Here is a 193,099-nt window from a genome sequence, read left to right as displayed (position 1 = left end):
ATTTTAAAATTATATTTTAAATAGCAAATTTTGTAAATCAAAATTAATTATTTTTTTCAATTACTGACATTTTACTGACATTAAACCTTTGATTTTTTTGGCTTAATTTAAGTTCAAAAAAATACAAAAAATACTTAATAACATTATTTTTATAAAAATAGTATTCAATGTTTAAAACTCCTGTTTTTAAAATAGAAAATTATTTAAAAATTAATTAAATTTTCTTTAGTAGTTTCTTATATTAACTTTATTAATTTATTAATTAATAATTTGGTTTTTATATTTTTAACTTTTTTGGTAAAATATTAGAAGTATTTTTAAATAAACATTTGAAAAGGAGAGATTCATGAAAAGAACATATCAACCTAAAAAACGTAAACACATTAAAGTGCATGGTTTTATGGCTAGAATGCAAACAAAAAATGGCCGTAAAGTTTTAGCAGCAAGACGTGCAAAAGGAAGACGTAGACTAACTGTATCAGATGAAAAATAGTTTGATACTTTTTATTAATTCAAAATAATTAAACACATATGAATAAAAAAAATACTGTTAAAAAAAATTGAGAATTCCAAAGAATTCTTAGTGGACATAATCAAGTCATTTCACGAAATTTAATTATTTATTTTACTAAATCTAATTTTTTTAGATGCGGAATTTCAATACCAAAGCAATTTGCTAATGCAGTTGAGAGAAATCACTATCGAAATCAAATTAGATCTATTTTAAGAAAAATGGACATAAGCAAAATAAATTATGACACCGTTTTAATAGCTAGAAAAAACTTTTTTTCTTTATCATGAGATGAAAAAGTTCAAGCTGTTCATAAAATCTATGAAAGGATAACTGATGGCAAAGAGAAATAGTTCTAAACATTACGATTCTTTTAGAATTAATCAAACGCCTGAAAGTAAACAACCTAAAGCTATTTGAAAAAAGATTTGAAAATGAGTAAGAGTAGTTTTAATTTTCTTCTTTATTTCAATTGGACTTGTAGGTTGCGTTCAGTCAATTGCTACTAAATCAGGTACAAAAGTCGGTTCAGGTCAAGAAATATATACAAAAAGTGATTATATTTCTCCTAATATTGCTACATTGAGATGAAATAAAGAAAAAAACGAATTCTTTGTCCCAAACTTAAATAGCGATGCCGGTGTAGTAGCTAACACATATCTAGGTCTTGAAGATGAAAAACAAATTAAATCTTTAAGAGAACAAGATGCAAAAACTGGAGGACAATACGGAATTTACGGTGGTTCTTCATTTGCTTTACAATTACAAGCCCCAAAAGAAGGAAGTAACACTTTTTCAAATCATTCAAAAGATTGAAAAAATATTTCAAATATTGAAATTAAGGATGAAGATGGACATAGAGGTGTTATTTACGGTAATGGTGCAAACCATATTTACCTAAACTTTGGTAATGACAAGGGTGAAGGTAGAACTAAATTCTATAATCCTGTAAGCAAAATCAATGATGTATATTTACCTTATGCAATTAGTTTTGAAACTTACGAAAAACATACTCCAATTGAGGGTTCAACCGAAAGTAAAATTGAAGTTATAACAGACTTTTCACATATTAAAAATATGGAATTAGCAAAAGTTAATCTTACAGGGATTGCTGGCTCAAATATTTATAACTTATTCTTAGCTGATATTTTTACTTCATTATTGGCAGAAACATTTAAATTATGAATAAATGATGATAAAAACAGATCTGGTTTCGCTGAAACCTTATCAGCAAAAACTGGAAAATCAATTGCTGAATTAAGACAATTAGATAAATATAGCTTAATAAAAGAATGAAATGACTTTATTATTAGTTATAAAGAACTTATTGGTCCAGGTAAAGGATTAAGTGAAAAAGATGGCGAAAGACTTAACACATTATTCCTTTCAGCATCTTCTATGATGAAAAACTATGCTGGAATGGTTTCTTTAAATCAATCACTATTTAAAACACAAGATAGTAAATTAGAAAAAGAGATTTCAACATATAATTTTTCTTCTATTAACGAAGCAGGTAACTATTCACCAGATAGTTGAAAAAATAGACTAATGTCTGCAGATGCTTTTGTGCCTAATAAACCAATTACAACCTACAAAGAACATTGAGAACAAGGTCCATTCTATGGATTCTTCGTATATCCAGTAGCCCAATTTATGAACTCAATTATTAGAGCATTAGGAACCACTGGATGAAGTGTTGTATTAGCTTTAGTTGTAACCGTTATTATTGTTAGATTAATAACATTCTTCCTAACACTAAAAACTGTATTTAGTTCAAATAAAATGGAAGAATTAAACCAAAAGAAAGCTAAAATTGAAGCTAAATATGAAGCTTACAAAGGCGATAAACAAATGAACCAACGTAAGCAAATGGAAATTAGCGAACTATATAAGAAAGAGAAAATTTCGCCTGTTGCACAATTAATTTCTTCATTTATAACATTGCCTATTTTAATTGTTGTATTTAGAATTATTTCTACATCACCTGAAATTAAACAAGCAACATTATATACAATTCAACTTTCAGCAACTTCAATCTTTAGAATTTTCAAAGTCGGAGAACTACAATACTTACCAATTGTTATTCTTTCGGTAGTAATTCAACTAATTGCACAGTTTATGCCGAAGATTTTAAGATGGCGTAAAAAGAAATCGCTTCGTGCTGATGCTTATCAAAGAGCAGCAATGAAAAAATCAAACAAGAAAGCAATTTTAATTCCTATTATCTTTGCCTTCATAGGTTTATTCTTTAGTGCTGGTTTACAAATTTATTGAATTATAGGTGGTATTTTTACAATAGTTCAACATATTGTTGTTCATTATATTCAAAAAACAAAATGATATAAAAATAAATTACAACCTTTCCTATTTAAATAAGAATTAATAAAAACAACAAGCAAATAATTAAGCCTGTTGTTTTTTGTTTTTCTTTTGTTTCTTTGTTTTTTCAAAATAATTATACATTCTTGTAGCAGAGGCAATTGTGCAATAAAATGAAACAAAAGGGATTATAAAAATAGCAGATAATAAAAAATAATAATGTAATTTAGAATCATTTATTTCTTTGGCGTATTTTAATCCATAGATTGATGTAACAATAATCGAAATAATACTTAGGCCAAAAAGAATAGTAATTATAATGTAGGCCGGATTTACTAGTCAATTTCCTTTAGTACTTTTATTACTTACATAAATAGCAAGTAAAACTCCGATAAAAGCGACTAATAAAACTAAATAAATCATTCCAACAAAAAATTGTGATTTACATAACTTTTGAGCATTGATTGTTTTCTTTTGAATATTGTCCATTTTAATCCTCTTTAATATTGATTTGCGATAGTTATTAATATATAATTAATATATTATATTACAATTAAATAACTTAACTTAACAATATAAGAAAACAAGAAGGTGTTATGAAATTAAAAGATTATATTTCAATTTATTTTTTTAAGACCAAAAAAATAGCTGAAAAACATCGCCGTAATGAGATTGTAACATTACAATTTTTTCAACGGCATAACAATGTTAAACTTTGCGGAATAAACGAAGTTATTCGCCTTTTATGTAAAAATACTGATACCTCTAAATATAAAATAAAATATTTAGAAGAAGGATCAATTATTCATAATCGTGAAGTGGTCTTAGAATTGGAAGGACATTATTATGACTTTGGAATTTGAGAAGGAATTATCGATGGAATTTTAGCTCGGCAAACTTCGATAGCAACAAATGCATATAACGTCGTAAAAGCAGCAAATGGAAAAAATGTTGTAAGCATGGCTGATCGAGCAGATCATTATATTAATCAATTAAATGATGCTTATGCACTGAAGGTTGGAGGTATCTATAACCATTCAACTTTAGCATCTTCTAATCATAACAAAGCACATACATTCGGAAGTATGCCTCATGCATTAATTCAAATGTTTGAAGGTGATGTTGTTAAAGCTGTTGAGGCATATCATAAAACCTTTCCAGAAGATGATTTATATGCTTTAGTAGATTTTCATAATGATGTTATATCAGACTCTTTAGCTTGCTTAAAAGCTTTTAAAAATAAATTAAAAGCAGTTAGAATAGACACGTCAAAAGCCTTAATAGATAAAATGTTTAGCGAAGGCGAGGCGGAATATGGTGTAACTCAAAATCAAGTAAAAAGATTACGTGAAGCCTTAGATGCTAACGGCGGTAAACATGTAAAAATTACAGTTTCTTCAGGTTTTAATGCAAAAAGAATTAAAGAATTTGAGGACGAAAATACTCCGGTTGATACCTACGGTGTTGGCGCTTCATTATTAAAAATATGAGTTAATTTTAGTGCAGATGCTACAAAATTAAATGATAAGTTTATTGCTAAAGAAGGCAGAGGATATTTAAACAACAAAAAATTAAAATTATATAAAGGAGAAATAATCTAATGGATGAAAAGGCAAAAAAGAGTTTTAAAAAAGATACAATTTTTAACATCTTTGGATTTATATTTATTTTTCTTTTCTTAATTATTGGTATTATTCTTTTCTTAACGGCAGCGAAGGTTTTTGGAAACATAAATAAAGGTGGAGTAATATCTTCATATATTTTTGGATCAATTTTTACTATTATTTTTATTTTAATAATTGTAAAAATATTTTTAATTATTAAAGCAGAAAATAAATATGCTAAAAAGGCAGTTGATGTTAATAAAATTTTTGCCGAATATAAACTTAATGATGAAGAAAGAGAAATAAATAATTTGTTTTTAGAAGAATATAGCAAGGAAATTTCAAGCCTAAATATTTATTTTGCTGCTTTTGCCGAAATAGAACAAAAACACTATAAAAAGGATCTTGATATTAATTCGCCAAAAGTAAGAATGTTAATGCAAAAAATGATTATCGATGGAATTAAGGAATTTGGATATTTTGATTTATATTTAGTCATTGATTTTTCAAAAAGTTTAAATAAGAAATTTGTATGAAAAGGTGATTTTAAAAAGTATAAAACTTATTTTGATTACATAAGACAAATTTATCATACAGCCGATGATTATATTTACGAAAAGAATTTTTTAAAAAAATAATTTTGAAATTTAAAATAATGAAAAAACCGGCCAGGGGTCGGTTTTATTTTGTTTAATGTTTAGGCATTACAAAATATCTTATTTATATTAATTATTTAATTTGAAAGCATTTCATCTTTTGAAAGTTATTGATTTCATTTTGATAAGAAATGCTAAGTGCTTTAGTAATAAATGAGAAAACTATTAAAATAAATAAAACAATAATTGGAGTTTGAACATAAAAAAATAAAAATAAAACTAATGAAGATATTAAGGTTATAAATAATGAATTTATTATTCAAAGTGCTAAATTTAATTTCTCGTTTTTTTCGGTTGCTATATTTATATTTTTAAAATGTAATATAGGAAAAATGCTTGCTTTAATTGAATTATTATTCATTTTTAAGTAAGTAAATAAAAGCAATTTTGAAAAGACAAAAAGAATACCTGATAATGTAAAAATATTTATACAAATGCTAAAGTAATTATATTCTACATCGTAAAAATCAGGGTTTGTTTTTCCTATAGTTAAATATAATGAAAGTCAAGTTATAAAACTAATTAGAAACAATAAGAATAAACTTAGGTTAATAACATTAACAATAACTAAGAATAATTTAATCTTATTTACTTTCTTAATAACAAGGCTTAATTGATATAACATTCATAAAGTTAAAATGCACATTGCTATTGCAAATTCCGGTGAATAAAATATTATTTTTCTAGTTAATTGAAAACCAGCAAAGAATAAAACTCAATAACTAACGATAATAAATAATGAAAATGCAAAATTTAAAATTGTTAATTTATGTTCATTTGATAAAAATCAGCTTTTTTTCTTAAAGGAGAAGAACTTTCTTAAATCATCTTTATTTTGTGTGATTAAAATATTAATTGTCATTCATAATGGTATAGCAAATATTAAGCCAACGTGAGCATAATAACTAAGCATGTCAAAAAAATCTCTAAATACTAACATACTAATACCGATGATTAAAGATATTAGTGTAAATAGATAATAACTTATTTTTTGTTTAGAAATCAGCATATATATCCTCTTCATAATCTCCTTTAGTAAATTTTGTTTATATTCTAATTTTAAACCAAACGACTTGGAAAAGGTGAAAATGACATTTTTTGACTATTTGTTTAAAAAACAACCTTACAAAAAGGTTGTAGTTTGAATATTTTAATACTATTAATTAATTTTAATTATTATCGTAATTTTCTAAAATTGTTATTTCTTTTTCTAAATCAGAAACAATTTGAGGAATTAGATTTTCATCTTTAATTTGCGCACCAGAAGCTCTGTGGTGTCCACCACCGCCTCATTTAACAGCAACATTTCTTACACATGCTCCAGTTGATCTAAATTCACATCTGATTTGGTTTTCTTTTTCTTGTGTAAAAAATACTCAGGCTTTATTATCATCAATTGAAGATAGTACAAAAGGACGGTTTGCCTTTAAAGGGTCGTTAATACCAAGTTTTATTTGATCTTCTAGAGAAAAGTAAAATGATACAATACCATTCTTAATTTTCATATTTTGTTGAATGAAGGCATTAATACGAATGTCTTCCAAAGATTTTTTAGCCATGTTTTCATGTAATAAATCTTTTTGGGCACCTTTTGATCATAATCAAGCAACTAAAAACATTGTTTTATCATTAGTTAAATTAGTTGTTAATCTTACAGAATCGGTGTAAATTCCTAAATATAAATAAGTTGCAGCTTTTTCATTAACTCTTCAATTTAGACCATAAGCAATTTCAGCAACTTGTTGAGCAGCAGCAGGTGAATATCTATCAACTCAAACTAATGAAGCATTTAAATCATCATCATTTGGATGGTGATCAATTCTAATTACTTCGTCAAAAATATTATTATCTAAATATTCACGGCATTCTAATCTTTCTTTAAAATTAGCATCAACAATAATTGCTAATGAATCGTCTAACTTTTTAAGTTCTAGATCATCCATTGGAAAATCTAAATAAGGATAAATACCTTTTGTATCTCCAACTGTATAAACTTTTTTATCTGGAAAATTTTCTTCAATTAAATTTTTCATCCCAAATTGTGAACCCAAACAGTCACCATCTGGTCTAATGTGATGAAAAATTACAATATTATTATGACTTTTAATTTTTTCTTCAATTTTTTTAAAAATTTCAAGTCTCTCATTGCTAATTATTATCATGTTTTAAAACCTCAGCTTTTAAGTCTTCAATTAACGCCTTCATTTCACGTTTTGAATGACATGTTGCTCCAGAAGCAACTTCGTGCCCACCGCCTGGTTTGTAATTTGCACAAATATGATTAATTCAGATTCCATTTGATCTTACACGCGCTCTAATATTACCATCTGGTAAATCAATAAATAAAACTCAAATTTTGCAATCGCCAATATTTGCTAAAATGCCAACATCATTAGCTTCATTATCATTTAGTTTAAATTTCTTTTGAAGTTTCTTTGTAACGTGGAAATATAAAACTTTACCATCGCTTTTGTAGTTTAATAAAACATAAGCAGCAAATCTTACTTTTCTTTCATCTCTTTTTGAAAGTTCAAAGTTAACATCTCAAACTTTAAAGTTATTTCCTTTATGTAAATAAGACATTACATCAAATGTTCTTTGTTGAACATATTCATATTGGAATCTTCCTGAGTCTGTATTAATACCTAAATATGTGTATTTAGCAGCTTTATCAGTAACTATTCATTTTGATTTCATTGCAATATATGCAATTTGTTCTGCGGCAGCAGCAAAAGTTGCATCTTCTCAAGTATAGTCATAGTTAATATCTGGATCAACAGGGTGGTGATCGATTCTTAACATATGAGTAAAGTTATTATCTAAAATGTATTGTGCAAATTGAATTCTATTTGATGAATTAGCATCAACAACAACACCAAGTGAGTTTTCAAAGCATTCTTTTGGAACATCTTCAAACTTATCAAAATCTCATTCAAAGAAAGGAAAAATTCCTCCAGTATCCCCAAATACAAAGACTCTTTTTTCGGGATAGTTTGTTCTAATTAATTCTCTTAAACCAAATTGTGAACCTAAACAGTCTCCATCTGGTCTAATATGATGAAAAATAAAAATATTATCATGAGCTTCAATTGCTTTTTTAGCAATTTCTCAAGTATTTTTAGCCATATATTCTCCTATTAAAATTAATTTATTAAATTGTATATTAGTTATTTTATATTATAAATAATTATAAATGATTATCAACTCACCTAATTTATTTTAATAAAAAAAGAAAAGCATAACTTTCCTTTCTATCTGTTTTATTTGCGATAAACTCTAATGATCGAATGATTAGAATTAATAAAATCAAATAAGTATCCTTCTTCTTCTAATAGATCACTAACAACAAATTTTAACGTCCCTGTTCCATTTCCTACAATAATGTCAAAAAATTCATAAAATTCTTCTTGCTCTAAGCTAAATAATGCATTTAAAACATTAACAATGGCTTCCTCACTAGTTTGCCCGTGTAAATCAATTGTAAAAGAATAAAAACCCATGTTAGTATTCCTTTTGACAATGGGGGCATAAATATGTTCCACGCCCATTTACTTTTATTTTAATTGTTTTATTATTACATGATAAACAAGATTTGATATTATCACTATGAATTAATAAAAAGTTTTGAAATTGACCAGTTTGCTCATTAAAACTTTCATAGGTATGAATTGTCGAACCACCAAGTTCAAAACTTTTGTCCATTATTCTTTGTCCATTTTTCAATATATCTTTTAATTGTTCCTTAGAAATATTCTTACTTTGGCTTTGGGGATGAATTTTGGCCGCAAATAAAGCTTCATCTACATAAATATTTCCAAGGCCTGCAACATTTGTTTGATCCAATAATTTTGTCTTGATTGCTGTTGTACTATTTTTAAATTTTTCATACAATTTATCAATATTAACATCTTTGGGTTCTTCATCAATTTTACTTAATGGTAAAATTTGATCATAGTTATTTATATTTCTTAAATGAAATGTTCCAAACATTCTACTATCTAAGTAAACCAATTCACTTTGGTCTTCAAAAATGAATTTTGCAATCAAATGTTTAGGTTCCTCATGTTTTTCTTGATAATAACGATATTTACCTTCCATTCTTAAATGTGAAAGTAAAACTTTATCATTATCAAAATAAAAAATAATATGTTTACCTTTATTTTCTATTTTGCTTATTGTTGCATTTTCTAAATTATTTTGAAAATATGGAATATCATATTCCTTAAAAAGTTTAGATTTAATTACTTCTAATTTAAATAATTTTTTATTTAAAACTGTCTCGTTTAAATTTTTGACAACAGTCTTGACTTCTGGTAATTCTGGCATAGTATTATTATATACTTTTACTTATTATAATGTTATATAATATGATTATGTTAAACAAATATAATAAATTATTTATATCAACAACAGATACTGTTTTAGGTATTGGTGGTCCTGTTGATAGAGAAACTGAAAATTTGATTTATGAAATTAAAGGAAGGGACAAAAATAAAAAATTAATTATTTTGGTTGCTTCGCTTAAACAAGCGCGCATGTTTAAGCAATGAAATCCTGAAGCTGAAAAATTAGCTAAAAAGTATTGGCCAGGTGCTACAACTTTAGTTGTTAATGATCAAGGCTTCAGGATGCCTAATCAACCTTTATTGTTAGAGTATTTAGAAAAAAACGGCCCTGCGTATATGTCAAGTTGCAATCTATCTAATGCTCCAGTATGTAAAACAATTGAGAATGCAAAAATTATTTTCCCAGAAATAACTAACGTATATAATTTTGGGGAAATGAGTCAAAAGCCAAGTCAAATTATTAGAGTTGAAGATGGCGAAATTTTAAGGAAATAAAATGGGAAAAAATATTGTTAAAATTACAAGTGACCACGCCGGTCACAATGCTAAAATGGAATTAGCTGATAGACTAGAAAACCAAGGATATCAAGTAGAATTATTTGGTTCTAAAAGCGAAAGCGAACCAATTTCTTATGCCGAAGTTGGTGCAGAGTTTGCTAAAGAAGTCAAAAAAGATTTAAACCGTGATGACACTAAGTTTGTTGCTTTTTGTGGTTCAGGTATTGGAATATCAATGGCATTAAATCGCTTTAAGAATATTAGATGTGCAAGAGTAACTAATGAGGAAGAAGCCAGATTATCAAAGGCACATAATAATTCAAACATTTTATGTATGGGCGGAAGATTACTTTCTGGCAACGAAGTCGAAAATATGTTTCACACATGAGAAAATACAGAATTTGAAGGTGGAAGACATATTGCTCGTATTAACAAACTAGATGAACTAGGACAAGACGAATAAATAAAATCAGGTTTTCATATCAAAACCTGATTTTTTAATTATGACTCAACCTTTGAAGTATCAAATTTTCCAATAATATTATGAACTCTTGAAACTGTCATTCAAGCATTAGGATCAGCTAATAAAATTTCATTTTTAATTAAGTTTTGTTCTAAATATAGGGCAAAAGTTTCAATTTTAACCGTTTCAGTATTTGTATAACCAGCAACAAGTTTATCGATATTGTAACCATGTCAATAATTAATTAATTTGAAACGATCAATAATTTTTTCTGGGGTTTTACTATATATTTCAATTCTAATCTTACGATATTTAGGAAAAATTAATTCAATAAATGAGATATAAATAAACACATAAGCAATAGAACATAAAATTCTTAATAATAAACCAGCTACGTTAAATGGACGATCGGCAGATATACCAAGTAATTCTACGATAGTAATTGTTACAATTGAAAAAGCTCCAAATATTAAAGCAACAATTGTTGAAATGTGACCTACAGATTTTTGTTTAACTCTTGAAATATAATAAACAATAAAATCTCCGCCAGCAGTTGAAGCTGAATTTTTTCAGGCAATTCCACCAGCAATACCAGCCATACCAGCACCAATAACTGCGTAAACAATAATTGGTCAAGTAGGGTTTCCAAAACCATTTCCAATTAAATGTTTAAAGTGTGATAATTGTTCAAATTGAGATTGAGTTAAATGACTAATATAACCCAATTCTCTTGAAATACCCGCATGTAGAGAATTATTTAAATCAAGAATATATAATCCTTCTGAATTAGGTGTTGGTAAACTATTCATTCAATCAAATAAATTATGATAAGAATTAGCATATGTCCCATAAACATCTCAAGGAATTAAACTTTTGAAATCGTTGGTAAAGTTTGATTCGCTTGGTGAAATTCAGTTTACATAATAAATTGAAATTTTATGGAAGAAGTGACCAACTGGCCCAATTAATAAGATCGATTGAAATGCGACTTGTCATAATAACCAATAAGTTGTAAGTATCATAAACATTCTTGAATTTTTATTTCAAAAAATTATAATCAATGGCAGGTTTAATAAAAAGTAAATGTAAGCAAAGTATGGTGCTGTAACTGAAACTGTAAAAGTTAAGGCTTGAACTAATGCGGAAACACCAGTTGCAACAGTAGCAGCTTTTGCAAGGAATGTCGCTATAGCAACGTTATATAAAATTGCTGAAAGAAAGACCATTAACATCTTCTTAGGAAATTTTTTTCAAACATTAAAAAAAGTTACGCCATATGGATTTAAATCATATGGAACATTTGAAGGGAGTTTTTTATTTTTACGTTTTTTGTTCTCTTTTTTTAGTGCAATAAATTCTTCTGTTTTAAGTTGATTTGTTTTTGCAAGATCCAACCTTACTTCATTTGATGAATTTTTATTTTTCTGTATTCTCATATGTCCTCAATTATGGTAAAAATAATAACACAATTTAAAATCTTTTATGTATTTATACATAAAATTTTTATTATTAAAAAGATATTGATTTAAAACCTTGTATTCATAATTTTACTACTTTAAAATTTGAGATTAAAAAATGGTTTGGTTTTTATATAATAAAAAAATAAACCTGGCTTTTTACCTAGGTTTATATTATTATTTTGAAGATAAAGCTTTTTTAGCTGATTCAACGATTCTTGAGAATGATTCTGGGTAGTTGATTGCTAATTCTGAAAGCATTTTTCTGTTAATGTTAATGTTAGCTTTACTTAATCCTTCGATTAATCTTGAATATGTAATTCCGTTTGTTCTTGCAGCTGCATTAATACGTGCAATTCATAATTTTCTGAATTCACGTTTAACTTGTTTTCTGTCTCTAAATGCATATGTTCATGATTTAACAACAGCTTGTTTAGCAACTCTGTAACCGATTGATTTGTGTCCTCAGTAACCTTTAGCTAATTTTAATCATTTTGCACGTCTTCTTCTTGTAACTATTCCGCCTCTTGTACGCATAATATTTCCTTTCTTAAATTATAAAATTAAATTAATTCTTTGTATCTCTTGAAATCAGATGCTGATAGAGTTGATGATTTACGAGATTGACGTTTTTGTTTTGTTGTTTTGTTTTGTGCTAAATGTGAACGGTAAGCGTTTCCACGTTTAACTTTACCGGTTGCAGTTATTTTAATTCTCTTTTTTAAACCGCTTTTGGTTTTCATTTTTGGCATGTTATTCTCCTTGTTGTTCTGAAGGTTCGTTATTTTTTTTGTTTAAAGCTTCAACTTTCTTCTTATCTTTTTCTACATACATATCTAGAAAACGATCATTTACTAAAGTTGCTTCTTTTGATACTTTTGCAATGTCTTCAATTAAAACATAAAATTTGTTTAATATGTCTTCACCAAGATCTGTTCTGCTACGTTCTCTACCTCTGAATTTAACAGATACCTTAACACGGTTACCTTCTAAAATAAATTCACGCGCTTTACGTGCTTTTGTTTCTAAATCGTGTTGACCAATTAAAGGTGTTAATCTAATTTCACGATTAATTGTTACTGATTGTTTTTCTTTGACAGCTTTTTGTTTTTTCTTCTTATCATATTTGAATTTTCCATAATCCATAATTCTAGTAATTGGTTTATTATTTTCAATTGAGATAAGTACTAAGTCCATTTTATAATCAGATGCTTTATCAAGAGCTTCTTCTTTTGTTAAAACACCAATCTTTTCATTATCTGGGCCTAAAACAAAAACTTTTTTATAAGGTATTTCGTTATTAACGACGTGTTCTGATTTTGGTTTTTTGCTTTGATTGTTTGCAAAATTTGAGTTATCTTTTGGTATAACTTCCTCCTTAAAATAAATAAAAAGTGGGTTTAGACCACTTCCCAAAAACTACATAATAAATATTCTTTATGTGTAGCGACCCAGCAAAAAATCACTTAGGTGAGAAATGAATCTACTTATTGCTATTAAAAGCGTTTATATTATACTATAAATTAAATTTATATTATAAAAATACTTTAAATAATCAAAACAAAAGAATAATTAAATTTTAAAATTTTTTGAATGTAAAAATTATTCACAAAATTTTAAAGTGATAAAATATTACATTTTTATTTTTTTTACATTAAATTTGTATTTTTTAGATTTTTTCATAAAAAACAAGCGGTTTCTTATTTATTTTTTAAATTCTTTTTTAAAAAATTAAAGATGAAAAATTTAAGCCCTGTTTTTAATATATATTTCATATATATTAGAGACTATTAAAAATAAAAATTGCTCATTTTTAGATTTTTTTAATCTTTTTTTAAAAAAGTATTAATATAAAAAATGTATATTAAACTACAAAGAAAGGTATTTATGAATAAATCAAGAAAAGCTAAATTATTAAATTATTTATTACCATTAGCTACAGTTGGTTTAGCACCAGTTGCGATTTTATCTGCAAGTTGCCAAAATAATGCTGCATCTAATGATGAATTAGAAAAAATTAAAAAGGAATTAGAACAAAAAGAACAAGAACTTCGCGAAAAGAATGAAAAAATCGAGCAATTAGAAAAAGAAAAGAAAGAAAACGAAGAAGCCACTCCGCAAAATGATAATGCTGTTGAGGTAGAAGTCTCAGCTCACAATTTTAAAAACTTTAATCAAGAATATACAATTAAAGAAAAAAATGATGTAAATGCTTACAAGATTAAAGATGATAAATCTAAAGTTGTTTATGTCGATTTAGATGAATTTTTAAAAGTATTAGATGGCTTAGTTGATCTAGAACTATATAGTTCATATATAGACGAAGTTAAAAATAGAAAGGTTTACTTATCAAAGGAAAAAAATGGTAAAACATTAAATAAACTAATCATTGATTGAAAAGAAAACAAGATTTTTACAACAAACACTTCATTCTTCCATGAAATTCTTAAACCACAAGAATTAACAGATGGTAATCAATTCTTAGAAATAGATTATGAAAGTAAAAATGAAGATGATAAGGGAGTATCTTTTGATCTTGGAAAATATCATATGGATATTTTATATAAAGATGGTAAGTTATTACTTCCATTCTCAGTATTCAATACTTTATTTATGAGCCAAACATTTAATAATATTTACTTTAATGGTAAAACATTCACAAACCTAGAAGCTGGTTTAGATTCTTGGGGCCCAATTGAAGATGAACCTCGAACAAGAATTAGACATGACTCTGGATTAAGCGGACAAAAAGCCACTGTTGAAGAACGTAAAGCTAACTTTAACCATTTAGCATTTACAATGGACTATTTCTATGGATTAAAATACTATAAACAAATTGAATCATTTGAATCATTTATTAGTGCTGAAGATAAAGCTAAATTACTTTCAACAGATCCTGAACAATATAATAAAGCATATGTAAATATTTTTCACAAACAACTAAATGAATTGCATACAAGACTAAATTCATTTTCATACTACGAAACTCAATGAGATCAAGAACTAGAAAAAAAATTACAATATCCAAATGATTATAGTAAATACCGTATTGATTTTGAAAACAACAGAAAAATGTTAGTTGACAAATTTGAAAAGAAATTTGGTAAAAAAATTAGTAACTTTGGTCCAGACGATTACATTCGTTACCACGGAAATACCGCTATAGTAACATTATTACAATTTGAAGATGGTACTCAAGAAGATATTAAAGGACCAGATGCTTGAAAATATGATACATACTTCTTAATGCGTCATTTAATGTCAGAAGTATCTAAAAAACCAGAAATTAAGAATATTGTTTTAGATATTGCTATAAATGGTGGTGGTAGTGTTAATTCAATGGTTAGAACATTAGGATTTATGACTGATAAACCAATTCTAAATCGTGAATTTGATATTTTAAATAGAAGAGGCGATTTAAGCAAATCTAAAGTTGATACCGATGGTGATAATAATTATGATGGTGATGCTTATGAAAAATACAACTGAAATCTATTAGTAAGTTTAAACACATTTAGTGCGGCTAACCAATTAACAAGTATTGTAAAAGAAATGGGTATTGCGAAAATTATTGGTAAAAGAACCGGTGGTGGTATGTCTGCTATTATGCCAATTACTTTAATTGATGGAACCACAATTACAATTAGTTCACCAAATAATGCCGTTTTTGGTGAAACTAACAAAGAAATCGAAAGTGGTGTTGAACCAGATATTAATTTAGAATACGATGATTTCTATAACGATAAAAAAATAAATGAAGTTTTAGAAAAAGCTAAAACTAACCAAAGTGCATAATAAGAAATTAAATATAAAAAAGTTAACATGCCGTTAACTTTTTTGTTCTTATTTTTAGGATTATTTCAATATTTACCACTTGCGGATTAATTGACCTTGTCCGTCTCTTTGAGCGCCACAAACTGCTAAAATAAAGTCAACAAGTGCTCAAATTCCAAATCCTCCGGCTGTAAGTAATTTTAGTACTCCCAAAATAATTCTACCGCCGTAAAATCTATCAATTCCTAGTCCACCTAAGAAAAATGATAGAAGTGTTAGAATTGTTCTGCTTTTTTCTGACATATTTATTCCTTTCTAAAATCATTTTACCTATTTTTATAATTTATTTTATAAAGTTTTATTTTTATTATTATTTGTTCAATTTGCGTACTTTTTAAAAAATAAAAACAGCAAAGAAAGTTTGCTGTAAAAGGTTTGTTTATATTATTAAAATTAGTTTAAAAATTTATAGAAAAACACTTTTAATTTATTTGTTAATTCAACAATTTTAGTTATATTTTCTTCTGTTAATTTATTAGTCTTGGTTTCTTTTAAAAATTCGTTATATGCATCAATAAAAAATACATGTTGAAATTGAGGTTCCAAAAAATAAGTTAGATGGTAATTGAATAACTGTATCAACAACGTTTTTGTTTTCAACCATTCATCTTCTAATATCAGCCTCAGCCCCAGAACGATATAGTGTGCCAGGAAATTCAACAATTGCTGCTGTACCATCTGCAGATAAATGGTTAATCATATGTAAAACAAAGGCTAAATCAGCTTTTGATTTTGGTGCTAAAGTTGTAACTGAAAATCTTTCATCATTTATTAAAGTCGGATTAGAATCACCATCTCATTTAATTGAATAAGGAGGATTAGAAACAATTGCATCAAAAAGTTTTTCATCAATATGTAACGGGTTAGTCAAGGTATCGCCAAGGCGAATATGAAATTTATCAAAATTAATATCATGCAAGAACATATTAATTCTTGCTAAGTTATATGTTGTTAAATTAATTTCTTGTCCACTAAATGACTCTTTAATATTTTCTTTACCTAATATTTTTGCATATTTTAATAATAAAGAACCAGACCCACAACATGGGTCATATACTTTATCTATTTCCGTTTTATCTTTTTTATTTTCATCATTAAAATTAATCAATGTTAATCTAGCTAATAACTCAGATACTTCTTGAGGTGTAAAAAATTCTCCACCAGATTTACCTGCAGAAGATGCATACATAGCCATTAAAAACTCATAAGCATCATCAAATACATCAATAGTATTATCTTGATAATTTCCTAATTCTAAATCTGAGATATGTTTTAAAATGCTATATAGTTTTTTATTTCTTTCAATAACCGTTGCTCCTAAACGAGTGTTATTGGTATCCATATCACTAAATAAACCTTTAAAATCTTCTTCAGAAGCTGTTCCAATAGCCGAACTTTCTATTTCTTTGAAAATATTATTTAATATTTCATTTAAATTTTCATTATCTTGACCATTTTTAACAACATTAATAAATAATGAAGAAGGTTTAATAAAGAAACCTTTTTCTTTTATTAATGTTTCTTTAGAATTAATTGCATCCTGATCAGATATTAAGGCATAATCAAAAGCAGTATTACCTGCTTCACGTTCATTATCATTGATATATTTTGTGATATTTTCGGAAATAAAACGGTAAAAAAGCGTAACTAAAACATATTGTTTAAAATCTCAACCATCTACTGATCCACGCAACTCTTCAGCTATTTTTCAAATAGAATTATGAAGTTTTTTTCTTTCTTCTTGTTTTTTATTATCAATCATATTGTTTCCTTTTTTATTTAAGCTAGATTATTCTAATAATTTATCAATTGTTTCTTTAGAAAAATTTTTGACTAAGAAAGATCCCACAACAGCTAAATCAACGCCAGAATCAAAACATTTTTTAATGTTAAAATCTTTAACTCCACCATCAATTTCAATAATAGTATTTAAATTATTTTTATCAATATATTCTTTTAACATTTTTACTTTTGTATATGTATTCTCAATAAAACTTTGGCCACCTCTACCAGGATATACACTCATTGGTAGAACTAAATCAAAATTTTTAAGTAAGGGTAAAATTTTATCAACTTCTGTATCTGGATTAAAAGCTATCCCAATTTTTACATTGTCTTTTTTTGCTTGTTTTATTAATTTTTGGATTTGGTTTTCATTTTTAAAGGCTTCATAATGAAAAGTAAGAATTGCATCAAACTTTTTAAATAAATCATAATAATAATTTATATCTTTGACCATTAGATGAATATCCATTTGATGTTTTGGGCATTTATTATAAATTTGTTCTATTTCTTTATATGATAAAGCTTGATTGGGAACAAATTCTTGATCCATAACATCATAATGAACATTGTTAATATTTCATTCAATTAGTTTATTAACATAATTAATTAATTCATCTTTTGAAACATCTAATATTGATGGACTAATTTTTTTCATAATATCTCCTTTATAAATTAATACATTGGTTCAAGCATACGTTTAATGAAACTAATGTAGTTGTCATATCTTTCTTTTTTAATTACTCCACTTTCAACTCTTTTTTTAACTTCGCAATCTTCTAATTTTTCATGATAATGTCTACAACCTCTAAATTTACAAAATACTGAAGCTTCTCTAAATGAATTAAATGCTATTGGCATTTCATCAATTGTTAAATCAAATTCAATTGATGAAAAACCCGGAGTGTCAATTATTTCACCACCACCAAAGTCAATTAGACTAACTTCGCGAGTGGTATGTTTACCACGATTTAGAGCTTTTGAAATAGCCTGTGTTTCAAAATTAGTTTTAGCTAAATAGTTAATTAATGTTGTTTTACCAACTCCCGTTTGTCCAACAAAAAAACTTGTTTTATGTCTAAATAATTCACATAACCCATCAAATCCAGTATTATCTTCATAGTTGATTTCAAACACTTTATAGCCTTGATCTTTGTAATAGTTAATCTTTGATGTTGAGGTTAAATCTTTTTTAGTTAAAACAATAATCGGTTCAACATTTTTGTTCTCAATAATTATTAAAAATTTATCAACTAATTGTGAACTAAATTCGGGTTCAACTAATGACATGACTACAATTGCCTGATCAACATTTGCTATTTTAGGACGAATAAAGAAATTTTTTCTACCTAAAATATGATGAATCAAACCATCTTTTTCAAATTCAACATTATCACCAACAATAGGTTTCATATCTAAAAGTCTTAATTTACCCGAACCGCGTACACGGTAAACTTTTTTATCTTCAAATGATTTAACATCATAAAAGCCTGCTACTGATTTAACAATTTTGCCTTTTTCCACTTTACCTTCTTTACTTTTTAAAATAATCTACTAAAAAAATAATTAAATAAATTAATAATCCAACTGCAGCACTAGAGCCTAAAGTTATTAAGGCTATTGTTAAAGATTTACTAATTTTTCTTTTTTTATTAACATCCTTGTTTGATAAATCCAAACGTTTTTCTAAAGCTGCTTGTGGCTGTAAACAATGATTTAAATCACTTATTATTTCCACACAATTCTTATATCGATCTGATGGGTTTTTTGCTGTACAGCGGATAATAATATTTTCAACTGCTTGTGGTATTGTTTTACCTACACCTTCTAATGGTGGTATTTCGCCATTAATTTGTAATAATAGCACTGCTTGAGCATCAATTCCTTGATATACAGGATGACCTGCCAACATTTCATAAAGAATCATTCCAAAAGCATAAATATCACTTTGAATTGATGCTGTTTGACTTCTTGTAGGAATTTCAGGAGCAAGATATTGAACCGAACCAACAGTTTTATTATCTGCGGTTACCCTTAAAGAATCATCGCTTAAAGAAATTCCAAAATCAATTAATTTAACAGTGTTTGTCTCTGATTCAATTAGGATATTACTTGGTTTTAAATCCCGATGAATAACATTTGCTAAATGAATGTCAGCTAAGCCTTCGCAAATTTCTCTCGCTATCCTTACCGCCTCTTCAACGGGAATTTTTTTATACTTAGAAATTAAACTTCTTAAATTAATACCTTTAATTAATTCCATTGCATAATAAGATTCGTTTTCACTAACATAATAACCAATCATTCGCACAACGTTTTTAGAGTTTATTGTTTTTAGTACATTACATTCATTTTTGAATCTTATTTGATTAACTTCTTTTTTGGTTGCATCAAATACAGTTAATATTTTAATTGCCATTCTTTTACCTGTTTTTTTGAAAGTTGCTGAATAAACCTCGCCGTATCCGCCACTTCCAATTAAAACAAAGTCTTCAAAGTGTTTGTTAACATTATCATATTTATCTAATCTTTTTAACATATTTAAAACTCCAACAATAAAACAGTAAGATTGTCTTTTGACATATTTGTTTTAGCAATTTTTATTAACTTTGTACATTTTGATTCTAAATCTAATTTTTTATCTTGCAATATTTGTTCAATATTTGGTTTATCAATATAATCATGTACACCATCTGAGGTCAATAATAAGTATTTTACTTTCTCATCACTTTTTAATAAAAAACTATCGCACTTCATTGTCTTTTTAGGTCCTAAACAACTTACTAATTTATTAGCATCAGGTAATAATTTGGCAGATTCAATGTCAACATTCTTAATTTTAACAAGTTGATGCAATAGATTTTGGTCTGTAGTTATCTGATGAAGTAACCCATTATAAGCATAGGTCCTTGAATCACCAATATTAAATATATAAGCTTCTTTATTTAAATTAAAAACCAGGGCAGCTGTTAAAGTTGTCCCCATGTCTTCATAATCTTTATTATCTTCAACAATTTTCTTTAATGATTTTTTAACATAGCTTAACGCGTTATTAAATCATTTATTAATAGATTTTTTATCATCGAAATTTATATCCTTATTAAAACGTTCATAAAAGTATTTGAAAAGATAGTCTATAGTTTTTTGTGAACATAGCGAACCCCCAAAATGGCCTCCCATTCCATCACATAAAACTGCAAGACTTCAATCGCCCAAAAAAGCAATTGAAGCATTATCTTGATTTTCTTTTCGAAATTTTCCTTTATCAGTTTTAATAATATAATCCATTTATCCTATGCCTTCCTACCAGCTTCGCCTTGATCATTAGCTTCAATTATATGAGCAAAGTTATCTTTAATGATTTCTTTAATTTTATTAACTGTGTCTTCGATTGAATTATTCACAACTACATATTTAAACATTGATGAAAGAATAATCTCTTCTCTTGCCTTGTCTAATCTTTTTAAAATTAAATCATATGTTTCTGTATTTCTTGTTTCAATTCTTCTTTCAAGTTCAGTTAATGAAGGTGGCATTAAGAAAATTGAACAAATTTCATCTTCTCTTCCTTCTTTACGATATTTTTCAATTATTTGTTTTGCTCCGTTTGTTTCAATTTCTAAAAATGGAATTTTTCCAGAACTAAGAATATTTGAAATTTCTGAATATAAAGTTCCGTAATAATTATCAAAATGTTTTGAATACTCTAATAGTTTATTTTCTTCAATGAAAGTTTCAAAAGTTTCGCTTGGAACAAAATAATAATGAACACCATCAATTTCACCTTCACGTGGTTTTCTTGTAGTGATTGAAACTGACAATTTTAATTTTAAATCTTGATTAGTAAATAAACTTTGTTCTACAGTGCCTTTTCCAACACCAGAAGGACCAGTAAAAATAATTAACTTTTTCTCCATATTTTTCTCCTTATTTATTTTTAAATTAAGACAAATTATTATATTAATAATCAATTATACATTTTTGCTATGATTTTCTTCTAATAAAGTAAATATATATTTTTCCATATTTCTTCATTTTTACAATTTCAAAGCCATTTTTTTCATATAAAAAATCTTGTCAATCTGTTTCGACAATAATCTGACCTTCCAATTTTATCATCCCATTTTCTGTTAAAATATCAATACATTTAACCAGTAACTCCTTCTCAATAAAAGGAGGATCTAAATAAACAAAATCAAATTTCTTCTCTAAATTTTTCTGTAAAAAAGTTAAAGCATCAGTGTTAAAGACCTGTAAGTTTTCCTCGTTTAAACTTGCTTTATTTTCTAAAATAATTTTATATGCAGCGCGATCTTTTTCAACACAAGTTGCTTTTTTAGCACCTCTTGATAATGCTTCTAAACAAAAAGAACCCGATCCTGAAAATATATCTAAAAATTCTTTACCTTCAATATCAAATTGGATTGAAGAAAAAATTGCTTCCTTAGCACGATCAACAGTTGGTCTTGTTGTAGTTTTTGATGGTTGTTTTAATATTCTTGAACGGTATTTTCCTGCAATAATTCTTAACATAATAATAATTATAATAATTTATAAAAATAGTGTAATATTTAACTTATTAAATATTTATAATTTTTCTATTATAAATGGGTAATTAATGAAGGGAAAATAATATGGCAGAAAAACAAAAATCAAAATTTGGAAAATTTTTATTAGGACTATTTATTAGTGCAGTTACTTTAGGTTTTTTAGGTACTGCTGGTTATTTTACTTACAATGCAATTTTTAAAAAAAATAAAGCCCAACACTCAGACGAAGGAGGAATAACTCCCTTAAATCCTGATGAAAATCAAGATGGTGAAGATAATGTTGAAATTAACAAAAGCAAAAATATTGTAATAGAAAAAAGAGAATCAGATAATGCTTTAATTTTCAATAGAAAAGATACAAATGATTCAAATGATTTAAATAAAAACTTTGTTATTGGGAATTTATCTTTTTTAGAAAAACCTGTAGCTAAAGATAAAAATAATAATCCAATATATTTCTTAGGGCAAAAAGGTTTAAAACTATTAAATGATATGTTTAAAAAACGTGCAATTTTTGGACCTGAAATTAATGCTGTTAAACTTATAAATATTAATGTTAATAATTCTCATATTTCCGATGATAGAACTAATGGCGCGTATTTTCCTTCTTCAAAAGAAATTTTTATTTTCCTTAAGGGCATTTTGGATGAAAACCTAGAATTACTAAGTAAGCCAGTAGAAAAAAGGGTTGAAATGATTTTTGGCGTCCTAATGCATGAATATACTCATCATATTGATAATATGTATAATAAAGCAATCAAAAGAGATGATCCACTTTCTAACAATGACTTAATTGAGTACGATGGTGATCATGATCATAAACACTTTGAAGTAAACAATGAAAAATTTTTAAGTGAATTTAGATTTAATCTTAATTACATTGGAAATGCCGGGGATAATCGTTTATTAAGAAGTAATGAGGATTTTTACTACGATAAAGATCAGATTCCTGTTTATCGCTTTTTTAGTGCTAATGATTTATTTAGAGCTGCAAATGTTAATATTGATTTAAGTGAAAAGAAAAAATATGAAATTTTAGATAGCAAGAAATATTTCTTTAATAACAATAAATATCAAGGAATTACTTTTTCTTCTCCAACTTCAATTAAAACTATTAGATATACATTTTCAATGACTGAGCTTTTTCCAAGAGAAATTATTAAATTATCTTTAGGGCCAAATGCTTGATTTTATAATCCTAGCCGTAGCTTGACTGAAAACTTCTTTTACTTCCAAAAAGAAAATAAAAAATTACCAGGCTTAATTTTTAATGCCGCTGGTGATGATATTTTAAAAAACCTGGCTTTTTTACAAAAAACTACCTACCCTCTTGATCGAGAATTAGTTACTTTCGCTTCAAACTGAGTTTTTAAAGATCAAATAGAGAATTTTAAATCTAATATTTTAAATCACGAAACTAACACCTATGAAAAACCTTTTAAAAATGTCGGTGATTCTAGACAAAAAGGATTATTTAAGGCCTATATCGATTTAATGGGTTGAGGTGAATTAATAAGTTTTACAAATTATAATTTAAATAATAATAAAAAGGATTATATTAATTTTGGTGGTTATTTTCAATTACCTAAAAAACTATTAGAAAGTAAGAAATTAGATAATGTAAAATCTAAAATATTTTTAGTAGATAAGGACGACAAAAACAACTTTATGTCACTTGATTATAATATTAATGATTATAACTTTATAAGTAAAAAGAAATGAAACTCAATTTTTCAATATCACAAGGATAATACAAAACAAGAAGACTACTGAGATGAATCTTGAATTTATCCTGATTTATTTAATAAAGATTATCAATATGTTTCTTATTTTATAAATAACATTAATAAAAATACTTTAAAATCTAAATTTAAAAATAAGAAATTTGATATTAAACTCTGAATTGATTTAGATAATAATGGAGAATATGACTTGAATCTAAAAGATAACAAGGAAATATTCTCGTTATTAAATGATAATAATTGAAATAATATGGGGAACAACTTCTTTACAAGATACCAAAATAATAAACGACGCACAACAACTTATCGAAAATCAGAATCACAACATATTAACTCACTAGAATATGAAGTATTTAAAATGTCTTTAGACACTAATGATAAAAAATATTATTATTCAATCGAAAATTATTAAGCCAATAATAATTGGCTTTTTATTTTAATCCTATTTATCAAGTATAATTTTTTTATGAAAAAAATTAGAATAGTTTTAGCTGGAACAGGTGAATTTTCAAAAACAATTTTTAAATCATTAATTTTGGATTCAAGATTTGAAGTGCTTTGTTTGATAAGCCAACCAAACAAAAAAATGGATAGAAATAAAAATATTATTTTGACCCCAATAGCACAATTAGCTAATGAGTTTGGTTTAAAAATTTTTCAACCAAATAAAATTAAAGAAATTTATGAAGACTTAAAATTATTAGAATTTGACTTTTTTATAACAGCATCATTTGGTCAATTTATTCCAAATAGCATTTTAAGTTTACCTAAAAAATTGGCATTAAATGTCCATGGGAGTTTGTTGGAAAAATATCGTGGCGCGTCACCAATTCAATATACTTTATTAAATAACGACCAAATAACGGGGGTTTCCTTAATAGAAATGATTGATAGAATGGATGCCGGCGATATTCTTAAATCATTTCAAATTAAAATAAAAGCAGAAGATACTGCCTTAGAACTTTTTGATAAACTTGCAAAGAAAACATCATTAGTTATTGGCAATTGACTTGAAGAAATTTACAACAACAATTTTGAACGTAAAATTCAAAATGAAGAATTAGTTACTTTTGCGCCTAAAATTCAAAATGAAGAAGCGGAACTTTTTACAAATATAACTTGCCAACAAGCATTAAATAAAATAAGAGCTTTTAATGATCAGCCAGGTGCTTTTATTATTTATAACAATAAAAGATTAAAAATTTTTAGAGCTAGCTTATCAAAAATAAAAACACCAATTAAAATTGAATTCTTAGATGGTTTTTTATACTTAATTGAATATCAATTTGAAGGAAAGAAAAAGGTTATTTATGAAGTTTAACTTTATAGATTTTTTATCCTCTCAAAAGAAAGAAAAATATTGAGAGAATATTGAAAAAGTGATATCAAAAGATAATTTTGTGCCAAGCAAAGAATTAATTTTTGCTGCTTTTGATAATTTCGATTTTGATAATTTAAAACTTGTTATTATTGGTCAAGATCCATATCCGACTAATAATAATGCTGATGGCCTTGCTTTTTCTACCAACAACTTAAAAACTCCGGCTTCACTCAAAAATATTTTTTTAGAAATTAAAAACTCTTATCCGAATTCAACTTTTTTAACCAATAATTTAAGTGCTTGAAAAAATCAGGGCGTTTTACTTTTGAATACAATTTTAACAACAGAGGAAAATAAAACTCTTTCTCACAAGAATATTGGATGAGAAATATTTAACATTAACTTATTAAAGAAATTGATTTTAATAAAACCTAATACTTTGTTCTTAACTATGGGAAAAGATGCTTTTGATTTTATTAAAGAACTTAATGTAAATGAAGATTTAATTTTTAAAACTCCTCATCCTTCGCCGCTTTCTTGTTGAAGAGGTTTTATTGGAAGTAATGTTTTTAAGAAAATTAATGACAAACTAAAACAATTAGGTAAAAAAGAAATTGATTGAAGTACAAAATAACATAATTAAAATAAAAATGTTTATAATTTAAGAATACTATTAAAAATAGTATTTTTTTATTTAGAAGGAGACTTTATGATATCAAATTATGAAACAAAACGTAATAATAATATGTTATTAAAAGTTGCTTACGAAGGACAAGAATTTTGTTCATGTGTTGCAACTACTCATAAGTATGTAACAGAAAACTTTGATAAAAATGTTGCTTACATTTACGTTTCAAAAGAAGTAAAAGATTATTATGGTTTTTTAAAAATTGTCGACCATATTATTAATTTAAAAAGAAGAAACTATCAAATTGATATTGCTTCATTTGCAGAATTACCATTTTTAACAACCGAAGAAGTTTTAAGAGCTTTTGTTACAAGAATGGCTTTCTTTGATGCTAAATTATTCTCAGCAAAAAAAGAAGATAAAAAATCTAAAGAAAATAAAATTGAATTATCACTATTTTTAGAAGATAAAAGTTATCTAAAGTTTGTTAAGAAATTGATTTTAATTTCAGAAAACGTTACAAAAACTCGTGACTTACAAATTACACCTCCAAACATCGCAACAAGTGAATGAATAGCACGTGAAATTAAAAAAGACTTCGCAAACATTGAAGGTTTAACTGTTAAAGTATTAAACAAACCAGAAATTGAAAAATTAGGAATGGGATTATTACTAGCAGTTAATGCTGGTTCTTCATATCAACCACGTGTTGTTATTGTTGAATATAATGGAAATCCAAAAAGCAAAGAAAAATTTGTTTATGTTGGTAAAGGAATTACCTTTGATACCGGTGGTTATAACACTAAAGGATACCATATGGAAGGTATGAAATTTGACATGTCGGGTTCAGCTATCGTTGCTTACGCTGTTAAAGCAATCGCTCAATTAGGAATTAAAGCAAACGTAGCTGCGATTATGATGTTAACCGATAATGCTATTGATACACATGGTACAGTTCCTGAATCAGTTGTTAAATCAATGAGCGGTAAAACAGTTGAAATTACAGATACTGATGCTGAAGGTCGTTTAGTATTAGCTGATGGTATTTTCTATGCTGCTAAGAAATTAAATGCTTCTCTAATTGTTGATGTTGCTACATTAACCGGAGCTATGTTAAGAGCGTTAGGTAAAACATACTCAGGAATCTATGCTACAAATGATGAAAGATGAAACATATTCAGTGAAGCAGCTCAAGTAGCACATGAAAAAGTTTGAAGACTTCCAATGCATGAAGACTTTCATAAAACAAATAAAACATCATTAGTTGCTGATTTAAATAACTACAATAATTCTTCAAAAGCAGATTCAAACTCAGCAGCAATGTTCTTAAATGAATTTGCTAACAAAGTTGATTTCATTCATTGTGATGTTGCAGGAACTGCAGATGCAAATAACACAGGTTTAGGTATTTTAGTTTCTACATTAGTTGAATTAGCCGAAAAACAAAAATAAAGAAAGTAAGGAGAAATACTATGGAATTAATTAAAAAAATTGATACAAAACGTAATGATTATTTACTACTAAAAGCTGTTTTTAAAGGCGATGAATTACCTGCTAACCTTGTTGAAAAAGAATTCGCAATTACAGAATTTTTAGCACAAAATGTTGCTTATGTGTACATGGGTGATAGAGAAAATATGGGATTTGACAAAATGTATGATTTTGCTAAATCTTTGGCTTTAAATGCTGCTAGAAATTATCAAATCGATTTACAAACATTTCCTGTTGATAAAAATATTTGTATTTATGATACAACTGATGCTTTTACAAAAGGAATTAACTTTTCTGCTGCCAAATTATTTAACAAAAAAACTGTTTATAAAAAAGAAAACAAAAATAACCTTTCATTATATTTAGAAAATCCTCAAAAAGATCTATTAGATTATTTTAACAAAGCCGTTATTCTTTCAGAAGCACAAAACTGAGCAAGGGACTTAGGTGTTACACCTCCAAATGAATTAAACTCAGAACAATTAGCTGCAATCGCTGAAAAAGAATTAAAACAATACAAGAATTTATCAGTTACTGTTTTAACTAAAAAAGAAATTGAAAAATTAGGAATGGGTTTACTTCTTTCAGTTAACAGAGGTTCTGTATTTGAACCAAGAGTTGTTGTTATTGAATACAACGGAAATAAAAAATCAAAAGAAAAAACTGTATTAGTTGGTAAGGGAATTACCTTTGACTCAGGTGGTTACAACATTAAAACTGGTCGTCACATGAATGGAATGAAATATGACATGGGTGGATCAGCAGTTGTAGCAGCAGTAATGAAAGTTATTGCTCAAACCAAACCTGAAACAAACGTTGCTGCTATTATGTGTATTACTGATAACAGAGTTAATGGTGATGCTTCATTACCAGACTCAGTTTGAACTTCAATGAGTGGCAAAACAGTTGAAGTTAACAACACCGATGCTGAAGGTCGTTTAGTTATGGCTGATGGTCTTTACTATGGTGCTACAAAATTAAATGCCACAAGATTAATTGATGTTGCCACATTAACTGGAGCAATGATCATGGCCCTAGGTGATACATACACCGGAGTTTGAAGTACAACTGATAAAGGTTGAGAGGATGTGCAAAAAGCTGCTAAAATTCAACATGAACTTGTTTGAAGAATGCCACTTGATGAAGAATATGCTGAATACATTAAGGGATCAATTGTTGCTGATTTAAAAAATACAGACTTTACCGGAAACGCTGGTTCTTCTTCCGCTGCAATGTTCTTAAATGAATTTACAAATGGTGTTGAATACATTCACTTTGATATCGCTGGAACATGTGATATTAATGAAAAACCAATGTTTGCAATGGTTAAAACTATTTCAGAATTGGTATCAAAATAATTTAACTTAAAAACAGGTTTTGGCCTGTTTTTTTGTTTGTATTCTATAATCAGTTTTATTTGCTATAATTGTAATTGTATTAACTGCAAAAAAGGGGGTAATTAATACATTTTTTATAAATTGATTACGAAACATAAGAAGAACAATTAAGACAAAAACATATCGTCTTTCAATTTTTGAAATTGCTTTATTTGGATTATTGCTTTCTTTATATATGATTATGGCTTTATTCGAAAGATTTGTTTTTGTTGGAGCTTTTAATATATCGATTACTTATGCAGTCTTTATTGTTTTTGGACTTGCTCTTGGACCTTGAAAAGGTGCTATCATTGGAATCTTATGTGATACACTTAACCAAGTCATTTTTGGGATATCTACATGAATGCCAGAATACGCTCTTATACCTGTTTTAATAGCATTTCTATCTGGGTTTTTTATTAATAGTTTAACTAAAGGCAGCGATAAAAAAACATGAATTATTGGCTTTATATTTTTAGCTATTATTACAATTATTTTTATCGTGATTTTAGCCAGAGAATACAACTCGCTTCCACTAAGTGAAACCTCAATTAAAAGAAAGAAAAAATATTCACTTCAAGCTGTTATTGGGATATCAACATTTGGAATAAGTTTAACCTGAATACTTTCAATTATTTTTCTTACTTTATATATTAAAACCAAAAGTATAAAAACTAAATATTCTTCCTACCTTTTATTTAATATTTTTATTACTGTATTTGCAATTATAGTAATTACAAGATGGTTATGAGGTCCTTTTGCTTATATAAATTATCATAATCGTTTCAGAAGTGGAACATGAAAATATAATGAGTATTATTTCTTTTTTATGGTTCCCATTATTTTTAAAAGCTTAATTGAAATTCCAATTTACACATTTTTAATTTTTTCAATTTATCCAATTATTAGAATTATTAAAAATAAGATTAATTATACTTCTAAAAAAATAAGTGTATATTAAAAACTGGCCTTGTAATTTAGCCAGTTTTTTATATTAATTATTTCACGGGGAATTCAGTAACAAAAGCGTATGATTCAATACCGTCTTTTTGATATCTAACAACAACAGAAATTTTTGTTTCATTTTTATTTACTGTAAATTCAGTTGGTTTTATCATTGTATAACCTTCAGGAACTTTTGTTGTATATACTAGATTTTCAAGTTTAAAATCTGCTTTAGTATATTTACCATTATATGTTAATTTTCTATCAAAACCCTTGACTTTAATTTCTTCAGTTAATTCAAGTTTTTTAAGATCTGCCTCACCGTATTTTGTTGTATCAATTTTTAATCTTGTTGAACTTAATTTAGAATAATCCCTATTAATAATATCTGATAAACTTCCAAATGTAATTTTAATAGATTTTAGTTTTTCACCTTCAAATACTGGTTTTGAAAAGATTAATACGTTTTGAATATCAACAAATGTTTTTGTATAGTTATAGAAAAATAGCTCAGAATCTCTCTTGAGTGTTTCTCTGTTAAATACAAAATGTTGTGCTCTAACAAAGTTTTCTCCCTCAGATTTAATTAAGTCTTCAACTTCCTTGTTTAATAATAAAAGCGGTTTTGATTTTAGATTTTTTAAAGCTTTATCATGAATATATCTATATCCAGCCACTTCTGTTAAGTGTTCATCTTCTGTCGTATCCTGAAAATCAACAAGTTCAACTTTGCTATATTTTACTTCGTCTATTGTTGCACTTGGAGCCTCATAATCTTCAACAGGGTCTTGACCTTTTTCTTTTCTAATTTTATTTAATTCATCAACACCAAGTTTAGATAAATCAATTATAATTTCTCTTGAAGTTTTTGGACTTTCTAATCAATTGTCAAAAGACACTTCTACAATAACTTTTCTAGTTTCTTCTTCAGACCTTACTTCTTTAAATAAATAATGTAATTGATTATTTTTCTTTGTTAATCAATATGATTTATCAGTCAATTTAGCGTAATCTTCTCTTTGTAAGAAAGTTTTATCTTTTGAATAAAAAGGATAAATATATAATTCTTCAAATTGAGCATTTAAGTATGCAATTTGTTCTTGTTCTGTTAGATTATGAGGATTAATTGAATTTTCTTTTGAGTATCTTTCTTTATCAATTAAGATTGTTGCTTTCTTACTAATTTCTTCATTAGTTTTTGAAGTTAATAAAACATCAATTTTAAATGTATTTTCACTTTCTTTAACAAGATTTGAAAGTTCAAAATTATATAAATCTTTATTGTATTCATCAACAACAAAATTTGGTTTATCTTCAAAGTTATTAATTGTTAAATTAGTGTTAACATGTTGGTAAGCTTTTTCATTTAAGAATCTTACTTTTAAAGAAGTTAGATTTTGATTTAGTTGTTCTTTTTCTTGATTTTCTTTTTGAATATCAGCTTCTGACTTAGCTCAACCTTTTAAAGTAAATGATTGGTTTTTAGTATGTCCAAAATCTGAACCAATTTTTTGAAGTTTATAAATAATTGTAATATCTGATGTTTCTTCATTTTTTACTGCTTTATATTTACTAAACTCAAATTCTTTTGGTAAGGTATAAGCAATTTTTTCTACATCAGCATCTGCTAATTTTGTTTCTGAAATATTTGGATAACTAAAAGTTAAGTATTCTTCAGCTAATATTAATAATTCTTGATCAGTTTTTGAATAAAGAGCAGTAATATTAGCTTTCATTTCTTCTTTTGCTTTTGTAATTAAAACGGTAATGGCTTCAATTTCAATTGACTTAGTTGAATTTGCCAATATTTTTTTAGCATTACTAATAGCAACTTCATAAGTTTTTGCTTGCACTTTAGTAAAAGCTAAAGAGTTTTTATTTGCATTAAATAATTCTTCAATTAATTTAATTTCATTTTCTAATAGCGTTTTAGCTTTGGTTGTATCTTCTTGATTTACTTTGTTGTTGCAAGAAATAGATAACATAGGAATAACCATTGTTGGTGCTATTAAAGTAAGAGATAGTAAAAATTTTTTGCTTTTAGACGTTTAATTTCCTTTCAATTTTAAAAGAAAAAGGCCACAAAAAATGTGGCCTCTTATCCTTAATTTATTTTGTTTAAAATTTGCAATTTATTTTGTTTCATTTTATGCCAAAAATTATAACACAAACCTTATTTTAAGAAAAATTTTAAAAAATAAAAGCCCAGATTGGGCTTTTTTTAAGCAACTATGCGTATTTAATATATAGCAACATCTAGTGCTTCTTTTTAAATACACTTATATTATATTATTTTTAATGATAAAAATTTTTAAATGAGTAAATTATTCTTCATTTTGGTCTAAATTTTGATTTACTAAATCTAGATCTATATCTTGTGTAACTTCTTTTAATTCATTTTCAGTTAATTCACGTTCTTGTGATTCTTCTTCAGTTTCATTAACTATTTTAGCTACACCAACAATTGATGAATTTCTTTTCTTTAGATTAATCAGTTTTACGCCTTTTGTATTTCTTCCGGTAATGCTTACTTGTTTTAATGAAAATCTTATTGAAACACCTTCGTCAGTAATAACGATAATATCTTCAGTTCCTTTAACAGCTGCAGAGTAAGCTAATTCGCCAGCCTTATCTTCATTCAAGGCTAAAACACCTTTCGAGTTTCTTCTTGTTTTTCTAAAGGTATCAACAGGACTTAATTTACCAAAACCATTAGCGCCTAAACTAAAAATATATTTTCCTTCAGAAGATGTTGAAACTGATACAACTTTTTCATTATCAGAAAGTTTAATACCAATAACACCAGCTGCAATTCTTCCCATTGAATTAATATCTGCAATATCAAATCTACACATTTTTGAGTTATTTGCTGCAATGTAAATTTCTTCACTATCTGTTGCAACTAAAGCATCAACTAATGTATCGCCTTCTTTTAATCCAAATGCTAATTTACCATTTTTATTAATTAATTTATATAGAGATAAACTTGATTTTTTAATAATACCTTTTTTTGTTGCAGTAATTAAGAATTTTTCTTTTTCATAATCACTATCATCAACACTTAGTATTTTTACAACCTTTTCATCTTTGCCAAGTGAACCGATAATATTAACAATTGGAACACCTTTGGATTGTTTTGTCCCAATTGGAACTTCATATCCTCTAACACGATATACTCTTGCATCAGTAGTAAAAATTAATAAGTCAGTATGGGTGTTTGCTACCAATATATCTTGAATATCATCATCTTGGTATGTTTTAGCTGTTGAAACTCCAACACCTCCACGTCCTTGTTCTTTATATTCATCTAAGTCAAGACGTTTTAAATAACCGTTAGTTGTAACTGTAATAACAACATCTTTTCTAGGTATCAAGTCTTCATTATTGATATCAGAAGCTTCTTCTCAATTAATTTCTGATTTACGTTTATCACCATATGCTTCTTTTAGTTCTTGTAACTCTTTAACAATTAAATCGATTAAAGCATTTTTATCGCCAAGTATTCTTCTATACTCAGCAATTCTTTCGTGAAGTTGATTTAATTCTTCGTTCATTTTTTCAATAGCCAAGCCGGTTAATCTTCCTAATCTCATATCAACTACGGCTTTAGTTTGAATTTCTGTTAAATTAAACTCATCACTAAGTTTCTTTTGTGCTTCTGCATCAGTTTTAGATTGTTTGATAATAGCAATAACACGGTCTATATTTTCAACACAAATTTTTAATCCTTCTAAAATGTGTGCTCTTGCTAAATCTTTTTCTAAATCAAATTGTAATCTTCTTGTTACAACATTTATTTGGTGTTGTAAATAAACTTCTAAAGCTGATTTAAGATTTAACTTTTGGGGCTCGTTATTAACTAGAGCAACCATGTTAAATGAAAATCTAGTTTGGAATTCTGTTAATTTAAATAGTTTATTTAATATAACTTCAGGAACATAGTTTTTCTTAATTTCAATAACAATTCTAATTCCGTCACGGTTTGATTCATCTCTAAAGTCTGAAACACCTTCAATTTTCTTATCTTTAATTAAATGACTAATGCTTTCAATTAAAGAAGACTTATTTTTTCCATAAGGAATTTCAGTAATTAAAATTTTAGATTTACCATTGCTTAATTCTTGAATTGTCGCTTTTGAACGAATAGTTACACGGCCAACTCCAGTCTCATAAGCTCTGATTAATCCTTCCTTATCAAAAATGATTCCGCCAGTTGGAAAATCTGGCCCTTGAATATATTGCATTAATTCTGCGATTGTAATGTCTGGGTTTTTTGCTAAAGCGCAAACACCATCAATAACTTCGCCTAAATTATGAGGAGGAATACTTGTTGCCATACCAACGGCAATTCCATAAGATCCTGAAACTAATAGGTTAGGAAATCTTGAAGGCAAGACAACAGGTTCTTTTTCAGTACCATCATAGTTATCAATAAAATCAACTGTGTTCTTTTTGATACCATCTACCATTGCTCCAGCAATTTTAGACATTCTCGCTTCAGTATAACGCATAGCAGCAGCAGAGTCTCCATCAATAGAACCAAAGTTACCATGACCATCAATTAAAGGATAACGTAAAGAAAAGTCTTGAGCCATTCTAACCATAGCTTCATAAACAGAACTATCACCATGTGGGTGGTACTTACCTAATACATCCCCAACGATACGCGCTGATTTTTTATGTTGAACATTATGAAACATACCAAGTTCACTCATACCGTATAGAATTCTTCTATGGACAGGTTTTAATCCATCTCTAGCATCTGGTAAAGCACGAGCAACAATAACGCTCATTGCATATTCTAAAAATGAGTTTTTCATAACTGTTGCTAAATCAGCAGGTTTTAATCCATTTTCTTCGCTATCTAAAATTTGACTTTGAACAGTATAACCTTCTTTATCTTGTGGAATATATTCTTCATCTTCGTCGTCAACTATTTCTTCCTTGGCTTCTTCATCAAAAACTCTTTGAATTTCGTCGTTAACAATATAAAAATCTTCTATTTGTTCATTTTTATCTTCCGGTTTGTCTTCTAATTCTGGTTTTAGTTCTTTATCATCGTCAATTAGCATAAATGTCCTCCTATAATATATTACAAAAGTAATATATTAATTATACCAAAAAGAAGACAAAGTAAAATAAAAACACAGCACGCTGTGTTTAAAATTTGAAAGCTATAAAATATATATTTTTACCTTCGTTTTTAAATTTTTGTTCATAATCAGTCAAACAATTTTCAATTTCGAAATTGCAATTATGTAAATCAGTTGTTTGATAAATAATATTTGCTCCTTTAAATTCTTCTAATTGTTCTAAAGCAAACATATACAGTCCTTGATTGTCGGTTTTGAAATATACCATTCCGTCTTTAGCCAAAATTCTTTTGTATTGCTCTAAAAAAGTTTTATAAACTAACCTTCTTTTAAAGTGTCTTTTTTTAGGCCAAGGATCCGAAAAAGTTAATCATATTCTTTTAACCTTTCCTAAAAAATATTTATCCAAATCAATTGCGTCTTTAACAATTATTTTCATATTTTTTAAAGAATTTTTTTCTATTTTCTTTAGAGCTGATAAAGCTGGAGTAGAATATTTTTCCATCCCAATATAGTTAATTTCCGGATGCAAAAAAGCAAGTTCAGACAACATTTTACCTTTACCCATACCGATTTCCAGAACTGTATTTTCTTTTAATTCATAAGGAAAATTATTAATATAAAATTCACTGTCTTCAAGCAAAATAATTGCATTTTTATTATGTCTTAATCTCATAATTTAAATTGTATCCAAAAATATGATTTTAATTTTTTTAAAATACTTCTTTTTTGCATGTTTTTGTTTATAATTTAAATTGATAAATTACTATTTAATAGTTTTTTTATAACATATATATTTTAATAAGAATGAGGAAACATGAATTCTAATAAAGACATTAGAAGTTTTCATGATTTAATACAACAAGATGATCAGGAAAAACCTGAAGAAAGAAAACCGAGAAAACTGTATCAAATGGGACAGTTAACAACAATTCAAGCTTTTAAATATGATGGTACATTATATCGTCAATATGAAGGATGTAAAATTGTCGCTAATCTTGATGATTTTGTTGTTGTTTTATTAATGAAAACCAAAGTTCAAGAAACATCAATAAATTGAGTTGTATCAAAACCAATTTTATTTTTCTTTGCTAAAAACAGATTTTATAATGCTTCGATTACATTGAATGAAAATGGACAAAATCATATTTATGTTAACTTGGCAAGCCCTTTTTTTATTGAAGATGAAATTATAAAATATATTGATTTTGATCTAGATATTAAATGCTATAACGATAACAAGTTTAACGTTATTGATTGACACGATTTTAAAGAGTCAATAACAAAGCTAAATTATCCATTAAAATTGATTTATCGTATTTATAATGAATTAGATTTTTTAGAAGAACAAAGCAGATTAAAAAGAGGTGTTTTTTCTAAAAAATTAATTAATGATATTAAAAAAATGTTAATAAATTCTGGTGATATTTAATTTTTAGGAATTAAAAATAGTGGATTCACCTCCACTATTTTTCTTTTTATTTTTAAGCGATTTCTAATTCTCAAGTAATTTCTTGTGTACCAATTTTTGGAGCTTGACCTTTAATGTATTGTGCTCCTTTATATTTTAGAACTAATATAAATTTTCCACTTTCTTCTTTAACTTCGTAATCTAATTGAGTGTTAATATTAGTGAATTTACCTTTTTTATATGTTGAATTTGTTGGGTGAGCTAATTGATATTGTTTTCCGCCAGGTTGTCATTCAAAATCATTTACTGGCACTAAAATAAAATCATTGTCTTGTAATGTTTTTCAGTTAGGGTGTCCACCTTTAGCAACCTTAGCTACCTTAAATGTTTTGTAACTAAAGTATAAATCAATGCTTTTTTCTTTTAACCCTTTTTTAAATGCTTCTTTATCAATTCCTGTATTAACTTTAAATTTATTTTTAGTTGTTTCAGCTCAGGCATTAATTTCTTGTACATCTGCATCAGGGTTTTCTGTATTACCTGATGTAGATCCTTCGTCGATTTGAGTTGACTTAGAAACGGTAACTGTTATTTCAACAACTGATTTATTTTGTTCTTTAGAAATAGCGTGATTTCCGGTGTTACTAAATGTTGCAGTTTTATATTTAATAATAACTTCATAAACAACAGTTTTAGTGTCATTTTCAGCATCAGTTTGACTTTTTACTTTAATATCATAGTCTAATTGCGAAGATAATGCTACTTGGTTGTTTTTGTTCGTGTATGTTGGTTTTGTAACATTAACAAGTTGAGTGCCATTTAAATTTGCGGTTGATTTAATATCAAAAAGATTTGTCTTGTCACCTTTTCAATTTGGTGTTTTTCCTTTATCTGTAACAACTAATTTTTTACCAACTCTGTCATATCATAATGAAACTTGTTTTTGTAATAATTTTTGTCCATAAGTATCCTTTTGACTTTCCACAATTGTAAAAATATTTGAAAGTGCTTTTACAACTTGATCTTCTTTTGAAGAAGTTCCAGGATTTGGTTGTGGGTTTGGTTGTGGGTTTGGTTGAGGTTGAGGGTCAGGTTTTCCGTCTGAAAGTTTAATTGCGGCAACTTCATTAATAAAAGCTTCTTTAGCTTTTTTAATTTCTTGATCGTTTTGAGCTGCTGCTAAAGCTTGTTGTGCAGTTAAAACTGCTTTAGATAGTTTAACTTTGGTTGATGCTGTAAATCCATTTGAAGTTGATTTAATAATATCTTGAACTGATTTAATTTCAGCTTCAAATAATTGTTTTTCGGTTTGAGCACATGAAAGCGCACTAATTGGAACAATAGTAATTGATGCAATAGCACCTAATGGTAATAAAGTTTTATAAATTTTTTTCATATAATAATCTTTCCTTATTTTGTTTTTTTAGTTAAATTACTTGATTTATTACTTAAATCCTTTTTAATTATAATATTTATTAATAATTTAATAAGTAAATATAACTATATTTAGCAATTAAGTGCAAAAACTGTAATTAAAAATTACGGCCATTTTGGGTCGTAATTTTCTAAATTATTAATTTTAGTCTGATTCTTCTTTGCTTTCTTTTGTTTCTTTATCTTCTTCATTGTCAGAAACGGAATGTTTAGCTAGTTCTTTTTCGAGATCTTTTTTATATTTATCTTCAAAAATATTTTTTTGACCAGACACTTCATTAAATAAAATATTAAAATCTTTTTCTGAATATTCTTCTTTTAATGTTTCTTTGGTTTGAGTTAGATTTTCTGGTAATTTCATATGTTCTGCAATATATTCAATTTCTTCGGCGACAATTGTTTCTTTTATAATTAAAGCATCTTTAATTAATTCTAGTAATTGACGATTTTCCGAAATAATTTTGTGCGCATTTTTTTCTGCGGTTAAAATAATCTTTCTAATTTCTTCATCAATTTCTTGTCCAATTTTACTTGAAAATGAAGCATTTTTCATATAGTCTCTACCTAAAAATGGATTAGAAGTATCTTCTTCATATTTAATAGGACCTAGATCTGATAAACCTCATTCTGTTACCATTTTACGAGCAATATTTGTAGCTTTAGCTATGTCATCGCTAGCACCAGTTGAAACATTATCTTTTCCGTAAATAATTGCTTCAGCAACACGGCCACCCATAAATGATGTAATAATTGCTAATAATTCAGATTTAGAATGATTGTATTTTTCTTCTTCAGGCATCATTAAATTATATCCGCCCGCTTGACCACGTGGAATAATAGTAATTTTTTGCACTTTGTTTCCACCTTTAATTTTTAAACCAACAACAGCATGTCCGGCTTCGTGATAAGCTACAGCAATGTTTTCTTTTTCAGAAATTGTTCTTGATTTTTTAGCAGGTCCTGACATTACTCTATCAATTGCTTCATCAATTTGATCCAATGTTATAAATTCGCTTTTTTCTCTAACACTTAATAAAGAAGCTTCATTAATTACATTTTCAAGTTGCGCCCCTGAAAAGCCTGGTGTTCTTCTTGCAAGTTGAGCAAAATTAATTGAATTATCAATTCTTTTTCCTCTAGAGTGTAATTTTAAAATTGCTTCTCTTTCTTTAATATCTGGTAATCCAACGGTGATTGTTCTATCAAAACGACCTGGTCTTAATAAGGCTGGGTCTAAAACGTCAGTTCTATTTGTGGCAGCCATTATTAAGACACCGCTATTTTCTTTGATACCATCCATTTCAACTAATAATTGGTTTAGTGTTTGTTCTCTCTCGTCATTTCCACCACCAATTCCGGCCCCTCTTGATCTACCTACAGCATCTAATTCATCAATAAAAATAATTGCTGGAGCATGTTTTCTTGCATCTTCAAACATATCTCTAACACGTTTAGCACCAAGACCAACAAACATTTCAACAAAGTTTGAGGCTGAAATAAAGAAGAATGGAACATTTGCTTCACCTGCTGTGGCTTTAGCAATTAAAGTTTTACCTGTTCCTGGAGGGCCTCCTAATAAAATACCCTTAGGAATTCTTGCTCCCGCTGCATCATATTTTTTAGGATTTTTTAAATAATCAACAAGTTCAAAAACTTCCTCTTTAACTTCCTCGTTTCCGGCAATATCTGAAAACTTCTTGTCTGAATATACTCTTTGAGCTAATGATTTATTCCCAATTCCAAATTCACCGCCCATTCCTCTTTTAGCCATTGATTTAAGGCTAAAAATAATTGCAATAATAATAATTCCAAAGAAAATTACATTAATTGCTGGACTTATATATTTATCAAAAATTCCTGCTTTAGGAATTGGTGTTGATATAACGCTTCCCATCGCACCATTATCACCAGTTATTGCTTTTTGAATTGCTCCATAATATGTTGAAGCGCCAGTTCAACTCAGCATCGCTTGTGGCAATTCTCTTTCTAATAAACCACTTAAATTAATTGTGAAAGTATACGATGTAAAAGGATAACTTGGATTATTTAAAATGTTTCCAATATCCGTGGCCTTACCAACAACTGTAACAGTTAAAGTATCTCCGTAAGTATTTTCAATTCACTGTGAAATATAAAAGTCATCATTTATACTTTTAGTAGATTCTCTTACAACTTTTTCTAAAAAGTTCAAATTTTCGTATTTAATTGAGGCTGCTCTAATTTGATCAACGGCGATTAAGATCAAAATAATTAAGGCAATCACACCAATGAAAATACCAATTACTCCAAATAAACCAATTGATTTTTTTTCTTTTGGTTTAGGAGAATGATTATTTGCACTCATATAAAACTCCTTTCTTGTTTTATCAAATATTAATTAAAATTAATAATGTTATATTATAGATTAAAAGTTAAATTTTATCTACTTTTAATTTTCCTTGATGCTTATAAACATAATTTTTGTCGTTAATTTTAAAATGCTTAAAATTTTTTGTTGACTTTATATAGTTTTTAAAAAGATTTAGTTTATTCTTACAAACTTTAACATTTTCGATATTATCATGCAAAAATTCAAACAAAATTTCATTAATAAACTCACAGTCCAAATCTAATAATTTGTAATTATAATCAGAGTTTTTAAAATTTAAATATTTATCTTTAACAATTAAATTTTTATGCTCTAATTCTTTATTTATAAAATTCATTTCATCAATAAGTTTTTGTTTTTCAATTTTTGTTTTTTCTTTTAATTCTATTCTAATTTTATTTCTCGTATAAATAGGTAAAAAATTAGTATAATCAAGTGCGTACGGAATATTAAAGAAATTACAAAATGTTAATATTTCATCCTTAAACCATAAATTAATCATTGGACGAAAAATAGTCATTTCTAATAATTGATTAATATTAGCTATTCCGTAATTTTTAGGTTGTCTTTTACTTTGCTTTTGAAATAAATAAGTTTCTAAATTATCATCTTTATGATGAGCTAAAATCAATGCTGACGCTTTGTATTTATTATAAATTTTTTGATAAAAATCATATCTTTGATCACGGGCAATTTTTTGAAAATTACCATCATATTTTTGATTTTTATCCAAAACTAATGTTTCACATTTTATATTATTTTTTGAACAAAAATTTTCGACAATTTTTTGATCATTTCAAGCATCTTTTCTTTTATTGTAGTTAACACAAGCAACAATAACATTTAAATTCTTCATTAAATTTAGCAACCACATTGAATCTGGACCGCCACTAATTCCCAAAACAAAAGTTGAACTTTTATCTATATTATTTTTTTCAAATTCAAATAAAAATTTTTGTTCTAAATTTTCAAAATTATTTTCCATAGATTTTACCTGAATAGTTATTCATTACATATCTAATATCATTTCCGATAAATTGAATTAAAGCATCAGCGGCGGCATCAACAACTTTCTCAATAATTTTTGAATCAGCAAAACTGAATTTACCTAAAACAAAATTAATTGCATTCTCGTTTCTACCAATGCCGATTTTTAGGCGTTTAATGTCTTGAGTATTTAAATGTTGAATAATACTTTTGATTCCATTGTGTCCACCTGAAGATCCTGATTGACGAATAGTAACTTTTCCTAATTCGGTATCCATATCGTCATAAACAACAATAATATCATCAATTAAAACATCATAATATTCAACTATTGCTTTAACAAATTCTCCACTGTTATTCATATAAGTTAATGGTTTTGCTAAAATAACATCCTTATCTTTATAAAAAATACCATTAAACTTTTTTTCTTTTAAGGGACATTCTAGTTTTTCAGATAGTTTGTCAATTACCATAAAACCGACATTGTGTCTAGTTTTTTCATAATCAATTCCTGGGTTTCCTAAACCAACAATTAGTTTCATATTTCTCCTTTTTACTACTTGTTATATTTCTTTTGTCATAAATATCGAATATTAGTTATTCTATTTGAATCATTATCATTATTAATTCCAAACTCTAAGGCTTCTTTTTCTCCAACAATAACACTATACTCTTTTGCTCTTGTAATTGCTGTGTAAATTAATTTTTTACTTATCAATCTTTTAGCCTCTGAAAATAACACAACAATAACAGCTTTACACTCGCTACCTTGATATTTGTGAACACTAGTACAGTAAGCTGGATATGTGTTTTCAAGGAAAGAATTTCTTGAATAAGTAACAGATTTATTATCATTACCATCAAAATCAACTGTTACATGAGTTAATTTTTTTTCTTTTTTAGAATCAGTAGAATAAATAAATTTTGAAATGTATCCTATTTCACCATTAAAAACCTTTAATTTAGAATCATTGTTTAAATTTATAATCTTATCGTTTAAGGCTAGGATTCGATCACGGTATATCGCTAATTCAGGTTTTTCTTTTTCTCTAAAATAAGTAGATAAAACTTCATTCAATTCATCTATTCCTGTTTCATGCTTATACATAGGACTTAAAACAGCAATTTCTTTTTTATCATATCCCTTTGCTAAAAGTTCTTCAATTTTGTCAATGATTTTGTATTTTAAATCTTTTCTTTTAGTAGGATAAAATTGAGAGTTTTTAGAACTAAATTCGGGAAAAAGTCCATCATTAATTTTTAAAGCATCATTTACAATTTCATAATTTCCTGCCTGACGGTAAATTTTCTTTAACACAATTGTGTCAAAAATATCATTTACAATAAAGTCTTTAATTAAATAACCGCTACCAATAGCTGGAAGTTGATCTTTATCACCAACTAATATGATTTTTTCTAAAGTATATTTTGAAATTCCTTTTAACAATTTATAAAAAAGACCTAATGGAACCATTGAAAACTCATCAATAATTAAAATGCTTACATCAGAAGGTGCATTTTCATTAACAAAATATCTGTTTGTATCTTGATCTCACCATAAGAAACTATGAATTGTTTGAGCTCTTTTTCTTTCTTGATTAGCATTAATATTTATTGTTGCTCTTCCAGTTGGCGTTAAGATGGCAACATCTTCTTCGTGATAATTGTCTAATAATTGATCAATGATTTCATTAGTTATTAATGTTTTACCTGTTCCAGGGTTTCCAGTAATTAAAACTAAGTCTTTAGTTAAAGCTGCTTTAATTGCTTTGGCTTGATTATCATCAAATTTCGAAGGGATACTAAAGATTATATTTGCTTTGCTTTTCTCTTTTTTCTTTAAATTAGCTAGACGTTTTAAAATATATTCTTCCATATAAATGGTGTCACGAGTTGTGTAATAAGATCCATCATTATACTCTAGTTCAACTAAAAGACGTTTTTCTAATAACAAATTAATTGCATCATAAAAATGATCGATATTAGTTACAAGGTTTTCTTCTTTAGAATATTCAAGTAGTATTTTGTAACAATCTTCTTTTTTTATTCTTGTATTACCGGAATTAAAAAAGTAATCTTCAAGTACAGAATATAAATAAGTTGAATTCTTTTGAAATAGTGAAGTAGGATTATATTCTTTAACTATCTTATCAATATCAGATAATTTTATTTTTTCGTCTTCATCAATATCAAAATAAAAATCATATAAACTGTCAAAATATTCATTTAAAAAACTTTTTAAGCTATCGAATTTATTTAAAATTAATTTACATCCTGAATAAGAAACATTAATTTTAAATAAGTGGGTCATATCAACTATATATTGATAATTGTCTTTCACTATTTTCACAAACTGGTTTCACTTTTCTTCTTCAATTCCAAAATCAGGACCAAACATTTTTTTTGAATCGTATATTCTTTGGAAAACATTTTCTCCTAGTTCCTTTATTAAAATATTGGTCTTAATATTTTCCACATCTTTAAAAATTGGTAACTTAATTACTCGATTTATATAATTTAAAGACTCATTGCTCGTTATTTCACTTTGAACAATCTTAAGTGGATAATCATAGTTAATTAAATAACTATCAGAATATTTTGATGAATCGTTTTTATAAATTGTTATTTCATAAGTCTTATCATAAGCTTGAATTTTAAGTTCTTCAAATAAATTATCTTTAATAGTTATTGATATAGAATTGTATAAATTAACATTAACTGGATTATTTTTATCATTTTCAAGAACACGAAAAGCAACAATCAATGTTCTACGATCTTTTGATTGTCATAATCTCTTTTCAAATATCCCAATTACTTGTGAATGTTGTCTCTTCATATCTTTTTAATTGTAGCACAAAGCGACATTTTATATTTTTTTTGACACCTATCCACTTTTAAAGACAATAACTATTTTACTTTTTTGTAAAAAAAAGTATACAATTATTGATAGTTTTAAAATGGAGAATTGAAAATGATTGAATTAAAATATCTTTTAAAAAATAAAGAAGAAGTATTAAAAAAACTTGCATATAGAAACTTTGACCATTCAGCTTTAGATAAAATTTATGAATTAGGGGACAAAAGAAATCAATTAATTCATAACCTTGAAGTTTTACAGGCGCAAAGAAATAAATTGAGCGAAGAAATTGGAATCAAAAAAAGAAGAAACGAATCTTGTGATTTATTAATGGAAGAAGTGAATAAAATCAAAAATGAAATTTCTGAAATTGAAAATGAAACAAATGAAATTGTGAAATTAGTCGATGATTTAAGACTACAAATTCCTAATATTCCTTATGATGATGTTCCACTTGGTTTAGATGAAAATGATAACGTTTGTATTGGAGAATATCCAAATCTAGGTCGTGGGTTAGTTAAAAATGTTTTACCACATTATGAAATCGCAACTAAACTAGATATAGTTGATTTTCAAAGGGCAGTTAAACTAGCTAAATCTCGTTTTGCTTTATATAAAAATGATGGAGCAAGATTAATTAGAGCACTAGAAAATTTCATGTTAGATACACATATTCAAAATGGTTATAAAGAAATTATGCCTATGCACCTTGTTAATTCTAATATGCTTTATGGTACAGGTCAATTACCTAAATTTGCTGAGGATTTATTTAAAATCGAAAACACAGATTTATGATTGATTCCTACAGCCGAAGTACCAGTTACAAACTTTCACTATGATGAAATTTTAGATTTAGAAAATCCTATTAAATATGTTGCTTATACAAAATGTTTTAGATCAGAAGCGGGAAGTGGTGGAAAAGATACCAAGGGTTTAATTAGACAACATGAATTTCACAAGGTTGAATTAGTTAAATTTGTAAAAGAAGAAGACGGATTAGTTGAATGACAAAAAACTGTCGATGATGCTAAAAGAATTTTAGAATTATTAGAAATCCCTTTTAGGGAGTTAGTTTTATCAACTGGAGATATGGGGTTTGGTTCAGCTAAAACCATTGATCTTGAATTATGAATTCCTTCTGAACAAAGATATCGCGAAACAAGTTCAATTTCAATATATAAAGATTTTCAAGCCATTAGAGCAAAAATTAGACATAGAACAAAAGATAATAAAACAAAATACGCTTACACAATTAATGGTTCAGGACTTGCAATCGACCGTGTTGTTGCCGCAATTCTAGAAAATTTTCAAAATCCAGATGGTACAATTTCAATTCCTAAAGTTTTAATTCCTTATATGGGAAAAGAAATTATAAAAAAATATAATTAATGACCCCTGTCTTTTAGAGGTCATTTTTATTTTAAGAATTATTTTGAAGTTGATGCTAAATTATCTTCATCAATTCATTTTTTTCTATACTTATAAATTTTATACTCAGTTATTGAAATAACAATACTTGCGCTAATAATAAATAAAGCAAAAAATAAGAAACTTATAAAATATCCTAATTTTATTGTTATTAATGTTAGTAATATAATGACAAGTGATGAGGAAATTATTCTAAAAATAAGAGTATAAATAGTGTTTTGTTTGAATTGCTGTTCTTTAAAAAATAGGTAACTATTTGTATAAAAAATAGCTAGAAATAATGAAAAGAAAAATTGTTGTATTCCAAGTAATAATAAATAAAATATATTTTTACCTACATTATTCATATTTGAAAATAAAATAGGCATTAACATTATAAATAGCAGATTAATTGGAATTAAAATTCAAATCAATTTAATGTTTTTATCCTTTATTAAAAAGGAAATAAGACTACCAGCAAATCCAAATGCCGCAAAAGAAATATTTAAAACAAAAGATGATTTTGATGCTTCGAATTTAATTTCATTGAAAAATTGAGACATTCCTACTGTTCGTGGAAATAAAAATATTCCAATAATAAAACTACATGCTATTGTATAAATTCAAATGTTTTTAATATATCTTTTAGTTTGAATTTTAACTGTTTCTAGAGAGTTTGCTATTTTATTTTGTTCAATCTCTGCTGTAGTGTTTAGTGCTTTTACATTTGGTTTTAATTTAAAGTATAATATACCCGAAATTAAATAAGTGATCATATTAAACACGATTATTGACCAAAATGGAAGTTTTGAAAATAAAACAAACGATAAGGCAACACCTAATAATATTGAAGTAGACGTTAACAGCACCGTTAAAAAATTATATGTCTTTATGTCTTTTTTATTTGACGACAGATAATATATAATCGATTTTAAAGCAACGAATCTAAATGAATGAATAATATTTAAAAAAACATTAATAACCAAAAGAAAAATTGAAAAAACAAAATATGAATTAGTATTACCATCTCCAGGGGATGTGTTTTGTTTAATAACAAAAAAGGAACTAATTAAAATAATTGCAAGAATTGATAAACTTAATAGATCACAAATAAAAAGAATGTTTTTTAATTTTCAACGTTCAGTGATTTTTTTATTCAATAAATAAGAAATAAAAGTTGGAACCTGTATTAATAAATATAAAAGTGAAACTAATCAAAAACTACTAGTAAATTTATAAATATATACAGCAGTAGCTAATTTAAAACCCTCAGAGCCAATCATTGAAAAAACTAAAGAAGATGAATATTTAATTTTATTTTTCATCATTTAACTCTGTATCTAAAATATAAATAATTTGCAACATATATATAATATTTAATAAACTTATTTTAGATTCCATAGAATGTATTGAATCTGCCGGAATCGAAATAGTTACTGAGGGAATTTTTTGAATCGTTTCTGTCACGTCTGTAGAACCACTTCCAAAAGTGATTTTATACGGAATATTATACTCATTGAAATTATTCTGAACTCTGTCAATAATTTCAGGATTGTAAGCAGTAAAATAATCACAAACTCTTATTAGAATATTATGATTTTCTCATTTTTCAAATTCAGATACCTCTAAATTTACTAAAAAGCTACCTGGGCACATAGTTTGCTTGTATTCCTTAATTCCTGAGAGATTTACCTCCTCGGAACAACTAAAAATTATATTAGATTTTATATTCATTCATTTCTTAAAAAGGTTAAGTAAAAGAACGTTTATTTTATTATCGTTGTTTCTTTGAATTAAGTTGAAATTATTTATTAAAATACCCATAACTTCATCGCAGTGAGCATTAAAAATAATTTTTGAATGATTGTTTGTAATCTTAAAAACTCCACTTTTTTTTGTTGGATTTTTAATAATTGAATTAATAAATAATTTTTCATTACCTGACGGGGAGATATTAGACATATTTAAAAATTCCTTATTTATTGTTCCATCAAAGAATAATCTAATAATTTTTTTATTAAAATCAATAAATTTTATAATTTTTTTATTCTTGCTTATATCAAAAAATATACTTTTGATTTTATTAAAAAAGGTGTTAATTTCATTGTTTTCAAAAACATAATCATTAAATTCTTTATTTCATCATAAAAAAGTATCATATTTGTAAAATATGAAAATAAAAACTGAGTTATTTATTAAATTTAATATAACCTGTTCTAATTTATTTGAATTAAATTCGTCAATAAATGAATTTTTTTTATTAATAAACATTAAATCTCTAATTGTTGTTTCAATTTTTTCTCTTTTATCAGCGTGCAAATAATAGTTTGACATTACATAATTTAACATTAATATTTTGCCAGTTATTAAAAAATTTGTATTAGCAATATATACAGTTTCTTTTACTTTCTCTAAGAAAAGATTATCAATGTGTTCAAATAAAATAAATTCAATTTTTCCGTATTTTTTATCTTTAATTGTTATTAAATTTTCATCTTCTCTAATTAAAGTAGCGTCTATTTCTTTCACTAAAAAATTGATAAATTTTCTTTTATCAGTAAGATTTTCGTTGTTTATAAAACATAAATCAATGTCGTTCGGTTTCCTATCAATCAATCCTTTATGTTGTAAGGCTCAAGATCCTTTTATTATAATTTTAATTTTCTTGTTGTATCTTTTATTGAATTTATTTATATTATCATATAAAAAAATTATTATTTCATCTAAATTATGGCTCGATAATTTCATGTGTGTCCCTCACTATGAACGTAACGTTTCTAATATCATATTGATTTATTAAAAATGATATTAATGGCGGTGTTCAAAATTAGGTGGTGTACTAATTTTGAACATCATCAATTTTTTTACACACCTATACTTTAATTATAAACATTTAAAAATAAAACAGCACTCTTAACGCGAAGTACCATTCATTCTTTATTTTAATATTCGTGTGAAGTGATATTTAAACTATCTACAACAATAAATTTATCACCTTTTTTAGCTCCGTATGAAGTTAAAACTTGACGTCCTGCATCATGATTATATTTAATTAAGGCTCTTACTGCTTCTGAATGTTTTTCACAAAATACACCGGCAGTAATTCCATAACTTCAAACTAATTTATCATCACTAACTACCCCAACGATAAAAGCATTTGGTCTATATTTAGCAACTTCTTTTAATAATTTTCCACTATGAGAAAGAACAATAGCAAACTTATATTCACCACTTTGTAAGATTGAAGCAACTTCATAAGCAATTAGCATTCTTGAGTTTTGATCATTAGCAACTTTTTGTAGTTGTTTTTCATAGAATAATTCAGTGAAATACTCTTTTTCGGCTCTTTTAGCAATTTTAGACATTGTCTTAACTGCTTCAACTGGATATTTTCCAGATGCTGATTCACCAGATAGCATTGTTGCATCAGCACCTAGTTCCACTGCGTAATAAACATCAGTTACTTCAGCTCTTGTCGGTAATGGATTATTTTCCATTGAATCAAGCATTTGTGTTGCAACGATAACTTCTTTACCTTGAATTCTTGCTGCACGAATAATTTTCTTTTGTCAATAAGGAACATCATAGAAAGGTATTTCCAAACCTAAATCTCCACGAGCAACCATTATTCCGTCTGAAGCACGAATAATTTCATCAATATTATTAATTGCAGTTTGCGATTCAATTTTAGAAATAATTTGAATATGTTGTCCGTTGTTTTCGTCTAAAATTTTTCTAATTTGTTTAACTTGTGAAGCGTTGTTAACAAATGAAGCTGCAATGTAATCTACTTTATATTTTGCGCCTCAAATAATGTCATCTATATCCTTTTGTGATAAGAATGGTAATGAAAAATCTACTCCAGGAATATTGACTCTTTTATTTGTTTTCAATTTATGTGAGTTAATTGTTTCTACAATAACTTCGCCTGATTTTACTTCTCTAACAATAGTTACTAATTTACCATCATCAAGTAAAACTTTATTTCCTTCATTAACATCTAAATCCATACGATAAGAAACAGTTATGGTGTTTTCATCACCGATTAAATTTTCATATGAATTCTTATCTGTTTTAATTGTTAGTTCATGATTAGCAGGAATTAAACAAATTCCATCTTTCATTTTTCCAACTCTTATTTCTGGTCCTTTTGTATCTAACATTAGAGAAATAGGACGATCTAATTCAAAAGAAATTTTTCGAGCTAAATCAAATTTCTTTTTATGGTCTTCTAATGTTCCATGTGAAAAGTTTGCTCTAATTGTTGTAACTCCAGCTTCAAATAAAGCCTTCATTGTTTCATAATTGTCGCTTGATGGTCCTATCGTTGCAACAATTTTTGTTCTTTGTTCATTAAATTTCATGATTTGCCTTTCTAAATTTTTTATAGTATATAAAAATTTTACTCTAATTTTTACACTTAATTTGGTTTATAAGTAAAAAAAGTATTTTTATATATCATTAATTTATAAATTTTTCTTTTAAAAATAAAGCATTTTTTATCATTTTGCTTAATATAGATGAATTTAATATAAAATTATTTAGGAATTAAATAAATTTATATACGAGGATATTTATGGTTATTGGATTTGATAATGACAAATATATTAATTTGCAGTCAAATGAAATTAAAAAAAGAATAAATAAATTTGGTAATAAACTTTACATGGAATTTGGCGGAAAACTTTTTAATGATTTTCACGCATCCAGAGTGCTTCCCGGTTTTAAACATGATTCAAAACTAAAAATGCTTTTAAAAATTAAAGAAGATATTGAAATGCTTTTAGTTATTTCTGCTCAAGATATTAAAAATCGAAAATTAAGATCGGATATTAACATAACTTATGAAGAAGACATCTTTCGCTTAATTAAGAAGTTTAGAAAATATGAATTGGAAATACATAATGTCATTATTACTCAATTTGAAACTTCACCTGAAGTTACCACTTTTATTCACAAGTTAGAGAAATTAAACATTAAAGTCATCAAACAATATCGTATAAAAAATTATCCTCAGGACGTTGATTTGATTGTTTCTGAACAAGGTTTTGGAAAAAATGAATATGCAATTACAAGGAAGAATTTAATTGTTGTAACCGCCCCTGGGCCAGGTTCTGGAAAATTAAGTGCAATTCTATCACAACTATATCATGATAATAAGAATCAAATTAAGTCTGGCTATGCTAAATTTGAAACATTTCCAATTTGAAATCTTCCAATAAATCATCCGGTCAATTTAGCTTATGAGGCGGCTACCGTTGATTTAAATGACGTTAATATGATTGACGAATTTCATTTAAAAGCATACAAAATTAAGGCCACAAATTATAATAGGGACTTAGAAGCTTTTCCAATACTTAATAAATTATTAAATACAATTTATAAAAGCTCATTATATAAGTCGCCGACTGATATGGGTGTTAATATGGCTGGTTTCTGTATTACAGATGATAATGTTGTATCAATTGCTGCTAAAAAAGAAATAATTCGTAGATATTACCAAACAATAGTGAATTATCAACAAGATAAGACTCCAAAAAGTTATGTTAATCGTTTATCAAGGATTATAAAAAACAATAATATAAATTCTAACATTGTAAAATCTATTAGAGCAGCTAATGAATTTAGTTTTAAAAATAACAAAATTTGTTCTGCAATTGAAATTAATGCGGAAAAAATAATTATTGGTAAGGAATCAAATCTTTTAAATTCTAACAGCGCAACAATCTTAAATGCACTAAAATATTTTGCAAACATTGAACAAAATATTGATGTTTTAGATCCTGAGGCAATTTCATTAGCGCAAGATTTAAAAAGAGAATTACATTATAATGATTTATCCTTAGATTTAAAAGAAACACTTTTTGCTTTATCAATCAGTGCTAAAACATCATCTATTGCAAAAAAGGCTTTTGATCAAATTAATAAACTTTCTGGTTTATATTTACATCGAACTACAATATCAAGCGAATCTGATAAAGAAACTCTAAAAAGTATGGATATTCATTTAACAGAGCAAACAACCAATATTAAATAAATAAGGAGAAAATATGAAATTTAAACGTATATTTTTTATTGTTACTGATGGATTAGGAATTGGACCTGAACCTCGTCAGGCAGAATTTGGAGATAAGGGGGCAAATAGTTTATTGCACGCTTCTGAAGCTCTACCTTTAGAAATACCAACATGAAAAGCTTTAGGAATAACTGAAATAGCAAAAGTTGCAGGGCACACTCAAAGAGTAAAAAAACCTTTAGCATACATGGCTAAAATTCACGAAATGTCAAATGGAAAAGACACATTAACGGGTCATTGAGAAATGATGGGAATTTATACTGAAACTCCTAATCCTCAATTTACTGAGAAAGGTTTTCCAGAAGATTTAGTTGCCGAATTATCTAAAGCTTTTGATGGAAGAAAAATTATTGGTAATAGAAATGCATCAGGAACAGTTATTCTTGCTGAATTAGGTCATCAACATATGGAAAAGGGTGACATGATTATTTATACCTCTCCTGATTCAACATTACAAATTATCGGTGATGAAAAAACCTTAGGCGTTGACAAACTTACTGAATATGCAAAAAGAGCGAGAGCAATTTGTTCTTCAAAACCTGAGTGAAATGTTGCTAGAGTTATTTCAAGACCTTTTGTTTATGAAGATGGTAAATTTACAAGAACTTTTAACAGACATGATTTCGCAAATAGACCAACAGGTCACATTATTTTAGAAGATTTACAAAAAGCTGGTGTTGAAGTTATCGCTGTTGGAAAAATTAATGATATTTTTACAGGTGTTGGCATTGACAAAGTTTATGGTCCAGCTTCTGACAATGAAAATATGGATATAGCAATTGATATCGCTTCATCAAGTTCAGAAAACCAATTTATCTTTGTTAACTTAGTACAATTTGATAGCCATTATGGGCACCGTGAAGATCCAATTGGATATAGTCAAAATGTTTCTAAATTAGATATTAAATTGGCAAAATTAATTAATGCAATGAGAGAAGATGATTTATTAATAATGACTTCTGACCATGGAAATGATCCTACTTTTGGCCCAGACCACACAAGAGAAACATTACCATTAACAATTTATTCAAAATCATTTAAAACTCCAAAAGTTTTAGGAACTCTAAAAGGTTTAGGAACTGCAGGAAATATTGTTGCTAGAAACTTTGGTGTCCCAACTGTTTCTACTGGTGAAGATATTTTTGATGATTTAGTTTAACAGGCCTAAAGCCTGTTTATTTTTTTATTTTATAAAAAAAGATAAAAAATAGATAAAATTATAAGTTATGAAAAAACTAGAGAAAATTACAACTCAACAAGAAAATTTTGCAAAATGATATACTGATGTCATTAAAAACGGTGATTTAATGGCTTATGGTTCTTCTAAAGGTTCAATAATTTTTAAACCATTATCTTTTGGTATTTGAGATAATATCCGTTTACAATTAGATAAAGAATTTAAAAAATTGGGTGTTAAAAATGTTAATTTACCACTTTTAATTCCTGAAAGTTTACTTAACAAAGAAAAGAATCATATATCCGGATTTAATCCTGAATTAGCAACCGTTACTGAAGTTGGTGGAAAAAAGCTTAGTGAAAAGTTTTTCATTAGACCAACTAGTGAAGTATTATTTGGAGATTTCTTTAAAAATGAAGTTGAATCATATAACGACTTACCATTAATCTACAATCAATGAGTAAATGTTTTAAGATGAGAAAAAACTACTAACCCATTTTTAAGAACTAGAGAATTTTTATGACAAGAAGGCCATACAATTCACGCAAGCAGTAACGAAGCTAAAGAACTTACTCAAAAGATGTTAGATGTGTATACAAAATTTGTTGAAGAATATTTAGCAATACCAGTAATAAAAGGACAAAAAACTGAACATGAAAAATTTGCTGGTGCAGAATATACTTTTACAATTGAAGCAATGATGAAAGATGGAAAAGCCTTACAATCAGGTACAAGCCATTATTTAGGACAAAATTTTACAAAAGCTTTTGATATTACTTTTAAGAATAAAGAAAACAAATTGGAAAATGCTTATGGAACATCATGAGGTGTATCAACAAGATTACTTGGTGCTCTAATTATGACTCATGGTGATGATCGTGGAATTATTATTCCTCCAAAAATAGCACCAATTAAAGTTGATATTATTGAACTTTTTGCTTCAAAAGATGAAAGAGTTTCAAAAGTTGCTAAAGAATTTAAAACATTTTTAGAACAAGAAAATATTGATTGTCAAATTGATGCAAGTGATAAAAGTGCTGGCTATAAGGCTGCAAACTCAGAAATTCATGGAACACCATTAAGAATCGAAATTGGTCCAAGAGATTTGAATGAAAATAAAGTTGTTTTAGTAAGAAGAGATACATTAGAAAAGATTTTAGTTTCAATCGATGAAGTTACTTATAAAGTTAAAGAATTACTTAATGATATTCAAATTAATCTTTTAAATAAAGCTAAATCAAGATTACAAAACAATATTAAAATTGCTTCTAATTATGAAGAATTTAAATCATTTATTGAAAAAGGTCATCTTGTATTAACTAAATTTGGTGGTAATGGTGAAGATGAAGACAAAATTAAAGAAGAAACAGGTGCTTCAACTCGTTGTATTCCATTCAATATTGATATAGAAGTTAAAAATGAAAACTGTTTTTACACAAATAAAAAAACTGATAGAGTTGTTATTTTTGCAAGAGCTTACTAGTTTAAAAATAAAGGAGAAAATTATGTATAAGAAATTATTACAAAGCGAATTAAATAATCAACATTTAGAAGGAAAAGCAATTATAGCTTTTAGAGCTGTTTGATGTCCTACTTGCCAAATGGTAGGTCCTGAATTAGAACGTTTAGCATCTTCAGATGAAGGTATTAATGTTTTTGATTTTGATGTTGACCAAAACATTGCATTCGCAAGAGAAATGAATGTTTCAAGTATTCCTTCACTATTTTACTTTAAAGATGGTAAATTAGTTAACCACACCGTAGGATACATGCCAGCTGAAGAATTAAAAAATCAATTTAAATAATCGATACCGGCTATAAGGCTGCAAACTCAGAAATTCATGGAACACCATTAAAAGAATCAAAATTGGTCCAAGAGATTTGAATGAAAATAAAGTTGTTTTAGTAAGAAGAGATACATTAGAAAAGATTTTAGTTTCAATCGATGAAATTACTTATAAAGTTAAAGAATTACTTAATGATATTCAAATTAATCTTTTAAATAAAGCTAAATCAAGATTACAAAACAATATTAAAATTGCTTCAAATTATGAAGAATTTAAGTCATTTATTGAAAAAAGGTCATCTTGTATTAACTAAATTTGATGGTGATGGTGAAGATGAAGACAAAATTAAAGAAGAAACAGGTGCTTCAACTCGTTGTATTCCATTCAATATTGATATAGAAGTTAAAAATGAAAACTGTTTTTACACAAATAAAAAAACTGATAGAGTTGTTATTTTTACAAGAGCTTACTAGTTTAAAAATAAAGGAGAAAATTATGTATAAGAAATTATTACAAAACGAATTAAATAACCAACATTTAGAAGGAAAAGCAATTATAGCTTTTAGAGCTGTTTGATGTCCTCCTTGCCAAATGGTAGGTCCTGAATTAGAACGTTTAGCATCTTCAGATGAAGGTATTAATGTTTTTGATTTTGATGTTGACCAAAACATTGCATTCGCAAGAGAAATGAATGTTTCAAGTATTCCTTCACTATTTTACTTTAAAGATGGTAAATTAGTTAACCACACCGTAGGATATATGCCAGCTGAAGAATTAAAAAATCAATTTAAATAATCGACAAAATGATTAACTTTAAACCTAAAGCATACTTTACAGACTTAGATGGCACCTTATTAGATTTACCAAAAACAAAAGAAGGAATTAGTTTAGATAACTTAAATATTGTTAAAGAGAAAAACCAAAGTGGTACACCTTTTATTATTGCGACCGGTCGTTTTGCTTCTGAATATGTTCTAGATTTAGCACAAAAAACCGAAGCACCATATGTTATTTGTCAAAATGGTGGGCTAATTGTTAATAATAAAGGTGATGTTATTGTTAAACATGAAATTAAAAAAGATACTGTTATGGAGATAACAGAAGTATTAAAGGAAAATAAATTGTTTATTATTTATAACAGTGGTAATACAATTTATGGAACCTCGACAAAATTAAAGGTTTTTAGACCTTGAATAAAAAAATTAATTCAAAAAACATATGATGAAATTCCCAGAATAACAAATGCTACTAAAATCATTACTTTTGGAACAAGCAAAAAAGGTATTAAAAAATTAGTTGAGTTCTTATCATCTAAGTTTAAAAACTTATCATTACATATTGTTTCAAGAGGCTATGCAATCGAAATCAATGATATAAATGCAACAAAGGGAATGGGAATTGAATATGTTTGCAAACTTTTAAATATTAATCCTGTTGATACTGTTCATTTTGGTGATTCAGGCAATGACACTTCAACAATTCCGTATGTAGGTGCTTTTGTTGCTATGAAAAACTCACTTAATAATATTAAGTCTCAAGCCAAATGAGTGGGTCCTTCTTACAAAAAAGCTGGTGTAGCAAAAGCTGTAAAACAAATAGAATCACAATAAAAAAAATGTAAACTTTTTAAATTTAGTTTACATTTTTTATTATCATGGTTCGATATAGTCGACAATTTTATTGCTCGCCACGTCCCTTCTATATTTAATAATTTTCTTTAAATTTCTCAAAGTATTCTATTTCACTAAAATCATTAGGTAATCAAAAATCTTCTAAAAAAGGATTGAATAGTTTTATCATAATCAACTGTTTTAGAAATATATTTATAATAAGGCATACGTTAATTATTTAATTTGTTCTGCATATTGTTCAAATTCATCTATCGTTAAATTACCAATATTTTTAAGGATGTTGTTTATTTTTTTTAAAAAAAACAATAAAATAAGCACTTTTTTTAACATCCCAAACATTTTAAAATTTAAAAAAGGATATAATTTATATAATAATATTTTTTTAAAATTTACATATTAAAGGAGAAAAATGAAAACAAAAATAGCAATAAACGGGTTTGGAAGAATTGGACGTTTAATTTTTAGACAAATATGAAATGATAATGAATTAGAAGTAGTTGGTATTAATGATTTAACCGATGCTAAAACATTAGCTCATTTACTAAAATATGACACAGCTCATGGAACTTTTAACCATGAAGTTAAAAGTACAGATAAATCAATTATTGTTGATGGAAAAGAATTTTTAATCTTCGGTGAAAAAGATCCTGCTCAATTACCTTGAAAAAATTTAAATGTAGACATCGTAATAGAAGGTACTGGAAGATTTTTAACAACTGAAGCGGCACAATTACATATTGATGCAGGAGCTAAAAAAGTTCTAATTACTGCTCCTTCAAAAAGCTCAGATGTTAAAACAATTGTATATTCAGTCAATGAAAACATTTTAACAAAAGATGACGTAATTGTTTCAGGCGCATCATGTACAACAAACTGTTTAGCACCAGTTTTAAATGTTTTAGAAAATGAATTTGGTGTTGAAAAAGGATTTATGACAACTGTTCACTCATTTACAGCAGACCAAAGATTACAAGATGCTCCACATAATGATTTAAGAAGAGCAAGAGCAGCTTCTTCAAACATGATTCCTACAACAACAGGTGCAGCTAAATCTATTGGTAAAGTTATTCCCACTTTAAAGGGAAAAATGAATGGGATTGCTTTAAGAGTTCCAACAATTACTGGTTCAATTGTTGATTTAACAGTAGAACTTAAAAAAGATACTAATGTAGAAGAAATTAATGCAGCTATGAAAAAAGCCGCATCAGAATCTTTATTCTACACAGAAGATCCTATTGTATCAAGTGATATTATTGGTTCAACCGCAGGTTCAATTTTTGATGCACAATTAACTCAAGTATTAGAAGTTGATGGCAAAAAACTATACAAAGTTTATGCTTGATATGACAATGAATCATCATTTGTAAATCAATATATTAGAACTTTAAAACACTTAGCAAAATTAGGATAATAAGGCCTTAAATAATTACAGCAATTTTAATTATTATGGGCTTTGTGGTTTTCATGCCGTTGATACTTAGTGCAAAATATTTTTCACATAAAGGAAAGGCCTTCTATTTATTTTCTAAATTTAATGCTATTGTGCAATTTAAAAGATATAGTGCTCAAGCTAGTGACAAAGTAATGAATTTTTAAGAAATTTATTGAATAAAAAATAAATAGGTAATACTGGGTATAATGTTGCTTTTGCGCTTTTTATCCTTATTACACTTGTGTCATTGGTTCTTATTCTTGTTGATTTTAAGGATAGTGCAGTTGGTTTAACTTTAATATTCGTTGAATTCTTTACCTTTGGTCCTTTATTTTCTATGGGCAAGATTAGTGAAGCTAAAGATGAAGCTTATAAAAAATTTACCAATTTTGAAAAAATAAAGAATATACAAAGACCTGACTAAGAATAAATAATCAAGAAGATTATCAAAATTTAAAAAGTTATTTTTTCAAGATAAAGCATATTTTAAATTTGTGTATTTTGCAAAAGAAAGAGATAAATATTACGAATCTTTTAATTTTGAGGAAAGCACAAGACCATTTGTTTCAAATAAAGTAATTAATAAAAAGAAAATTCTTGACTTTTTAATTTGCGACTATAGATTTTCTGAAATTAATAACCAAAGTTTTCCTTTTGCATATTATCTTGACATTATGAAAGAACTTAATATTTAAAATTAAAACACGCAACATTAAAGGGGCGTGTTTTTTTAATTATTATTTATTAACTTTATTTTGATTGAAAAATTTCATCGTAAATTTCATTGTAGTATTTAACAGGAATAAATTCAACTTCTTTTTTTACTTCTTCGGGAACATCAATTAAGTTTTTCTTGTTATCATAAGGGATAAATATTTTCTTAATTCCAAATTGAGAAGCTGCTAGTGATTTTTCCTTTAATCCACCAATTGGTAAAACTTTTCCTCTTAAGGTAATTTCACCAGTCATTCCAATATTTGCTGGTACTGGTTTTTTAGATAATGCACTAATAATTGAAGTTGTGAATGTTACACCGGCTGATGGACCATCTTTAGGTATAGCTCCAGCAGGTACGTGAATATGAATTGATTTATTTTCAAAATCAAAATCAATTCCAAATTTTTCAGCATTTGCTCTAACATATGCTAAGGCGATTTGTGCTGATTCTTTCATAACATCTTTTAAATGACCTGTTAATCTTAACCCTTCTTTTCCAGGGAAAGTAGTTACTTCAATTGCTAAAGTAGAACCACCAAAACTTGTATAAGCTAAACCGTTTACAACACCAACTTGATCTTTGTTTTCATTTTCATCTTCATCAAATCTTATTGGACCTAAAAAGTCAACAACAACTTCTTTTGTTACTACAAATTCATCTTTAACTTCTTTGTCTAAGATTTTAACAACAATTTTACGCGCAATGCTATCTAATAAACGCTTTAATTCACGAACTCCGCTTTCACGTGTGTATGAGCGGATTATAAATTCTAATACTTCATCTGAAATTTGAATTTGTGAGGCTAATAAAGCATTTTGAGATAACACTTTTGGAATTAAATGGCTTTTTGCAATCTCCATTTTTTCAATTGTTGTATAAGTTGATAATTCCAATAATTCCACACGGTCGATTAATGCAGCGGGAATGGAATCATAGTAGTTAGCAGTAGCAATGAATAATACTTTTGATAAATCATATTCTAAATCTAAATAATGATCTTGAAAGTTAGCATTTTGTTCTGGATCTAGAACTTCCAGCATAGCACTTGTTGGATCACCTCTAAAGTCAGAAGACATTTTATCAATTTCATCTAATAAAATAACTGGGTTAGAAACTCCGGCTTTTTTAATTGCTGAAATAATTTTTCCTGGCATAGCTCCAACATAGGTTTTTCTATGGCCTCTAATTTCACTTTCATCTTTAACTCCACCCAATGAAACTTTAATAAATTTTCTTTGTAAGGCTTCAGCAATAGATTTAGCTAGTGTGGTTTTACCAGTTCCTGGAGGGCCGATTAAAGTTAAAATAGGGATATTGTTTACTGAGTTGTTTAATGTGTCTCCCGTTTGATGAACAAATAGATTTGAATCAATAAAATGATCAGGATCATTTTTTATTGGGGTATATTCTTTTTCACTCTTATTGCTTTTTGTGTGTGTTAAAACTGATATAAATTCTAAAATTCTTTCTTTAGGTTTTTTTAGACCAAAATGATGTTTGTCAAGTACTTCTCTAACATGATTAATATCAATTAATTCTTTGCTTACTTTTCTTCATGGTAAAGCTAAAATTAAATCAATATATGTTTTTGAAATATTAGCTTCTGGACTTGAAGCCATCATTGATGCTAATCTTGCTTGTTCAGCTTTAAGTGCATTTAGAACGTAAGTTGGATATTTTTTACTTGCTTCAGGATCTTTTTCAATGTTTTCAGCATTATCGGTTGATCCTTCATTTAACATTTGTCTTAATTGCTTAATTTTTTCACGAAGTAAGAAATCTCTTTGTGAGTTTTCCATTTCTTCGTTCATTTTAGCAGTTAATTCCATTTCCACATTACTTGACTCTAATTTTCAAATAAATCTGTCTGTTAATGCTTTAATTAATGATTCATTAGATAATGGTAATAAATTTAATAACTCATCTCTGCTGAAATTTTTCTTAATAGAAGAAACACCATTTCAAATACTTTTATTTAATTTGTTTTCTTCTATATCTTTTTTATCTACAAATAAAATGTTAATTCTACTAATAAAGTTTTTTAAAGCTATTTGGTCTACAAAATCTTTATTAAATATTTTAGGCATTTGAGGTGAGACATCTAATTTAGAAGCAAAAGAATTTAAATAATCAATTGCTGGTAAAATCTTTTCAAATTTTACTTTTGAAGATTTTGCCTTTTTTTCTTCTTCAAATGAAGCAAAAACATATGGGCTTTCTTGATTATTTTCGTCTTGATTATAAATATTTTCTATTTTTACCGCTTTGCCACATTCTAAAAGTAGTTTATAAACGCCTGAATTTTCTATTATGTTTTTTATTGTAACAACAACACCATATTCTTCTAGCATTGAAGAACTTGTGATACTTTCGGCTGCTACATATTGTTCTTTAATAAAAGTAACTAAAATTTTATTCTTATTTTCTACGCTATTTAATGAAAGATTCATTGCTAAAATTGAATTAGCTTTTCCAACTCTAATTTCGTCGTTATCGTAAGGTAAAAGAATTTGTTTTTTAACTGGTATAAATGGTAATTTCATTTTTTCCTCTTTTCTTTTGTTATTTTAATCTAGTTATTTTGTTTATTAATTAATTTGCGAAAAAATAGCGAATTATTTAGAAACAACAACTAATGCTGGTTTTATTGTACGATCATGTAATTTATAACCAATATTTTTTACTTCTAAAATTGTGTCTTTTTCTAAATCTGAACTTGCTAATTCATATACTTGATGAATATTTGGATCAAACATTTCTCCAATCTTAGGGATAATTTTTGTTAATCCAAAATCAAATAAAACGTTTTCTACCTGTTTATATAGCATATTAAAACCAATTATAAAGTTCTTTAATACATCATTATCAATTTTTTCAGCTGCGATAATTGCTTTTTCAAAATTATTTAAAGGCTGAATTAAATTTTCAATAAATGATTGTAGAGCGTATTTTCTTGCTTCAGCAATTTGAATCTCTTGATGATCATTATTTTTTTGTTTATGTTCATTTATTGCATCTTGTGCTTTCTTTTGAATTGCAATTACTTCTTCTTTAAATTTATTAGTTTCGATAAGAGATTTGACCTTTAAATCTTCAAGTTCACTTTGATATTTTTTTATCAATTCATTTTGATCTTGATTTTTTAAGTTAGTTTTTTCCAGTTCTGATTTTAGAAACTCATTTATTTCAACCAACTCTTTTGTTTTACTATCTATTTTTTTAACAGATAAAAGTTTCAATGTGTAAAGTGTTTTTTTAATTTTTAAAGTCTTTTCATTATCACTTATATCTTTACCGTCTTTTAAAATTTCTAAAACTTTTTGATCTACTTCATCATACCCTCAAATGTAGTGATATTTTGTTTTCTTTATATCATAATTATTCTTTTCGACAACTTCAAATGATACTTTGTCAAATTTATTAAATTTCACCATTATTTATCTCCTTTTTGAACAATTTTTTCAAGCATTTCTAAAGCTTCTAATGTCTCGTCGATGTCAATATTTTTAGGACCCATTATTGAAATTTCTTTGATATTTTTATCATTTTCAAAATCTATTTTTTTACTAATAATATTTAAATTTTCACGTGAAAAATCCAGTTTTATTTTATTATCTTCATCTAAATTGTTTTCAATTGTAGATCACACTGAATGTTTTTCAATTAAATCTAATAAGTCAACTAATTCTTCCCGAGAAATATTTTTAGAAAGAATCATAGCGTTTTTATTATATGTTTTATTTTGGATTTTTTCTTCAAACACAAATACTGTCTTAATAAATTTTTCTAATACTTTTTCATAATTTCCAATTTTTTCTTTAAAAAGAGGCAGTAATGCTGAAGCTTTGGCTGATAATTCAATTAAAGGCGTATCAATTAACCTTTCCTTGAACAATCTAACAGCGATTCTTAAATCATTTAATAAAATTCCTTCATCAAAATCAAAAAGTTTGTTTTGTACATTTCCACTACTTGTAACAATAACTATAACCGCAGAAGTAGAATCTAGAGGTGTTAGTTGAATACTTTTCAATTTTTCATCCTTGTTATTGGAGGTTGCAACTACAGTAAAATGAGCCATTTTACTAATTAAACTAGCCGCTTCATCTAATGTTGAATCGATACTTAATCTTTTTTTAATTAAAATGTCATTTAAATTTTTATTAAAAAACTTTTTAGGATTATAAGCAATATTTTTTGTATAGTATTCAAGGCCAGCTGTTGAAGGGATTCTCCCCCCTGAAACATGTGGTTTTTCTAAATAACCAATTTTTTCCAAATCAGACATTATGTTTCTTATTGTTGCTGAAGAAAATGATAAGTGTTTAGCTTCTACTAATTTTTTTGAACCAACTGGTTCGCCAGTATCAAAGAAAATTTCGACAATCATCTTAAAAATTTCAATATGACGATTTTTTAATTCCATAAATAAAAAACATCTCCTTAATAAATTTAATAATATAATTTTAGCACTATTTTAGCACTTTGAGATGTTAATTGCTAATTTTATTATTTTATGTAGTTTTTGAAATCTATCTTTTTTTCTTCTTTATTCACTAATCTAACATAGTTTGGTATATGTTTTAATAAAATTAAAATTGAACCAAAAACCAAGACATAACTATGCGATCATAGCGGAATGTTTGTATTAATAAAAGATAAAATTCAAGTTGAATAATAATAAGGTATAAATGATATAAAAGCAAAAATAATTGCAGTAATTACCGAAGATATAGAAATATATTTAATTGTTAAAACAAAGATTATATATATAAAGGCTAATAAAACAAATGTTGTAAAATCAAAAGCTAAGATAAGCCCAAAGAATGAAGCAACACCTTTCCCACCTTTAAATTTAAAAAAACAAGGAAAAATATGACCAATTAAGGCGCCTAATCCAGCAAATAAAGGAATTATAAATTGATTATTTAAAAATGTTTTAATAATAAATGTTATTAATGTTGGAATACATGCCTTTAGTAAATCAAAGGTGAAAACCATTGCCGCAAATTTAAAGCCAAAAACTCTAAGAGCATTTGTAGCTCCCGCATTATTTGAACCTTGTGTTCTAATATCTTTGTTTCTTTTCTTAGAAATAATAATACTAATATTAATTGATCCAATTAAGTAACCCATTAATAAGACAATTAAATTTATTCATACATATTCTCAGTTAAACATAATAGATAAATATTACATTATTTTTCTATTAATGTACTTTTTTAATAAGTATTTATTTAATAAGTGTTTAAAACCAAAACAAAAACATTGTGATTATTATTCTCACAATGTTTTTGTTTAAACACATAAAAATTAATTTGTTTTGTTAAATTGTTGGTATGTTATTTCCGAATCAGTTTTTGTATACATTTTTTCTAAGAATCTTGTTAGTGTATTAAATACTGTGTCTAATTGTTTATAGAATCTTCTTCCAATGTTTTCATTGATTCATTGTAATGTATCTAAATCACTATGTCAAATATCACCTAAAACAGCGAAGTCAGCATCTGTCATACCTTCTGGTCAGTCATAAACAACTTGACCATTTTCCAATGTTCTTTTTAATAATGTTTTACCTTGATCTGCTAAAGTCGTTTTACCATCTTTTAAAACTCATGCTTTAGGATTTGTTGTTTGGGCATATCCGTCGTAGATTTTATTTTTAGATTTAACACCAAAGTTTGTTGATTCAACATAAGCAACTGGTAAATTAGCTATTTGATAGAATGGAGCATGGTCAGATCAATCTCCTGTTTCTCCTTGTTTAAATTCATTCTCAACAAATTGTGGATGAATTTTTAATTCTTGTGAATCATCTTTTAATTCAGTAGCTCTTTCTTTTGAAATTTTATTAATAAAATCTCTTAATAAAGGTGATGTGTTGTAAGTTTCTTTAGCTTCACGTGTATCAGGTGAGTGGATGTACATGTAATCGCCGCCAGCTACAGTATCCATGTTAATCATACCTAATGAGTTTTGTAAAAGTTCTTTGTTCGCTTCACCTTCTAAGAATTGAGAAACAAATGCAGTAGAACCTAATTTTCCAAGTTCTTCAGCATCAACAAAAATTAAGTGTAATCTTACTCCTAGTTTGTCTCTGTTTTCAACTTTAGAAAAATGTTTTAATAAAGCTAAGTTAACTGCAACTCCAGAAGCATTATCTGTTGCTCCTCATGAAGTTCCTTTTGGACCAACATTATTTGTTGAATCATAGTGAGAAACAATGTAAAAATCTTTAACATTAATTGTATTATTGTTTGTAATTTTACTACTTGGGTTAATTGTTACAACTAAGTTATTTCCAATGTTATTCCATGAATTTTTAAGATTATATAAAAATCCTTGTGTAAAGAAACCATCTTTCTTTAGATTATCCTTCATCTTACTGATAATTTGTGCTTCTACATCGACATCACCATAATATAAACTAATGCTTGAAGCTGTTTCTGAATATGCAGGATATAAAATTTCTTCTTCTGAATGATATTCATAACCCATATCTTTAATTTGTTTCTTTAGATATTGATAAGCATAATAACTTCCATAGTTTGAGTGTTCAGGATTTACTGGATGTGCAGAATCACCAAATTTATTAATTAAACTTTTTTCAACAATCGATGTTTTAGCTCTTTTATCTTCGCCCTCAACTTTTAAACCGTTCAAAACTTTACCTTTACCATTATTTGTATCAACAAAATTTAATGAATCAGTTTTAAAGTTATTTTGATCTCCAGCTTTTCTTCCGTGTGTTGTACTTAATAAGTTTGTGAACATTTCTCTAACAACAACTTCTGAAGCTGTTTCTGGTGTTTGTGGTTGAGGTTGAGGAGTCGGTGGAGTAGGCGGTGTTGGGGTTGGTTTTTGTGTGTCATTACATGCAATTGCTGTAACCGGTAATGCAGCTGCACTTAAGCCACCTAAAATAAATAAGATTTTGTTTAAACGTGTCATAAATATTTCCTTTTTGTACATATATATTTTTTAATATATATCATAGTATTATAATAAATTTTGGCCATTAAATAAATAACTTTCAATCTATAGCCCCTAATTTTATGGGTTTTTATTCGTTTCATTTTAAAAATAGTGGGAAATTTATTGACTTTTTTTAAAATTTATCGTTAACAATAATGTAAAAATAATTATAATTTGTTTATATAACAATGAAAAGTGGGGACAAATGAAAAACATCAACAAAAAAAGAAGAATTAACAAATTTTTGTTTTCATTAATGCCTTTAGCAGCCGGCACTATTTTGTTAAGTGCTAGTTGTCAACAACAAAAATCCACTAATGAAAAAACAAAAGTGGACCAATTTATTGACCCATCAGTTAATCGTGACAATTCATTAATAGGCGAAGAATTAGCAAGAAGAGTTTCTGAAGTTCTTCAAAATGTTTCTTTTACGTTTACAGATTTTGCAAAAAATGAATACAATCAGAAATCTAATGATATTGAAAAAGATAACTATATTCGTGACTTATGAGAAAAAATGACTGAGTGATTTAGTGAACATGAAGGAATAGATAACCGTTACAATTTTCTTCCAGAAGATTTAAAAAATGAAGAGTTTAATAAATATCTTAATGTATATATTCCTAACTTGGAATATTTTGCTGGTAATCATGAAGTGCATTGTTATTTTGCCTATGATAGCGAAACAAGAAATATTTATTACTATTTCAAGATTAAATGTTTAGATGGTAAACAAACTGAAGGGTCTGGTACAGTTTATCTAGCTTTACCAAATAAATAATATGAAAAAAAATAAATTACTATTTTTAGGCACGGTTGGAAGTTTTGCTCTTCCAATTATTTCTATTTCTTGTCAAAATGAAAAGACTTTAAAAATCGATGACTCTAAAATAAATACTAAATATTTATCTAAACTTAATTTACAACAACTTGCTACTTTGCATAATTTTGAACCTATTTTTTTAAATCCAGAAAATAATAAAGAACAAAGGTATTTAGGTAAAATAACTGATATAACAGCAGATAATGAATTAGTTTTTGAATCATCCTTAAAATACAAAACTGATTTAAAGCTTCAACCTTCTTGAAAACAAGTTGAAACAAAATATGATAATTATAAAATTGAAAAAAATAAACAATCAAATAATAATGTCTTAAATGATTTGTTTAAAGAATATGACTTTGAAAATATAAAAAGTGCTGGTGGATATTCAAATCAATGATTTTACTTTTTAGCTCAAAATAATAAAACGACTGATTATTATCGTGTTTTAGACCCTTATTTCTTTGATTTTCAAACTATCATTTTTCGTTTAGTTCACGACATCAAAACAAATAATGGTTTAATGAATGTTAATTCACTTCTAAATAAAAATGGGCTTGCATATATAACGAGAAATATATTTAATAATAATTTTATTCAAGCTAATTCTTGACTAAATAATGAAAGTAAAAAATTTAGAGAAAGTTTTTTAAACTTTTTAGTTTTATACTTAAATAAATTTGATTTAAAAATTAAAGATATTATCGTTGATTGAAGTAAGTCTAAAACTCAAGACAATGATTTTTCAAACCAAAGTTTTATTAGTTTTAAAATAAAAGATATTATTAGTTTTGACAATAAGAGTATTGTAAATGATGAAATAAAAGAAAAAACTTTTTACATAAATGGTTTTAGAAACTATGCCACTGAAGATAAGTTTGGCGTTGGTGAAAGTGGTTTAGATGAAAAGTTGCCACTATTTAATGATTATGTTCAAAACCCTTACTTAAAAATTAAAAAAGATAAAAATTTAGATATTGGTTTTGATATTAATTCATTCATTAAAGGATACAATAGCATTGACTATTGGAATTCACGTGGTCTAGTGTATCTATTTTCAAAATTTAAAAATAGACTAGAATTAGAAGTGCCACATTTTTACAAAGAAGTTGATGAAAAATATCAAGTAATTGATGTTCAATTTACCGATTACTATCAAACTAGTCAAATTATTAAATTAATTATTAGAGTTCATAATAAAAATGGAAAAACCAAAGATTATGTTTTATTAAGTTCAAACTTCGATGATCATGGTCACTTTTTAAAAGCCTTGGCAATACAATTAAAACCCGTTGAAAGTCTTGAAAGTGTTGATTACGCAATTTATCGAAAAGATTCGCCATTAAACTTTGCAAAAATAACTTTAAATGATTTTTCTAATACAAACTTATTTAGCTCATTAATTCAAAAAGCTATAGATAAAACCAAAACTTATATTAAAAGCAATGAAATTAGTGAAGAATATAAAGCTGCATTACTAGATATTTTCAGCGCTCACTTAAATAACTATCTTTTAGCATATGCCCTAGAAACGCAAGAATCAAATTTAAATTCTGGCATTAAAAAAATTGAATTAAATAGTTATGTTCCAAATGGTAATAGTGCTGAGTTTAATTTTGGTTTTTATAAATTTATTTCACCAAATGATTTTAACTTTATTAATGATGAAGAAAAACCTTATTTTGAATTAAAAATTAATATTGATAATTTATTTTCTAACAAAGAATCTTCATTTCAAATATTATCAAAGGGGGTAAAAAATGAATAAGTTAAAACTACTTCCTTCGATTTTAGTTCCTGCTATTCCCTTAACAGTAATTTCTTGTCAGAATCATTCTAACAATCAAAATATAATTCAAGAAAAAGAAACAATTTTTAATAACAAAATAGTAAAAGAAGCTCTTAGTCTTAAAAAAATGTTAAGAGGGTTTAATTACGCTTATTATATTTTGCATGAAAATTATAATTTTATTAGAATAGCAATTAAAGACCTTATTGAAGAACAAAGTTTACAAGAGAATAAGACAAATTTAACTAATTATTATCAAAGTTTTTGAAATAGTAAGGCCTCGCAAGATTTAAATGATTTTGCTAAATTGATTTTAGAATTTAATAATTTATTTAAGGCAACTATTGACGCTTTATCAAATTTAAACTTTTATTTAGAACAGTTTAAATTTGATAACAAAAACATCATTAACATGACAAATGAGGAATTTTTATTAAAATTAGATCAAGATTTTAAAACATATATTTTTAAAGAAAATTTAACTTTAGATTTAAATAAAATAAAAAGAGCTCCAATTAAAAATTTAATGAACGCATTAAAATCAAAACTAAATCAAATATCTGAAAGTATTGATCAAAACTCTCTTACTCAATTTAAAAATGAATACCAAAAAGCCAAAGTTTTTATTTATGATAATATTAATCATATAAATTTAGATAAATATATTAATGAAATTATTGAAACGTTAAAAAATAATAATAAAAAAGATTTCTTTAGTTTTTAGCTAGAGAAATCTTTTTTTAATCAAGTTCAATTGGTATTCGTACATTAACTCTTTCATTAACATTAAGATCAAAACAAATAACATCATAAAATAACACTACTTGTTTTGTAACATTATCGCCTTTAAAACGAATATCTATTCGGTGAGATTTACTTACCTTGTTTATATCTGGTTTGTTAAAAAAGAAATACTTTTTAAACTCAGGGTCATTTGCTATTTTATCCCCATCATCATAATGATTAGTATTATATTTTGAATTTAACTTATCAATTAATTGAATAAAGAAGTTAAGAGAAGATTCGCCTTCACTAACAAATTTTTCTTTTCCTTCTTCTGATAATTGAAATACAAAGTCATTATGAATGGTTGATAATTGTGAATCACTTAGCAATTGTGGTTTGGGGTTTTGAGTTTATTCCTTATCATTGCAAGAAACAAAAAGAGGTGCTAATAACACCGGTGTTGAAATTAAACTATATAAGAAAGTTTTATTCGATAAGCTTTTCTTGTTTTTTCTTTTCATAAACAATATTTTAATTTAGATAAGCAATTTTTTGGTTTATTTTTTTAGAAAATAAAAAATCCCAAAGTTTTTTTGGGATTTAATCATTCTTAAATAATAATTTTGCAGTGTTTCTAACAATAATATTTTTATCTTGCAATAAATCATATGTGAAAGAAATTTCATCTTTATTAATAATAACTTTTATTAAATATGTATCAAGTGAAATAAAATCGGTTTCTGATATTTTTAATTTATTTTCAATGAACTCATTTTTTTTCATATGCAGAAACTGGTTTGCATAAGTTATTTTAACTTCATCACTACAAATATCAATAATACAATTCATTACTTTTTCATCTGTAAATTCAATATGTGTAAATTTATCATTATTTGTTTCTAAAAAATCAATATATTCTGTTTCAACCACTTTGTCTTCTTGATTGGCTAAAGTTGTTGTTAAAACATATTTTAATTTCATTTTGTTAGTCTTTCAAATACAATTTTTTCTCCAAATAAATAAATTGCTTTAGCTAGTTCTGGACCGTGCTCTTCATATGTTGTAGCAATTCTAATTGGCATAAATAAATCTTTACCTTTAACACCTAATTCTTTTTTAGTTAATTCAATGGCATTTTGAATGTTTTCAATTGTAAAAGGGTTGTTTTTTAACAATTTCTCAAATGTTTTAACTACTTCTAAATTAGAAATTAATAAATCTGTGTGGTTTTTAGGATTAGTGTATATTTCTAGATTTTGTTTAATTTCACTAATCGTAGCTGCTGATTGTTTATAAGTCTCAACAAATAAATTGTTTCATTCTTCTGAAAAAGGTGAGTTAATCTTTTGAATAATTTCATAATTATCAACTTTTTTCATATATTGTTTTGAGAATCATTCCATTTTTACAATATCAAATTTTGATGGTGATTTTGATAATCTTTCTGGATCAAATTTCTCAATCAATTCTTCATGGCTCATAATTTCTTGACTATCTTTTGAAGTTCAACCTAATAAAGATAAAAAGTTAAAAATTGCGTGTGGATGGTAACCCTCATTTTTATAATCTTCAATAAATTGTTTTAAGGTTTTATCTCTTTTTGAAAGTTTCTTACCTTCCATATTGGTAATAATTGTTAAATGACCAAAGGCAGGAGGTGTTCAATTTAAAGCTTCATATATTGCTAGTTGCTTTGGAGTATTAGTAATATGTTCCTCGCCTCTTAAAACATGAGTAATTTCCATTTGGTGATCATCAACTACAACAGCAAAGTTATAAGTTGGGTATCCATCACTTTTTACAATAACAAAGTCTCCAATATCATCGCTATTAACTTCAATTCTTCCTCTAACTAAATCTTCTCAACCATATATTGTATTTTTCTTTAGTTTTAATCTGATTGAATATTCTTTGTTTTGATCTCTTCTTTGTTTTTCTTCTTCGCTAATTTTCAATCAATTTGGATCATATCTAAATGATGCCACTTTTGCTTCTTCTTGTTCTTTATGTTGTAATTCTAACTCTTCTGAATTATCATAAGCCTTATAAGCAAAACCTTTGCTAATTAATTTATCTGCTATTTCTTGGTAAACCTTTAATTTTTCTGATTGACGATAATTGCCATACTTTTTATTTGGTTTAAGTGGGCTTTCATCAGGAATAATTCCTAATCAAGCTAAATTATTTAGTTGGCTTTCTTCACCACCAACAACATTTCTAGCCACATCGGTATCTTCAAGTCTAAAGATAAAAGTTCCATTAAAATGTTTAGCAAATAAATAATTAAATAATGCTGTTCTAGCTCCACCAATATGTAAATAGCCAGTTGGGCTTGGAGCGTATCTTGTTCTTATTGTCTTCATAATTATTCCTTATCAAAAATTAAAACTAGTGGTTCGATAACATCTTGTCAAAAACCTTTTAAACTATTTGAAATATTTCGCACAAATGGTCATGGCGCTTCTTCAATTGAAGGTCCTGCATAAGGAAATCTTGATCTTGAAGGAGAGATAATATCATTTTCAAAGTTAGGAGCGGCTTCTGCTGTTTTCTTAATTCAATAAAGCATTACAAAAACTGCTTTTGGATTATATTGGTATTGTGAATATTTAGCTCTCCTTGCTACACCCGGCAAGTTTGTAACTAACTCGTCATATCTAAAAGAAAATAAACGGTAGTCATGTGGACCGGTTAAGTTTTTAAATACTAAAAAGTCAAAGTTAGGTTTGATTTTATATATATGTTCAGAATCGTGAGCGTTATTTAATTTTCCGTCTGGTGTATAAAGTTTATATTTAGAATCATGAATGCTAATTGGATTAAAAACATTTTGAGAATTTAGTTTATAAAAAGCTTTTGCACTTCCTTTGATAATTCTTTCGCCATCATCATTTACATAAGTTAATTTTGGATCTTCTGAAATTGAAAGTTCTGGCAGTTCATGAGAACATGAAGCAGCGACTAACATTGGTGCCACTATTCCAGTCAATGCCCCAATTGAAGGTAAAAATAATATTGATTTTTTACTTTTTTTGTTTTTCATAATTATTAATTTTACTAAAAATTAAATTTTAAAACTCTATTTTATGTTTACAAAGTTTTCCCTATTTTTTCCTTATTTTAAAAAAATAATTTCAAAAACTTCAAAAATTTAATTATGCAAATAAAAATACAAGATGACATTAAGGATTGTGGACTATATGTTTTACAATCATTACATAAATTATTTTGAAGAAAATGAATAGATATAAATCAATTAAAGTATCGGGCAATTTATTCAGAAAATGGAATTAGTATTTCTAACTTAACTTCGTTAGCAAAAGATATAAATTTAGAACTTGAAGCTTACAAAATAAATTGAGAAGAATTTTTGAATTTAAAAAGTAAAACTCCTGTAATTTCAATAATAAAGATTGATAATTTTTTGCACTATATCATAATTAAGAAAATAAAAAATGGTTTAGTAGAAATATTGGATTCTGTAAATGGAAAAAGAAGAATAGAACTTCAAAACTTTCAAAAGCTTTTTAGCGGTTTAATTTTAATTGTTAATAAATCTTCAACTAAAAATAAGATAGAAATGTATTTTAAGAATTCTTTTCTTAGACCAGAAATTAGCTTTAAACTTTTATTTGCAACTGTCTATTTAAGTGTACTTCTTGTTTTATTTAATTATTTTCTTTCTTTTGTAAGTAAGTACATTTTTTCTTACATTCAAGAACAAAACAAAGTCTTTGCACTTAAAAATATTTTGCTTTTTGTTTGAGTTTCCTTTCTTTCAATACTTGTGTCATTTATAATAACCTTAATTCAAAACTTAATTAAAAACAAAATATCAAAAACAATTAAACTAAATTACGTGGACAAAGTAAAAAGAGCTAGTTATAATCAAATAAATAAAATTAATAAAAATGAAATTATTCTACGGTATCTTGCAATAGATTCAATAGCTTATTACTATTCATCTATAACGACTTTTTTACCGACAATAATAATGTCTTTGTTTTTGTTTTTTCCTTTATTACTATTTGTACAAGTGAAATTTTTAATTTTAATTATACTTTTAAATATACTAAAAATAGTTATCGGTTTTTTCATTAATTTTAAAATTTACAATTTATCAAAACAAAACACAATAAAAACAGTTGAAGAAATTAATGAACTTAGTTTTCTAATTAATCGAGATAATTCGTATTACAACTTAATCTGAAATAATGTTGAGAAATTTAATTATTTAGAGAATATACAAACAATTCAAATAAATGATAATAAGCTTAATAAATTAAATAGTTTAAAAAATTTAATTTTTGGTTTTTTAAATTTAATTTCTAACTTAATAATTTATATTATCTTTGTTATAAATAATTCAAATAATATTTCTGAACTTTTATTTATATTACAAATACAAACAATAATTAATAATCCTGCTAATGATTTTCAGAACTTTTTAATTGCAAATAAAATATTTAAAATTAACTATCATAGAATTGCTTTTATTTTGGATATACCTACTCTTTCAAATCTCTCTTTATTTAATAAAAGCAAGAATCCAATTAACTCAATCTACTTAAACAATTTATCCTTTCAATATGATAAGAAACTTATCATTAATAATTTAAATTTAGCTATCAATAAAGGACTTATCATAACTGGGCAAAACGGTAGTGGTAAATCAACCTTAATAAAAATCATTTCTGGATTGATAAAAGATTACCAAGGTAGTGTTGTTTTCAATAACACAGATATCTCTGAATTTAGTCAAAATTGGTTTAATGATCATGTATTTTTTTCTGATAAGGAAAAAGATCTGCCTAATTTAAATTTATACACATATATATTTTGAAATATAAATGAAAATGAAAGAAACAAAATATTAAATAATAAGGATTTTCAGTTTATCTTAAAAATATTAAATTTAGATATTTTTTCAAATATTTTAATTAATAAAAATAAGTTGTCATTAGGACAATTACAGTTAATTAAATTATTGCCTTTATTTATAAAAAAATATCAAATTATTTTACTTGATGAGTGCTTTGATTCACTTTCTAAAAAAACATTTAAAATAGTTAAAAAAATTATCAGAGAAAAACAAAAAAATTCATTGATTATAGAAACGTCACATAACAACAGGTTTTTAAATGAAAAAGCGCAGTTTTTCAATATAAAAAAATAATAATAAATTTCCGCTTTTTTTACAGTTAATTTATAATTATTTTTATGAATAAATTAACCATTAAAAATAAGAGTCTTTTTTGCTTTAAATTTGAACAAGATTTTTTAAATATTTTAAAAGAGGCAAAAGAAGAATTTGGAAGCAAAAAAAACTTATCAGTTGACCTTCTTTTTGTTAACAAATTTAAGATGAAAAAACTAAATAACCTTTATAGAAATAAAAACTACACTACAGATATTTTAAGTTTTCCTTTAGAAGCAGCTAAGGAATTAGACTTTTTAGATTATTTAGAACTTGGACAAATTATTATTTCTCCTTGAAAGATTAAAAAACAAGCTAGGGAATTTAATCACAGTTTAAGAAGAGAATTTTGCTATATTTTTGCTCATGGGGTTGCACACCTTTTTGGTTTTGACCACCAAACTGAGGAAGAAACAAAGATTATGAATGGCCATGTTGATAATATTATGGCAAAACTAGGAATTAACAGATATTAATACTTATTTTTGAGAGGTTTATGAATGAAAAAAATTTGCTATGTAGGTTTAATTGGTAGACCAAATGTTGGAAAAAGCACATTAATTAATAATATTTTAGATTTTGATTTAGCAATAGTGTCTAACTTAGCACAAACTACTCGAGATAATATCAAAGGGATTTATAATGATAAAGAAAGTCAAATAATTTTTATTGACACCCCCGGAATTCATAAGGCTGAATTTTTATTATCAGAAAAATTGAATGAAAAAAGTTATGAAACGATACAAAGTGTTGATGTTGTTTTATTTATAACTCCGGCAAATGAAAAATTAGGAACAGGAGATAAGTTTATAATAAACAAAATAAAAGAAACAACAGATGCTGATTTAATAGCCGTAATTACTAAAGTTGATTTAGTTGAAGATAAGAATTTTTTAGATAATAAAGCTCAAGAATTAAAGACATTAGGATTTAAAACAGTTTTAGGTGTTGGGAAAGGATTTACAAATACTTATAGTGATTTAATTGAAGAAATTAAAAAATACTCATACGAATCAGAAGTTCCATACGAGGAAGATCAATTAAGCGATGTCTCTTTAAGATTTATAGCCAAAGAAATCATTAGAGAATCCGCAATAAATAATTTATATCAAGAGGTTCCTCACTCAATAGCGGTTCAAATAGATGAGTTTAAAGAAAATGATGATGAAACCTTTCCTTATACTATTTTCGCCACAATATTCGTTAAGAGTGAATCACAAAAAGGAATAGTTATTGGTCAAGGTGGAAACAAAATTAAGAGTATTTCAATGTCTGCAAGAACAAAAATGTCAAAAGTTTTCGATCATCCAGTAAATTTATTTTTAAAAGTAAAAGTAGATAATAATTGGGTAGATAAAGAAGACAGAATAAAAAAGGCAGGCTACTAATGAAAATTCGTAGAATGACTCATAGGCTCAAGCTTATTTTGCTGTCTATATTCACAAGTTTATTATTTTTATTTTTTGTAATTATTCTATTTTTAAAGTTATCAAACCCTTACAAAGTAAGTATTTATAACTATGAATCTTATTTAAATAAAAATATTATAAATAAAGTAAAAAAAGATTATTCATATCACGTTTTTACTAACCTTGATGAATTTACAAGAGCAATTAAAAATAAGAAAGCTGTTGCTGGGGTTAGTTCTGATTATCAAATAGCACAATTAATTTTAGAAAATAAATTGAAAAAAATAAATTTTCAAAAAGCTTTTAACATTACATATAATGACAATAATAAAAAAGAAATTATTACGAATTTATATACAAAAGAAGTTAAAAGACAGTTTGATTTTTACGATAATTGAATAATTGAAGAGATAAAAAAAATAAATCCAGAAAACACAATTTATGAGAATAAATTTAAACCTTATATTTATTATAATGATAAAAAAGAAATACTAGGCTTTGAAGTGGATGGAGAGAATGGGATTGATAGTTTTTATGAGTTTTTAATACCCTATTTTACACTTGATAAAATGATAGTTTACAATACTGAAAACTTTGAAATTTTCAAGAATAAAAGAAATAATGTTGTTTCAAGTGCTAATTTTGATGAAATCAAGAATGGAATGGAATGATATAACATTATCAAATCGCTTGTTCAAAAATATAAAAATCCGAGAATTTATTGAACTAATTGATTCTTAGACAACGCAATGATTGGACAATTTTATAAATACTATTTAAATGACAATACTCAAAGAGATTTAAATGGAAATTGAAAACTTTTAGATAAAACAAATTATGAAGATATATTTGATCATTTTAATAAATTTGTTTTAGATGCAACGGGTGCCTCAATTAAAGACATAAACAGAAATAAATTAGTTACTGATGGCCAAGAATTAGTGTCAAGTATTATTGAACCAATTAATGGAAAAGCAGATATTGCAATTATGTATAATGGAGATGCATTGGATGCTTATTATGGCAAAGATAATTTTGCCTCACTTGAAGAAAGTAATAATATTTCATTTGTAAGACCTAAATATAGTTACACAAATATTGATGCATGAATAATTTCTAAAGATACTAATGATTTTGAGTCTGATAAATTACTTTCCCGGTTGAATAAATATATTTTCTCTGATGTTATAAAAAATGAAAATGATTTAAATAGAGAATATATTCAAAATGTTTACCAAGAAATAAAAGAAAATTCAGGCCTTGATCAAAATACTATTAAACACAATTTGTTTAGAAACGAAAATGAAACTAAAAGTTTAGACGAAATTGATGCTAATTTTTATAAAGAAAACTATGACTTTTTTAAAAACGCTTTTGCTTACGAAAATTTACCTAACATTAATAACTTTGACGTAATTAATTACACCCCAAGTTATAAAAATATTAAAAACTTTTTAAAAGATTGATACTTTTTAGACAAAAATAAAAACCCCGACTTAAAAGCAATATCAATCTTTGACTTAGAAACGGCGTCTAATGTAGAATTTAGACCCTATCAACCACTTGATTTAGAATTAAAAACTAAAATGATTGATTATTACTACCAAAAGACTAAATCGTAATAAAGAAAGGAAATATATGGAAAAAAAGAAAATTAAAAAAGAATCTTCTTCAATTATTGAGCTTGTTGATGTTGTTAAAGAATTTGAAGACAAAACTGTTCTAGATAACGTTAACCTTAATATTGAAAAAGGTGAATTTATTACCCTTTTAGGACCCTCTGGTTCTGGTAAGACTACCATTTTAAGAATTATTGGTGGCTTTGAATGAGTTACTCGTGGTGAAGTTAAACTTTATGGTAAAGATATTAAAGATTTATCGCCTCACAAAAGAGATGTTTCTACAATTTTTCAAGATTATGCTCTATTCCCACATTTAAATGTTGAAAACAATATTAAATATGGTTTAAGATTAAAACGTATTTGAAAAGAAAATGTACCTAAATCATTCGAAAGTAAATTAACAGTTCAAAAAAGAAAATGAAAAAAATATGCTGAGCAAAAAATGAAAAACTTAGACAAAGAATTTGAACTTTACGAAAAAGAATTAAACACAAACAATTCTCTTTCACAAAGAAAAAGAAATAAATATCAGCAATGAATCGATGATATGGATTTCAAATATTCATATTGAGAAAATTATGTTGATTTAAAAACTGAAGCATACGAAAAAAGATATTTAACAAGAAAAATTACAAATGAAGAAATGGATAAAGAAGTTAAACAAATGATGGAGCTTGTTGGTTTAACAGGAAATGAGAAAAAGAATGTTAACTTCTTATCTGGCGGTATGAAGCAAAGGGTTGCCTTAGCTAGATCTTTAGTTATTGAACCAGAGATTCTTTTATTAGATGAACCTTTAAGTGCTCTTGATGCTAAAATTCGTGAAAAAATGCAAAGTTTATTGAGAGATATTCAACAAAAATTGAAATTAACATTTATTTTTGTTACTCACGACCGTAACGAGGCTTTACAATTAAGCGATAGAATTGCTGTTATTCGCGATGGTAAGGTGGAACAATTTACAACACCCAAAGAACTATATGACTACCCTGTAAATAAATGAGTAGCAAACTTTATTGGTGATTCAAACTTTTTTGATGCAACATTTGTAAGGGCTAATAAAGTCAAATTTATGTCAAAAACTTTCGACACAATTCATGAAGAATTTGAACCTGGTGAAAAATTAGACGCTTTAATTAGACCGGAAGATATATTAATTACTAGGGTAAAATCTAAGGCAAAACTTATTGGAGAAATTGTAAAATCAACATACGGTGGAAGCTACTACAATTATGAGATTGATTGCAAGGGCAAAATTATCCATGTCGAAACATCATCAAAACACGCTGTTGGAAAAGAAGTATTTTTAGACTGAGACATTGATTCAATTCATTTAATGAAAAAAGACAAAAAACTTGAAGCACTAGAAAAAGAATTGGAACAAACAAATGAAATTTAAAGATTTAAAAAAGAAAAAAGCAAAACATTTTTCTTCGCCAATGTCTAAACTACAATTATCTTTTTTAATCCCTTATATTATTTTTGCTATTTTATTTATTATTTTACCTATGGTTTTTGTATGCATTTATGCATTCAAACCTTTAGAAGGACAAACAAAATTAGAAAACTGAGAAATCGCCATAAAACCTTCAACATGAATAATTATTGGGAGATCTTTACTAACCGGTATTTTAGCCGCTTTTGTAGCCTTAATTATAGGCTTTCCTTATGCTTATATTGTCTCAAGATCAAAATATAAAATAATTAAAATTTTAGGTTTAACTTTAATTTTAAGTCCTTTAGCTATATTTACTATTTCAAAAGCTTTAGCTGTTAGAGGTTTATTTTCAGCAATTTTTGATGAAAATCAACTTAACAATAACTTCTTTATTATTTTTGGAATGATTTATTTATATTTACCGTTTATGGTTTTACCCTTATACCAAGTTTTAAAAGATATGCCAAACAATATCTTAGAAGCTTCTGAAGATTTAGGATACTCAAAATTTCAAACCGTATTTAAGGTTATTATTCCTTATTCAGCTAAGGCAATATTAAGTGGTTTTGGTATTGTTTTAATGATGTCAGCAACATCAATTATTATTTCAGACAAATTATTACCAAATGGTAGCCAAAAGCAGTTAATTGGTAACTTAATTAATCAATTTGCAAATACAGCTAATCCATTTGACTTAGCAAACGCTTCAACTTTGGTTATTATTACTTTATCTGTATTATTATCAATTTATGCAGTTATTTATGGAATTCCATACTTAATTAGAAAAAGAAGACAAGGAGGAAACTATGAGTAAGATTAAAAACTTTTTAAAATATTCTTATGTTTTTATTATTTTAGGTTTTTTATATGTTCCTATTATTTTCGGAACAATTTACAGTTTTAACTCCCCATCTAACAAAGGCATCTTTTCTGTAACAACATGAAATAGAACATCTTTTGAAGCATATAGTGAACTATTTTCAAAATCACATACCCTAGCTTTTGTTAACTCATTTCTTTTAGGTATTGCAACTTCAGTTTTAGTTATAACAATTTCTTTACTGACTGTTTTTGCACTTTGAAGAAACAAAAATAAAGGTGCAAGATCATATGTGCAAACAACATCTAATGTCCCAATGATTAACCCTGATGTTATTACAGGCTTAACTTTAGCTATTGTTTTAAACTTCTTGTTTTTTGGAACTTTAAAAGCAACTAGCGAAGGTTTTGTTAGATCAATCATTGGCCACACAGTTATGTGTTTACCATATGGAATCTTAATAATGCTTCCTAAAAGTGATAAGTTTTCAAAGAATATTTTTGAAGCAAGTCAAGATTTAGGATATTCTAAATTTAAAACATGATTTAAAACATATTTTGTTTACATGTTAGGTTCAATTGGCTTTACTTTTGTGATGACAATGACTCTTTCGTTTGATGACTTTATTATCACAAGAATAGTTTCTAATACCGAAACATTAGGAACACAGTTGTATGAGGGTCAATTTCAGGCTTGATCCTTAGCAATTGGAGCAATATCATTATTAGTGGTTATTTTTGGAAATACCTTATATATAGTATTTAAAGGCACTCAGAACTCAAAAGCAAAAAAAGCGATTTTATTATCAAAAAAACAAGCACAAAAAGACTTCTATAAGGAGGCTTTATAAATTGCAAAAAAAGATTTTTAAGATTTTACTTTTTTATTTATCGCTTTTTATAATATTTAGTTTATTTTTAGGCGGACTAATATTTAAATTAACGAATCATTATCGCCCAAGCGTTTATAATTACGAATCATATTTACATCCTAAGATTGTAAATAATCTTAAAAAGAATTACAATTACAAAGAATTTAAAGAAATTAATGAATTTACCCAAGCCTTAACACAAGACAAAGCAATCGCTGGTGTTGGAAGTGATTTTCAAACAGCACAACTTATATTAGATAAAAAAATCAAAAAAATAAATTTTGAAAGAATTTTTGGATCAGGAACTAACAAGTGAGATATCCGAAAAACCTTTTTTACAAAAAATGTTCAAAACCATTTAGAAAACTTTAACAAGCTTATTTATAATAAACTAAGTTTAATGACTGATGACGAATTAAATAAAATAGGTTTTGAGATTAATAAAGATAATCAAAAGTGAAGATCTTTTGAAACTAAGAAGGAAAACTCAAACAATTGAGATCATTTTTCAGATTTTATTATTCCTTATTATATTCAAGACAAAGGTGTTGCTTACAATATAAATAAAAACTCAAGACCTAATCTCGAAATAGAAAAAGCTTCAAATATCCTAGAAAACATTAAAAACCCTATCAATTGAAACGAAATTTTTTCAATCCTAAAAGATAGTAAATATCAAAGAGTTGCATGAACTAATGCTTTCATTGATAATCTAATGATAGGAGCTCTTAATTACAAAGCAAACAATCCTGATGAATGAAAAACTCTTTTTACTCATAACGGAGAAGGAAAATTATTTAACTTTAATGATTTTAATTACAAAATTGCAATAGACTCATTTATTAAGTTTGTCGAAGATTCATCTGGTTTTTCAATTAAAAACACCGGATATAACTATTTGAGCGGTGATGGTCTAGAATTGTTAAACCATTTAATTGAGCCTAAAGAAGGAAGATCAGATTCGGCTGTTATTTATAATGGCGATGCTTTAGATGCTTATTACTCGAAGGATAACTTTGCAAGCGTAGAAGATGGATTAATTCGTTTTATAAGACCAAAATATAATTATTTATTAATGGATGGATGAGTTATTTCACACAAACTTAGCGAAGAAGATACTAATAACTTTTTGGATATTTTAAAAAAGAATGTTTATCATAATAATTTTCTTTTAAAAGACAATATAAAAAATAGTTCTGATTCAAATCTTTTAGATAGTCTTCTTTTGAAAAAAGTTAGAGATTTAGTAGATGATAAAATAAGAGAAAGCGCATTTAAAACTTTAAAACAAATTTTTGATGAAGAAAAAGATACTGTGAAAGAAGCTTTATTAGCAAGTAAAGAATTTAGTACTATTGAATCTTCACATTGAGATGACTTTGCTAACTGAGAAAAAGAATTAAATAACTTTCTAAATAATAATGAAGGCCAATATTGAAACTGATTGTTAATCGTTAGAAATAATTCTAACAATGGTTATAGTTTATTTGAAGATGCATTTACTGAAGCGTTTGGTGATGAAGAATTATCGGAAATAGCTAACTTTGATTATATTTCATATACACCTGCAGATAAATTAAGCTATAAATTTATTGAGAAATGATATTTTGGAAATGATAAAATTGCAAAAGATATTTTTGCACAACCAAGCTCAAATGAAAATTATTTCTTATTTACGTACCCAATTATTGACAACAGTTTAAGAACAAAAATTGCTTCTTATTATTTTGAAACAACAAAATCATAGAAATAGGCTATGCCTATTTTTCTTTTTATTTTAAGTTTTATTTTAAAATTTTCTTGTTAATATAATTTAAAATAAACATTCAAAAAATAATTTAAGTATAATTTTAATTATAATTAAATTTATAACTAGGAGTCAATTATGACATTAAAAAAATTATTACAAAAAGTTAAAAACATCAAAGAAAACCAAGAATTCGAAATCAAAGGTTGATTAGTTTCAAATAGAGGAAATGAAAAAATAAGATTCTTAACAATTAATGATGGAAGCACTATTTCTAATTTGCAAGTTGTAGCTAAAGGTGAGATTATTCAAAATAAAAACTTATCACAACTTTCTTTAGGAACATCAATAATCGCTAAGGGTTTAATTCACTTAACACCACAAGCACAACAACCAGTGGAATTAGCTTTGGATTCAATAACAATTTTAAATGGTGTAGATGAAGATTTCCCAATTCAAAAGAAAGAAACTTCTTTAGAATTTTTAAGAGAAATTCCACACCTAAGAAACAGAACAAATCTATTCAAAAGTGTTATGTTAATTAGAAATTCACTAGCTTATGAAATTCATAAATATTTCCAAGAACATGACTTTTTATATATGGCTTCACCAATTATTACTTCTAATGATGGAGAAGGAGCGGGAGAAACGTTGTTAGTAGATGATGAATCAAAAGATTTCTTTTTCAAGCAAAAAGCTTTTTTAGGGGTTACCGGACAATTACACGCCGAATCATATGCGGCCGGTTTTAAACAAGTGTACACATTTGGACCAACATTTAGAGCTGAAAATTCTCATACATCAAGACACCTTGCTGAGTTTTGAATGGTTGAACCAGAAGTTGCTTTTTATGAATTGAAAGATATTATTTTATTAGCAGACGATCTACTAAAAACTGTTATTAAAAATACGATTAAAAATTATCCAGATGAAATGACTTATTTAAATTCAATCAATCCTAATTTAATTGAAACTCTAAATAAGTTTTTAGATAATAAATTGACAGTTATTGAATATAGAGATGTTGTTAAACAATTAGCCAACTATAAAGACTCATTTGAAGAAAAAAATATTTTCTTTGGAATGGATTTAGCTTCCGAACATGAAAAATTCTTGGCAGAAAAAATTGTTCAAGGACCTGTAGCTGTAATTAATTATCCTAAAGATATTAAAGCATTTTATATGCATCAAAATGATGATAAAGAAACAGTTGGGGCATTTGATTTATTAGTTCCTGGCATTGGTGAATTAATCGGTGGAAGTCAAAGGGAAGCCAGATACGAAAAATTACTTGAAAGAATGAATGATTTAAAAATATCAACCGATCCTTTACAATGATACTTAGACCTAAGACGTTTTGGCTATGCTCCATCTAGTGGTTTTGGTATTGGTTTTGAAAGACTAGTTATGTATGTAACTGGTGTTGCTAATATTAGAGATGTTATTCCTTTCCCTCGTGTAGCAGGACAAATTAAAATGTAGGTATTTATGAGTAACAAAAATTTAACTATTATTGTTCCAATATATAACCCCGCTATTCCAATTGAAGATATTTTTAATAACCTATATAAGCAAAAAAGCCAAAATTTTGACGTTGTAGTTACAATTGATCGACCTAAAGAAGAACACTTTATTGCTATTGATGAGTTGCACAATAAATTAAAAGATCGTTTGAAGGTTGTTTTTAATACAACCCACCAACATATTGATATTGTTATTAATGATGCTTTAAAAAACGTGGAAACACCTTATGTATTTATACTTTATTCATACTGTAAATTAAAAAATGAGTTTATTCAAAGAATTGATAAATTTTTAGAAAACTTTCAAGATAAACCTGATTTTGTAGAAATGCCGGGATTTAGTAAATCTATTTCACATTCTTTAATTAAATCGGAATTGCTTTCTGGTTTAGGTTTAGTAGACTTAGAAAAAAACGCGTTGCCTTTTGCTTTAGTGACTCCTTTTGTTTTTAATACTTTTGTAAAAACAGAAATAGCTAAGAAGGTCATGGAAATACCTAAAACTAGAGACTTAAATTTGGAATATTCACCTAACTTGGTTTTTCGTACGCTTTTAAATTCAAAAACTTTTGCTTACTTCTCTGATACGTGAATTGAAAATTGAAACTATAGTTTTTTAATGTTCAACCCAAAATCATTAACACGTAGTTGAAATATTATTTTTAAGGAAGTTGCATTAGACAAAGATCCTGTAAAAAAAGCTTTATCGTTTGCAAAATGTATTAACTATTGTTATTATGTTGCTGGTATTTTAGGCACATTTAAAACAAGAAAAAACAGCTTAGAGTCTAAATCACTAGATAATATTAAAAAAGCTTTAATTCAAGAAATAGAAAATTTAAAACCTGTTTGATTAGAAGAAATGAAAAATAATAATTTTTTCTTAACTTTTGATGTAAGAAAATTATTTGACCTTACTGACGGTTTTGTGAAAAAGTGAGATTTAATTTTTAAAAAATTTATATGGTAAAAAAACAGAACATAAAAGCAAATTTTTGAATAAGATTGCTTAGCACATTAATTGATTTATTTATTTTTGTAATTTTTTCTGTTGGTACTTCTTTCTTAATATTTAATTACAAAAAAGCTGATTTTCTATTAAATAATATTGTATATAAAGAAGTTGTTTATAGAATATGATTATTAGGTTTAATTATTTTTAATATTTTTGAATTTATTGTGATTCCAATAATTACAGGCGGGCAAACAGTTGGAATGCTTATCTGTAAAATTAAGATTATCGCTAATGATAATGATAGAAAATTATCAAGATTTATTTTTGATAGACAAAGATTGTTTTCGTTTTTATGGGTTTTTGTCTTTTTAAGTTTTATGCTAATGTCTACTGATGCTTTTTTAAAGGCAGCAAGAGGACAAAAGATGAATACTGTAGAAAAACTTGTCGTAAGTTTACCAACAGTTTTGGCAACAATAGCAATCAATTTACAAATTTTTATGATTTTAACAGGCGTTGTAGCTACAAGATTAAATTGAAATGACAAATTTTCTCGAACAAAAACTGTTTGAAAAAACAAATTTGAAGAAGTGTTTGAAGATGAGGATTATAAATTAAAAATTTATCCCAAAAAAAGAGAATTACCAAAAATAGAAATATTAAATTAACGTAACAAAAAGACAGGTTTTTTTATTCGCCTGTCTTTTTGTTGTGACTAAATATTTGATCTCTGTTTTGATAAATGTAAGAATAATCTTCAATCTTAAAAATTGTGTTATCTATAGCAACATCTTCATAATTGAATATTAAAAAATAATAAAATTCCTCATCTCGCTTAGTTTCATTATATTTATAAAAGCGGTTTTTTCAATTTTTGTTTTTAATCTTGTATTGTTTACTAAAAGAAGGTCAAACGTTAGTAATATAAGTCATATTTAAGTCATTTGAGAACTTGAATGTGTTAAAAATCTCTTTTGATTCTATATTTTCGATATTTTCAAATAAAACTCCATTTAATCTTTTGTTTTCAATTTTTCAATTTTTAAACTCTCTCTTTATTATACATAGCTGAATTATTAATGTTAAAGAAAAAATGAAAATAAAAAATGATAACGCCATAGTAAAAAATGGAAACAATACAACTGTATTAATTTTGGCTTTTCATTGAGGTAAATTGATCAACACATCTAATCACGGATAAAAAATAGATAAAATCGTTAGTATTGATATCGCTAAAAATATACTTAAAAAAATAAAACTAATTTTTATTTTTTGATTAATTGTTTTAAAAAAATGCTCATTTATTCTTATTTTTTTAGATAAGAAAATTTTTTTAGCATCTTTTTTTAACAATATTCTTTTTAATATAGGAGCAAAAAACAACAATAATGAAGTAAAAAAGGATGTAAATAATATTAAAGCAAAAACAAAGAATATTATTAAAAGTGTTTTAAATGTTATTATATTCATTTTCTAAGATTTCCTTTATAAGATATAAATAATTTTCTTTGCTGTAAGAAATTTTATTAATTTGAGCAGAAGTATAATCAAATAATATAAAGTATAATAATTCATTATTATCTACTACACCGTTAGTAATAAATTTTTTTCTTTTGTTTAATATTTTCATTCCGTAAAAATGCGACTCTGAATTTTTGAATATTGGAATTCTAATTTCTAAGTCTTCGTTTAAAATAACATTTTTAAAATCCTCATAATTTACTGGCTTTTCAATATTTAAATGTCTTTTTTCTATTTTTTCATTTTCTATTATTCAATCTCTTATATTTTTTTTAGTTTTGTTTATTTTTATAAGACCTTTTATTAAAAAATATAAAGGTTCAAGAATAACACCAAAAATAATTACTAATAAAATAGAATCGTAAAAATCAATTTTTTTTGAAACTGTAAAATAAAACACTAAATATGTAATTAACGTAAAAACAAAAATAAATATTAATATAAATAACCAAGAAATATAAAAAGTCTTAGATTTTTTAAAAAACTCAAAAAATTTATCAAATGTTGCTTGGGGTAATTTTATTGATTCTGCTAAAATTTGTTTTTTTGCACCTGTTTTAAAGTCACAAGTAAAAATAGTTTTCTTGTTATATTTTCAAATAAAATAAAACCCAACAACAAAATAAATCATAACTAGTGGCGAAAGTATCGCACAATAAATAATTAATAGTGTCATTCTCTTATCCTAAATTATCTCATTTTACTTTATTTGGGTATTTAACCCTTAAAAGGCCATTTATACTTAATTCAAAATTGTTTAATTTTAAAAGCTCATTTAATGTTTTTATCTCTCTGGTTTTAAGGTTTTTAAAATGTGTATTGGTACCACCAACACCACCCCGAGTATATGGCTTATCAATTATTGTTTCATTTATAACAGTTCATCTAATTGTTTCTAATCTAGAAATTGTTTTTAATAGTTCTGAAGAACCTTCTTTTATTTCATTATTAAATTTTTTAAATTCTTCTAATTCATTTATATCCTCTAATAAATTTTTTGTAGATATTAATGGGGTAATGAATGCACTGACTTTTACATTGTTTGCTAGAGGCGCAACAAAAGCCGAAAAAGAATTTATTAATTTTAAAATTTGCATAATTTTTCCTCCTTTTTTCATTATTACTTTAGTTTTTCACTATTTTACATTATATAACTTAAAATAAATGTATGTTGAATATTTTGGGTGAATAAAATTTAAAACAAAAAAATTCTTGAAGCATTTTTCTTTAGTAAAAAAAGCATTGATTGAAAACTCTTTTAAAATAAATATAGCAATAAAAATGAAAAATGATAGTATTGATGCAATAAGAAAAACTATAAATAAAAATCTAAAATTATTTAAATTCATTATTCAAAATTTCCTTTAAAAAATATAAATATATTTCTTTTTTGTATCTAACATTATTTATAATAATTTCATCGTAATTTAACAATAAAAAATAAATTAATCTATTTTTATCTAATTCACCATTTATTCAAAGCTGGTTTCTTAGATTTTTAATTTTTTTTGAATAAAAATACTTTTGTGTGTGTTTAAAAATAGGGATTTTTATCTCTAAATACTCATTTAATATTAAATATTTAAAATCTTCAAAATTTTCAGGCTTCTCAATTTTTAAATTGTTTCCGCTTAATAGTAAATTTTCATTTTTTCATTCTTGAACTTCTTTATCGATTATTTTTATTTTCTTTTTACTAGTTGTTGATATTAAAGGAATATCTAATAAAAAAATGAAAGAAAGGATTGTTGAAAACAAGATTTGGGAGTCAAACCTTTTAGACACAAAAATGTAAAAACATATTAAAAAAAGAAAGAAATACACTGTAAGAAAAATTACTACACCAAGAGTTATTCAAAAAAAGAGATAAAATTTTTTTATAAAACGTTCAAAATAAGTAAAAACTCCTTCTGGTAATCTTATAGAATGAATTAATATCGTTTTTTTAGATTTTATTTTAACTTTTTCGATAAAAGAAATTTCTTTATTAAAAAATAGTAAATAACAAAAGCTGATTATATGGTATAAAAATAATAAAGGTAAAAAAATTGAAATAAAAATAATTACTAAGCTCATATTATCCTAAATTATCCCATTTTACTTTGTTTGAAAACATTCTTATATATTTGCCTCTTTTAGGGTCTTTTACTCTTAGAAGACCATTCATACTTAATTCAAAATTTGTTCATTTTAATAATTCTTCAATCGTCCTTATCTCGCCAGTGGAAAGATTTTTAAAATGAGTATCTCTTCCTCCGGTACCATTTTGTGTGTAGGGTTTATTAATTGGTGTTTCATTTACCACTATTCACTTAATGTCTTTTAATCTTGAAATTGTATCAATTATTAATTTCGTTCTATCTTGAGTTTCATTTTTCATAATTTTTAATTTTGATATTTCATCTATATCATTAAAAAGGTCATTTAATGATAAGGCCACTGAAATTAATGGTGTTACTTTTTTAAAAGAATTGGGATTTAAGTCAACTTTGAAGTTGGCTGATTTAAATTTTAAACTAGGTAAAGAAAAAGAGACTAAAAAAATTTTAGAAACAATTTCTTTAATAGACATTAATGAGTAATTACTCATTATGCTTTTAATTTCTTCGAATGATTTTATAGTATCTAATACTGAGTAATAAGCAGTTCTTAAACTTGAAGAAATTAAACTTAAAACTCCAGTAGCTAAACTTAATCCCGCCTCGGCAATTGCTGTTGCTCCGAAGGTAAATGGTGCTGAAGCATAAAGCCCCGCTGATGCAATTCCTGTAAATACAGCAATTCCATTAATTATCCCGGATGCAGTAAGTAATCTTTCAGCAAGCGCTGTTTTATTTATAATTTGATCTTCTATATTATTTAAAAGAGTTTTCATACCTAAAATAGTATTTTCTACATTTTTAGAAGATTCAGCGCCATCATCATTAACCTCAAATTTATTTTTAAAATCAGTAATAATTCTTTTATAATAACTTTTTGCTTCTGTATTAATTTCTTTATTTCTTTTTTTATAGATTTAATTGATTTTAATAAAATAGAATTTAAATGTTTTTTAAAATCTGTTTTTATTTTAGTATTAGATAATATTTATTCTTCTTTATTAACATATATAATTCCTGACGTTTTTAAATTTAATAATAATTTTTGAAATATTTCATCATTATTTTCTAGAATATTTTCTAAATTTTGCTTAGCAGATTTCTTCACATCAAATTCATTTCCTAACTTTTCAAGTAAATCTTTTTCATTAATTATAAAATCTTTTACTAAACTAAAAATTTTCGTTTCGTCTTCAGAATTTTTTTCTTCTCGCTTAACAATTGCTATATTCGTATTTAAATTAAGCGGGGTAGTAGAGACTAATAAGCTATTTATTAATTTGGCGATGTTCATATTTTCCTTTTTAAGATTGATATTTTTTATTCAATTTAAATTATATAATTTTTACTTTTATAGTATTTTATTAAATTTAAAAACTACAAATTATGATTAAATAAACAAAAACACTTTCTTTTCTTTATTACTCATTATTTATAATGGGTAATAAGGTATAATTTTAAAAGAACAATCTAAATTTAAGAGGTAAAACATGGTAGACTTACATAAATTAAATAAACAACAAAGAGAAGCAGTAGAACACAACGAAGGCCCTCTTCGTATAATTGCTGGTGCTGGTTCAGGGAAAACAAGAGTTTTAACTTATAAAATTTCTTATCTAGTTGATGAATTAGGAATTAATCCTTCACGTATATTAGCTTTGACTTTTTCTAATAAAGCAGCTAATGAAATGAAACAGAGAGTCGTAACCATGATTGACAACCCAAGTAAATTACCAATAATAAGCACCTTTCATGCTATTTGTGCAAAGATATTGAGAAAAGAAATTCATCTTTTAGGTTATGAAAATGATTTTCAAATTCTTGACGAGATAGATCAAAGGGCAATTTTAAAATCTGTTTATTCTGAATTAGAAATTACCAATAATGAATTTAGCTACAACTCAATTATTTCATACATTCAAAATAAGAAAAATTCTTTATTTGATTTTTTAAATATTGAAAATGAGCAAGAAGATAGCTCAATATCTCCAGAAGAAAGAAAAGCAATAGAAACTAAAGAATTAATTTACAAACACTATCAAGAAAGGCTCCAAAGATCTAGGGCTTTGGATTTCGATGATTTATTAGTGTTTGTATATACTTTGTTTTATGATCCAAAATATGAAAACATTGCTAACAAATGAGCAAAAAGATTTGATTATTTATTAATTGATGAATTCCAAGACACAAGCGTTATTCAATACAAGATTTTACAAAAATTATGTTCAACTAATAACTTAACAATTGTTGGAGATCCTGATCAAACAATTTATAGTTGAAGAAATGCCGATATTAATATCATTATAAATTTCCATAAAGATTATCCTGATGCACTTACAGTAAAACTTGAAGAAAATTATCGTTCAACTAAAAAAATTTTATATCACGCTAACAAACTAATCCAAAAAAACAAACTTAGATTAGAAAAAAAATTATTTACTGAAAACGAAGAAGGTGAAGACGTTGAATTTTATTGTGGTCACAGCGAAGAAGCAGAAGCAATTTGAATAGCCCAAAAAATTTCTGAACTGAAAAGATCTCGTGTTCAACTAAAAAATATTGCGATCTTGTTTAGAACTAATAGCTACTCAAGAGCAATTGAAGAAGCCTTAATTAGAGAAAATACAATTTATAAGTTGTTTGGTTCTATCAAATTTTATCAAAGAGAAGAAGTCAAAGACGCTTTAGCTTATTTAAGGGTAATTCACGATGGTAGTGAAATTGCTTTATTAAGAATCATTAACAAACCCTCACGTAAGATTGGAGAAGTTACAATTGATAAACTTTTAGAATTTGCAAGAAGTAAAAATCTAGATTTATATTCTGCTATCGAAAGGCATTTTGATGAATTACAAGAAACATTGAGTATTTCTACATCAACCTTACAAAGATTGGCTTATTTAATTAACGATATACGTTGAGCAAGAGCAGCTTTAAAATCAAATAATATTAGCAGTACTTTAAAAGAATTTATGTTTAAAAAGATCAACTATTTTGAAGTCTTTAAGGGTTCAGAAGAAGAATATGAAGCTAAACAAGAAAACTTTTTAAGTTTAATTGCAGCAATAGAACAATGAGAAAAAAATAATACTCACGGTACTATTGATGAATACTTGCAAGAAATTACACTAATTACAGACCGCGATGTTGAAGATGATGCAACAAGTTTTGTATCATTAATGACAGTACATAACGCAAAGGGCCTTGAGTTTGATTATGTATTTATTTGTGGTTTAGCCGAAGGCATATTTCCGCTTAAGAGAGCAATAACAATTGCTCCTAATAAAGATTTTACTTTCTTAAGTAGTTCGAATACGAGTGAAGAAAATATTGAGGGATTAGAGGAAGAAAGAAGACTTGCTTATGTAGCAATTACTCGCGCAAAGAAAAAACTGTTTTTATCTTTTGCAATTAATAGATCAGGCTTTGCTAAAAGAAGTAGATTTATAACTGAAGCAGGTATTTATGAACAAAACAGAAGTATTAGCTTAGCAAATGATTTTTCAATAGCTGAAGAAAACCACTTAAACAATAGTGATTTAGTTGTTGGAGATTACATTATGCACAATTTTTTTGGTCATGGTGAAATAATTGATATGGTAGGGTCAATTATTACTGTTAAATTTGCTAATCAAAAAACAATAAAGCAATTTGAAAAATCACATCACTCAATTAAGAAATGAGATGGTAGTCTAGATGATTAAAAAAATTGATTCGCTGCTCTTTATTTGAGTATTAATTTTTGCAATTTTACTTTCAGCAATTACTTTATGATTCATTTTTTGATTAGAAAGGAAAGAAAAACTTGTTAAAAATCAAAATGGCTTTATTTGTCTTGAATTAGACTTACAACAAAAAAGAATTAAATATTTAAATGGAATTTCTAATATTTATAATGAACCCTTCTTTCTTAAAAAAATTAATTTTTTAAATAATAGATGAAAAAAATTACAAGACTTTCAATCTTTACTTGATAAAAAATCTAATTTTGTTTTTTCTAATGCTATTAGGAACAAAGAAAATGTTTTAATCAGTTTTGAAAAGCAATTGACTAAGTTTTCATGACATAAAACAAAAGTTAATCTTGAAATGAATTTTGTCGATGAAAATAGCGCTGTGATTACTATCAATTGAAATGAAATTAATTCCCGCGAAGAGGCTGTTTTTGAGGCGATAAATACAAACATATCTTACTTGCTAGATACAAATAGTAAATATTTAGCTTGTGGCTTTGTTTTAAACATAAAAAACATTAACAACATTAATAACTTTGTTAAATTATTTAAAGAAGTTTGTTACAAAAATAAATTAAAGAACATTAAAGTTTTTTTAGATTGAAACAAAATATTTTTTGTTTTCCCTCTTTCCAAATTCAAAACAAAACAAGCAAACAAAGGAATTAAAATAATCGAAAACAATTCTCACTTATATAAAAATTTATTTAGTAGTTTTTTTGCTTTTGAAAGTAATTTATTGGTTGGAAAAGATTTTTACAATTATGAAGTAATTTTTGATTATTTAAAAGTGATACCTTTTTTAGAAGATTTTTGATTACCTAATGATTTTAGTAAAATAGAATACTTTGAGAAATTTAAAGAAAATTATGATTATGTTTTAAATGAAATTAATGAAACTAACAAAATAGATTTTAAAACAATTTCATTTAATAATTTTGGTGATGAAAACAGTAAACTAAACTTTTTATTAACAGAGAAAAAATTTGAAGCATTAAATATTTCTGATCCAAAAATTCTTTCATCGTTGGATATTTATAAAAACTTTTTTATTAAAATTTACGAAAACATTAATGCTATTGAGCCCCATGGTAAGGTTTTAAATGTTAATGATTTTATTTTTAACCTAATTGATAATAAGAACATTGAGAATGCTATTTTTAAAGATCATTCTTTTGTTCAATTAATTTCCTTAAACTCGAAGAAAAGTATGTTAAAAGCAAGAAAAAAGATTGAACAAATTCAAGAGATGAAACCAAGGGCATCAATAGCAATAAAGTTAGATGATATAAATGATGATATTATTTCTGCAATAGATAAATGAGTAAAAATTATTTGATTTGATAAAAAAATTACATCAAGATTAAATAACCCAAAAATAATGTTATATGTTGGTCTTTTACTTAACAAAGCTGAACAGTTAAATATATCTGTTGTTTTTGAAAAATTAGATTACAAAAATTATAAAAAAATACTATACAATAATAATTTAAATATGTTTTATACTTTAAACAGAAAAACATTGAAGGAAAAATAAAAGGAGATATATGAATAAAAAATTAATAAAAGAAAACTTTTTTGAAGCTGTTAATGGTGAATGATTAGCAAAACATAAAATCCCTGACAACAAATCAACTATTGGTTCATTCGAAAGGTTAGATGAAGGTTTAACAAAATTAAAAACAAGTTTATTGTCAAAATGATCTGTAGATACTAGAGAAATTGAAGATAATAAAGAATTATTAGAAATGGTAAAACTGTATCAATTAGCAAACAATTGAAATGAAAGAAAGAAAAATGGTATTAAACCAGTTTTATCAATTTTAAAAGAAATTGAAGAATTAAATTCATGAGCTGATGTTGAGAAAAATTACAAAAACTTAACTCTTAGAGGTTTTGAAGTTCCGATTCCTTTCATGATTGAAACAGATTTTAAAAACTATGAAAGACAAACATTATTTGTTTCTTGTCCTTCTGTTATTCTTCCGGAAAAAAGTTATTATGCAAACGAAGAAAGAAAGAACAGCCTTTATAAAATTTGAATTGCAATGACTAAAAAACTTTTATTAAAAGTAAATAAAGACGAAAAATGAGCAGAAAATTTAATTAACAAGGCATTAATTTGAGACACAGAAGCTGCTAAATATATTTTATCTGCTGAAGAATGAGCTATTATCACTAATATTTATAATCCTAAAAAAGTTAGTGAATTTGATAATAAAATTAAGGAATTAAAACTTTCTAAGATTTTAAATTCAATTTTTAGCGAAAAAATCGAAGAGGTTGTTTGTGTATCAAATGATTTAATTGATAACTTTTCAAAATTATTAAATAAAGAAAATTTTGAAAACTATAAAGCATTTTTATACGTAAACACTTTATTAGATTTAGCAAAATATTTAGATTACAACAGTTTAGTAATTTCGGGAGAGTTTAAACGCACTCTAAACGGACAAATTAAACCTTTAGATAAAAAGAAAACTGCAGTTAAGCTAGTTGTTGATGGAATTTACTCAATGGTTTTTGGTAAATACTACGGTGAAGAATACTTTGGAAGAATTAATAAAGAAAATGTTAAAAAAATGATCTATAAAATGATTAAAATCTATGAAAATAGACTAAGTCAAAATGATTGATTATCACAAAAAACTAAAGAAAAAGCTATTTTAAAACTTTCTAAAATTGGTGTTTATGTTGGTTATCCAGAAATAATTGAAGATTACTATTCAGAATTAGTTGTAAAACAATACAATGGTTTTGATGATTTCTTAATGAATATTTTAGATTTTATTGCAATTGAACGTAAAGCAAATTTTGCAGAATATAACAAAAAGAAAAATAAAGATTTATGATCAATGTCTCCAGCAATGGTAAATGCATATTACAACCCAACAAACAATAAAATTGTTTTCCCTGCGGGTATTTTACAAGCTCCTTTTTACAGTCCAAAACAATCATCTTCTTCAAATTACGGTGGCATTGGTGCTGTTATTGCTCACGAAATTTCCCACGCTTTTGACAATAACGGTGCTAATTTTGACGAAGTTGGTAACATGGTTAACTGATGAACGAAAGAAGATAAAATTGAATTTGATAAAAGAGCAGAAAAAATGATTAAGTTATTTGACGGTAGAAAAACTGAAGCTGGTAAATGTAATGGTAAATTAACTGTATCTGAAAATATTGCTGATGCTGGTGGTGTTTCTTGTGCTTTAGAAGCCGCTAAAAGTGAAAAAGATTTCAACGCAAAACATTTCTATATAAATTACGCAATAAACTGAAGATCAAAATATAGAAAAGAATTACAAAAATTATTACTTAACACCGATGTTCATGCTCCTACAATTCTAAGAGCTAATGTTCAAGTGCAAAACTCAGATGATTTTTATACTGCTTTTGATATTAAAAAGGGTGACCCAATGTTTTTAGATCCTAAAAAACGGGTAAAAATTTGATAATTTACTTTTAAAAAGTTAGATTTATATAGTCTAACTTTTTTTATAATACATTTTTAGCTTTTTTTCTAAAAAATAAAATGTAGAAAAGTGTTTATTTAACGTTAAAATAATTTACATTTTAACAAAAATGTTTTGAACTTAAATTAAGAAGTAAAATTAAGTTATTAACTTTTTGACACACATTATTATATTTATTAATTTAACAAATTTAAAAACTTTACTTTTTCAACTTATTTTTTAATTTTTTAATTATAATTAAAATTTATATGAATAATCATTATAACGATACCATTGTTGCTATTTCTTCAGGAAATATTAATCAAGCTATTTCTATTATTAGAATTTCCGGCCCAGAAGCTATTGAAATAATTAAAAAAATATATACAGGAAAAATCGGTAAAGATAAAACAATAACATATGGTTATATAAAAGATCCTAACAATTCTAAAATAATTGATGAAGTATTGGTAAATTTCTTTATTGGAAATAAAAATTATATAGGTGAAGATACAATAGAAATTAATGCGCACGGCGGCATTATAGTAACTAATAAAATTTTAAATTTAATAATCGCAAATGGTGCAAGATTAGCTTCCAGAGGTGAATTTTCTCGAAGAGCTTTTTTAAACGGTAAAATCACTTTAGAAAAAGCTGAAGCAATAAATACGTTAATTCATGCAAAAACTAATATTCAAGCAGAAATTGCTATTAAACAATTTGATAATAAAGATAACGAAATAATCGAACAATTAGAGCAACAATTATTAACAATTATTTCAATTATTGAAATCAATATTGATTATTCAGATTATAACGATATCGAACAAATGGATAAAACTAAATTAATTAAATTAATTTCGAATTTAAAGAACAATATTGATTTGATAATTAAAAAATCTGAAATTGCTAGCGATGTTTATAATGGAATTAAAGTTGCATTAGTTGGCCAACCTAATACCGGAAAATCATCAATTTTAAACTTACTCTTAAATAAAGAAAAAGCAATAGTTACAGATATAGCAGGAACAACGAGAGATATAGTTGAAGGTGAGTATGAAATTAATGGAATACCTTTTAAAATAATAGATACAGCAGGAATTAGAAAAACTGAGGATAAAGTTGAATCAATTGGTATTGATCGCTCTATTAATGCTATCAAAGAAGCAAAAATAGTTGTTCATTTATTTAACCCTAATCAAATTCAAACTGAAGAAGATAATTTAATAAAAGAGTTATCTAATGATAAAATATATATTCCTGTTTTAAACAAATCTGATTTAATAAAAGATAAAAAAAATATAAACTTTGTTATGACATCCGCAAAAGAAAAAAATGTTTGAGAGTTAAAAAATAGTTTGATTAAGAATTATTTAAATTTAGATTATGAAGACCCTGAGTTAATTTATAATACCAGACGTTTAGGTCTTTTGAAACAATGTAATAATGAATTAAATACTGCTTTAGAAAGTTTGAATAATGGTTTTGGACCAGAAGTTGTAATATTAGATATAAATAAGGCTTGAACCATTTTAAGAGAAATTTTAAATAAAGAACATGATAATGAAGCTTTATTAGATAATATATTTAATAAATTTTGTTTAGGAAAATAGGTTATGTAAAATGGCTGCTAATAAAAGAGAATTAGAATTAAAAGAAGGTTTAGTTATAAAACGCGTGAAAAATGAAGCATCTGAGTTTTATTTAGGTTTATCATACGAAGGCTTGTGTGTTTTAAGAGATTTTAATATTCCTGTTTTTGTTTATAACTTACTCCCTAATGAAGAAGCTGATATTCAAATAACATATTATTCAAAAAAATGTTGTTTTGCAAAAGTAATAAAGTATCGTAATTTTTCTCCCTTGAGAGAATATTTAGATAATAACAAAAATTTATTATACGAAACAGGTTCTGCACCTCTTATGAGTTTAAGTTATGATAACCAACTAAAATTTAAACAATTTATTATTAATAGTTTGTTTGAAAGAAATTTATCTTATTCAAATGTTTTGCCAATTGTTAAATCAGTTTGTCAATGAGGCTATCGTAATAAAATTACATTACAAGTTAAATACGAGAACGAAAAACCTCTTTTGGGATTTTTTAAAAAATACAGCCACAATTTAGTGCAACAAGAAGAACTATTTTTTGGAGTTGTTTCAATTCGTAATTTCTATAAATCATTTTTATTAAATCCGGAAAGTGATTTTGAGAAAAAAATAAATGAAGCAATTTTTAAATTTAAACCACACAAAATAACATTAAGATCTCCAAAAAGTACATTTTGTAATATCGAAATTATTTTACAAATTAAGAATGAACCAAAAGAAGAATTTGTAAAGGAGTTAGAAAAATTAAATCTTCAAGAAACAAAGTATAAATTTTCTATTTTTAATAAAAACAATAAAACATGAACAAATCTTCTAAATCATGCCGGTAATAAACATGAAATAGGTAAATTAACTTTTAATGTTAAGAATGATACTTTTTATCAAATTAATGAAAATGTTATGAACTTAATTTATAAACAAATATATGATTGGATTCCAACTTGTAAATTAACTAATATTTTGGATTCTTTTGGTGGTGTTGGAACCATAGGTTTATTTGTTGCTTCTAAAGCAAATACAGTTTATACGATTGAAATAAATGAAATTTCAACACAAATGGCTAAACAAAATATCAAAGAAAACAAAATTGATAATGTTATAGCTATTAATGCTGACGCAAACAAATGATTAGTAGATAATTACAAAATTGTCGATATGGTAATTTTTGATCCACCACGCGAAGGTTTGGGTAAAGAAGCAATTTCTTCAATTATAAAATCAAAAATAAAAAGAGTTATTTATTTAAGTTGTGAACCAAAAACCTTAGTACGTGACTTAAAAGAATTAATAAATAATGGTTATGGAATTAAAGAAGTCCAACCTTATGATATGTTTCCGCAAACACACCATATTGAAACATTAGTCTTACTTCAAAAGAAAGAAATTTAATATTCAAACTTAGCAACACAAAAATGATTGCTAAGTTTTTTGTTTAAAAAACTAACAATAAAAAGAGAAGGAGCGCCCTTCTCTTAATATATTAAAAAGTTTAGTGACAAAATTTAATATTTGTTTTTTATTTATTTTTTTAATTTTTGATAAAAATCTTTGGTATATTCATAAGAAAGACTTTTAAAATTCATTTTAACACTAATTGTTGGGTTTAATTGTTTTACTTTATCTATAGAAAAACTAACATAGTCATCATGAATAAAACAAGAAGAAACTCTTATAAAAAATAAAGAATTAATTTTGTAGGCAGAAACAGATGTGCCACCCCTTTCTTTTCGTTTTGATAATTTTGTTTTTAATATTCTTACATTATTATCTTTTATTTCTGCATCTAAATTTTTCAAAAAATTAATAAAGGCTTTATATGTTCAAATTTTATGTTTGTTTCTACCAGCGGGTCTTAATTCACCTTCTAAATTTGCTCATTCATTTATATCGTTGGTCGGAAATAAAGTTAAAAATCCGTTTAGGTCTTCTGTACAAATAATATCAGCTGTTTTGCTGCCGTTATTATAATTATTAAGGACTGCAAAGCTTACGCTTTCTTCTGAAAAGTCATTAATATTTTTTCCTATAAATTCAAAAAGATTTAATCCCTGTTTTTCTTCCAACATTTTTTTAAAATTATGATTTTTAGTTAAAAAACTATCATCAAAATTCAATAAACCATCATCTTCGTATTTTGGCAAATCTATTTCACTAATTTTAGAATATGGTTCTTTAAATTCAATAAGAAGGTAAGATGATTTACTTTTATTAAACAAAATTGCATCAGTCGAATTTGGACCACCACCCTGTATTAAAAATAAAGATTTTTCCAGGTTGTGATATACATATCTGGGGATAAAGTTTTCGATATCAATGTTGTTTAAAATATAACTAAAAGATTCTTTGCTTTTGTGACAATCAACAAAACAACTTAATTTTAAAATATTTGCAAGCGTCTGAGAATAAACGCATTCACTAAAAACAGCGGATTGAATATGTTTATTTTTTTCTTTTTGTTTATTTATTTCGCACGCAAAAGCGGGACATAATTTGTTTATTTTTTCTAATAATTCTTTGCTAATTGAATTATTTTTAAGTTCTTTCCAAATTTTATTTCTTTCTTTCTTTTTAAAAATAACAAAACTGTTTTGGATTTTATAAAATTCATCAATAAATGACTTTATATCATTATTTAATATTTTTTTGTTCATTTACAAACCTTGCTTTCAAAAAAAGAATTAGAATGAACACTATCTAAATTAATTAAATTAGAATCAAATCCTAAAATAGAAAGAATCTTATTATTTATTATTTTTTTATATTCTTCTGGAAATTTAATATTTTCTTGCAGAACGCCTGAATTCATTTTTTTTGTTATGTACTTTTTCTCTTTTTCCTTCATATCTTTAAAGATACTTTTAAAAAATTTTTTATCTTCTTCAGATAATAAATTAAACGGAATAGGCACATCTTTTAACACTCTTAAAGGAAGAGTTATTCCTCCATCATAAATTCTTCATCACCAATATGGAAAACTAGAGTTTATAAAACAATAATTAAAAATGTATTCATCTTCATTGTCAAAAAACTTAGTGTATGATCCAGATCTGCTTAATTTAAAGCTAGATCCTGTAGTGAAATACCTGCACGAGTTGGGTATATCAATCATAAAATTTGTTTCTTTTTCTTTGAAAAAATCCTCTAATTTATATTTCGATTTTGTTTTTCATGTGTTAAGTAACTCATTAAGTGAAGAATCCACCTTTATAAATTTTGTATTATTTTTATTAACAATTTGTTTAACGTTTGGTAACAAATTCTCAAGTAAATTAACGTTTAAAAGATCTTTTCTTTCACTATTCTTAAATCTAATAAAAGGAGAAATTCTGTAGCCTGGATTATTTTTATTCTTAATCGATACAGTTATTGCTGCTCTAACAGAGTTTGTTGTATTTGAATTAAATGTTCCAAATTTTTTACCATTAAATATGTTCCCTGGTACATTATCAAAAGAAACTATAAACCCCTCATTACTTTTGCTCATCATTTCTCTTAATGTATAAAATTTGTCTCCTGATATAAAACTAAATGGAGTTATTATTACAGATGATAAAGACTGAGAAAAAATTTTTTCCATAAAAGCAGAATAAAGTTCCTTACTATCATTAATAACTTTTGTTATTTCTCAACTTTCTGAAAAATTAACAATTTTTGCATAAGGGGGGTTTGAAATTACCTTACAATTTTTTGGCAATTTAATTTTTTTGTCTAAAAAGTCACAATAAATATCATTAATATGTTTGAAAGTTTCTAATCCGTATTTGTTTACCAAAATTGTTTTGCAAATTCTTAAAGCAGTTTCGTCAAAATCATATAAGTATAATTTTCCATCCATAATAAGTTGTTTTGCTTCTTCAAAGCCTATCAAATCTAAGTAATTAAGTATTAGCCTACCCGTTCCACATCCAACATCACAAACCACTTCTCCTGGCACTTTACGCAACCAACCGCTTAGAACAGATGCCACATCATCTGGTGTATAATATTGACCATTTATTTTTTTCAACAACTTATTTTCTATAGCCAAACCTTCTTCATACAATAAGCCTAAATCAACGTTTTTAAAAAAGGGGAACAAATTAATATTATTTAAAACAAAAAAATCACAGATATCAATCCATGTCTTCTTTAAACCATTTAACAAAATATCTTCATAATATTTATCCGAACTATAATTTAAAAACTTTTCCGTAAGACCCTTAATAAGAGTTGCCGATTTTTTTGTTTTTCAATTTATGTTTTTTTTCATTTATCCCTTCTTTCTAAAATAACTTTTATATTAATAATTATAACAAGATTAATTATTTTATTAGTTTTTTAATTAATTAAAAAACTAATAAACCAAAAAATAAAAAACCGCAAATAGCAGTTCCGAAAAATTTTACATTATTTTATAATTTCTTAGCATATTTAACTCATTCATTTGAATTTCAACGTAATAAATAAAGAGTAGTTCTAAATAAAGGATCAATAAGAGCGATTCCACTTAAACTAATTAAAAATAGTTCTTGGCTTAAATTCTCACTTCTAAATAAAATTAAAATGTAGACAAAACTTGTTTGTAAACCAATCATAGTAAATAGTGAAATAAGGTTAGGCATTCAAACATCGTTTGCTCCTCATAACGATCTTAAAGTAGTAAAAGGACCAACATCAGTTAATGTTTTGAACATAAATATTGCCATTAAAATGTAACAATATTTATTAATTAAATCCGTTTCTATTGAATAGATTTTAAACATTGGGAAAGTTAAAATAACTCCCAAAATTCCAAATAATAATTGTATTGTCAAACCAGTTTTAAAAGATAAATTTCCTATTTTTTTTGCTTTTGAAAACTCATTTTTTCCAATCTCTGTAGCAACTACTGAAGATGTTACATAACTAAGAGCAAAAAGGAAGGCGGCAAACAAATCATGAACATTATTAGCGGCTCTTCATAAGCCAATAAATTTGTCATTTAATTTACCATCTGGTATTGCCTTAGATAATAAATATTGAGCTACAAATCAAATTCCTGTTTCTAAAGAAATTGGAAATCCAATTTTGATTACCTCTCTAATATATTTATTATTTCAAGTTTCTTTAAATTTAATTTTGTAATTTTTTATTACGTACTTTTTAACTAGTATCAATGAAATTATTGCATTAACCAATGCTCCCAAAAGAATTTCAAATGTTGCCAAAAAAGCATGATTCAAAGCAAATAGAATAACAAAAATTCATATAGTTCTAGCAATTGTTCCAGTTATAACACCAATAATAGCTAATTTATTTCTTTTAATTGATTGAAGTGCTGAATTTAATATAAAAGCAATAGAAGTTATAAAAATATCAATTGCACCAATTCTTAAAAACTTTATAGTAAATTGATGTTCGTTTTGAATCTCAACAAAAGGATTTGTTTGAATAAAACTTTGCCCACCATAAAATCCACCAGCAAAAACATAATGATCTAATTTTAAATCATACACTTGTTGAAGATTGAATCTAGATTTTTCTAAATTAGATTTAAAAGCATTGTAATCTACTTCTGTTTTTCAACTTAAAATAAAGGAATTTTTAGCACCTGATAATGCAAGAAGTTTTGGCGCACTAAAAAATACAATTAAATATGCACAAGAATTTAAAATTAAAGAAAGATAAAATGCTGATCAAAGCAATTTAGTTATTTCTTGTTGTTTATTTTGCCCATAAAGGTTAGAAGCGACAACTAAAACCCCCAATTGGTACATTAGTGGAAGAAATGTTATTATTTTATAAACAACAAAAACCTTTGCAAAAGTATAAAAGTAATAACCGTTAAAAGAACCATCAATATGATAAACACGATTGTAAAAACTAGTGGCTAGTGAACCAACAATAGTAACAATAGCAAAAAATAAGGTCTGAATAAATATAGGGAAACAAAGCTTAAGTAAATATTTAAGCTCTTTTTTTGTATTAAAATCAATGTTGTCATTAATAATTGCTGTGCTCATAAATTATTCAATAAATTTTACTAAAAAAATTTTATTATTATTTTTATATTAAAATATATAAATAAAATGTTAGAGCCATATTAGGAGTTAAAATGGGTTTTTGGTCTAAATTAAAAGAAAAATTATTTGGTACAGAAGAAGAAAGAATTGCAAAAAAACAAGCCAAGATCGAAGCAAAAGAAAAGAAAATAATTGAAAAAGAATTAAAAAAGCAAAACAAATTAGACAGCTATATTGCTGGATTATCTAAATCTAATTCCTCATTTGTTGAAAGTATAAAACAATTACAAAACAGACATAATAAAATAGATGAAGAATTCTTTGAAGAACTTGAAGAATTGTTAATCATGTCAGATATTTCAATGAAATTAGTTCATGTAATTATTGAAGAATGTAAGAAAGAAGTAAAAAACGAAAACATAGAAGATCCAAAATTAATAAATGAGATTATTGCCGATAAATTATTTACAATATACGCATCAAATTCAATTATCGACACAAACTTAAATATTGAAGATAATAGAATAAATGTTATTTTAGTTGTTGGTGTTAATGGTTCTGGAAAAACAACATCAATTTCCAAAATTGCGCATAAATTAATAACAGAAGGCAAGAAAGTATTAATTGCGGCTGCTGATACATTTAGAGCCGCAGCGGTAGAACAATTAGAAATATGAGCAAATAAAGTTGGCGCCGATATTGTTAAGCCATTACAAAACGAAACAGACCCAGCCGCTGTTGTTTATCGCGCTATTGATAAAGTCAAAGAAGAAAATTATGACGTTTTAATTATTGATACCGCAGGAAGATTACAAAACAAAATTAATTTAATGAATGAATTAGCAAAGATAAACAAAGTATTAGAATCTAAAATACCAGGAGCTCCACACGAAAGTTTATTAGTTCTTGATGCAACAACTGGTCAAAACGGAATTTCACAAGCTAAATCGTTTGGAGAAGCAACACAATTGACTGGTATAGTTTTAACTAAAATGGACGGCACTTCAAAAGGCGGAATTGTTTTAACTATAAAAGATGAAATTAATTTAGCCGTTAAATTTATTGGTCTCGGTGAAAAAATAGAAGATCTTGCTGAGTTTGATCTTGATTCATATATTTATGGTTTGATGAAAGGTATTAACGAATAATGGAAGATATTGAAGAAAGAGAAAAAATTATCGAACTATATGAAAAATATGGTCAATTACTTGCTCAATCACAAAAACAAGCGTTACATTTACACTTAATTGAAGATTTATCATTTGCTGAAATAGGTTCTGAACTAGCTATGTCTAGGGCGGGTGCTTTTGATGCGGTTAAAAAAGCAAAACAAAAACTTATTTTGCTAGATAAAAAACTTAATCAAGGGAATTAAGAGCGATTTGTCTCTAAAATTGAGATATAAAAGTAAAAATTGTTATAATTTTTTAAAAATTAAAAAGAAACTTTGAGGAGTTATTTAATGGCTTATAAATATAAAAGAGTTTTAATCAAACTCTCTGGTGAAGGTTTAGCAAATAAAGACAAACATTTAGCAATTGATTATGAATTAGTTGATAAATTCGCTAAACAATTACAAATTATTATTTCTAACAATGTAGAAGTTGCAATTGTTGTGGGTGGTGGAAACTTTTGAAGAGGAACTAGTGCCGCTAAAAATGGTATTCAAAGAGTTAGAGCTGACTACATCGGTATGTTAGCAACAACAATGAATGCTTTAGCTTTACAATCTGGCTTTGAACACAATGGATTACAATCAAGAGTTTTATCTTCATTAACAATGGACCCAAAGGTTTGTGAAGTTTATATTAATGAAAAAGCAAAAAAATATTTAAAAGACGGTGAGGTTGTTATTTTTGCTGGTGGAACTGGAAGACCTTTCTTTACTACTGATACAGCATCGACACTATATGCTTCTGAAATTGAAGCCGATGCAATTTTAATGGGAAAGAATAATGTCGATGGTGTATATGATAGCGACCCTAAATTTAATGATAAGGCAGTTAAATTTGATAAATTAACATATGATGAGTTATTAGAAAGAGATTTAAAAGTAATTGATCAAACAGCAGCCTCAATGGCAAAAGATAACGACATTGATATAATTATTTTTGATATAAATGAAAACGATGCCTTACTAAGAGCTATTGAAAATAAAATACCAAATACAGTAATTACAAAAACAAAATAGGAGAGTTATGGAATTAAGTTTTTACATAGATGATTTAAAAGAAAGTATTGAGAAAGCAATTAATAATTTTGAAAATCAAGCTTTAAAAGTAGCTGTAGGAAAAGCAAACCCCGCTTTAATTAATAAAATCAAAATTAATTATTATGAATCTTGAATGAATCTAGATGAATTAGCATCAATTAGTTCAAATGGGCCATTAGAATTACTAGTAAAACCATATGATATGGCAATTTTAAAAACAGTAGAAAAAACTTTAATGGATCAAAAATTAAATATTACAATTGTTAACATGGGTCACCAATTAAGACTTATTTACCCTCAAATGACAACTGAAAAACGTGTTGAAATGACAAAACTTTTAAATCAAATAGCAGAACAAGCTAAGGTTGGAATTAGACAAGTTCGTCAAGATATAAATAAACACATTAAAGCTGATAAAGAACTATCAGAAGACTTACAAAAAAATTATTTAGATCAAATTCAAAAAGAAATTGATAAGGCAATTGAAAAAGTAAGTATTTTAGCTAAAGTAAAAGAAAAAGAATTAATGACAATATAGTATAAATGATAATGGCGAAAAAGCCATTATTATTTATTTATTAGAAATAAATAAAACAAAAAGATAAAAGTTATAATTATTAAATATGAAAAACATGAAACTAAGAATTAAATCAGCCTTAATTTTGTTGGCAATATTATTACCATTTTTATTAATAACTTATTTAGGAAAATTATCAGGAAAAATAATTGGATTTTCCTTTTTTGCTGTAATTTCTTCGTGGGCTACATATGAAGTTTTATCGCACAGTATTTTAAAAAGATGAGAAAACATTTTTATAGCAATTCTAGTTGTGCTTATTTGGATTTTACCACTTGACTGATTTAATGCAACTTCAAGCGACCCTGGTGCCTTTATTCATTTAACTTCTAAAACCGGGTTGAATATAACAGAACTGACTGATCAAATTAAAAATGCAGTATTTTTTAAATATGATTCTTTAACTACATTTAGATTTTTACAAACTATCTTAATTGTATTAGTTATTTCAATAATATATTTAGTTAATTTATTTTTCCAAAAACAAAATTACAAACAATTTCTAATATCATACTTAGTTGCTTTATTTGCAACATGATTTATCCCCCTATCTCTTAAAGCATTATTTATTTATAACGCTTCAAGTTTATATTTTGTATTTGCTATTGTTTCAATTCCTGTTATTACAGATACCACCGCTTATATTGGCGGATCATTATTTGGAAGAAAAATAATTAAAATAGGCATGGCTTCTAAAATTAGCCCTAAAAAATCATGAGAAGGTGGCTTTATTGGTTTTATATTTGGGGCCCTATTCGTTTTTATTACAATGTATTTAGGAAAATTAACAAATAATGTAACTTTTACAATCTTTACTAATTGAAAACAACTTGTTGTTGGAATCTTCTTATTACCTTTTATTTCAATTATTGGAGATTTGGCTTTTTCATTAATTAAACGTTTATATAACATTAAAGATTTTTCAAACTTAATACCAGGACACGGAGGATATATGGATAGATTTGATTCTACATCCTTTGTTGTTGTTGCTACTTCAGCAATTCTATTTATTTAATTAATAATCAAGAAAGGAAGAAAAAATATGGCAGACGAACATTTTAACCAGTTATGTAAAGAGATAAATTTTAAACCATCAACAGAATTTGATGGTGCAAAATTACTATTAGTTCAACCGCCATTACAAGAAGGTTTCGAAAACTGAATTTTTGATATTCAATTAGATCAGCATATTGATATTAAAGAATACAAAAAATTTTTTAAGAGTGTTGACGCAAGATTTCCTAAGTGCACAATAAATCTTGCCATTCAAAACATAGTTTTAGATAAAAAGATAGTTGCTGATTATCTAAAATATGTAATTGATAATTCATTTAAAAATTTAAAATCCATTTCAGGCTTTGTGACGATAGAAAACATTGAATTAAATGATAACGAAATTATTTTTTCAATACCAGTTAAAAGTGCTTATGATAAATTAAAAAATAACCAAGAAACAATAAAAGAAGCCTTAAGTAAAATAGGTTTCGAATTTTTGAATCCAGTTGTGAAATTAATTGATAATTCTCAAAATACTAAAAAAGATACAATTGCAAGTTTAGTTAGTTCTTATATCCAGCAACAAAAAGAAGAAGAAAAACTAAAAAAAGAAGTTAAAATTACAAATTCTAAATATAGTTTTTATAACAAAAATAAAGAAAAACCAATTGAAATGGACATTGCTACTGCTTTAACTACTTTTGAAGAGTTAAAAGTAATGGTAAAAGGCGAAATTTATTTTTTAGAATGAAAACCTTTAAAAAATAATAAACGAATTTTAACACTAAGAATTTCAGACTATAATGAGGCTATTACAGTTAAATATATTCAAGACGAAAATGAGGAAGAGCCTCAAATTAAAGAAGGCGATACAATTTACGTAATTGGAACGCTAAGTGATGATAAGTTTACACGAGGAAAATATATAATGGCTTATGGCAAACAATGTTTTACTACGACATTGCCAATTATAAATTTACCTGAAGATGATGAAGAAGAGAAAAGAATTGACTTGGCACTAAGAACAAATATGAGTGCTCAAGACGGTATTTCCACTCCCGAAGATTATATAAAAGCTGCAAAAAAATATGGTCACAAAGCAATAGCTATTACTGATCTTGATAATGTTCAAAGTTTTCCAACATTTTATAACACTTTAAAAAAAGATAAGACTATCAAACCTATTTATGGTGCAACAATTTCTACTATTTCTAAAAAAAATACCATATTTATTGGATTTAAAGAATTCAATTTAAAAGATGCTGAATATGTTGTATTTGATTTAGAAACGACAGGTTTGTCAAACAGATTTGACGACATTATTGAGTTTGGTGGATCTATAATTAAGAACGGAATTCAAGTTGAAAAAATTCATTTTTTTATAAAAACTGATAAAAAAATTAGTGACAAGATTAAAAATTTAACACACATTGATGAAGCACTTTTAGAGAACGGATTAACGCAAGAAGAAGGAATTAGAAAAATCCATTCAATTTTAAATGGTAGAATTGCGGTTGCTCACAACGCTTCATTTGATATGGGAATGTGTTTTCAAAAATGTAAAGAATTAGGTTTAGACACAAGTAATTTTGTTTGTATCGACTCACTACGAGTATCACATTTTCTTGACACTAATGAATGAAAACATAGAATGGAATATGTAGCAAAAAGACACAACGTTGTTTATGTTTCATATGATGCCCATAGAGCCGATTATGACGCCAATGTTTTAGCGCAAGTTTGACTTAAAATGATATCTAGGTTAACACTAGAGAAGGAAATTACAACTTCACTTGAACTACTTAATACAGACACATATTCTTGAGCAAAAAGAAGAATTCCTAATGAAATAAGAGTGCTTGCTAAAAATCAAAAGGGTTTAAAAGAACTTTTTGAGATTATTTCGAACTCTTTAACTGATGATTATAATAATGGACCCAAGTTTTTTATCGAAGACAAATCAAAATATAATAATTTATTTTTTGGATCTGGATCAAACCAATCACGTTTGTGAGATAAAGTAATTTTTGGTACGGATGAAGATATTCTACAAGAAATGCAAAAGTTTGATTATATTGAGTTTCCACCAATTTCATCTTTTGTTTATCTTGTGGAATTGGATGAAAAAATTACTTGAGGTAATTTACAGTTTGCTTATAAAGATTTATTAGAAAAATGCAAAAAGTTAAATAAACTATTTGTGGCTACCTCTGATGCAAGATATGTTTATGATTATCAAAAATTAATACATGCTATTTATATTAATGCGCCCTCGCTAGGTGGCGGCCTTCATTGACTTAAAAATAAAGCACAGCCTCTATTTCAATATCTAACTACAAGACAGATGTTAGATGAGTTTACTTTTATTGGTGATGAAAGAACTATCAAAGAACTAGTTATTTATAATCCTAAAAAAATTGCCGATCAAATTGAAGATATTCAAGTTATAAAAGATCAATTATATGTTCCTACTTTTGATGACTCTCCTGTTAAATTGAGAAATTTAGTTTATGAAAATTTATATAAAAGATATGGTAATAATCCTGATCCAATTATTATTGAAAGAATTGAAAAAGAATTAAATCCACTAATTAAATATGGTTATTCAGTAATTTATTGAATTAGTCATAAACTCGTTAAGCGCTCAAACGAAGATGGTTATCAAGTAGGAAGTCGGGGATCTGTTGGTTCATCAATTGTTGCTAATTTATCAGAAATTTCCGAAGTAAATCCATTACCTCCCCATTATTTATGTGATAAATGTAAGTATTTCGAATGAAATAAAGACACAAATATTTTTTCTGGATGAGATTTGCCAGATAAAAAATGTCCTGAATGTGGAAATATTTTAAGTAAAGATGGTCATAACATACCGTTTGAAACCTTTTTAGGTTTTGAAGCTAATAAAGTTCCCGATATTGATCTTAACTTTAGTGGTGATTATCAACCTACGATCCATAATTTAGTTAAGGAACTTTTTGGCGAAGACCATTCCTTTAGAGCTGGTACTATTTCTAAAATTGCTCTAAAGACAGCATATGGTTTTTGTAAAAAATATATGGAAGAAGTTAGAATTGGTGAAAATCCTTGATCTAAAACATTTTTAGATTTTTTAGCAACTAAATCAGCGGGTGTAAAAAGAACAACCGGGCAACACCCTGGTGGAATTATAATTATTCCAAAACAGTTTGATGTTGAAGATTTTACTCCAGTTAATTATCCAGCTAATGATACAACCAGTTCTTGAAAAACCACCCATTTTAACTTTGAGTCGATTCATGATAATGTTTTAAAACTTGACTTACTAGGGCATGATGATCCAACAACAATTAAAATGCTTGAAGATTTAACAAAAACAAAGGTTAAAGATATACCAAAGTTTGATCCTGAAGTTATGAAATTATTCTATACAACCGAATCTTTAAAAATAGATCCAGAAAAAATTGATGGTGAAACAACAGGGGCTTATGGTTTACCTGAATTTGGTACAAATTTTGTTAGAAACATGTTAAAGGAAGCACAACCACGTACATTTAATGATTTAATATTATTAAGTGGATTGAGCCACGGTACAAACGTTTGAGCGGGTAATGCCGAAGAACTTGTAAAAAAAGGTTTTAAATTAAAGGATTGTGTTTGCTGTCGTGATGACATTATGCAAGAGTTAATAAAGAAAAACATTGAACCTTTAAAAGCTTTTGAAATTATGGAAAAAGTTCGTAAGGGTAAAGGTTTATCTACTGAACAAGAAGAATTATTAGTAAAAAATGATATACCTGATTGATATATTAATTCACTTAAAAAAATAGAATATATGTTCCCTAAGGCTCATGCTACAGCTTATGTTATTATGGCTTGAAGAATAGCATGATATAAACTATATTATCCATTGCAATTTTATGCATCTTATTTTTCAATTAGACCTGATGCTATTGATATAGAAAGCATGTCTTCTGGCTATGATATGGTAAGTAGAAAACTTGCTGAGTACAAAAGAAGAAAGAATGACACATTAAATCCATTATCTACAAAAGAAAGTGCATTAATTACAACCTTTGAAATAACAAAAGAAATGTATGCTCGAGGATATAAGATTCAAAACGTTTCACTTGAAAAATCTCAATCGAAAGATTGAATTGTTGACGAAAAAAGTAAATCATTGATACCACCATTTATAGTTGTTGATGGTTTAGGCGACACTGTTGCTGAAGCAATCGTAAAAGCAAGAAGTGAACAAGACTTTTTATCAATTGAAGATTTAGTTGAAAGAGGAAAAGTAAATAGTAAAATCTGCGGTGAACTTAGAAAACTAAAAGTACTTGATGAATTAAGCGAAACAAACCAAGTAGAACTATTTTAAAAAATTCACACACTTAAACGTGCGTGAATTTTAATTTGCTATTTTGTTTAAAACAAGTTGACCAATTACCAACCATAAAGGAATAAATAAGAAACTTGTCATTGTTGATAAACTACTTGTTTGCGAGGTGTAATTTTCATTATTTTTGAAATGTTGCGAATAAATAACAACAGTAGTTCCCGGAGGCACTGAACCAACCATAACCAAAATAGCACCAACATTAACTGAAATAAGTTTTTCATAAACAAAGAAACTTACTAATAATAAAATAAGGGTTGGCATTAAACCTGATTTGTAAAATAAGAATAATCAGTTTTGTTTATTTCTAAACATTTCTTTAATATTTGTTTTTGCTAAACTCGTTCCAATAACGATTCAAATTAATGGACTAATTAAACCAGCAAGAATTGAAATAGGTTTTGCTAAATATGGCATAGTTACATTTCAATCGAATCAACCGGTTGGGCTACCATTATATGAAACCCAAACATTCTTAACTTTATTAAATTCATATCAATGAATAATGTTTGGATTTGTTGTACTGGTTATTCCATATAAACTACTAAAGTTTGGTCCGAATGTTGCTACTTTATCAAAGGTTTGTAGTCCATTATCATTTGTCAATAATTGTGTATTGATTTCTTTAATTGTAGCTCCTCACTTGGGAATGTATTGCGTAGCTCATAAACAAATAGCGATTAAAACAACAATAAAAGCAGGATTTAAAACAGCTTTTTTAAGTGTATATTTGAATTCTTTTTTAGTAAATTTAACACCAGAAATTAATGAAAATGAAAGACCAAAACCCCCAATATAATATAAGATATTTCAAATATTTAGTGATCCTAGTTCAACACCTTGACCATAAACACCTAAAACAATTGGAGTAGCAAATAAAATATTAGATCCATAAATACACATTAATCATGTCACTAAATGCTTCTTTTGTAATTTTTCTAAATATAGATCTTTATTTCATATTTGTTTTATTTCAAACTCAACATTACTTTCATATTCATTGTATTCTTTTTCTGCTCTTCTTAAAACAGACTTAGGAACTAATTTCGGTAAGAATTTAATTCATAAAATAGCAATTGTAGTTAAAACAATATAGTAAATTGCACTAAGACCAAAAACTATTGCATATGTTTTGATGTCATAGTTATCAGCATTTTTCATGAAAGAAAAAAATGAAAGAAAAGGAATAATAATATTAATTATTAATTTTTGAATTGCTCCAGAAGCGCCATCATTTAAAACTTTTGTTTTATATAAAATAAAACCTAATAATGTGATTACTAAAGTAGAAATGATAGCCCCTCATAAGCCAGTATTTGTAATAATACTAATAAATAAATCTTTTGAAGAAGACATATTATTTTTGTAGCCTTGATAAAGCATCGATAGCTGCATTAGTTTCGGCTTCCTTCTTTGATTTTCCTATTCCTTCCCCATACTTTTTTCCTTCAAATAACACAGCAGAACCAAAATTATTGTTTGGTAGCTGTTCGGTAATATAATCTAATTTACTATTGCTTGATTGTTGAAAGTATTCTTGCAAAACATTTTTAGGATGTGAATGTGAGTTTTGGCTTTGTGTTTTAAATGATGCTAATAAAGTTTTGTTAGCAAACTCAAAAGCGCCATCTATTCCAAAACTTAAGTAAACAGCCCCTAAAAAAGCTTCGTATAAATTCGAAATTGTTTTTTCATTAATTCCATTATTAAATGCAGTTTTTGAATAACGTAAATGTTCAAAAAGTCTAATTTTTTTAGCAATGTTAGCTAAATTCTTTTTATCAACAACACTGCTTCTTAATTTACTAGCTGATCCTCGCCCCCCATTGAGGATGATTATCTAATATTCAATCGGTAACTATAAATTGTAAAACTCCATCACCAATAAATTCTAAATAATCATTATGAGGACAGTTATTGTTTTCATTAGAAAAAGATTTATGTGTAAATGCTGTTACAAAAACAAATTTATCTTCATCCTGTAATTTAATTAAATCAAAAAACTGACTTAAAAAGTTTGATAATTGATTTCAAAATAATAGATCTTTTTTATTTAATTTCATTATTTAAGGCCTCCAAGTTTTTAGATATGTTCTCAATAAAGTTTTCTTTTTCTAATAAAAATTTAATTTGATTTAAAGCATTTTCAAAGGCTATTTCATCTGAGCCCCCATGGGCTTTTACAACTATTTTTTCTAAACCAATAATGTAAGCCCCACCAACGTTTCGATAATCAAATTTATCTTTAAATTTCTTTAATTCTTTCCTTAGTAATAAACCACCAATTTTAGTTTTGAGGTTTTTATGAACAATGTTTTTTAATAATTTACCAAAACCTAAAAATGATGATTCTAAAGTTTTTAAGAAAATATTTCCGCTTTGACCTTCAGCTAAAATAATATCTACCTTACCACCTATAGCGTCCTTTGGCTCAATAAAGCCATAAAAATTAATAAATTTATTTTCTTTTAGTAAATTAAATGCTTCTCTAATATTAGAACTCCCCTTATATTCTTCTACTCCAACGTTCAATAAACCAACAGAAGGATTTTCTTTATTAAAAATTAATTTGTAATATTGGCTTGCAACTATTGATCAGTTGTTTAGATATTCAAATGGAGTGTCAATATTAGCACCAGCATCTAATAGTAAGGCGTGGTGATTATCTAATAAAGTTGGTAACATCGGCATAAATGCTGAACGTGAAACATTAGGTAATCGTTTAACTTTGAATGTGGCTAAAGATATTAAAGAACCACTATCCCCACTGCTTAAAATTGCGTCATAATTTTCATTATTTAAAAAATTAAAAGCATCTAACATAGAAGAAGGTTTTTTTAACACTTCTCGAGGAGAGTTTTCAATGTGGGCTAACTCTCTTGAATCTACTATTACAAAATCGTTCTTGGTTAAATTAAATGAATTGTTATTTAATTCGTTTTCGATTAAATCTTTATTTCCGACTAATGCTATTTCATAATCTTTATTTTTTGATTTAAAAGCAAGAGCACCTAAAATTGCTAGTTTGGCACCGTTGTCATTATTTAAGACATCAAATACAATTTTTTTCATTTAATAACTCTCCTATTCAGCTGAAATTAGATAAGGGTAAATGTTTTGTCCACCATTGTAAATTTCAACGGAAACATTAAAGTTAATTTCAATATAGTTTTGAAGCTCATTAACATCAGCCTCAGCTACATCTTGGCCATAAAAAATAGTAACAATTTGAGTTTCACTATTAATAAGGTTGTGAAGTAATTTGATTGCTGCTCCGTTAAATGTTGAATCTGTATCTTTTAATTTACCTTCTTGAATAGCCATAAAATCGCCAGCTTTAACTTTAATTCCATTTAATTTAGTTGTCTTAATTGAAGGAGAAACTTCACCATAATGAATATTAAGTAAAGCGTCATTCATTAATTGTTGGTTATCCGCAACAGAATTTTCTTCACTGTAGTTATATAAAACGCTTAATGTTTGTGCTTGTGACTTGGTAGGAACCACAATAATCTTTTTATCTTGAACGATAGTTGAAGCTTGTTGGGCTGATAAAATAATATTTTTATTATTTGGAAAAATAAATATTGTTTCAGCCTTAACGGAATTAATTGCAGATACAATATCATTAATTGAAGGGTTATTTGTCTGGCCACCTTCAACGATATAAGCCACACCATTTTCTTTTAACAATTCAATAATTCCTGAACCTGAGTTACATGAAATAATTGCTGATTTCTTCATTGGTGTGCATTCTGAATTATTGTCACAACATTCTTCTTCTTTTTTGTGATTATCGCTATTTTTCTTACTGTCATTTGCTTGAAGAGTCATGTTTTCAATTTTTACTTTAATAAATTGACCTAAATTATTTACTACATTTAAAACATCACCAGGTCTAACAGCATGAATATGAACTTTTAAGAAAGATTCGTCTTGCACAACCACCATTGAACCACCGTGCCTTTCGAGCTTAGCAATTAAAGTTTCTTTATTAAATTTCTTTTTATTTTTTAATTCAACAATAAACTCTGTGCAATAACCAAATTCACCATCAAAGACTTCAGTATCAGATATAAATTTATTAACTTCAGTTTGTTTGTCTAATAAAGTAACAGGTTGGCCCTCAAAATATGCAAGAATTCCTTCTAATACTGCATAAAGACCTTCTCCACCTGAATCAGTTACTTCAACTTCTTTTAAAACAGGCAATAAGTTAGGTGTATTATCGCAACTTTTTCTTGCTAATTCAACAGCAACTTTAGCAACTTCAGTAATATTACTATCAATTAAAATGTTTTCTTTTAAACCTTCGGCTGTTTGCCTAATAACCGTTAATATTGTTCCCTCAATTGGTTTTAAAACAGCTTTATATGCAAATTTTGCAGCTTCTTCAAAACCTTTAACTAAATCATAAGAATTAATTTCATTCTTATTTTGAAAAGCAACAGAAAAACCCTTAAAAATTTGACTTAAAATAACTCCTGAATTTCCACGAGCTGAAAATAATAAGCCTTGTGCTATTTTGCTTGAAACATTAGCAATACTATAATCATTATTTAGTTCTACTTTCTCAGCGGATAAAATGGTAGAAGCCATATTTGAACCTGTATCTCCATCTGGCACTGGGAAAACGTTTAAAGCATTAATAAGATTTTGTTTGTTACTCAAATTATAAGCACCGGATAGCATAGCCTCCAGCCATTGTTTACCATTTACTTTTCTCATTATTTAATTCCTTTAATATAAATACATAGTTTTGATAATTTTAAGTTTTCTTTTTTTAATTGATAATTAACGATTTGATATATTTCTTCGACAATAATTTTTGCATTTAGGTTAACAATAATAATTAAACCGATAGTTAAATTAATACCATTTTTATGTTTTTCACTTTTTTCAACAACAAGACCTGAATTAGGAAAATTAATTCCATTTTTCGAATCTAGTTCTTTAAAATCTACAACACCAGCAATTGTTTCAATTCAGTTTTTAATTTTTGTTTCTAATGTTTCAATTGACATAACACCCCCAATTATTTTTTTATGTAATTTCTCTTAATTGGAAACATACTTGTTAATTTAGAAACTTCTTTTTTAATAATCATTTTTAATGAATCATTATAAGGGTCTCTTAATAACTTATCAATTAAATTAGCCAAAATAATAAATTCATCTTCACCAAAACCACGAGATGTCATTGCTGCTGATCCAAGACGAATTCCGCTTGACACTAATGGACTTTCTGTGTCATTAGGTATTGAGTTTTTATTTACAGTAATGTTGCATTCTTGTAAAATTGCTGAAGCCTCTTTTCCGGTTAAACCATAAGTAGTCTTAACATCAATCATAAATAAATGATTTGCAGTTAGTCCTGATATAACTTTTGCACCTTTGTTAATAAAAGTTTGGCAAAAAACTTTCGAGTTTATTAATAGTTGTTTTTGATAATCAATAAATTCAGGTTGTAATGCCTCAAAAAATGAAACCGCCTTTCCGGCAATTTGGTGGAATAAAGCCCCTCCTTGACAACCAGGAAAAACAGCTTTATCTATTTTTTTAGCCAATTCTTCGTTGTTGGTTAAAATAATAGCCCCTCTTGTACCTCTTAATGTCTTATGAGTTGTAGTCATAATAACATCAGCATAGCCAACAGGTGAAGGGTGTAAACCGGCAATAATTAAACCTGAGATATGTGAAATATCAGCAAATAAATAAGCCCCAACTTCATCTGCAATTTCTTTAAACTTATCGAAATGAACAATTTGTGAATAAGCAGAGTAGCCACAAATTAACATTTTAGGTTTTACTTTTTTAGCAATTTTTAATAATTCATCAAAGTCAATAATTCCGTCTTCATTAACTGAATAAGAATATGACTCATAAAAAATACCACTAAAAGAAATTTTATAACCGTGTGTTAAGTGACCGCCAGAATCTAATGAAAGCCCAAGAACTCTATCGCCAGGTTTTAAAAGTGCCATATATACTGCGGCATTAGCAACTGAACCAGAATAAGGTTGAACATTTGCAAAATTAACTTTAAAAAGTTTTTTTGCTCTTTCTTGTGCCAAAAGTTCGACTTGGTCAATAAATTCACAACCACCATAATATCTTTTTCCAGGATATCCTTCGCCATATTTATTTGTTAAACATGAACCAACAGCATTAATTACGTCTTCTGATACATAATTTTCTGAAGCGATTAATTCAATATGATCACTTTGTCTTTTTGCTTCATTATTAATTATTTCACTTATTTCTTTGTCAATTAAAGATATTTTTTTATACATATACTCTCTCCTATTCCTCATTTTTTTACGTTATATATAAAAATTTATAAAATAAAAAAACTAAACTAAACTAGTCTAGTAACGATTTTTTTGTTCTTTCTTCTTCTTCAAAGAGTTTTCTTTGTTTTTCTTTTTTCTTTTTGTCGATGTGTTTAACTAATAATAGTAATGGTAATGATAAAAAGGCAAGACCAACAGCTGGCATAACTCTATATGGTCAATCTTCAATACCTGATGATACTAAAAATGAAGCCATAGCAATTGCAAAAGGAACTAAAAAAATGAATGAATTAGGTCCAAAAACTTTAAATTTAAATACTAATAGTGATACTACTGCTGTTTGTAAAATCACGATTAAAAATGCTATTGGTAATAAAGTATCTCATCTTCCTAAATTTTTTGTGTTGCTAAATGCTCAGCCATCTCTACCAAGTAAAATAAATAATACAAAAGAAGGAATGGCAATTAGAAACAAACCTGTAAGAGCAATTCTTCATGAATTAGAAAGTGTTTTTCTCTCTTTTCTAATTTCTAAAGTTTGGTAATTATTAATGTTGATTTTCTTATTTTTTCACTTTTTATTATTTGACATTTTAATACCTCTTAAAATAAGTTCATTTTTAAATTTTACCAAAATTAAAATTTTATTTTAAACTAAAAAAGGTTAATTAAAACTCGTTTCAAAAAAATAAACAAATAAAAATTTTAAATTTACTTTTTAAATTTATCATTATAATGTTAATAACACTTTATTTAAGGTTAAAAAAGAAAGGACAATAATGAAATTAATTCAAGTCGAAGCACATGGTTTTAAATCATTTGCTGATAAGGTGACTTTAAAGTTTGATGGCGGTGTTGTTGCTATTATCGGACCTAATGGATCTGGAAAATCTAACATAAATGATGCTATTCGTTGAGTTTTAGGAGAAACTAGTTCAAAAGTATTACGTGGAGATAACATGGAAGATGTTATTTTTGCTGGTTCTAAAACGGAAAAGGAAATGAATAGAGCAGAAGTTATTTTAACATTTGATAATCGTGACCGAGTAGCAAATATACCTCATGATTTTTTTACAATTTCACGCGTATTAAATCGTGGTAAGGGTTCAAATGAATATTACATTAATGGTGAAGTAGCAAGACAAAAAGATATTAAAGAAATTGCTATGCAAAGTGGTATTTCCAAATCATCACTAGCTATCATTGGTCAAGGGACTATTTCAGATATTGCTGAAGCAACACCTGAAAGACGTAGAGAAATTTTTGAAGAAGCTTCTGGTACATCAATGTATCGTTCAAAAAAACAAGAAGCAATGCGTAAATTAGAAAGAACTCAGGAAGCCTTAGAACAAATTGCTATTGTGGTTTCTGAATTAGAAAAGCAAATAAAACCATTACAAAAACAAGCAGAAAAAGCAAAAGCTTACAAATTAATGAGCGAACAACTAAAGGAAGTAGAAGTTTCTTTATTAGTTCATGATTTTATGGCTCATTCTGAAAGATTAGAAGTATTAAATTCTGACTCTTTAATTTATAAACAAAAGAAAGAAGATTTAGAAATTAAGATTAAATTGTATTCTGAAATCGTTAAACAAAAAAATGATTTAATGTTTAATTTAGATAATACAATAAACACTTTATCAACACGTATTGATGAAATAACAAAAGAAATTTCTGACTTGGAAATTAGATCAGCAAGAGAATCTAAACAAAGAGAAATGTTGATAAACGGGACCTTGGAATCTAATAGTGAACAAAAACAAGAAGCTTTAAAAGAAGAGTTAAATAATTTAAATACCAAAATTATTTTAGCTAAAAATTTTATTAAAAAACAAAAAGAAAAAATTAGTGAAATCAATCAAAAAATGACTGATTTATCAGCCTTAAAAAATGATCACAAAAGAAATCTCGATTCAGAGAAAGAAAAACTACAAAAAATCAACTCAAAATTAGACTATATTGAAGAAATTAAATACAGTAAAAATAACCTTCAAAAAGGAACTAAAAACATTGTAGAAAACGCTGGTTTATTTAAAGGTTACAAAGCTTTAGTTTCAGAAATTATTAGTGTTGAAGAAAAATATGGTTTAGCAATTGAAACAGTTCTTTCAAACGCGTTACAACATATTGTAGTAGATAATTCAGATACAGCAGTTAAAGCCATTGAATTTTTAAAAAGCAATCGAGGTGGAAGAGCAACATTTATTCCTCTTGCATCAATCAATCCTAAATATGTTTTAGAGCAACATATCGTTGTTGCTCAAACTCAAAAAGGATTTTTAGGAGTTGCTTCGGAATTGGTTTCAACAGCTCGTGAGTTTGATATTTTAAAAAGATTTTTATTAGGAAATATTTTAGTTACTGACACGATTGAAAATGCCAACAGATTATCTTTATTATTAGAAAAAAGATATATGGTTGTTACCCTAGAAGGAGACATAATTAGAGTTGGTGGTGTGTTAAGTGGTGGTCAAAAAAATGATCATACTTCAACATTTGGTCTTGATGAACAAATTAAACAACTGGAATCAATAAAGCCAGCAATACTAAGTAGTATTTCTGAAAAGCAAAATATAGTTAATGAATTAGATCAAGAAATTCAAAAACTAGGTAGTCTATTTTCAAATTTAAGTTTAGACTTAACAAAACATGAATTATCTTTAGGTGAAAATTTAACCAAATTTGATGAATTAAGAATCCAATACGAAAATATTTCAAAAGAAAAATTAGATTCATTAGAAACAATTGACATAGCTTATGAAATTCAAAAATTAGCTTTAGAAAGAAGTGAACTTTTAACAAATAGAACTTCACAAAATGAGTTATTACAAGTTGCTAAAAAAGAATTTGCTGATGCTAATTCTAAACAAAGTAGTGCAAATAACGAGTTAAATATTTTAATTACTGAAAATTCAAATCAAATAGCAGAAAAAGCAACAGCAGAAGCAGCTATTAGTTATGCAAAACAAAGATTATCAGAACAATACAATATGCTTTTTGAAACAGCAAAAGAACTTTACAATCCTGAAATTAATTTTGATGTTGCAAGAAAACTAGTAAATGATTTAAAGAGTGATATTAAAGAGTTAGGTCATGTTAACCTTGACTCAATTACTCAATTAAAAGAAACTGAAGATAGATATAATGAAGTTAAAAAACAAGAAAAAGATATTATCGATGCAAAAGTAACAATTGAAGAAGTTATTAGTGAAATGGATAAAATCATTATTGAAAGAATTACCAACACCGTAACCTTAGCTAACCAAGAATTTAAATTTGTCTTTTCAAAAATGTTTGGTGGTGGTATGGCAGAAATAAGATATACCGAGCCAGATAATTTATTGGAAAGTGGTATTGATGTCATGGCTCAGCCTCCTGGAAAATCAATTAAGAACCTTAAACTATTTTCAGGTGGTGAAAAAGCCTTAATAGCTATTTCATTATTATTCTCTTTACTAAAGGCAAAACCATTACCATTATGTATTTTAGACGAAGTAGAAGCAGCCTTAGATGAAGCAAATGTTATTCGTTTTGCTGAATTTTTACAAAACCTTAAAGAAAATACTCAGTTTATCGTTATCACCCACCGTCAAGGAACAATGGAAAGAGTTGATAAACTTTACGGTGCTACAATGCAAAAACGTGGTGTGACCACATTCTTTAGTGTTAACTTAACCGAAGCTAAAAAATTAATTGATTAAAATAAAAAAAATATTGGGGCCAAAAACCTCAATAATTTTTTAATATTTACTTTTTCTTAGAATCTTTATATTCTTGAACAAGTTTGTTTAAATCTTTTGCTTTAATTGTTCCTGTTTTTTCAAAATCTTTGGTAATTTTTTCTCTTAAAGCAATACCAGCTTTTTTAGTTTTTGTTGTTTTTGTTGTTTTTTCAGCCATATAAATTCTTTGGTTTTTGTAGTATATATTTATTATTTTAAATTAATTTAATTTAAAACGACCAATTTAGTTTAATTCCTTAAGAAAGCCTTATTTTATGGTTTAAGACCTTAAATATAATTATGGTATAATATAAAAAGCAAATTAATTTTTATATAAAAGGAGAATGATATGTATGGTTTAGTTTTTTATCTAAAAAAAGAAATCTTAATAAGGGAGTACGGCAAAGGCGAAGCAAATTACAAGCAAGCCTATGAAGACGTTAGAGACATTTTAAGACATTATGGATTTCATTGATTATCAAACAGTTTTTACTTTTCACGTTCAATTAATAATTTATTACAAATTACAAAAGCACTTCAACATATCAAAGCAATCCCTTGATTTAAAAAATCTTTAGTATCACTTCACGTTTTTAAAATGGAAGATTTAGCAAATTTCACAGAGTATATTATTGATGAAAAATAAGCATATAACCAGTGCTTATTTTTTTTACAAAATAAAAAACCAACATAAGTTGGTTAATCATTAATTGTATAATATAACTTTTCGTTTTTAGTTAAGGCTTCTTTTAGTAATGTTTTTAATTCAGCATTTTGAACTGTTAAATTAACTACATTAACTACCTCAACTTCTCCAACAAATCAAAATAGTCTTTCTGATACTCTAGATAAATCTTGGTGTAATTCTAATGAAGTAAATTTATTTAATGCTAAAGCTGATTGATCGATAGTATTAATATTTACTAGATTAATATTTGTTAATTGATTTTTAGCTAATACACCACCACTTAATCTCTTTAGGTTTGTTGCTACTTCAAGGTTTATTGAAGTAATTTGGTTGTTATAAAAAGCTCTTTCTTTTATTTCAGTTATTGAACTAGGTAAAACAATTGTTTTTAATTTATTATCTTTAAACGCATCTTCTTCAATTTTAGTTAAATTACTTGAAGAAATATCAAATTCAATTTCTTTTAGACCTAAACCTTCAAAAGCACCTTTTTCAATTACTTTCAATGTTCCGGGAAGAATAATTTTATCAATGTTAATTTTGTTTTCCTTTACATTAAAAATACCAGGAGCATAAGCAAATTCAGGAGCCACATTAGCTTGTTCACTTGTATTTAAGAATAGACCATGTAGTGCTTGTGCTGAAAAAGCACCAGCAGGAATAATTTCTAGATTTGTTTTACTTAAATCAAGTGTTTTTGTATCTTTATTATAGTTATCACGACCCGCAGCACCTAAAACAAAATCCTTAGCAAATTCATTTAAAGTTTCTTTTGAACCACAGGAAACTACTAACGATGCTGAAATAACTGGTAAAGCAAAACCTGTTAATGTTAATAATAATTTTTTAGTTGTTTTCATAATTGCCTAATATTTTACCATAAAAACTAGTTTTTATGTTTTTAAACTCAATGGTATATAATTAAATAATGAAGAATTTTAAGTTAGTTTCGATGTATAAACCTTCAGGAGATCAGCCTAAAGCAATAAAAGAATTAGTTGATGGATTGAAGAAAAATAAACAACATCAAGTCCTTTTAGGTGTTACTGGCTCTGGTAAAACATTTACTTTAGCTAATGTTATAAATGAAACAAATAGACCTGCTTTGGTTATCAGTCATAATAAAACATTAGCAGCACAAATTTATCAAGAATTAAAAGAATTATTTCCTGAAAATAAGGTGGAATATTTTATTTCATACTTTGACTATTATCGCCCTGAATCATATATTCCTAGACAAGATTTATATATTGAAAAATCATCAACTACTAATGATGAAATAGAAGCTATGCGTATTTCAACCCTTAATTCTCTATTGAATCATCATGACACAATAGTTGTTGCTTCTGTGGCGGCAATATATGGTGCTTTCAACCCCAATGAATATAAGAAACATTTTTTAAAAATTTTTAACGGTCAAAAAATTGATTTAAAAACCATTAAAACAAATTTAGTTCAAATGTTATATTTAAATAAAGGAATTCAACCAGATATTAATTTTGGTGAATTTCAAAGTTATGGAAGTGTAGTTACTATTTGCCCTGGCTATAAATTTAATGGTTTAATAAGAATTGAGTTATTTGATGATGAAATTGAGTCAATCAAAATTATTGATAGAGTTACAAAAGATGTTATTGAAATAATTGATGAAATGACAATATATCCAAGTACAACCTTTATAATGGATAAAAATTTTGCTAGTTCAGTTTGCAATGAAATTGAAGAAGATTTAAATGATCAACTTAAATTTTTTAAAGAGCAAGATAAACCCTTGGAATATGAAAGATTAAAACAAAGAATTTTTAATGACATTGATTCAATAAAAGAATTCGGCTATACAAAAGGTATGGAAAATTATGCACGTTATCTAGACCGAAGAAAACCTGGTGAAAAACCATATACAATGCTTGATTATTTACCAAAAGATACAGTAATTTATATTGATGAAAGTCACTTAATGTTACCACAACTAGAAGCGATGTATAAAGGCGATTATTCAAGAAAGAAAACATTGGTAGATTATGGCTTTAGATTACCTTCTGCTTTAGATAATCGCCCACTAAAATATGAGGAATTTTTTAATTATAATTTTCCTAAAATTTATTTATCAGCTACTCCAAACGAGGAAAGAGAAATAGAATATGCCAACGGTGAAGTTATTACACAAATTATTCGCCCAACGGGATTACTTGACCCAATAATTGAAATTTTACCAAAACAAAATCAATCGGCAAAAATCTTTGATATGCTTCAAGAACAAATTAAAAAGCAAGAAAGAACTCTTATTTTAACTACAACTAAGAATAGTGCTGAAGAATTTTCTAATTTTCTAAAAGAGAAAAAAATTAAATCAGCCTATATTCATCATGAATTAGAAGTTTTTGAACGTAATGCAATTTTAACGGGGTTAAGGGCGGGTAAATTCGATGTTGTTATTGGAATTAACTTATTGAAAGAAGGGATTGATCTTCCTGAAGTTAGTTTGATTATTATTTTAGATGCTGATCTAGGTGGAATGAATCGTGATAAAACATCATTAATTCAAATAGTTGGCCGGGGAGCAAGAAATGATCATAGCAAAGTAGTTTTCTTTGCGGATAGTTACTCGGAAGCTATGAAACAAACTATAGAAGATAATTTGACAAAAAGAAAGATCCAAATTAAATATAATCAAGATAATAATATTATTCCGCAAACTATTATTAAACCTATTCCAAAAATAGACTTGGATTTGATATTAAATTCTAAAATTACTAAAGACAATAAATTTAAAGCAGATAAAGGTTATATTAAAAAATTAATAAAAAAAATGGATGAAGCCGCTAAAAATTGAAGGTTTGAAGAAGCTGCTGAAATAAAAAATTTATTATTTGAGCTAGGCCATAAATTTTAATTATAAATTTTTATAATCTAGTAATTTTTTGCTTTTCTTCTTATTAAATTAAAAACAAATAAAAATAGGGTTATTTTTGCTGGGAAAATAGCCAAATTTTTTATTTTTGGGTGTACAATATAGAATTAGACATGAACAAATTGAACATTAACAAAGCAAAAAAAATTATACTTATATTATCGCGAATAGGTCTTTCTACCTTACCCTTACCACTTATATCATCAAGCTGTAATTTAGAAAAGTCTCAACCATCCGAATACAAAGTTAAATATGAAAATAGAATGTTGGAAATTAATAATAATTTACACCAATTTGAAAATAATTCAAACTCCATGATTAATGTTGAAATCCAAAAATTTCAAAATACTATGAATTCTATGTCAGAAGACTTAGAAAATTTATTAAAAACTAATTCAGAAAATGAATCATATGAACTTTTATTAGATAAATTAAATATAGAATACGATAAATTTATTAAAACAATAGAAAAAATTAAAAATCAAAATACAAAACCTGAAAACCCAGGAGCTGGAACTGAACCTGAAACCCCAGCACCACAACCTGATACCCCAGAAACTGGAACTGAAGATCAAACTGCCCAACAAAACGAAGAAACAAAAATTAAATGAGGTCATTGAAATATATTAAATTTCACTGGAGACCGTCACAAGCAATATAAAAAAACAAAGAGAATTGCTTTATTAGCAAATGAAGAAAAATTTGATGTTTTAGGTTTAACTGAAGTAGATAAAGAAGAAGGTGTTAAAACTCTTGTTGATGAGTTAAATCAATTAAATAGCTCTAACTTTTATTCTTATGTAATTTCAAAGAAATTAAAAGGCGAAAAATTTGGAAAATTTACTGCAGAACATATTGCTGTAATTTACAATAATCAAAAAATGGAAGCCGAAGCTTTTGATAATAAGGAGATTGGTTATAGCTACACTCAAAAATTTACTGACGAATTTGGCGATACTAACGCCCAATACTCAAGACCTCCGTATGGTGTTAAATTTAAATACAAGTTAAAACCTGAAACAAAACTAACTTTTGTGTTTGCTCATTTTGACGGACCAGGCGTATCAAAAAGTAATGAAAAAATAGGTGAACAATCTTATAGAGGCTTGGGGTCATTTGAATATCGTGAAGCTAAACAATTGGCTAATGTTTTAGATTATTTTGATTCAATTGATGGTGAACAAAGTAACATATTTTTCGGCGGTGACACAAACATAAAATTGCGCAAACAAGATTTAGCATTTAGTACAATGGAAAATAAATATAAATCTGTTTTTTCAGATATTGAAGAGCACAACACATCACTTGCAAAAAGAAAAAATAATTATTCACAACCATATGATAAAATGTTTTATAAAACTAATTACCAACTTGTATCATTTGAAAAATTTGATTTATATAAAGTAAAAACTGACGAGAAAGTTAAAGCATTACTTAAAAAACATAACGTAGGATTGGAAGCTAAGGAAAAAGCAAGTACAATAAGTGATCATACATACATAAGTGCAGAATTTTTAATCAAATAAAGCGGTTTAGCTGCTTTATTTTTTTAATTTCTTTTAGAAATAAAAAAAGTTGTTAAAATATTTTTAATTAAAATCTTAAATTTTTCAAAAAATAATAAATTCGGAGGAACAATGAATAAAATAAACTTTTTTGCATTAGGTGGTTTAGATGAGAATGGGAAAAATGCTTATGTTTTAGAAATTAATGAAAAACTTTATGTAATTAACTCAGGAACCAAGGTGCCAATTAATTCTCATAACGGGATTGATACTTTAATTTGTAATTATGATTTTTTACAAAGAAGAGCAAAAGATATTGTTGGTGTTTTCGTTACTGATGTCAAAAACGAATCTTTTTCAGCTATACCATGATTATTAATGATGATTCCAGGTCTTAAAATTTATACAAGTCCATTCAATCGCATCGTTTTATTAGATAGAATTTCAAAGTATAATATTGACAACGAAAATTATGAAGTTAACACCTTAAGAATGCCAATAACATTAAACGGAGTTACAGTTACACCATTTGATTTAGCTGGAGGACTTCCTGGACAAATAGGTCTTAATTTTGAATATCAAGAAGGTAATATTCTTTTTATGACAAACTTTGTTGATGGTGATTTAGGTCCTTACGGAAAAACTGACGTAAATCAAATTAAAGAAATTATTAATAACAATAAACCATTGCAACTTTTATTATTAGATTCAGGTCGTTCTAATTACCCCGGTAGAAGTATCGACAAATTATGAATTTCTAAAAAAATTGAATATAAATTTAAAGAGACACCAAATAATAAAAGAATTATTGTAGGACTTTATGATGAAGATATGATTACTGCACATGAAGTACTAGTTTTAGCAAAAAGATACAACCGTCCAGTAGTAACATACGGAAGAAACTATTCACAATTAATTAATTTGGTTGCTAAAATTAGTCCTGATTTACAATTGCCTGAATTTATTGATTATCGGATTGCTAACGAAACAAAAAATGCAGTAATTTTAGTTACAGGAGCTATAGAAAGACTTTACCTAAGATTTATAAGAATTGCCTCAAATAATGATGTTTACTTAAAATTAAGACCAGATGATGCCGTTATAGTAATTGCCCCACCAGTTAATGGTCTTGAAGTAAATTATGCTTTAACATTGGATGAAATAGCAAGAAATACAGCAAATCTTATTGAATTAGGTTCAGATCAATATTATTCATGCAATCCATCCAAAGAAGATATTTACAATATTATAAAAACTTTAAAACCAAAATATTTTATTCCGATTCAGGGACTATATAGATATTTAGTTGTAGCTTCATATATAGCTCGCGATGCTGGTATGAATTTTAATAAATGTATTGTTTTACAAAATGGAAAAGTTGCAGAGTTCGTTAATAATGAATTAGTTTCTCAAAAACATTCAATTAAAACTGTGGGGGATACAATTATTGACGGTTTTGGAATTGGTGATATTTCTCAAGAAGTTATCAATGAAAGAGAAAATTTGTCAAGAGATGGTGTTATTGCCTTAAGTACACTAATTGATTTTAAAACTAAAAAACCAATAGGCCAACTTCATATTTCATCGTACGGAATTATTACAAAGGATAATAAAGAAACAATTACCAATATTGCTAATGATTTATTTGCTAAAGAATTTAATCAAAAAGAAGCAAAAGATATTGATTTAAAAGATATTCAAGAAAGATTAAGAAAAAGCATCAAGAGAAAAATTTACAAAGTATTAAGTAAAGAACCAATGATTGTTATCACTTTATACGAAGTTTAAGAAGGTAAAAAAATGGCTGAGGAATTAGAAAAAACAAAAGAGGAAATAATAAACACACCTAAAAAGACAAAAAATAAAAAAGCGTATTTTTTTTGAAAGGACAAACCTTTTATTTGAACTATAATAAGTTTTATAGTTGTCTTTTTCCTTGTGATTTCTTTTTTAAATATCAAAGGATTAACCACTCTATATTCTTACTCATTTGGTTTATTTTTCGGAATGTTTTCAATAGTCATATTTGTTTTTATTTTGTTAATAGGTATTAAACAAATTTTTAAATTAAAAAGTTCTTATTCAATTGGAGTATTTCATTTTAGTTTTTGAAGGCTCGCGCTACTTTTGGTTTCGCTTTCTCTACTTGGCACAGCAATTTATTATGCTAAATTTAAACCTGAACAATACGGTTATAAAAATGCATTTCAAGCTATTTTTGGTAAATGATATTTAGATTATAAGAATGAATCAACATTATGATTACCAAATAAATGAACGCCAGGAATTATTTTTTCTTTTATTTATGTTCTTAACGCTTTTCCTGGTGGAAAGTTTGGTATTATTCTTTCCTTTATTATTTCAATTGTTTTTATCGTTATTATTTTATGTTTGTTCTTCATTAGCGATAATAAATTTAAATCGATATTCAATAAAAAAAATAAGAATAAAAAAGAAGTAAAAAATGAAAATTTAAATGCTAATTTAGATAAGAAAGATTTCTTTGCACAAGAAAATGCAACAAAAGAAACAATAACTATCGATGACACTAAGATAGTTGAAACTCAAGAAAACTATATTATTGATTTAAGCAAAACAAACGAAACACTAGAGAAAAAAGAAGTTGTTAAAACATCAATTAATATTATTCCTGATGAGCCTGATTTCAGTACACAAGAAATAGAACTCAATTCGATAGATTCAAGGGAAGAAGTAATAATTAAAAAAGAAATTGAAAATGATGTGGATTTTGCTGAAATAGAAACACAAGAGATTGAAAATACTTCTAATTTTGATATAAAGAATGAAGAAATACTTACAAATAATGATAATAATAATGTTTTCTTAAAACAAAGTGATTTAATAATAAATAATCAAAAACAAGATCAAGCCATTTTTGACAAAGAAATTTACGATAAAAATTTAAGTGAAGAAAAAATCAATAAAGAAGATTTAAAAGAAAAAAGAAAATTTACTTTAGTCAAAGATAAAGAAGATTTATTTTAGGGGATAAAAATGAGTGAAACACAAAACCAAGATAAAAGAAAAGAATTTAAACAAATCGATTGAAATAAAATTTTTACAAACCAAACCCAAAATATTTATGAACCACTGGTTAACAATATTCAACCAGCTGTTGATAATATTTTTAAAAAATATATTTATTCCGGAAATGAAGATTCATTAAAATCTATTGATAAGAATGTAGAAGAAATAAAAACAATAGAAACAGAAATTCAAGAACGCAAAAGAGCAAACAAAATTAGCGGAAGAAAATTTGCAAATGGATTAATTTTCTTTTTATTCTTTTTAATTATTGGATTATTCTTTTTATCATTCTTTTTAAATAATAAAAAAGTAATTAAATCATTTTTAATATTCGAATCGGCAAAAAGACAAGTAATTAAAGAAAAAATTGCAGAGAATAATGTAACCTTAAGAACGCTATTTAATCAATATTCATTAATTGATTGAAAAAACAAAGTTCTAAATGAAATGAATATTAAGAATGTTTATGGTATTGACCCGAAGGATTTTGATTTCTTTTATGAATCTCCCGGTTTTTACGGATTTAATTCAATAGAGAAATACAATATTAGAAACTCATTTTATTATGATGTAATTTACAAAAAAGAATATTGAAAAGATGTTGTTACACAAGGAATTGGATATATTACCGTTAAAACAAAAGACGGTTGAACTACAGTACCAGTTCATGCATATCATACCGAACCCACACCATTTATGGATACCAAACATGCAATTAACGTTCCAACAAATTATCGTCCAGATTTAATTTTAAATGAAACAGCTGATCATTTAACTTTAAAACAATATAACAAAACAATTAAGAAAGGTGAATTCCTACTTGAAAACCCTGAGTTTTATCAATACTATAATTTTAGTTATAATGACAAAATAGGATTTATTGATTATTTTAAAGTAAAAACTCAAGAAAATTTTGTTGAATATTCTAAGTACTTTTCAGGTAAAAAATATATTTTTGGGAAATATAAAAATAATATTTATGTATCTAGAAAATTTGAAGAAAACTTTATGGCTTATTCAATTTCGCATAACTGAATAAATTTAGCCTTTGATTTATCTAAAATTGTAACAATAGATGATGTTTACTCATATATGGTACAAACAATTTTTAATGTATTACAACCCACTTTTAAAGCTTTGACACAGATATATTTAAATACTAATATTGCTTCAGAAAATTATGAAAAAAGAGATAGATATTTATCTGATTATGTTTTTGATGAACAAAAATCAATTGAACAAGCAAATAAAAATTATGAATTTAACGTGTATGAAATAATGAATAAGGCAAGTTCTTCATTAAAATTTAATATGAAGACGCAAAAGCCTGCTAAAGATATTGGTATTACATATTCAGAGTTAGTAAAAGATGTTAATGACTCTTCAGGTTCAATAGCTATTAAATCTAAAATGTTTTCATATTGAAAAGAAGATTTAATAGATCATGTTTATACAAGGGGTATAATAGTTGATGTTCCTTTTGAGAGATTTTATCCTTTTTCAGAAGATAAGTGAATTATTTTTATACCTGGTTGAGCAACACAACAAGATCAAAACTTTTTATCTTATCAAGATAATGAATCCGAATCTTCAACACACTATAAATTAAAATTTATGGAAGAAGCTGGAGATGCTTTATATGACTATAATATTAATTTCTTAAAGAATAATAGAAATGATTTACTATACTTAATGCATTTAATTAAGGGGTCTAAAAACACATTCTTAAAATCGGTAGATCATAAAATATTAATCGATAAAGATGGACTTTTTGTTTTTGTTAATGATAATATAGACAAGAACAAAATTCAACAAATCTTTAATATTTTCAGAAAAAATTAAACTTTATTTATTAATTAAACTAAAATATAAGTATATTTTATTTTTAAAAATAAGTAAATATTATAAAAGGAGAACAAAATGTTATTTGATTCAAGAACACCTCAACAATCAGAGGGTTTTAAACCGAATGTTGATAACACAATTAAACATCCCGAACCAACAGGAGGAGAAAAGTTTTTATATATTCTATTCTTTATATTAACATTAGGAATTTTCTGATTTGCAACCATTGCTAGAAAAAATTACTTATTAGCTAAAATGAACAGAATTCAAGAAGCTTCTTCTTTAATTCAAGCTGCTGAAAAGAAAAGAGGAGCAACTCTTTTAAAACAATTGGATGTTGTTAAAGGATACGCTAACTTTGAGAATAAAACTCAAACTGAAATTGCGAAATTACGTTCACAATTAGTTGATTTAGATAAAGAAACTGATACTAAAAAACTTAACGAAAAACTTAACACAATTCAAGCAGGTTTAAATTTCCAATTTGAACAATATCCAAATCTAAAAGCTGATAGAACATTCTTACAATTCCAAACTGAAATTGCTATTCAAGAAGATGAAATTTATGCAACAATTAGAAACTACAATGGAATTGTTAGAAACTTTAACTCAGAAATTTACCAATTCTGAACAAATATTGTAGCTAAAAAAATAAACGCATATAACCAACCTTTATTCCAAGCTTCAGAATCAGAAAGAAAAGATATTGACACATCAAGTCTAGCAAATATGTTTTAAATCTAAAAGGCACTTGAATTAGTGCTTTTTATTTTTATACTTAAAATAAAAAGAAAAACTTAAATTAGGTACTATAAAGGTTTCTTTTTTGAATATTAAAAAGTTAGGTTCAAAAATAAAATCTATATTGGCTTATTTATAAGCCAATTTTAATGTTTTTTTGATATAATTGTTAAATATAATTGCTATGCAATTATATTACTAGTTAAGGAGAAAATAATGTCAGAAGAAAAAGAATATGTTGCTAGTGATATTCAAGTTTTAGAAGGATTAGACCCAGTTCGTGTTAGACCAGGGATGTATATTGGTTCAACAGGATATAAAGGAATTCACCATTTAATTTGAGAAATTCTTGATAACTCAGTCGATGAAGCTATGGCTGGTTATGCTACCGAAATTAGTGTAACTTTACATCCAGATAACTTTATTGAAATTGAGGACAACGGTAGAGGAATGCCTGTTGATATTCACCCATCAACCCAAAAATCAGCTGTTGAAACCATTCTAACTGTTTTACATGCTGGTGGTAAATTTGATTCAAGTAATTATAAGGTGAGTGGCGGTCTTCACGGTGTTGGGGCATCCGTTGTTAACGCGTTAAGCGATTCTTTTGAAGTTTGAGTTAAAAGAAATGGAAAATTGCATTACCAAAAATATGAAAATGGTGGTAAACCTCAAGAACCCTTAAAAGTTATTAGTGAAGTTCCTGAAAAAGAAACTGGTACAAGAATTAAGTTTCATCCAGATTATACTGTTATGGATAAAATTGCTTTTGATTTTGGGACTATTAGTGACCATATAAAACAAGTAGCCTACTTAAATAAAGGTTTAAAATTTAACATAACTGATTTAACAAAGAACACTAAAAAAACTTATTGTTTTGATGGGGGAATTATCGATTATGTTAAAGAACTTAATAAAGGTAAAAAGACTATTAACACTGATGTTATTTATGCATTAGGTTCTTTTACAGATTTTGATAAACCAAATGAAGATGATATAAATAACAAACCAGCCAAAAGAGTGGATATACTAGTAGAAGTAGCATTTCAATATAATGAAGCTTATCAATCAACAGTTATTTCTTATGCAAATAACATTCAAACAACAGAAGGTGGAACCCATGAAAATGGTTTTTATGATTCAATTGTTAGAATTTTTAACAAATATGCAGAAGAAAACAAATTATTAAAAGGTAATGAAAAAATTAGTAAAGAAGACTCTAAAGAAGGTTTAATTGCAGTTATATCAATTAAACATAGTGATCCTGTTTTCGATGGTCAAACTAAATCTAAATTTGGTTCTGCTAATGCTCGTTATGCAACAAATAAAGTTGTTTCAGAAGTATTGGAAAGATATTTAGCAGAAAATCCTAATGTAGCAAAAAATATCATAAATAAATGTTTACAATCACAAAGAGCAAGATTAGCTGCTAATGCGGCTAAAGAAGCATCAAGAAAAAAAGATGGAATGGAATTTAGTGGACTTCCTGGGAAATTGGCAGATTGCTCTTCAAAAAATGCCGAGCTACGTGAATTATTTATTGTCGAAGGTAACTCTGCTGGTGGTTCAGCAAAAGGCGGTAGAAATAGATCAATTCAAGCAATTTTACCATTAAGAGGTAAAGTTATTAATGCTGAAAAGAATGATAAAGTTAAGTTTTTATCAAACCAAGAAATTCAAACAATTATTCATGCTTTAGGAACTGGAATTGGTGAAGATTTCAATATTAATAAATTAAAATATCACAAAATTATTATTATGACTGATGCCGATGTCGATGGTGCACATATTTCAACGTTATTATTAACATTCTTTTACCGTTACTTAAAACCTTTAATTGAATATGGTTTTGTTTATATTGCTATGCCCCCTTTATATAAAATAGTTTCCGGAAAGGTAACTGAATACGCTTATAATGATTTGCAAAAAGAAGAAATTTTAGCTAAATTAGAGGACAAGAAAAATATTTCAATCCAACGTTACAAAGGGCTTGGAGAAATGGATGCTGAACAACTATGAGAAACAACAATGAATCCTGAAACAAGAAAAATGTTACAAGTTCAAATTAATGACATGGCAGTTTGTGATCGTGTGTTTACTACATTAATGGGTGAAGAAGTTGACCCAAGACATGATTTTATTGAAGAAAATGCTAAGTATGTTTCAAACATTGACTTTTAGTAAGGATTTATAATGGAATTAGTAAAAAATCAAGGTTTTACAAATAAGACATACCATGATTCTCAAAGTAAACAGTTTATTAAAATAAAAAATTATGATTCATTTAATCACAAAACACCAAACGAAATTTTAAATTGTTTTAGTTTTGTTCCTAAAACTATCTATGAGGACGAAGAAAAAGTTGTTAATGAATGAATTAATGGAGATATTTTAGACCCAGAAACATTAACCAACGATCAATTAAGAGAAATTGGAAAAAAAATAATTACTTTGCATAATTCAAAATTAAAGTTTTATAAAGAAAATCAAGTAGCTAGAAGATTTAAAGTTTACCGTGATAAAATTTCAAAACTAGGCCGTAAAATTCCAGTCTTAGATAAACATTATAAAAAGATTAATTTATTTTTGAAAAATATTGACAACTCAGCCCCAGTACATAATGATCTTTGATTATTTAATTTTATAAATAACGAGAAAGAAATCTTTATTACTGATTGAGAGTATGCAACAATGGGTGATGTTCATTTTGATTTAGCTTACTTTATTGAATCATCTAATTTAAATAAAGAACAAGAAAGAATATTTTTAGAAGCTTATGGGGATGATTTTGAACCCAAATATTTATTAGCACATAAAGTTATAGTAAACGCTTTAATTGTTTTATGAATTAATAAGCATGAAGTAATTCCTTTTGATGATTCCTTATATTTAAAAAGAGTTGATAAACTTATTTCTGAATATGATGAAGAATATAAAATTTAATAATTAGAGAATATGCTATGTATTTAAAAGAAAACAAAATTTATAATGATGATCAAAATAGTGAACAAATTGAGTTAATGTATCAAATGATTACATCTACTTTTGGTAAAGAATTAGCTAATAAAATAACTCATGCTCGTTTTGATTTTAAAGAGTTTGATAATATTTATTTTATTGCCAAATATGAAGAAACCTGGGTGCAAATTAGAATTCCTAAAAGCAAATTTGTTTGAGAATTTGAAAACGAGTATATTGTAATCAAAAATTTTAAGGACTATTTATTTGTTAAAGACGGAATATTTATTAAGAAATGATTTCCTGGAGTAGATTTATTTCAATTAAAGTTAACAAATGAAATTATTTATTCAATTTTAAATTGTGTGAAAAATTTTCAATTTTTTAATGTCGATATTAAGAAATTTAACTGAAACAAGTTTAAAATATCTGATAAAAAATATCACGAATTATTACACAAGTATAAAGATGATGAACTAGTTTTAAGTCATAATGATATTCAGAAACATAATATTATTGTAAATAAATACGGTTTTGTTAAATTAGTTGATTTTGATAATGTTAGTTTAAATTCTCCTTATTTTGACTTAGTCTTATTGCATATTAATATTGGAATCAGCAAAAAAATAATTATTGATTTTTTTAATCTAAATGAAGAAAAGTTTGATGACTATATGTATTTAGTTAATACTTTTAGAGAAGCAGAATACAAAAAAGATTATCGCAATTTAACAATTAATAAAGATAAAGCTCACGAACTACTAAATGTGTACAAAACTAAAACATCAACAAAACATAATAAATTTATAGTTCACAAACAACATAATCAGTTTGATAACCGTTTAAAAATTAATAAAATTGAACATTTTTATTTTGTACCCACTTTCATTTATGAAGATGAAAATAAAATTATTTGAAGATGATTAACAAGAAAAGATAATTTTGAACTAAATACAAGAACTATTAAAATTCTTGCCAAAATAATGCGAACATATCACGATTCCGATGTAACATTTCCTGATTATATTCTTGACGAAAAAGTTTTTTGATATTTAGATAACATTAATAAGAAAGATTTATTCCTTGAAATAGGAGATAATGATTTTATTGAACAAATTATTGAGTGAATTAAAAATATAAAGATAGATGCAAATTGCCATAATAACCTAAATTTAGATAGCATTTTATGAGGGGATAACCAAAACATTTATTTAATCGATTGATCTGTTGCTTATAGGAGTTCAAGATTTTTAGATATAGCATTAATGTTTGAAAACTTTCACGTCGCAAATTTTACTGAAGATTTATTTTGAAAAACATATGGTATGAATAAGCCACAAGATTTTTATAAATATAAATTAATAGCTTTATTTACAGAATATTTATATAACAAAGTTTTAAATAATGATAATGATCGGGCTAAAAAATTAGCTAAAAGAATAAAACAAATATTAGTTGAACAATATAATAGTAAAAAATAAGTAAAAGAGCATTTATGAAAAAAGACAAAAAAATAAACGAAGAATTATTAAATGAAAACGAAGAAATAAAACCCAAAAAGAATCGTAAGCGAATTTTTACATCAATATTGATGTATTCAGGTCTTATTATTTCGATTGCGGCAATTTCGGGAATATCAATTTTTTATTCAACTAATCAAACTAGAAATATTAAATATATTTACGATGACAAAAAAGACATTAATGTCACAAAACAAACCACACCGGACAATAAAACTAAAACTGTTTTTACTTTAGAAAAAGAAATATTAGCAAAAGACTTTTTTGATTTGGAAAAGCAAGTAAAAATAAAAAAACAAGAAAGCAATTTTGGAATTCATTTGCTAGCAAATTATTCTTTTTATAAAACAGGTTATAATCTAGATAATTTTTTCAATAAAAATAATTCTTACGCAATGGATTTAGATTTGAATAGTACAGATAAAGAAATTGTGCAACTTCAACTTCATAATAGTATTGATAAATTTAATGAGCAAACAAAACATGGTATTACTTTTAAATATTTTATTCAGCAATTAACTAGTTTAAAAATAGCTCTTTCATATTTCTTTACTAAAGAAGATCAAACTTATTTTATTGAATCTAAAAAAGATGTTACTGGATTTGAAATTAAGGAATTTTTCTTTCAGGTTCATAAGTATTTTAAAGATGAAATACAAAACAAAGAAATTGTTGGACAAAATTTTATTTTCAAGGCTTTTGCAACAACAAATGATGGAATAATTGAAAAAATAAAATTTGTATTAGAATTATCATTTGAAATGTAATATAAAAAAACAAGACAATTTAAGCAATTGCCTTGTTTTTGTTTAATTCTTCAGTTATATTTCTTTGTCAATTAACTTTTGCAGCAACAATTTCAAAAATTCCTCATCTAATAAAATCTATTGAAAAGAATAAAAAGTAAGCTAATTCTAAACTCATTGAAGATTGACCTTCTTGTCTTGATGGAATAATGATTGCAAAAGTTAATATATTTAATCATATAAATGATAATGAATGAGCAGCCAGCATAGTAATAGATCCAACTAGATTTCTTCCACCCGCCCCAGGTAATGCTGCAGCAGTATAGAATCAACATCATATTGGGTTTATCATTAAAAATGTTAAGCAAGAAAGTAAAAAGGTTCTTGTAAATGTTGCTCCAACTTGTGTTTTCATTGCATTTAATCAAATTTGGACATCTTTATTTTCAAAAAACGTTTTAATTTGATCTGAACTAAAGTGTGAATTTCCACTATTTATTAAATTAAATGCGTCTCTTGCATTATTAATTATTTTTTGGTTAATTACTTTGCTTTTACTTTGTATCATAAATACAGAATTTATTAATAATTCAGAATTTTCTGAATGTAAATAAATTTCAATATTATTTTTAACAGCTTCTTGCGTTCCTTTTGAAGTTGCAGGAGAATACGCTATCCCAAAAATAACACCTACCATTAATAAAGACATTCCAAAACCAGCTATTGTATGGAATCCTCTTAAAGCATAACCATGTTTTTTAGCTTCATCAAAATTATTCTTGCCTAAATTACCAGCTACAAAATACGAAACGTTAGATGAACAAGCAGAAGTAATTGCAGAAGTAATTGATGCTAAACTTTCAACTAATCCCAATATTGTTACAGCATTAATTCCCATTCATTTTTCACCGATTCCCGATCCTTTTATTAAATCATCCGGAAAGGCTCTAGCTCAAATAATCATTCTAATTGGTAATGTTATCATTGCTGCTATTGTAATAAGCATTGCTGGGAATCTTCTGACAATTTGAATTGCTATTGGTCTTGTAATATAATAAATCTTAAAAATATTAATGAAAATAGGGCGATCTTTATAATATGTTAATAATGAGTCTGATGCTAAACAAACTAAAGCACTTACTATTGATCCAAAAGCAGCATAATATGCATTACCTCTAAAACCATAAAGTAAAACGGCATTAATTGTGGCGTTGCTTAATAATGTTAAACAAGCTGAAATGAAAGCTAAATTCGAATGACCAGTTTCATTTAATTGCATATTTGTATTAAAGTTAAATGAGGTTATAATTCATGAAACACAAATTAACATCAAATACATTCTTGCTTCATTAATTGCTGATCGATTTATTTTTGTTCCGCCTATTAATCTAATCATAGCGTCGGGTTGACTTCAACAAACGATAGAAAATAAAATTGTAATAGCTAAATACATTCAAATTCTAAAGTTCATAATCTGTTTTACTTTGTCAAAATCTTTTTTACCATAATATTGCCCAACAAACATTCCAGCAACTCCTTGAATTGCAAAGAAAATAGTATATATAATACCAGTATATGTATTTGCATATGTTAAAGCATCAATTCCAGAAGGAATATGGCTAACCATAAAATTATCAAGAAAACCATTTAGGCAAAATAAAATTTCGCCAATGATAATTGGCCAAGTTTTGGCAAAATATAATTTTCAATCAAATTTAGATTGCGGAAGCAGACGTTTAAAGTAATGTTTTTTTTCTTTTTGTGAAACACTTGCTGACATACTGTCTCCTTTCATTAATCAAAAAAAATTAAAGTGTTCATATTTTCTCTTTAATTTCTTTAATAGTTAAATTTTCATCAAAATCGATATTTTTAATTAATTTTAATAAATCTTTTTTGTAAAGGTATTTTTTAATTAAAGTGTTTGTTTGATCGGGATCTGATGCTAAAAAAAGCATTTTGTTAACATCGTCACCAGAATATCTACGTAATTCTTTAATTACTAAATTTTTATTAAGCTTTAAAATAAATTTCTTTCTTTTATCATTAGCTCTTAAACGTGGTATTGCATTAACATACAATCAAAAACCGGTAAAGGCTGCAATAGAACCATTACGTCCGTCTGTTCATTTTTTTAAGGTTGTAACATTTGATTCTTCGATAGCTTTCTTAATATTTGGAAAGTATTCTTCAGTAAATTTAGGACCAGTTAATTTTGATAAAGATAAAACAGGACAAGATGGATCAAGTAAAGATTGAACAGCATTTTTAGGAAATAATTTAATTAAAATTTGTTTTTCTAAAGTGGGATTATGACCAATAAAAACTACTTCTTCTATATTAAGTTTAGAATTGATTTCGTATATGTGTTTTATTATTTTTTGTTTTAATGTTGATCATATAGACTTAATTGAATTAGTCTTTAGAAAGTCAATAATAAAAGTTCTAGTTTCAAATTTATTATTCTGATTGAGAGCACCAACTGTATATGCAAAAGGAGTATTAACAGGAATAGCTAACACTCTTGCAAACGGATCAGATATTGCTTCAAAATCAATATATACGTAATTTTTATTCATAATTAAAAATTATAGCACTTTTGTATCTAAAGACTTTAAGGAGATAATAAACTGATAAAAACAACGTTTTTTATTTAAAATAAGGTATTTTTTCTACAAAAATTTTAATTATTGTCATTTTTTTAAGTTTTAAACGTTTCATAAATTACTTATTTTATAAGTAAATTTGTAATATAATAATTAAGTTATGGAATTAAAAAAATATATTAGAACAGTTGAAAATTTTCCTGAACCTGGTGTTAAGTTTAAAGACATTTCACTTTTATTAGCAAATGGAGAAGCATTAAACTACACAATTAACAAAATGTCAGATTTAGCTAGTGAAGCTGACATAATTGTCGGCCCTGACGCAAGGGGATTTTTATTTGGAACTCCTGTTGCGGCAAAACTAGCAAAACCATTTATTATGGTTCGTAAGAAGGGCAAACTACCTGGAGAAGTTATTAGTTGTGCTTATGGATTAGAGTATGGTCGTTCAATTTTAGAAATACAAAAAGGTTTAGTAAAGCCTGGGCAAAAAGCAGTTATTATTGACGACGTTTTAGCTACCGGCGGAACACTAGAAGCAATAATTAAACTTTTGAGAGAACAAGGTGTTGAAATTTTAAAAATTATTGTTTTAATGGAACTGGATGGATTTAATGCAAGAGAAAGATTAAATTGTGATATTGAGAGCTTAATTTTTGTGGATAAAAATGATATTGAATAAGTTCAATTTGAACTTATTTTTTATATCTTAGTTTAAATAATTTTAAAATAATTGAAAAAGGAGAAAATATGAAAAAATACGATAAATATGAAGATATTGAAGAAAAATACCGTTTTGATTTAGAAGATATTTTAGGAAATAAAACTTTTGATGAACTCAAAAATGAATATTTTGAATTACTTGATAAGCAAATTGAAATTAAAGATTCTAAATACGAATCTTTTGAAGACTTTGTTGATTCTTTCAAACTTGATGAGAAAATAATTTTACTTTCAAATAAAATTGAAAATTATTTATCTAATAAATTGAATACCAATGTGGTTAATTTTGAAGTTAATAAATTAATTTCTGAATTTGAAGCAACCAAATCTGAATATAGTAAAAAATTCGGTTCAGAGATTAATAGAATTGCCCAACATAAAGACAAGATTAAAAGTTGATTAGATAAACCAGAATTAAAAGAAGTAAAAAAAGATTTGGAATCAACACTTTTTGATTTAGAGCATAAACTTGATGATAAAGTAGAACAATATTTAACAGAAACTGCTCATGGAAATCCCGACGTTGAGGAATTATTTGGAGTTTTAACAGATAGTGAAATATCATATGGATTTGCTCGTGATAAATGAGGCAAGAAATACGAAATTACTGAAGGTACAAGACCTGCATTAATGAAACACAAGGATGAAAGAGTAAGAAAAGAAACTTATTTTAATTATAGCAATGCTTTCTTAAAACATAAACAAAGCCTAGCAAAAATGTTGTATCAACACATTAAAGGAATATCGGTTAATGCTTTACAACGGAAATACGAATCATCATTAGATTCAATCCTCTCAGCTGATCATATTGATAGAAAACTTTTAGAAATAATATACAAGAATGTTTCAAAAAATATTGATATTTTTAAAAAATATTATCAAGCACGTAAAGTCTTTTTTGAACAAAAATTTAATAAGAAAATGGAATTATGAGATGGTGCTGTTGATCTTGTAAAAGTAAAAAATAGTTATTCAATTGAAGAAGGTCAGAAGATATTGAAAGAAATAACTTCAATAATGCCATATGAATATCCTGAAATTGTTGACAAAGCGATTAAGGAAAGATGAATAGATTATGTAAATGTTCCCTCAAAAAGATCTGGTGCTTATTCTATAGGCGAATCTTATGGTTTAAGAAAAATTTATATTTTAATGAATTGGGATAACACAATCAATTCTGTAAATACGCTATGCCATGAAATGGGACATTCGATGCACTCTTATTTTTCAGATAAAAATCAATCAATTTTTAGAAGTCAATACCCAATTTTCTTAGCTGAAATCGCTTCAATCTTTAATGAATTATTATTAAATGATTATTTAATTTCTAAAGCAAAAAGCGATGAAGAAAAATTCTTTTTAATTAGCGAAAGTATCGGCGATTTTATTGGCACAGTTCTAAGACAAACACAATGATCTAATTTTGAATTCGAACTATATAATAGAATAGATAAGAATGAACCTCTTAATTCATATGAAGCGATTGAAAAACTTTATGTTGAAGTTTCAGAAAAGTATAATATGTCAGATATAACTTTAAAAGAAGGCGATGCTATGAACGTTTATTCTGTAATGGTGCCACATTTTTATTACTATTTCTATGTTTACAAATATGCATTAGGTTATATTGTTGCAAATGTGTTCTTCCAAAAATATAAAAAAGATGGACAAAAAGCGCTTAAAGAATATGTAGATAAATTTTTATCTGCAGGTGATAAAGATTGACCAGCTAATATTTTAAAAGAAGCTGGGGTCGATATTTATTCTGAAGAAATTTACCAAAAAGCATTCGAAATATTAGAAAACAAAGTTAATGATTATATAAAATTAGGTGACAAAATATTTAATAAAAAAGGCAGCAACTAGGCTGCTTTTTTATCATCTACATAAACAATCGTAAATCTTAATGGTGCACCACCATACTCTTCATCAAATAAAATTTTAACTCATCTTTGTGAAGGAGAAGTAGATCATAATGTCAAAGCTCTAACATATTTTGATAAATCAAATTTTTGCAATATTACATCATTTTGAAACAATGAAGGATAAATGTATGAATATGTAAAAATAGAAACATCAGTTTTTTGATTTTCTTCGGGAATAGGATTGTTACCATCTTTAAAATTAGTGTTAATTGTAATCTTTAAAATAATTCCTTGTTTTGTTAGTAAGTGAACTTCATATTCTAAATTATTTTCAGTTTTGTTTTCGTGTACTACAAACTGTAAAACTTCATTCGTTGTAGGTCTGTTAAATGAACTTAAGTCTAGACTATTCTTTTGAATATCTTGACTTAGTGATTCCAAAGTTCCTTGAAATTGATCAAATGAGTTGTATAATGCAAAAGTAAATCTATCAAGGTTAAATAAGAATCATAGTCAGTTTTCTTTGAATAATTTGTCAAGCTCAGGGCTAAATTCTTTTAATGCAATAACTTTATTTTTTGAAGAGATAGTATCATTTGAGCCATGCATAGCAACAACATTATTACTGTAGAGTAAATATTCTTTAACGGTTGTTAAATAACTATCACTAATGTTCTTTTGTTTTTCAATAAAAGCCTTTTTGTCACTATCATTTTTAAAAGCAAGATTTAATAAAGAATTTACATATTCGTATTTTAGAAAGACATCTCACTTATTTTCTTTATTATTATTTTGAATAATGTTGCTTAGTTTTGACTCATTTAAATTATTGTTCGGGTTTTGGCAAGAAACCGCTGCAATAGGCAACATTGAAAAAGGTAAAACTGAAGTTAAAAATAAAAAATTTTGTTTTTTTTTCATTATTTCCCCTTAATTATTAATGTTCCTAGTGATGCAAAACCAAAGTTATCAATCACTTCTTTTTCAAAAGAATCGTATCCTTGTTGATTGTGGTGAATAATTGCATTATGCACCACGTCAGAAATCAATTTAATTGACACTTTATTTGTTCTTGATTTTGCAAAATATATAATTCTGTCAAATTTTAATGTAGGCTTACCTTCTTTATCTTTATTTTTTGGAATTAATATTCTTAAAAGCATTTTATCTTTTTTAAAGTAAAAAACGTAATTTGGAGATTCTGGAGATTCATCTCCTTCTTTTAGTTGATCTCAGTTATTATCAAAGAAAATTAAATCATCAGGTTCATCTTGTTTGTTTAATTGTCTAAAAAATTCATCTGAATGTTTTACTTGACCTAAATCAGGAAAAGTTCATCATTTTAAAAAGGTTCAATTAAATTTCTTAATATTTTTTATTACAAAAAGTCAATTATCCGAATAAAAATCATTTAATAATTTCAGGTTTTCTTCATTCTTATCTTTTAGATAATTATTACTTAGTTCTTTTGCTTTATTTAATAAAGCCTCTTCGTCTTTTTGTGAGTTTAAAAAGTTAACTTTTTCAACATTATCTTGTTTAAAATTAATATCAATCAAATTTTCGATTAGTTTATTCGTTTTTTGTTCTAATGGGTTTTCAATGTTTGGGACATAATCTAAATCTTTTGGAATTTTATTTTTTAAATTTTCATTTCCTTCATTATTGATGCAAGAAACTAATGACATTCCAATTGGCAATGTCATAATTAAAGAAGAAGATAAAATTAATTTTCTAATTTTTTTCATCAATAAACCTCATACTAAATCTATATATTTTTAATTCTTCTTTATTTATTTCATTTACAGCATCAACGAAGTGACCATTATATTTGTATATACCTTGAAATTCTATGTATTTTTTATCAATTCTTTTATTTAAAAAAGCTTCTTCATCAAAAGATTCATTTTCAAATTCGGCATCTTCTTTTGCTGATTCATAATCACTATTAAATTCAGCTAATCTTTTTTGATATATTAAGTTTTCTAATTCGGTTAATTGCTCTTCAATATTATTTGTATTTTTAAATACTAATAAATCTGGCAAGATTTGAATCTTAGGTGTCTCATTCTCAATATATTTTCACAATTTTATGGCTTTGTTATTATCAAATATTAGATATCAAGCTTCTTTTTCAGTATAGACATCCTTACTCATTAATTTTTCAATATTTTGAAAAGGAAATTTAATTAATTTTGTAGGCTTTGAATCTAAAACTGATACAAAAAGGGATTTGAATATTTCTTTAATTTGGTTAAAATATTCTTTCTCTTTTGGGAAAGCAATATATCTATCTCCATAAGGATTGAAAATATATTTAAAGCTTGATAAATTATTTAATACTCAATATCAATCATCAGATAAAGATTTTTCAATTATATCCTTAGATTTATTTGTAAGATAATTATAGTCTCCATTTCTATGAACACTATTTTGAATAAAAATAGGATCATAAACAAAGGCGTACTTTAATTCATTATATTTTGCATCTGATTTATTTTCTTGTTGAAAAATATAAATATTCTTCTTATTTTTATTATTCTTTGTATAAAAATCTAATATAGAATTTATAGATTCATTTTTATAATAGTATTTTTTTTGTTTTATTTCAAATGAAGAGTTACTGTCATTATTGTTATTTGTATTAACACAACTTATTGCAGAGAATGGTAAAATAAGCGAACTTAAACTAGTTAGTAATAACTTTTTCATAAAATAGTTTTTCTAAAGGTTCTTTTTTAATTCCAGAGTATAAAATTTTACCATTATGAATAAGTGTTACTGAATCCACATACTTATCAATTTCTGCTAATACGTGCGAACTAATTAGGATTGATATTTTTTCTTCTTTGTTTAATTTTTGTAATAAAGAAAATAATTCAAATCTTGCTGTTGGATCTAGATTAGCTGCAGGCTCATCTAAAATTAAAAGTTTAGGATTATTCAATAAGGCTTGAATTAATAAAACTTTTTTCTTTTGTCCTGATGAAAAGGTGTGTGGTTTATCTTTTGCAAGATTTTCAATATTAAATAATTTTAAGTATTTGTTAATTAAATCCTCAGCCTCAGATTTTTTAATATTAGATAAAATGGATAAATTATATAAGTATTCAAACACAGTTAATTCTTTTGGAAAAATCGCAACCTCAGGAACATAACCAATAATAGCACGGGCTTCTGCCTTTTTAATATTAATCCCATTAATTCTAATATCACCTTCATAATTTGTATATGCACCAATTATTGTTTTAATAGTTGTTGTTTTTCCAGCTCCATTTTCCCCAATGAAGGCATGAAAAGCACCCTCTGGAATCGAAAAATTAATAGTTTTAATTCCGCGGTCGGTTTTTGGAAAAATCTTTTTTAGATTTATAACTTCTAAAATATTTTTCATAACTATTTATAATCCTTTCTCTTGTATAGTGCAAATACAGCTACAAATAAGATTCCTATAGCAACTGCCCATAAAATGAAGTAAACATTTTTATTTACAATTTGTTTTTCTCTATTAATTGCAAATAACTGATCAGAAGATTGGAAAAGATAATTTGTATCGCTTTTTGCTAAATCGTATCTAATTAGCACTTTTCCACCTTTTACAAAAAGTCTTTTTTCAAAGTTTTCATATCCACCTATTAAGTATTTATAACCAGCAATTTGAACTTCAAATCGTGTATCTCCGTAAGAATTCGACTTTTTAGGATTCTTAATCATTGCTTCATATATTTCTGTGTTGTGGTAATTAAAGTAAATAAAGTTTAATAAAGCTGTTGAAAAATAAATTTTTCTTTCGATTTCAGATTGCAATTTCTTTTCTTTAATAGCATGTTCATTAAATAGAGTTAAATTTGAATTTGAATATTGATTAATATCACTATCTAAGTTATTTACATAAACAGAAATAGCGTTTAATAATTCTTTATTTAATTCAATAGTTTCAGTTGATTTTTTATCTTTTATAAAATTATCCACAAATTTTTTAGCGATAAAATTAAACGATTTATCTTGTAAAACTTCTGCAACATATTGTCATTTTAATTTACCAACTAAATTATTTTCAGCTGAAAATTGTGAATCATCTTCTGGAAAAGAAACATCAATATTTGAAGCGCCCTCACGAGCATAAATAATTTCAGTATTTATACTATTTGGAATTATTGAATGAGATTTCAATAAACCTGAAACAATATATTTTTCTGATTCTCCATCTTTATTTGAAACAATATATTTCTTTTGTTGAACATTTTGGTCTAGTTTATATTTAAATAAAATACTATCTAAATTTTTGTAATAAATGTAATTATCTTGATTTGAAAACTTGTTTTTACTGATTGATTCAAAAACGTTTTGATTTTTAAAGTTAAAAATGTCAAGTAATTGATAGGGCATTGAAAGTCAAGAATATATTTGTCATTCATTTGAAGATTTGTTAGCAATATTCATTACTTCATGTAAATATTCAATTTGTTTATCTGTAAATGTTTTATTTTGTGATCCGTTTGGAATTAACAGTAGTTCATCCTTTGAATTATTAATAAAAAATGGTTCAACATTAGCTTCATTGCCAGAAAAATGATAAGGATATTTTTTATTAATAAAATAAGCAGCGTTGTTAACATTGGTTGTTGCATTAGAAGATAGCAAAGATCCACCTAAAGCCAATGGAATAAAGAATACTAATGGTAAAGTTATAGCAATTTTTTGATTTAATTTATAACTAATTAAAGCTGTTATTAAACCAATTAATAAATAAGTTGATAATCCCACTATAAAAAATAGAAGAGAATATATAAATAAGTTAGAACCTACATATAAAGCGTAAGTTGATAATAAAGCTGAGATAAATAAAACTATCGATCACATTAAACCAAAATATATTAAAGATAGTAATTTTCCTCAAACTAAACTATTACGGGAAATAGGTTTTGCCAGGCTGACAAGCTCTAATCCCTCTTGCTCAAAATCTTTAAAAATATTTAATGCTTTTATCGAAGAAAATAAAACAGTTGTTATAAGTAAAGCAAAGACAAATAAATAAGATGATAATGTTAAATACTTTTCACTTATAGCAAATTTAAAAACTAAACCCAATACAAACGACACAATTAGTGTTATCGTAGGGATAATAATTGAACTTTTCTTCTTAAAAACAGTATTAAAAGCAAATTTTGAGTACTTAAATGCTGATGTTTTCATATTTTAAACCTTTCATAAATTGATATCAAAATTATACAACAAATTTAAAAAATCATCATTTTTTTTTATATTATAATTTTATTTTTAATGTATTTATTTTGAAAAATTAATAAAAAAAATGGCTACCGCAGTAAACCATTTTTTACTTTATTAATTTGTTTCGTTATTATTTTCTTCTGTTTGTGGAGCACTAGAACCTTGTTGCTTTTTCATAAATTCCATTGCTTGTGCTAATTTTTGTTCGAATTCATTTAATTTCTTTTCTAAATTATCAAAATCTTTATCATTTAATAATTTTTGAATTTCTTCTTTTACTTTTGTTACTTCAGAAAGTTGTTCAGGATTTATTTTTTTAGCTTCTTCAGATTCTGAAGCTTTGTCGATTTGATGAATAACTTGTTCAGCTCTTACAGTTAATTCAATTTCACGACGTTTCTTTTTGTCGGCTTCTCTATTTAATTCAGCTTCTTGAACCATTTTTTCAACATCTTCTTTTGATAATGAAGATGTATTTTGGATTGTAATACTTTGTTCTTGGTTAGTGCTTTTATCTTTTGCTGTAACTTTTGTTATACCATTAACATCGATAGAAAAACTTACTTCAATTTGAGGAACTCCTCTTGGTGCAGGGGTAATTCCACTTAAATCAAATCTTCCTAAAAACTTGTTATCTTGGGCCATTTGTCTTTCACCTTGAGTAACTACGATTGATACTGAGGTTTGATTATCGGCGGCTGTTGAGAAAATTTGGCTTCTTGTTACAGGAATTGTTGTGTTTCTAGGAATTAATGGTGCTACGATATCTCCTTCAACAACAATACCTAAAGTTAATGGAGTAACATCTAATAATAAAACATCTTGGATATCTCCGGCAAGAACCGCGCCTTGAATAGCAGCCCCAACACTGACAACTTCATCTGGATTAATCGAATTATTTGGTTTCTTACCAGTAATTTCAGAAACTGTTTTTTGAACAGCTGGCATTCTTGTTGAACCACCAACTAGTAAAACTTCTGTAATATCGTTTCAATTTAATTTTGCTTGTTGTAAAGCGTCTAATAAAGGTTTTTTAGTTTTTTCTAATAAATCAGATGTCATTGCTTCAAACTCTGATCTTTTTAATTCTAATTCAACGTTAATTGGACCATTTTCATTCATCGCTAAGAAAGGTAATGAAATATTTGCTACCAATGATTCAGATAAAGAAATTTTTGCTCTCTCAGCTTCTTCTTTTAATCTTGCCATAGCCATTTTGTCATTTTTTGGATTGTATCCATATTTACTATTAATTTCTTTTATTAATCAATCTACAATTTTATGGTCTCAGTCATCACCACCTAAATGGTTATCTCCTGAAGTAGATAGAACTTCAAATGTTCCGTTTTCCATTTCTAAAATAGAAACGTCAAATGTACCGCCACCTAGGTCAAATACTAATATTTTATGGTTTTCATCTTTAGATTTATCAAGTCCAAATGCTAAAGCTGCTGCTGTCGGCTCGTTAATAATTCTAACAACATCTAGACCAGCAATAATTCCAGCATTTTTTGTTGCTTCACGTTGTGCATTATCAAAATATGCAGGCACTGTAATAACAGCCTTTTTAACTGTACTACCAATTTTCTTTTGTGCATAGTCTTTCATATATGAAAGAATTAAGGCACTAATTTCTTCAGGTTTGTAATCTTTTTGATTAGCTTTTACGGTGCTTGCAGACCCCATTAATCTTTTAATAGATGCAATACTATCTGGGTTGGTTTCTAATTGTCTTTTTGCGCTTTCACCAACAATTGTTTCTCCATTTTTAAATGCAACAACTGAAGGTGTGGTTCTTTTTCCATTAGGATTTTCTAATACTTTTGGATTTCCGTTTTCAATAATTGAAACAACAGAGTTTGTTGTTCCAAGGTCTATTCCTAAAATAATTTCTTTTGTCATAATTTCTCCTTTTTAAATATAAGGTAAGTTTTTTAATTTTAAACTATTTTGTACTTTTAATAATTTACAGATTAATTTTACCACAATTATTAGCACTTTGTTAAAAAGAGTGCTAATTTTATTTTTTTGTTTAAATTTTAGAAAAAAACCAAAAAATGTTAATTACTACATGTTTATGTTTAAAAAAACGCTTAATTTAAAAATTAATTATAAAATTATATTGTAAGAATTTATATAGATTTAAGAAGGAAAAAAATGAAAAAGACTCCAAAATCAATTCACATTAGTGCTATAGTTTTAAATAGTATTTTATTATTAGTTTCAACTATTTATTTATTTTTACTATTTAATAAAATCGTTTCTTATTCACATAGTTCTAGCTCAGTAGATGAAAAATATATAATTCGACTTGTTACCCGTTATATAGGATTATCCACAATCATATTTTTATTAGGAATTGCTACTCTTGTTATCAATATCTTAGGAGCAGTAAGCGCTTTTAATAGAAAAAATACTGTTATTGGTATTTTATATATTCTAGGTATATTTATAACATCAATTATTTCAATTGTTGCCGGTGGTTTAGCGCTACGTAATTTAAATAAAAATAAAACAAATAATGGAAACGACCAAACTTTAAACAACATTCATTTACAAGCGCCAGAATTATAAGAAATATATAAAAAATGAGGAACTTATTTTCCTCATTTTTTATATATTTCTTTTTGTTTTTTGGAAAAAACAACGCCTCTTTCCTTGCTTTCATAATCTGCACATTTAGTTACAATAGCAGCAAAACCTTCTTCTAAATTATTAAGACTTAATTTTCTATATTTTTCAATTCCGCTTCAAGCCCTACCTTTGCTTATTTTATCAGCAACATAGAGTATTTTATCTAAAAGAGTTAGCTCAAAATCTAATGTTGTGTGCTTTCTTATTGCGTTTAAAACTTCTTCATTCTTATATTTATAAACATCCTTTAATCAATAATAAGCTGTAGTTTGATGAAGTTCATATTCTTTTAAATTATTCTTGTCATGGCCGTATTTTGATAAAAAATCGTATGATTTTTCTACAGATCATTTTTTGGTTATATCATGAGCCATTCCTGCTTGATATGCGTATTTAATTCTGTAATTATTAAGTTTTGCTAATTCTGCAGCAAATTCAGCCGTTCATTTTAAATGTAAAAATCTATCAAGTTCACCTTTAGGAGTATTTTTATCAAAAAGTCATGCTTTTGCTATCTCTTCAAAATATAAGAAATTTTCACCTATATACTCTTGTACTTGTGGTTCGACCATGTCTAAATTACCATTCTTATAATCAGTAGAAGAATATTTGTATATTGGATTATCTAATAACAAAACATTATATTTTTTAACATTTATTTTAGAAAATTCTTTGTCTCTTTGAAAAGCAACAAATCTAACTTGTTTAGCCATTAAATCTATTCCTTCTCATTTATTTAAACCATTAATATTATCTGTTCCAATAAAAAAATATAATTCATCATTGGGAAATTTAGATTTAAAGTAATTTATAGTATCTTTAGTGTAAGAAACACCACCACGTTTTATTTCAAATTCAGAAAGAATCATTTTATCTTCTAAAACTAAATTAATCATGTTAATACGGTCTTTGCTGGAGGCATATTCAACTTCCTTTTTATCAGGGCTTTTATTTGCTGGAACTAAAAACAACTTATCTAATTGTAAGTTTTCAATTGCAAATTTAGCTAATGCGATATGACCCTTATGAATCGGATTAAAACTACCACCATATATTCCTATTTTCATTTTTCCTCCAGGTTAATCGTTTTATTTTTTGTTTTAGAATTTTTTCTTAAAAATTTTATATTTTCAGTGTTTATCTGTTTTTCTTTGCTATATTGATATAAAGTTTTTAATTGATTTTTGCCTTCTAAAAAGTTTTGCTCATTTATTATTTTATCAATAATATTTTTATTATCTAGTTCAAATAAATTTAGAGAAGAATAATTGTTAAATATTGTTCGTAAGCCTCGTAAAGCAATACCTAAACCTCTAATTTCGTTTTCTCCTCACATTTCTTTAAAAAGTAAAAAAACATGATTTCAAATTGTTTCATAATTGTTTGTTCAAATACCAATTTTTTTATGCTTGCTATTTCATAATTTATTTTTTTGTATTAATGAGACAGTTATTTCATTACCTTCGAGATTTGAATTGTTTGCTCGTTCACAAACATTTTTAACTATTTTTTTTAGTTCGTTTATTAAATAATTTTCATCGTTTGAATCTGCAACCATAAAAGTTTCTGAGTTGCTAATACTTTTAACTTCATGTGGCAAAACATGTTCTTTAGTAATGTTTAAACCTTTTAAATTTTGTATAAATATAAAATAGTTTTTTCCAAAAACACTTTTTAAAAAAACATCATTTTGACAATTAACCAAATCAGAATAAGTATTTATATTGTTATGAATTAATTTTTCAGCACTTGCTTTACCAATTCCAAAAATTTTTTTCACAGAAAGATCAAAAAAATGTTTTTCAATATCTTCCTTTTTTGTTTGCAGAATACCAAACGGCTTAGCCTTATTTGTTGACATTTTTGCTAAAAATTTAGTATATGAAATGCCGATAGAACATGGTATTTTAAACACTTTCAAAATTTGTTCTTGTATTGTTTTTGCAAATTGTAATACCGAATCAAAATTCTTTACCTCATTAGTTACATCTAAGTAGCATTCATCAATCGAATAAATTTCAATTTTTTTAGAAAAATTCTGTTCCAAAAAATTAAAAATTTTTTTAGACATTAAAGAATATAACTGATAATGAGGTTCTATAACAATTAAATCTTTTATTTTATCTTTTACTAAATAAAAAGGATCACCGGTTTTAAATCCGGCGTTTTTTACTTCATAAGACATTGCAGTAACTATCGCCCTCTTTAAATTTGAAGCAATAACAACTGGTTTATTTATTAATGATTCATTTTTTGATCGTTCACAACTTACAAAAAATGAATCCATATCAATATGAAATATAACCTTAGACATTTAATCCTTTTTTAAAGGCACGATATATAATCGAAGCACATTCTAATCTATTTAAATGAATTTTAACATTCTCAAAAACAGTTAATTGACCCAATTCCACATTATTATCAATTAACTCTTCTTTATTGATTAGTTTGAAATAATTTTCTAAAATATCATTAATTTGTTTTTTATCCTTATTTAACAATTCTTTAATCATTATTTCGATACTAGATATAAAAATAGCACAACCTTCAGCAAAATAATTTGCCTCAATTAAGATATTTTTTTTAAACATTAAATTTAACTCAAGGTCATCAACACAAACGGAAGAATGTTCGCAAATTCCTTTGTTAGTTTTATTTGTTAATTTATATTGTGGATTTGAATATGCATTAAAAATAATTGCTTGCTTTTCTTGGTTATTAAAAGATTTCAATAAAGTTGCCTCCATTTGCTAACGTTTTTACTAATTTGTCAATATCTTCTTTGTTATTATACATTGCTAGTGATACTCTGACATATGAGTTTGAATAATCATTAACTTCTTTAAATTTGTAAGCGCAAAAAGCGCCTGCTCTTACATAAATATCTCTATTTCCTAAATATGAAGCAACATCTTGTGATGAAACGCCTTCAATATTAAATAAAATAATAGTATCCCCCTTGTTTGATCCTATTTTAATATTAGGAACTTTGTTTAATTCCTCATAAGCATACAAGGCTAGCTCTTTCTCTTTTTTCTCTAATTCTTGAATATTAAATTTTTTAAAAAAAGTTATTGCTTTTCCTAATTGTAAAATACCGGCAAAATTTGCTGTCCCAGGCTCTCATTTATTAATTGTATTTCGCATATTTCAATTACGGTTTTCATAAATATTTTGAACTTGTCCGCCGCCTCATTTTGTCGGACTTAATTTATCTAATAATTCTTTTTTGACAATTAAAGCTCCAGTTCCAGTGGGACCATAAATTTTATTACCTGAAAAAACAAAAACATCACAATTTTTGAAATTAACCTTAGTGTGCACTATTGCCTGAGCAGCATCATTAATTAAAATGGTGTTGTGTTCTTTACACTTTTTATATATTTCTTCTAAATTAAAATCAACTTGAAAGTTATTACTCAATTGTGGCAATACCAAGATTTTTGTATTATTGTCAATTGAATTTATTATTTCTTTTTGATCTAAACAATATTTAAAATCAACGTTTTTGTTTTTAAAATTTTCAATAAATGGGACTATTGCTGATGAGTGATTAAAAAAAGTAAAAATAATTTTTCCTTCATTTATTATTAAAGATAGCATTCTAGCAATTATGTTTAAGCCTTCTGTTGTTCCAGAAGTAAAAATAACTTCATCTTCTTCGCTATTTACAAAATTAGCAATACTCTTTCTTACATTTTGCAAGTCTGTATTTAATTGGATTCCTAATTTAGAATCAGCTGTTCGTGTTGATACACAAAATTTTTCATAAAATTCAGTGCCCTTATCAATAACTTCTTGTGGTTTAAAAGTTAAAGCAGCATTATCTAAGTAGATAATATCTGGGTTATTTTTAAACATTGGGAAAATAATTTCTCTTTGTTCTTTTTTCATTTATTACTCTCCTTGTTTTTCAAAAAAAGATAAGTATTCAATATTCTTAGATTTTTCTCCTAAAATAGGGCTTTTAATTATCGGTTTAATTAACACAAAATTATTCTCTTTCGCTATTTGAAGAATCTTATTTTTTATGTACTCATGATGTTGCTCGGGAACATAACCACCAGGCTCAACATATTTACTGCTAGCCTCAAACTGAGGCTTTATTAAAGCCATTAGCCTTGTGCCATTTAAAAAAATTTTATTGCACACTTCAAAAACATGTTTTAAACTAATAAAAGAAACATCACAGGTTATTAATTCAATAACTTCATTAAATAAAGATTCATTGATATTTTTTAAATTTGTTTTTTCATAAACTACAACTTTATCGTTTTTTCTTAAAGAAAAATCTAACTGATTTGTACCAGAATCAAGAGCATAAACTTTATTTGCTTTGTTTTCTAATAAAACTTGAACAAAGCCTCCTGTAGATGAACCAATATCTAAACAAGTTTTATTTTCAACTTTTATTTCAAATTTTTCTATTGCTTCCCTTAATTTATATGCACCTCTAGAAACATATTTATTACTTTTATCTTTGATTTCAATATTACAGTTCTCATCAACTTTAACAGAAGCTAAAAACACTTTTTCATTATTAATAAAAATTTTTCCTTGCATAGCCAAGGAATCAATTTTTTTATCTTCTAAATTAAATTTTTCTTTTATTAATTCTTTTAATGTTTTCTTCATATTATTTATTAATTATTTGTTTTGAAATTTTATCTAAAACTTTGTTTACAAATTTATATTCTTCCCCTGGTGAGAAAAGTTTTGTAATGTTTATAATTTCATTAATTACAACTTTACTTTCATTGAAAGTTAATTCATATATTCCGAAAATAATAATTGCTCTAATAAGCGGACTAATACGTTCTCATTCTCAATTTTCTAATATAAATTTTTTTGCAATGTTTGTTAATGTCTGATATTTTGCTTCAATTAATTCTAATGTTTGAATTTCAGCATTAGTAATTTCGTTTAATTTATTATCGACAATTTCTTTAGTATTTAAACTTTTGCCAAAAAGCTCAAATTGATAAATATAACTAATTATGTTTTTTCGGAAATTATATTTTTTTAACAAAAAATTACTTTTTCTAATTATCTGTTTTTTTCCTTCCATTATTTCTCCAAGAAATTAATTAATTTAATTTTTTTGTTTTCTTTATTTTTAGTTAATGTAAATATAACACCGTTTAATTGACATTTGTTATTTGAAACCTTAAAAGGATTTCTTGCATCATATCTCATTTTTTCGTAAACTTCTTTGAAATTAGAACCAATTGCGCAATCTCTAGGTCCACACATTCCACAATCAGTTAAATAATATGTTCCGTTTGGTAAAATTTTTGCATCATTTGTTTGAACATGTGTATGTGTTCCAACTAAAGCATCAGCCTTACCATCAACATATAATCCAAACACTGATTTTTCTGATGTTGTTTCAGCGTGAAAATCAATGATATAGTAATCAGCATCACTATTGTTATAAGCTTCATCAAACTTATCGAAAAAATTATTTGCACATTCTTGTTTTCAAGGTTGTAATAATGGATTAAAGGTTATCCCCATAAATGACATAATTGCAACTTTATTTCCAAAAACATCAAAAAATCTTATTCCTGACCCTGGATATCCTTCTTCGATATTTATAGGTCTAATTAAATCATTATTCTCAATAATTTCCATTATTTCCGATTTTGCTCAAACATGATTCCCTAAAGTAAACGCATTTACTCCAGCTTTTTTTAGTTGAATATAATGTTTTGGAATAAATCCCTTTCTACCTGAAACATTTTCTGCCTGCGCTATAACAAAATCAATGTTTTCCTTTTCAATAATTTCTTTTAAATTTTTAGATACAAACTCAATGCCGGGGGTCCCAAAAATATCACCAAGAAACAAAATATTTAAATTTTCTTTTTTCATAGTTTTAAATTATATATAATTTAATTTTTTTATATTAAAAACAGACAAGTAAATAAAATAAAAAATGAAAAATAAGATTACTTATTTATTCATTATTATTATTTTTTTCAATTACTTGATTATATATTTCATTATATAAATCTAAATTAGTTTGTAGAAGTAAAGATAAATTCAATAAACCTTGAGCAATGTTTTGTCCGTTGTAGTTATATCAAGACCCTTTTCTTGAAATAATTTGAAACTCTTCTGCTAATTGAATAATTTCATTCACTCTTGAAATACCTCTCGAGAAGACTATTTCTATTTGAGTGCTTTTATATGGCGGAGCTAATTTGTTTTTGACAACTTTACATTTAATTTGATTCCCTGTAATATCGCCATTATTTGTTATGTTTTGACTCTTTCTAACTTCCAATCTTATTGAAGCATAAAATTTTAAAGCCTTACCTCCAGCAGTGGTTTCCGGATTTCCAAACATAACTCCAATTTTTTCTCGTATTTGATTTAAGAATATAACTGTGGTTTTATTCTTTGACAATGTGCCAGTAATTTTTCTTAAAGCTTTAGACATTAATCTTGCTTGAGCTCCAATTGTTTGATCTTTCATTTCTCCATTTAGTTCTACTTCTGGAACTAATGCAGCGACAGAATCAACAACTATTAAATCTATTGATCCAGTCTTTGCAAGACGATCAACTATTTCTAAAGCTTCCTCACCAGAACTGGGCTGAGCCAAAATTAAATTTTTTATGTCTACTCCTAAATTCTTTGCATAAATTGGATCTATAGAATGTTCAGCATCAATAAATGCAGCAATTCCCCCAGTTTTTTGAATCTCAGCAATAGCGTGAAGTGCAAGCGTTGTTTTACCACTACTTTCAGGTCCAAAAATTTCAATAACCCTTCCCTTAGGTCATCCGCCAATTCCCAAAATATTGTCAATATTTAAGGATCCTGAGCTAAAAGTTTCAGGAATAATGCTTGGTTCTTCTCCTAAAAGCATTATTGATTCTTTTCCAAACTCTTTTTCGATTTCTCTTAGTATCTGTTCAATATCAACATTTTTCTTTATTTCCGTTTCTTTCATTTTGCCTCCACTAATATTGTTTATTATATATTTATTTTTTATCAATTTTTGGGAAAAAATAGCGAAATCAATTAAAAGAAAAGCAACAACAATTATTTAGTTGTTGCAAAAACTTGTTCTAATTTTTTTATTGCTCAATCTTCAATTAAAAATGAAAAAGTAACTGTTTTCAAATTATTGTCTTTTCGATAAATGTCAATAATTTTGTATGAATGTATGCCTTTGATAGTTTTGATTTTTTCAATAATTTCGTTCACACTTTCGTGTTGTTCTAATTCAAATGTAATATCACGATTTTTTAAAGGTTCGTGCCGATAATTAGTAAAAGTTTTTCTGTTATTACTTAATTTAGATAATTTAATTTCAGCAAAAAATGCATCAGAATTAATAAACTGCGGATGAATTTTAGCTATGTAACCAATAAACTCATTATCTAAATAAATTTCACAAGAAGCTTTAGGATTAAAGATTATATTTTTACTTTCTTTAAAGTCAAGAGTTTTATTTGTTAAAGATTGAATATCTAGTTTTATTTCTTCAAAAGTTTTTAAGTTCGAACATATTCCTAAAACATCCATTTCTCTTCCAACCATTCCGATGTCAAAATAAGAACCATATTCAAAACCTTGCTTTTTATTGTAAACTAAAACTTCATTTAGGCTATGAATTAAAGACAATCTAATTTGTGAATGGTCGTAGTTTTTTGAGTCTGAAGCATTCAAAACTTCTTCAATATTGAAAGGATTAAAAATATTATCTTCAGGTTTAATTAATGTATATGTTCTAACATTTGAGTAATTTTTATTTGCTAAAGTTTTGTAATAATCATAAATTTTGTTGATTTCAAAATTCAATCTCGTTAATTTTGGTTGTTTTAATGGAAAGTTGTTGTAACCATAAAATCTAAATATTTCTTCAACAAAATCCTGCATTGAATTTAAGTCATAACGATAGTTTGGAAAAGTAACTTCTGAATAATCTGACTTAAATTTAAAATCTAATCTAGCTAATTTGCTTATAACATCATTATATTTTTTTGTCTTATTAATGCTAAAACCCGCAAATTTATTTAAGTAAGATTTGTCAATTAAAATTGTTTTCTTATGTAATTTAGGTGCATTTATTTGTGCTGAATAATCAGTAAGATATTGAGATAAAAAATTATAAGCTAGGACTAATGATCCGTCCGAAATTTCCCTACTTGCTCTTTGAGATGAATTTGTATTCATTTTAATTTGTTTAGAATTTTTTCTTATATTTAAAATGTTAAATGATGCTAATTCAAAAACAGCCTTTTTAGCTTCTTTCTTAAATTGATATTCTTCTAAACCAATTGTAGCAGCAAGTGAAACTGGATTAGAACCGTTGTAAACACAAAGCGCATTATCAAATTCTATTTCTTTATTGCCTAGAATATTTAGTTTACCATTGAAATTATTAACACTAAATTCATTTGATTTTAAATCTTCTTTATTATAAACATGGCAAGGAACTCCAGCAAATAATAAAACTAAATTGGTTAAATCTACTGCGTTTGAAAAGGTCTTAATACCGTGTTTTCATAGTAACATTTGTTCATGAAGTGAACAGCCTAAATTAGTATTCGAAGCTTCAATTAACGAAAAAGCTTGAGTGTTATTCAAATTTTTAACAACAAAATCTGAAATTAAGTTTGGATTAGCTTTTTTTGGTCATTTAACATCTGTATCAAAATAAGCAGCTAATTCTTTTGCCATTACTAGGTAGCATTGCGCATCGGCCCTGTTTGATAAAATTGAAATATCAATAATGTAATCATCTAAATCAAAATATGTTATTGGATCAATATTCAAATCAATTTTATCTAGTTGAAAAATTCCTTCATTTAATTCTTTTGGAACAATTTCAGGGTCAAAGCCTAATTCTGTTAAACTTACAAACATTCCTTCAGATATAATTCCTTGCATTTTTCTTGGCGCAAAAACGATATCTTTACTACGTGAACCAGGAACAAAAGACATAACATACTGTCCTTCTTTCATGTTTGTTGCTGTAGTTTGAATAATTGCCTTATGACCATCACCATATTGTACTTCGCAAACAGTTAATCTATCTGCCTGAGGATTCTTATAAGTTTTTAAAACATTACAAATTTTAATTCCTTCAACCTCAGAAAATTTATGATATTCTTCTACTTCAAAACCAATAGAATTAATCGCTTCAACAACGTCTTCTATTGTTACTGTTTTTAAATTAGCTAATTTACAAAGCGTTTTATATGAAAATAACATATTTTCTCCTTATTTAAATTGTTTTAAAAATCTTTTATCATTTGTATAAAGTTCACGAATATCTTCAATTCCGTATTTAATCATTGCAATTCTTTCTATACCAATTCCCGCAGCAAAACCATTCATCTCATTTGAATATCCAGCAGCCTTTAAAACCTTTTCATTAAGCATTCCAGCTCCTAGCACTTCAATTCATCTGTTTTTAAAAAAGATGTCAACCTCAACACTTGGTTCAGTAAAAGGAAAATAAGATGGACGTAATCTGATTTTAATTTCTTCCTCTAAAACATAAGAAAGCATTTCCTTTAAAGTATACATTAATGAAGCAAAAGAAACATTCCCAATACTTACTAAGTCTAATTGAGTGAATTGGTGTGTATGAGTTCTGTCTTCTTCATCATTACGATAAACTTTTCCAATAGTAAATTGTGAAAATTCACTGTTAACAAATCTTTCTAAAGCACGTGCGCTAATTCCAGTGTTATGAGTTCTTAATAATTCGTTTTTATTTAAGTATAAAGAATCTTGCATTTCTCTTGCTGGATGCGAAGCAGGAATATTTAAATTTTCAAAGTTATATTTCTCGTTTTCAATTTCAGAATAATTAAGTTCAATATATCCGTTAAATAATAGTCATTCCCTAAATCTTTCTGAAATCAAATTTACTGGATGAATTGAGCCCTCAAATTCAACAGGTGTAGCAAAATCAACAAAATCATTCTCAAGTTGTTTTTGAATTTCAATTTGGTTAATCTTTTCCTTTGCTTTTTCAAAAAAATCTTCCGCTTCTTTTTTAAGTTCTTGAATTTTCTTTCCAATTTCAGGCTTTAAACTTTTATCTGCAACTTTTAATTGTTCCATTAATGTTTTTAATTCTGAAGAATTGTTAAATTGATTTTTGGCTAATTTTAAATCTTCTAAATTGTTTATTTTTTTTAAATCAAACATTCTACTTCTCCTTAGTGTTTTTAATTTTGTTTCAATATTCTTTAATCTTTTTTTCTCACCCTTGATTCTGATATGTATATATTTCTTGGCTTTTTATCTCGTTTGGTAAATATTGTTGTTCTATTCAATTGTTTGGAAAATTATGAGGATATTTGTAATTAATTCCACGATTTAATTTAATTGCCGAACTATAATGAGCGTCTTTTAAATGATTTGGTGGCTGAAAAATAAAGTTGGAATCTAGAATTCTTTTGGTTGCTTCTATAGCCAAATAGCTTGAATTTGATTTTGGGCTTAAAGCTATATTTAGAATTGCAAAACCAATAGATAAATAACCTTCAGGTAATCCTAATCTTTCAAAAGCCTCAATTGCTGAAAGAGTTTGAACACCTACCATTGGATTTGCTAAGCCCACATCTTCATACGAGGCACACAACATTCGACGAAATAAATCATCTGTATTACCAGATTTTAAAATCAATAATCCTCAATAAAGAGCAGCATCTGGGTCTGAACCACGCAACGATTTATGAAAGGCACTTAGCAAATCATAATGATTATCCCCATCCTTATCACTAACAAAATTAATAGAAGGAATAATTTTTTTTATTGTGTCTAAAGTAATATCTTTGCTATTTTGCAATTTACTAATTAACTCAACAATATTGATAGCCGAACGAAAATCTCCATTAGCTTGCTTTGCTATAAAGGTTTGAATGTCAGTATTTTCTAATCAAAGCATTTTCTCTTTTTTTGCAATTTCAGATAGTCTTATTTTAATGTCGTTTAAACTTGGTAAATCCATTTCAATTATATGCGCTCTTGAACGTAAGGCGGGATTTAATTTAAAGTATGGATTTTCAGTTGTTGTTGCATAAATTGTAATAAAACCATCTTCTAAATATGGAAGTAAAATGTCTTGTTTATCTTTATTTAGTCTATGAATTTCATCGATTATTAAAATGTCATTATTCTTTATTTTAATTAGCAAATCTTCTTTTTTGTCAATTGCGGCATTAAAGAAGTCATAATTCCCATTAATTTCATTCGCCAAAATATTAGCAATAGTAGTTTTTCCGCAACCTGGTTTACCATAAAAAATGAATGATGAATAATCTTTATTCTTTATAATTGATTCAAATAATTTTCGTTTTGAATCAGAACAAATAAAATTATCTAATGTAATTGGTCTTAATTGATTTGCTAAGTTAATTTTCATGTATTTAATTATAATTGAAATTAAAAACTATAAGAAAGAATTCTTATAGTTTGTGTTGTTTTGTCTAATTTGTTTATTATTCTTTTCTGAAAGATAAACCAATTAATATTGAACCACTAATTAAACCGAAAAATCTTGTTAATAAAATTCCTGCTAAAGATAATCAAAAGCAAGTTTTACTGTGCTTAAATGAAGTGACAGCAGCTGCAATATTAACACTTATTCCAGCAATTAAAAAAAATAACATTGTACCTAATGAACTTCAAAATAAAACTGTAAATAAGGCCATTTTTTCAGTTTCACTTTTTATCATAAGTGTTATAAGCTCTTCGTATCTTTTGACGTTATATTTATCTTGCATTTCTTTTTGGTATGTTACTGTTAAAACTAAAACAGTTATAAAAAAAGCAACTCCAAGAATTGATAATAAAGATAATAAAAACTGTTCAATTCCTAATTTTCTGAATTTTTTCATAATATCCTTTATTTATTTTATATTTTTAATTATACTAATTTTATATTTTTAATTTATAGTAAGATTAAATTTTAAAATTTTTAAACAAAAAGTGCACTTACTGCGCACTTTTTTTTGAAAATAAATTTATTTTGTTTCTTGTGTTGTAGCAGTGTTTTCTACTACTTGTTTTGATTCTTTAACAGCATCTTTTTTAACAAATTCTCTTTTAACTGGGCCAATGTAAGGTAAGATAGCAACTAATCTAGCTCTTTTGATTGCTAAAGCTACTGCTCTTTGGTGTTTTGCACATGTACCAGTGATTCTTGAAGAAATAATTCTTCCTTGTAGATTTACTAATTTTGATAATAGTTCTTCATTTTTATAGTCAACGTAGTTAACAGGTGATTTACTTGAACAAAATTGACATGGACGTTTACGAACGAACAATTTCTTACGAACAATTCTTGCCATATTTATCTCCTATTAAAAATCTCAAGATAAACCATCATAAGCTGCTTCGGTTTCTTCATTTTCACTTTGTGATTCACTTGATGAAGCGGTAGTTTTATTTTCTTCATTAGAAATACTAAATTCTTTAAGGTTATTTTTTCTTCTTGATTCAGAAACTTCTTTTGTTTCTAGTGATTGTATTCGATCTGCACTTATTACATAATTATTTACAGTTTGCCCATTTTGATCAGTTGTTTTAGAAGATTGGAAAGTTCCTTCAATTAACATTAATGAACCTTTATCCATAAATTTGTTAATAAATGTTGCATTGCTTCTTCAAGCTACACAAGGAATAAAATCTGAAATAGGTTCTGAATTTGGAGCAGCATAGTTTCTTGTTACAACAATTGTAAATCTCGAATATTCAATATTAGAAGATGTCAAACCCTTAAATGGTTTTGCAGCTAATCTTCCAACTAAAATAACTTTATTCATAATTAAGTACCTCCTAATAATAAAATTAACTATTTTTCTGCTTGTTGTTTTTTAACATATGTTCTTTTTTGTTCAGTTTTGTTTTCATCTGTTGTTTCTTTGTTTTCGTTTTTGTCAAATAATCTTCTATTTTCAAAACTTCTTTTTGTAAATCTTTTTTGTTTTCTTGGTTTTAAACCTTTTTCTGAATTTAAGTTAATGATTAATGATCTAATAATACTTTTATCGATATTAAATTTTCTTGTTAATTCTTTAACTGCTTCAGGTTTAGCTTTGGTTAAAATTAAGAAATATGATGCACGAGTTAATTTGTTAATTGGGTATGCTAATTCTGTTCTTTCTAATCTTTCGAATTTAGTGTTTTTTTCATCTAGTACTGAAAATACTAATTCCTTAACACTTTCTTCTGTAGATGTAGGGTTTACTAGAATCATAATTTCGTATTTTGACATTATAGTTCTCCTTCTGGACTTTTGGGCCTTTATTTTGGCCAAGGAGTCTCACCCTTTGTTAATATAATTAAAATATTTTAACTTTATAATTGTACTCCAAAATATCGTATTTTTTATAATAATAAAAAAACAAGAAAAAAGAAGGCAAAAAAGCCTTCGTTCATAAATTATTATAAATTTAGTTTTTCCAAAATTTTATTAGTTGTTTTAAATGATACTTTTGCCACATTTTCTAATTCATTAACACCAAATTTTTTAACAAACTCTACGCCCAAATCAATTATTGGGTTACTAGCTCCTAATTTAAACTCAAAATCTTGGTAATTATCTTTTTGAAGTTTCATTTTATTTAAAAGTAAATATCTTGCCAAAACCGATGCACAAGCAACTGATAAAAACTTTTCCTCAGCCTTTGTTTCTAAAATTAAGTTGAAATCGTCGATATTTAGGTCTTTTACTATGCTTCTTTCTTTTAATGCTTTTATATGTTTTTTCATGTTTTCTATTGAAGCATATTGATCTATTACTATAGTCTTATTTGCACCGACTTTTTTTAAAAGTCTTTTGATTGAATTAAAGTGAATTAGTGTTTTAACACCATTATTATTTACACCGATTTTAATTAAATTGTTATAGCCTTTTTGGCTCAATGTTGTATCTTTAAAATGAACTAAATTATTTTTTATAATATGTTCTGCGATTTGAATAATTTTAGAATCAGTTATTTTTTTACTATCTTTAATTCCTAAATTTTTTACTAATTCTAAATTTTCTTTTGGAATAAAACAAGCAACAGAGACTATTGGACTAAAATAATCTCCCACTCCTGTTTCATCTACACCAATGTATTCTAATTCATCAAAAAACATATTATTTTTCTTCTTTTTTATTGAAAAAGTTATCAGCCTTTACAGTTTTTAAATTTTTCTTTGCTTCGTTTTTCTTTTCTTTTGCCATTTGAATATATTTATCTGGATCTTGTAAAAATTCTTCGATAAAGTAACCAACAGCTCCTTCTTTATTTGTTTGTTTCATTACGACAGTTGATGCTTTTTTAATTGCTTGTTCAGCATTTGCTGGACAAACCCCAACATTTCCAATTTCATACATGCTTAAGTCGTTATATGAATCACCCATAACAATGGTATCATCGATATCAATGTTGTAATATCTCTTCATTAATGAAATAACTTTTCCCTTATCAACACCAATTGATGTTATATCAAATACTGGGCTTAATCCTTCACCTTTTGATCAAGATGAAAATTCTCCTAAATCTCCATATCTTCTTTTTAGATATGTTAATAAATCTAAAACATCTGTTGTTGGTTGACAATCGAAAACGATACCTGTTGGTTTTAATGGTAATTTTTCTAAGTTAATTGATTCTCTAAACTTAGTTGCTTGGTTAAATCCAAAAACCTTTTCTAAATTAGGATCTCTGTGCATTAATTGAACTCAGTCAGGTCCTTCAATTGCATAGTTAGAAATTTCTTTTTTAACTTTTTGGTCACCTAATATATATAAAACTTCATTAAGGTCTAAGTAAGTAATTGTTGGAATGAAAAATGGGTCAGCGGGATTATGGATATGCGCACCATTATAATTTCCTACAATAGCATTTAATCCTAATTTTTGATAAACTGGCATTGTACTTCTTCAAGGTCTACCAGTAATAATTGAAACAATATGACCATCTGCGACGGCTTTTTTAATAGCTTCTTCTGTTTTAGGGTGAATTGTTCCTGCACCAGAATCAGCTAAAAGAGTACCATCTAAGTCAATAGCAAATAAAAATCTTCTTTTTTCAGAGTCTTTATTAAAAGCCATAATTATCCTTTCTTTTTTATAAAATTTTTATAAACAATATTTATTTATTTTACTATATTTATTTTTATTTTAAGAATACTTTTATAAAAAAAGAGACATGACGTCTCCTTAAAAAGTTATTTTTTAGTTCCAAAAATACGGTCACCTGCATCTCCTAAACCAGGAATAATGTAGTTATTTTCATTTAATTCTTTATCTTTTGATGCTAAATAAATATCTACGTTAGGATGTTGAGTTTTAACTTTTTCAATACCTTTATCAACACCAATTAGACAAATTAATTTTATGTTAGTAAAGCCTAAATTTTCTAATCTTGAAATTGCGTCACAAGCAGAAGTTCCTGTTGCTAACATTGGGTCAACAATAATTATGTAACTATCTTTAGCAACATTAGGTATTTTAAAAAAGTATTCTACAACTTGTGTTGTTTCTTCAACACGATACATTCCAATATGACCCACTCTAGCCTGTGGTACTAAATCTAGAATACCATTTACCATTCCCAAACCAGCTCTTAAAATTGGAATAATTACTATTTCTTTATCTAATTGTTCACCTTCAAAAAATGAACCAGTTGGTGTTTTTACAACTAATGGTTTAGTTTTATAATCTCTTAACATTTCATAAACCATTAAAGAAGCAATTTCATTTAAATTCTGTCTAAATTCATTATGTGTAGTATTTTCATCACGCATTTTTGTTAATTTTGCATTAATAAGCGGATGTTGAAAAATTTTAACCATATTTTTTCCTTTTTTATTTATTAATAATTAGAACTATTGTCAACTTTTCCTTCAATTATTGTTACTGATTTTGAAGTTCCTAATCTATTAGCACCTAATTCAACCATTTTTAAAGCATCTTCTTTTGATTTAATTCCACCAGAAGCTTTAATTAATAAATTATCTTTTGCTATTTCTTTCATTATTTTAATGTCTTCAAAACTAGCACCACGGTATGAAAAACCTGTAGAAGTTTTTATAAAATCTGCTCCTGATTGTAAAACAATTTCAGTAGCTTTTGCAATTTCTTCATTTGTTAATAAAGCTGTTTCAATAATAACCTTTAAAACTTTATTTCCACAAACTTCTTTGATTGATTTAATTTCATTTAAAACATATTCATATTGTTTGTCTTTAAAACGGCTAACGTTCATTACCATATCAATTTCATCAGCTCCATGTTCTAAAGCAATTTTTGTTTCAAATACTTTAACACTTGTTACATTATAACCAAGTGGAAAACCAATAACTGTACAAATTAGAACATCTGAATTTTTAAGTTGTTCCTTTGCATATTTAATATATGAAGGAGCTATACAAACTGATTTAAAATCATATTTTTTAGCTTCTTCAATTAATTTATCGATATCTTTTGTAGTCCCTGCTGGATTTAAAAATGTATGATCTATTAATTTATTTAGCATAAATGCTCTCCTTATTTTATTAATATTTTTTTTAGTAATTATATTAAATTAATTTAATTTAGTTAAAACTTCCTTAATTTCAAAAGGCTTATTACTAAATTCAATTTTATCCAATAAATCATTTGCTAAATTTGAATCAATTGGATTAGATGAATACAACGTAAATAAAACATCATTTTTATTAACATAATCATTAGAAGTTTTATTTAAATAAATACCTGCTTCAAAATCGATATTATCCTCTTTTTTACTTCTACCAGCTCCCAATTTCATTGCTACTAATCCAAATTCAATGGCAGAATTAATCTTTAAATATCCTTCTTTATCTGAAATAATTTCATATTTATATTTTGGATTAAATCAGTCTTTTTCATAAACTTCATCAACGTTACCATTTTGAGCTTTTATTCATTCATTAAATTTTTGTAAAGCTTTTTTGTTTGAAATTACTTCATCAATCATTAAACGTGCTTCTTGTTCATCTTTAGCTTTATTTGCTAACATTAATAAGGTAATTCCTGAAGAATAAATAATTTCCTCAAAATCTTTTGGACCATTTCCTTTTAAAGTTTCAATAGCTTCTAAAATTTCAATCTTATTACCAATAGCACGACCTAAAGGTTTTTCCATGTTTGTTATTTCAACTGCTATTTTTCTATTTAATCTTTTACCAATTTCAATCATCAACAAACCAAGTTTTTTAGCTTGTTCTAGATTTTTCATAAATGCACCATTACCACATTTAACATCTAAAAGAATACAATTAGATCCTGTGGCTAATTTTTTAGACATAATTGATGATGCAATTAAAGGAATAGATTCAACTGTACCAGTTACATCTCTCAAAGCATAGATTTTTTTATCTGCTGGTACTAATTTTTCATTTTGTCCAACAATAGCAATATGATGTTCTTCAACAACTTCTTTAAACTTCTTGTCAGATAATGAAATGTTATAACCTGAGATTGATTCTAATTTATCTAATGTTCCACCTGTATGTCCCAAACCTCTTCCTGACATTTTTGCTACTGTTAGGCCTAATGAAGAAAGAATTGGACATAAGACGATACTTACTTTATCTCCAACACCACCAGTTGAGTGTTTATCAACAATTGTAGTATTTAAATAAGATCAATCAATTGTATCACCAGAATAAATCATCGCATTTGTAAGGTGAGAAGTTTCAGTTTCATTCAAAGAATTTAATCTAATTGCCATTAGTAAAGCAGAAGCTTGATAATCAGGAATGTTCCCGTCAACGTAATTTTTAATAAAAAAGTCTATTTCTTGTTTGGTTAATTCTTGCTTATTAGCTTTTTTATTAATAATATCAATAATTCTCATTATTGGAAATCCTTTGCAAGAGAAAGAGCTAATTTCATCATAGCGTTAAATGAGTTTTGTCTTTCTTCACTGGTTGTGTATTCATGTGTTATTAAGTTATCTGAAATTGTTAGCAATGTTGCTGCTTTTTTATTTAGTTTTTCCGCAACTGTGAACAATCCATATGCTTCCATTTCAACGCAAACAGCTCCACCAGATTTTTGAACTCTTTCCTCAACTGATTCATCACCATAAAAAGCATCTTCGCTTAATATTCTGTCAAAATGAATGTTCATATTCAAATCTTTAGCATGAGATAAAATTAATTGATTTAATTCTGTGCTAGGGATTGCAATATTATTTTTATCCCCTTTAATAATTGAATTTCTAAATGCTGTACTTTCACTATATGCTGTAGAAGCTAAAACTAATTCATAGTTTTTTAAATCAGCTTTAAAAGATCCTGCTGATCCAATTCTTACAATTGCTTCAACACCATATTGATTAAATAATTCATAGGCATAAATTCCAATAGAAGGCACTCCCATCCCCGAAGCGCAAACTGAAATTTTATTACCTTGATAGAAACCTGTGTACATAAAAACATTTCTAACATCTGAAACTAATTCAACATTTTCCAAATAGTTATCAGCAATATACTTTGCTCTTAAAGGGTCTCCTGGCATTAAAACTAATTTAGCAAAAGCATTATCTTTTGCATTTATGTGCGGTGTCATAATTTCTCCTTAAAAATTTTTTAATTACATTAAAATTTTATTACAAAATTACTTTTTTAGATTTTTTATAAAAATTGACTTAACAAATTTCATTTTTATCGCTAATTAAAGTTGCACCTTGATTAATTAATTCAATATTTTTATCATCATTTAAGTGATCTTTAAAAATTAAACATTCAATATCTTTTCCTTGATCTAGAAATTCATTAATAACGCTGTTATATTTTTGATCCAATGATGATAAAAGTATCATTTTTTTGCAAAAACATGCACAAATTCTTTGTCTAGCATAGAAAGCTTCCTTAGTTGAATGATAATTATTTGGATATTCTGATAAAAATAAACAATTTTCATTTTGAAAAATATCTAAATTTAAGTTGTTTTTTGCATATTCTATACCACTTGGCAGCAAAATCACAACTTTGAATTTTCTTTCAAGTAATTTTCTTAAAATTGTTTTTTCTAATCCATTTCAAAACATGCTAAAAAATACATAATCTTCATTATTTTCTAATCTATCAATATATTTAACTATTTCTTCTGTTTCGTATTCCCCAGTTAAGTAAACGCATTTTTTTGCATTACTTAATATCTCTCAATTCCCTTCATAAAACAACACAAAAGGAGGTTTGTTCATATTCAATAATTGTTTTGGATATTCTTTATCGATTATTGAAACAAATTTAAAATTATCTTGTTTTATGATTTTAATTGAATTATTAAATTCCTCTTCTAATATATTCTCTTTTTCTTTTATCGCTTTATATATTCTATTTCATTCACCTTTATATTTCGCTGCTAAGTATAGTAAAATTTCATTCATTTTTTCTCCAATCATCTTATATATTATTTAATGGTTTAGAAAATTTGGAAAAAGTGAGAAAAAATAGCGAAAATAAAAAAGGCCCCAAGGCCCTTTACACGATAAACCGCTTTTTGTGCTGTAAAAAATACAGTGCCAACTATTTATCTAAGTTTAAAAAACTTCCCAGTCTCAATTCATTTATCTTAACTAGGTTCCCCTACCGAAATTTGGGTTTCTAACTCATGGAGTTTACATCGTTGCACCTTAACTAAATAAGCTCGTCTCTGTTGCACTGGTCGTCAATTATTTACAAAATAACTGCCTAGGCTTATTGGGCCTAGCATGATCACTACTTGCATCGCAGCAAGTGTTAGAGCGGATTTTCCTCTACATAATTAAAATATGCAGCAGTTGGCTGTGCAATAAAATTTTACATTATTTTTATAATAAAAATTAGCTTTTTAAAAAAATAAAACCGCAAGTCTAACTTGCAGTCTTTGTAATTAATAGAAATCATCTTTATTAACTTGATTCAATTTTGATCAATTAGCTGATGATTGTCTATCATTTATTTTCATAAATTTACCATAACCACCTTCTTTTAATGTTAAAAGAATGTAGTCTTTTTTAGAAATTTCATATTCTGGCCCATTTTCTCTTACTTTATATTTAAATTTAGTTAATTTATTCATTTCACTTTGATTATAACCAGAACTTATAATAATATAAGTAATAGATTCAGGACCATAGTCATTTTCTTCAAAGTAACTTCATGATTTTCAGAAACCTCAGCCAGATTCACTTTTTACATAGTTAGTAAATTGACGACGATTTTCCTCATTGTTGAAGTAAGATTGCATACCTGAGAATTTTGAACTTAAGAATGGGATTGCGGAAATATTAGTTCCTTCTTGAATTTCTCATAAAATTGACCTAACACCAGAATATAGGTTAATTTTTCTACCTTTTACATCACGGTCTGAAACTAAACTTTCACGTCCAAACATTTCGAAGATAATAAAGTCCATAGCAACTTTAAAACGATAAACAGCTTGTCATTCTGGAGTTTTTGAACGAACTTTAAAACTACTATTGCTTGTATTACTATTCTTATTATATTGTTGATATAAGATTTTAAAAATTTCATCCATTAATTTTAGTGCATCTAAATCTGGAGAAATATTATCTGGATCATCACTTGGTGCACTAGATGAACCTGAAGAAATATTTCCTATCTTTATAAAATTCAATAATGTTTGCATGTTTGTTCTCTTAGAACGGTCTGGGTCCATATTTAGATTTCTTAAATTGTTGTATAGAATAGAATTTTCTAAATTACTTTTTCCAAATAATAAGTTAATTAATTTGACTAATCTCTCACCATTAATTGCTTTATTTTGTCCTATAAATGAAGCAACAATTTTTATATCACCAAAACTAAATCCTGATTTAATTTTGTTGATTGCATCTGTTAATCATTTAAGTGGTTCAAAAATAGTGAAATTTTTACTGTAATTAACAACATGATCAACTGTTCTTTTTACAATTTTTCTTTTGTAATATTCAGTTTTAATTAGATCCTGAATGATTGCTACAACTAATTCTTTTAAGAAAACAACATCTTCTTCAGTAGTGTTTTCCAGTTTTAGATAGTTCATAATATGAGATAAAACAATTCTCATTAATTCATCATCACTAATAATAGCTTCAATAACTTTTGTCACATTACCCTTTAGTTTTTCTGAAACTTTTTGTAATGTTTTGTGAACTATTTCACCAATATTTTCAGCCTCTACTTTTGGTTTTGTTAAAAAGTCTGTTGCTACGTCTTTAATTAAATCTTTTAAAACAGATTTCTCAATAAATCTGTCGACAATGGTTTGAAGTTCATTTTTAGGAATAACTTCTTGATCAATTTCTTTTCAATTTATTTTTTTAATTTGATCTTTAAAAATTGTGTGTGCTATATCAACAATAGCTTCTTTTCTAGCTGATTCTTCAGCTTCTAATGAACCATTTAGACCAACTAAAACATTATAAATAGTTGATTCAATATTTTTTAAGAAAGCTTTTTGTTCTTTAGAAATAACTGAATCAGGATTTGGTGTTTCTTCATTTTCAGAAGAGTTTTCCTTATTTTTATTTAGTTTAGGAATATTTCTTACTAAGTATTGATATAAAGAATTAAATTCATTAAATAATTGATCCTTAGTTAAATTTTCTCCTAAGATTGCTTTAAATAAATCTTCGACATTTTTTGAAGTAAATAATGATTTTCAATCAATTGCTTTTAATGCTGTTATTGTTTTTTGAACTAAAGCGTTAGTGTCAAATTGTCCTTCCTGATCAAAAATTTCCAAATCAATAATTCCTTCAAATAGTTTTTCAATTAAATCAGTAACAATATTTTTACTACTTAAGTTTTTAACTATTCTTGTTGCAAGGGATGAAATGTTTTGAACTTCATCTCCGGTTGTATCAAAAGCTAATTTATTATTTAAAATACTTAAAACAAATTTAAATAAATTTGTGATGTAAGTTTCATCTTGCGAAGCATTTTGAACTAACTTTTTGATAAAGTTCTTTATTGTTTCTTTATTTGAACTCAATAGTTTTTTAACTAAATCATTCATTGTGTTAATATCATTTAAAGCGCTTTTATCTAAATTAATTAATGAATTAATAATTGATGTTAAGAAATCCTTTGTGTCTTCATTTACAAAAAGAATATCAACAATTTTTTCTTTAGTTTTATTTGCAAATTCAGTAGCACTATTATCTTCTTTTAAAATTGCACTAGTTAGAACTTGAAGCTTGTCACCAATAAATGATTTAATTTTTTGTGATTTTCTAATTTTTTCAACCAGCGAAGGAATTTTACTTTTAATTAATTGACGATCTTGCTCATTTAAAATAGATAAAGAAGCTTTAAATAATTTAAATAAATCGCCAATATAAATTTTGATTCCTTCTTTTTCATTAAATTGAATAATTTTTGTATTTTTATTATTTGTTGTTTCAGCTGATTCTTCAGAAGATTCTACTGATTGCGAAACCTTAAATAAGGCCTCAATTTTCTCAAAATTATTAATTATTAATAGAATTATTGTTGATAAGTCTTTTGATTCTAATCTATTTAAGAATTCTAATATTTTTTCAATATTAATTGAGTTAAATATTTCAATAACATCAATTAAACCATTGAAATCATATTCATTAAATTCAAAATGATATTGTTGTATATTTTTGATTAATGTTTCGATTGTTGACTTAGCAATACCTTTAGTAATGTTAAAGCCCCCAACATAATTAATTAATTTTAAAAATGTTGCTTTTAAATCTTGCTTTTGAGTATTTTCGAAAGTTATATTATTAAGTTTTTCAGCAAAAATTTCAACTAGGAAATCAGCTATTTTTTCTCTTAAATTATTTCCATGTTCATGACTTAAGAAGGTATTAACTATCTCATCTAATTTTTCAATTAATCATTCTTTATTAACTGTTACAAATTTTTCAAATCATGTTTCAAATGAATTTACGTTTTCTAAAACATCATCTGATAAAAGTTTTTCAATTAATAAATCAATATTAGCTTTAATTAAAGTGTCATAATTTTGCTCAATAAATTCTTTTAATTTTTGAATTACTTTGTTCAAGGCGGATTTTGAAGAATCACCTAATCCTGAATTTTTTAAATTAATATTTGTTAGTGTATTTGAAATAAAGGTTTTTAAATTAAAGTTATTTCAAACTAAATTTCAAATTGGTTGTTTCTTCAATAGTATTTTAAGTGAGTCAACTAGTTTAGCTTCACCATTAATTTCGCTATTAGTTTTAATAATTAATAAATTAAGTAGTTTATTAATTTTTTCTTTGTCAAAAGTAAAGAACTCATTAATTGTTTCAGTAAACTTAGTCTGTAAATCATTAAATGTTGCATTTTCTTCTAATTGTTTTAATTTATTAAAAATAGCATCTTTAAAATCAATAATTAACTCATTATTTGGCATTGATTGTAAAAGCGGTTTAATATAGCTTAATAATATTCTTTCCTCGTTATCATCGAAAGTAATATTTAATTGTTTTTTTAATAAAACTATTGATGTTTTTGATAATAATTGAATAATTTCTTCATCTGCAAGTAAAGTAGAAATATTATTACTAATAAATGCAGAAAGATTATTTGCGTCAGCATTTTTAAGTAATTTCACTAATAAGTTTTTAAGGTTCAATTCTATTTGGTGTTCATCAGCAAATAAACTTTCTAAAATTAGTTTAAAGCTTTGCTTATTATTTTCATTTAATAATAATTGATAACTTTTTTCTATTATTTTTCTTGCTAAAGCATTAGATGGTTGCTGATTACCAATAATTTCAGAAATTAAATTTTGATCTAATTGTTTAAAGGCTAAACCAAGTTTATTAATTAGAAAGTTTTTAAGTGCCTCATTTTCTTTTACATCATAAATAGCATCTATTACATAAGGAATTAATTCTCTTTTGTTTTCAGCTGATAATTTATTGATAATGTTTTTAACAAAATTTAAGACTTTTTCAACATTTGAGTTTTGTTGATTTGAAGTTCCTTCTTCAGTTTCTTCAAAGTTTGTTTCTTTTGAATTTGTTGAATTATTCAAGTCGATTAATTTTATAATTTCTGAAGTATTAATTAATAAAACTTTAATTAATGTTTTTAGTTCATCTTTTGATATTTTGTCAGTTAAGAATTTGTTGATTAAATCAAAAACATCAACACTTTCTGATACTTTAATTGAATCTAATAAATTCGATCAATTATATTTATTAAAATCAATGCCATGGTTTTCTACATTTAGAATTAATGTATTTAATAAACCATCAACAATGTTTTTTGACAATTGATTATCTTTAGTAAAATCAACACCTTTTTTGATAATTGATTTAATTGCTTTTTTATCTTCTTCACTTAATTTATCATAATTAATTTTTTGTGAGATAAAGTAAATTGCTATTTCAACTAAAGTATTTTTATTATCGTCACTATTTAATAAAAGATTGTCAATTAAATCGGTAGTAAATTCTTTAATAAAATCTTTATTGTCTTTTAATAATAAAGAAAGTAATTGATTTAAATTATTTACTTGTTTAATTTTTTCATTTGAAACTAAATTAGAAATTAATTCTTTGATCTTTGGATTAATTTTTTCATCTCATTTTTCAGTTAACAAATCAATTGCATTATTAATTAGTTGTTGAACATCATCTCTAATTTCTTCAGGTAAACTTTCTAAATTAATTTTGTTACGTAAAGAAGAAATTAATTCTTTTAGGTTTGACTTTTCTAAAATTAGATTTACAATTCTTTCATTTCTTAGAAAAATAGCTAAAACATTAATAAATTTGTTAAAGTCTTGTTTATCAGCTACATTTTTTAAACTTATAAAATCTAAAAGTTGTTGAATGTTCTTTGCATTTGTTGAATTTGTTAAAAGTGTTGTTAGTTCTTGCTTTAAAAAATTACCTAATTTTTTAAAATCAGTTATGACATTTGAATCAATTCTTTTAGCAATATCTTCAAAACCATTTATAAAATAGTTAAACAGATCTGAATCTTTAACACTAACTAATAAGTTTTGAATATATGTTGCAAGTAAATTTCTTTCTTCAACAGAAAGCTCAATTTGTAAATGAGATTTTAAATAAGTAGCTAAAATATCAACAAAAAGCTCAGCGTTGTTTGTACTTGAAATTTGGCTTAATAATGTTTTTAAAAGATCAACTGTGCCGTTTTGTTTAATTCTTTTTAAACTTGAAATAACAAAACTTAATGACGAACTTTTATCATATTCTGAACCATAGTCAATTAAATCATTAACAAACAATTTTAATTTATCAATTACTATTTTGCTATTTATAGATTTGTAAAGATTTTGATATCCGTTCTTAATAAATTCTTCAATATTATTAACTTGTGGATTAGAAGCTAAAATTTGGTTCTCAAATTTAGTTTTCTTTATGTAATTTGTTAATGGGTAAATTGCGATATAGTCACCTAATTTATCAAGAATTTGATTTAATAAGCTTTTTTCTTTAGTAATATCATCAATTAGTAATGATAATAATTCTTTAATATATTTTTTGCCATCATTATTCAAAATATTATCAGGGTTATTAGATACATTTGAAAAGAAATTTAGTATTGAAATTCTGAAATCAGCATCTAATAAATTACCAATTTTTTCCGGTTTTATATAGTTTTCTACTTCAATTAAGCCAACACCTAAATACTTCATTCCATTTTTGTATTTTTCTAAATCAGAATCTGTTAAATTAGGATTATTACTTATTAAAGCAAAAAATACACGATTATTTTTATTTGCATCTTCAGTGTTAAAAATTAAACCATTAACAAAAGCCTTTATAATTTCGAATGATTTTAGATTTTCATTATCTTTTGGTGTTTTTAAAATTGTTTCAATAAATAAATCTAAAAACTCATATGAATATTGAAAATCTTTTAGGTTAATTATTGCTTTCTGAATAAAGAATTTAATATCCTCAATCCGTTCTTGTGGAATATTGTAAATATTTTGTAAATCAGTTACTAAATCATTTGTTGTTTTTTCAAAAAATTCTTCATCATTTGTAATTCACTCAATGACAACTTTGAATAAATCTATAATTTCATTCTTAGAATCTTTTAGTAAAACATTTACAAAATCATCCAATTTATTATTTTCAAAATAAGAAACATTATTTGTTAATAATTTTTCTACTATTGTTTCAATTAAATTATTAAATTTTTCAAAAACTGCTTCATCTTTTGAAGCTTTTTCTCAAATTAAACTTAATTTTTCAGGAAAAATTTTCTTTGCTAATTCTTCTGAAAAAATAACTTTAATTAAACTAGTTAAATTTTCCTTAACAAAGCCTTTATTTTCTTCTAATTTTAAATAATTTGTGTTTAAAACTGATTTTAAAATTTGGTATATATTTTCTTTTTCTCTTAACTCATTATTTACAATTTGTCTTATTTCTGATAATGTAGTATTTTGGAAAGATTTTTTAGCTAATAATTCTGATATTTTAAAGTTAGCTCTATTTAATAAATTTTGAAGAAAATCAGATTCGAATAGTTGATTAAATAAATTGAATAGTAATTCTTTTTTGTTGTTTTCTAAAGTTTTATCAAATAAATTAAAAAATCAATCTTTAATTTTAGAATCTTTTATATCAAAAATATTAAACACATTTTCAATAAATGGCTTTAAATCATTATTGTCTAAAGAATTGAAATGATTTTTCAATTCGATTAACATTTTTTGAGTAAAAATATTTTTATTTTCCGAACTAATTAATTCCCTATTCTTATTATTTTTTTCAAAAGGATAAGGTTTTTTGTAAGTGTCAATGCCGTTTCCAACTACACCAAATACTAACGATTTAATAGTTGTTGCTTTTTTATCAAAATCAATAGCCTTACTATGCGTTGAAATAATTTTGTTATTGAATAAAGCATTATAATCTGATTTATTCATAGACATTTTTGCAAAAACATCTTGAGCTAATTTTTTATAAGCATTGTTACTTGGAAGTATACTGAAAAAATCAGTTGAAAATTGTTCAGCATTATTGTAAATTTCTTCTTGATTTGCAAAATTATAGAAATTAACATCATTGTCTTTTGCTACTTGTTCTATTTTTTTATTTAATTCAGTAGTTATTAATTTAAAGACATTATTTTTATTTTCTCAATTCAAATTAATAGCTTGAAGTGTTGGTGCAGTTAAACCTATTAAGTTAATATTTATATCTTTGTTTAATAATCTAATTTCCTTAATAATTTTTGAATAATTTTCTTTAAATTCTAGAATTCTTGTTCTTAAAAGAGTTAAATAATTATTTAAATAGTTTTGTGCTTCTTCTTCATTTTCGTAATTATTTAAAATTGTTGCTAAAATTTCGTGTTTTTTGAAAATATCATTAAAACCTAGAGAAATTGTTAGTAGGTTTGAGTCTTTAATTTTAGAAATAAGATTTGCTGAATTAATGTCTTTATTAAAAAATCCTAATGAATTATTTAAACTAATTGTTTGATCAAATGTATTAGATTTCAAATATTTTTTTGGATTTAATAAATATAATCAATCTTCTGATGTTGAATATGACAAACCATAGTTTTCATATTGATTTAATGTTGTTTTTTCATCATCTAAAAGTAAAATAGCGTTAGCTAAATATGAAGCATATGATATACCATACACTTCTTTATTTTCTTTATCAAAAAAGTTATTATTCTTTGCATTTTCGCTGTTATTATTACCAATAGTATAATCATCACCGATTGCAAGGTAATTTACTTTACCATTAACAGGTTTTTGTAAATTACTTTTATCAATTTTTTGTTTTTCCTCATCATCTCCTCTTGAAATATTTGTATTACATGATGATGACACAACAGGTATAACTAAACCAAGTGCTACACCGGTTGAAATTTTTGCAACTTTTTTGACAATTTTATTTGTTTTCATGGAATCTCCTAGCCGATAGATACATCTTCGTAAATGTATTGATAATGTTCGGGCGCAGGTTTTCCTCTACCAAAAATTTTAATTGTTTGAGGAATACCAAATTGTCCTATTATCATTATTGAAATTAAGCTTAATTTTCCAGCAATATGTAAATTATTTGAATGAGATGAAAGTCCAGTAGTCAAACCAGCGTTGCCAAAAGCAGAACAAGCTTCAAATGAAGCATATATCATTGGATAATTTGAATTATCTAAAAGTTTTGTATTGTCAGGTAATGTTGAATAGCTAACAATAGAAACAATAAACACTAATAAGATAGCTAAAGCAAAAACATTAACCGCCTTAATTAAAGTTTCTTTTCCAATTTGTCTCTTAAATGCATTAATTCTTTTTCTTCCTGTCATCATTGTCACAATACTTAAGAAAATAACGGCGATTGTAGTATTTCTAATACCTCCCGCAGTTGAAACAGGTGAAAAACCAATAAACATTAAAATACTATGTAAAAGAACTGTTGAGTGTGTAAAATTATAATAATTTACTGTTGAAAAACCAGCTGATCTTGTAGAACTAACTTGGAAATATATAGCAAATAATTTATCTCCAATTGTTCCATATTCTTTTTGATATCAAAAAGTAGTATTAGATTTTGAAGCATATTCTAAAATTACGCTTAAACCAAAAGCTAAAACTGTTGTAATTAAGTAAGTAATTATTGTAAATTTAGTAAATAAATGAAATCTATGATTTGGTTGATCTTTCTTAATTGATTGAATTTTCTTTCAAATATCATAAATAACAGGAAAACCAATACCGCCAATTAAAAAAGTAATAATTGTAACAGTTTGAAATGCATAATCATTGTAAAAAGGTTGTAAACTTTTATCTCCAAATAAATCAAATCCTGCATTATTAATTGAACTAATAGCATGAAAAATTCCATATTTTAATGATTGTAAAAAATTGTTATATGGAATTTCTTCAGCCTTCATCACAACTTTATTGTTAAATAAAATTGGATTTGTCGCCGCAAGTTCTTCAGTTACAAAATTATCATTTGGTTTTAAATATAAAATCATTGTAAAAACAAATGATGCTATAACAGTTGTAATAATTAAAAAAGATATTGCAACTTTAATCATTTTTCTTGTTTCACTAACTGTTATTGTTCCTCTTTCAGTTTGTGAAACCATATTACTAAAAATATTTGATTTAAGTCCCAAAATTGATTGGAATATATAAATTTTAAATGTGAATATTCCAATGCCACCGACGACTATGCTGAGAGCAATTAAGAACTGACCAAATTCATTAAAAGTTTTAGAAATAATTACTGGAGTTAGACCAGTATCACTAAAAGCTGATGATGAAACAAATAAGGCATCTATATACTTTATAGGTTCCTTTAAGTCAGATTTATGTGAAACGTTTCAAAAAAGTAATAAAGAAATAAGAATTGTAAATAAGATGTAGATAATAAAAATGTATCTTACGGCACCCAATTTCCGTAAAAATCTTAAAACTATATTAGTTTTTTTAGCGTTAAGCTTATTATTTTTCATTGCTATATTATATAGCAAAAACAAAAAATATTGTTTTTCGTAATTTTGCACAAAATTTATAAAAATTTCTAAAATAAAAAAACGTCTTAAAATAAAAAGAAAAAAATATTAAAAATAAAAATTTAGATAATTAAAAAAAATTAAAAAATTATCTACTTATAAAAAATACATTTTTTAAAGACTATAATTTTTATCATATAGCCATAAAAAAATATTGTGGTAAGATTTTATTATTATTTAAATCTTTTGTAGGAGAAAATATGAAACTTTTTAAAAAAGTAAGAGAAATTTGTATTATCGGTATCGGTCGTTTTGGACAAGCTATTGTACAAAAATTATTATCTGACAGATCTAACAACATTCGTTTAGTTTTAGTTGATCAAGATGAAAAACATTTATTACAATTTAAAGACGAAGTTGACAACATTTATATAGCAGATTGTGCTGATAGAAAAACATTAGAATCACTAAATATTAAAGAATTTGACGTTGTTATTGTTGCAACATCAAATAACATTGAAATTGTCGCCGCGTTAGCCGAAATTGGAGTTAAAACTGTTATTGCTAGAGCCTCTAATGCCCGTCATTCAAGAGTTTTAAGACAAATTGGAGTTACATGAATAGTTTCACCAGAGGAAGAAACTGGTAAAAAAACAGCTATTTTAGTTTCAGATAATGCATTAACTCACTTTTCTGAAAGTATTGTTGAAATTCAAGATGGCTTTGTGAGTTCAACTGTTTATATTAAAAATAGCGAAATTATTGGGAAAAAAATTAGCGATACTGCATTTAGAAGTAAATATGAAGTTTTAGTATCATTAATTCAAAGAGATGAAAAATTTTTCTTACCAAGTGGAGATTTTGAAATAAAAGAAGACGATTTAATTACTTTTATTGGAAAATTAGAAGATATTATAAAAGTTACAGAATTTTGTACAAGAATAAATAATAAAAAGTAAATATATAAGGAGAAAATATGTCAAATATTAATTTAGATTTAATTGAAAAATTTGAAAAAAAATACGAAAGTAACCCAGTGAATAAAGCTGTAGAATCAGCTATTTTTAAAAATGGTTTAAAACAAAGTTCAATTAATAATGAAGCTATTAAAAGACACAATTTCGTTTTTTCACATGAAACAAAAGTTGGGAATATAACAAACCAAAAAGCTTCAGGAAGATGCTGAATTTTTGCGGGATTAAATTCAGTAAGAACAAAACTAATGGAAGATTTTAACATCGACACATTAGAGTTATCACAAAATTACGTTCATTTTTTTGATAAGTTAGAAAAAGCGAATTTCTACTTAAACTGAGTTGAAAACAATGGTTTAGAATTAGATAATGAAGATAGATTATTTAGACATTTTAATGCATCTCCAATTTCAGATGGTGGATACTGAGAATTCTTTATTAATTTAGTAAGAAAATATGGAATTGTAACAAAAGATGCAATGAATGAATCTTTTAGTTCAGAAGCAACAAGTGAAATGGTTGAACAAATCAACTGACGTTTAAAAGCTTATACCGCAAAAATGAGACAAGAATTTGTGACAAGCAAGAATATTAACAAAGTAAAAGCATTAAAAGAAAATGCTTTAGAAGATGTTTACAACATACTTGTAAAATCTCTAGGCAAACCTCCCAAAACATTTAAATTTGAATATCTTGATAAAGATAAAAAATATGTTTCTTTAGAAGAAATGACACCTGTTAAATTTTATGAAAAATACTTAAGTGATTATGTTGATTCAAAAGTAAATTTAGTTGCTGATCCTAGAAATAAATTCCCTCATAACTCAATCATTCAAGCGCCATTATGCAATAACATGGTAGGTGGAGTTCCTTTAACAATGGTAAATGTAGATATTGAAGTAATGAAAAAAGTAATGATTGAACAAATTAAGGCTAAAGAACCTGTTTGATTCGGTTGTGATGTTTCTACTTTTGGAAATAGAGACGGCATTCTTGACTCAGAACTATATAATTTTGATTTAACATTAACAAAAACACCGGAATTTTCAAAAGCCGAAAAATTTGAATCTAGAGCATCAGTTATCGCCCATGCCATGAATATGGTTGGTGTTAATTTAGATAAAAATGGTAATCCAATTAACTGAAAAGTTGAAAATAGTTGAGGTGCAGACCGCGGTTCTAAAGGTTTTTGATCAATGAGCGACCAATGATTTACAGAATATAACTATATGGCGATTGTGGACAAGAAATATCTAACACCAGAAATATTAGAAGCCTTCAATAAACCAATTTCTACAATAACACCATTCGATCCTCTTTGCGATGAATAAAAAATGTGCCCGTATCAAGGCATATTTTTTTGTTTTTATTGATATAAATATTATTAATTAAATTATAATTAATAATTATTTACTAAGGAGTTTTATGATTTCAATTGATTTAACAAAGATTAAAAGATTCAGAAAAATTTCTTTTCAAGCCATAAAACGCATTTTACATCCTGCTGAAATAGAAGATTTCTTAAATTTAGACAAAACTAAAAAAACAATTTTTCTAGCAACAAGATGAGCTTTAAAAGAATGTATTTTTAAGATTGATAATTCACTTTTTGAATTTAAAAATATCTTAATTGAAAAAACAACAAACGGTAAATATATTTTTAAAGATTTTCAGCTATCAACAACTAATGAAGATGGTTATGTTGTTGCTGTTGCATTTAAATCTTAAGTTAGGAGAAAATATGAAATTAAAAGTTAGAAAATTTTTTAGATTTATTCCATTAATTCACAACATTTTAAAACTTAAATCTAAAGCTAGAAGAAACAGAAATATGCCTGAATATTACAAGGCATCAGAAAAACATTTTTTTGTTCAAAAGTTTGGTTCAAATATTCTAAAGCACTTAAATATTAAAGTTGAAGTCGAAGGATTCGAAAACATTCCAAGTGGTCCATGTTTTTTAACGCCAAACCACTCAACTTATCTAGATCCATTAATTATTGTTTCTGCTTTATGAAATCATGGTGATGGTGAAAGAAGATCAAGAGAAGCAAATTTTGTTGCAAGAGAAGAGGTTAAACAAAAGAAAACAATTTACAAAATCAGTCAATTAATTGATACATACTATATCGATACAAAAAAACCAAGAGAAGCTCTCGCAATCTTGAAAGATTTTGGACAACATGTTAAAAAGAATCAAACCTGTGGTGTTATTTTTCCTGAAGGTACAAGAACAAGAGACGGAAAAATTAATAATTTCAACTCAGGTGTTTTCTTAACAGCACAATCTACTTATATTCCACTAGTACCAGTAACGATTAATAATGCAGCCAATGCTTTAGACGGTAATAGAAATGGCGAATTAATTGTTAAAGTTAAATTCCATCCAACAATAAAACCACAACAATTCCAAACATTAGATAAAAAAGATTTTGCAAATTGAGTACAACAAATTGTTTCAAAAGACTATATTGAACAAGTAATAACATCAAATGAAACTGTTAAAAACGAATATACCAAAAGAAAATAGTGATCAATATGTCTCAAATAGTTAAACCAGTTATTAATGAAATTTCATTTGAAGAAATTGAAAAAGAAAATATAAACCTTGAAAGCGATAAGCATATTTTTCGTCTTTCAAATTTTGACGGTCCTTTAGACCTACTTGTCTCATTAATTCGAGATAAGAATATTAGTATTTTCGAAGTAGACTTATTCAAATTAGCTACACAGTATTTAGAAATTATTAAAAACATAAAATCTTATGAAATTGATATTGCTTCAGAATACTTGGTTATGGCTGCTACATTATTACAATTGAAAGCAAGAATGTTGCTTCAAGACCCTGAGGCTGAAGAAGAAATTAAAGAAGAAAAGAAAAGATTACTTGAACAAATTGCAGAATATGAGAAATTTAAAGAAATTTCAGCTGTACTAAGAGAACAAGAAGAAAAAAGACAAAAATTATTTTCAAAAACACCTGAAGAAACCGAAGACTTTGTTAAAGAAATCGATTCTTCAGTTTTAGATGGGCATTCAAACAGTTCAAAATTAGTAATTACTCTAAGAAAAATGTTTGAAAGAACTTATTCTGAGCTTATTAGAAATATAACAATTTCTACAATAGCAGTTAGTCCTGAAGAACAAAAAGAAAGAATAATTAAATTATTTATTTCAAAAAACGAGTTAAGTTTTAAAGAAATTTTTAACGTTCCAACAATTGGCCATTTTGTAATTACTTTATTAGCAGTTTTAGATTTAGCTAGACAACAGATTGTTATTCTTGAACAAGATGAAGATGAGGGAATAATTAGATTTAAAAAAGGAATAGAATATGAAGAATAAAATTATTGAAGCACTTTTATTTATCCAAGGTAGTGACGGATTAAGTTCTGAACAAGTTAAAGATGTTTTTAAACTTAACACAATCCAAGAGGGAAGAAAATTATTAAAAGATTTTAAAACTTTTTTCAATAATCAAGATAGAGGGATTAAAGTACATGAGTTTAATGATGTTTATAAATTTTTAACAGTTGAATCAGTTAAAGATTATATTTCAGAACTTGTTACCATCGTGAGAAAACAAAGATTATCAAATGCTGCAATTGAAGTTGCCGGTATTGTTGCTTATAAACAGCCTGTTACTCGTTCAATAATTTCAAATATTAGAGGTGTTGTCAGTGACGGAATTGTTGCAAGTTTATTAGAAAAAGGAATAATTGAAGAAGTTGGTGTTGCTCAAACTCCAGGGAATCCAATTTTATATGGAATTACAAACAAGTTTTATGACTATTTTAAAATAAAGACATTAGCAGAATTGCCACCATTTCCAGAATTTAGTCGTTATTCAGATGTTGATGAAGATATGATTGATAAAGATTTTAATTTATTTGATTCACAAAGAAGTGACACAAATAATGATGGGATATTTTTAGAGGAGAGTTTTGATGAATAAATTTAAGGCAAAGAAAGACGACGTTGGCCGTATTTTGTACAAGTACTTACTAAAAATTTGTGATAATGTGCCAAAATCAAGAATTGAAAGGATTTTTAGAGAAAAAGATATTAAGGTTAATGGAATTAGAACAAATGATAAACAATATAAATTGCAATTAGGTGATGAGATTATTGTTTATGGCATTTCTGAAATTGCAAAACCAGAAAAGAAAAATACAGCAAATATAAACTTTAAAGTTATTTATGAAGATAAGAACTTATTAATTGTTGATAAAGCAACAAATATTGCAATGCACTCTGAAGAAAATTGCTTGGATGATCAAATTCATAAATATTTAAATTTCAAAAAAACTTCTTCTTTTGTTCCGGCATCAATTGGAAGAATTGATAAAAAAACTAGTGGGTTAGTTGTTTATGCAAAAAACTATAAAACCTTAGTAGTTTTTGATGAATACCAAAAATATTTTGAAAAAGTTTACCAATTCGTATCAGATTTTAATGAAGATAAATTAGACATTACTGTTCGTTTAGAAAAAGATATAAAAAATGAAAAAATGCGTGTAAATCCAGATTTTGGAATTAAGGCTAGAACTATTTTTTATAAAGAAGGAAATAGAAGTTATGCACAAATTCTAACTGGAAAAAAACATCAAATTAGAGCAACATTAGAATACTTAAAAACCCCAATTTTAGGTGATACTAAATATGGCGGTAAAAGAGCTAAGAGATTATATTTGCATTCTTATTCAGTTAAATTTTTAAACTTACCAGAAGAATTTTCAGAATATAATGATCAAATTTTTATATCACAACCAAGATGATAAACAAGGTGTTATGATGAGTGAAGAAGAATTAAAAAAATTGGCAAATAATTTGTTATTAGAACCAAATGAAGAAGTTTTTAAATTAGCAAAAGAATTATTAAAATCAATTGATAATTCTTTATCTGAATTAGACCAAATTAATTTAGATGACATTAAACCTGTTTCACATATCAATGAAACAAAAATGTTATTTGATCAATTACGTGAAGATGAAGTTAATAACAACACAAAGATTGAAAAAGAAAAAATATTAGAAAATGCATTTAATCATAACGATGACCTAGTAATTATGAAAAGAGTTATAAATGAAGAATAAAAAAATAAAAGAGATTATTTCATATTTGCAATCAGATGATAATAATGCAGTTGCATATGTTTTTTCTGAAGCAAAAATTAATAATTCTGGTTTTTTAGCAAATACTGTTTTTACAGTTAAAGATAATTATGCAGATGTTAATGTAAATTGTAAAGGTTCAAGTTTATTATTATCTAATTTCAAACCGCAATACAAAGCAACTGTTATTAAATTATTGGAGGAAAATGGTTCTTCGTGTGTAGCGCGTACAAACTTAGATGAATTTGGTCTGGGTGGATCAGGTGAATATTCAGCATTTGGTTTAATAAAAAATCCATTAAATAAATCATATTTAGTTGGTGGTTCATCTTCCGGAGCGGCTGCTACTTTTATTAAAGATATCGATTTTGCAATTGGATCTGATACTGGTGACTCAGTTCGTAAACCAGCTTCTAATATTGGTGAAGTTGGTTTTAAACCTTCTTATGGAGCAATAAGCAGATATGGATTATTTGCTTTTGCGTCATCATTGGATACAGTTGCTTATTTTACTCATAGTATCGATGACTTAATCAAAATTTCTTCAGTTCTATATAAACAAGATTTAGAAAAAGACATGACTTCGATTGATTTGAGTTTTCAATATGAACAAATAAGAGAAACTAAGCCAAATAAAATTGCGTATTTAAATTGCTTTGACAAATTAAATCCTTCAATTGCTAAGTCATATCAAAAATTATTAGAGACATTAAAAAATGATGGAATTGAATTAATTGAAATAAAAGAAGATCTTAAAATTTTAAACTCAATTGATGTTATTTATAAAGTTATTGCATTTTCTGAAGCCTCTTCTAATTTAGCAAATTTAAATGGTGTTTCATTTGGATTACGAAACGAAGGAAAAGACTGAGCAGATACTTTTCAAAAAACAAGATCTCAATATTTAGGTAAAATGGTGCAGTCGCGTTTAATTTTAGGTTCATTTTTCTTAAAGGCAGAGAATCAAATAAAATACTTTGTAAAAGCAAAAAAAATGCGTAGAGTATTAATGAATTATTTTGAAAACATTCATAACTCAGCTGATTTATTTGTTTTTCCGGCTTCAAATGATGTGGCACCAAATATTGAAAATGGTCCAAAATATAAATCATATTTAGATTTTATTTTAACTTATGCTAACTTAGTTGGAAATCCTTCATTAACAATGAAATTAGGAAAAGACTCTGAAACAAAATTACCCTTTAATATTGCAATTGACGCTAAAAGAAATAAAGATACCAAATTATTTTCGCATGCGCTTTATTTAGAAAAAAAATTAGGAGAATTAAATGAATAATGATTGAGAATTAGTTATTGGTATTGAAATCCATTTAGAACTTAATACTAAGACAAAAATGTTTTCTTCACAACCTAATTTATACACTTCTAATCCTAATATTTATGTTTCTCATATTGATCTTGCATATCCAGGTTCATTGCCAATCGTAAATAAACAAGCAATTATTAAAGGAATAAAATTAGCTAAAGCTTTATCAATGGAGATTGATCGAAATATTCGTTTTGACCGTAAAAACTATTTCTATCCTGATTTAACAAAAGGCTACCAAATTACACAACAATTTAATCCAATTGGTAAAAATGGATTAATTAAAATTAAAGTCGATAACCAATGAAAAGATATTAAAATTGAAAGAATCCACCTAGAAGAAGATACTGCTAAATCATTACATGAAGGAGATTTTACTTATTTAAATTACAACCGTTCAGGAGTACCCTTAATCGAAATAGTATCTAATCCTGTTATTCATTCTTCGAAAGAAGCTGTTGCTTATGTTGAGGCTATAAGACAAACTGCTCTAGCGTTAAATATATCAGATGCCAAAATGAATGAAGGAAGTTTAAGAGTAGATTTAAATATTTCAGTTCGTAAAAAAGGAACTAATGACCTTAATACTCGTGTTGAAGTTAAAAATTTAAATTCAACTTCGAATATCGAAAAAGCAATTAATTATGAATTTAATTATCAAATAGAATGTTATAAAAATAATCAAATATTTGAACAACAAACAAAAAGATTTGATGAAGGAAAAAATATAACAGTTACAATGCGTTCTAAATCTGATGCAATTGATTATAAATATTTTCCCGAACCAAATATTCCTTATATTGAATTAAGCAAAGAATTGATTGAAAGTGTAAAAATTGAAGAACTACCATTTCAAAGAGAAAAGCGTTATCTTGAAAAAGGTTTAAACAATGTCCAAATTTCTCAACTTATTGAAAATATTGAATATGCAACATTCTTAGATTGTATTGAAACAACTGATTTTAAGAAAAGTGCAAACATTTTCTTTTCTGAAATAGTTTCATTTTTAAATCAAAATAATTTTTCAATTGCTCAATTAACAATCGATATTACCAAAATTTCTAAATTGATTCAATTTGTTTTAGATGGTAAAGTAAATAAAAATAGTATTAAACCAATCTTGGACTTTGCTTTAAAAAATAGCCAATTATCAATAGAGGATATAATTAAAAATAATAACTTTTTTGTTGAACAAAAAGAAATTTCTTTACAAGAAGTTATCAATGAAGTATTAAAAGAAAATTCTAATCTTGAAAAAGAATTTGAAATAAATTACAACCGTGCTTCAAAATTCTTAATGGGTCAAGTTATGAAAAAAACAGGTGGAAAAGCAAAAATAGATGAACTTAATAATTTAATAAAGGCACTTTATGAGGAAAAAAAATAAGAACTTATTACAAACGGGATGAGATAAAGAAAAAGAAGACCGTCAGAAAAAAAATAATAATTTAAACTCTGTTTCTTCACGTCAAATTGTACGTAATAAAAATAAACAAAACATTTTTGAAAAAATATTAAAAGCAATAATTTATGGAATATTGTTTATTGCTATTCCTAATTATTTAAAGAGTTCAAAAGTGAAAGGTAAAGAAATTGTTAATTCAACATATACAAAAATAAATTCAAATGAATTTGCTTTTGTGCCTGCTGGTTATGCGATGTATTTATTCTTATCATTTATCCCAACACTAGGTTTAGTAATTGGGGTAATAGGGGCCATTAATACACAATTTGAAATAATTATTAAAGTCACAATTTTGGGGCAACTTATTCCCGGAATTGAAAAAGTTATTCCTGCTTTCGCTGATATTTGAAGTAGTGCAGGTGGAACTGTAGCTTTTATTTTATTAACTGTCTCAATTCTTTGAATTTCTTCAAAAGGTTATTCTAAGTTTATTTTATCTTTTGATGCTCTATATGAACATAAAACATCAAATGCTATGTGAAAAGCTAGAATAAAGGGATTTTTGACAAGTATAATAATTACAATTCTTTTAACAGCATTATTATTATTAATTTCTTCATTCTTAAGTTTTATTTTAAAAAATGTTTTTAATATTACTGTTGATGATACAACTACATTAAAAAATTTACCTTGAGAGTTTCAACTTATTTTTTGAATCCAAACTGTTTTATTTTTACCTATAATAACTTATGTTGCTTTCTTATTCTTTTTTAAATTAGCTCCAAACTTTAGAATTAAGTTTTCACATGTTAACCCAGGGGCAATGATTGTTGCTATCCCTACATCGTTATATATTTTAATTTTTGGGTCATTAACCTCTTTAATTAATTACAATAAATTTGGCGTTGTAGCTTCATTTATGTACATCATTTTATTATTAAGTGTTATGTCTTATTTTATTTATATAGGAGCAATTGTTAACTCAAGTTTTTACAAAACCTTTATAAATCTTCCAATAATGGAAAAAAGTAAATGATTTTCGCGCAAATATTAAATTAAAACATTTTTTGTTTTATATTATCTAGAGATAGATAAATAATAATATAATTATTTATAAATACTTAAAGCACTAATAAATCGATAAAAAGGAAAAAGTATGAATTCAAAACTGCCAGGAGGATTAGGTCATTATTTACAATGGCTAAGATCTCAAACAAATATTTCTTTTAAAAAATGAAATCCCAAAAGAATAGCTTTTGTGGGTGTTTTGATTGCCATTTCAGTTGTTTTCTTTTTAATTTCAGTTAGAATATTGCCTATTAGTGCCTTACCAACCTTTAAATTTAGTTTTATTGGATTGCCTATTAAAATAACCGGTTTTATTTTTGGTCCTATCGTTGGAGTTATAACCGGCATTTTAGCTGACTTTATATCGTTTGCACTAGTCCCAACTTATTATAGTTTTTTATATACTCTTGCTGTCGCCGTTGCGGGATTCATTCCTGGTATTGCTTCTTATTATTTCTTTAATATTAATGAACTTTTTTTCTCAAGAAATTACAGAATTTTTAAATATAAACAAATTATAGAGTTTTTTAAAATCCAATTTGCCGAAGCATTAGCAAAAGGAAATTCAGAAGACTTACAATATTTTTCTGAAAAAATAGCTTATTATGAAGTTAGAACAATTATTTTGGAAAATAAACCTAAACCAACAGCAATGATAAATTTTTCTTTCATTTCAACCGTAGTGCTATTATCTTTACAAATACTATTAATTATTGCAATTTTTGCTAAACTTGATAATTCAATTTTTGAACACAATCGTTTTATCAAAAATAAAACTTTCTATATTTTACTAACGACTTCTGGGTTCATGGGAATGATATTATTTGTCATAATTTATCGTTTGTTTGTAAGAAAAAAATTTCAAACATTTATAGAAGTTATGGCTATTATTACTTTTAGTGCTCTACTAGAACTTGCAAATACTGTTTTATTAGCATGAGCAGATACAGCGACCTTAAAAACTGATTTTTGAGTAAACTTTACTGGCCAAACATTAACTGGTCCTGTTAAGATATTTTTTAACTTAGTAATTATTTTAGCAACTTATAAAGTTGTTTCTTCTTTGGTTAAATCGAAAGAAGGTGACAGATTCTAATGAATAAAAAAATAATTGGATTAAGAGTTTTGGAACTTAAAAAAAGAATCAAGATTAAAGAAAACAATAAACTTTATTTTAAATATTTAATTCACAACTTAAATTTTAAATTATCTAAAAGTAGTATTTTAGGTATTTTTAGTAGCGATTCTGAAACTAAAAAAATGATTTTTGATCTTTTGGTTAATAATAAGATTCAAGAAAATGAGTATCAAGGGTTTATTGAATTTAAGCAAGAAGATAATAAATATTTTTTAGTTAGTGGGAATGACAGTTATAAAAGAAACTTAGCTTATGGTTTTGACGATAATAATTTATTTGAAAATAAAACAAAGGAAACACTTTTTTCTTATTTAGAAAAATATATTAAAGATAATAAATCTAAAGGTTTATTTAGCAATATTTTTAGTAAAAATTGAAAAGATATTTATCAAGATTCAGAATACCATTTTAAATTAGAATATGCTAGATTAAATCATAATTTACAATTAAATATTGAACCGTTATTAGATGAAATTAAAATGATTTTAGATGATATTAGTGATTATGACTTAGATAAATTTGATCGTAATGATCAAATACTTTTTATTCAAAAGTTGTTGATTGCCATTAGAAAAGTTGTAAAAATAATTCAGAATAGCGAACAAAGTTTTTTTTATTTTGTTGAATCAACTATAAAGGATTATGAATCTGGCAATTCATTAATGAAATACAAAGAATATAAGGAAGCTAAAACTAAATACAACGAAATTTATAATAAAAAAAATATAATTAAGCATCGTGTAGCAAAAAACGATTTATGGTACAAAATTAAGAATTCTCTTGAAATTTTAAAGTTGAAAAATTTTAAAAAAGAAGAAGTTAGAAAATACTTTATTAAATTGAAGCAAGATTTTTTAAACGAGAAAAAGTTTAATCATTTTTATTTAAAAAATAATTTTAATCCCGAGTCTTTTGTTCACTATTATTCAAGATATTACATCAGCAAAATTTATTATAAATTTTTCAGAAAATATTATTCACAAATTCAATTATTAAACCATAAAAACTTTATAGATTTGGTTAGTGAAATATACGATCTTCGCGATAATACGATATTAGAAATTAATTCATTAGCGACAGTTGGAACAAAATATCAATTAAAAAAACAAATTCAATATGTTGCTAATTCGATACTTTCAAATACAACAAAAATGTATTTTGATCGTTTTCGATTATTTAAACAAGAATTAGAAGAACAAACTCAAGAAATAGTTTTAAAATCTCAAGAACTTGAATTTACAAAAATTGATGATTACATAAACATTTCACAATTAAAGAATTTCGAATATGACCTTGCACAAAAACAAGCAGAATATCATTGAAACGTTGATAATTTGGGTAAAGAAATAAGAAATGAAACTAAGAATTTAATTAGTAAATCAAATAGCACTTTTTTTTCAAATATTGAAAAATCAAAATTAATTTATAAAAGAATTAATCAAATTTTAGGCAAACTTTTTGATATTCATAAAGAAGAATTTAGTAAAGATAAACAACTAGAATTAATTTTATTAAATCCGTTTTTTAAATCATATTTTGATCTTAAAGAATTGAATTATTTAGTTAATAATCTTTTTTTACAATTTATCGATTACAAAAAGATTTTTGAGTTAACAGATTATGAAGACTTTTTATCTAAATTCTTTTTAAAATCAAATATTTATAAAATATTATTAAATTCAGATATTTCATTAGATAAGCTAGCAATGAATCTTTCTTATTTAACCATAGATGAAAAAATATCATTAGAATTTAACAAAATTTTAATTAATAATCCAAGTTTAATAATTATTGGTAATAATATTGACAAACTTAGTGAGGAAAATCAATTTAAAATTTTGAATAAGATTAATTCATATATTTTAGCTAATGAAGCTATTGGAATATATTTCTTAAACAATATAAATGTTGCTTCCAAATTAACAACAGACATTAATATTATTATGAACTCAAAAACAATTGAACAAGGCAAGACGAATATAATCGTTGATAATCCTATTAATCCTGTTGTTAAAAGACTTTTAAATAAAGAGGACGAAAAAAGTAAAACTCTTTATGATGATTTTTTAAGCAAAATTGATGATTTTGAAAATATATTTAAATATGAAATTGAACCTGATCATTTTGTATGATGTAAATGATATCAACTAACAAAATGAATAAATAGTAAAAATACGCAAAACAAGAAATTTAGAGACTTATTTTCTTTCGATGAAAATAACAAAATCAAAAAAAACGGGTTTGTTGATAAAAGAAACTATACTGAACAAACAATAATTGATTTTAGTTTAGAAGAAAGCAAACAGAAAGGAGATGATATGGAGAAAAATTTTGATCATAAAATTGTAGAAGAAGGCAGAAATCAAAAATGAATAGATATGCAAGCGTTTTCTACTCATGATATTAGTAAACCGCCATTTACAATTATTTTACCGCCACCTAATGTTACTGGTAAATTACATATTGGCCATGCTTTGGATACATATATTCAAGATACAGTTATAAGGTACAAAAAAATTAAAGGTTTTGATGTTATGTGAGTAGCGGGAAAAGATCATGCCGGAATTGCTACTCAAGCTGTAGTTGAAAAAAAATTAGCACAATCAAATATCAATAAATATCAACTCGGCCGTGAAAAATTTGTTGAAGAAATTTGAAAATGAAAAGATGAATATTCAAATAATATAACATCACAGTGAGCTAAATTAGGTTTAGCACTAGATTATACAAGTGAACGCTTCACATTAGACAAACAAGCAAATGAAGCGGTCTTAAAAGTTTTTGTTGATATGTATAATAACGGATTAATTTATCGTGATACAAAAGCAATTATTTGAGATACTAAATTAAAAACTGCTCTATCTAATATTGAAGTTATTCCGAATGAAACTAAGCAAAAAATGTATTATATTAAGTATCCAATAAAAGATAGTAAAGAGCAATATTTATTAGTTGCAACTACAAGAGTTGAAACAATGTTTTCTGATGTTGCTTTAGCCTTAAACCCAACAGATAAACGTTATAATGAATTGAAAGATAAATTAATTGTTCACCCGTTAACAAAAAGAGAAATACCAATAATTTCGTCTGAAAGTATCGACCCTTCATTTGGAACTGGTGTTATGAAAGTTTCAGCCCATGCTATTGAGGATATTGAAATAATCAAAGCTAATAAATTAGAAGTTATTGAATGTATCGATGATGAAGGAAAAATGAATTCCTTTGCAAATC

The 193,099-nt window shown here is 26.2% G+C and carries 169 protein-coding genes, 1 other RNA gene and 1 pseudogene (1 of these 171 running past the window's edge); 80 read left to right on the top strand and 91 right to left on the bottom strand.

Annotated features, from left to right (window positions below):
* Positions 1 to 346 precede the first annotated feature (346 nt).
* The 3 genes from rpmH to yidC are packed head-to-tail and all read left to right on the top strand — an operon-like array spanning position 347 to position 2,887.
* Positions 347 to 493 (top strand): 50S ribosomal protein L34, encoded by a 147-nt coding sequence (gene rpmH, locus EXC38_RS03215; protein ID WP_004416307.1) that lies wholly within the window; start codon positions 347 to 349, stop codon positions 491 to 493.
* 38 nt (positions 494 to 531) lie between these two features.
* The gene (rnpA, locus tag EXC38_RS03210) at positions 532 to 864 is read left to right on the top strand and encodes a ribonuclease P protein component (protein ID WP_004416310.1); all 333 of its coding nucleotides are present in this window, start codon (positions 532 to 534) and stop codon (positions 862 to 864) included.
* A complete protein-coding gene (gene yidC / locus EXC38_RS03205; RefSeq protein WP_129694792.1) occupies positions 848 to 2,887 on the top strand; it encodes a membrane protein insertase YidC in 2,040 nt (679 codons plus the stop codon). Before rnpA ends, yidC begins: the two co-directional genes overlap by 17 nt.
* Positions 2,888 to 2,914: 27 nt before the next feature.
* Here the strand turns inward: yidC and EXC38_RS03200 are convergent, their stop codons facing one another.
* Complete coding sequence (locus EXC38_RS03200) at positions 2,915 to 3,319, bottom strand: hypothetical protein (RefSeq protein WP_129694791.1); 405 nt, start codon at positions 3,317 to 3,319, stop codon at positions 2,915 to 2,917.
* A gap of 107 nt (positions 3,320 to 3,426) precedes the next feature.
* On the opposite strand from EXC38_RS03200, the gene EXC38_RS03195 reads away from it, so the two are divergent.
* Both EXC38_RS03195 and EXC38_RS03190 read left to right on the top strand, forming a co-directional pair.
* The gene (locus EXC38_RS03195) at positions 3,427 to 4,431 is read left to right on the top strand and encodes a nicotinate phosphoribosyltransferase (protein WP_109246918.1); all 1,005 of its coding nucleotides are present in this window, start codon (positions 3,427 to 3,429) and stop codon (positions 4,429 to 4,431) included.
* Positions 4,431 to 5,072, top strand: a complete 642-nt coding sequence (locus EXC38_RS03190; protein WP_129694790.1) for a hypothetical protein — start codon at positions 4,431 to 4,433, stop codon at positions 5,070 to 5,072. Before EXC38_RS03195 ends, EXC38_RS03190 begins: the two co-directional genes overlap by 1 nt.
* 91 nt (positions 5,073 to 5,163) lie before the next feature.
* Here EXC38_RS03190 and EXC38_RS03185 read toward each other — a convergent pair whose 3' ends face one another.
* The 5 genes from EXC38_RS03185 to mutM form a co-directional block, all read right to left on the bottom strand.
* A complete protein-coding gene (locus EXC38_RS03185) occupies positions 5,164 to 6,099 on the bottom strand; it encodes a hypothetical protein (protein WP_129694789.1) in 936 nt (311 codons plus the stop codon).
* 160 nt (positions 6,100 to 6,259) lie between these two features.
* Positions 6,260 to 7,252, bottom strand: a complete 993-nt coding sequence (locus EXC38_RS03180; protein ID WP_129694788.1) for a bifunctional oligoribonuclease/PAP phosphatase NrnA — start codon at positions 7,250 to 7,252, stop codon at positions 6,260 to 6,262.
* Entirely contained in the window at positions 7,239 to 8,216 is a 978-nt protein-coding gene (locus EXC38_RS03175) for a bifunctional oligoribonuclease/PAP phosphatase NrnA (protein ID WP_004416325.1), read from the bottom strand. The genes EXC38_RS03180 and EXC38_RS03175 overlap by 14 nt, the downstream gene beginning before the upstream one ends.
* Before the next feature lie 134 nt (positions 8,217 to 8,350).
* Entirely contained in the window at positions 8,351 to 8,590 is a 240-nt protein-coding gene (locus EXC38_RS03170) for a Smr/MutS family protein (protein WP_060823437.1), read from the bottom strand.
* A gap of 1 nt (position 8,591) precedes the next feature.
* Positions 8,592 to 9,416, bottom strand: coding sequence for a DNA-formamidopyrimidine glycosylase (gene mutM / locus EXC38_RS03165; RefSeq protein ID WP_129694787.1), 825 nt, complete (start codon positions 9,414 to 9,416; stop codon positions 8,592 to 8,594).
* A gap of 47 nt (positions 9,417 to 9,463) precedes the next feature.
* Between mutM and EXC38_RS03160 the strand changes: the two genes are divergently transcribed.
* Both EXC38_RS03160 and EXC38_RS03155 read left to right on the top strand, forming a co-directional pair.
* On the top strand, positions 9,464 to 9,931 hold the full coding sequence (locus EXC38_RS03160) for an L-threonylcarbamoyladenylate synthase (protein WP_129694803.1): 468 nt from the start codon (positions 9,464 to 9,466) through the stop codon (positions 9,929 to 9,931).
* A gap of 1 nt (position 9,932) precedes the next feature.
* On the top strand, positions 9,933 to 10,397 hold the full coding sequence (locus tag EXC38_RS03155) for an RpiB/LacA/LacB family sugar-phosphate isomerase (protein WP_060823435.1): 465 nt from the start codon (positions 9,933 to 9,935) through the stop codon (positions 10,395 to 10,397).
* A gap of 38 nt (positions 10,398 to 10,435) precedes the next feature.
* Here the strand turns inward: EXC38_RS03155 and EXC38_RS03150 are convergent, their stop codons facing one another.
* The 4 genes from EXC38_RS03150 to infC all read right to left on the bottom strand — a co-directional run bounded on the left by EXC38_RS03150 (position 10,436) and on the right by infC (position 13,270).
* The gene (locus tag EXC38_RS03150; protein ID WP_223213803.1) at positions 10,436 to 11,833 is read right to left on the bottom strand and encodes a DUF2179 domain-containing protein; all 1,398 of its coding nucleotides are present in this window, start codon (positions 11,831 to 11,833) and stop codon (positions 10,436 to 10,438) included.
* Between the two features lie 198 nt (positions 11,834 to 12,031).
* Positions 12,032 to 12,391, bottom strand: coding sequence for a 50S ribosomal protein L20 (gene rplT, locus EXC38_RS03145; protein ID WP_004416335.1), 360 nt, complete (start codon positions 12,389 to 12,391; stop codon positions 12,032 to 12,034).
* 26 nt (positions 12,392 to 12,417) lie between these two features.
* On the bottom strand, positions 12,418 to 12,606 hold the full coding sequence (rpmI, locus tag EXC38_RS03140) for a 50S ribosomal protein L35 (RefSeq protein WP_004416337.1): 189 nt from the start codon (positions 12,604 to 12,606) through the stop codon (positions 12,418 to 12,420).
* A gap of 1 nt (position 12,607) precedes the next feature.
* Positions 12,608 to 13,270 carry a translation initiation factor IF-3 gene (gene infC, locus EXC38_RS03135; RefSeq protein WP_004416338.1) on the bottom strand — a complete coding sequence of 221 codons (663 nt, stop codon included), beginning with the start codon at positions 13,268 to 13,270 and terminating at the stop codon, positions 12,608 to 12,610.
* A gap of 471 nt (positions 13,271 to 13,741) precedes the next feature.
* Between infC and EXC38_RS03130 the strand changes: the two genes are divergently transcribed.
* Complete coding sequence (locus tag EXC38_RS03130; RefSeq protein ID WP_129694785.1) at positions 13,742 to 15,649, top strand: S41 family peptidase; 1,908 nt, start codon at positions 13,742 to 13,744, stop codon at positions 15,647 to 15,649.
* Between the two features lie 72 nt (positions 15,650 to 15,721).
* Here EXC38_RS03130 and EXC38_RS03125 read toward each other — a convergent pair whose 3' ends face one another.
* The 8 genes from EXC38_RS03125 to rsmD form a co-directional block, all read right to left on the bottom strand.
* Complete coding sequence (locus EXC38_RS03125; protein WP_060823431.1) at positions 15,722 to 15,931, bottom strand: TM2 domain-containing protein; 210 nt, start codon at positions 15,929 to 15,931, stop codon at positions 15,722 to 15,724.
* A gap of 259 nt (positions 15,932 to 16,190) precedes the next feature.
* A complete protein-coding gene (locus EXC38_RS03120; protein ID WP_060823430.1) occupies positions 16,191 to 17,450 on the bottom strand; it encodes a type I restriction-modification system subunit M in 1,260 nt (419 codons plus the stop codon).
* A gap of 27 nt (positions 17,451 to 17,477) precedes the next feature.
* Positions 17,478 to 18,128, bottom strand: a complete 651-nt coding sequence (locus EXC38_RS03115) for a ribulose-phosphate 3-epimerase (RefSeq protein WP_129694784.1) — start codon at positions 18,126 to 18,128, stop codon at positions 17,478 to 17,480.
* A gap of 17 nt (positions 18,129 to 18,145) precedes the next feature.
* Positions 18,146 to 18,994 carry a ribosome small subunit-dependent GTPase A gene (gene rsgA / locus EXC38_RS03110; protein ID WP_004416347.1) on the bottom strand — a complete coding sequence of 283 codons (849 nt, stop codon included), beginning with the start codon at positions 18,992 to 18,994 and terminating at the stop codon, positions 18,146 to 18,148.
* Between the two features lie 10 nt (positions 18,995 to 19,004).
* Entirely contained in the window at positions 19,005 to 20,009 is a 1,005-nt protein-coding gene (locus tag EXC38_RS03105; protein ID WP_129694783.1) for a serine/threonine protein kinase, read from the bottom strand.
* Between the two features lie 2 nt (positions 20,010 to 20,011).
* Complete coding sequence (locus EXC38_RS03100; RefSeq protein ID WP_129694782.1) at positions 20,012 to 20,758, bottom strand: PP2C family protein-serine/threonine phosphatase; 747 nt, start codon at positions 20,756 to 20,758, stop codon at positions 20,012 to 20,014.
* Positions 20,759 to 20,763: 5 nt separating this feature from the next.
* On the bottom strand, positions 20,764 to 21,387 hold the full coding sequence (gmk, locus tag EXC38_RS03095) for a guanylate kinase (RefSeq protein WP_057236188.1): 624 nt from the start codon (positions 21,385 to 21,387) through the stop codon (positions 20,764 to 20,766).
* A gap of 67 nt (positions 21,388 to 21,454) precedes the next feature.
* Positions 21,455 to 22,003, bottom strand: a complete 549-nt coding sequence (gene rsmD, locus EXC38_RS03090; RefSeq protein WP_129694781.1) for a 16S rRNA (guanine(966)-N(2))-methyltransferase RsmD — start codon at positions 22,001 to 22,003, stop codon at positions 21,455 to 21,457.
* A 101-nt stretch (positions 22,004 to 22,104) separates the two neighbouring features.
* Between rsmD and EXC38_RS03085 the strand changes: the two genes are divergently transcribed.
* The 6 genes from EXC38_RS03085 to EXC38_RS03060 all read left to right on the top strand — a co-directional run bounded on the left by EXC38_RS03085 (position 22,105) and on the right by EXC38_RS03060 (position 29,539).
* Positions 22,105 to 24,174 carry an MYPU_1760 family metalloprotease gene (locus EXC38_RS03085; protein ID WP_129694780.1) on the top strand — a complete coding sequence of 690 codons (2,070 nt, stop codon included), beginning with the start codon at positions 22,105 to 22,107 and terminating at the stop codon, positions 24,172 to 24,174.
* Between the two features lie 54 nt (positions 24,175 to 24,228).
* Positions 24,229 to 25,083 (top strand): methionyl-tRNA formyltransferase, encoded by an 855-nt coding sequence (gene fmt / locus EXC38_RS03080; RefSeq protein ID WP_129694779.1) that lies wholly within the window; start codon positions 24,229 to 24,231, stop codon positions 25,081 to 25,083.
* On the top strand, positions 25,073 to 25,717 hold the full coding sequence (locus EXC38_RS03075) for a uracil-DNA glycosylase (protein WP_129694778.1): 645 nt from the start codon (positions 25,073 to 25,075) through the stop codon (positions 25,715 to 25,717). The genes fmt and EXC38_RS03075 overlap by 11 nt, the downstream gene beginning before the upstream one ends.
* Positions 25,718 to 25,792: 75 nt before the next feature.
* On the top strand, positions 25,793 to 27,163 hold the full coding sequence (locus tag EXC38_RS03070) for a M17 family metallopeptidase (RefSeq protein WP_129694777.1): 1,371 nt from the start codon (positions 25,793 to 25,795) through the stop codon (positions 27,161 to 27,163).
* A 20-nt stretch (positions 27,164 to 27,183) separates the two neighbouring features.
* Complete coding sequence (locus EXC38_RS03065; RefSeq protein ID WP_060823425.1) at positions 27,184 to 28,560, top strand: M17 family metallopeptidase; 1,377 nt, start codon at positions 27,184 to 27,186, stop codon at positions 28,558 to 28,560.
* A gap of 220 nt (positions 28,561 to 28,780) precedes the next feature.
* A complete protein-coding gene (locus EXC38_RS03060) occupies positions 28,781 to 29,539 on the top strand; it encodes an ECF transporter S component (protein ID WP_223213802.1) in 759 nt (252 codons plus the stop codon).
* Between the two features lie 37 nt (positions 29,540 to 29,576).
* On the opposite strand, the gene EXC38_RS03055 is transcribed toward EXC38_RS03060, so the two are convergent.
* The 3 genes from EXC38_RS03055 to trmB all read right to left on the bottom strand — a co-directional run bounded on the left by EXC38_RS03055 (position 29,577) and on the right by trmB (position 35,292).
* Positions 29,577 to 31,520, bottom strand: coding sequence for a hypothetical protein (locus EXC38_RS03055; protein ID WP_129694775.1), 1,944 nt, complete (start codon positions 31,518 to 31,520; stop codon positions 29,577 to 29,579).
* Between the two features lie 327 nt (positions 31,521 to 31,847).
* Entirely contained in the window at positions 31,848 to 34,595 is a 2,748-nt protein-coding gene (gyrA, locus tag EXC38_RS03050; RefSeq protein ID WP_129694774.1) for a DNA gyrase subunit A, read from the bottom strand.
* Between the two features lie 88 nt (positions 34,596 to 34,683).
* A complete protein-coding gene (gene trmB, locus EXC38_RS03045) occupies positions 34,684 to 35,292 on the bottom strand; it encodes a tRNA (guanosine(46)-N7)-methyltransferase TrmB (protein WP_129694773.1) in 609 nt (202 codons plus the stop codon).
* Between the two features lie 141 nt (positions 35,293 to 35,433).
* Between trmB and EXC38_RS03040 the strand changes: the two genes are divergently transcribed.
* Positions 35,434 to 36,048: a DUF402 domain-containing protein gene (locus EXC38_RS03040; RefSeq protein ID WP_040543573.1), complete on the top strand. Its 615-nt coding sequence runs from the start codon at positions 35,434 to 35,436 to the stop codon at positions 36,046 to 36,048.
* Between the two features lie 52 nt (positions 36,049 to 36,100).
* On the opposite strand, the gene EXC38_RS03035 is transcribed toward EXC38_RS03040, so the two are convergent.
* From EXC38_RS03035 to EXC38_RS03015, 5 genes are all read right to left on the bottom strand, one after another.
* Entirely contained in the window at positions 36,101 to 37,423 is a 1,323-nt protein-coding gene (locus EXC38_RS03035; protein WP_129694772.1) for a hypothetical protein, read from the bottom strand.
* 183 nt (positions 37,424 to 37,606) lie between these two features.
* Positions 37,607 to 39,805 (bottom strand): ATP-dependent zinc metalloprotease FtsH, encoded by a 2,199-nt coding sequence (gene ftsH, locus EXC38_RS03030; protein ID WP_129694771.1) that lies wholly within the window; start codon positions 39,803 to 39,805, stop codon positions 37,607 to 37,609.
* A 67-nt stretch (positions 39,806 to 39,872) separates the two neighbouring features.
* Entirely contained in the window at positions 39,873 to 40,814 is a 942-nt protein-coding gene (tilS, locus tag EXC38_RS03025) for a tRNA lysidine(34) synthetase TilS (protein WP_129694770.1), read from the bottom strand.
* A complete protein-coding gene (gene pth / locus EXC38_RS03020) occupies positions 40,804 to 41,358 on the bottom strand; it encodes an aminoacyl-tRNA hydrolase (RefSeq protein WP_129694769.1) in 555 nt (184 codons plus the stop codon). The genes tilS and pth overlap by 11 nt, the downstream gene beginning before the upstream one ends.
* A 14-nt stretch (positions 41,359 to 41,372) precedes the next feature.
* Positions 41,373 to 43,652, bottom strand: coding sequence for an ATP-dependent DNA helicase (locus EXC38_RS03015; protein ID WP_129694768.1), 2,280 nt, complete (start codon positions 43,650 to 43,652; stop codon positions 41,373 to 41,375).
* Between the two features lie 135 nt (positions 43,653 to 43,787).
* Here EXC38_RS03015 and serS point away from each other — a divergent pair, with 135 nt between their 5' ends.
* Positions 43,788 to 45,062: a serine--tRNA ligase gene (gene serS / locus EXC38_RS03010; RefSeq protein ID WP_129694767.1), complete on the top strand. Its 1,275-nt coding sequence runs from the start codon at positions 43,788 to 43,790 to the stop codon at positions 45,060 to 45,062.
* A 38-nt stretch (positions 45,063 to 45,100) separates the two neighbouring features.
* Here serS and EXC38_RS03005 read toward each other — a convergent pair whose 3' ends face one another.
* The 3 genes from EXC38_RS03005 to pyk form a co-directional block, all read right to left on the bottom strand.
* Complete coding sequence (locus EXC38_RS03005) at positions 45,101 to 46,405, bottom strand: MFS transporter (RefSeq protein ID WP_129694766.1); 1,305 nt, start codon at positions 46,403 to 46,405, stop codon at positions 45,101 to 45,103.
* The gene (locus EXC38_RS03000) at positions 46,395 to 47,828 is read right to left on the bottom strand and encodes a zinc-binding metallopeptidase family protein (RefSeq protein ID WP_129694765.1); all 1,434 of its coding nucleotides are present in this window, start codon (positions 47,826 to 47,828) and stop codon (positions 46,395 to 46,397) included. The genes EXC38_RS03005 and EXC38_RS03000 overlap by 11 nt, the downstream gene beginning before the upstream one ends.
* Before the next feature lie 194 nt (positions 47,829 to 48,022).
* Positions 48,023 to 49,444: a pyruvate kinase gene (gene pyk / locus EXC38_RS02995; protein WP_004416395.1), complete on the bottom strand. Its 1,422-nt coding sequence runs from the start codon at positions 49,442 to 49,444 to the stop codon at positions 48,023 to 48,025.
* Between the two features lie 212 nt (positions 49,445 to 49,656).
* On the opposite strand from pyk, the gene EXC38_RS02990 reads away from it, so the two are divergent.
* The 11 genes from EXC38_RS02990 to EXC38_RS02945 all read left to right on the top strand — a co-directional run bounded on the left by EXC38_RS02990 (position 49,657) and on the right by EXC38_RS02945 (position 57,878).
* Positions 49,657 to 51,117: a DUF1846 domain-containing protein gene (locus EXC38_RS02990; protein WP_129694764.1), complete on the top strand. Its 1,461-nt coding sequence runs from the start codon at positions 49,657 to 49,659 to the stop codon at positions 51,115 to 51,117.
* A gap of 13 nt (positions 51,118 to 51,130) precedes the next feature.
* The gene (locus EXC38_RS02985; protein ID WP_129694763.1) at positions 51,131 to 52,315 is read left to right on the top strand and encodes a phosphopentomutase; all 1,185 of its coding nucleotides are present in this window, start codon (positions 51,131 to 51,133) and stop codon (positions 52,313 to 52,315) included.
* Positions 52,316 to 52,382: 67 nt separating this feature from the next.
* On the top strand, positions 52,383 to 53,816 hold the full coding sequence (gene proS / locus EXC38_RS02980; protein ID WP_129694762.1) for a proline--tRNA ligase: 1,434 nt from the start codon (positions 52,383 to 52,385) through the stop codon (positions 53,814 to 53,816).
* A 22-nt stretch (positions 53,817 to 53,838) separates the two neighbouring features.
* Positions 53,839 to 54,138, top strand: coding sequence for a thioredoxin family protein (locus EXC38_RS02975; RefSeq protein ID WP_060823419.1), 300 nt, complete (start codon positions 53,839 to 53,841; stop codon positions 54,136 to 54,138).
* Positions 54,139 to 54,214: 76 nt separating this feature from the next.
* The gene (locus EXC38_RS03555) at positions 54,215 to 54,433 is read left to right on the top strand and encodes a hypothetical protein (RefSeq protein ID WP_235666588.1); all 219 of its coding nucleotides are present in this window, start codon (positions 54,215 to 54,217) and stop codon (positions 54,431 to 54,433) included.
* Entirely contained in the window at positions 54,405 to 54,593 is a 189-nt protein-coding gene (locus tag EXC38_RS03550) for a hypothetical protein (RefSeq protein WP_235666587.1), read from the top strand. The genes EXC38_RS03555 and EXC38_RS03550 overlap by 29 nt, the downstream gene beginning before the upstream one ends.
* A gap of 22 nt (positions 54,594 to 54,615) precedes the next feature.
* The gene (locus tag EXC38_RS02965; RefSeq protein WP_060823417.1) at positions 54,616 to 54,915 is read left to right on the top strand and encodes a thioredoxin family protein; all 300 of its coding nucleotides are present in this window, start codon (positions 54,616 to 54,618) and stop codon (positions 54,913 to 54,915) included.
* Positions 54,916 to 54,923: 8 nt separating this feature from the next.
* The gene (locus EXC38_RS02960; RefSeq protein WP_129694760.1) at positions 54,924 to 55,730 is read left to right on the top strand and encodes a Cof-type HAD-IIB family hydrolase; all 807 of its coding nucleotides are present in this window, start codon (positions 54,924 to 54,926) and stop codon (positions 55,728 to 55,730) included.
* A gap of 430 nt (positions 55,731 to 56,160) precedes the next feature.
* Positions 56,161 to 57,162, top strand: coding sequence for a type I glyceraldehyde-3-phosphate dehydrogenase (gap, locus tag EXC38_RS02955; protein ID WP_129694759.1), 1,002 nt, complete (start codon positions 56,161 to 56,163; stop codon positions 57,160 to 57,162).
* Positions 57,163 to 57,424: 262 nt separating this feature from the next.
* Positions 57,425 to 57,607 carry a hypothetical protein gene (locus EXC38_RS02950; protein WP_129694758.1) on the top strand — a complete coding sequence of 61 codons (183 nt, stop codon included), beginning with the start codon at positions 57,425 to 57,427 and terminating at the stop codon, positions 57,605 to 57,607.
* Positions 57,608 to 57,677: 70 nt separating this feature from the next.
* Positions 57,678 to 57,878: a hypothetical protein gene (locus EXC38_RS02945; protein WP_129694757.1), complete on the top strand. Its 201-nt coding sequence runs from the start codon at positions 57,678 to 57,680 to the stop codon at positions 57,876 to 57,878.
* Between the two features lie 55 nt (positions 57,879 to 57,933).
* Here EXC38_RS02945 and lon read toward each other — a convergent pair whose 3' ends face one another.
* From lon to EXC38_RS02920, 5 genes are all read right to left on the bottom strand, one after another.
* A complete protein-coding gene (lon, locus tag EXC38_RS02940) occupies positions 57,934 to 60,444 on the bottom strand; it encodes an endopeptidase La (protein ID WP_129694756.1) in 2,511 nt (836 codons plus the stop codon).
* 72 nt (positions 60,445 to 60,516) lie between these two features.
* Positions 60,517 to 61,335 carry a nucleotide exchange factor GrpE gene (locus tag EXC38_RS02935; protein WP_129694755.1) on the bottom strand — a complete coding sequence of 273 codons (819 nt, stop codon included), beginning with the start codon at positions 61,333 to 61,335 and terminating at the stop codon, positions 60,517 to 60,519.
* Complete coding sequence (hrcA, locus tag EXC38_RS02930) at positions 61,335 to 62,327, bottom strand: heat-inducible transcriptional repressor HrcA (protein ID WP_004416495.1); 993 nt, start codon at positions 62,325 to 62,327, stop codon at positions 61,335 to 61,337. The genes EXC38_RS02935 and hrcA overlap by 1 nt, the downstream gene beginning before the upstream one ends.
* Before the next feature lie 83 nt (positions 62,328 to 62,410).
* On the bottom strand, positions 62,411 to 63,082 hold the full coding sequence (gene plsY / locus EXC38_RS02925) for a glycerol-3-phosphate 1-O-acyltransferase PlsY (protein ID WP_129694754.1): 672 nt from the start codon (positions 63,080 to 63,082) through the stop codon (positions 62,411 to 62,413).
* 132 nt (positions 63,083 to 63,214) lie between these two features.
* A complete protein-coding gene (locus EXC38_RS02920) occupies positions 63,215 to 64,852 on the bottom strand; it encodes a M28 family metallopeptidase (protein WP_165056856.1) in 1,638 nt (545 codons plus the stop codon).
* 229 nt (positions 64,853 to 65,081) lie between these two features.
* Here EXC38_RS02920 and EXC38_RS02915 point away from each other — a divergent pair, with 229 nt between their 5' ends.
* The 3 genes from EXC38_RS02915 to EXC38_RS02905 are packed head-to-tail and all read left to right on the top strand — an operon-like array spanning position 65,082 to position 68,212.
* Positions 65,082 to 65,657: a hypothetical protein gene (locus EXC38_RS02915; RefSeq protein ID WP_129694752.1), complete on the top strand. Its 576-nt coding sequence runs from the start codon at positions 65,082 to 65,084 to the stop codon at positions 65,655 to 65,657.
* Between the two features lies 1 nt (position 65,658).
* Complete coding sequence (locus EXC38_RS02910) at positions 65,659 to 67,467, top strand: MAG3240 family lipoprotein (RefSeq protein WP_129694751.1); 1,809 nt, start codon at positions 65,659 to 65,661, stop codon at positions 67,465 to 67,467.
* Positions 67,460 to 68,212, top strand: coding sequence for a hypothetical protein (locus EXC38_RS02905; RefSeq protein WP_109246877.1), 753 nt, complete (start codon positions 67,460 to 67,462; stop codon positions 68,210 to 68,212). Before EXC38_RS02910 ends, EXC38_RS02905 begins: the two co-directional genes overlap by 8 nt.
* Before the next feature lie 16 nt (positions 68,213 to 68,228).
* Here the strand turns inward: EXC38_RS02905 and EXC38_RS02900 are convergent, their stop codons facing one another.
* The 4 genes from EXC38_RS02900 to EXC38_RS02885 form a co-directional block, all read right to left on the bottom strand.
* The gene (locus EXC38_RS02900; RefSeq protein WP_129694750.1) at positions 68,229 to 68,603 is read right to left on the bottom strand and encodes a hypothetical protein; all 375 of its coding nucleotides are present in this window, start codon (positions 68,601 to 68,603) and stop codon (positions 68,229 to 68,231) included.
* A 211-nt stretch (positions 68,604 to 68,814) separates the two neighbouring features.
* A complete protein-coding gene (locus EXC38_RS02895; RefSeq protein WP_109246875.1) occupies positions 68,815 to 69,195 on the bottom strand; it encodes a hypothetical protein in 381 nt (126 codons plus the stop codon).
* On the bottom strand, positions 69,186 to 70,577 hold the full coding sequence (gene gltX / locus EXC38_RS02890; protein WP_129694749.1) for a glutamate--tRNA ligase: 1,392 nt from the start codon (positions 70,575 to 70,577) through the stop codon (positions 69,186 to 69,188). The genes EXC38_RS02895 and gltX overlap by 10 nt, the downstream gene beginning before the upstream one ends.
* A gap of 2 nt (positions 70,578 to 70,579) precedes the next feature.
* Positions 70,580 to 71,257, bottom strand: a complete 678-nt coding sequence (locus tag EXC38_RS02885; RefSeq protein ID WP_129694748.1) for a hypothetical protein — start codon at positions 71,255 to 71,257, stop codon at positions 70,580 to 70,582.
* 114 nt (positions 71,258 to 71,371) lie between these two features.
* Here EXC38_RS02885 and EXC38_RS02880 point away from each other — a divergent pair, with 114 nt between their 5' ends.
* From EXC38_RS02880 to EXC38_RS02830, 11 genes are all read left to right on the top strand, one after another.
* Positions 71,372 to 73,390: an Mbov_0121 family peptidase domain-containing ABC transporter gene (locus EXC38_RS02880; protein ID WP_129694747.1), complete on the top strand. Its 2,019-nt coding sequence runs from the start codon at positions 71,372 to 71,374 to the stop codon at positions 73,388 to 73,390.
* Between the two features lie 44 nt (positions 73,391 to 73,434).
* A complete protein-coding gene (gene ybeY, locus EXC38_RS02875) occupies positions 73,435 to 73,887 on the top strand; it encodes an rRNA maturation RNase YbeY (RefSeq protein WP_129694746.1) in 453 nt (150 codons plus the stop codon).
* 24 nt (positions 73,888 to 73,911) lie between these two features.
* Positions 73,912 to 74,799, top strand: coding sequence for a GTPase Era (gene era, locus EXC38_RS02870; protein WP_129694745.1), 888 nt, complete (start codon positions 73,912 to 73,914; stop codon positions 74,797 to 74,799).
* Entirely contained in the window at positions 74,799 to 76,442 is a 1,644-nt protein-coding gene (locus EXC38_RS02865; protein ID WP_129694744.1) for a type 2 periplasmic-binding domain-containing protein, read from the top strand. Before era ends, EXC38_RS02865 begins: the two co-directional genes overlap by 1 nt.
* Before the next feature lie 16 nt (positions 76,443 to 76,458).
* Complete coding sequence (locus EXC38_RS02860; RefSeq protein ID WP_129694743.1) at positions 76,459 to 77,841, top strand: ABC transporter ATP-binding protein; 1,383 nt, start codon at positions 76,459 to 76,461, stop codon at positions 77,839 to 77,841.
* On the top strand, positions 77,831 to 78,694 hold the full coding sequence (locus tag EXC38_RS02855; protein ID WP_129694742.1) for an ABC transporter permease: 864 nt from the start codon (positions 77,831 to 77,833) through the stop codon (positions 78,692 to 78,694). Before EXC38_RS02860 ends, EXC38_RS02855 begins: the two co-directional genes overlap by 11 nt.
* Positions 78,687 to 79,550 (top strand): ABC transporter permease, encoded by an 864-nt coding sequence (locus tag EXC38_RS02850; RefSeq protein ID WP_129694741.1) that lies wholly within the window; start codon positions 78,687 to 78,689, stop codon positions 79,548 to 79,550. The genes EXC38_RS02855 and EXC38_RS02850 overlap by 8 nt, the downstream gene beginning before the upstream one ends.
* Position 79,551: 1 nt before the next feature.
* Positions 79,552 to 81,318, top strand: a complete 1,767-nt coding sequence (locus tag EXC38_RS02845; protein ID WP_129694740.1) for a hypothetical protein — start codon at positions 79,552 to 79,554, stop codon at positions 81,316 to 81,318.
* 138 nt (positions 81,319 to 81,456) lie between these two features.
* On the top strand, positions 81,457 to 82,800 hold the full coding sequence (asnS, locus tag EXC38_RS02840; RefSeq protein ID WP_129694739.1) for an asparagine--tRNA ligase: 1,344 nt from the start codon (positions 81,457 to 81,459) through the stop codon (positions 82,798 to 82,800).
* A gap of 6 nt (positions 82,801 to 82,806) precedes the next feature.
* Complete coding sequence (locus EXC38_RS02835; RefSeq protein WP_129694738.1) at positions 82,807 to 83,811, top strand: glycosyltransferase family A protein; 1,005 nt, start codon at positions 82,807 to 82,809, stop codon at positions 83,809 to 83,811.
* Entirely contained in the window at positions 83,805 to 84,464 is a 660-nt protein-coding gene (locus EXC38_RS02830) for an RDD family protein (protein WP_004416532.1), read from the top strand. Before EXC38_RS02835 ends, EXC38_RS02830 begins: the two co-directional genes overlap by 7 nt.
* A gap of 22 nt (positions 84,465 to 84,486) precedes the next feature.
* Here EXC38_RS02830 and EXC38_RS03675 read toward each other — a convergent pair whose 3' ends face one another.
* The 6 genes from EXC38_RS03675 to EXC38_RS03540 form a co-directional block, all read right to left on the bottom strand.
* Positions 84,487 to 85,266 (bottom strand): MAG0920 family protein, encoded by a 780-nt coding sequence (locus tag EXC38_RS03675; RefSeq protein WP_413816552.1) that lies wholly within the window; start codon positions 85,264 to 85,266, stop codon positions 84,487 to 84,489.
* The gene (locus EXC38_RS02820) at positions 85,247 to 85,993 is read right to left on the bottom strand and encodes an MAG0920 family protein (RefSeq protein WP_129694736.1); all 747 of its coding nucleotides are present in this window, start codon (positions 85,991 to 85,993) and stop codon (positions 85,247 to 85,249) included. Before EXC38_RS02820 ends, EXC38_RS03675 begins: the two co-directional genes overlap by 20 nt.
* A gap of 4 nt (positions 85,994 to 85,997) precedes the next feature.
* The gene (locus EXC38_RS02815; protein ID WP_197723428.1) at positions 85,998 to 86,414 is read right to left on the bottom strand and encodes a hypothetical protein; all 417 of its coding nucleotides are present in this window, start codon (positions 86,412 to 86,414) and stop codon (positions 85,998 to 86,000) included.
* Between the two features lie 238 nt (positions 86,415 to 86,652).
* A complete protein-coding gene (locus EXC38_RS02810) occupies positions 86,653 to 87,102 on the bottom strand; it encodes a hypothetical protein (protein ID WP_220096543.1) in 450 nt (149 codons plus the stop codon).
* Between the two features lie 292 nt (positions 87,103 to 87,394).
* Positions 87,395 to 88,192 carry a hypothetical protein gene (locus tag EXC38_RS03545; protein WP_223213800.1) on the bottom strand — a complete coding sequence of 266 codons (798 nt, stop codon included), beginning with the start codon at positions 88,190 to 88,192 and terminating at the stop codon, positions 87,395 to 87,397.
* 212 nt (positions 88,193 to 88,404) lie between these two features.
* A complete protein-coding gene (locus EXC38_RS03540) occupies positions 88,405 to 88,710 on the bottom strand; it encodes a hypothetical protein (protein WP_223213799.1) in 306 nt (101 codons plus the stop codon).
* Positions 88,711 to 88,906: 196 nt separating this feature from the next.
* Between EXC38_RS03540 and EXC38_RS02800 the strand changes: the two genes are divergently transcribed.
* From EXC38_RS02800 to rlmD, 5 genes are all read left to right on the top strand, one after another.
* Positions 88,907 to 91,120 carry an ATP-dependent helicase gene (locus EXC38_RS02800; protein ID WP_129694734.1) on the top strand — a complete coding sequence of 738 codons (2,214 nt, stop codon included), beginning with the start codon at positions 88,907 to 88,909 and terminating at the stop codon, positions 91,118 to 91,120.
* A complete protein-coding gene (locus EXC38_RS02795; RefSeq protein WP_129694733.1) occupies positions 91,113 to 92,687 on the top strand; it encodes an MHO_4530 family protein in 1,575 nt (524 codons plus the stop codon). Before EXC38_RS02800 ends, EXC38_RS02795 begins: the two co-directional genes overlap by 8 nt.
* Before the next feature lie 10 nt (positions 92,688 to 92,697).
* Positions 92,698 to 94,608 carry a M13 family metallopeptidase gene (locus tag EXC38_RS02790; protein ID WP_129694732.1) on the top strand — a complete coding sequence of 637 codons (1,911 nt, stop codon included), beginning with the start codon at positions 92,698 to 92,700 and terminating at the stop codon, positions 94,606 to 94,608.
* Between the two features lie 266 nt (positions 94,609 to 94,874).
* Positions 94,875 to 96,218, top strand: coding sequence for a tRNA uridine-5-carboxymethylaminomethyl(34) synthesis GTPase MnmE (gene mnmE, locus EXC38_RS02785; protein ID WP_129694731.1), 1,344 nt, complete (start codon positions 94,875 to 94,877; stop codon positions 96,216 to 96,218).
* Positions 96,219 to 96,228: 10 nt separating this feature from the next.
* Positions 96,229 to 97,605, top strand: coding sequence for a 23S rRNA (uracil(1939)-C(5))-methyltransferase RlmD (gene rlmD / locus EXC38_RS02780; protein WP_129694730.1), 1,377 nt, complete (start codon positions 96,229 to 96,231; stop codon positions 97,603 to 97,605).
* 131 nt (positions 97,606 to 97,736) lie between these two features.
* Here rlmD and EXC38_RS02775 read toward each other — a convergent pair whose 3' ends face one another.
* The 3 genes from EXC38_RS02775 to EXC38_RS02765 all read right to left on the bottom strand — a co-directional run bounded on the left by EXC38_RS02775 (position 97,737) and on the right by EXC38_RS02765 (position 102,197).
* The gene (locus EXC38_RS02775; RefSeq protein WP_060823405.1) at positions 97,737 to 98,867 is read right to left on the bottom strand and encodes a hypothetical protein; all 1,131 of its coding nucleotides are present in this window, start codon (positions 98,865 to 98,867) and stop codon (positions 97,737 to 97,739) included.
* On the bottom strand, positions 98,849 to 100,465 hold the full coding sequence (locus tag EXC38_RS02770) for an N-6 DNA methylase (protein ID WP_129694729.1): 1,617 nt from the start codon (positions 100,463 to 100,465) through the stop codon (positions 98,849 to 98,851). Before EXC38_RS02770 ends, EXC38_RS02775 begins: the two co-directional genes overlap by 19 nt.
* Before the next feature lie 142 nt (positions 100,466 to 100,607).
* Positions 100,608 to 102,197, bottom strand: a complete 1,590-nt coding sequence (locus tag EXC38_RS02765) for an MATE family efflux transporter (protein ID WP_129694728.1) — start codon at positions 102,195 to 102,197, stop codon at positions 100,608 to 100,610.
* 92 nt (positions 102,198 to 102,289) lie between these two features.
* Here EXC38_RS02765 and ftsY point away from each other — a divergent pair, with 92 nt between their 5' ends.
* The 6 genes from ftsY (at position 102,290) to EXC38_RS02735 (ending at position 110,342) form a co-directional block, all read left to right on the top strand.
* A complete protein-coding gene (gene ftsY, locus EXC38_RS02760; RefSeq protein WP_129694727.1) occupies positions 102,290 to 103,345 on the top strand; it encodes a signal recognition particle-docking protein FtsY in 1,056 nt (351 codons plus the stop codon).
* Positions 103,345 to 103,572 (top strand): hypothetical protein, encoded by a 228-nt coding sequence (locus tag EXC38_RS02755; protein ID WP_004416564.1) that lies wholly within the window; start codon positions 103,345 to 103,347, stop codon positions 103,570 to 103,572. Before ftsY ends, EXC38_RS02755 begins: the two co-directional genes overlap by 1 nt.
* 87 nt (positions 103,573 to 103,659) lie before the next feature.
* Complete coding sequence (gene pyrH / locus EXC38_RS02750; RefSeq protein WP_004416565.1) at positions 103,660 to 104,388, top strand: UMP kinase; 729 nt, start codon at positions 103,660 to 103,662, stop codon at positions 104,386 to 104,388.
* Between the two features lie 7 nt (positions 104,389 to 104,395).
* Positions 104,396 to 104,947 (top strand): ribosome-recycling factor, encoded by a 552-nt coding sequence (locus tag EXC38_RS02745; protein WP_129694726.1) that lies wholly within the window; start codon positions 104,396 to 104,398, stop codon positions 104,945 to 104,947.
* An 85-nt stretch (positions 104,948 to 105,032) separates the two neighbouring features.
* A complete protein-coding gene (locus EXC38_RS02740; protein ID WP_129694725.1) occupies positions 105,033 to 106,001 on the top strand; it encodes a phosphatidate cytidylyltransferase in 969 nt (322 codons plus the stop codon).
* Positions 106,002 to 106,028: 27 nt separating this feature from the next.
* Complete coding sequence (locus EXC38_RS02735; RefSeq protein WP_129694724.1) at positions 106,029 to 110,342, top strand: PolC-type DNA polymerase III; 4,314 nt, start codon at positions 106,029 to 106,031, stop codon at positions 110,340 to 110,342.
* A 30-nt stretch (positions 110,343 to 110,372) separates the two neighbouring features.
* On the opposite strand, the gene EXC38_RS02730 is transcribed toward EXC38_RS02735, so the two are convergent.
* From EXC38_RS02730 to EXC38_RS02700, 9 genes and pseudogenes are all read right to left on the bottom strand, one after another.
* Entirely contained in the window at positions 110,373 to 111,755 is a 1,383-nt protein-coding gene (locus tag EXC38_RS02730) for an AEC family transporter (protein ID WP_129694723.1), read from the bottom strand.
* A complete protein-coding gene (locus EXC38_RS03565; RefSeq protein ID WP_235629181.1) occupies positions 111,718 to 111,903 on the bottom strand; it encodes a putative dsRNA-binding protein in 186 nt (61 codons plus the stop codon). Before EXC38_RS03565 ends, EXC38_RS02730 begins: the two co-directional genes overlap by 38 nt.
* Before the next feature lie 108 nt (positions 111,904 to 112,011).
* Positions 112,012 to 112,122, bottom strand: a pseudogene (locus tag EXC38_RS03650) (ribonuclease III); the annotation flags it as partial.
* A gap of 43 nt (positions 112,123 to 112,165) precedes the next feature.
* A complete protein-coding gene (locus EXC38_RS03520) occupies positions 112,166 to 112,423 on the bottom strand; it encodes a ribonuclease III family protein (RefSeq protein WP_223213156.1) in 258 nt (85 codons plus the stop codon).
* Positions 112,410 to 113,432 carry a phosphate acyltransferase PlsX gene (gene plsX, locus EXC38_RS02720; protein WP_129694722.1) on the bottom strand — a complete coding sequence of 341 codons (1,023 nt, stop codon included), beginning with the start codon at positions 113,430 to 113,432 and terminating at the stop codon, positions 112,410 to 112,412. The genes EXC38_RS03520 and plsX overlap by 14 nt, the downstream gene beginning before the upstream one ends.
* A 12-nt stretch (positions 113,433 to 113,444) precedes the next feature.
* Entirely contained in the window at positions 113,445 to 115,088 is a 1,644-nt protein-coding gene (locus tag EXC38_RS02715; RefSeq protein ID WP_129694721.1) for a DAK2 domain-containing protein, read from the bottom strand.
* Positions 115,088 to 115,384 (bottom strand): hypothetical protein, encoded by a 297-nt coding sequence (locus EXC38_RS02710; protein WP_004416580.1) that lies wholly within the window; start codon positions 115,382 to 115,384, stop codon positions 115,088 to 115,090. The genes EXC38_RS02715 and EXC38_RS02710 overlap by 1 nt, the downstream gene beginning before the upstream one ends.
* 11 nt (positions 115,385 to 115,395) lie before the next feature.
* Positions 115,396 to 116,652 carry a serine hydroxymethyltransferase gene (gene glyA, locus EXC38_RS02705; RefSeq protein ID WP_004416581.1) on the bottom strand — a complete coding sequence of 419 codons (1,257 nt, stop codon included), beginning with the start codon at positions 116,650 to 116,652 and terminating at the stop codon, positions 115,396 to 115,398.
* A 70-nt stretch (positions 116,653 to 116,722) separates the two neighbouring features.
* A complete protein-coding gene (locus tag EXC38_RS02700) occupies positions 116,723 to 117,244 on the bottom strand; it encodes a hypothetical protein (protein ID WP_181373682.1) in 522 nt (173 codons plus the stop codon).
* 187 nt (positions 117,245 to 117,431) lie between these two features.
* Here EXC38_RS02700 and EXC38_RS02695 point away from each other — a divergent pair, with 187 nt between their 5' ends.
* Positions 117,432 to 120,353 (top strand): AAA family ATPase, encoded by a 2,922-nt coding sequence (locus EXC38_RS02695; protein WP_129694720.1) that lies wholly within the window; start codon positions 117,432 to 117,434, stop codon positions 120,351 to 120,353.
* 46 nt (positions 120,354 to 120,399) lie between these two features.
* On the opposite strand, the gene EXC38_RS03490 is transcribed toward EXC38_RS02695, so the two are convergent.
* Complete coding sequence (locus EXC38_RS03490) at positions 120,400 to 120,552, bottom strand: hypothetical protein (RefSeq protein WP_004416590.1); 153 nt, start codon at positions 120,550 to 120,552, stop codon at positions 120,400 to 120,402.
* A 171-nt stretch (positions 120,553 to 120,723) separates the two neighbouring features.
* Between EXC38_RS03490 and EXC38_RS02690 the strand changes: the two genes are divergently transcribed.
* Positions 120,724 to 121,020, top strand: coding sequence for a virulence protein (locus EXC38_RS02690; RefSeq protein WP_129694719.1), 297 nt, complete (start codon positions 120,724 to 120,726; stop codon positions 121,018 to 121,020).
* Positions 121,021 to 121,073: 53 nt separating this feature from the next.
* Here EXC38_RS02690 and EXC38_RS02685 read toward each other — a convergent pair whose 3' ends face one another.
* Entirely contained in the window at positions 121,074 to 121,922 is an 849-nt protein-coding gene (locus EXC38_RS02685; protein WP_129694718.1) for a leucine-rich repeat domain-containing protein, read from the bottom strand.
* A gap of 68 nt (positions 121,923 to 121,990) precedes the next feature.
* Between EXC38_RS02685 and uvrB the strand changes: the two genes are divergently transcribed.
* From uvrB to EXC38_RS02635, 10 genes are all read left to right on the top strand, one after another.
* Positions 121,991 to 123,955: an excinuclease ABC subunit UvrB gene (gene uvrB / locus EXC38_RS02680; protein WP_129694717.1), complete on the top strand. Its 1,965-nt coding sequence runs from the start codon at positions 121,991 to 121,993 to the stop codon at positions 123,953 to 123,955.
* Positions 123,956 to 124,086: 131 nt separating this feature from the next.
* Positions 124,087 to 125,499: an endonuclease/exonuclease/phosphatase family protein gene (locus tag EXC38_RS02675; RefSeq protein WP_129694716.1), complete on the top strand. Its 1,413-nt coding sequence runs from the start codon at positions 124,087 to 124,089 to the stop codon at positions 125,497 to 125,499.
* 111 nt (positions 125,500 to 125,610) lie between these two features.
* A complete protein-coding gene (locus EXC38_RS02670) occupies positions 125,611 to 127,266 on the top strand; it encodes a ribonuclease J (protein ID WP_060823392.1) in 1,656 nt (551 codons plus the stop codon).
* 219 nt (positions 127,267 to 127,485) lie between these two features.
* Entirely contained in the window at positions 127,486 to 128,484 is a 999-nt protein-coding gene (locus EXC38_RS02665) for a hypothetical protein (protein WP_223213798.1), read from the top strand.
* 9 nt (positions 128,485 to 128,493) lie between these two features.
* Positions 128,494 to 130,368, top strand: a complete 1,875-nt coding sequence (locus EXC38_RS02660; RefSeq protein WP_129694714.1) for a hypothetical protein — start codon at positions 128,494 to 128,496, stop codon at positions 130,366 to 130,368.
* Positions 130,369 to 130,446: 78 nt separating this feature from the next.
* On the top strand, positions 130,447 to 131,109 hold the full coding sequence (locus EXC38_RS02655) for a LemA family protein (protein ID WP_004416610.1): 663 nt from the start codon (positions 130,447 to 130,449) through the stop codon (positions 131,107 to 131,109).
* A gap of 219 nt (positions 131,110 to 131,328) precedes the next feature.
* Complete coding sequence (gyrB, locus tag EXC38_RS02650; protein ID WP_129694713.1) at positions 131,329 to 133,293, top strand: DNA topoisomerase (ATP-hydrolyzing) subunit B; 1,965 nt, start codon at positions 131,329 to 131,331, stop codon at positions 133,291 to 133,293.
* A gap of 9 nt (positions 133,294 to 133,302) precedes the next feature.
* A complete protein-coding gene (locus EXC38_RS02645; RefSeq protein ID WP_129694712.1) occupies positions 133,303 to 134,055 on the top strand; it encodes a phosphotransferase family protein in 753 nt (250 codons plus the stop codon).
* A gap of 17 nt (positions 134,056 to 134,072) precedes the next feature.
* A complete protein-coding gene (locus EXC38_RS02640) occupies positions 134,073 to 135,551 on the top strand; it encodes a phosphotransferase family protein (RefSeq protein ID WP_129694711.1) in 1,479 nt (492 codons plus the stop codon).
* A gap of 14 nt (positions 135,552 to 135,565) precedes the next feature.
* Positions 135,566 to 136,357: a hypothetical protein gene (locus tag EXC38_RS02635; RefSeq protein ID WP_129694710.1), complete on the top strand. Its 792-nt coding sequence runs from the start codon at positions 135,566 to 135,568 to the stop codon at positions 136,355 to 136,357.
* 19 nt (positions 136,358 to 136,376) lie between these two features.
* Here EXC38_RS02635 and EXC38_RS02630 read toward each other — a convergent pair whose 3' ends face one another.
* Positions 136,377 to 138,116 carry an MATE family efflux transporter gene (locus tag EXC38_RS02630; RefSeq protein ID WP_004416623.1) on the bottom strand — a complete coding sequence of 580 codons (1,740 nt, stop codon included), beginning with the start codon at positions 138,114 to 138,116 and terminating at the stop codon, positions 136,377 to 136,379.
* Between the two features lie 28 nt (positions 138,117 to 138,144).
* Positions 138,145 to 138,915 carry a DUF2779 domain-containing protein gene (locus EXC38_RS02625; RefSeq protein ID WP_129694709.1) on the bottom strand — a complete coding sequence of 257 codons (771 nt, stop codon included), beginning with the start codon at positions 138,913 to 138,915 and terminating at the stop codon, positions 138,145 to 138,147.
* A 187-nt stretch (positions 138,916 to 139,102) separates the two neighbouring features.
* Between EXC38_RS02625 and EXC38_RS02620 the strand changes: the two genes are divergently transcribed.
* Both EXC38_RS02620 and pepF read left to right on the top strand, forming a co-directional pair.
* A complete protein-coding gene (locus EXC38_RS02620; RefSeq protein WP_004416626.1) occupies positions 139,103 to 139,624 on the top strand; it encodes an adenine phosphoribosyltransferase in 522 nt (173 codons plus the stop codon).
* Positions 139,625 to 139,692: 68 nt separating this feature from the next.
* Complete coding sequence (pepF, locus tag EXC38_RS02615) at positions 139,693 to 141,531, top strand: oligoendopeptidase F (protein WP_129694708.1); 1,839 nt, start codon at positions 139,693 to 139,695, stop codon at positions 141,529 to 141,531.
* Here the strand turns inward: pepF and EXC38_RS02610 are convergent.
* From EXC38_RS02610 to dnaK, 6 genes are all read right to left on the bottom strand, one after another.
* Complete coding sequence (locus EXC38_RS02610) at positions 141,528 to 142,451, bottom strand: aromatic motif membrane protein (protein WP_129694707.1); 924 nt, start codon at positions 142,449 to 142,451, stop codon at positions 141,528 to 141,530. The genes pepF and EXC38_RS02610 overlap by 4 nt on opposite strands.
* Positions 142,451 to 143,278, bottom strand: coding sequence for an aromatic motif membrane protein (locus tag EXC38_RS02605; protein WP_129694706.1), 828 nt, complete (start codon positions 143,276 to 143,278; stop codon positions 142,451 to 142,453). Before EXC38_RS02605 ends, EXC38_RS02610 begins: the two co-directional genes overlap by 1 nt.
* Complete coding sequence (locus EXC38_RS02600; RefSeq protein ID WP_129694705.1) at positions 143,265 to 144,242, bottom strand: aromatic motif membrane protein; 978 nt, start codon at positions 144,240 to 144,242, stop codon at positions 143,265 to 143,267. Before EXC38_RS02600 ends, EXC38_RS02605 begins: the two co-directional genes overlap by 14 nt.
* On the bottom strand, positions 144,220 to 144,924 hold the full coding sequence (locus EXC38_RS02595; protein WP_129694704.1) for an ABC transporter ATP-binding protein: 705 nt from the start codon (positions 144,922 to 144,924) through the stop codon (positions 144,220 to 144,222). Before EXC38_RS02595 ends, EXC38_RS02600 begins: the two co-directional genes overlap by 23 nt.
* Positions 144,925 to 144,926: 2 nt before the next feature.
* On the bottom strand, positions 144,927 to 146,726 hold the full coding sequence (locus EXC38_RS02590; RefSeq protein WP_129694703.1) for an ABC transporter permease: 1,800 nt from the start codon (positions 146,724 to 146,726) through the stop codon (positions 144,927 to 144,929).
* Between the two features lie 150 nt (positions 146,727 to 146,876).
* Positions 146,877 to 148,664, bottom strand: a complete 1,788-nt coding sequence (gene dnaK / locus EXC38_RS02585; protein ID WP_129694702.1) for a molecular chaperone DnaK — start codon at positions 148,662 to 148,664, stop codon at positions 146,877 to 146,879.
* A 255-nt stretch (positions 148,665 to 148,919) separates the two neighbouring features.
* Between dnaK and EXC38_RS02580 the strand changes: the two genes are divergently transcribed.
* Entirely contained in the window at positions 148,920 to 149,336 is a 417-nt protein-coding gene (locus EXC38_RS02580; protein WP_129694701.1) for a hypothetical protein, read from the top strand.
* A gap of 23 nt (positions 149,337 to 149,359) precedes the next feature.
* On the opposite strand, the gene EXC38_RS02575 is transcribed toward EXC38_RS02580, so the two are convergent.
* From EXC38_RS02575 to EXC38_RS02455, 25 genes are all read right to left on the bottom strand, one after another.
* Positions 149,360 to 150,463, bottom strand: coding sequence for a nicotinate-nucleotide adenylyltransferase (locus EXC38_RS02575; RefSeq protein WP_129694700.1), 1,104 nt, complete (start codon positions 150,461 to 150,463; stop codon positions 149,360 to 149,362).
* On the bottom strand, positions 150,454 to 151,710 hold the full coding sequence (locus tag EXC38_RS02570) for a Y-family DNA polymerase (protein ID WP_129694699.1): 1,257 nt from the start codon (positions 151,708 to 151,710) through the stop codon (positions 150,454 to 150,456). The genes EXC38_RS02575 and EXC38_RS02570 overlap by 10 nt, the downstream gene beginning before the upstream one ends.
* Positions 151,703 to 152,128 carry an iron-sulfur cluster assembly scaffold protein gene (locus EXC38_RS02565; RefSeq protein WP_129694698.1) on the bottom strand — a complete coding sequence of 142 codons (426 nt, stop codon included), beginning with the start codon at positions 152,126 to 152,128 and terminating at the stop codon, positions 151,703 to 151,705. Before EXC38_RS02565 ends, EXC38_RS02570 begins: the two co-directional genes overlap by 8 nt.
* Positions 152,115 to 153,290 (bottom strand): aminotransferase class V-fold PLP-dependent enzyme, encoded by a 1,176-nt coding sequence (locus EXC38_RS02560; RefSeq protein WP_129694697.1) that lies wholly within the window; start codon positions 153,288 to 153,290, stop codon positions 152,115 to 152,117. Before EXC38_RS02560 ends, EXC38_RS02565 begins: the two co-directional genes overlap by 14 nt.
* A 3-nt stretch (positions 153,291 to 153,293) precedes the next feature.
* On the bottom strand, positions 153,294 to 154,031 hold the full coding sequence (locus EXC38_RS02555; RefSeq protein ID WP_129694696.1) for a TlyA family RNA methyltransferase: 738 nt from the start codon (positions 154,029 to 154,031) through the stop codon (positions 153,294 to 153,296).
* Between the two features lies 1 nt (position 154,032).
* The gene (locus EXC38_RS02550; protein WP_129694695.1) at positions 154,033 to 154,464 is read right to left on the bottom strand and encodes a transcription antitermination protein NusB; all 432 of its coding nucleotides are present in this window, start codon (positions 154,462 to 154,464) and stop codon (positions 154,033 to 154,035) included.
* Entirely contained in the window at positions 154,464 to 155,270 is an 807-nt protein-coding gene (locus EXC38_RS02545; RefSeq protein WP_129694694.1) for a TIGR00282 family metallophosphoesterase, read from the bottom strand. Before EXC38_RS02545 ends, EXC38_RS02550 begins: the two co-directional genes overlap by 1 nt.
* 85 nt (positions 155,271 to 155,355) lie before the next feature.
* Complete coding sequence (gene recA / locus EXC38_RS02540; RefSeq protein ID WP_004416654.1) at positions 155,356 to 156,357, bottom strand: recombinase RecA; 1,002 nt, start codon at positions 156,355 to 156,357, stop codon at positions 155,356 to 155,358.
* A gap of 92 nt (positions 156,358 to 156,449) precedes the next feature.
* Positions 156,450 to 158,627, bottom strand: coding sequence for a phenylalanine--tRNA ligase subunit beta (locus EXC38_RS02535; protein ID WP_129694693.1), 2,178 nt, complete (start codon positions 158,625 to 158,627; stop codon positions 156,450 to 156,452).
* A 9-nt stretch (positions 158,628 to 158,636) separates the two neighbouring features.
* A complete protein-coding gene (pheS, locus tag EXC38_RS02530; protein ID WP_129694692.1) occupies positions 158,637 to 159,575 on the bottom strand; it encodes a phenylalanine--tRNA ligase subunit alpha in 939 nt (312 codons plus the stop codon).
* Position 159,576: 1 nt separating this feature from the next.
* Positions 159,577 to 160,794, bottom strand: coding sequence for a replication-associated recombination protein A (locus tag EXC38_RS02525; RefSeq protein ID WP_129694691.1), 1,218 nt, complete (start codon positions 160,792 to 160,794; stop codon positions 159,577 to 159,579).
* Between the two features lie 76 nt (positions 160,795 to 160,870).
* Entirely contained in the window at positions 160,871 to 161,269 is a 399-nt protein-coding gene (locus tag EXC38_RS02520; protein WP_129694690.1) for a hypothetical protein, read from the bottom strand.
* 126 nt (positions 161,270 to 161,395) lie between these two features.
* Entirely contained in the window at positions 161,396 to 161,722 is a 327-nt protein-coding gene (gene rpsR / locus EXC38_RS02515) for a 30S ribosomal protein S18 (protein ID WP_129694689.1), read from the bottom strand.
* A 12-nt stretch (positions 161,723 to 161,734) separates the two neighbouring features.
* Positions 161,735 to 162,196: a single-stranded DNA-binding protein gene (locus EXC38_RS02510; protein WP_129694688.1), complete on the bottom strand. Its 462-nt coding sequence runs from the start codon at positions 162,194 to 162,196 to the stop codon at positions 161,735 to 161,737.
* A 29-nt stretch (positions 162,197 to 162,225) separates the two neighbouring features.
* Positions 162,226 to 162,648, bottom strand: coding sequence for a 30S ribosomal protein S6 (gene rpsF / locus EXC38_RS02505; protein WP_129694687.1), 423 nt, complete (start codon positions 162,646 to 162,648; stop codon positions 162,226 to 162,228).
* Positions 162,649 to 162,818: 170 nt separating this feature from the next.
* The gene (locus tag EXC38_RS02500) at positions 162,819 to 163,517 is read right to left on the bottom strand and encodes a ribonuclease HIII (protein ID WP_129694686.1); all 699 of its coding nucleotides are present in this window, start codon (positions 163,515 to 163,517) and stop codon (positions 162,819 to 162,821) included.
* 1 nt (position 163,518) lies between these two features.
* Entirely contained in the window at positions 163,519 to 164,478 is a 960-nt protein-coding gene (locus EXC38_RS02495) for a Cof-type HAD-IIB family hydrolase (protein ID WP_129694685.1), read from the bottom strand.
* Positions 164,479 to 164,594: 116 nt separating this feature from the next.
* Positions 164,595 to 165,221, bottom strand: a complete 627-nt coding sequence (upp, locus tag EXC38_RS02490; protein ID WP_004416755.1) for a uracil phosphoribosyltransferase — start codon at positions 165,219 to 165,221, stop codon at positions 164,595 to 164,597.
* 20 nt (positions 165,222 to 165,241) lie between these two features.
* The gene (deoC, locus tag EXC38_RS02485) at positions 165,242 to 165,904 is read right to left on the bottom strand and encodes a deoxyribose-phosphate aldolase (RefSeq protein WP_060823368.1); all 663 of its coding nucleotides are present in this window, start codon (positions 165,902 to 165,904) and stop codon (positions 165,242 to 165,244) included.
* A gap of 48 nt (positions 165,905 to 165,952) precedes the next feature.
* Positions 165,953 to 167,248, bottom strand: a complete 1,296-nt coding sequence (locus tag EXC38_RS02480) for a thymidine phosphorylase (protein WP_129694684.1) — start codon at positions 167,246 to 167,248, stop codon at positions 165,953 to 165,955.
* Positions 167,248 to 167,964, bottom strand: coding sequence for a purine-nucleoside phosphorylase (gene deoD / locus EXC38_RS02475; protein WP_004416765.1), 717 nt, complete (start codon positions 167,962 to 167,964; stop codon positions 167,248 to 167,250). Before deoD ends, EXC38_RS02480 begins: the two co-directional genes overlap by 1 nt.
* 79 nt (positions 167,965 to 168,043) lie before the next feature.
* A complete protein-coding gene (locus tag EXC38_RS02470) occupies positions 168,044 to 168,787 on the bottom strand; it encodes a DNA-processing protein DprA (RefSeq protein ID WP_060823367.1) in 744 nt (247 codons plus the stop codon).
* A 97-nt stretch (positions 168,788 to 168,884) separates the two neighbouring features.
* An RNA gene (gene rnpB, locus EXC38_RS02465) (RNase P RNA component class B) lies at positions 168,885 to 169,192 on the bottom strand.
* An 80-nt stretch (positions 169,193 to 169,272) separates the two neighbouring features.
* Positions 169,273 to 177,279 (bottom strand): SGNH/GDSL hydrolase family protein, encoded by an 8,007-nt coding sequence (locus EXC38_RS02460; RefSeq protein ID WP_129694683.1) that lies wholly within the window; start codon positions 177,277 to 177,279, stop codon positions 169,273 to 169,275.
* 8 nt (positions 177,280 to 177,287) lie between these two features.
* Positions 177,288 to 178,841, bottom strand: coding sequence for a TrkH family potassium uptake protein (locus tag EXC38_RS02455; protein ID WP_129694682.1), 1,554 nt, complete (start codon positions 178,839 to 178,841; stop codon positions 177,288 to 177,290).
* 260 nt (positions 178,842 to 179,101) lie between these two features.
* On the opposite strand from EXC38_RS02455, the gene EXC38_RS02450 reads away from it, so the two are divergent.
* The 13 genes from EXC38_RS02450 to EXC38_RS03645 form a co-directional block, all read left to right on the top strand.
* Positions 179,102 to 179,800 carry a potassium channel family protein gene (locus EXC38_RS02450; RefSeq protein WP_129694681.1) on the top strand — a complete coding sequence of 233 codons (699 nt, stop codon included), beginning with the start codon at positions 179,102 to 179,104 and terminating at the stop codon, positions 179,798 to 179,800.
* Between the two features lie 17 nt (positions 179,801 to 179,817).
* On the top strand, positions 179,818 to 181,146 hold the full coding sequence (locus EXC38_RS02445; protein ID WP_129694680.1) for a C1 family peptidase: 1,329 nt from the start codon (positions 179,818 to 179,820) through the stop codon (positions 181,144 to 181,146).
* Positions 181,147 to 181,240: 94 nt separating this feature from the next.
* On the top strand, positions 181,241 to 181,543 hold the full coding sequence (locus tag EXC38_RS02440; RefSeq protein WP_060823363.1) for a 4'-phosphopantetheinyl transferase superfamily protein: 303 nt from the start codon (positions 181,241 to 181,243) through the stop codon (positions 181,541 to 181,543).
* A 13-nt stretch (positions 181,544 to 181,556) separates the two neighbouring features.
* Positions 181,557 to 182,345: a lysophospholipid acyltransferase family protein gene (locus tag EXC38_RS02435; RefSeq protein WP_129694679.1), complete on the top strand. Its 789-nt coding sequence runs from the start codon at positions 181,557 to 181,559 to the stop codon at positions 182,343 to 182,345.
* An 8-nt stretch (positions 182,346 to 182,353) separates the two neighbouring features.
* Entirely contained in the window at positions 182,354 to 183,160 is an 807-nt protein-coding gene (locus tag EXC38_RS02430; RefSeq protein WP_129694678.1) for a segregation/condensation protein A, read from the top strand.
* Complete coding sequence (scpB, locus tag EXC38_RS02425; RefSeq protein WP_004416786.1) at positions 183,150 to 183,770, top strand: SMC-Scp complex subunit ScpB; 621 nt, start codon at positions 183,150 to 183,152, stop codon at positions 183,768 to 183,770. The genes EXC38_RS02430 and scpB overlap by 11 nt, the downstream gene beginning before the upstream one ends.
* Positions 183,763 to 184,596: an RluA family pseudouridine synthase gene (locus EXC38_RS02420; protein WP_109246781.1), complete on the top strand. Its 834-nt coding sequence runs from the start codon at positions 183,763 to 183,765 to the stop codon at positions 184,594 to 184,596. Before scpB ends, EXC38_RS02420 begins: the two co-directional genes overlap by 8 nt.
* Complete coding sequence (locus EXC38_RS02415; protein ID WP_223213797.1) at positions 184,562 to 184,912, top strand: glutamyl-tRNA amidotransferase; 351 nt, start codon at positions 184,562 to 184,564, stop codon at positions 184,910 to 184,912. The genes EXC38_RS02420 and EXC38_RS02415 overlap by 35 nt, the downstream gene beginning before the upstream one ends.
* Positions 184,902 to 186,227 (top strand): amidase family protein, encoded by a 1,326-nt coding sequence (locus EXC38_RS02410; protein WP_109246780.1) that lies wholly within the window; start codon positions 184,902 to 184,904, stop codon positions 186,225 to 186,227. The genes EXC38_RS02415 and EXC38_RS02410 overlap by 11 nt, the downstream gene beginning before the upstream one ends.
* Complete coding sequence (gatB, locus tag EXC38_RS02405) at positions 186,220 to 187,644, top strand: Asp-tRNA(Asn)/Glu-tRNA(Gln) amidotransferase subunit GatB (protein ID WP_129694677.1); 1,425 nt, start codon at positions 186,220 to 186,222, stop codon at positions 187,642 to 187,644. Before EXC38_RS02410 ends, gatB begins: the two co-directional genes overlap by 8 nt.
* Entirely contained in the window at positions 187,628 to 188,716 is a 1,089-nt protein-coding gene (locus EXC38_RS02400; protein WP_004416796.1) for a YhjD/YihY/BrkB family envelope integrity protein, read from the top strand. Before gatB ends, EXC38_RS02400 begins: the two co-directional genes overlap by 17 nt.
* 102 nt (positions 188,717 to 188,818) lie before the next feature.
* Positions 188,819 to 189,826 carry an ECF transporter S component gene (locus EXC38_RS02395; protein WP_129694676.1) on the top strand — a complete coding sequence of 336 codons (1,008 nt, stop codon included), beginning with the start codon at positions 188,819 to 188,821 and terminating at the stop codon, positions 189,824 to 189,826.
* Positions 189,826 to 193,099, top strand: the 5' portion of a protein-coding gene (locus tag EXC38_RS03645) for a valine--tRNA ligase (RefSeq protein ID WP_318025087.1). Its footprint extends 1,598 nt past the window's final position; 3,274 of the gene's 4,872 nt are visible here — the first part of the coding sequence; its start codon is at positions 189,826 to 189,828; its stop codon lies beyond the right edge, outside the window. The genes EXC38_RS02395 and EXC38_RS03645 overlap by 1 nt, the downstream gene beginning before the upstream one ends.

The sequence above is a fragment of the Mycoplasmopsis arginini genome (genome assembly GCF_900660725.1).
In the GTDB taxonomy this organism is placed as follows: domain Bacteria; phylum Bacillota_I; class Bacilli_A; order Mycoplasmatales; family Metamycoplasmataceae; genus Metamycoplasma; species Metamycoplasma arginini.
Note: the sequence above shows the minus strand (reverse complement) of the source record. Positions and strands in the feature narration are given on the sequence as shown.